Source organism: Syntrophotalea carbinolica DSM 2380, assembly GCF_000012885.1.
GTDB lineage: Bacteria > Desulfobacterota > Desulfuromonadia > Desulfuromonadales > Syntrophotaleaceae > Syntrophotalea > Syntrophotalea carbinolica.
The window spans coordinates 3,103,636-3,334,321 of sequence record NC_007498.2 but is presented as its reverse complement, the minus strand read 5'-3'; the positions used below and the strand labels follow the sequence as shown (position 1 = coordinate 3,334,321).

General features: G+C 56.6%; 200 protein-coding genes, 2 tRNA genes, 1 other RNA gene, 3 pseudogenes and 1 riboswitch (2 of these 207 running past the window's edge). Of the genes and pseudogenes, 126 read left to right on the top strand and 80 right to left on the bottom strand.

The features are described 5' to 3' along the window. From PCAR_RS15450 to PCAR_RS15410, 9 genes are all read left to right on the top strand, one after another. Positions 1 to 687, top strand: partial view of an aldehyde dehydrogenase family protein gene (locus PCAR_RS15450; RefSeq protein ID WP_011342634.1) — the 3' portion only. It extends 657 nt beyond the left edge of the window; only the last 687 of its 1,344 coding nucleotides appear in the window; the start codon falls outside the window, past its left edge; it ends in the stop codon at positions 685 to 687. Positions 688 to 1,185: 498 nt separating this feature from the next. Further along, positions 1,186 to 2,187, top strand: a complete 1,002-nt coding sequence (gene pta, locus PCAR_RS15445; RefSeq protein ID WP_011342633.1) for a phosphate acetyltransferase — start codon at positions 1,186 to 1,188, stop codon at positions 2,185 to 2,187. 141 nt (positions 2,188 to 2,328) lie between these two features. Continuing rightward, a complete protein-coding gene (locus PCAR_RS15440) occupies positions 2,329 to 3,756 on the top strand; it encodes a sigma-54-dependent transcriptional regulator (protein WP_011342632.1) in 1,428 nt (475 codons plus the stop codon). A 660-nt stretch (positions 3,757 to 4,416) separates the two neighbouring features. Continuing rightward, positions 4,417 to 5,586: an iron-containing alcohol dehydrogenase gene (locus PCAR_RS15435; protein ID WP_011342630.1), complete on the top strand. Its 1,170-nt coding sequence runs from the start codon at positions 4,417 to 4,419 to the stop codon at positions 5,584 to 5,586. Positions 5,587 to 5,664: 78 nt separating this feature from the next. Next, complete coding sequence (locus PCAR_RS15430) at positions 5,665 to 6,831, top strand: iron-containing alcohol dehydrogenase (RefSeq protein WP_011342629.1); 1,167 nt, start codon at positions 5,665 to 5,667, stop codon at positions 6,829 to 6,831. 83 nt (positions 6,832 to 6,914) lie between these two features. Then, positions 6,915 to 7,781, top strand: a complete 867-nt coding sequence (locus PCAR_RS18130) for a transporter (protein WP_011342628.1) — start codon at positions 6,915 to 6,917, stop codon at positions 7,779 to 7,781. Positions 7,782 to 7,984: 203 nt separating this feature from the next. Then, positions 7,985 to 8,863 (top strand): SprT-like domain-containing protein, encoded by an 879-nt coding sequence (locus tag PCAR_RS18125; RefSeq protein ID WP_011342627.1) that lies wholly within the window; start codon positions 7,985 to 7,987, stop codon positions 8,861 to 8,863. Between the two features lie 269 nt (positions 8,864 to 9,132). Continuing rightward, on the top strand, positions 9,133 to 9,759 hold the full coding sequence (locus PCAR_RS18120) for a metal-dependent hydrolase (protein WP_011342626.1): 627 nt from the start codon (positions 9,133 to 9,135) through the stop codon (positions 9,757 to 9,759). Between the two features lie 286 nt (positions 9,760 to 10,045). Next, positions 10,046 to 10,465: an OsmC family protein gene (locus tag PCAR_RS15410; protein ID WP_011342625.1), complete on the top strand. Its 420-nt coding sequence runs from the start codon at positions 10,046 to 10,048 to the stop codon at positions 10,463 to 10,465. 77 nt (positions 10,466 to 10,542) lie between these two features. On the opposite strand, the gene PCAR_RS15405 is transcribed toward PCAR_RS15410, so the two are convergent. The 5 genes from PCAR_RS15405 to rtcR all read right to left on the bottom strand — a co-directional run bounded on the left by PCAR_RS15405 (position 10,543) and on the right by rtcR (position 16,657). Continuing rightward, complete coding sequence (locus PCAR_RS15405) at positions 10,543 to 11,658, bottom strand: MJ1255/VC2487 family glycosyltransferase (protein ID WP_011342624.1); 1,116 nt, start codon at positions 11,656 to 11,658, stop codon at positions 10,543 to 10,545. A gap of 13 nt (positions 11,659 to 11,671) precedes the next feature. Continuing rightward, on the bottom strand, positions 11,672 to 13,792 hold the full coding sequence (locus PCAR_RS18115; protein WP_011342623.1) for a fused DSP-PTPase phosphatase/NAD kinase-like protein: 2,121 nt from the start codon (positions 13,790 to 13,792) through the stop codon (positions 11,672 to 11,674). A gap of 616 nt (positions 13,793 to 14,408) precedes the next feature. Continuing rightward, positions 14,409 to 14,558, bottom strand: coding sequence for a hypothetical protein (locus tag PCAR_RS18930; protein ID WP_011342621.1), 150 nt, complete (start codon positions 14,556 to 14,558; stop codon positions 14,409 to 14,411). 64 nt (positions 14,559 to 14,622) lie between these two features. Next, entirely contained in the window at positions 14,623 to 14,904 is a 282-nt protein-coding gene (locus PCAR_RS15390) for an ArsR/SmtB family transcription factor (protein WP_011342620.1), read from the bottom strand. A 160-nt stretch (positions 14,905 to 15,064) separates the two neighbouring features. Next, positions 15,065 to 16,657, bottom strand: a complete 1,593-nt coding sequence (gene rtcR / locus PCAR_RS15385; RefSeq protein WP_011342619.1) for an RNA repair transcriptional activator RtcR — start codon at positions 16,655 to 16,657, stop codon at positions 15,065 to 15,067. Positions 16,658 to 16,933: 276 nt separating this feature from the next. Here rtcR and PCAR_RS15380 point away from each other — a divergent pair. The 5 genes from PCAR_RS15380 to PCAR_RS15350 all read left to right on the top strand — a co-directional run bounded on the left by PCAR_RS15380 (position 16,934) and on the right by PCAR_RS15350 (position 22,275). After that, a tRNA-Leu gene (locus tag PCAR_RS15380) sits at positions 16,934 to 17,006 on the top strand. 365 nt (positions 17,007 to 17,371) lie between these two features. Then, positions 17,372 to 18,478: a slipin family protein gene (locus PCAR_RS15370; protein WP_011342618.1), complete on the top strand. Its 1,107-nt coding sequence runs from the start codon at positions 17,372 to 17,374 to the stop codon at positions 18,476 to 18,478. Positions 18,479 to 18,488: 10 nt separating this feature from the next. Next, positions 18,489 to 19,517: an RNA 3'-terminal phosphate cyclase gene (rtcA, locus tag PCAR_RS15365; RefSeq protein WP_011342617.1), complete on the top strand. Its 1,029-nt coding sequence runs from the start codon at positions 18,489 to 18,491 to the stop codon at positions 19,515 to 19,517. Further along, entirely contained in the window at positions 19,514 to 20,926 is a 1,413-nt protein-coding gene (locus PCAR_RS15360; RefSeq protein WP_011342616.1) for an RtcB family protein, read from the top strand. Before rtcA ends, PCAR_RS15360 begins: the two co-directional genes overlap by 4 nt. Before the next feature lie 183 nt (positions 20,927 to 21,109). Then, a protein-coding gene (locus tag PCAR_RS15350) for an IS3 family transposase (protein ID WP_148204364.1) occupies positions 21,110 to 22,275 on the top strand; the annotation gives its coding sequence in 2 pieces (ribosomal slippage) (positions 21,110 to 21,368 and positions 21,368 to 22,275; 1,167 coding nt in all). A gap of 23 nt (positions 22,276 to 22,298) precedes the next feature. Here PCAR_RS15350 and PCAR_RS15345 read toward each other — a convergent pair. The 27 genes and pseudogenes from PCAR_RS15345 to PCAR_RS15220 all read right to left on the bottom strand — a co-directional run bounded on the left by PCAR_RS15345 (position 22,299) and on the right by PCAR_RS15220 (position 59,768). After that, complete coding sequence (locus tag PCAR_RS15345) at positions 22,299 to 23,489, bottom strand: hypothetical protein (protein WP_011342613.1); 1,191 nt, start codon at positions 23,487 to 23,489, stop codon at positions 22,299 to 22,301. A 239-nt stretch (positions 23,490 to 23,728) separates the two neighbouring features. Further along, positions 23,729 to 24,898, bottom strand: a complete 1,170-nt coding sequence (locus PCAR_RS18110; protein WP_011342612.1) for a hypothetical protein — start codon at positions 24,896 to 24,898, stop codon at positions 23,729 to 23,731. A 9-nt stretch (positions 24,899 to 24,907) separates the two neighbouring features. Next, a complete protein-coding gene (locus tag PCAR_RS15335; protein ID WP_148204363.1) occupies positions 24,908 to 27,634 on the bottom strand; it encodes a hypothetical protein in 2,727 nt (908 codons plus the stop codon). A gap of 9 nt (positions 27,635 to 27,643) precedes the next feature. Then, a pseudogene (locus PCAR_RS19295) lies at positions 27,644 to 27,895 on the bottom strand (toxin VasX); the annotation flags it as partial. A gap of 281 nt (positions 27,896 to 28,176) precedes the next feature. Beyond that, entirely contained in the window at positions 28,177 to 28,719 is a 543-nt protein-coding gene (locus PCAR_RS15330; RefSeq protein WP_011342610.1) for a DUF4150 domain-containing protein, read from the bottom strand. A gap of 132 nt (positions 28,720 to 28,851) precedes the next feature. Further along, entirely contained in the window at positions 28,852 to 29,955 is a 1,104-nt protein-coding gene (locus tag PCAR_RS15325; protein WP_011342609.1) for a hypothetical protein, read from the bottom strand. After that, positions 29,952 to 31,010: a DUF2169 family type VI secretion system accessory protein gene (locus tag PCAR_RS18105; protein WP_011342608.1), complete on the bottom strand. Its 1,059-nt coding sequence runs from the start codon at positions 31,008 to 31,010 to the stop codon at positions 29,952 to 29,954. The genes PCAR_RS15325 and PCAR_RS18105 overlap by 4 nt, the downstream gene beginning before the upstream one ends. Continuing rightward, the gene (locus PCAR_RS15315; RefSeq protein ID WP_011342607.1) at positions 30,997 to 32,235 is read right to left on the bottom strand and encodes a hypothetical protein; all 1,239 of its coding nucleotides are present in this window, start codon (positions 32,233 to 32,235) and stop codon (positions 30,997 to 30,999) included. The genes PCAR_RS18105 and PCAR_RS15315 overlap by 14 nt, the downstream gene beginning before the upstream one ends. 2 nt (positions 32,236 to 32,237) lie before the next feature. Next, a complete protein-coding gene (locus PCAR_RS15310; protein WP_011342606.1) occupies positions 32,238 to 32,663 on the bottom strand; it encodes a hypothetical protein in 426 nt (141 codons plus the stop codon). Between the two features lie 151 nt (positions 32,664 to 32,814). Further along, complete coding sequence (locus PCAR_RS15305; protein WP_081425100.1) at positions 32,815 to 33,963, bottom strand: pentapeptide repeat-containing protein; 1,149 nt, start codon at positions 33,961 to 33,963, stop codon at positions 32,815 to 32,817. Beyond that, positions 33,960 to 36,776 (bottom strand): metallophosphoesterase, encoded by a 2,817-nt coding sequence (locus tag PCAR_RS15300; protein WP_011342604.1) that lies wholly within the window; start codon positions 36,774 to 36,776, stop codon positions 33,960 to 33,962. Before PCAR_RS15300 ends, PCAR_RS15305 begins: the two co-directional genes overlap by 4 nt. Before the next feature lie 6 nt (positions 36,777 to 36,782). Further along, a complete protein-coding gene (locus PCAR_RS15295) occupies positions 36,783 to 39,152 on the bottom strand; it encodes a type VI secretion system Vgr family protein (protein ID WP_011342603.1) in 2,370 nt (789 codons plus the stop codon). Positions 39,153 to 39,270: 118 nt separating this feature from the next. Further along, complete coding sequence (locus PCAR_RS15290; protein WP_011342602.1) at positions 39,271 to 41,343, bottom strand: type VI secretion system Vgr family protein; 2,073 nt, start codon at positions 41,341 to 41,343, stop codon at positions 39,271 to 39,273. A 161-nt stretch (positions 41,344 to 41,504) separates the two neighbouring features. After that, complete coding sequence (gene tssH, locus PCAR_RS15285) at positions 41,505 to 44,204, bottom strand: type VI secretion system ATPase TssH (protein ID WP_011342601.1); 2,700 nt, start codon at positions 44,202 to 44,204, stop codon at positions 41,505 to 41,507. Between the two features lie 57 nt (positions 44,205 to 44,261). Further along, positions 44,262 to 45,239: a type VI secretion system baseplate subunit TssG gene (gene tssG / locus PCAR_RS15280; RefSeq protein ID WP_011342600.1), complete on the bottom strand. Its 978-nt coding sequence runs from the start codon at positions 45,237 to 45,239 to the stop codon at positions 44,262 to 44,264. Continuing rightward, positions 45,203 to 46,960, bottom strand: coding sequence for a type VI secretion system baseplate subunit TssF (tssF, locus tag PCAR_RS15275; protein WP_011342599.1), 1,758 nt, complete (start codon positions 46,958 to 46,960; stop codon positions 45,203 to 45,205). The genes tssG and tssF overlap by 37 nt, the downstream gene beginning before the upstream one ends. Then, on the bottom strand, positions 46,953 to 47,381 hold the full coding sequence (tssE, locus tag PCAR_RS18100) for a type VI secretion system baseplate subunit TssE (protein WP_011342598.1): 429 nt from the start codon (positions 47,379 to 47,381) through the stop codon (positions 46,953 to 46,955). Before tssE ends, tssF begins: the two co-directional genes overlap by 8 nt. Positions 47,382 to 47,499: 118 nt before the next feature. Next, positions 47,500 to 47,985, bottom strand: coding sequence for an Hcp family type VI secretion system effector (locus PCAR_RS15265; protein WP_011342597.1), 486 nt, complete (start codon positions 47,983 to 47,985; stop codon positions 47,500 to 47,502). Positions 47,986 to 48,232: 247 nt separating this feature from the next. Then, positions 48,233 to 49,774, bottom strand: a complete 1,542-nt coding sequence (gene tssC / locus PCAR_RS15260) for a type VI secretion system contractile sheath large subunit (protein WP_011342595.1) — start codon at positions 49,772 to 49,774, stop codon at positions 48,233 to 48,235. A gap of 17 nt (positions 49,775 to 49,791) precedes the next feature. After that, positions 49,792 to 50,319, bottom strand: coding sequence for a type VI secretion system contractile sheath small subunit (gene tssB / locus PCAR_RS15255; RefSeq protein ID WP_011342594.1), 528 nt, complete (start codon positions 50,317 to 50,319; stop codon positions 49,792 to 49,794). 59 nt (positions 50,320 to 50,378) lie between these two features. After that, positions 50,379 to 51,905 carry a type VI secretion system protein TssA gene (tssA, locus tag PCAR_RS15250; protein ID WP_011342593.1) on the bottom strand — a complete coding sequence of 509 codons (1,527 nt, stop codon included), beginning with the start codon at positions 51,903 to 51,905 and terminating at the stop codon, positions 50,379 to 50,381. Further along, positions 51,902 to 52,915, bottom strand: coding sequence for a type VI secretion system-associated protein TagF (gene tagF / locus PCAR_RS18095; RefSeq protein ID WP_011342592.1), 1,014 nt, complete (start codon positions 52,913 to 52,915; stop codon positions 51,902 to 51,904). The genes tssA and tagF overlap by 4 nt, the downstream gene beginning before the upstream one ends. A gap of 11 nt (positions 52,916 to 52,926) precedes the next feature. Beyond that, the gene (tssM, locus tag PCAR_RS15240) at positions 52,927 to 56,514 is read right to left on the bottom strand and encodes a type VI secretion system membrane subunit TssM (protein ID WP_011342591.1); all 3,588 of its coding nucleotides are present in this window, start codon (positions 56,512 to 56,514) and stop codon (positions 52,927 to 52,929) included. A 33-nt stretch (positions 56,515 to 56,547) separates the two neighbouring features. Further along, positions 56,548 to 57,273 (bottom strand): type IVB secretion system protein IcmH/DotU, encoded by a 726-nt coding sequence (gene icmH, locus PCAR_RS15235; protein ID WP_011342590.1) that lies wholly within the window; start codon positions 57,271 to 57,273, stop codon positions 56,548 to 56,550. 5 nt (positions 57,274 to 57,278) lie between these two features. Then, positions 57,279 to 58,607 (bottom strand): type VI secretion system baseplate subunit TssK, encoded by a 1,329-nt coding sequence (gene tssK, locus PCAR_RS15230; protein ID WP_011342589.1) that lies wholly within the window; start codon positions 58,605 to 58,607, stop codon positions 57,279 to 57,281. Between the two features lie 121 nt (positions 58,608 to 58,728). Further along, positions 58,729 to 59,193, bottom strand: a complete 465-nt coding sequence (tssJ, locus tag PCAR_RS15225) for a type VI secretion system lipoprotein TssJ (protein WP_011342588.1) — start codon at positions 59,191 to 59,193, stop codon at positions 58,729 to 58,731. After that, positions 59,193 to 59,768 (bottom strand): type VI secretion system-associated FHA domain protein, encoded by a 576-nt coding sequence (locus PCAR_RS15220; RefSeq protein ID WP_011342587.1) that lies wholly within the window; start codon positions 59,766 to 59,768, stop codon positions 59,193 to 59,195. The genes tssJ and PCAR_RS15220 overlap by 1 nt, the downstream gene beginning before the upstream one ends. Before the next feature lie 636 nt (positions 59,769 to 60,404). Here PCAR_RS15220 and PCAR_RS15215 point away from each other — a divergent pair. Further along, the gene (locus PCAR_RS15215) at positions 60,405 to 60,605 is read left to right on the top strand and encodes a cold-shock protein (RefSeq protein ID WP_011342586.1); all 201 of its coding nucleotides are present in this window, start codon (positions 60,405 to 60,407) and stop codon (positions 60,603 to 60,605) included. Between the two features lie 252 nt (positions 60,606 to 60,857). Then, entirely contained in the window at positions 60,858 to 61,517 is a 660-nt protein-coding gene (locus PCAR_RS15210; protein ID WP_158447435.1) for an HNH endonuclease, read from the top strand. A gap of 48 nt (positions 61,518 to 61,565) precedes the next feature. Here PCAR_RS15210 and PCAR_RS15205 read toward each other — a convergent pair whose 3' ends face one another. Continuing rightward, a complete protein-coding gene (locus PCAR_RS15205; RefSeq protein ID WP_011342584.1) occupies positions 61,566 to 62,615 on the bottom strand; it encodes a class I fructose-bisphosphate aldolase in 1,050 nt (349 codons plus the stop codon). A gap of 454 nt (positions 62,616 to 63,069) precedes the next feature. On the opposite strand from PCAR_RS15205, the gene PCAR_RS15200 reads away from it, so the two are divergent. Further along, positions 63,070 to 64,704: an autotransporter outer membrane beta-barrel domain-containing protein gene (locus PCAR_RS15200; RefSeq protein ID WP_011342583.1), complete on the top strand. Its 1,635-nt coding sequence runs from the start codon at positions 63,070 to 63,072 to the stop codon at positions 64,702 to 64,704. A 92-nt stretch (positions 64,705 to 64,796) separates the two neighbouring features. On the opposite strand, the gene PCAR_RS15195 is transcribed toward PCAR_RS15200, so the two are convergent. After that, positions 64,797 to 66,110, bottom strand: coding sequence for a CDP-alcohol phosphatidyltransferase family protein (locus PCAR_RS15195; RefSeq protein ID WP_011342582.1), 1,314 nt, complete (start codon positions 66,108 to 66,110; stop codon positions 64,797 to 64,799). A gap of 400 nt (positions 66,111 to 66,510) precedes the next feature. Between PCAR_RS15195 and PCAR_RS15190 the strand changes: the two genes are divergently transcribed. After that, positions 66,511 to 67,197: a hypothetical protein gene (locus PCAR_RS15190; protein WP_011342581.1), complete on the top strand. Its 687-nt coding sequence runs from the start codon at positions 66,511 to 66,513 to the stop codon at positions 67,195 to 67,197. A 61-nt stretch (positions 67,198 to 67,258) separates the two neighbouring features. Continuing rightward, positions 67,259 to 67,606 carry a DUF3024 domain-containing protein gene (locus tag PCAR_RS15185; protein WP_041531413.1) on the top strand — a complete coding sequence of 116 codons (348 nt, stop codon included), beginning with the start codon at positions 67,259 to 67,261 and terminating at the stop codon, positions 67,604 to 67,606. A gap of 93 nt (positions 67,607 to 67,699) precedes the next feature. Here the strand turns inward: PCAR_RS15185 and PCAR_RS18090 are convergent, their stop codons facing one another. Beyond that, positions 67,700 to 68,014, bottom strand: a complete 315-nt coding sequence (locus PCAR_RS18090) for a cupin domain-containing protein (protein WP_011342579.1) — start codon at positions 68,012 to 68,014, stop codon at positions 67,700 to 67,702. Positions 68,015 to 68,368: 354 nt separating this feature from the next. On the opposite strand from PCAR_RS18090, the gene PCAR_RS15175 reads away from it, so the two are divergent. From PCAR_RS15175 to PCAR_RS15125, 11 genes are all read left to right on the top strand, one after another. Beyond that, entirely contained in the window at positions 68,369 to 68,809 is a 441-nt protein-coding gene (locus tag PCAR_RS15175; RefSeq protein WP_011342578.1) for a Fur family transcriptional regulator, read from the top strand. Positions 68,810 to 68,881: 72 nt separating this feature from the next. Further along, the gene (gene rbr / locus PCAR_RS15170) at positions 68,882 to 69,418 is read left to right on the top strand and encodes a rubrerythrin (protein WP_011342577.1); all 537 of its coding nucleotides are present in this window, start codon (positions 68,882 to 68,884) and stop codon (positions 69,416 to 69,418) included. 86 nt (positions 69,419 to 69,504) lie between these two features. Beyond that, positions 69,505 to 69,666 carry a rubredoxin gene (gene rd / locus PCAR_RS15165; RefSeq protein ID WP_011342576.1) on the top strand — a complete coding sequence of 54 codons (162 nt, stop codon included), beginning with the start codon at positions 69,505 to 69,507 and terminating at the stop codon, positions 69,664 to 69,666. Positions 69,667 to 69,842: 176 nt separating this feature from the next. Then, on the top strand, positions 69,843 to 71,030 hold the full coding sequence (locus PCAR_RS15160) for an FprA family A-type flavoprotein (protein ID WP_011342575.1): 1,188 nt from the start codon (positions 69,843 to 69,845) through the stop codon (positions 71,028 to 71,030). A gap of 250 nt (positions 71,031 to 71,280) precedes the next feature. Then, entirely contained in the window at positions 71,281 to 73,086 is a 1,806-nt protein-coding gene (locus tag PCAR_RS15155; RefSeq protein ID WP_245523295.1) for a chloride channel protein, read from the top strand. Next, complete coding sequence (locus PCAR_RS15150; RefSeq protein WP_011342573.1) at positions 73,079 to 75,292, top strand: ATP-dependent helicase; 2,214 nt, start codon at positions 73,079 to 73,081, stop codon at positions 75,290 to 75,292. Before PCAR_RS15155 ends, PCAR_RS15150 begins: the two co-directional genes overlap by 8 nt. A gap of 283 nt (positions 75,293 to 75,575) precedes the next feature. Then, positions 75,576 to 77,969: a poly-beta-1,6 N-acetyl-D-glucosamine export porin PgaA gene (gene pgaA, locus PCAR_RS15145; protein ID WP_148204361.1), complete on the top strand. Its 2,394-nt coding sequence runs from the start codon at positions 75,576 to 75,578 to the stop codon at positions 77,967 to 77,969. Positions 77,970 to 77,971: 2 nt separating this feature from the next. Then, positions 77,972 to 79,894: a poly-beta-1,6-N-acetyl-D-glucosamine N-deacetylase PgaB gene (gene pgaB, locus PCAR_RS15140; protein WP_011342571.1), complete on the top strand. Its 1,923-nt coding sequence runs from the start codon at positions 77,972 to 77,974 to the stop codon at positions 79,892 to 79,894. A gap of 2 nt (positions 79,895 to 79,896) precedes the next feature. Then, positions 79,897 to 81,153 (top strand): poly-beta-1,6-N-acetyl-D-glucosamine synthase, encoded by a 1,257-nt coding sequence (gene pgaC, locus PCAR_RS15135; protein WP_011342570.1) that lies wholly within the window; start codon positions 79,897 to 79,899, stop codon positions 81,151 to 81,153. 8 nt (positions 81,154 to 81,161) lie between these two features. Then, complete coding sequence (gene pgaD / locus PCAR_RS15130) at positions 81,162 to 81,707, top strand: poly-beta-1,6-N-acetyl-D-glucosamine biosynthesis protein PgaD (RefSeq protein ID WP_011342569.1); 546 nt, start codon at positions 81,162 to 81,164, stop codon at positions 81,705 to 81,707. A 135-nt stretch (positions 81,708 to 81,842) separates the two neighbouring features. Then, entirely contained in the window at positions 81,843 to 83,297 is a 1,455-nt protein-coding gene (locus PCAR_RS15125; protein ID WP_011342568.1) for a DUF4139 domain-containing protein, read from the top strand. Between the two features lie 83 nt (positions 83,298 to 83,380). On the opposite strand, the gene PCAR_RS15120 is transcribed toward PCAR_RS15125, so the two are convergent. The 13 genes from PCAR_RS15120 to PCAR_RS15060 form a co-directional block, all read right to left on the bottom strand. Continuing rightward, on the bottom strand, positions 83,381 to 84,292 hold the full coding sequence (locus PCAR_RS15120) for a Gfo/Idh/MocA family oxidoreductase (protein ID WP_011342567.1): 912 nt from the start codon (positions 84,290 to 84,292) through the stop codon (positions 83,381 to 83,383). Between the two features lie 66 nt (positions 84,293 to 84,358). Next, positions 84,359 to 84,991: a hypothetical protein gene (locus tag PCAR_RS15115; RefSeq protein ID WP_011342566.1), complete on the bottom strand. Its 633-nt coding sequence runs from the start codon at positions 84,989 to 84,991 to the stop codon at positions 84,359 to 84,361. A 42-nt stretch (positions 84,992 to 85,033) separates the two neighbouring features. Next, a complete protein-coding gene (locus tag PCAR_RS15110) occupies positions 85,034 to 85,888 on the bottom strand; it encodes a TerC family protein (protein WP_011342565.1) in 855 nt (284 codons plus the stop codon). A gap of 116 nt (positions 85,889 to 86,004) precedes the next feature. After that, positions 86,005 to 87,156 carry an ATP-binding cassette domain-containing protein gene (locus PCAR_RS15105; RefSeq protein WP_011342564.1) on the bottom strand — a complete coding sequence of 384 codons (1,152 nt, stop codon included), beginning with the start codon at positions 87,154 to 87,156 and terminating at the stop codon, positions 86,005 to 86,007. Beyond that, positions 87,153 to 87,938, bottom strand: a complete 786-nt coding sequence (locus tag PCAR_RS15100; RefSeq protein WP_011342563.1) for an ABC transporter permease — start codon at positions 87,936 to 87,938, stop codon at positions 87,153 to 87,155. The genes PCAR_RS15105 and PCAR_RS15100 overlap by 4 nt, the downstream gene beginning before the upstream one ends. 3 nt (positions 87,939 to 87,941) lie before the next feature. Further along, a complete protein-coding gene (gene modA, locus PCAR_RS15095; RefSeq protein ID WP_011342562.1) occupies positions 87,942 to 88,727 on the bottom strand; it encodes a molybdate ABC transporter substrate-binding protein in 786 nt (261 codons plus the stop codon). Between the two features lie 240 nt (positions 88,728 to 88,967). Further along, the gene (locus PCAR_RS15090) at positions 88,968 to 90,404 is read right to left on the bottom strand and encodes a phosphatase PAP2/dual specificity phosphatase family protein (RefSeq protein WP_011342561.1); all 1,437 of its coding nucleotides are present in this window, start codon (positions 90,402 to 90,404) and stop codon (positions 88,968 to 88,970) included. Then, positions 90,359 to 92,101 (bottom strand): bifunctional alpha/beta hydrolase/class I SAM-dependent methyltransferase, encoded by a 1,743-nt coding sequence (locus PCAR_RS15085; RefSeq protein WP_011342560.1) that lies wholly within the window; start codon positions 92,099 to 92,101, stop codon positions 90,359 to 90,361. Before PCAR_RS15085 ends, PCAR_RS15090 begins: the two co-directional genes overlap by 46 nt. 67 nt (positions 92,102 to 92,168) lie before the next feature. Then, positions 92,169 to 92,810 carry a lysophospholipid acyltransferase family protein gene (locus PCAR_RS15080; protein WP_011342559.1) on the bottom strand — a complete coding sequence of 214 codons (642 nt, stop codon included), beginning with the start codon at positions 92,808 to 92,810 and terminating at the stop codon, positions 92,169 to 92,171. Positions 92,811 to 93,049: 239 nt separating this feature from the next. Continuing rightward, the gene (locus PCAR_RS15075) at positions 93,050 to 93,991 is read right to left on the bottom strand and encodes a phosphatidate cytidylyltransferase (protein ID WP_011342558.1); all 942 of its coding nucleotides are present in this window, start codon (positions 93,989 to 93,991) and stop codon (positions 93,050 to 93,052) included. Next, positions 93,988 to 94,593 (bottom strand): CDP-alcohol phosphatidyltransferase family protein, encoded by a 606-nt coding sequence (locus PCAR_RS15070; RefSeq protein ID WP_011342557.1) that lies wholly within the window; start codon positions 94,591 to 94,593, stop codon positions 93,988 to 93,990. Before PCAR_RS15070 ends, PCAR_RS15075 begins: the two co-directional genes overlap by 4 nt. 93 nt (positions 94,594 to 94,686) lie before the next feature. Beyond that, a complete protein-coding gene (locus tag PCAR_RS15065) occupies positions 94,687 to 98,076 on the bottom strand; it encodes an acyl-[ACP]--phospholipid O-acyltransferase (RefSeq protein ID WP_011342556.1) in 3,390 nt (1,129 codons plus the stop codon). A gap of 8 nt (positions 98,077 to 98,084) precedes the next feature. Further along, positions 98,085 to 99,077 (bottom strand): amidohydrolase family protein, encoded by a 993-nt coding sequence (locus PCAR_RS15060; protein ID WP_011342555.1) that lies wholly within the window; start codon positions 99,075 to 99,077, stop codon positions 98,085 to 98,087. Positions 99,078 to 99,276: 199 nt separating this feature from the next. Here PCAR_RS15060 and PCAR_RS15055 point away from each other — a divergent pair, with 199 nt between their 5' ends. After that, on the top strand, positions 99,277 to 100,734 hold the full coding sequence (locus PCAR_RS15055; protein ID WP_011342554.1) for a sigma 54-interacting transcriptional regulator: 1,458 nt from the start codon (positions 99,277 to 99,279) through the stop codon (positions 100,732 to 100,734). Between the two features lie 92 nt (positions 100,735 to 100,826). Here the strand turns inward: PCAR_RS15055 and PCAR_RS19155 are convergent, their stop codons facing one another. Further along, positions 100,827 to 101,570 (bottom strand): NINE protein, encoded by a 744-nt coding sequence (locus PCAR_RS19155; protein WP_011342553.1) that lies wholly within the window; start codon positions 101,568 to 101,570, stop codon positions 100,827 to 100,829. A gap of 367 nt (positions 101,571 to 101,937) precedes the next feature. Further along, positions 101,938 to 103,014 carry a pyridoxal-phosphate-dependent aminotransferase family protein gene (locus PCAR_RS15045; protein ID WP_011342552.1) on the bottom strand — a complete coding sequence of 359 codons (1,077 nt, stop codon included), beginning with the start codon at positions 103,012 to 103,014 and terminating at the stop codon, positions 101,938 to 101,940. Positions 103,015 to 103,059: 45 nt separating this feature from the next. Then, positions 103,060 to 103,147, bottom strand: a riboswitch (ZMP/ZTP riboswitch). A gap of 349 nt (positions 103,148 to 103,496) precedes the next feature. Between PCAR_RS15045 and groES the strand changes: the two genes are divergently transcribed. Both groES and groL read left to right on the top strand, forming a co-directional pair. Next, positions 103,497 to 103,784 (top strand): co-chaperone GroES, encoded by a 288-nt coding sequence (groES, locus tag PCAR_RS15040; RefSeq protein ID WP_011342551.1) that lies wholly within the window; start codon positions 103,497 to 103,499, stop codon positions 103,782 to 103,784. A gap of 44 nt (positions 103,785 to 103,828) precedes the next feature. Further along, positions 103,829 to 105,484 carry a chaperonin GroEL gene (gene groL / locus PCAR_RS15035; RefSeq protein ID WP_011342550.1) on the top strand — a complete coding sequence of 552 codons (1,656 nt, stop codon included), beginning with the start codon at positions 103,829 to 103,831 and terminating at the stop codon, positions 105,482 to 105,484. 108 nt (positions 105,485 to 105,592) lie between these two features. Here groL and PCAR_RS15030 read toward each other — a convergent pair whose 3' ends face one another. Next, positions 105,593 to 106,570 (bottom strand): thiamine biosynthesis protein, encoded by a 978-nt coding sequence (locus PCAR_RS15030; RefSeq protein WP_011342549.1) that lies wholly within the window; start codon positions 106,568 to 106,570, stop codon positions 105,593 to 105,595. Positions 106,571 to 106,791: 221 nt separating this feature from the next. On the opposite strand from PCAR_RS15030, the gene moaA reads away from it, so the two are divergent. Next, on the top strand, positions 106,792 to 107,793 hold the full coding sequence (moaA, locus tag PCAR_RS15025) for a GTP 3',8-cyclase MoaA (RefSeq protein WP_011342548.1): 1,002 nt from the start codon (positions 106,792 to 106,794) through the stop codon (positions 107,791 to 107,793). Between the two features lie 30 nt (positions 107,794 to 107,823). On the opposite strand, the gene PCAR_RS15020 is transcribed toward moaA, so the two are convergent. From PCAR_RS15020 to PCAR_RS15010, 3 genes are all read right to left on the bottom strand, one after another. Beyond that, entirely contained in the window at positions 107,824 to 108,144 is a 321-nt protein-coding gene (locus PCAR_RS15020) for a cytochrome c3 family protein (RefSeq protein WP_011342547.1), read from the bottom strand. Between the two features lie 40 nt (positions 108,145 to 108,184). Then, positions 108,185 to 109,456, bottom strand: coding sequence for a (Fe-S)-binding protein (locus PCAR_RS15015; protein ID WP_011342546.1), 1,272 nt, complete (start codon positions 109,454 to 109,456; stop codon positions 108,185 to 108,187). A gap of 73 nt (positions 109,457 to 109,529) precedes the next feature. Next, a complete protein-coding gene (locus PCAR_RS15010) occupies positions 109,530 to 110,915 on the bottom strand; it encodes an FAD-binding oxidoreductase (protein ID WP_011342545.1) in 1,386 nt (461 codons plus the stop codon). Positions 110,916 to 111,168: 253 nt separating this feature from the next. Here PCAR_RS15010 and radA point away from each other — a divergent pair, with 253 nt between their 5' ends. From radA to PCAR_RS14965, 8 genes are all read left to right on the top strand, one after another. Beyond that, on the top strand, positions 111,169 to 112,524 hold the full coding sequence (gene radA, locus PCAR_RS15005; RefSeq protein WP_041531963.1) for a DNA repair protein RadA: 1,356 nt from the start codon (positions 111,169 to 111,171) through the stop codon (positions 112,522 to 112,524). Continuing rightward, complete coding sequence (locus PCAR_RS15000; protein WP_011342543.1) at positions 112,521 to 113,708, top strand: poly-beta-1,6-N-acetyl-D-glucosamine N-deacetylase PgaB; 1,188 nt, start codon at positions 112,521 to 112,523, stop codon at positions 113,706 to 113,708. Before radA ends, PCAR_RS15000 begins: the two co-directional genes overlap by 4 nt. Continuing rightward, the gene (gene moaC / locus PCAR_RS14995) at positions 113,708 to 114,190 is read left to right on the top strand and encodes a cyclic pyranopterin monophosphate synthase MoaC (protein WP_011342542.1); all 483 of its coding nucleotides are present in this window, start codon (positions 113,708 to 113,710) and stop codon (positions 114,188 to 114,190) included. The genes PCAR_RS15000 and moaC overlap by 1 nt, the downstream gene beginning before the upstream one ends. Before the next feature lie 95 nt (positions 114,191 to 114,285). Then, positions 114,286 to 114,819, top strand: coding sequence for a hypothetical protein (locus PCAR_RS14990; protein ID WP_148204359.1), 534 nt, complete (start codon positions 114,286 to 114,288; stop codon positions 114,817 to 114,819). Between the two features lie 55 nt (positions 114,820 to 114,874). Then, positions 114,875 to 115,231, top strand: coding sequence for an RNA polymerase-binding protein DksA (gene dksA, locus PCAR_RS14985; RefSeq protein ID WP_011342540.1), 357 nt, complete (start codon positions 114,875 to 114,877; stop codon positions 115,229 to 115,231). A 37-nt stretch (positions 115,232 to 115,268) separates the two neighbouring features. Further along, a complete protein-coding gene (locus tag PCAR_RS18085) occupies positions 115,269 to 117,563 on the top strand; it encodes an ATP-binding protein (RefSeq protein WP_011342539.1) in 2,295 nt (764 codons plus the stop codon). Positions 117,564 to 118,615: 1,052 nt separating this feature from the next. Beyond that, positions 118,616 to 119,965 carry an aldehyde dehydrogenase family protein gene (locus tag PCAR_RS14970; RefSeq protein ID WP_011342537.1) on the top strand — a complete coding sequence of 450 codons (1,350 nt, stop codon included), beginning with the start codon at positions 118,616 to 118,618 and terminating at the stop codon, positions 119,963 to 119,965. 341 nt (positions 119,966 to 120,306) lie between these two features. Next, positions 120,307 to 120,708, top strand: a complete 402-nt coding sequence (locus PCAR_RS14965) for a hypothetical protein (protein WP_011342536.1) — start codon at positions 120,307 to 120,309, stop codon at positions 120,706 to 120,708. A 72-nt stretch (positions 120,709 to 120,780) separates the two neighbouring features. On the opposite strand, the gene PCAR_RS14960 is transcribed toward PCAR_RS14965, so the two are convergent. Beyond that, complete coding sequence (locus PCAR_RS14960; protein ID WP_011342535.1) at positions 120,781 to 121,047, bottom strand: hypothetical protein; 267 nt, start codon at positions 121,045 to 121,047, stop codon at positions 120,781 to 120,783. 235 nt (positions 121,048 to 121,282) lie between these two features. Between PCAR_RS14960 and PCAR_RS14955 the strand changes: the two genes are divergently transcribed. From PCAR_RS14955 to PCAR_RS14945, 3 genes are all read left to right on the top strand, one after another. After that, on the top strand, positions 121,283 to 122,029 hold the full coding sequence (locus PCAR_RS14955; protein WP_011342534.1) for a SagB/ThcOx family dehydrogenase: 747 nt from the start codon (positions 121,283 to 121,285) through the stop codon (positions 122,027 to 122,029). A 125-nt stretch (positions 122,030 to 122,154) separates the two neighbouring features. Beyond that, positions 122,155 to 122,613 (top strand): dihydrofolate reductase, encoded by a 459-nt coding sequence (locus tag PCAR_RS14950; RefSeq protein WP_011342533.1) that lies wholly within the window; start codon positions 122,155 to 122,157, stop codon positions 122,611 to 122,613. A 251-nt stretch (positions 122,614 to 122,864) separates the two neighbouring features. Then, complete coding sequence (locus PCAR_RS14945; RefSeq protein ID WP_200858973.1) at positions 122,865 to 123,608, top strand: HD-GYP domain-containing protein; 744 nt, start codon at positions 122,865 to 122,867, stop codon at positions 123,606 to 123,608. Here PCAR_RS14945 and PCAR_RS14940 read toward each other — a convergent pair. The 7 genes from PCAR_RS14940 to mobB form a co-directional block, all read right to left on the bottom strand. Then, positions 123,605 to 124,252, bottom strand: coding sequence for an ABC-type transport auxiliary lipoprotein family protein (locus PCAR_RS14940; protein WP_011342531.1), 648 nt, complete (start codon positions 124,250 to 124,252; stop codon positions 123,605 to 123,607). The two genes, PCAR_RS14945 and PCAR_RS14940, sit on opposite strands and share 4 nt — an antisense overlap. 2 nt (positions 124,253 to 124,254) lie before the next feature. Continuing rightward, positions 124,255 to 125,235 carry an MlaD family protein gene (locus PCAR_RS14935; protein WP_011342530.1) on the bottom strand — a complete coding sequence of 327 codons (981 nt, stop codon included), beginning with the start codon at positions 125,233 to 125,235 and terminating at the stop codon, positions 124,255 to 124,257. After that, on the bottom strand, positions 125,228 to 126,025 hold the full coding sequence (locus PCAR_RS14930; RefSeq protein WP_011342529.1) for an ABC transporter ATP-binding protein: 798 nt from the start codon (positions 126,023 to 126,025) through the stop codon (positions 125,228 to 125,230). The genes PCAR_RS14935 and PCAR_RS14930 overlap by 8 nt, the downstream gene beginning before the upstream one ends. 5 nt (positions 126,026 to 126,030) lie before the next feature. Next, complete coding sequence (locus PCAR_RS14925; RefSeq protein WP_011342528.1) at positions 126,031 to 127,191, bottom strand: ABC transporter permease; 1,161 nt, start codon at positions 127,189 to 127,191, stop codon at positions 126,031 to 126,033. Positions 127,192 to 127,356: 165 nt separating this feature from the next. Next, positions 127,357 to 127,827, bottom strand: a complete 471-nt coding sequence (locus tag PCAR_RS14920) for an RT0821/Lpp0805 family surface protein (RefSeq protein ID WP_011342527.1) — start codon at positions 127,825 to 127,827, stop codon at positions 127,357 to 127,359. A gap of 107 nt (positions 127,828 to 127,934) precedes the next feature. Beyond that, positions 127,935 to 128,522 (bottom strand): arylesterase, encoded by a 588-nt coding sequence (locus PCAR_RS14915; RefSeq protein ID WP_011342526.1) that lies wholly within the window; start codon positions 128,520 to 128,522, stop codon positions 127,935 to 127,937. Between the two features lie 135 nt (positions 128,523 to 128,657). Continuing rightward, positions 128,658 to 129,182: a molybdopterin-guanine dinucleotide biosynthesis protein B gene (gene mobB / locus PCAR_RS14910; protein ID WP_011342525.1), complete on the bottom strand. Its 525-nt coding sequence runs from the start codon at positions 129,180 to 129,182 to the stop codon at positions 128,658 to 128,660. Positions 129,183 to 129,280: 98 nt separating this feature from the next. Between mobB and PCAR_RS14905 the strand changes: the two genes are divergently transcribed. Then, positions 129,281 to 130,462, top strand: a complete 1,182-nt coding sequence (locus PCAR_RS14905) for a c-type cytochrome (protein ID WP_148204358.1) — start codon at positions 129,281 to 129,283, stop codon at positions 130,460 to 130,462. Between the two features lie 284 nt (positions 130,463 to 130,746). Here the strand turns inward: PCAR_RS14905 and PCAR_RS14900 are convergent, their stop codons facing one another. Further along, positions 130,747 to 131,250 (bottom strand): ferritin-like domain-containing protein, encoded by a 504-nt coding sequence (locus PCAR_RS14900; protein ID WP_011342523.1) that lies wholly within the window; start codon positions 131,248 to 131,250, stop codon positions 130,747 to 130,749. 174 nt (positions 131,251 to 131,424) lie between these two features. On the opposite strand from PCAR_RS14900, the gene PCAR_RS14895 reads away from it, so the two are divergent. From PCAR_RS14895 to PCAR_RS19095, 15 genes and pseudogenes are all read left to right on the top strand, one after another. Then, a complete protein-coding gene (locus tag PCAR_RS14895) occupies positions 131,425 to 131,799 on the top strand; it encodes a thiol-disulfide oxidoreductase DCC family protein (RefSeq protein WP_011342522.1) in 375 nt (124 codons plus the stop codon). Between the two features lie 255 nt (positions 131,800 to 132,054). Next, entirely contained in the window at positions 132,055 to 132,678 is a 624-nt protein-coding gene (gene yihA, locus PCAR_RS14890; RefSeq protein WP_011342521.1) for a ribosome biogenesis GTP-binding protein YihA/YsxC, read from the top strand. Between the two features lie 15 nt (positions 132,679 to 132,693). Beyond that, entirely contained in the window at positions 132,694 to 133,335 is a 642-nt protein-coding gene (gene cobC, locus PCAR_RS14885; protein ID WP_011342520.1) for an alpha-ribazole phosphatase, read from the top strand. 7 nt (positions 133,336 to 133,342) lie between these two features. Continuing rightward, positions 133,343 to 133,756 carry a sirohydrochlorin chelatase gene (locus tag PCAR_RS14880; protein ID WP_011342519.1) on the top strand — a complete coding sequence of 138 codons (414 nt, stop codon included), beginning with the start codon at positions 133,343 to 133,345 and terminating at the stop codon, positions 133,754 to 133,756. Between the two features lie 235 nt (positions 133,757 to 133,991). Further along, positions 133,992 to 135,203 (top strand): bifunctional cobalt-precorrin-7 (C(5))-methyltransferase/cobalt-precorrin-6B (C(15))-methyltransferase, encoded by a 1,212-nt coding sequence (locus tag PCAR_RS14875; RefSeq protein WP_011342518.1) that lies wholly within the window; start codon positions 133,992 to 133,994, stop codon positions 135,201 to 135,203. Between the two features lie 66 nt (positions 135,204 to 135,269). After that, entirely contained in the window at positions 135,270 to 136,568 is a 1,299-nt protein-coding gene (locus tag PCAR_RS14870) for a hypothetical protein (RefSeq protein ID WP_011342517.1), read from the top strand. A gap of 381 nt (positions 136,569 to 136,949) precedes the next feature. Beyond that, positions 136,950 to 137,300, top strand: a complete 351-nt coding sequence (locus PCAR_RS14865; protein WP_011342515.1) for a hypothetical protein — start codon at positions 136,950 to 136,952, stop codon at positions 137,298 to 137,300. A gap of 44 nt (positions 137,301 to 137,344) precedes the next feature. Next, positions 137,345 to 138,247: an ADP-ribose pyrophosphatase gene (locus tag PCAR_RS14860; protein ID WP_011342514.1), complete on the top strand. Its 903-nt coding sequence runs from the start codon at positions 137,345 to 137,347 to the stop codon at positions 138,245 to 138,247. A 126-nt stretch (positions 138,248 to 138,373) separates the two neighbouring features. Next, on the top strand, positions 138,374 to 139,237 hold the full coding sequence (locus tag PCAR_RS14855) for a DMT family transporter (RefSeq protein WP_011342513.1): 864 nt from the start codon (positions 138,374 to 138,376) through the stop codon (positions 139,235 to 139,237). A gap of 245 nt (positions 139,238 to 139,482) precedes the next feature. After that, positions 139,483 to 141,662: pseudogene (locus PCAR_RS14850) on the top strand (ribonucleoside triphosphate reductase). Positions 141,663 to 141,667: 5 nt separating this feature from the next. Beyond that, positions 141,668 to 142,363 carry an anaerobic ribonucleoside-triphosphate reductase activating protein gene (locus tag PCAR_RS14840; protein WP_011342510.1) on the top strand — a complete coding sequence of 232 codons (696 nt, stop codon included), beginning with the start codon at positions 141,668 to 141,670 and terminating at the stop codon, positions 142,361 to 142,363. 1,051 nt (positions 142,364 to 143,414) lie between these two features. Continuing rightward, positions 143,415 to 145,073 (top strand): RNA-binding domain-containing protein, encoded by a 1,659-nt coding sequence (locus tag PCAR_RS14835; protein ID WP_011342509.1) that lies wholly within the window; start codon positions 143,415 to 143,417, stop codon positions 145,071 to 145,073. A gap of 126 nt (positions 145,074 to 145,199) precedes the next feature. After that, entirely contained in the window at positions 145,200 to 147,929 is a 2,730-nt protein-coding gene (locus tag PCAR_RS14830; protein ID WP_011342508.1) for a type III restriction-modification system endonuclease, read from the top strand. Between the two features lie 87 nt (positions 147,930 to 148,016). Beyond that, positions 148,017 to 148,988 (top strand): annotated as a pseudogene (locus tag PCAR_RS14825) (IS481 family transposase); the annotation flags it as partial. 9 nt (positions 148,989 to 148,997) lie between these two features. Next, entirely contained in the window at positions 148,998 to 149,342 is a 345-nt protein-coding gene (locus tag PCAR_RS19095) for a hypothetical protein (protein ID WP_281047830.1), read from the top strand. Positions 149,343 to 149,617: 275 nt separating this feature from the next. Here the strand turns inward: PCAR_RS19095 and PCAR_RS14820 are convergent, their stop codons facing one another. From PCAR_RS14820 to PCAR_RS14810, 3 genes are read right to left on the bottom strand one after another with little or no spacing between them, the layout of a single operon-like run. Then, positions 149,618 to 150,400 (bottom strand): acyl-CoA dehydratase activase, encoded by a 783-nt coding sequence (locus PCAR_RS14820; RefSeq protein ID WP_011342506.1) that lies wholly within the window; start codon positions 150,398 to 150,400, stop codon positions 149,618 to 149,620. Further along, positions 150,397 to 151,380: a 2-hydroxyacyl-CoA dehydratase family protein gene (locus tag PCAR_RS14815; protein ID WP_011342505.1), complete on the bottom strand. Its 984-nt coding sequence runs from the start codon at positions 151,378 to 151,380 to the stop codon at positions 150,397 to 150,399. Before PCAR_RS14815 ends, PCAR_RS14820 begins: the two co-directional genes overlap by 4 nt. A gap of 23 nt (positions 151,381 to 151,403) precedes the next feature. Beyond that, entirely contained in the window at positions 151,404 to 151,736 is a 333-nt protein-coding gene (locus PCAR_RS14810) for a hypothetical protein (RefSeq protein WP_011342504.1), read from the bottom strand. 179 nt (positions 151,737 to 151,915) lie between these two features. Here PCAR_RS14810 and murI point away from each other — a divergent pair, with 179 nt between their 5' ends. The 7 genes from murI (at position 151,916) to PCAR_RS14775 (ending at position 159,659) form a co-directional block, all read left to right on the top strand. Continuing rightward, the gene (murI, locus tag PCAR_RS14805; protein ID WP_011342503.1) at positions 151,916 to 152,716 is read left to right on the top strand and encodes a glutamate racemase; all 801 of its coding nucleotides are present in this window, start codon (positions 151,916 to 151,918) and stop codon (positions 152,714 to 152,716) included. 48 nt (positions 152,717 to 152,764) lie between these two features. Then, positions 152,765 to 153,358 carry a GerMN domain-containing protein gene (locus PCAR_RS14800; protein WP_011342502.1) on the top strand — a complete coding sequence of 198 codons (594 nt, stop codon included), beginning with the start codon at positions 152,765 to 152,767 and terminating at the stop codon, positions 153,356 to 153,358. A gap of 1 nt (position 153,359) precedes the next feature. Further along, positions 153,360 to 155,765, top strand: coding sequence for a homocysteine S-methyltransferase family protein (locus PCAR_RS14795; protein WP_011342501.1), 2,406 nt, complete (start codon positions 153,360 to 153,362; stop codon positions 155,763 to 155,765). A gap of 88 nt (positions 155,766 to 155,853) precedes the next feature. Further along, positions 155,854 to 156,300 (top strand): hypothetical protein, encoded by a 447-nt coding sequence (locus PCAR_RS14790; protein ID WP_011342500.1) that lies wholly within the window; start codon positions 155,854 to 155,856, stop codon positions 156,298 to 156,300. A gap of 89 nt (positions 156,301 to 156,389) precedes the next feature. Further along, positions 156,390 to 157,211, top strand: coding sequence for a transketolase (locus PCAR_RS14785; protein ID WP_011342499.1), 822 nt, complete (start codon positions 156,390 to 156,392; stop codon positions 157,209 to 157,211). Positions 157,212 to 157,315: 104 nt separating this feature from the next. After that, complete coding sequence (locus tag PCAR_RS14780; RefSeq protein ID WP_011342498.1) at positions 157,316 to 158,251, top strand: transketolase family protein; 936 nt, start codon at positions 157,316 to 157,318, stop codon at positions 158,249 to 158,251. Between the two features lie 34 nt (positions 158,252 to 158,285). Then, positions 158,286 to 159,659: a sigma-54-dependent transcriptional regulator gene (locus PCAR_RS14775; protein ID WP_011342497.1), complete on the top strand. Its 1,374-nt coding sequence runs from the start codon at positions 158,286 to 158,288 to the stop codon at positions 159,657 to 159,659. Positions 159,660 to 159,794: 135 nt separating this feature from the next. On the opposite strand, the gene PCAR_RS14770 is transcribed toward PCAR_RS14775, so the two are convergent. Genes PCAR_RS14770 through corA form a run of 5 tightly spaced genes read right to left on the bottom strand, consistent with a single transcriptional unit; the run spans position 159,795 to position 166,263 of the window. After that, on the bottom strand, positions 159,795 to 160,514 hold the full coding sequence (locus tag PCAR_RS14770) for an MBL fold metallo-hydrolase (RefSeq protein WP_011342496.1): 720 nt from the start codon (positions 160,512 to 160,514) through the stop codon (positions 159,795 to 159,797). Beyond that, on the bottom strand, positions 160,505 to 161,977 hold the full coding sequence (locus PCAR_RS14765) for a deoxyribodipyrimidine photo-lyase (RefSeq protein WP_011342495.1): 1,473 nt from the start codon (positions 161,975 to 161,977) through the stop codon (positions 160,505 to 160,507). The genes PCAR_RS14770 and PCAR_RS14765 overlap by 10 nt, the downstream gene beginning before the upstream one ends. Before the next feature lie 12 nt (positions 161,978 to 161,989). Next, on the bottom strand, positions 161,990 to 162,802 hold the full coding sequence (locus PCAR_RS14760) for a mechanosensitive ion channel family protein (protein WP_011342494.1): 813 nt from the start codon (positions 162,800 to 162,802) through the stop codon (positions 161,990 to 161,992). A 15-nt stretch (positions 162,803 to 162,817) separates the two neighbouring features. Further along, positions 162,818 to 165,163, bottom strand: a complete 2,346-nt coding sequence (locus PCAR_RS14755; protein ID WP_041531407.1) for an ATP-binding protein — start codon at positions 165,161 to 165,163, stop codon at positions 162,818 to 162,820. Continuing rightward, positions 165,160 to 166,263, bottom strand: coding sequence for a magnesium/cobalt transporter CorA (corA, locus tag PCAR_RS14750; RefSeq protein WP_200858972.1), 1,104 nt, complete (start codon positions 166,261 to 166,263; stop codon positions 165,160 to 165,162). The genes PCAR_RS14755 and corA overlap by 4 nt, the downstream gene beginning before the upstream one ends. 191 nt (positions 166,264 to 166,454) lie before the next feature. Between corA and PCAR_RS14745 the strand changes: the two genes are divergently transcribed. After that, entirely contained in the window at positions 166,455 to 167,402 is a 948-nt protein-coding gene (locus PCAR_RS14745; protein WP_011342491.1) for a YbgA family protein, read from the top strand. 141 nt (positions 167,403 to 167,543) lie between these two features. Here the strand turns inward: PCAR_RS14745 and PCAR_RS14740 are convergent, their stop codons facing one another. Continuing rightward, positions 167,544 to 167,939, bottom strand: coding sequence for a response regulator (locus PCAR_RS14740; RefSeq protein WP_011342490.1), 396 nt, complete (start codon positions 167,937 to 167,939; stop codon positions 167,544 to 167,546). A 407-nt stretch (positions 167,940 to 168,346) separates the two neighbouring features. Here PCAR_RS14740 and PCAR_RS18080 point away from each other — a divergent pair, with 407 nt between their 5' ends. From PCAR_RS18080 to PCAR_RS18840, 9 genes are all read left to right on the top strand, one after another. After that, entirely contained in the window at positions 168,347 to 170,581 is a 2,235-nt protein-coding gene (locus tag PCAR_RS18080; protein WP_011342489.1) for a PAS domain S-box protein, read from the top strand. A gap of 56 nt (positions 170,582 to 170,637) precedes the next feature. After that, a complete protein-coding gene (locus PCAR_RS14730) occupies positions 170,638 to 171,927 on the top strand; it encodes a diguanylate cyclase domain-containing protein (RefSeq protein WP_011342488.1) in 1,290 nt (429 codons plus the stop codon). Positions 171,928 to 172,081: 154 nt separating this feature from the next. Next, positions 172,082 to 173,548: an NADH-quinone oxidoreductase subunit NuoF gene (nuoF, locus tag PCAR_RS14725; protein ID WP_011342487.1), complete on the top strand. Its 1,467-nt coding sequence runs from the start codon at positions 172,082 to 172,084 to the stop codon at positions 173,546 to 173,548. A gap of 65 nt (positions 173,549 to 173,613) precedes the next feature. Continuing rightward, positions 173,614 to 173,985, top strand: coding sequence for a hypothetical protein (locus PCAR_RS14720; RefSeq protein WP_011342486.1), 372 nt, complete (start codon positions 173,614 to 173,616; stop codon positions 173,983 to 173,985). A 45-nt stretch (positions 173,986 to 174,030) separates the two neighbouring features. Beyond that, a complete protein-coding gene (locus PCAR_RS14715) occupies positions 174,031 to 174,684 on the top strand; it encodes a DUF502 domain-containing protein (protein ID WP_148204356.1) in 654 nt (217 codons plus the stop codon). A gap of 344 nt (positions 174,685 to 175,028) precedes the next feature. Next, positions 175,029 to 175,817: a hypothetical protein gene (locus PCAR_RS14710; protein WP_148204355.1), complete on the top strand. Its 789-nt coding sequence runs from the start codon at positions 175,029 to 175,031 to the stop codon at positions 175,815 to 175,817. A gap of 22 nt (positions 175,818 to 175,839) precedes the next feature. Continuing rightward, positions 175,840 to 177,333, top strand: coding sequence for a molybdate ABC transporter ATP-binding protein ModF (gene modF, locus PCAR_RS14705; RefSeq protein WP_011342483.1), 1,494 nt, complete (start codon positions 175,840 to 175,842; stop codon positions 177,331 to 177,333). A 68-nt stretch (positions 177,334 to 177,401) separates the two neighbouring features. Then, positions 177,402 to 178,703, top strand: a complete 1,302-nt coding sequence (locus PCAR_RS14700) for a YdgA family protein (RefSeq protein ID WP_011342482.1) — start codon at positions 177,402 to 177,404, stop codon at positions 178,701 to 178,703. Between the two features lie 356 nt (positions 178,704 to 179,059). Then, positions 179,060 to 179,227, top strand: a complete 168-nt coding sequence (locus tag PCAR_RS18840; RefSeq protein ID WP_011342481.1) for a hypothetical protein — start codon at positions 179,060 to 179,062, stop codon at positions 179,225 to 179,227. A gap of 126 nt (positions 179,228 to 179,353) precedes the next feature. On the opposite strand, the gene PCAR_RS14695 is transcribed toward PCAR_RS18840, so the two are convergent. The 3 genes from PCAR_RS14695 to PCAR_RS14685 are packed head-to-tail and all read right to left on the bottom strand — an operon-like array spanning position 179,354 to position 182,785. Beyond that, positions 179,354 to 181,432: a molybdopterin-containing oxidoreductase family protein gene (locus PCAR_RS14695; RefSeq protein ID WP_011342480.1), complete on the bottom strand. Its 2,079-nt coding sequence runs from the start codon at positions 181,430 to 181,432 to the stop codon at positions 179,354 to 179,356. Between the two features lie 34 nt (positions 181,433 to 181,466). Further along, a complete protein-coding gene (locus PCAR_RS14690; protein WP_011342479.1) occupies positions 181,467 to 182,405 on the bottom strand; it encodes a methyltransferase domain-containing protein in 939 nt (312 codons plus the stop codon). Positions 182,406 to 182,416: 11 nt separating this feature from the next. Continuing rightward, positions 182,417 to 182,785, bottom strand: a complete 369-nt coding sequence (locus tag PCAR_RS14685) for a hypothetical protein (RefSeq protein ID WP_011342478.1) — start codon at positions 182,783 to 182,785, stop codon at positions 182,417 to 182,419. Between the two features lie 292 nt (positions 182,786 to 183,077). Between PCAR_RS14685 and gluQRS the strand changes: the two genes are divergently transcribed. Further along, positions 183,078 to 183,998 carry a tRNA glutamyl-Q(34) synthetase GluQRS gene (gene gluQRS / locus PCAR_RS14675; protein WP_041531949.1) on the top strand — a complete coding sequence of 307 codons (921 nt, stop codon included), beginning with the start codon at positions 183,078 to 183,080 and terminating at the stop codon, positions 183,996 to 183,998. A 57-nt stretch (positions 183,999 to 184,055) separates the two neighbouring features. Here the strand turns inward: gluQRS and PCAR_RS14670 are convergent, their stop codons facing one another. Then, on the bottom strand, positions 184,056 to 184,874 hold the full coding sequence (locus PCAR_RS14670; RefSeq protein ID WP_011342476.1) for a hypothetical protein: 819 nt from the start codon (positions 184,872 to 184,874) through the stop codon (positions 184,056 to 184,058). 312 nt (positions 184,875 to 185,186) lie between these two features. On the opposite strand from PCAR_RS14670, the gene PCAR_RS14665 reads away from it, so the two are divergent. The 27 genes from PCAR_RS14665 to rpsA all read left to right on the top strand — a co-directional run bounded on the left by PCAR_RS14665 (position 185,187) and on the right by rpsA (position 211,007). Beyond that, on the top strand, positions 185,187 to 185,987 hold the full coding sequence (locus PCAR_RS14665) for a lipoprotein (protein WP_011342475.1): 801 nt from the start codon (positions 185,187 to 185,189) through the stop codon (positions 185,985 to 185,987). A 467-nt stretch (positions 185,988 to 186,454) separates the two neighbouring features. After that, positions 186,455 to 187,702, top strand: coding sequence for a transcription termination factor Rho (gene rho / locus PCAR_RS14660; protein ID WP_011342474.1), 1,248 nt, complete (start codon positions 186,455 to 186,457; stop codon positions 187,700 to 187,702). Positions 187,703 to 187,827: 125 nt separating this feature from the next. Continuing rightward, on the top strand, positions 187,828 to 188,037 hold the full coding sequence (rpmE, locus tag PCAR_RS14655; protein WP_011342473.1) for a 50S ribosomal protein L31: 210 nt from the start codon (positions 187,828 to 187,830) through the stop codon (positions 188,035 to 188,037). 147 nt (positions 188,038 to 188,184) lie between these two features. Next, positions 188,185 to 188,871: an FAD-dependent thymidylate synthase gene (thyX, locus tag PCAR_RS14650; RefSeq protein WP_011342472.1), complete on the top strand. Its 687-nt coding sequence runs from the start codon at positions 188,185 to 188,187 to the stop codon at positions 188,869 to 188,871. A gap of 32 nt (positions 188,872 to 188,903) precedes the next feature. Continuing rightward, positions 188,904 to 189,971, top strand: coding sequence for a peptide chain release factor 1 (gene prfA, locus PCAR_RS14645; RefSeq protein ID WP_041531948.1), 1,068 nt, complete (start codon positions 188,904 to 188,906; stop codon positions 189,969 to 189,971). Positions 189,972 to 189,973: 2 nt separating this feature from the next. Further along, entirely contained in the window at positions 189,974 to 190,837 is an 864-nt protein-coding gene (gene prmC, locus PCAR_RS14640; protein ID WP_011342470.1) for a peptide chain release factor N(5)-glutamine methyltransferase, read from the top strand. A gap of 35 nt (positions 190,838 to 190,872) precedes the next feature. After that, positions 190,873 to 192,126 (top strand): UDP-N-acetylglucosamine 1-carboxyvinyltransferase, encoded by a 1,254-nt coding sequence (murA, locus tag PCAR_RS14635; RefSeq protein WP_011342469.1) that lies wholly within the window; start codon positions 190,873 to 190,875, stop codon positions 192,124 to 192,126. Between the two features lie 94 nt (positions 192,127 to 192,220). After that, positions 192,221 to 192,880 (top strand): ATP phosphoribosyltransferase, encoded by a 660-nt coding sequence (gene hisG, locus PCAR_RS14630; protein WP_011342468.1) that lies wholly within the window; start codon positions 192,221 to 192,223, stop codon positions 192,878 to 192,880. A gap of 14 nt (positions 192,881 to 192,894) precedes the next feature. Next, positions 192,895 to 194,187 carry a histidinol dehydrogenase gene (hisD, locus tag PCAR_RS14625; protein WP_041531947.1) on the top strand — a complete coding sequence of 431 codons (1,293 nt, stop codon included), beginning with the start codon at positions 192,895 to 192,897 and terminating at the stop codon, positions 194,185 to 194,187. Positions 194,188 to 194,263: 76 nt separating this feature from the next. Next, positions 194,264 to 194,851 (top strand): imidazoleglycerol-phosphate dehydratase HisB, encoded by a 588-nt coding sequence (gene hisB, locus PCAR_RS14620; protein WP_011342466.1) that lies wholly within the window; start codon positions 194,264 to 194,266, stop codon positions 194,849 to 194,851. 3 nt (positions 194,852 to 194,854) lie between these two features. Further along, positions 194,855 to 195,475, top strand: coding sequence for an imidazole glycerol phosphate synthase subunit HisH (gene hisH, locus PCAR_RS14615; RefSeq protein ID WP_011342465.1), 621 nt, complete (start codon positions 194,855 to 194,857; stop codon positions 195,473 to 195,475). Then, a complete protein-coding gene (gene hisA, locus PCAR_RS14610; RefSeq protein WP_011342464.1) occupies positions 195,475 to 196,206 on the top strand; it encodes a 1-(5-phosphoribosyl)-5-[(5-phosphoribosylamino)methylideneamino]imidazole-4-carboxamide isomerase in 732 nt (243 codons plus the stop codon). Before hisH ends, hisA begins: the two co-directional genes overlap by 1 nt. 213 nt (positions 196,207 to 196,419) lie before the next feature. After that, a complete protein-coding gene (gene hisF / locus PCAR_RS14605; RefSeq protein ID WP_011342463.1) occupies positions 196,420 to 197,187 on the top strand; it encodes an imidazole glycerol phosphate synthase subunit HisF in 768 nt (255 codons plus the stop codon). A 27-nt stretch (positions 197,188 to 197,214) separates the two neighbouring features. Next, entirely contained in the window at positions 197,215 to 197,856 is a 642-nt protein-coding gene (locus PCAR_RS19150; RefSeq protein WP_011342462.1) for a phosphoribosyl-ATP diphosphatase, read from the top strand. 36 nt (positions 197,857 to 197,892) lie between these two features. Beyond that, positions 197,893 to 198,339 carry a GatB/YqeY domain-containing protein gene (locus PCAR_RS14595; RefSeq protein ID WP_011342461.1) on the top strand — a complete coding sequence of 149 codons (447 nt, stop codon included), beginning with the start codon at positions 197,893 to 197,895 and terminating at the stop codon, positions 198,337 to 198,339. Between the two features lie 21 nt (positions 198,340 to 198,360). Continuing rightward, a complete protein-coding gene (locus PCAR_RS14590) occupies positions 198,361 to 198,861 on the top strand; it encodes a CvpA family protein (protein WP_011342460.1) in 501 nt (166 codons plus the stop codon). A 24-nt stretch (positions 198,862 to 198,885) separates the two neighbouring features. After that, positions 198,886 to 201,252, top strand: coding sequence for an endonuclease MutS2 (locus PCAR_RS14585; RefSeq protein WP_011342459.1), 2,367 nt, complete (start codon positions 198,886 to 198,888; stop codon positions 201,250 to 201,252). Continuing rightward, a complete protein-coding gene (gene dnaG / locus PCAR_RS14580) occupies positions 201,249 to 203,063 on the top strand; it encodes a DNA primase (RefSeq protein ID WP_011342458.1) in 1,815 nt (604 codons plus the stop codon). Before PCAR_RS14585 ends, dnaG begins: the two co-directional genes overlap by 4 nt. Positions 203,064 to 203,132: 69 nt before the next feature. Further along, positions 203,133 to 204,899 (top strand): RNA polymerase sigma factor RpoD, encoded by a 1,767-nt coding sequence (rpoD, locus tag PCAR_RS14575; RefSeq protein WP_011342457.1) that lies wholly within the window; start codon positions 203,133 to 203,135, stop codon positions 204,897 to 204,899. 38 nt (positions 204,900 to 204,937) lie between these two features. Next, positions 204,938 to 205,013, top strand: a tRNA-Ile gene (locus PCAR_RS14570). A gap of 107 nt (positions 205,014 to 205,120) precedes the next feature. After that, the gene (locus PCAR_RS14565) at positions 205,121 to 206,245 is read left to right on the top strand and encodes a Nif3-like dinuclear metal center hexameric protein (protein ID WP_011342456.1); all 1,125 of its coding nucleotides are present in this window, start codon (positions 205,121 to 205,123) and stop codon (positions 206,243 to 206,245) included. A 67-nt stretch (positions 206,246 to 206,312) separates the two neighbouring features. Further along, on the top strand, positions 206,313 to 207,026 hold the full coding sequence (locus tag PCAR_RS14560) for a zinc ribbon domain-containing protein (protein WP_158447434.1): 714 nt from the start codon (positions 206,313 to 206,315) through the stop codon (positions 207,024 to 207,026). A 100-nt stretch (positions 207,027 to 207,126) separates the two neighbouring features. Then, an RNA gene (rnpB, locus tag PCAR_RS18205) (RNase P RNA component class A) lies at positions 207,127 to 207,522 on the top strand. A gap of 86 nt (positions 207,523 to 207,608) precedes the next feature. Continuing rightward, positions 207,609 to 208,148, top strand: coding sequence for a hypothetical protein (locus tag PCAR_RS18075; protein ID WP_011342454.1), 540 nt, complete (start codon positions 207,609 to 207,611; stop codon positions 208,146 to 208,148). Positions 208,149 to 208,205: 57 nt separating this feature from the next. Next, positions 208,206 to 209,234 (top strand): LOG family protein, encoded by a 1,029-nt coding sequence (locus tag PCAR_RS14550; protein WP_011342453.1) that lies wholly within the window; start codon positions 208,206 to 208,208, stop codon positions 209,232 to 209,234. A gap of 30 nt (positions 209,235 to 209,264) precedes the next feature. After that, entirely contained in the window at positions 209,265 to 209,765 is a 501-nt protein-coding gene (locus PCAR_RS14545; protein WP_011342452.1) for an NUDIX domain-containing protein, read from the top strand. 42 nt (positions 209,766 to 209,807) lie between these two features. After that, positions 209,808 to 211,007 carry a 30S ribosomal protein S1 gene (rpsA, locus tag PCAR_RS14540; protein ID WP_011342451.1) on the top strand — a complete coding sequence of 400 codons (1,200 nt, stop codon included), beginning with the start codon at positions 209,808 to 209,810 and terminating at the stop codon, positions 211,005 to 211,007. Between the two features lie 166 nt (positions 211,008 to 211,173). On the opposite strand, the gene PCAR_RS14535 is transcribed toward rpsA, so the two are convergent. The 4 genes from PCAR_RS14535 to PCAR_RS14520 form a co-directional block, all read right to left on the bottom strand. After that, the gene (locus PCAR_RS14535; protein ID WP_011342450.1) at positions 211,174 to 211,755 is read right to left on the bottom strand and encodes a class I SAM-dependent methyltransferase; all 582 of its coding nucleotides are present in this window, start codon (positions 211,753 to 211,755) and stop codon (positions 211,174 to 211,176) included. Positions 211,756 to 211,797: 42 nt separating this feature from the next. After that, the gene (locus tag PCAR_RS14530) at positions 211,798 to 212,241 is read right to left on the bottom strand and encodes a MarR family winged helix-turn-helix transcriptional regulator (protein ID WP_011342449.1); all 444 of its coding nucleotides are present in this window, start codon (positions 212,239 to 212,241) and stop codon (positions 211,798 to 211,800) included. Between the two features lie 321 nt (positions 212,242 to 212,562). Beyond that, a complete protein-coding gene (locus tag PCAR_RS14525; RefSeq protein WP_011342448.1) occupies positions 212,563 to 213,027 on the bottom strand; it encodes an FKBP-type peptidyl-prolyl cis-trans isomerase in 465 nt (154 codons plus the stop codon). Between the two features lie 132 nt (positions 213,028 to 213,159). Continuing rightward, complete coding sequence (locus PCAR_RS14520) at positions 213,160 to 213,390, bottom strand: DUF1653 domain-containing protein (RefSeq protein ID WP_011342447.1); 231 nt, start codon at positions 213,388 to 213,390, stop codon at positions 213,160 to 213,162. Positions 213,391 to 213,768: 378 nt separating this feature from the next. On the opposite strand from PCAR_RS14520, the gene fabG reads away from it, so the two are divergent. The 20 genes from fabG to PCAR_RS14420 all read left to right on the top strand — a co-directional run. Then, on the top strand, positions 213,769 to 214,512 hold the full coding sequence (gene fabG / locus PCAR_RS14515) for a 3-oxoacyl-ACP reductase FabG (protein ID WP_011342446.1): 744 nt from the start codon (positions 213,769 to 213,771) through the stop codon (positions 214,510 to 214,512). 109 nt (positions 214,513 to 214,621) lie between these two features. After that, positions 214,622 to 215,836, top strand: a complete 1,215-nt coding sequence (locus PCAR_RS14510; RefSeq protein ID WP_011342445.1) for a beta-ketoacyl-[acyl-carrier-protein] synthase family protein — start codon at positions 214,622 to 214,624, stop codon at positions 215,834 to 215,836. Next, complete coding sequence (locus PCAR_RS14505; RefSeq protein WP_011342444.1) at positions 215,833 to 217,320, top strand: phytoene desaturase family protein; 1,488 nt, start codon at positions 215,833 to 215,835, stop codon at positions 217,318 to 217,320. The genes PCAR_RS14510 and PCAR_RS14505 overlap by 4 nt, the downstream gene beginning before the upstream one ends. Beyond that, positions 217,296 to 218,525, top strand: a complete 1,230-nt coding sequence (locus PCAR_RS14500; RefSeq protein ID WP_011342443.1) for a beta-ketoacyl-[acyl-carrier-protein] synthase family protein — start codon at positions 217,296 to 217,298, stop codon at positions 218,523 to 218,525. Before PCAR_RS14505 ends, PCAR_RS14500 begins: the two co-directional genes overlap by 25 nt. Next, positions 218,522 to 218,782, top strand: coding sequence for a phosphopantetheine-binding protein (locus PCAR_RS14495; RefSeq protein ID WP_011342442.1), 261 nt, complete (start codon positions 218,522 to 218,524; stop codon positions 218,780 to 218,782). The genes PCAR_RS14500 and PCAR_RS14495 overlap by 4 nt, the downstream gene beginning before the upstream one ends. Before the next feature lie 41 nt (positions 218,783 to 218,823). Continuing rightward, positions 218,824 to 219,555, top strand: a complete 732-nt coding sequence (locus tag PCAR_RS14490; RefSeq protein ID WP_011342441.1) for a lysophospholipid acyltransferase family protein — start codon at positions 218,824 to 218,826, stop codon at positions 219,553 to 219,555. 102 nt (positions 219,556 to 219,657) lie between these two features. Then, positions 219,658 to 220,098, top strand: a complete 441-nt coding sequence (locus PCAR_RS18070; RefSeq protein ID WP_011342440.1) for a hypothetical protein — start codon at positions 219,658 to 219,660, stop codon at positions 220,096 to 220,098. Between the two features lie 2 nt (positions 220,099 to 220,100). After that, entirely contained in the window at positions 220,101 to 221,135 is a 1,035-nt protein-coding gene (locus PCAR_RS14480; RefSeq protein WP_011342439.1) for a radical SAM/SPASM domain-containing protein, read from the top strand. Positions 221,136 to 221,229: 94 nt separating this feature from the next. Then, positions 221,230 to 221,676 (top strand): (3R)-hydroxyacyl-ACP dehydratase, encoded by a 447-nt coding sequence (locus PCAR_RS14475; protein WP_011342438.1) that lies wholly within the window; start codon positions 221,230 to 221,232, stop codon positions 221,674 to 221,676. Next, on the top strand, positions 221,673 to 222,293 hold the full coding sequence (locus PCAR_RS14470; RefSeq protein ID WP_011342437.1) for an outer membrane lipoprotein carrier protein LolA: 621 nt from the start codon (positions 221,673 to 221,675) through the stop codon (positions 222,291 to 222,293). Before PCAR_RS14475 ends, PCAR_RS14470 begins: the two co-directional genes overlap by 4 nt. After that, positions 222,290 to 224,638: an MMPL family transporter gene (locus tag PCAR_RS14465; RefSeq protein ID WP_011342436.1), complete on the top strand. Its 2,349-nt coding sequence runs from the start codon at positions 222,290 to 222,292 to the stop codon at positions 224,636 to 224,638. The genes PCAR_RS14470 and PCAR_RS14465 overlap by 4 nt, the downstream gene beginning before the upstream one ends. Further along, entirely contained in the window at positions 224,635 to 225,315 is a 681-nt protein-coding gene (locus PCAR_RS14460; RefSeq protein ID WP_011342435.1) for a DUF3261 domain-containing protein, read from the top strand. Before PCAR_RS14465 ends, PCAR_RS14460 begins: the two co-directional genes overlap by 4 nt. Beyond that, positions 225,296 to 225,694 (top strand): (3R)-hydroxyacyl-ACP dehydratase, encoded by a 399-nt coding sequence (locus PCAR_RS14455; protein ID WP_011342434.1) that lies wholly within the window; start codon positions 225,296 to 225,298, stop codon positions 225,692 to 225,694. The genes PCAR_RS14460 and PCAR_RS14455 overlap by 20 nt, the downstream gene beginning before the upstream one ends. Continuing rightward, positions 225,691 to 226,140 carry an acyl-CoA thioesterase gene (locus PCAR_RS14450; RefSeq protein WP_011342433.1) on the top strand — a complete coding sequence of 150 codons (450 nt, stop codon included), beginning with the start codon at positions 225,691 to 225,693 and terminating at the stop codon, positions 226,138 to 226,140. Before PCAR_RS14455 ends, PCAR_RS14450 begins: the two co-directional genes overlap by 4 nt. An 83-nt stretch (positions 226,141 to 226,223) precedes the next feature. Further along, positions 226,224 to 227,393, top strand: coding sequence for a DUF2062 domain-containing protein (locus tag PCAR_RS14445; protein WP_011342432.1), 1,170 nt, complete (start codon positions 226,224 to 226,226; stop codon positions 227,391 to 227,393). Continuing rightward, positions 227,386 to 228,297, top strand: a complete 912-nt coding sequence (locus PCAR_RS14440) for a lysophospholipid acyltransferase family protein (protein ID WP_011342431.1) — start codon at positions 227,386 to 227,388, stop codon at positions 228,295 to 228,297. The genes PCAR_RS14445 and PCAR_RS14440 overlap by 8 nt, the downstream gene beginning before the upstream one ends. Before the next feature lie 2 nt (positions 228,298 to 228,299). Further along, positions 228,300 to 228,551: a phosphopantetheine-binding protein gene (locus PCAR_RS14435; RefSeq protein ID WP_011342430.1), complete on the top strand. Its 252-nt coding sequence runs from the start codon at positions 228,300 to 228,302 to the stop codon at positions 228,549 to 228,551. A 1-nt stretch (position 228,552) separates the two neighbouring features. Then, complete coding sequence (locus PCAR_RS14430) at positions 228,553 to 229,740, top strand: beta-ketoacyl-[acyl-carrier-protein] synthase family protein (protein ID WP_011342429.1); 1,188 nt, start codon at positions 228,553 to 228,555, stop codon at positions 229,738 to 229,740. Continuing rightward, a complete protein-coding gene (locus PCAR_RS14425) occupies positions 229,737 to 230,546 on the top strand; it encodes a beta-ketoacyl synthase chain length factor (protein WP_011342428.1) in 810 nt (269 codons plus the stop codon). Before PCAR_RS14430 ends, PCAR_RS14425 begins: the two co-directional genes overlap by 4 nt. Beyond that, positions 230,513 to 230,686, top strand: the start of a protein-coding gene (locus tag PCAR_RS14420; RefSeq protein ID WP_081425093.1) for an AMP-binding protein. 1,068 nt of this gene lie beyond the right edge of the window; the window shows 174 of its 1,242 coding nt (coding positions 1-174); its start codon is at positions 230,513 to 230,515; the stop codon falls past the right edge of the window. Before PCAR_RS14425 ends, PCAR_RS14420 begins: the two co-directional genes overlap by 34 nt.

Genomic DNA, 230,686 nt, shown 5'->3' with positions numbered 1-230,686 from the left:
AATCTGAACATGGCGGTCGGCGATGTCATCGCTTCGAAAACCTTCGACTACGGCACCTTGTGTCTTACCGAACAATCGGTGATTTTCGACGATTCCGAGGTCGCTTCCCGCGCTTTGGCACTGTTCAAAGAAAAGGGGGCGTATCTCTGTTCCATGGAGGAAAAAGCCCAACTGGAAGAGATCATGTTCGACAAGCAGCGTGGGGTTGTCGCCGCCCAGGTGGTCGGACAGTCGCCGCAGACCATCGCCCAATTGGCCGGGTTCAGTGTGCCCGACGCGGTGAACCTGCTGCTGGTACCGTTGTCCGCTATCGGTTCGGAGGACTGGATGAGCCATGAAAAGCTTTCCCCGGTGCTCGGCTGGTATACCGCCGACGGCAAGGATGAAGCCATCGATGCCGCGGTCAGGCAACTTGAATTCGGCGGCGCCGGACATACGGCGGTGGTCTTTTCCGGCAACGAAGAGGTTCTTAACGAATATGCCGTCAAGGTGCCAGCCGGCCGGGTGATTTTCAACCAACCTTCCATGCACGGAGTGGTTGGCCTTTACAGCGCCATGACCCCGTCTTTTACCCTCGGTTGCGGTGCCCGCGGCGGCAACATCACCGCCGAAAATATCACCTTCAAAAACCTGCTCAATATCAAGCGGGCCGCCAGGCGGTTGGAACCGGAGCCTGCGGAAAACTAGAACCGGTATCCAGGTGATCGATGATTGCAAGCCCCCGGTTCTCAAGGCATGAGCCGGGGGCTTTTACACATCTGTTTCAGATTACAGAAGGAGAGACTCTCATGTTCCTTGCCGAGCAATATCGCAGCAGACCCACAACGGGCAGAGCCCTGACCTCCATCACGCATCCCAATTTTCGCGAAGAGTTGATAGCTGCCGTTGGCAAAATGGGTTATAGGGCGTAGTCGCAATCGTTGTTGACGGGATGCAATATTTGTTGACGGTGCCAGGTTTGTTGCACCCCCAGGACGACTGGAACCATCCAGGGGCTGGTGGGCAGATGCCTGTTATTACTGATGTTTTCATGGTCGTGTGGTAGTGGCACGGGTGCTGCTATGTATTGGATAGCGGAGCGGCACCGTCAGGATACATCGTTTTTTGAACAGGAGAAATTCAGACGGGTTCCGGAATTTACCGGCAGGTAATGGTTATCGAACCGGATTTTAGCGAGGACATAAAATGGACGTTATATCTCAGATCAAGCAAAAGGCCCGTGGTTGCATGCAAACCATCGTGTTGCCGGAAAGTTATGATGACCGCATGTTGCTGGCGGCCGACCAGGCCACCCGGGAAGGACTGGCTCGCATTGTGCTGCTGGGAGATCCCGAATCCGTGGCGTCCAGGGCCGCGAGTGTCGGTGCCGACCTGAACGGGGTGGAACTGGTGGCGCCTGCCGCCAGTTCCTGTTTGCGGGACTATGTCGAGCAACTGGTGGAACTGCGCCGGCACAAGGGACTGACGGAGGATGCCGCCTGCAAGCAATTGCTGGCCCTGGATAATCTGTTTTTCGCGGCCATGATGGTGCGCAAAGGCGATGCCGACGGTGCGGTGGCAGGGGCCTTCAACAGTACCGGCGATGTGTTGCGTGCGGCATTGCAGGTGGTCGGTACCGCCGAAGGTATCCGAACCGTATCGTCGGTGATGCTGATGGTGACAACGAATCCCGATCTCGGTGTAAACGGTACCCTGCTGTTTGCCGACTGTGTGGTCAACCCCAGGCCCGATGCACGGGCGCTGGCGGAAATCGCCGTGACCACCGCTCGCAGTTGTCGGAGCCTGCTCGGTGTGGAGGCGCGGGTGGCAATGCTGTCGTTTTCCACCCAGGGTAGTGCCGATCACGAGGAGGTGGACAAGGTGCGCCAGGCCGTGGAAATCGCCCGCAGCCTGGCGCCGGATGAACTCATTGACGGTGAAATGCAACTCGATGCCGCCATCGCTCCGAGTGTCGCCGGCAAGAAGGCCCCGGATTCCCTCGTGGCCGGTCACGCCAATACCCTGGTTTTTCCGGACCTCAATGCCGGCAACATCGGTTACAAGCTGACCGAACGCATCGCCGGGGCGCGGGCGGCCGGACTGATGGTGCAGGGACTGGCCAGGCCGGTCAACGACATGTCCCGCGGCTGTACCGTGGAGGACATTGTCAGCACCGTGGCCATGACTGCCGTGCAGGCTTGCGGATAAAAGCCCGCCGGGACACGCATCTGGCCAAAACAGCCAAAGGCGGGTAAAATGCTTCTGTTCCCTGGGAACCGTCCCGGAGAAACGTAGCCGGCGGACAGGTTTTCCTGTCCGCCGGACCCATCCTGAAGGAGGTTGGAAACCATGGCGCCTGTTTGTGACAACCTGCCGGTTCTGCTGGTCGACGATGAGCCCAACATTCTTTTCAGTTCCCGCACCATTTTGCGCAGTGCCGGTATCCGCGATGTCGAAACCTGCGACGACAGTCGCCTGGTCATGTCGCTATTGGGCAGCCGCAACTTCGGCGTCATTATTCTCGACCTGTTCATGCCGCACATCTCGGGTCAGGAACTGCTCTTCGACATCTGTCGCAAGTATCCCCATATCCCGGTTCTTATCATGACCGCCAGCGATGAGCTGGAGCTGGCGGTGCAATGCATGAAAGCGGGCGCTCACGATTACCTGGTCAAACCGGTCGATAAAACCCGCTTCGTTACCAGTGTTCAGCGCACCCTGGAATTATGCAGTCTGCGTAACGAGGTGCACCTGCTTAAGGAGCAGTTGCTTTCCGACCAGCTCGAACACCCCGAAGTGTTTTCTCCGATTATTACCGGCAGCAAGAAGATGACCAGTATCTTTCGTTACATGGAGGTCATCTCCTGCTCCCGCCAGCCGATTCTCATTACCGGCGAAACCGGTACCGGCAAGGAACTGTTTGCCACCGCCATTCACCAACTCAGCGGCCTGTCCGGCAAACTGGTGTGCGTTAACGTCGCAGGACTGGACGACAATCTGTTCTCCGATACCCTGTTCGGCCACGAACGCGGTGCTTTTACCGGTGCCGAGCGTGCGCGGGCCGGGTTGATTTCCCAGGCCGCCGGCGGGACATTGTTCCTGGACGAAATCGGCGATCTCAGGGAAGCTTCCCAGGTCAAGCTGCTGCGCCTGCTGCAGGAGGGGGAATACTACCCCATCGGTTCCGACGTGCCGCGCAAGAGCGATACCCGAGTGGTGGTTGCCACCAACAAGAACCTGCAGCAGATGATGGGCAAGGAGCTGTTTCGCAGCGATCTGTATTACCGTCTCTGCGCTCACCATGTGCATATTCCGCCGTTGCGCGAACGGACAGAGGACATTCCCTTTCTGCTCGACTATTTCATCACCAGGGCGGCCAGGGAATTCAAAAAAAAGGCCCCGGCGCCCAATCCGGAACTGTCGCGCCTTCTCGGCAGCTATGCCTTTCCCGGCAACGTGCGGGAACTGCAGGCCATGGTCTACGATGCCGTGGCCCGGCATCAGTCCGGTGTGCTCTCCATGGACAGCTTCAAAAGCATCATCTGCCGCGAGCAGGCGGAACAGGCTCCTCCCTCGGACCAGGACCGGCCCGATGCCGAAGGGCTGCGCAACCTCTTCGGCCGATTCCCCACCCTCAAGGAAATGAACAATGTACTGGTTACGGCCGCTATGGATCTGGCCAAGGGCAACCAGGGCGTTGCTTCCACCCTGCTGGGCATCTCCCGTCAGGCTCTCAATCAGCGCCTCAAGCGGCAGGCTCCGGCCGGCGACAGCTGAGCCCAGGCCAGGGTTTTGGCTTTGCGGGGGAGGACACAACAAGGCTTTCACCACGAAGTTTACGAACAGCACAAAGAAAATCCTATAGGTCGTTCAATCTCTTGCAAACGGGAGCATGGTTGTTTGTCCACCCCATGCGCCCCCTTCCCCTTTATCTGCACGTCTCCTTTTTATCTACCCTTGTTGTAGCGTTTTTATGGTGGTTTCCACCGGTTTAATGGGAATGCTTCCGGATATTGGACAGCCTGTTTCCCGAAGGGGTCGATATTTCAATCTATCTTGCATATCCATCAATAATTCTTGCACCCCTGTCCCCATCCCCTTGTTCATCCAGCTTTCTTCTTGGCCATCTGCTTCATTCACTGTTTGATTTTTACAAACACCGTTTTATGTGCGCAGGAGATGTTGCAACCCCTGGGCTCTTCAGACATTCCATGATCCTTTGTAACATATTGAAATAACTGTTAAATAACTGTTTACGGGTTTTGGTATGTTCTCTGCTTTTATCCGGGGTGGTTTCACGCTGTTTAACAGGAGGAGGATCCCATTGAGGTCCGCTGTTATGTGCATGTTGGAATCACCCGCATGCTTTTTAATGCCTGAATTCGATGGGAGTCGGAGTCAGGTATAACCCTCACACAAGAGAAGGAGAATTGCATTATGGGAGCAATGGCAGAACAGGTTTATGGATTTTTCATGCCCACGACCTCGCTGCTCGGTAACGGTGCCGTCAAGGAGATCGGCAACCAGGCCAAGGTGCTCGGCGGTACCAAGGCCCTGATCGTGACCGACATCGGTCTGGTCAAGCTCGGCATGGTCGATACGCTCAAGGGGTATCTCGAGCAAGCCGGCCTGCAGGTTGCGGTTTTTGATGGCGTCGAGCCCAATCCTACCGACGTTAACGTACGGGACTGCCTGAAGGTCTGGCAGGATAACAGCTGCGATCTGCTGGTCACTTTCGGCGGCGGTAGTTCTCACGACTGCGGCAAGGGTATGGCCATCATGGCAACCAGCGGCGGCGACATTCGCGACTGGGCCGGCATCGATACCCTGCAGGCCAACCTGCCGCCTTACATTTCCATCAACACCACCGCCGGAACCGCCAGCGAAATGACCCGCTTCGCTGTCGTTACCAACACCGACACCCACGTCAAGATGGTGTTCTGCGATGCCCGTCTGACCGCCGACGTGGCGATCAACGATCCGGCTCTGATGGTCGGCCTGCCTCCGGCGCTGACCGCCGCCACCGGTATGGATGCTTTGACGCATGCCATCGAGGCTTATGTCACCACCCTGCTTTCCAATCCCATCACCGATGCGGTGGCTTTGCAGGCCATTTCCCTGATCGGAAAATGGCTGCGCAAGGCCGTGGCCAACGGTGCCGATATGGAAGCTCGCGACGCCATGGCCTATGCCGAATACCTGGCCGGCATGGCCTTTAACAGCGCCGGCCTCGGCATCGTCCACTCCATGGCTCATCAGCCGGGCAGCCTGCTGGGCAAGCCGCACGGTGTGTGCAACGCCATTTGCCTGCCAGTGGTATGTGAATTCAACCTTATGGCCAACGCCGAGAAATACGCCAAGGTGGCCGAAGGCCTGGGCGAGGACATCAGCGGCTTGAGTGTTATGGAGGCCGCCGAAAAAGCCGTGGCCGCCATCCGCCGCCTGTCCAAGGACGTGGGTATTCCCTCGGGTCTCGCCGAAATCGGCGTGACGGAAAAGGATATCCCCATCATGGCCGAAAACGCTCTGAATGATATGTGTACCCTGTTCAACCCTCGTAACGTGAAGGTCGAGGACATCATCGAGCTGTATAAAAAAGCTCTGTAAAGCCGCGCTAAAGCCTGTCGGCCATGTCATCGTCATGGCCGACAGGTTTCCTGACATCATTTTTTCGAGGAGGAAATTATGAGAGCACTGGCAGAACAGACGTTTGCATTCAATATTCCTACCGTCAGCCTGTTGGGGGTTGGGGCAGCCAAACAGGCTGGTGAGCAGGCTAAGAAACTCGGAGGCCAAAAGGCCTTGTTGGTCACGGACAAAGGGCTCGTCAAGCTGGGGATGGCGGGCGATATTCAGGCCAACATCGAACAAGCCGGCTTGCAGGTGGTTCTGTTTGATGGGGCGGAACCCAATCCAACCGACAAGAATGTCGAGGCCGGTCTGAAGGTCTATCGGGAAAACGGTTGCGACCTGATCGTTTCTCTCGGCGGCGGCAGTTCGCACGACTGCGCCAAGGCTATCGGGGTGGTCGCTGCCAACGGTGGATCGATCCGCGATTATGAGGGGCTTGGCAAGATCACCAAGGCGACCCCGCCCAAAATTGCCATCAACACCACCGCCGGCACGGCCAGCGAAATGACCTTCTTTTGCGTTATCACCAATACCGATACCCACGTCAAAATGCCCATTGCCGGCTCGCAGGTCACACCGTCGGTGGCGATCAACGATCCGGTACTGATGCTCGGTTTGCCTCCGGCACTGACAGCTGCCACCGGTATGGATGCTCTGACGCACGCCGTGGAAGCCTATGTTTCGGTGATTGCCACCCCGGCGACGGATGCCTGTGGTTTGCAGGCCATCGAACTGATCGCCAAATGGTTGCGCAAAGCCGTGGCCAATGGCCAGGATCTCGAGGCGCGTGAGCGCATGGCGTTTGCCGAGTATCTGGCCGGGATGGCTTTCAACAATGCCAGTGTCGGACATGTACATGCCATGGCGCATCAACTGGGCGGTTTTTACAACCTGCCCCATGGCGTCTGCAATGCCGTGTTGTTGCCGGTCGTTGAACAGTTCAATCTCATCGCCTGTCCCGAGCGATTCAGAGATATCGCCATCGCCATGGGAGAGGATGTCGAAGGTCTGTCCGTCATGGACGCGGCCGAAAAAGCCATTGCGGCGATCCGCAGGTTGTCCGCTGATGTCGGCATCCCCGACGGCCTCGCTGAGTTGGGCGTCAAGGAAGATGACATCCCGGTTCTGGCTGAAAATGCTTCCAAAGACATCTGCACGTTAACCAACCCGCGCATCACCACTATCAACGATATTATCAGCCTGTATAAAACTGCCATGTAGGTCGCTGTCGAACGGGGTGCCGGAAGGCGCCCCGAGGTATTTTGTTTGTCATTTGAGGCATATTTTGATGGGGAGGCAGGAAGATGAAAAAACTTTTGCTCGTCAGCGTTCTTTTGAGCGCTTTTCTCTTACCCGGCAGGGCCGGGGCGACGGATCCCAGGGATTACATCCCGTTGCCGGCTGGCTCGTTTCTGTTCTGCACCTATCTGCAGCACACCACCGGTCATCGTCTCAAGGCCGATGACAACGTCGTTTCCAGCGATTTCAACCTCAGCCAGAACATCGTCATATTCCGTCCCGTGTACTACACCAATCTTGGCCCTTTCGTCGTCGATCCGCAGGCGCTGATCATTGCCGGCGAAGCCGAACTCGACGGCGATTTGATCAACGATACTTCCAGTTCGGGGATCGCCGATCCGGTACTGCTCATGACCACTTGGTTCGTCAACAACCCGGACAAACAGTTGTGGTTCGGTTGGACCCCTTACTTCACCGTTCCCATCGGGGAATACAGCAAAAAACGCCCGCTCAATCTGGGCACCAACCGCTGGGCGCTTAAAAACGAGCTGGGGCTGGTCAAGGGGTTCGGTCCGCTGTATATCGACCTGGTCGGGCATGTCACCGTCTTCGGCGATAACGACGACTATTGGAACGGTTCGGAGACGGTAACCAAAGAGCAGGATCCCCTTTACGGTACCGAAGTGCACGTAAGCTACGATGTCACCAAGCGATGGTGGCTCGGTCTGAGTTATTTTTACAGCAACGGCGGCGAAACGGAAATCGACGGTGTCGATCAGAGGGACGATCAGGACAATCATGCCCTGATGTTCACCTCGGGTTTCAATATCGGCGACAATTATCAGTTGCTGCTGCAGTACCGAGATGACTTTTCGGTCAAAAGCGGGGTCGAAACCAAGTCGATCCAGGCCCGGTTCGCTTTCTTCTTCTAGGGTTCGGTGTGCCGGAAGAGGTGGAAAACTGCCCGCCTCCGGGAACCCGGCATCCGGTTTGTTTTAATCTTACCTCTTGCCATACAATTTTAATTCTGCGAGATTTCCCCTCCTGGGCAGAGGGGATTTTTTTTGCCATCTTGCCAAAAGCCCGGTCTTTTGGCAGACTCCGCGGGGAGCCATTTTTTGTGCGGAGTCTTTTTATGGAAAAATCGGGCAAACCGAATGTCACGATCGGAGAAAAAGTGCGGTTTGTTCATGCCGGTCAGGAACAGACCGGCATTGTTGCGCGGGTTGATCGTCGCCAGCTGTATATTCTCGGCGATGATCGCCGCAGTTACCAGGTCCGTCCGGACAAACTTCTGTCCCCGTCCACAACGCCTTCCGCTGTACCGCCGCCGACCGTCGAATTGCCGCGAGCCGGCGCTAGCAATCTGCAATTCAATGTCAATGACCGGGTCAGTTTTTGTTATCGGGAGCAGACCGTTACAGGCCGCATCGCACGTCTCAATCCCAAACGCGCGCTGGTGGTTTGCGATAACAATGACGAATATCGGGTTCCCTATGAAATTCTGGTTTACGAACCGGGCGAGGTTGCGGATGGCGACAGGTCGCCGGACGATGCCTTGCTGCTGGCGGGGATTGAAGAACAGGCTGCTATGCTGCTCAAACGCTACGGTTTGAAGAACTGGCGCTTCGCCTTTGACGATGCCACACGTCGTGCCGGCAGTTGCCGGTACAGCCGCAAGACCATTACCCTGTCCCGTCATCTGGCCCGGAATGCATCCGAAGATGAAATCCTCGATACTTTGCTGCACGAAATCGCCCACGCCCTGGTCGGTCCCCGCCATAATCACGATGCCGTGTGGCGTGCCAAGGCCGTCGAGATCGGCAGCAGCGGCGAGCGCTGCCACGAATTGCGCTTCGCACCGCCGCGCTACATCGTCAGCTGCCGCAACGGTTGCTGGAGCGCTACCGCCGAACGCCGGCGCCGCAACGTGGTGTGCAGTAAGTGCAAAGGGGAAATCGTCTACCAGACTTTCACCCAGGAACGCTGGGAACAACAGAACATGGCCAAGTAACCGGATTGACTTCCACTTTTGGTCCCTCCTTTGCAACCATACCGATGGAAATAATCCCCCGCGGGATTGGTTCATACCCCAAAACATTGAAATGCATCTCACGCTTGCTCCTTTCAGTTGCTTAAGGCGCTAGATCGCCAAGAGAATCGGTATGGTTCTCCTTTTGCGGTTTTGCGGCTTTAGTGAGCAGGGCCAATGAGCGTGAGAATGGGTTTTTTTGTAAGGTGCGGATTTAGTTGCATACAGCATTCATGGATAAGGATATCTCTATGGCTGGACATAAAACCCACTTCGCCGCCGGTGTCGCTACCGCCGCACTGCTGGCCGGCACTACCTCCATCGTCGGAGGGATCCCTCATGCCCAACAACCCTTGCTGCTGGCCTGCGGTATGGCCGCCGGGCTGGCTCCCGACCTCGACAGCGATACCAGCAAACCTTTGGCGATTCTGAAAAGCATCGTCGGTGTGTTGGTGGTCGGCGCGGTGGTGGCCGATTCTGTGCGGCGAGGATTGCCGATGCCCGAAATCGCCGCGCGTAGCGGCTTGGCCATGGGCCTGATAGCCCTGATGTTCGTTATCTTTACCCGTCTTACCGTGCATCGCGGCATCATGCACAGTGTGCCCTTTGTCGCTTTGTGGGCTCTGCTCACCATGCAGATCACGTATTCTTTGGGTCGCAACCTGACTCTGGCTGCCGGTCTGGTGGCCCTGATGGCCGGGTTGAGCCATCTGCTGCTTGACGAACTGTGGGCCATCGATTTTCAAAGCGGTCTGATACCGCGCCTCAAATCGACCTTCGGCACCGCTTTTAAATTCTGGTCTTCCTCCTTTGTTGCCACCACCGCCTGTTATGCCGGACTTGCTGCGCTGCTGTGGATGCATTTTTATCGGTCCTGATCCGCAAAAAAACAGCGGTGTCGGATCGCTGGAGGTGCGCCCGATTATATTCAGATCAAAGATTTAAACGATGAGTCATAGCGGCCTGGGCTTATGAATTTTCGCCTTCAGATATCCAGCCTCATGTGCAATACCTGAGGTGGTATGTTAGCATTAATAATCGGGTTGCCGTGACACTCGGCAGAGATGCAAGGTGTCCGCTGACAACCAGCAGGGCAGCAATCCCGAGAGAAATTCCACTCATCGAACCCCCGGTTTCCAGAGCCGGAATAACAAGGAGGATGGTATGCAAAAACGTATTTCTCGCGCTGAATGGAAAGGCACCTTGAACAAGGGCAGCGGAACCATGTCTCTTGCCAGCGGGGCCTATGAGGGGGCGTATTCGTTTGCTTCGCGGTTTGAGAGCGCTCCGGGAACGAATCCCGAAGAGCTCATAGGAGCAGCCATTGCAGGCTGTTACTCGATGTTCCTATCGGCGCTTCTCTCCAACGACGGTTTTGAGCCGACGCGGATCACCACGTCCGCTGCCGTTGTCCTGGACGAGGGTCCTGCCATTACCTCGATTACCCTCGAAACCGAAGGCGTGGTACCGAACCTTACGGAACAGGTTTTTATGGAAAAGGCCGAGGAAGCGAAAAAAAACTGTCCGGTTTCCAAGGCTTTGGCCGGGACCGAAATTAAGCTGGTCGCTAAATTTGCCAAGTAAATTTTTTTGTAGGTCATGAGAAAAGCCCACCAGGTTTGCTTGGTGGGCTTTTCATATTTATAAGGGACAGGGTGGCTTTATCCTTGGACAGTGAGTCCTTCTGGGGATTTTTTCGGATACTTGCGTTGTTGATGAAACAGTTTGGCCTGACGGGCATTGTCCGCCAGCAGCGCATCTACTTTTTGCAACAGAGGCGCATTGTCAAACTCAGGTTGTTCGGCCAGGGCTTTTTTGAAGTCCGGCAAGCGATACAAAAAATGGCCGATATCTGCCGGATCGATGTGCTGCAAATTGATGCCGCAGTTGAGCTTTTCCAGAAACACTGCATTGATAGCCTGTTCGAATTGCCCGGCCATGGGTAGCGCCAGATAAGGCTTTTTCAGATGCAGGGACTCGGTGATGAGAGTAAACCCGGCGGTGGCCATGACCGCTTTGCAGGTTGCCAGATCCTGGAGAAAACCGTCGTTGCTGGGGGCCTTGAAGGTGAGGTTGCCATGCGTCCCCTTATCCCCCTGGCCGTAAATCACGAACTGCTCCCGGGGAAACTGTTTCAGCATCTCCACAAATTGCTCAAAACCGCTGGTAAGATAGACCAGCACATGATTCCGGTCTGTGGGCTCTAAGCTCTGCACCTGTTTACGCAGTAGCGGCGGGAACAGAAATGTGCGCTGGTTTTTCAATGCACCATAATAAAAAGTGGTGACCAGGGAGACATCGGGCTTGGGGATCATTGCCCGGATAATGCCGACCGCCAGATACCGATCGTTTTTCAAATGGGGCGGATATTCATAGTCCATGTAGCGAAGGCGATGCTGATTGTCGATCGTGATCAGGGGCAGATCGTAATGGTGGGCGAGATAGGCGCACATCGGTTCAAAGTCTGTAATGACAACATCCGGCGCAAAGCCTTTGAAGACTTCCTTTCGCAGCGCATTCAATTTCTTATGCCCATCGGGCATCAGCTGGAGGTTAGCCAACAGGGTTTTCAGCGGGGAAACCCGGTTGTTGGAGCTGGCAATGTGAAGCCCCACGCTTTCGAAAACATCGAAATCAGGCCCCAGATGACGAATTCCACGATCATAGGTGACCACCTTAACCGTATGCCCCGCTCGTACCAGGTGCTCCAGTACGACACGCGCTCGCGATGAGTGTCCCGACCCCTCGCCGGATACGCCATAGACAATTTTTGCCATAGTTGGGTGTCTCCTAGTTTTTGGTGTTTTGTACCAGAACATGCCATTTGGGACGCCGCCATGACGCGCGAAAGGCCGCAATATCCGATGTCGTAGCCACCGCGTCTTTTTCATCCCCATCCAGAAAAACAACCAGATCCATTTGCTGTCTGGCGGTACCGAAGCTCCGGTCAAATTGTCGGACAAATGCATTGGCCGGGGTGATCATCTGTCCCATGACATTTTCCAGGGGCAGATCAAGGCCTTGTTTGCTTTCTCCCGGCAGGTACGATTTGACCACTAACTCGGTGCAAACCAGGCTCTTGTCGCTGGCGAAATCAAAGGCATAGTCATACGGTCGGGCATGATACCGCATGGCACGTACCACTGCCGCGGCCCGGTCCGCCTTTGATAATCGAGGCCTTAATACCGCCAGGGAATCGCAGGTGGCGGAGTAGTTCAACGAGGTAAGAGATACACCCGCAGAGATAGCCTCAATCACTTGTGGCAGATGCCCGTCCTGATAGGGTTGCTGCATACCGGCAAAGGCGGCAGGGTAACGTTGCCGGATAAGGGCGTCCAGGCTCTGTACCCCCATTTGCCCAAGCCAGTCTTTGACCTGAGGATCTTGAGAAAGCGCCAGGCGTTGCTCGGGCGTGCCGATATACAGGGCTGCATGCGTCCAGAATCCGGGGATGCCGACGTTGGTCAAATACCACTCGCGCCTTTCCAATAAAATATCCCCCGGCTCCAGGTTTTGAGACAGGTTTTCGATCTGTTCCGGCCGGATGAGATACTGGTGAGGACGCCAGACTTTGGTGTGTCCCATCCATTCCGCCACTTCTTTTTGTACCGGTAACCAGCTTGCGTGTCCGAAATCCTTCACTATTGCCAGGCCGTTTTCCAAGGTCATCAAAGGGCCTGGTCCCTTGCCGGCGTCAAGGATGACTCGACTGTCTTGTGCGGCCCATTGCTGCAGGCAGGTATCCTCAGGCGCGTCAAAGGCGCGGGCCACCGTTTCCAGGGCTGCATAGCGTCCGGCTTTGACCATATTCAGGTATTGGTATTTGAACTGCGCATACCCTCCCAGCGGTAAACCCATGCCTTCGTCACCTTCATTCAGAATCGTGTCGACGACAGGGTTTTGTTCCAGCAATGGGAGGATTTGCAGGGCTATGCGATATTGGGTAAGGAAGACGCCTCGGAGTAGATGAAACGCACGGTTTCGCGCGTTTTTGTTTTCGAATCGGTGAAAATCCACGTACTTTTCAGCCAACGCATCCAACGCCAGATAGTTTTCCAGAAGGGGATACCATAGCGATAGGATTTGCCCTCTCATCTCCGGTTTTAGCAGGGTGGCGTCGGTTTCGGGTCGCGGGCTGAAAAGGTCGGAGCGGCAGCGTATCTCCTTGGCCAGATGAAACAGGTTGCCGCGCAAACGAGTGAGTGCCGCTCGATCCTGGTTATAAGAGCAGCGAGTGATTTTCGCGGATACCGGTCTGTCGACTTCGGCATCAGTCCGGTTGCAAATGCACTTTTGCGCCCCTTCCTTTGCCACAGACCGGTCGATTCCCGCTTCCTTCCTGAGCGATTCTACGTCCAGCTTTTGAATCCAGTCGGGAAGATTGTCGAAAATCGAGTGAAAATTGAAGCCACCTTCGGTCATTTCCCGAAGCGCTTGCTCTTTGGTCCAGCCCTGGACGACAATCCGGTACACGGCACACATGGTCCCGGTACGGTCTGCGCCATGCAGGCAATGCACAAGAAGCGGGCTGCGCTCCGGGTCCGTGACTATCCGTAGAAAGCGGATGATGTCCTCTCTCTCAGGATGCCAGGCTTTCATGTAGAGATGCTCGTAACCCAGTCCGGTATTGCCGATAGCTTTTCGGTCCGAATGAAAAGATCGGAGATTCAGCACCGTCTTGATCCCCATTTGTTCCAGGTTTTTCATGCCTGTCGCTGTAGGTTGGGCACTCCGATACAGGTTTTCGTCCAGTTTGTGCAGATTGGGCACACCGTCAAGCTTTATGGGTTGAGCCCAGCAAGCAGGGCGATTGTCAGCAGAGTCGGCTGCTGACGCCGAATGGATCAGGATAAAGCATCCAGCCACAACCAAGATAAGATTCATCACCTGCTTTTTTGACAATAAGGACATGAAAATCGCCTTTGGACAGAGAGTACAGAAAAGCTCATTGGACAAAAAAGACCACGAGTCTTTCCTCGCCTTTAATTTGCGGGTTTCGCGCAATTGAGATACACAACGGAACCGGTCATGAACGAATGTGAGCAGAAACCCTATTTTGTGACAGCGGTGCTAATGTGCCTGATACAACCAGGTATCGATGTCGAGTTGTTCCCTATGGAGGCTTTGGCGACATCTTGAATGCTTAATTAAGCGAATTCTTATGTAGCCCGCCGGAAAGACTTTTGTCAAGCAAGCCGCTGCCATGGCGGCGCAATATTCAGAAATACCTTCTGGATACCTCGCTGAAAGCTTGTTCGTTGTCTTTCCATGCAATCTAAGAGAGTTACATATCCTTGAGGATATTTTTCCTGGCATTGCCTCTCTTGCACTAGCTATTGCAGTAGCCTGAAGGGGCAGGAGGATGTCGAGCTTTCAATAAAGTCCTGTTGGTTCTCAGGAATCAATGACCTTCGGTGTTGCAGGGAATTGACCATGAAAAAAGCCCCTTGCTGACGTTGTATGCAGCAAGGGGCCAGATTTAAACACCGACTCCAAGTCGTCTTGGGTGGTGATGCTTCGATGTTTATTACTTGTCGCCTTCGGTGGAGCTTTTCTGAGTATGACAAGGGTGTCCCTTATCGTCTCCATGACATTTCTTGATTTGCTCGGGGGTGCATTTCCCGGGTTCGCTCTTCAGTTCTTCAGGTTTCTGGCAGCATTGACCTTTTTCACACATGTGAAGCCTCCTTTGTAAGGTTACCGTGGGGGTGTGTTTTAAGAGAAAAAGGAGAGGCTCGTTGCTACTCCTTTGTCTCGAACAGATTCATGGTCATTTCGCTCCACCAGGCCAGCGTATGGGGGTTGACGCGGTAGTGAACGAAGTAGCCTTTTTTGTCTGCAACAACGATGTCCGCGTCCCGAAGTACGCGCAGATGTTGTGAGACTGCCGCAGGGGTAATATCCAGGCTGCGAGCCAAGGCATTGACGCAAAGCGACTGATGCTTTAGAAGCTCAATCATCCTGACGCGTGTTTCAGCCGAAAGGACCTTGAAAATTCTGGCTTGTTTTTCCGATTCGCTCATAAGTTATCTGATTAAGTAGTTATGCATATACTTTACGCCTGGCCATATCTTAAGATCAAATGAAAAATGCGGTGATGGGTGATTTGCCGGGGATGGGTGTCAGGGCCCGCGTAATTTTTGATGGTGGAAGATGGCTTAAAATAAGAGCGGTTTCAGGTACTCATTTTCCGGCGATATCCTTCCAGGTGATGCCGAACTTGGCCAGGTATTTTCTCAATCGATCCGCGTCGTTGGTCGTTTTTTTCTCTCTGCGCGATGCCTGGTAAAGAATCCTGCCTGCTTCCGAAAGGCTGCGGGAGCTTCGGCAGATTTCAAGCACTCTGGTCAGTTGCGCCTGGTCGAAGAGGTCGAGGTCGGCAAGTGCCTCCTCTCCGAGAATCCCGGCAAGAAAATCATTTTTCACATTCCCATTATTCTGCGGCCAGCCGCGGCGCAGGCGGGCGATCTCTTCATCCACCTCCTCGACGGTGATCCGGCCTCCAGGGGCCAGGGTGGCCATGCGGGTCACCGCCGCGCCAAGATCTCGGAAGTTGGCCGACCAGGCGGCGACTGACGACATGGCGAAGGTGAGGAAATGCCGGCGCGCTTCCCGGTTGAAAGTGACGCGCGTACCGGTGCGTTCAGCGAAGCGATCCAGTTCGTAATCGAGGTTCGGTTCGATGTCCTCCGGTCGCTCGCGCAATCCGGGCAGGTGAAAGGTCCAGAGGTTGATGCGGGCTAGGAGGTCTTCGCGAAATGTGCCCTGCGCCACGGCAGCGTTCAGATCGCGGTTGGTGCCACACAGTAGCTGAAAATCGCTGGCGCTTTCCATATCGCTTCCCACCGGTAGAAAAGTCTTCTCCTCGATGGCTCGCAGTAGCATTGCCTGTTCATCCGCTCCCAGTTCCCCCACTTCATCGAGAAACAGTATCCCCCCGTCCGCGGCGCGCAATAGCCCCGGCCGGTCCTGGATGGCGCCGGTAAAGGCGCCGCGTTTGTGCCCGAACAGGGCAGACATGGAGGCGTCTCCCCGCAGGGTGGCGCAGTTGACCTCCACGAATGTGCCTTTGAGGCGGTGGCGGGCTTTTTTCAGTTCGTAGATGCGTCGGGCCAGACGCGACTTTCCCGCACCGGTGGGGCCGGTGAGCAGGATCGGCTCGACGGAATTCGCCGCCACCTGTTCGATCTGTTCGATGAGGCGGTTGAACTGGTGGTTGCGGGTGGCGATGCCCGACTTAAGAAAGCAGATGTCGTCGTTCTTCTCCTGGTTGAAGCGGGTGGCGATGCGGTCGTAGCGCGACAGGTCGAGGTCGATGATGGTGTAGTCGCCCGAGGTCTTGGTCTCGGGCTGCCGCGAGGGGCTGGTCTGTACCAGTCGCGCCGGCAGGTGGCGGGATTCTGTGAGCAGAAACAGGCAGATCTGCGCCACGTGGGTGCCGGTGGTGATGTGGACGAGATACTCTTCCTGTTCCGGGTCGAAGGGGAAGGCTACGGCAAAATCGTGCAGGGCGCTGAAGACCTCTTCGAAGTTCCACGGGTTGTCGAATTCCATCAGGCGGGGGATGACCTCGGTTTCCGGCGAGACCTGGCGGATATCCTCTACCACCTTTTTCAGAAGACGGCTGTAGCGCCGTTGGTAGAGCAGCACGAAGCGCCGGATGAGCAGATCATCCTGCTGGCAGAGCGCCACCGTCGGGCGCCAGCGTTCCCATCTTTTGTGGCTTGTTCCCTGGTCGAGTACCGGGCCGAGCAGGCCGAGAGCTACCTTTTGCATCGTAGAAAATCCTATAAAAAAGTATAAAAACAGATATTAAAATTCGCCTCATTTTCTGTCAAGAATATAAAAACAAACGTGGCGATAGAAAAATATTGATGTATTTCAGTTAATTATAAATTAATGGAAAGTCTGGCACGGCCTTTGTAATTAAAAAATCCTGTCCGCCGCAAACGGGCCAACGGCGCATACCGCTGCCACTGCCGAACGGCCCTGCCGTGAAGAAGGTTTTGGCGATATGTGTTCCGTCATGGGTTCCAATCCGCTAGAGGCGGCCTCTGGGTAGCTCAATGGGTAGAGCAGCGTGCACAGAACACGCCTGTCGCAGGTTCGAGTCCTGCTCCAGAACGGGTTTACACCCGTTTCAGACCAACGGCCGGAGGGGGGCGGAGGTACTTTTCAGCCCGAACGTCGGTCGATTCTCGGCGCGGGTGAGTCAACAAAGATCATCCGGTCGCAGGGATCGAGCGGCGGGGACAGCATGCAGTTCGCCTTGCAGCGGGCGATGCGCTTTCATGAACCGAAGCCGGTTATGCCGGAGGTTGCCACGCGATGCAAGATTTCGCGTCAGCCCCGGCCGACCGGTGGGCGTGCCGAAAGCCCACGCCGGCTCCGTGGTCTGCATGCGGCGGGGTATCTCCAACCCCCAATGGCTCCTGTTGCCAGATTTATTGAAAGGGACGGCTGGAAAGCAGGCCGTCGAGGAGGTGTAAAATGGTATGTGTTAAAAATGTCAAAATTCATTCCCATGAAAAGGGATTGCTGTTTAAGGACAAGGAGTTTCTCGGTATCCTCAATCCGGGTAGGCACTGGTTTGTCGATCCGCTGGGAAAAATCCGGGTGGATGTGGTTTCGCAACGCGACCCCTGGCTGCGGCATTCGGAGTTGGATCTGGTCGTCAAAGCCGGCCTGTCAGAAGATGAGGCAACGGTATTGGACCTGAACGACCATGAACGGGCCCTGGTATGGATCGACGGGCGCTTCGCGGCGGTGCTGGGTCCGGGGCAGTACGCTTTGTGGAGGCGGTTTCGCAAGGTGCGCACCGAATTGATCGATGCCCGCACCATGCGGTTCGAACACCGGGAGCTTAATCGCATCGTCCAGTCCTCCGGGGCCGCGGAACTGCTGGAAAGCTACGTGGTGGAGGAGGGCTTTGCCGGAGTCCTGTTCCGGGACGGCGAATATGTGCAAACCTGCCGGCCCGGGCGCTACCTGTTCTGGAAGGATGCGGGCAAGATCCGGCTGGTGCCGGTCGATTTGCGTGAAACCCTGCTCGATATCTCCGGGCAGGAAATCCTCACCGCCGACAAGGTGACCCTGCGCCTCAATGCTGCGGTTACCTACCGGGTTGCCGATCCGCGTAAGGCGGTGTGCGGGGTGGAGGACCATGTTCAGGCTCTCTACCGCGAGGCCCAACTGGCGCTGCGCGCCCTGATCGGCGGATGCACGTTGGATGCCCTGCTCGGTGATCGGGAGGGGCTCTCCGGCAAGCTGGAGGATCGCCTGCGCAAGAGGGCGGCCGGCTTCGGCCTCGAGGTCGTGACCCTCGGTATTCGCGACCTGATCCTGCCGGGAGACATGAAAGACCTGCTCAATAAGGTGATCGAGGCGCAGAAAGCCGCCGAGGCCAACCTGATCGTGCGCAGGGAGGAGACCGCCGCCATGCGCAGTCAGGCCAACACGGCTCGTTTGCTGGAAAATAACCCGGTGCTGATGCGTCTGCGCGAACTGGAGGTGCTGGAGAAGATCGCCGGCAGTTCCGAGTTGAAACTGGTCCTCGGAGAGAAGGGACTGACCGACAGGTTGGTCACCATGCTTTAAGGAGAACAACATGCTTATCATAGACGGATCGCAAGGCGAGGGGGGAGGGCAGATCCTGCGCTCTTCCCTTGCCCTGTCGCTGGTTTCCGGACAGCCGTTCCGGATCGTACATATCCGCTCCGGCCGCAAAAAGCCGGGCCTGATGCGTCAGCATCTGACAGCGGTTGAAGCCGCGGTCGCGGTAGGCCGTGCCCGCGTCGAGGGGGCCCATATCGGGTCACAGCAGCTTACCTTCCATCCCCAGGGGATCGCGGGGGGAGAGTATCATTTCTCCGTCGGCACGGCCGGCAGCTGCACCCTGGTTCTGCAGACGGTGCTGCCCGCGCTGCTGACAGCCTCGGTCCCCTCGCAGCTGGTCCTGGAGGGTGGTACGCACAACCCTTTCGCTCCGCCTTTCGATTTTCTGACACGGTCATTTCTGCCGCTCATCGGCCGCATGGGGCCCCAGGTCTCGGCCCGGTTGCTCCGGTCCGGATTTTATCCGGCCGGCGGGGGTAAATTTACCGTATCGATTGCTCCGGTGCCGAAGCTTTTACCCTTCGATCTCATGCAGCGAGGCGCCATTTTGCAGCACTCGGCCCGGGCCACGGTAGCCCGGCTGCCGCGGAGTATTGCCGAACGGGAGTTACAGGTGGTGCGCGCCGGACTGGGCTGGGACGCACAATGCTGTGCGATCGAGGAGGACACCTCCTCCCACGGGCCGGGCAATGTCCTGTGTATCGAGATAGCCGGCGAACAGGTTACCGAAGTCTTTACCGGTTTCGGTGAATTGGGTGTAAGTGCCGAGAAGGTGGCGAAACGAGCGGTGCGGGAGGCGCAGGAATACCTCGCCGCCGGCGTGCCGGTCGGGTGCCATCTGGCGGACCAGTTACTGCTTCCCATGGCTCTGGCCGGAGGTGGGCGCTTCCGGACCCTGGCTCCCACCCGGCATGCGACCACCAACGCCGAAGTCATTCGTAAATTTCTGCCCGTCGAGGTGACCATGCGAGAGCTGGCCGCCAACGACTGGGAAATCATAGTGGAGAACAAAGCACCATGAAAGCACGTGAATTGCAAAACCTGGGATTCCCCCGGGGAGAAATCATCCAACAGGCCCTGACCACCGTGGCAGGTGCCGCCCAGGCGGGAGTGGGGAAAATGGAGATCCGTCAGACCATGCGAACAATGGCGGAAGATCCGGAAACCCACCTGAACGATCCGCATTTCGGTGACTTTGCCGCTCTGTGGCTGGTGGCTTCATCCAACGGTACCTGTTTCAAGGAGCGGGAAGAACCCGCGCCCTGGCGCCAGTGGGGTGCGGGGCTGCAGCAGGGTGCCATCGAACAGATGCGGAATGCCTGCCGGTTGCCGATCGCGGTGGCAGGCGCCCTGTTGCCCGACGCCCATCAGGGTTACGGTCTGCCCATCGGCGGGGTACTTGCCACGCGCGGGGCGGTTGTCCCCTATGCGGTGGGGATGGATATCGCCTGCCGTATGAAGCTGACCGTGCTCGATATGCCGGTCGAGGATCTGACCCGGCGGCAACAGTGCCTGATGCGCGCCATCGAAGAAGAAACCCGCTTCGGTGTGGGGGCGACCTTCCGCCGGCGCCGTGAGCATGGGGTGATGGACGACGGCTGGGGCGTCACCAGGGTGACCTCCTCCCTGAAGGACAAGGCGTGGGGACAACTGGGTACCAGCGGCAGCGGCAACCATTTCGTCGAATTCGGCGAACTGGTGCTGGAACGGGACGAACTGGGCCTTGCCGCCGGGACCTACCTGGCGCTGCTCAGCCATAGCGGCAGCCGCGGCAGCGGCAACGCCGTCGCCACCCATTACAGCGGCGTGGCGCAACAACTTCATCCGGAACTGCCGAAGGAATTGCGGCACCTGGCCTGGTTGGATCTAGAAAGCGGGGATGGGCAGGAGTACTGGCAGGCGATGGAACTCATGGGGCGATACGCCGCTGCCAACCACGAGCTGATCCACCGCTGCATCGCCGAAAACCTGGGAGCACAAGTGCTGCTCGACGTGGAAAATCACCATAATTTCGCCTGGAAGGAAATGCACGGCGAACAGGAGGTGATCGTCCACCGGAAAGGGGCAACCCCCGCCGCAAACGGGATGCTCGGAATCATTCCTGGTTCCATGGCTACTCCCGGCTATCTGGTGCGGGGCAAGGGCTCAACCGCCTCGCTGCAGTCCGCATCCCACGGGGCGGGACGCAAAATGAGCCGTAAAGCGGCTCGCGAGCAATGCACCTGGGCCGAAGCTCGTGCGTTTCTCGCCGAGCGCGGGGTGACCCTGATGTCGGCTGGTCTGGACGAAGTCCCCATGGCCTACAAGGACATCGACACCGTCATGGAGGCCCAGGCCGATCTGGTCGATATCCTGGCACAATTCAATCCTCGTCTGGTCAAGATGGCCGGAGGAGAAGACCCACGGATAAAGACTCGCAGGTTCCGGTAACACCTCGGCGGGAAGAACCACATGGTTCTTCCCGCTTTTTTGGTATGCTCGATTCCCAATTTAGATGCGGATGGTAGAAAAAATAAGAAACCTCTGGGATATCTATACCGGCAGGGTGTGGTGATCCTATGAAACCGGACACCAACTTAGGTGGTATAGTGGGCACCTAACGAGAGGTGTTCAATGAACCAAAGAAACAGACGATCATTTACGAAAGAGTTCAAGCACGAAGCAGCTAGCCTGGTTGTTGACCAAGGCTATTCAATAGCTGAAGCCTGCCGTGCAATGGGAGTGGGCCCAACTGCCATGCGCCGCTGGGTCCTGCAACTTCAAGGTGAACAGGGCGGATTGACGCCAAAAGCGCAGGCGCTGACACCGGAACAGAGACGCATTCAGGAATTAGAAAAACAGGTGCAACGGCTTGAAAGAGAGAAATCGATTCTAAAAAAGGCTACCGCTCTCTTAATATCGGACGAGATATAGCATTCACGCTGATCGACCAATTAAGGGGGCGTGAAGACGTGAACCGGCTGTGCTCAGTGCTTGAGGTCTCCCGATCTAGCTATTACGATTACTGCAAACGTAAGAACCGGATTGATGCCGAACGCATACGGTTGCGAATCAAGGCGACAGAGATTTTCAATAAGAGCCGACAATCGGCAGGTAGTCGTACCATCGTGATTAAGATGCGTCAAGAGGGTGAGGTTATTGGGCGCTTTAAGGCTCGCCGCCTGATGAAAGAGGCGAACTTGGCGAGTCGGCAGCCAAAACCTTCCGCCTACAAAACAGCAAAGGTTGAGCGACCAGACATCCCGAATCATCTGGATCGAAAATTCGAGGTCACACACCCCAATCAACGGTGGTGTGGTGACATCACATATATTTGGTCTCAGGGCCGATGGGTGTACCTGGCAGTTGTGTTGGATCTTTACGCACGCCGAATAGTAGGATGGAGTCTGTCCGATCGTCCCGATGCTGAATTGGTTATTTCGGCACTTGATATGGCTTATCAGTTGCGTGGGAATCCACGTGGCGTGATGTTCCATTCAGACCAAGGCAGTCAATATGCCAGCAAGTTGTTTCGCCAAAGACTCTGGCGTTACCGGATGAAACAAAGCATGAGTCGTCGCGGTAATTGCTGGGACAATGCGCCGATGGAACGTGTGTTCCGTAGTTATAAAAGTGAATGGATGCCACCAGGGGGTTACAGAACCTTTGCTGAGGCAAAGAAAGATATTGGCCATTATTTGATGGATTATTACAACTGCTACCGACCGCATCAGAACAATGGTGGTATCGCACTGTGTGCGGCTGAAGAAAAACCTAATCCGCTGTCCGGAAATAATTGACCACTACATCTTCTGGCGGGAAATCAGGGGGTAGGCTGTTGGCCTAACTTTTTGGCCATATGTGCCCGGCGTTTGCCAGCTATGCGGTCCAAACGCTGTTCAGCTTGGGAAAAATGTCCGTTTTCAAGCAGAAAGTAGGGATCTTCGGGTATGGGTTGATCTAGGTCTTTGTCATAGAATATTACTTTAAGCGCCTTCACATATACCTCGAAACGGTTGTCCCAAAGACTTTTGCCATACTTAATCTGGTCTGCAATACCTTCAAACAAAGGGTCTGGATCATAGATATCGTAAGGACTCTGATACCAGAGGGTATCCAGCTCAAAGAAGTCGAAAGGATATCCATCACTATCCATTACAAGCGGCCCATTGAATTTGGCGATGATTTTGTGTGGTGAATGAGACACATAGGAGATGCACCCCTTGTGATAGATGACGCCGATGGTTTGTCGGGGAAAACGCCACTGAAGATAAAGCTGCAGCCTTTTTTGGGTTTGGTAATCTAATTTTTCATCATCCTCTCTTGGAATATCCAGTCGGCCGCTGTCAGCTTCGATAAGCGTCAAATAGTGCTCGAAGTCACAAGGGACAATTTCATCGGCAACATCTTTCAGACCTTCGTAGGTGTGAATGGTTTGACGGACAGGCAGGAGAAACCAATGCCTGGGTCTGCCGATGACCAGACAATTGTTGGTGTGCATCAGGTAATTGGCTTTGCCAAGATCCATTTCATAGGGGATATCTTTAAACAGAATTGGCCTATTCTGCCGCAGAGATACATCGACCAAGTATTGAGCTTCGGTCGGTATTGCCTCCGGCAGAGGCGCCAGAGGGGCGCCTTGGTTCATCCATTTGGCAAAAATTTCATTCAGGTCCGCGTCCCAAGAGTCTGCCTTATTCAAATAACGACCCAATGCCCCCACGGTCCCCAGGCCGAGTATTGTCACAAATCCAAGAGTCATTGCAATAATGGCTATTCTGTGCTTCCAGGACTTTTTGAAAACGAGGAGCAGCGATATAAGAACGCAAAAGCTTGACAAAAGAAAACACAGGCTTATAAGAGGATCATTCAGACTGCCTGCCGCTGCTTGTGACCCACTGTGTTTCCGAATTTCATTGAAAATAACCGCCTCTGCAAAATGCAACCAAAAGATCAATAAGCAAAAATTCATAAAATAATAGGATGCTATGCGTTTGATCATTTTGTTTTTCATATTTTCGTTGATCCTTGACAATTAGTGGTGGCATATCTTCCACTCGCAATCTCAACTTTTTCTGTTACCGGTGGGTTTACCGGAGGCCGACGATAGGCAGGGGATGGGTACGAAGGGTGCGCTCCTTGGGTCCTCTCCATGCTGCCGGGTCGGGTGGGCCAGGTCCTTTTTCTTGCGGGAATCATAGGCGGTGGGTGCGTACCAGTTATCTGCTGTTGGGGTGTTCATTGATATTTTCCTTATTTAAACAACCGCGCCCCCGGCAACAACCGGTCCATACATTCCTTGGGGATATGGTTGGCGGCTGGGAGTTTGTGCCACGCAAAATTCCTGGTCACAGCCGTGCCTTCGGCCTGTTCTTTTTTGACCTGCTCCAATGACATGTTGCGCCAAAAATTGGGCGGACGGTTGTGTTCTTTGTCATGGGCGGCGGTGGTAGGATCCAGGTGCCGGTATGGCTCAAAATCAGGCGTGTCCGGCAGAGGCAGGCTGATATCCATAAATTGCTGGTAATACTCCCACTCCGCATGGAGCCATTGCTTATCGACCCAGTCTGAAGGGCTGCCGAATCCTAAAGGACTGAAGCGGTGGCCTAAATACAAGGTGTGTTTATAGCCCACGGTGGATTGGGGGCAGTAGTAATAGGCATCCAGTTCAACAAAGGGGATCGTCACCATGCCGATGCGACGGTTAAAGACAACGTTGTTTCTGTCAATGTCGTTATTGTCGGGGGCAAATTGGCGGGCGAGAGTAAAAATGAGAAAAAGGGCAAAGGGGACAACAAAGAAAGACAGATAAAGGTACGTTTTCTCAGTGACTTGGAGTGGGAATGAGATGCGTCCACTCACTAACAGAGAAAACAGGATGAGAGACGCAAAAGTACCCGCTACCCATTGCAACATGCCAAATACATTGTCTTTTTTCGCATAAGAGAACGTCACCATGCCGGTGCGGCGGTTAAAGACAATGTCGTTTTTGTCGGGGGCTAATGTGCGGGCGAGGGTAAAGATGAGGAAAAGGGTGGAGGGAATTATAAAATATAAGTAGGAAAGGTAATTGCCTGGAGATGGGGGAATAACTATTAAAGTGAGTATGCCAACACCTGTCGAAAATCCCGCCAACCATTGCAACGAGGCAAATAGGTTTTTAGGGTTTTTCATCGAACCCATCTCGGTATATTCATGATTTGGCACAGGGTCGACAATACCCTCCTTGAGAGCCTCGACCTCTTTGATGTTGATGTCGGTGCGGTAATCACCGCAAAACACCCCGATAGACAGAGGGTGGGCGCGTAATGCTCGCGCCGACCCTCCTTTCCACGCGGCCGGGTCGGGGGGAGCAAGGTCTTTCTTCTGGCTGGCGGTATAAGCGGTGGGTGCGTACCAGTTGTTTGCTGTCGGGGTGCTCATGGATGCTCCTTAGTCCAGGGAGGCGTAAACCCAGCCCGGGATGTCTTTGTCGAACAGAAGGTCAAGCTTGGCTTGTTCTTTTTCATAGGTATCCAATCGTTGTTGGAAGGCGGCCTCTGTCTCCTCTGTTTTTTTGATCGGTTTTTCGAGGTTTTTCCGCTTGGTTTTCGTACCCTGCGGTGGTGCGGGGTCGGGCAGTATGGTCGGGCCTTGGGCCAAAATAATACGGCCTTTGGTCTGCCAGTAGTCATGGTCTGTGCTGTGGTAATAATATTCCATGGCGGTGACCTGCTGGCCGGTTTTAAGCTGCTTGATGATAAAGGGTGACAGCGTTTTGGGTGGCATCCAATGGATGACTTGCGTGTTAGGGTTTAGATGCATTGTGCTTTGCATCATCATGCGTTCGCTGGCGTAGGTGCGCACATCGATTTCGTCTTGACCCACGGTGAAGTTGGATAAATGCACTGTGATCCGGATATCGCCGGGTTGGCTCTCGTTAAAGACAGGAGTGGACAGCCGTTCGATCTCGATACGGGGAGTAAACAGGCAGTTGGCGAGGGTGTTGTAGGCCAAGTGATCCTTTTCAGCATCGCGCAGGTGGTTGAACTTTTCATCGCCTTCCTGGTTGCTGAAGGGACCGTTGGCGGCCCAGTCTTCGAGGGGGGTATTGTTGCAGGCGTTGGCAATAATCACGCCGATAAGGACCACTCCCACGGCTACCCAGAGGTAAGGGACCAAAGCGGTAAAGGCGGCAATCTCTGTGCCTGCACCAAAAAGAGTCAGCCCCATTAGGCCAAAGCCGGCAGCGGCGATGCCATGGCCAACGGCGGCATCCTCGTCGTTTTCACCCAGCTCATCGAGCATATCCCACACAGAAACAGCGGCGCTGCCGAAGGATGCCACAGCGCCCAGCAAAGGCAAGAAAGTGATTTGGCGCCCCTTAGCGGTCTTAAGACCCGCCTCCGCGATTGTCTTACCCAATCCTTGTTTTTCGCCGAGTACCTGGGTGATCCCTTCCAAAGTGGCGTAGGCGGTGTCGAAAACAGCACTGGCAAATTCTGCTTGTTCCCGTCCTTCAGATACCTTTGTTCCTACCATCACTGACTGTAAATTCCAGAGCTCAAATGCCACCACCACCGGCGGCAGGGTTTTACGCAGGGCGCGCAGGGCAGAGGCCTGGATTTCGAAATTTTTTGCAACCTTGGCTTCAATATTGCTTAGTTTTGAAGTCAGGGGTGAGGTTTCGGGCACGGCGATGATATGGGCGCTTTGCCTGTAGATTTTGGTCCCTTGAGATAGTTTTAAGTCGCCAGACTGCATCTTTTTGATGTCGCTCAGGGTCCAGCCGCTGGTTGTGGACACGCCTTTGAATTTTGCCAGGTTGCTGAGGTTGTCGGTGGCGATGAGCTCGTTGGCTGCATCTAGAATTTTAAAGCTGTTCGGGCCATTTCTGGCTTTGTTAAGTGCTTTTTTGCCGGTTTCAAAAGCCTTGAGGGCGCGAATTTTGGTAATGCCAGCCTCGACGATTCTGTAGTTTTTGGGTACGCCGTTTATGTTTGAAAAGACGCGCATGCCTTTAAGGTCGTCGCTGGTCAGCTTGCCCAGTCGCGTCAGGGCCTTGAAGTCGAATTCAGCTGGCGATTCAAGGGCTTTTTTATACTGTTTGGCGAAATAGTGCATTAAATCGCTGATGCATTGGTTTGCAAACTGTGACAGGCGGCGTGATTCCTGACTGATAACGGCAGGGGTACGCAGGGTGCCGGCAATGGCGGCGGCAAAGGTAACGGGGCGAAATTCGCCCAGGCCGTCGTTTTCTGGGTCTTGTTTTTGTGTTTGGGCGGCACTTTCCACCGGGGATTGCTGTTCGGTGGGGAAAAGTTTAGCGTGCAGTGGATGGTCGGGTTTGAGCAACCTTTCCATATATTGACAGCCGGGGTCGTCTTCGTAGCTTACCCGGTCACGGTCGGCAGGCAGGGTGAGGGCACTGTCGATACTACAGGGATCGTTATTGAGTCCGGCGATCAGGCCCAGCATAGCTTGCCAGCTTTGAGTGTATTCGTAACCCTCAAGACTGAAAAAGTCGACTATTGCGGTATTGACATCAATAAAGTCTGACCGCGTGATGGGTGCACCGTTATGTTTGCCTTGCAGAAAGTCAACATGGGCTTCTTTTATTTTGCGAATATCAGCGCACAACTTCCTGCGTTTGTCGACTTCCAGCAGGGTTTCGAGTTTTTTCTTGTCGGTTTTGTCCCCGCATTTGCCGAAGATAGTTTTTTCCATTGTCGGTCCGTAGGTTGTGCCGCCCCAGTTGGTCACATGCTGCTTCACGGGTTTTGTGGCATTTTTTGGATCAAAAAAGAGTTTATAGGTCAGCACCGCGCTTTTGTAGAAGGGTTTTTTACTGATGCCTACCATCAGATCAGTAAGCTTTTCCTGACTTTTCTGATAGGCCATGGCGTTGGCCAACGCCACCCCCAGCGGATCCTGCAGGAACACCACCGGCATCCTGCTATGCTTGTGCAACTGCAGTGAGTAAATGTTGGCCGTGACCTTTTCGGCGCTTTGGATATTAAGCGTTTCGTTTTCGGTCAGAATCCATTCCTCCAGTTCCTGGGAAATATCCTGCATTCGCGCTTTTCTGTTTTCTGCCGTCTTTTCCGGAGAAAACTTGGGCATGGGGGTGCCGCTTTTCAGGCGCAGCTCAATGCTATTGTCGGGATCCATGCCGCCCATGGCATTGATGCGGGGCCAGCTCCATTGCACTTCGGAATAGGCGATTTCGATGGTTTGGCGTTGGTTGCCGATCTTCCAGGGAACGACGACCCGGCTGTCGGCTTCGCCGGTAGCGGGGCGGAAGTGCTGGCCCTGATAACGGCGGAGATTGACATCCTTAAGAAATCCACTGGGTAATATCTGCAATTCGCGCCAGAGATAACCATTGCGGTAGATGTACAGCCAGCCTTCGCGCAGTTCGGCGCCTTCGGTTTTGACCATGGCCGAGGTGGCGTAGCGTTTGGGAATGATGGGGACGGTGAAGTTGGCGTATTCTTCCGGTTTGGCAGGCCGCGGAGAATCGCCCGGAACGGTTTTTGTACGCCCGAGGGGGATGACGATGTATTCCTTATCCTCCGTTGCCTCTTCATCAAACTGGCTATCGTTGAGGACCAGTGAGAGGTGGTTGTGGCCGGACTTCAGGTTGCCGATCATCAGTTCACGATAGCGTTGCGGGTTCTCCCCGTCCAAATATTGAGCAAGCCGGTAGTGTTTGGTGGTGCTCATTCTTCTTCCCCCCGATGCAGGCCCTTGAGCAACGGCACCTCGTCTCCGGTTTGCCCGATATCGATACGGTCGGGCAGTTCGGTCCCTTCCACCTCCTCAACCTGTTCGGACTTTACCTCCATGGCCGGTGGCGCGCCGGGCTGCGAGAGGGGCATGGGGGCGGTGTTGGCGTTGTTGCTGACCATCATGTCGCCCTGGCGTACGGCGGGAATGCCTTCGATAAACACATTGGAGGAGCCGGAGACGAATTCGGCTTTTCCTTTAATGGTGCCGCTGCGGATGCCTTTACGGGTGCCGGGTTCGTCGCCGGTGCTCACAGCGAAGATTGATTTTTGGTGGCAGACGGGGTTGCCGTTGACGAATACGGTACTGGCTGTTTTGGCGGCGTCGGCGCTACGAGCAATGTTGGTGTAAGGGATGGGCACCACGGAAGAGCCGACCTTGGTCAGGCAGACGTCGACCGTTGTTAAAACCCCTCGGCTGCCGGCATGCACGGCGGTGCGGCCGTTTATCAGTACGTTGCCTTTCTTTTTGGGCATGGGACTGCCTCCTTGCATAGAATCGATAACGGAAAAGAAGTCCCCCTCATTCCCTTTTGTGCCGTTGCGCTTCAGCGGGCAGGTTCACTAAAGGGCGAGGATAATGGGTTTTGTCGGGCTTGATCCTAATGGCTATGTCACCTTACTTAAGCTCACAGCGCCACGCGAGGAGGTCGGATGGCAGGAGCATACCAGCAGATTGTCCGCCGTCGGGAATTCGAATTCGAACCGGGCGCACCCCAAAGCGAGGCCGAGGGGGAGGGCTGCGGCGCCGGTTTCGCCCAGGCTGATACCGGGGCGCAGGACTTCAAACTCTCGGGAGACGTTTTTTTGCCGCGGCCATACGGTTTCGACGACCTGGTGCCACTCCAGGGCTTCGGTCATTCTGTTGCCATAGGGGAGCACGATACCGTCGAGCTTGTTGGGTGAGATTCCGGTGTCCTGCAGGGCCGTCTTGATGGCGGCGGTCATGCCGGTCATCCGTTGGTCATGGGCCTTGCCGTGGTGGGGTTCCGGGGCGGTGTGCATGGCGTTTATCTGTCCCCAGCATTTTTGCGAGGGCTGATTTTCCATCACCAGGTAAGCGGCGCCCTCGCCGGGGATGACGCCCTCAATACCTCCCTTGGGCATGGCTTTCCTGCGGTAAACCAGTTCGGAGCAGGTCACCATATCGACCAGGGAATCGGCACCGCCGAACAGGATGGCCTGCCATTTTCCCTGTTGCAGTTCGATGCAGGTCTCCTGAAGAGAGTCGACGCAACCCCGGTCGACGGTGAGGAAGCGAAAACACGCGGAATTCAGTCGTGGGTGAGAGGAAGTAAGCGTTTCCTTTAGGTCCGCCAAGTCGAGGTTTTTGCCGCGCGGTGTTTCGGCAGACGGAATCAGGGTGAGAACCAGAATGTTCTCACCGGAGATTGTCTCAGAAAGTTTCTCAACGGCTTTGGTCAGGGCGATTTGGGCCAGGGCGGCAATGCGGTCATGAGGCATATCCAAACCTTCTAATCGGGATACGGGGGCGTACAGGATCGGGGCGCGGTCTTTTTGGCCCGGCAAAGGCGCGTCCAGACAATCATGGGTACGCGTGTCGGCGAGTTGGGTACCCACGGCGCCGAAGAGGGCGAAAGGTTCCGTGCCCGTTTGGCAGCAAAGGCCGATGCCGGTAATAAAAACAGGAGAAGAGGGCCGGGGTTGGTTGGTACTGCTTCTCGTTTGTGACGGGTTTCTGGAAGGCATCATGCCAGAGCCTCCGTTTGTTCTTTTTCCGCCTGTTCTTCGGCAACAAGGTCACGCAAAGTTACCAGGCCTTCTTCAGTGTGATTGTGCGACCAGGGGAGGGCACAGCGGAAAATAAGGTTGATTTCCCTTGGGTCGGTGTGGACGATCAAGGTGTCGCACGCAGCCTGAAACTCTGTAAATGTTTCGTTCATATCCAGGTGAATCCGGGGTTTTATCTCCGGCAGATGGATCAGGATATCCCGCGGGGCGTCGGCTACAAGCCCCTTAAGTTGCAGGGTCATTTCACCTTCAAAGGGCTGCTCGAAACGCTGATCCAGGGGAGCTGTGTTGTAGAGGCTTTCCGGTGGTTCCTTGCCCCAGGGGCAGCCACCGTATGTGATGGCCTCGGTGTCGATGTCCACTTTTGCGTTGCAGCGAGGTTCCCAGTGAGGAGCAATGGGGCCGTAGCCGGCGGGCGAAACCCGGCTGGCGGGGCTGGCGACGAAGCCGGGGCCGCATTCGATCCGGGGCAGGGATAAGCTCTTGGTGCGGAGTCCCCGCAAACTGAAACCGACCCCGGCGGGATTGGCGGTGCAGGTTTCCTCGGGATTTGCCGGGTCGGTACCGCCGTAGGCGTTTTCGTAAACCAAGGCTATGGGACCCTCGATCGGTTCCGGAGTGCTCGGCAGGGCGGTGAGCAACCTGCGTTTCCATGACCTGCAACCGAAAACTCGCAACTCCTTGCTCCAGAATGCGTCGTTTCTCTGCCGGAGGCTGACTTTGACCTGCAGCACCCTTTCGCCGGAACCGGCGGGATGGGCGCTGCCGTGCAGCAGAAGCTCGCCGCCTTGTTTGAATGGCACGATTTCGCTGGCGGCGACCAGACTGGAGGTCTCGGGATCGCCCCGGTAGCGATCGGTCTCCTCGATCGGCGCTTGGGGCAGGGGAGCAAGGATGCCTTCCTTATCGAAGGAGTAGCCCACCTTGAACACCAGGGTCTGCTGACGCTGCCGGTTGATCCCCCAGCCGGGATAGAGCCCGGCGGCCCAGTCGGTACGATTGTCAAGCTGAAGCATATTGATTCTCCATCGGAGGGGCTTCTGTCGACGTTTGCCGTATGGCTTGCAGACGCCGGAACTGAAGCGCTTTGCCTGTTACTCCCAGGGGCGAGCCGGTAATGAAAGACAGGAGATCGAGCAGATGGTCACTATAGCGTCCACCCCATGCGCGGCACTGTTGAAGAAGGTGGTCGGTGGAGAAAACCTCCCCCATAAGAAGACGCTGGCCTTCCTCCAGTTGCAGACGATGCTGCCACCAGTGTTCGATCGTATTAAGGGCTGGTGGCGCTTCGGACTCTCCTGCCGTCGGCACGACATGCAGCCGTGGCCCGGGCAAGAGACGCCTGCCGCTGACCCATTTCCAGGCGTCGACGGCTCCCGGTGGTATCTCTTCGCCCTGGCTGAGGTCTTTCAGTGTTTGCAGGGCCGGACCGGTGCCGTGCAGGGCAAGGAGTTCGGCGGCTGATTCCGGATGTTGTCCGCTGTAATGCTTGATGACGGGAATGATCTCCGGCAGAGCTATAATGGACCCCAGCCGCAACAGGTGGTAGAGATCGTCCGGGTTGGTCTCCGATTCGATGCAGCGCCATAGGGGCTTCGCGAGGTTTCGTTCGCCACGCAGCAGGCCCCCCCACAGGGCGGTGGCCAGCAGGTGGCCCGATTTTTCCGGTCGGGCTCCGCCGGACAACAGCCCCTGATAATAGGCGGTAAAGAGCTCAACGCCGATCTTGGGCTGGCTGGCGGCATAGCGCAGCGCGGCAATCTGCAGTTCGTTGTCGTGACCGCGCAACTCGGCGACACTGACCAGGCCCGCCGGCACCGGCCAGGATTGTTCCCGCCAGAGATCGAACAGCAGGGGCCGCAGCGTCTTGTCTTGTCGGTACAGGTCCAGAAGGCGCGCATCTTTCTCCGGCGGCGGCAGCAGGGCCAGCGCCTGGAATGCTCCCTGTCGGCCCGGCTCTGATTTCTGTAACAGGGACAAGGCCAACTCATAACCTTCTTGTTGCATTTCGGCCGACGGAGAAAGGAACCGGCTTACCAGATCAACGAAAAACTCGGCTTCCTTCGCGGGTTCCATCTCCAGCGGTGCGCAGCGGGACAGGACGTGAAGATGGGTCCAGAGCAGTTTTTCCTGCCGGGCCATCACATGGGCATCCACCAGGGCCGCCTGCTGCTGTTGGCAGCGCTGGCGATACAGGGCCAGGGCCGAATCATAATGGGTGGAGAGCAACGGCACGTTCATAATCAATTCAATTCGATGGTGGAGCCCTGCAGGCGCAAGCGGCCTTCCGCTAACCCTGTAATCTGTTGCCCATCGAGCTCGATGCGCCCGTCGGCATGGACCTCGATGCAGTTATCCCCGGCCTGCAGGCGCACGCTTTTGGGGGCTTCCACCAGCAGGCGGCCGTCCTTTTCCTCCAGGCGCGGTGCGGCGGCTTCACCCCCGGCGCGGAGCCGGCCGGCGACGACGATTCCTGTGGGGATACGAATTGTCAGTATCCGGTCCCCCTCCTTCAGGGCTTCCACATGGCTCAGGTGATCGGCCACTGGGCACGGGGTGCCGCCTAGCTCCACAACCATGGCTAGGCCATCCTCGACATCGAGGACGGTTGCAATCGCGGCATGGTCGATGGAGGCCGATTTGAACAACTCGCAGATATTTGATTTCATCGTTTTCTCCAAAACTTGGGTAAAAAGGCATTCCCGAGGTGGGTTTTGCCTGGAATTCAGACTATTCAGAACCTCTCTCCAATCCCTGCTTCTTTTCCTTTGTCAGTTTTTCCAGATCTTTATCCACGATGGAGAGTTATGAGAGGTGGGTTCAAAATCGGATATTCGCTCCGGTGGTAATCAATTGCAGGCGCGGTCCGCGTTTCAAACGTGTGAGTCGAAAATCCTTGATTTGAGCATTGGTCAGATCGATCCTGCCATCCAGGGTGACATTGTCCCAGGCAACGATGTTGGCCTTAAAATTATCACCGTCAATGATATTGAATTCACTGTTATAAACGGTAAGTTCCTCAATATATCCATCCCACATTCCGGTGTTATATAGTTGGCAGTTTGATATGGTAACCTTCGGCAATTTGGCTTCACAGAAATCGGTGTAGGTAAGATTGGCGTCCCTGATATAGATCTGGCCAATCATGGAATGGGCGAACGTTGTACCGAAGTTGCCGCCATTTATGGTAACGCTTTTTACCTTTGACCTGGCAATGGCGGTACCTCTGGTCATGTTGACGTCCTCGAATCGCATGCTGTTGGCGGTAAGGTCGTTGAATTTTACACCTCCCTCACCCTGCCGTACTCGTCTGAGGATGACGTCGGAGAAGTGGCTTCCGTAGAAATCAATTTCATCAAGTAGGCAATCTTCAAATAATATAGGTACGTGATTTTTCATCATTGAAAAAGAAATGCCCCCAAGGGAGCAATTTCTGATGATAAATTCACAACTTGAATCACCACCAGCACCCGTATCCCAATAACCCCCATCGATCTCCACCCTTCCGCCTTTAAGGTAAGCAATGCCTGTACGGTCAATTTTGCAATTTTTGAAGCAGACATTTGTCATTGTACTGCCGCTCAAACTGGTATCCGAAAATTCGCAATCCTCGAATACGACATCCGTCATGACAGCATCTTGCCATTTTCCACCAACAAATTTGCATTTTTTAAAAAGAACCTTTGTCAAATTTGTGTTATTGGCATTGACAGCAAACCACTCCACATTAATAAAGGTCGCTCCAACAAAAATAGCCCCTTGTATTTTTAGTTTTTCGGATTTTACATTGCGAAGCTCCACCGTGTGAGTTTGGGTATAGTCATTGAGCTTTTTTACATCTTTTGATAAATTCTCCCATTTACTTTCGAAATCATTTTGAAAAATATTCATAGCTAAAGAGTCTCCAGCAAAAATACCAACAAATATAGCTGTAATTACGAATAGTCTTATATAGATGCTGTAAATCATTGGTCAAGTTCCAAGTCTGTATTGTATTCAGGTTTGCATCTATCACGACGAAAACGAAATGATGGTATCTCACCAAACCTATTATGCCGCACAATCTGCCACTGGGAGGGATTTGGCCCAGTCTTCGAAAAATCGACTTCTTCACCTTTCCCGTCATAAATGCCTACCTGAATATTCCAGGAGGAACTGTAGTCGTAGTCCTCGAACCCCGGATGGGCCTTTTTCAGTTTCTCCCCATTGAACTTGATGGAGAGGAAAAATGCGTCATATTGCTGCGTGTTATTTGGACGCAACAATCGATTGAATTGAGCAGTAAAGGCAATGCGTACAATGCCGTTGCTTGAGGATGTGTTTGAGTTCACTGGCTTTAGAGTGCCACCGTCAATTGGATACAAGGTCACGTTGTCTATCAAAGAGTCCTTAACCTTCTGGTTTAATTTCGAATGAATCTTCTCCCAATGCGGCTTCATCTCGAAGGTGTTGCCACCTGACATTCGAAAAAATTCCCAGAACCCGCCCTCCGTCACCACGTCGATATAGTCGCAGGCTACGCAGAAGCGGGGCTTCGCGTTGTTGTTGCCACTTTTCACCAGGGCAATGGCTCCCTCGGTTGTTATCCGGCTGCCCGCGGGCAATTCCATCCCCCAGCCGACCATTTCCCCTTCGCGATTTTGCTTGGAGAGCGGGCCGGTGCTGGCGGAAACCAGTACCTTGATTTTATTGTCCCAGCAGAGCGCCTTGGCTTCGTCGCTTTCGGGGTGATATCCCCGGGTTTTGAGGTGCTGGGGAAAATATTCCCAACTGTCAGGCGTATCGAACTGCGGATAGGATCCATGACGGACCTTTCGGCTGGATACGAACTCGCATCGGTATAATCCGACCCGGTGGGAGTGTCCGCCGAGGGTGAGGGTGAAGCGGCTCTTTCCGACCCAGTCTCCGTGAAAGGTCGGGCGGTTTGCCTTGATGGTTCCATGGTCACATTTTGAATAGCTGTTATTGACGGCCTGCACTTCCCCAACGGTACTCAAGGGTTTATCCAGAGCGTAGTTCACTACGGTGAAGTGGCTACAGAGGATGTTGTCTTGGCTGTTTTGCTGCAACGCGGTTTCGACCAGGTTTTTTTGGGCCTCGTCGACACTCTCGGCGGCTCGGGGAAGATGGCCGCCTTGGTCCAATCCGGGCAAGGGGGTGGGGTTCCACATATAGTCTTCGCCGTCCCCCCACCCCAGTCCGATAAGGGTTTGCGTCTTGTAGGTCTGCCAATAGTCGGTCAAGGGGGTGAAGAGGGTATATAACCAGTCGAAATTGCGTGGCCTGAAGTTCATCCGACCGAGAAGGCCGCCGCTAAAGGTGGCCCCGGCCCCGGAGACGGCGTCAGGGATAAGCAGTTTGTAAGCGGGGCCGTACAAAAGGATGGCTTCGTACAACGTGAGGTTGTGGTCCATCGGAATCCCTTCGTTGGCGCGCTTTTTTCCAAGACGTGGAGATATGCCATAAGGGTATTCGTAGGCTTCGTGATTGCCGCTGACGATAAAGACGGGTTTCTTGCGCCTGGTGTAAAAATCGACGAGGATGCTGTAGACGGTCAGCCCGTCGATCCCACAGGGGAATTCCTCGTTGCGGTCCTCTACGGCCTGTACATCCTCGACGTACATTGCCTCCCATAATTCTCCTGTAGAGCCGGGTTTGCTGGTCTTGGATGTGCGTTTGAATCTGGGATCATAGTTGTGTAGATGATCGTACAGATCGCCTGTGATCACGATGACGTCCACTTCGTTGGCCTGTCCGTTTTCATCCGGTTTGCCGCCGAAGCTGTGGAGCAGATCGAAAAAGTTTTCGGTGTTGTTGTTGGCCATGTCGCCGATGGGAGGGGAAACGGAGTCGTCGGCACCGGGGATGACGGTGGCGCCTCTGCCCTTGTAAGTGGCCTGTTTGGAGGACACGTGGACATCGGAGAGATGACCGATAGTGAGTTTGTCTTTGCCGGCCGGCGCGACCCAGATAGGGTGATGGTTCATGATGGGGGTAACGGAATCGGGGGTTAGTTCCACCCCGGATTCCGTTACTTTAAAGGCGTATTCGGGCCCCTCTTTTCCGGCGTACCTATAATAATTATTCTGAATATACTCCCGGGCAATCCGGTCCTGTATGTCAAGATATTTGGGTTGGATGTCGACTTTATGGGGGGTGTGGTTTCTCAGCACCCAGTAGCTGTCATAGAGCTCACCGGGGTCAAGTTTCAGGTTGTGCAGATCTATCTGGAACAGATAGCGCAAACCGTCGTTACTAAAGTATTTGTGCAGATCTTTGCCGGCACCTTTGTTTCCTTCGTCCTTTTCACGAAAGGCGCTTAATTGATTTAGGAGGCTTTGACGTATGTTGGCAACGTGTTTTCCGTCGGCGTTTTTGATTTTGCGATCAAGCTTCCCCAGATAGGTGCAGACGATGTCCTTTTCGGCGACCTTGAGTGGCTGATCATCCTGGCTGAGGTTCTGTTTGAACTCTCTGGCTTGCTCCCAGGCGACCAATTTGAGATGCTGGCGGATAGTTGCGGCGACGCGCAAACCGCCTGTGGCGTATTCGTTGCGCTGTCCGCCATTGTCGTCCAGAAAGGTCTGGCGAAATGTGCTGTCAGTTACGATAATCAGACTCACCGGCCCTTGCTCCTCAACGATCAGGGGACAGCCAAGGGAGGGATGTAATATTATCGCCGGATAAATGAGCATCTTGGCGGTGAAGTCTGTTTGGCCCTTGCTGCCCAGTGTGCACGTGGCCATATCCTTGGTTTCAACGGTTTTCTCTTCTGTACTCATAACCTGTCAATCCTCGCCTATATTCAGCTTGATATCCTTGATGCCGAACTGAAAACATCTGTTGATGTGGACTCCGCTTATTTGTATGACATGATCTTTGATGACCCCGGTGCGCTCATCACCCATATCGCTCAGAAACCGCCAGGGCCGTCCTTTGAGTTTCTGAAAATGTCCGTCCAGTTCGTTGCCGTAAAAGTCTTCAAGGAGGATAGTGATGGCGTCCGAGGGTTGTTCCGAGGCCAAATCGGAGATCGCTTTGGCCGTTAGCACCTCCGCCACGCCCGTCGCCGGCACCGCGTCGGGCGCGGTAACCTCCTTACTGATCGGTCCGTAGAAGTTGATCGCATCGGCGCTGAGGCTGATCTCGTCGCCGTATAGAGTGATGTCGCCGTTGGGGGCCATGCGGAAGCCGCCGCCGTTTTGCTCGAAGACGATTTCGCCTTTGCCGTCCCCTTCGATGGTGATCGCCTGCTCGGCCTGGACGGTGAGGCTGCCGCTGTCGATGTGGATGAGGGCGTCCTGTTCCCTGACCTGGATGCGGGTGCTCTCGGTGATGTCGAGACGCATGTCCTGGCCGGCGGTAAGCTCGGTGTTCTGGCCGGATTCCATCTGGATATGCTCGGCGGCGCTGATGTCGCCGTCGGTGTTGGCCTGGTGGTGCACTTCCTTTTTGTTGGTGGTGGTGCCGTGGCGGTTTTCGATCTGTTGGAGCCGATTGTTGCTGACGGTTTCGGTGAGGGTGTCGCCGGAGTGCGTGGCCATGGTCTTTTTGGCATAGCATTCCATCTGCCCCTGGCTGCTGACCAGGTTGACCCGGTGACCGAGCACATCGGCGTTGAGATGCAGCATGTTGTGCCCGTTGAAGGTACACAGGCTGATGGCGGATTTATCCCGCCAGTCGTCCATGGTCAGATCGTTGCCGCCGGCGGTGAGCAGACGGTTCTGATGGGCGTTTTCTTCAGTGACTACGGAGCGGCGTGCGGGGTTGGCCAGGGTGCCGACGAGCATGGGGCGGTCGGGGTCGTTGTTGAGGCAGCTGATCAGCACTTCGTTAGCGTCGTGCAGCGGCAGATGCCAGCCGGCGGGCAGGGTCTCGCTGGGGCTGGCGTAGGGCTGCAACCGTCGCACTGAGGCGGAGGCTTCGGCATGAGCAGCGCTGTTACTGTCGGGATACTGACGGTAGTTGTAACGGCCGGCAGAGTCGAGTTGCGCAAGTTCGTCGCGGCTTTCGATGCGGGCGGAAAAGATCAGGGGAAGCTCGCCGACGGGTTTGATCTCGGGTCGCCAGGGCGTTTCGCGACGGACGAGCACGGCGGTGTTGGTGTAGGGGCTGTCGGCCTGGCCTGTCAGGCCGAGTCCGCCGTATTGTCGGGCCGTGTGCTCAACGGAGACGATGAGGTAGTCGCCGCCGAGGGTGCAGCTGTAACCGCTGGTGTCGAGACGGATGATGGCCCCGGCCCGCAGGTCGGCGGCGTGGGTGCGGATGCTGAGGGTCTGGCGGATGCAGTTGGAGCGCTGGGCGCGGATCACGGCTTCGTGTTTGGCTTCTTCTTCGTTGGCGAGTCCGCTGCCGAAGTTGACGGCGCTGGTGCCGGCGGCGTCCCGGGCAGGGGCGTTGGCCTGATCGGAGGCACGCCCGGACAAAATGGGATGCTCGGGGGCGTTTTCATGAACGTCATGCACCCAGTGGCGGGCGGGAACCATCTCGGCTCGGTCGATGATGCCGAGCATGCCGACTTTGCCCGGCCCTTTGTCGGTTTCCATCCCGGCGTTGGGTGTGTATGTCAGCAATTCTCGCGCCAGCATGGGGCAGCGGTTGGTGGTGTCGGCGATGTGGAGGATTTCGTGGTCGTCCGCGGCGTCGGTCCAGATGAACATCCCCTGTCGGCCGGTCAGGCGCAGGAGAAAGTCGAGGTCGTTTTCCTGCGCCTGCAAGGTGGAAGGGCGGACAGGGTACTGCCGGGCCAGCTCCAAGCGCAGGGCGTTTTCGTCGATGCCGTTGCGGCACAGGGTCTGGCGCACGATAGCGGGCAGGGTTTCGGAGAGGATCAGGCGGCTGTCGGTGCGCAGCTGCAGCAGCGCCAGGCGGGATGCCACGCTGAGGCAGACGATGCTGCGCCCGTCCGCCAGGTCCGTTTCGACCCTGGCTTCGGTGAGTATGCCGTTGAGCCGGCGCTCGTAGCCGTCGGGCGCGGTCATGAAAAGAGAGACCGGCGCGCCCAGACAATCCAGCAGCGCAGCGAAACTGTCGGCCAGCACGCTGACGTCGAAGGCAAAGGGGCGGTTCAGCTCTTCTTTGCCGCTCAGGCCCAGCACGGAAAACCCGGCATCGCCGAGTTCCAGATGCAGGCGCGACTGTCTGGCGGAAAGGCTCATGGTTTTCTCCTGTTGTATGCGCTCAAGAAGGTATGTCCGCCTGCGACGCAAGATCTCTCGGCATGCAACCCTTGTCGGAGTACCCGGATTTCGGATGGTGTATGCATAACTTCGCTCATCAGTTTTCGCTGATTTTGCCGGCTTTGAGGTTAATGCTGTTGCCCTGGATGGTGATCTTGCCGGCCGAAATGGCAAGGTCTCCATCTTTGGTGATTTGAATGGTGCCGTTTTGCTGGGTAATCGTGATGGTGCCGCCGCCCTGGCCGATCACGCTGGTGTCCCTTGCGGTTTTGATATGCAGGTTGCCGCGGTTCACAAGCAGCTCCATGTCACTGTTGCGCACTTCCATGGACAAGCTTCGTGCCACGTCCACCACCATGTCCTTGCCGGCGGTCATGGCGATGTTCTGCTTTTCCGCTTTGAATTGGATGTTGTCCCCGGCCTTGAGGCGGAAATCGGTGGCGGCCTGGTAGGCTATCTCTTTGTTGCGGGTCATCATTCGCTGGGAGTTTTCCACCGTGACGATGTGGTCGTTTCCGGACTGCACCGTTTGGGTGTCGCCCGATTCGATCAACATGGTTTTGCAGGCCGCGATCTCCATCTTGCCCTCTTCAGTGGCCAGACGGACCTTGTGCCCGTCGCTGTTGGCGTCGAGGGTGAGGATGTTTTTGCGCTCGGCGGTGAAGAGTTCGATCTTTTCCTGGCCCTGGCGGTCCTCCATCAGCAGTTCGTTGCCGCTGACGGTGCGGATGATGTTCTGAGTGTGATTGTCGGAGGTGACGACATTAGGGTTTTGGGGATTGGGCAGGGCGCCGGTCACAATCGGGCGGTCCGGATCGCCGTTGACGCAGGTGACCGCGACCTCGGTGCCGGACCGCAGGGGAAAATGGATGCCGTAGTTGTCGCCGCCGTAGGGTTGCATGAGGCGCACCGGATGGCTGGCTTGTCCCGCTTCGGCATCGCCCCGGTCGAAATCGACGCGGATATGATATCGCCCCTGCTCGTCGAGATAGGCGTATTCGGTACCTGTGGTCTCGATACGCGCGGTAAAGGTCCCGACCAATTGGCGATGCTTGGGAATCGGCGACCGATAAGGCGTTGCGGCCTTGATCAGGCGGACTCGGTTGGTGTAGGTGGGGCCTTTGGCCTCCTCTCCAAAGGCCAGTGCCGCACCCTGGTCGGCCGTGTGCTCCACGCTGACCACCAGGTAGTCGTCGTTCATGGCGGGCAGGGGATGATTGGTGATCTTGAGGCGGTATCCCGGCAGCAGTCCACGGCAGTCCGTCTCTCCCACGTAGACCATGCGCTCCGTGTCGAGGGCCTGAGCGCGAATGGAAGCCATGCGTTGGCCCTCTTCAATCGTTTTGAAGTGATCCCCGTACACCGCGTTTTCGCCGAGGGCGGCACCCATGGCCGACTGTTGGCTGGCTTCGAGTAACGTCTCGGGGGTTCGGTAGTTGTAGTCGGTAACGCGGACTGTACCAGGGAGCAGGCGGGCATGGCTATGCAGGGCATAGATGGTCTCGACGGCACGGGCGGTGCCGGTTTGCGGCTGATAGCGCAATGCGCTGACCCCAGGTAACGCAGGGCGTGCCGCGCTTCGATCGCAGAAACGGGGGCGGGATTTTTCCGCATCGCTTTCAAACATAAAAAAGATGCCGGAGCGTGCCAGCAGGCGGCACAGAAAGGCAAAATCGGTTTCGGCATATTGAATCACGAATTCCCGAAGGGGATAGGTTTCGGTCAGGTCGACGGCATAGTCGTCCTGCTCGAAGCCGGCGCTGCGCAAAATATCGCCGATGATCTGGGGAACGGTGCGATTCAGAAAAACCCGGTTGTTGGTGTTCTGTTTTAGCAGGGACAGGGGCGAGGTGAAGATGACCTGGTAGCACATGGCTTCCGGGGTATCGTTTTCCCTGGAAAAGTGGTCCACGAGGCCGTGTAGAAAAAGGGGAGTCCCTCCCCATCGCATCTCCATGGTGGCACGGTTGCCGACGACCGTCGAAGCCGTCAGTTCCGCCTGGGCCGTGAGCGTCAGGGTAAAACGAAAATCTTGCGATATACCGTGATCCTTGCCGGAAAAACCGGTTACGGTAAAGGTGTCATCCGGCACGGAGCGGATCCGGAATCCAAAATGACTTATGTTGGCCGCCCTGTTCAGGGAAAGGTTGGCGGCATTCTGTGGAGTCATGGTAGTTTTCCCTCCTTTGGTTATTGCTTTTTCCAAATCGAAATCGCTATCGAAATCGGTATCGGGGGTGGCTTTGTTGATTTTCGGGGATAGTCATCAAATCGAAATCAAAGGCAAAAAGCCGGTTTCGATCCCGATTTCGATTTGGATGAAAACCTCCTTTATCCACCTGCCCCCGCCTGGGCGAATTGGGGTTCGTCCTCCTTCACTATGTCGCTGAAAAGGCACTCAAGTTCACCGTTTTCGCCAACCTCGAGAGCCATGAGCTGCGGCATGTCCTCGTTGACCATGAAGCCGAGCAGGCTGCGGGAGATGCCGGGCAACAGGTTTTGCTCGATCAGGGTGTTGACGGCGCGGGCTCCCGATTCGGGGGTATGGCAGCGGCCGACGAGATGGTCGATGACCTCCGGGGTGCAGCGCATGCGGATGCCGTGGGCGTCGAACAGCCGCTGGGCGACCTTGTCGAGTTTCTGGGCGATGATCTGCCGCAGGGTGTCCCGATCCAGGGGACGCAGGGGCACGATCTGCATGCGGGCCAGCAGCGCCGCTGGGAAATGAGCCGTCAGGGCGGGGCGGGCCGCCTCGATCAAGGCCCCGTGGGATGGTGGGGCGAAGGGCGTTTCGGGCTCCTCCTCTTCGCCGACCGGTTCCGGAGGAGCGCACAGATCCAGAATCGTTTCGGCGCCCAGATTGCTGGTCATGATGAGCACGGTGTTCTTGAAATCGATTTCCCGTCCTTCGCCGTCGCGCATGAAGCCCCGATCGAAGACCTGGTAAAACATGTTGAGTACGTCGGGATGGGCCTTTTCTACCTCGTCGAGCAGGATCACCGAATAGGGCCTCTGGCGCACCGCTTCGGTCAGAATGCCGCCCTCGCCGTAGCCGACATAGCCAGGCGGCGAGCCTTTCAATTGCGAAACCGAATGGGCCTCCTGGTATTCGCTCATGTTGATGGTCACCATGAACCGTTCCCCGCCGTACAGGGTGTCGGCGATGGCCCGGGCGGTTTCGGTTTTGCCCACCCCGCTGGGGCCGGTGAGCAGGAACACGCCGATGGGGGCTTGGTTTTCCCGCAGGCCCGCCTTGCTGCAGCGAATCGACTGGCCGATGGCGTGGATGGCGGACTCCTGGCCGATGATGCGCCGGCTCAGGGTATTTTCGAAATCGAGCAGGTTGGCCAGGTCGTTTTTTACCATCCGGCCCACGGGAACGCCGGTCCAGTCGGCCACCACCCGGGCGATGGTGTCGGCGTCGACTTCGGGCTGGACCAGAGGAGAGTTTTTCTGTAATTCCTGCAGGTCCCGTTGCAGGGTTGCCAGATCGGCGAGGGCGTCCTTGCCGCCGGTACGGGATTCCTGAATCCGGCCGACCAGGGCTCGTTCCGCTTGCCAGCGTTGCTCCAGTTCGGTCAATTGCTTGCGGGCCTCCTCTTCCTGTTGTTGCAGGTCGGCCAGCAGGTTGACGTCGGCGGGGATACCCTGGGCGGTTTCCTCGGCCAGGTGTTTGCGGCGCCTTTCGATATAGGTCAGATGCTCGCGGGCGGTATCCACCTCTGCCGGAGTGGCGGCCTTGCCCATGCAGATCCGGGCGGCGGCGGTATCGAGCAGGTCGATGGCCTTGTCGGGGAGGTAGCGACCATTGATGTAGCGGCTCGACAGGCTCACCGCGGCCTCCACCGCGCTATCGGTGATCAGTACCCCGTGATGTTTCTGGTAATGGCCCTTGAGGCCGTTGAGCATGACGATGGCGTTGTCCTGCGAGGGTTCCTCCACCTTGACCATCTGAAAACGGCGCTCCAGGGCCGCGTCCCGCTCGAAATACTTTTTGTATTCGCTCCAGGTGGTGGCGGCCAGGGTGCGCAGCTCTCCCCGGGCAAGGGCCGGTTTTAACAGATTGGCGGCATCGCCCTGGCCGGCGTCGCCGCCGGCCCCGATCAGGGTGTGGGCCTCGTCGATAAACAGAATGATCGGAGTCGGCGAGGAGATTATCTCTTCGATCACCGATTTCAGGCGTTTTTCGAATTCTCCCTTGACCCCGGCTCCGGCTTGCAGCAGGCCCAGATCCAGCCCGACCAGACGGACCTTTTTCAGGCTGTCCGGCACCCCGTTTTCGGCAATCCGCAGGGCCAGGCCTTCCACCACGGCCGTCTTGCCGACGCCGGGTTCGCCGACCAGGATCGGATTGTTCTTGCGGCGGCGGGTCAGGATGTCGATGATCTGACGAATCTCGTCGTTGCGCCCCAGGACCGGATCGATGGCACCCTTGGCGGCCCGGGCCGTGAAGTCGGTGGTGTAGGCGTCCAGGTGCGGAGTAGCGGTGTCGGCAGAACGGACCGACGCCGTCGCCGGAGATGGCACTACGGCTTCGGCTGCACTGGGTAGTTGAGGGTTTTCCACCGAAAACCGGATCAGTTCGGCCAGGTGGGACTGCAGCAGATTGCGGGATACGACTTCCAGGGACAGCCAAGCCGTGCCGGGAAGTCGCGGCGCCAGGTCCAGCAGGGCTTCGAGCAGAGCACCCGAGCGCAGTTGGGCCTGGGGGTCGCGCAGGGAACTGATCGTCCAGGCCCGTTCGAACCACTCCAGAAGCTGGAGTGAAAAAGACGGCTTGTTGCGATTGCCGGACCGCAGGCGGCTGAGGTTGTCCAGCATGGCCTGCCAGAGCCGGTCCAGGTTGACGTCGAAATGGCGCAGGATCAGGTCGAAGTCCCCTTCGCCCTTCTCCAGCAGCTTGACCACCAGGTGCTCGATACAGACTTCAAAATGACCACGCATCCCGGCAAAGGCGGCGGCCGATTCCAGGGCTTGCAGGCAGTGTTCGTTCAGTTTGTCCAGCAGAGCTTTGATCTGTGCGGTGCTCATCTATTTCCTCCAAAAAATATTTATCGGAATCGCAATTGAAATCGGGGGTTAGGCTTTTTATGTTTCCCGCTGCCGATCCAGACTGCCCCCCGTAAGCCGAACGCGATTAACCTTATCGCCGGCCTGGCCGAGACAGGTCGTCCAGCCCAGAACCGCCTGGCCTCCACCCAGCATCGACTCATAGCCCGCATCCGGCTGAATCAACAGCTCCAGGTCGTACTGGATCGTGGGATCCAGATATTCGCGAATCATGTCGGCCAGGGTGGCGGCCGCGCGGCGTCCCGGCAGAAGGTCGGCCGCATCGCGGCTCGGCAGGGGGCCTATTCGGAGCCGGATCTTGCTGTTGACATCCATCAGCCGGCTGCCCAGCATGGCGTTGTCTCCGAGGGCCAGACCGCTTCCCAGCGACGTTCTTTCCTCCAGCTCGATCCAGTAGGGAATGTTCTGCTTGACGGTTACCGGGCAATGCAGGAAATCCTCCAGCATGTCGGCCAGGGACTGGCTGTTTTTGACTCGGGTGGCCAAAATCCCCGCGTAGTCGAAGCGTCCCGAAACCCGGCAGGTGCCGCCTCCGCCGGAAAGGGCTTCAAGGTATCGGCAATAGAGGCTGGTTCGTCCATCGCCGGAACCATGGAGGTTCATCTTCTTCCAGGCTTCGTAGAGCAGGTGATAGAGCCGCTGGTTGAACAGCTCCAGAAAGCCGCGCAATTCGGCGCCGCGCGGCGTATCGAATGTTGCAATGTCGTTGAAAAATTGGGGCAGGGGCGAATCGACCCCGTAGAACCCCATGAAATTCAGCTCCAGGCGGTAACGGGCGTTTTCATCCACCCGGCAATGCCGAATTTCGCCGGCCGGAAAGGTCATTTCCGTGGCGGGAGCCAGGTCGATGAATCCCTGTGTTTCGTTACCGCTTGCCGTTTCCTCCCCGAAGTTGGTCTCGATCAGGTGCAGGGCCTGAAAGACACTGTAGGCGGAAGGGTTTTTCAGCAGGTCCTCGATCAGATGAGGAAGTTTTCCCCGAGCAATGGTTCCCATGTTATCTCACTGTTGGAAGGGCTCAGCCGGGAGCCGGTTTGCACAAAAGCGTTGATGCTGGCGTACATACTGAAGAAGTGGTGCAGAATGGTGCCGAACATGTAGGTGTCCGCCGGCGAGATGTATTCGCTTTCCTCCATCGACAGTTGTATGTCCATGCCACGCAGCAGTGCACCTCGATACACCCGATTGAGCGGCGAAACCCGGATATCGGTGAGGCCACGGATGCGCTTGCCCGATTGCTCCTGGTCGCTCCAGTCGTACAGGGACAGCAATTGTCGAAAACTGTCGATGGAGGACAGACTGTTGTAGCTGACCGTCAGGTGGGCGACCAGCGCCAGTCGGTAGTCCGGCCGGTCGGGGGGCATGAGAAACCGGCTGGGCCGGGTGATGTTTTCACAGGTTACGTTGGACGGAAATTCCTGTGCCGGGGCCTTGATGTCTCGAACCTGCAGGTGTTCCCGGGGAATAGCCCCATTACAGGCGGTAATGTCGCAGGAGAGGATTTCCTGTCGTTCCGTCATGGCCCCGCCGACGGACAGATAAGTCATGTGCCTGCGCCCTTCTCGGACGCGATGGCTCACATGGTAGTAACGGTCGGTGCCGGCCCGATGGTTGAAGGAAGGCAGCGCGGAATAGAGGTGGATCTTGCCCGTTGCCGGCTGTTTGCCCGTGACCCCGTTGACGCTGTAGATGAGGATCCCGTCGGGATGGTTGGTGTCGGCGATCACGGGGTATTCCGTCTGCTTATGGGTCAGTGAAATTGGTTCGCTGGTGGATTCGAACAAGTTGATGACGGGGGCGCAGTGCAGACGGAAATTTTCCCTGCTCAGGCGATATTCATCAGACAAGGCCTCCGCCAACCGGATGTGAATCATAAATTCACAACATTTTTTTGGCCACGACACCTTGTTGAGGTTGCGTAGGGCCACAAACTGGTATTTTTCGCGGAAGCAGAAATATTCGTGCAGGAGATGAAAGCCGAGGAAACCGCGGCCCGATGAACTCACCAGCAGGTTCTCGGCGTCCAGATGGCAGGGTTCGATGGCTTCCTGGCGGCCAAGAACGCAGGGCCGAACCGCTTCGCCGGGGAAAGTGACACTGACCTCCTCCGCCTGTGCCGTCAGGGCCTGGTACAGGGCCATGGAAGTCGCTGGGTCTCCGTGCAGGTACAGCTTGATCGAGTCGAGATCCAACTGGTCCGGGGCAATGTCATGGTCGAACTGAAAATGGAGCTGGATTTCCTGCCGGCCATGGTAGGCGGTGGCGAGCTGAAAGGACGCCAGGCGCAGGGGCTGCAGGGTTACGTCGCTGGTGGTGCGGAAACTGCAGCTTACGCGTTCACCGACTGTCTGCCGGGTATGATCCGGCAGGGTTACCCCCTTGCTGGTCAGGGAGGTTCCCTTCGGCAGAGTCGTGGTCTGCCTCATCTGGCCGGGACGAGGGCTGAACTGCATGATGCAGCAGGAAGGGAAGGGGCGCAGAAAATAAGGCCGGACGTGAGACAGAAGCGCTTCGGCGAGTTCCGGCACATCGTCGTCGATCCGTTGTTTGACCTCGGCCGTCAGAAAGGCCATGCCCTCCAGCAGGCGTTCCACGTAGGGATCGCAGTCCTTGATATCCTGCAGGCCCAGCATCCGGGCTTTTTCGGGAAAAGCCCGGGCAAAATCTTGGGCCGCTTCCTGCAGCAGTCGCATTTCCGTATCGAAATATTTACCCATGGGTGTATTGCTCCCAGGTGGTGGCCACCTCGACGGCGCCGGTTCGATACAGCGAAACGATATATTTGACACGGCGACCCAAAGGGGTTTCGCCGAAAAGTTCGAACTGGGTAACGTCCCGATCATCTTCGTGGTGAATGGCGCGGACATGAGGATGGCCCAGACGGGGCTCGAATTCGATCACGCACTGCCGCAGGGCGCTCATGATCCGGTCGCTGGTGTAGGGCAGCTCCAGATACAGGGCGGCGATATCGGGCATGCCGAAGTGCGGCAGATGGGTCAGGGAGCCTCGCCGCGAATTGAACAGCCGCCGCAGATGATTCCGGATGCTCAGGTACAGATCTTCCTCGGAAGATCTGAGCTCGCCCCGTGATTCGCCGGAGGGATCGGATGTCAGGATGTCGAAGATAGTTTGGGACATAGCTGCTTGCTAAATAGTTGTATTATTTGATGTTCCTCTATTCACCCTCACCCAAGCTTTCTTCCTCGAGGGAGAGGGGGGGGCCCGGAGGTGCCTTGCGGCACCCCCGGGCATTAAATCAGCGTCCTTCGGTCCAGCTGTCGGAAAAGGAGATGTTGCCGTCGATGTAGGTCCAGGTGATCTTGGCGTAGCGGCAGGCCACCGCTTCCAGGTGCGGATAGCGCTCTTTGTCCAGGTCCTTCACGTTGTGCATGGTCGGCTTGACCGAGGTGAGCTTGACGTTTTCCAGAGTGTGGCGGAAATATTCTTCCTCGGTGCCGGTATCGTTGATGCGGTACCATTTGAGGTCGATCCTCTTCAGGGTCTGGCCGTTGCTGCAGGCTTTGTACAAATACGGGGTCGCGTTGTCGAAGGCTTTCAGGAAGACGAAGGGTTCGTGCTTGCGGGTGCCGGTCAGGCTGCCGGTGTCGTTGTCGGTGGGGATGCGCAGTTCGTGATCGAAGCCGAGGATTTCGATCGTTCCTTCGCGTCCTGCGACCTTGACCGGCCCTTCTACCTTGGAACCCTGATCGTCGAGAATGGTCATGTAGCCGGGAATAGCCATTGGTATCCTCCTTGGTTTATGTGTCCGGTGCCTGGTGCACCAGCGGGGAAATTGGCCCGTTGTATTTCAACCGGGCCGATTGATTTTGAAGTTGTCGGTGTCGAAATCGCTATCGAAATCGAAATTGGGTGTTCGCCTTTCGATTTAATTCGATTTTCCGTTTCGATCCCGGACCCAGAATCCAAATCGAAGTCAAAGGCCGATTTCGATCCCGATTTCGATTTGGATGAAAAGCTAGTCACCATTTTTATTTATTATCCCGCGGCATCTGCGCCACGAGTTTCAACTGCACGTCCACCCCCTCGATCTGGAAATGCGGCCGGACAAACAGGTCGACGCTGTAGTAGCCCGGGTTTTCCGGGATTTCCCGCACCGTTACCTGGCCGTCCCGCAGGGGGTGGGTGGCGATCAGTTCCGGCTCGGGGTCCTTCATTTTCGTCACCAGGGTCTGGATCCAGGCGTTCAGTTCGTTTTCCAGTTTCTGGCGGCTCTTGGACGAGCCGATGTTTTCCCGCTGCAGGACCTTGAGATAATGAGCGAGCCGCGACACCAGGAAGATGTAGGGCAGCCGCGCGTTGATCATGCTGTTGGCGTTGGCCTCGGTGTTGGCGTACTCGCTCGGTTTCTGCACCGAGTTGGCGGAGAAAAAGCAGGCGAAGTCGCTGTTTTTGTAATAGCTCAGGGGGATGAAGCCGAGGTTGGCCATTTCCAGTTCGCGGGTTTCGGAAACCAGCATTTCCGTGGGCATCTTGATCTGCATGCCCTTCCCGCTGTCGTGCAGGTGCACCGGCAGATTTTCAACTTTCCCTCCGGCTTCCGGACCGCGGATGTTGACGGCCCAGCCGTGTTTGGCGAAGCTCTGGGCGATGTTGCCGGCGAAGGCGAAGACCGGGTTGCCGAACAGATAGCTGCGGTGGTCCTCGGCGCTGACGTTTTCTTCATAATTGAAGGTGCGGACCGGAATGGTGTCCTGGCCGTAGGGCAGGCGCAGCAGGAATCGGGGAGTCAGCAGACCCACGTAGCGGCTGTCTTCCGTTTCGCGGAAGCTTCTCCAGCGGGTGAACTCGGCCTTTTCCATGTAGTTGGACAGGTCGTTGATCTTGGCGATTTCCTCGACGCTGGATTTGCCGAAAAATTTCGAACCGACCGACGCCAGGAAGGGGCAGTGGGCACTGGCCGAAACCTTGGAGGCTTCGCGCAGCAGGGTGACGTCCTGGGCCGAGCTGTCGAATTCGAAGTTCGCGACAATGTTGGAAAAGGGCTGACCGCCGGGCGTGTCGTATTCGCTGACATAGACATGCTTGTAGAGACCGGTCTGGATGATTTCGGGGGCTTCCTCGAAGTCCTCCAGCAGATCCTCCTTGGAGCAGTCGAGGATTTCCACTTTGGTGTTGCAGCGGAAGTCACAGCGGTCGACCATGAATTGAAGGCCGCGCCAGGCACTCTCCATCTTCTGAAAATCCAGGTGGTGAAGAATGACATCCAGTTGATTGCCGATGGTCTGATCGATCTGGGCGATGTACTGGTCGAGCAGGGTTTTGTCGATCCGTTCGATCTGGGAATTGTTCCGGGTTGCCAGGTCGAGAAACACCTGGATGCCGGCCGTCAGCCGTTCCTGCAGGGAAATATCCGCCATTCGGGACGCGTCGGCAAAGCTGTTCAGTTTGATCGATTCGTTCAGGGGAGCGATGTCGACCAGCTCGCATAAACGTTCGTAGGAGTTCTCGTTGTCAAGAAGGACTTCTTCTTGAGGTTTGCTTTTGCTCGGTGCCGTATTCTGCATGTTCATATTCGGGTCTCCTGCTCTTAGTAGCTGCGGATTTCCAGGTTGGACGTTTCATTGGAATCATCCAGCAACTTTTCCAATTGCTGCTTCAAACCTTCCAGTTGAGGCTGGTTGCTGACGATCTTTTCCAGCTTCTTGCGAAACTTGGCGTTGTCCAGCAGGTTCGATTTTAGATCCTTTAGCAGATTTCGCATCGCCATCAGGCTGTGCATCTCGGGAATCTGATGCGCTACGCTGTCCGGGCGGAAATCCTTCATCGACTGAAAGGCGAGATCGATGGAAAAATCGCTGCCGTCCTTGGCCAACAGATTCGGTACGTCGAAGCGGACACTCGGAGCGAGATCGGCCATGACCGATTCGAAATTGTTCTTGTTGATGTTGATCCGCTGTCGGTCGGCTATTTTCCCCTTGGTTTTGCCGTTGCTGAAATCCCCCATCACCAGCATTTTCAAGGGAAGTTCCGTCTTTTTCTGGTGACCCCCGGTTTCAACATCCAGCGCTAAATTGATACGGGCCTTAGGGATTTCCTTTTGGTAACTGTCGCTCATAGGTTGTCTCCTTATGCACGGTGTATGGATGGTTACGATGCATTGAATACGGTGGCAGTTCAGATGAAAGCAGCGGCAGAGATAACATCGATTTTGCAGAGTAACTGCCGCAGTTCATGTCGTTGTTGTGTAAGGTGCTGTTTCCTTTCGCCAGGGCTAGCCTTTTCCAGAGCTTGCAAGACGGTGAGCCGTTGCTGCAACACCGCAACTGCCAGGGCGGGGTCCCAGAGGGGCAGATGATGAGCCAGGATGTATTGCTGCATGTCTGCCAGGACCACTTCGGCCATGTCGGCTTTACCTGCTGTCAGGCATAGTCGGGCTTCTGCAAGACGTTTTTGTATGCGCTGTTTTTCGGTTTGGCAGGGCAGGCTCTGAATGTTCTGAAGGGCCTCTGGCAATTTCTTCCGTTTTGCCAATTGCATGGCGTCGTCAACCAGTGTCTTAACCGAAATTTCATCGGGGCCCTCGTTGAGGGGGCCTCGGCTTGGGCTGTTGACGCCGCTTGTCTGCCATTGCTGAATCCACAGAAGGCATTCGGTGCCGGCAAAGGGGCGGCCGTCATCAAATTGCAGATTCAGCAATTCCGGGTGTCGATCCAGAGGAGCGCGCAATGCATTCCGGACGAAGCAGGCCAGATCCGGTTGATGATTGGCCTCGAGGTATTGGAACAGGTGGAATTGAAGATCAAACAGCAACTGGAAACCCGGCTCAAAAAACAGGTTTTCACTGCATGTCAGGGCCTGATCCAGTGAATCACAAGTCAGAGTGTTTTCGAGTTGAGTTAGGCCGCTGGCACGCGGTGCCGGAATGCGGGTTCGCCCTTGGTCGTGGGGGGGAAGAGCCAGTTTTCCCCATCGCAACGCCCGGGAATAGGCCAACGCCCGAAGAAAATCGCCGGAGTTGAGTAAGTATTTGTGAATCTGACGTGTCAGGAATTCCACTCCATGCTCGGAGTTGAGCTCTTGGGTAGATTCCGTGGTGTCGCTGGGAGCCGGTTGTTGTGCTGTGGCCTGGGAGGGAGGATCTCCTTTCGGTGTTGTGGGCTTAAGCCTCCGCAATCGCTCCTCGACCCAAGGTGCCAGGCGCGAGAGACGGGGTGTTTCCTCTCCCAGTTTTTCTGTGAGAAACAGGTGGATACCATCGATTTCCTGGTGCAGGTTGACTAATATTTCGAGGGAGACCGGCGTCTCTGAACGTTCGGCAAATGCTACCAGCCGCGGATTAGCCAGCAGATTGAGGGCAGCCCGTCGCCCCGACGCGCTTTGGGGATGGCAGTCGCACCAGAAGTTTTGCAGCAGCACCCGGTACATTTTCAGCCCGTCCAGCAGCCCCGGCAGTCCTTCGATGTAGGCTGCGGCCACAAGGTAATATCCTGCAATGCGCAGATCTTTTGCCTCCTTGGCCAGTAGCTCGCGGCAGGTGGCCATGATCATGGCATAGTCGACATCCCTAAGCTTGTCGCTTTCTTCCTTGATTCGCTGAAATGCGTCCAGGTAGCGGGGATCATCGCCGCAGACTTTATCTTGCAGGGGCCTGGCGATGTCGAGGAGCCATTCCGGGTTTGGCTTTGGGGGGAGGGGGGTCATAGAAGCATTTCCCTCCGTCCGGTTCGGTACAGCACGTCGAGCATCGGGATGGAGTCTTTTTCCAGTAGACGCCGCAAATCCACCCGGCTTGTAAAGGTTTGTAACGTGGGCCACTCGCAACCGAGGTCAAAGATGGTGTTGTCGTTCAGCTCCTGGTTGAGTAACGGCAGAAGATAAGAGGGCGGTAATGGTTTGAAAAAGAGTGTTATGCAAGCCGGATGGTCAGCGTTTCCCTTGCTCCAGAAGTATTGGGCACGCCAGATACGGTCTTCAAGGATTGCTTCGATCATCTGAACCCAGAAGACCACGTAGTGGGTCTGATCATCTTCGGCCGGAATGGGGATTCGTATCCCCCAGTTGGTGCGGCTTGGGCCACGGTTCTGCACGGTTTTCATGATGTCATAGAACGCGCACCAGAACTGTTCTCGTGCCGTTACCTGTGCCTGCAGGCCGCACCAATAGTTTTTCAAAGGGATGGTTTCGAGCAACCGGATCTGTTGTTTAACCAGTTCTTGCGGCGTATACATGGGGATGTCGGTCCCTAATGCATCCAGCTTTTCAAGCAACGCGGGAACTGAGGACAACTCTTTTGTAGAGTTCAACAAGGCTTCAGCTTTTTGGAAGTACGTTCGGTGAATCAAGGGCAGGCTGGCTCGATTGGTGTGATAAACGTCATTCGCGGTGGTTGCCAGGATGGAAAAAGGATAGATGCGCCCGCTTTTGTCGCGACTGGAGGTCAGGCAACCGATGAGGCTGCGTTCGTGTTCATTTCCTGACAACACAAAATGATGCATAGGGAAGGACCTGTATACAGATGGCCACCCCTTGGGATGTTTGCGCGCAATATTGCTGACGCCTTCCTGCAGCCACTTTTCAAAGTTGCTTGCTTCGCGGATTGCAAGGTTGTAGCGAATGAAATCCGAATGGATCGGCATCTTTCCGAAACAACCAGCCTGCAGGCGTGCAGAAACAGCGGTCTTAGAAGGGGTTTTGTCAAAAAGCCCAAACATGCCCGCTCCTATTAAAAAATGTTGCTCGGCAGTCGAAACTGCGAGAACAGTCCTTGGGCAAACACATTGCTGTGGCGATCGGGACGAAGTTTAAGGTGTACTATGGCGTCGTTATTCTGGCCAGTTTTCAGCTTCCAGTCCAAGGTGTACAGGTTATGGTTTTGCGTAATTTTGGCTTTGTTTAGCAGGTGAAAAAGACTCCAGTCGCCGGAGAATTTGATTTTGACCATGGATTGATTGCCGCTTGGGATGCAGCCGATGAACGCGCTGTTCTGGTCTTCATCTCCCGGCCATTGGAACCTTTTCCATTCCTGCGGTTCGTTCTGATAAATCATTTGTTGACCGTTGGTTTCGAAGCGTACGACTCGTAGTCCCTGGCTGGGGATCGGATAGATGGAAAAGTGAACATCGGGTTGAATCTGACCGCGACGAAACATCCCAGAGGTAATGCGCGAGGCCAGTCCCAAAGAACGTAACAGGCTTTTGTCAAAAGCGAGACCGGTACCAAGCCAGGTTTTTTCGGTCCACCGATTACGCTCTTTACGCAGAAAGGGTTTGAGTTGATCGTCTGTAAAAGCCCAGATCAGACCATCTTCGGGACGGAAAAAGTCCGCTACATCATTAAGCGAGGCATCTGCACCGTTGTTACTAAAGGGGAATTTACCGGCTATTTTCCCTTGGTAATTCAGGAAAACCGTGCTGCTCCATTGGTTTTGTACATAAGACTGTGTCTGCTGAATGATGGCTTTCCAGGCTCCAGCGATCGGTTTGTACAGCAAATGCTCAGCTACCTTGCGGGTGCGGACGTCGGTACCGTTGAGCAGACTGTTGGTGGATAGCCAGCATTTGTACAGCTCGGAACTGGTGACGCCGTTGCTGCCCAGGATGGTCGACGCGTATTGAAATGACTGCTGGGGCACATCCACGGCTGCCGCCATTTGTTCGATTTCTGCCTGGGCCGCTGTTAAGGCCAGCAGGTACTGGTTGATGAGCAGGCTGGTATTCATCTTGTCGCCGGGATCGGTCAGTTTCCGCAGGTCATGAAGAGGATTTTCCAGTTCCTGGACCAGCGAGGCACTTTGCACTGAGCCGTCGCTTGCCAAGCTCCCTTTTGCTTGGCCAATGTTGATATTTCTGGAGACGACTTGCAGCAGTTCAGCGATGGGGCCGTCATTGCGGGCCAGCAGCAGCATTTTCTTTGCAGCGTCATCCAAGGAGTGAAATGGTGGCAATTGAATTTCAGCCAGCAGACTGAACCAATGGTCAACGTAGTCCGCAAAGTACAAGGCGCGGATCTCGGTTTCGAGTTGAACCGCCAATGGATTATTTGCCGAGGTGTCGGTTTTCGTACCGCTGGCATCGGACAGACTATCCGGGAGATAACCGGTGACCCAATCTCCCTGACAGGCGATATGGACCAAGTTGTCGATTTCAGGCTGCACATAATTGTGCCAACCTTTGCTGGTAAACATGAAAGGCATGGTGAAGGAGCTGGCCAGAACACTTCGTCCTGGCCCTTTGATCATGTCCTTGAGGTGGAGGGCAGGGGCTATTAATTTGCCCTTATTGAGGATTTGTGTGTAAAGGCGGCCGGCATCCGGTATGGCTTTGAGGTGGTTTTGCGCGTCGGTTACCAGAGATGCTTCGAGTTTAACAGTCTCCATATAATCGGGGTGGTTTTGGTCAATCTGCATGTGGGATAAATAGAGATGGATCAATTCGGACAGCTGTCGTTGCGAGTCCTTATCCAGAGACTGCCCTTTGGCAAATCCCATCAAACGTTCCTGGATAAGGGTCTGCAGTACTGGCGCGGCAAACTCGGCCTCCAGCCGTTTGGGTGTACTGAGCATCAGGTAGCATTTTAGCGTTTTGTAATAGGGGTCGCGGATTTGATCCTGGCGTTGCAGGTCGGCCGCCGCCCATACCTGGGAATAGTTGACCAGACGCATCTCCAGATCTTTGATTGCCGGTTTGAAAAAGATCCGTTTAAAAGCGTTAAGCAGAATAGAGCGGATCGCCGGCAATTGTTTGTCCCCCTCGTAGATTCCTAAGGTATAAGACAGCGGCAGGTGTTTTTCGTAATTCATAAGGGTGCGGTAGTGTGCCAGAACCTGTGTCAATGCCTTAAAGTCCTGATTCACGCCGTTGTTTTTCGTTTGCGCTTCCTGCGCCAGATGCTCCGAGGTGTCGGTTCCTTTTTTAAGCAGCAAGGTATTCATGGTCAGAGTCGTGCTGAGTAGCAGGAAACAGCCTGTGATGACAGCCAGGGATGTTATGATGCAGGCGGTTTTCAGAGCGCGGTGCAGTATGCCCTGCTTTTTTGTTCGACTGACATCATTGGCATTGGGAAAAACAACCTCTTTGAAAAAATCCTTTACAAAAAAGCTTTTAGTTTCTGCCTGTTCTGAGGATTGGTCTTCATCCACATAACCAAAGGCCTGGCGTATATTGCCAAGGATTTTCTGCAGGGGGGTACCTTCCTGGGTGGCGCTGGTCAGATAGATGCCGCAAAAGTGAGGGGTGTCCTGGTAGGGGTTTGCTTCAGTTAGTCGCGAAATGAATGCGACAAGACGATCTTTAGCAGCCTCGAACTGGGAGGGGAAATCAAAAAGTTCGCTTTTGGCGCGCATGTTCCGGACCATGGAGAGTTTCTGCAACCGCAACTCGCATAGGCGATGGTGTAGAGTTTCCATTCTGCGGATAAAGGCCTGGCAGATGTTGCTATCCTTTTCGTGCCCCAGCCAACTGCCCCAGACTTGTTCCCTCTCCTTGGGAGTCAGATCCGCAAAATAGGAAGAAAAACCGTAGAGAAGATCACATTTGGTGAAAACGATATAAATAGGGAAAATACATCCGAGTTTAGTGGTTAATTCATTGATGCGATCACGAATGATTTTGACATGACGCTCCAGTTCCTGGGTATCGGCTGTTAGCAGGTCCGATAGGCTGATGGCGACAATAGCGCCAGTCAGAGGTTGCTGGCGGCGATGCTTGCGCAGCATACTTAAAAAGGCCAACCATTCTTCGTGGTCGTCCTGCTCCGTGGTATAGCGTCCGGCTGTATCGAGCAAAACCGCTTCGTTGGAAAACCACCAGTCGCAATTGCGAGTGCCACCAAAGCCTCGTATGTCGATGTCTTCGCCGTTGGCATAGGGGAAATGCAGCCCGGAGTTGCGCAGTAAGGTGGTTTTCCCGGCTGCCGAAGGGCCAATGATCATGAACCAGGGCAGGGCGTACAAGGCGGCATTGCCACGACGGTGACTTCCAAGTTCGGAAGATTTTAACGAGGCGACGGCCTGGTTCATCTTGGCCTTGAGCTCTTCAATTTCCAATTGGCGTGATTGGTCCTGGCCTGTCTGAGAGTCGAGGTCTTGTCTGAATTGATTGCCACGCCGTTTAGCGATGCTTTTGCGTACCAACCAGATGCCGAAAAACAGAGTTAAGGTTCCAAGGATGAGATAAATACGCAACGAGGTATCATCGATGCCTACGTAGGGGCCGGCCCACCAGATCAGTGACAGGATTAGCATCAGCCCAAGGATTCGGGAGCCTAGCCGCCCGAAAAGATAAGCCTGAAGGAAAATCAGAATATTTTGCATGGTGATCTGTCCTGTCGAAGGATGTGGAAGGGGTCAATATGGGGCTTCCGGTAATTTCAGAATGCTGTCTTTGTCTTTGGTGACCTTGGCCACACTGGCTTCGGCGACATGGCTCGAAACAAAAGCGTAGCCCATGTATGTGAAGAAAACCGTGGCGATGGTGACCACCGCGATGACCCAGTAAGGGACATGACGTCTGACCTGGTTGATGAGGACGTGACCGGGTAGGCCTTCGGGGGAAATCTTGGAGTTTACTGGTCCGCGGTAACCGTCTATCTGGCTTCGTAAATCGACCTGTAAAGCCATCAGGTGTTCCACGCCCTTGATTTTGTAAACCCCTTCAAATCCAAGCTGTAGACAGTAATAGTAGAGTTCCAGTAGATGGAGGTTGTCCTCGCCTCCCTGACGCAGATTGGCAAGCCGGGTGAAGAAGCCTTCACCCGCCGTATGTTCGCCAAAAAATTCCAGTTGCAAAGGGCGAGACATCCACTCCAGATGCCCCGGCCAGGTAGAGTTTAAAACCATTTCGTCGACATACGCGGCCAGTGCATATTTGGCATCTTTGAATTCGACCATACCGATCTGCTGCTCAAATGCCGCTTTTTCCATGCTGGTAAAAGCGGCCAGGATCTGTTCTTTAAAATCGGTACCCAGGGAAGATGCCTTCTGGTCATCCTGTATGGGGGCTATTAGCGAAAAGAGTGCTTCACTGCAGCTCAATATTGGGTTGTATGCTGGCGTGGATAAATCGTTAGCCATATTTTCTATTCCTCCACCGTGACGATTTTGATGTCAGATGCATTGAAGGGGCAGGGAAGGTAGATGGCCATGGAACCTTCGTCGATCATCTGGTTCCAGAAATCCCCCCGGGGTTCCAGTCGGAAGTATTCACAGCCGCTGCGGGTGGCCAATTTGGCCGGTGGGCGCTGAGTGTGTACCAGTCGTACGCCAGGCAGGGCCGAGGCTACGCATGTTTCTATGCTGTCGCGGGCTGTAACTTTGACCTGTCGTGCAAAATCGACAATCCAGTTTGGGTCTTCGGCGTCAAACAGGGCCTCGATAAAGAAGGTTTCCTTGCCGAACAGGGTTGTTGGGATATCTTTGCATGACAGCAGATGGTCGGTTTCTTTGCTGAGCACTAAGGCGGTATTTTTGACAGTTTTATTCAACTCCAGTAGAAGGGATAGCAGCTTTTCAAGGCGGCTGAAAACCTGTGTCAGATCTTCATGCTGGTAGAGAGGAATGCTGTCGATGGTGGCTGTATTGTGGTAGGTACAGAACGAACCGGCCACTTGACACAACTGGCGATATAACTGCTCTGGATGCAGGTCAAGGTTATTCAAAAGATGTTTAAGACGAGGCAGTCTGCTGTTGAGATTTTGAAGCAGGGCATGGTTGTTGGGGTCGCTGCGGGCAAACCCTGCCGTTCCGTCGTCGCATCCTTCTCTGGCCTTTTCAATCAGTTTGCGTTTGGCGTTCAAGGTTTCGACAATGCGTTCCAGACGCTGTGCTAACGCTGGAGAGCCCGATATGCGACATACAGGGGGGATGTAGCTATCGACAACTCGGTAGCGCTGGTCTCCGTCATGCAATACCTCGGCTATTTTGATGCTTAAAAAAGGGCCGAGGGCTTCCTGGTCACTCAATAGGTGCAGGTTGGGCTGAGCTAAAAGGATTTCTCGTTTGCGGCTGGCGTCGAAGCTGTCTTCTATTTCCTGATAATCGGCAACCCAGCCACTGATCTGGCTGCGTTGGGGATAACCGGAAATGCTATCCACATGGTTGTTGGCGGGTAATGCCAGGTAAATACCCAAGGTCTCGCCGCCCGGTGAGTGCAGATCGCAGGTCAAGGGCGCATGTACTGAGCTCTGATAGTGCACCATGCGAGCATCCTGAAATATGCACGAGGCTTCGAGCAGCTGGAAACGGCCCAATTTCAGGGCTTCATGGTCGATGGATAGGGACATGATTCCCCAGGAAAAGGGGTTAAGCAGAAATTGTCGAAGTTGCTGAGAGTTCTCCAGTTGCTTGTCCCAAGCCTGAAAATGCTGCTGGCTCAGAAACACGCCCTCGGCCCAAACGATTTTACTCATAGTTAGGGTCACCTTGTTTTTCATTCGTGAGGGAATGATAGAAATGGCTTAACAAACGATCTATTTGGAGAGTTGAGCGATTTTATGCAGCCTGATGCTTTGCATCTGCGCGTTGGTTCGTTCAGTCCTCCAGTTCGATGATATTGTTTTTAAGGATGGCTTTGATTTTTGTGGAAACTTTTATCCCGAGAAAGGAGCCGTTAACTTTTTTAACGACCCGCCACGAATCATTCGGCTGTTTATTAAAAGCGGCCATCAGGGCCACAAAACGGGTTTGCTCATGCCGCTCAAAACGAAACTTCTGCTGGGAAGCTGGATCAAGGGTTAGAATGTCTTTTCGCAACAGACTGTTTCCAAGCACTGCCAGGTCGTTTTTCCATAGTTCGTTAAATGTGGCGTTCTCAAAGACTTTTGGGTCGCTCAGTTGGTAGATGCGCACCACAACCGGCAGCGGTTCTTTTGCGCTGTTTAAATTAAGATTGGCCGTGGAAGATAGATTCATTTTTACCTGCGGAGTGGAGCAGGCACAAAGCATGATGCAAAAGGGGATGGTCACAAACCAGCGCATAAAAGAGAACTGAGGCATTATGTTTTTTCCTTATTTGTCTGGGCCTTGGGTAGGGGGCAACATGGCTGAGTTGCGTTTCGCAGGGACTTCCGGTGCGTGCAATAAGCCTTGGCAAATCCTCTTACTACCAACTCGTGATGGCGTAAGTAATCGTTGGTAGTGTAAGCTTTATGGAGCCGCCGGAATTTGAACCAGGCAAATGGCCGCCAGCCAAAGATGTTGATACATCCGGTTTTGATGTTTGAGGGGCTTAAGCGTGCTATCGATTCCAGAGCCACGCCATCGAGGGCGGCACATAAGGCAAGATTATGCTCAACCAGGTCATTAATCAGTTGGCGGAATTTTTCGGGTCCCTCGATCTTGTCCCGTAGCCATTCGCGTAAAACAAGCTCGGGGTTTTTGTTTCTGAACTCTTGGCATTCCTCATGGAAAACATGGGCATAAGGGAGGCCCAGTTCTTCGGCAAAGCGGCGTTGTCCATCCAGCAGCTTGATCATGCCGGCCAGGATGATCTGCGATGAGGTTGCTGTTGTTTTGCATGCTTGGCCGTCGCAGGTCGGAAGTGGGGTAGCTGCTGTAGCAGCGTTTGACATAGTGCCCTCCCAAGGTTAAGGGCTTTACCACATTGGAGGTGAGGCCGCAGATTTGGCAATAAATAATTATAATTATCTTAAATTATAAAACGTTTATTTAGTTCAGCGGGGGGCGTTTTGTCAAGGTTAAAATTAATGCGATCAAATTTTTAGCAGAGTGTTGGGACCCGTTTCATCTTTCGCCAAGGCGGCGGGCTGTTTTGGGCGGCGAGATGTTTCCATGCCTGTATACGCCAATGGTGTGTTCTAAAATGCCTCTCTTATTGGCAGCCTACATTTGAACAAGGCGGTTTTTGGCCAACTTCATTCTGATCGGCATTTTCGCAGAGCTGGGCCTGGGGTTCCGCGCGCTGCAGGCATCCCCCAAAGATTCGGCGCAGGGCTGAACATAGTTTGCGCTGTATGCCTCGCTGCCGGTGTTGATCCTGCTTAAAATTCTGCGGTTGCGTCTGGGACGTGAGGCCTTGCTCTGATGGCTGTAAGACATTTTCTGTAAAAATTTTTCATTCGGTGCATTGACTAATGGCCGATGTCTATTAAAAATAGAGTGAGGTTTTTTTCGGAGGTTGTGTAGTTCATATGTATGACGTGCTCAACCCAGGTGATTTTGACAAGAAAGTAAAAGGAGACACGGGAATGGCTGAAGGAACAGTGAAATGGTTTAATGATGCCAAAGGTTTTGGATTTATTGAGCAGGACAATGGGCCGGATGTATTCGTCCACTTTTCTGCTATTCAAGGAGAGGGTTTCAAATCCCTGGTGGAAGGGGATCGCGTAAGTTTCGATGTGGTCGATGGGCCCAAGGGGCCGCAGGCCGCGAATGTGCAGAAACAATAAAAAGGCAGCAACATTGCCTCTTTTTTATATTCAAGGCACTAATAAAGCCCACCCGGTAACCGGGTGGGCTTTATTAATATGGTGAGCAGCAAGAACTCGAAGCTTCCGCCGAAGGCGGGTTGAGAATGCCAGGGGTGGCCTTGAGAACCGTTTGGCGTGCTATGCTTGAAATGAAAAGTCGGGGTTTCTCGTGACCACGGTGCCGCCATGCCAAAGACCAAAAAATGTCATTGCTGCAGCAGAACACTGTCCGTGGAAAAATTTGTGGATATCAGCGGCGCTCCTAATCCCAAGGGGCGTTATTGCCAGGCCTGCCATTTAAGGAAGGTTGAGCAAAAGCACCGGGCGGCTCTGGCTAGAGAACAGTCCTGCATCAGGAAGCTGAAAATTGTGTATGGAAAGTACTGGCGGCATTACGCTGCGCCGGAACACTTCCACGCCACGCTGCAGGACGAGAGGGATTTCTGTCCCTACTGCGGCACCCGATTTGACGATGTGATCCCCGACCCCTTCAACGAATCGCCGGTTCATATCGACCACATGGATCCCCTGGACAAGGGGGGCGAGCATTCCATAAGGAATGTGGTGTTGTGTTGCGGGCCCTGTAACATCAAAAAGGGCAAACGCTCCTTTATGCAATGGCTGGAAATGCTGGAACCGCCATGCAGGGATTTGGCGAAAACCCTCTATGTTGAGAAACATGGACACCCGCCGGAAGCCTTTGTCGAAGGTTGTCCCACGGCCAGAAATGCCTATGAGTTGGAACTTGCCCTCTACCAGTCTGAAGCCGCGTTGAAGAAACAGTATCCCCAACCTAAAGTGAACGGCCCACCTTCCAACCAGCCAACGCCAAGTCAGGGGGGCGACGCCCCACCCGAAGAGCCGAAGGAGACGTCGGGCGGCCAGGCTTAGTCACCGGCCCGGCCTCCTGGTTTTTTTCGGTTGCGGCTTGTACGCTGGTCAGGCGATGGTCACCTCCGGGCACAGGTACACGTCCTGAATGGCGTTCAGCAGTTCCACCCCCTGTTTCATCGGCTTCTGAAAGGCCTTGCGGCCACTGATCAGCCCCGTTCCCCCGGCCCGTTTGTTGATGACCGCGGTGCGTACCGCCTGGGCCAGATCGTCCGTGCCTTTGGACGCTCCTCCCGAATTGATAAGTCCAGCCCGTCCCATATAACAGTTGGCAACCTGATAGCGGGTCCATTCGATGGGATGGTCCGGCACCAGATCGCCGTAGATGCGTTTGTGGGTTTTGCCGAACTCGATGGCGGTATACCCGCCGTTGCACTCGGGCTGTTTCTGCTTGATGATATCGGCCTGCAGAGTCACGCCCAGATGGTTGGCCTGCCCCGTCAGGTCGGCGGAGGCATGATAATCCCTGTCGCCCTTGAAGGCGGGGTTGCGCAGGTAGCACCATAGCACCGTGAACATGCCCAGCTCGTGGGCCCGTTGGAAAAGTGGTGCGATCTCAACAATCTGACGGTGGGATTCCAGGGAGCCGAAATAGATGGTCGCGCCGATACCGACCGCCCCCATATCGAAGGCCCGCTCCACGCTGGAGAAGAGCGCCTGGTCGAACATATTGGGATAGGTCAGCAGTTCGTTGTGGTTGATCTTGAGGATGAAGGGAATCCGGTGGGCGTATTTGCGGGCCACCGCGCCCAATACGCCGGCGGTGGAGGCGACACCATTGCAGCCACCTTCAATGGCCAGCTCGACGATTTTTTCCGGATCGAAATAATCGGGATTGGGCGCAAAGGAAGCGCCGCCGGAATGCTCCACGCCCTGATCCACCGGCAGAATCGACAGATAGCCGGTGCCGGCCAGCCGGCCTGTATTAAACAGCAGCCCCAGGTTGCGCAGGGTGGTCGGTGAGCGGTCGGAGGGGAGCAATACCCGGTCGATGAAATCGCTTCCCGGCAAGTGGAGTCGCTGCCGCTCGATACCTGTGCATGCATAATCCAGCAGTTGGCTTTCTTCTCCCAATAATTCGGCAATACGGTCGATCATGGCATGTGTCTCCTGGTAGTGTGTGTGAAGGGGGATCCCGGCTGACATGGTTTCCGCAGACCGTTTGTGCCTTAGGCGTTACAGCTGTACGGAGAGACATGGATCCAGGATCTTTGACCGGGTAGGTGTGACTTCAACCGTACCACGGCAGAGCCCATCGTCAAGAAACGCTGGTCTATGTCGGTTTTATGATTTTATTTTGGTTGCCGTAGCTGCAGGTTATGCCACGCGGGCAAGGATGAATCGCATCTTTTTAGGATGTAAGCCTCATGTGCCTCCAGTTCGGGCTGTTCATCGTATGGTTCCGGATCGATAACCAGAGGAAATGCCCGGCTATATAATGGAAATATTCTTGACAACTTGTTACCTTCTTAATAAAAATAAGTGCATATATTTGTTTCCACCTGAGTCAAATGTTTGACTTTTGGGCGATGAGAATTTTTCAGGAGGAGTTATGCGCTTTAACGGTTGTTGTTTTAGGGGGTTTTGGGGTCTGGTTGCGATGTTGGCGTTTTTGAGCGTCTTTAATGCGACTCAGGCAGGGGCTCAAACTGTTGCTTATTATAATCTGAGTAATCCTGCGAATACGAACGCCGAGATGCCGATTCTGGCGGCTGGACATACGCCGGTACAGCTCGGGGGGCTTTCTGCGGCCGACCTTGCCGGATACGACGTCGTTTGGATTCTTAATCCAAGTAACGGTGGTTATGCTACCGAACTAACGAATAACCTCGATGCTATTTCTGGCTATGTCCAGAGCGGCGGGGTTTTGATGTTTCACGACCGCTACGTCACCGATGCCGCTGCCGTCATTCCAGGTGCTGGTGATGTAGCGTTTTTCCGTGATTTTACCGACGGTGCTTCTATCGAGCTGGGGCCGGGGGCTACTGGTTCGCTCCTGTCGGGGCCCGGCGGGATTATCGATGCCGACTCCCTCGATGGCGGCGGCTATTCCAGCCATGGCTACGCCCTTGCCAGTTCTTTGCCGGCAGGCAGTGTGATCGTTTTGACCCGCACCGATGCCACAGAGGTTGTCGATTTCTATTATAGCCTCGGGGGCGGAAATGTTTACTACTCTACCATTCCGCTTGACCATTATTTGTCTGGAAGCAACAATTTTACGAACTATGCAGCCAATCTGGCGGCTTTTATCTTCGAGATTGTCGGGCCGGCGGGATCGCCTGTGCAATTCCAACATATCGCCATGGCCGATACGCTCAGAAATGATATCGATATGGTTTCGGGGAGTCTCGACGAGGGCGAAACAGGTTTGTTTGTCAGTTTTGACAGCAAGAGTATCGAACGAGGGAATTCGGATGAAGGACGCAGCTTCCGCAGCTGGGATAACGCGGTGATGGTGGGGTATACCCATGAGGTAGCGACGGGGACATTGTGCGGTGCCGCATTTAGTTATCATGATGCAGGCAACCGCTCGAAATATGATAGCGGTTTAAAGGGCGAGTATGAGAGTTTTGGCATTACGGCTTTTGGGCGTATCGCTTTGCCTGCACTTGCGGGACACGAATTGTGGCTGGATCTGGTGGCTAATTATAGCTTTCTGGAGGATGTTGAGCTTGAGAGGAATGGGAATGTCGGCGAGTCCGATGGCTACCAGTACGGGGTTAATGCGCGAATCGGTACGGTTCTGCCTCTAACCGATCGCATTGGCCTCTACCCGAAAATTGGGGTAGAGCACATTCAGACTCGGGTGGATAGTTATAAGGAAAAAGGTGTTGGCGCACTTCGTTATAGCGTACTTGAAGCTAATTCAACCTATGGCATCTTTTCCTTGGAGGGTAAGGTCGACCTTTTTCACGATGAGGTATGGGGGCTCGGTTCGGCATTGCTTGTTGAATACAGAAAGCGCTTCGGACAGAGTACGGATAATGTAAAAACCACCTTGGTAGACGTGGCCACTGCTTCCATGCCGATGGATCTTTATGACTACGACTCGGATCTCGGCAAAATCGAATTGAAGTTCGATGTTGATTACCGTGCCGTTTCCCTGGAAATGAGCGGCGGATATTATTTCGGTAATAGCGACTATGAAGGTTTGGGAGGCAGTTTGTCGCTGCGTGTGCCTTTGTAGGTCGGCTGTAATTTAAGAACGAAAAGCCCCGCCATGGTTCAGAGTGGCGGGGCTTTTTTTACGCTATCATGCGTATGGAGCGTATCGGCCGATCAGGCAGCTTTGCGGGAGGCTCTACTGAATAGCGGTGAAATCAGGTAAATCGCATCCGCTACAAAGGAGATAAGCAGCGGCGCCAGGTACTGATCGCGGCGCACGCCCAGGGCCAGCATGAACAAAAATCCGCCGAGAACCAGGACTTTGACGATTTTGGGAATTCTGGGCAGAACCGCACGGCCGAAGTGGGGATAGCTCACACGGGAGATCATCAGCAGGGCGGTGATGATGACGATGATGCCGTTGGCCAGTTGATTGCTGATCAACACGCAGGAGGTGCCGGCCATCAGGGCTCCGGCCGGCGACGGCAATCCGGAGAAGGTCGCCACGCCGCCAAGTACGCCTTCCTTGCGCTTTTCGACAACGAAGCGGATCAGCCGGTAGATGACCGCCGCCAGGTAGGCCCCCCCGATGAGCAGGCCGATCCAGAGTTTTGAAAAGGCGACCATGACGATCAGCCCGACAGTCAGGCCGAAACTGGTGCCATCCGCCACGTCGTCGAAAAGTTCTCCCTGTGGGGTGGAGCCCCAACGTTCGGCGGCCCGGCCATCGAACAGGTCGAGAAACTGGCCGAGGAATACCAGGCCCAGAGCGTAAACCGGCGGATGTCCGGTGAGCACCACCCAGCAACCGGCAAGGCCGCAGACCAGATTGAGGATGCTGAGAATGTTGGCATACCAGTAGTTGGGGATGACCTTGAAGAAGGTGGAGCAAAACGCCAGCCCGGTGCACATCGCCAACAGCGGATAAATGGAACGGCCCAAAAGCGGTAACGGGCCATAGATCCACTCAAGGCCCACAACGATCAACAGGACCACGACCATAAAGGTCTTGGCCTTGCCGAACAGGTTGGCGGACTTGACCGTGATAAACCGTCGCGAAACCTGTCCGGTAATGTCAAACGCCAGGAACAGCCCCACCAATAAGGGGCTCAGCGGTCCCTGCCAGGCGAGATACATCAGCATGGGCGCGTACATGAGTTTGTCGGAGAGGGGGTCGATGGTGGCGCCCTCTTCGGTGTACAGGTCACATCTGCGCGCGATGTCGCCGTCGGTAATGTCGGTGATCATCCAGAAGGTGAAGAACAAAAAGCATAGATGGGCATAACCCATGTGCAGCAGCAATGCCGACACGAATCCCATGGGATAGCGTGCCCGGCTGATGGCGTTGGGATGCAGCCAGCGGTGCCGCTGCACCCAGGCGATCTGCCGGGGAGTGCGAAGGAAATAGTAGACGGCGAAGCGCTCCAGTCCCAGCATGATAAAAACGGGGAGGGCGATTTCGGTCAATATAGAGCTGTAGGGTATCATGGCGCCTTGTGTTGGTGGGGTTAGTTTCCCATGTGAAAAAGGTGCTTGGTCCGTTCCTGGTTCGGACGCAAGTCGGCAATAAGGGGTCCGGATTCAGCCAGGACTTACTTATACCATTCTTCAGAGCGGGTCCGGGGATGAAAATAAAAATTATCTTAAATCCGTTGAAGGCCGCTGTGTGTCTTTGATTATCCGACCCTAGGCCCCATGTCAACCTTAAAACGGAGCGGGAACGCGGGTCTTTTCGCAACGGACGATGGTGCCGAGGTTGTTGAAGGCCGCCCGGCGGGAGCATCGTCTTCGGTTTTAGTGGAGCCCTCAAGGAGCTTGGCCGGGTGGAGATCTTCGCGTTAAAATAAAGAAGATAGGTTTTTCGAACGAGGGGAGAGGGATAGGAATCATGAAACGACAAGTGATCTGGGTAGCGGCCATCCTCATCGTTGGCGTTATGCCCCTGATGGGGATTACGCCAAAGGGCGAGGTAGCGATGGCAGCCGGCTCCCCCATGGAGTCGGTGCTTACGGTTTCGAATGATACCCTGTTTGCCCTGATAGGGGAGCCGGAGTATCGCCTGCGTCAAGCCGCGATGTATGTCGATGAAAACAAAACAGAGGCAGCGGTAGCCGCGCTGCATACGGTACGGGCATTTGTCCAGCTGGAGCGATCCCGAGCAACGGAACCGGCTCTGGATAAACTGGTCGATGCCATCATCGCTCTCGATACTCTGGCGCGCAACCTGGGCAAGCCATCGCCTGACATGCTGCAACTGTCGGAAGTGGCGTACCTTACGCATCTGGCTCTCGCCGCTCATTATCAGCAGTTGGCGCAGACTGCCTGGACGAATGAAATCTGGCAGACTACGGGACAACATCTGCATGCAGCGGATCTGCATACCCGCCAGGGTCTCGCCTGGGGGGAACATGTTCTGACCGATAAACAACAGGCGTTGCTGGGGGAAAATAAAATCCTGGCCGAAGCTCTGATGGACGGACCTGGTTGCGGAAACAGCTGGGCCGCCGATGCCGCCGCACCGCAGATCGGCGCCATGGGGCAGTTGATCGATGTGTTGATGCCGGTTGCCAAATAGGCTCCATGGCTTATGTGGGCCCGGATTTGCAAGGCTGGAGTTTCTGGCATGACAAGGAGGTATGGTGGAACTTTCGGAGTTTGAAGTCAAAAGGATCGAAAAGCTTTTCGGTGATTTCTGCGACAAGCGGGTGCCGGGGCATTGGCGCGACAAGATTCGTGTCGAGTTCCGGGTGCGGGGCGATAGCGTGGAATTGTTCGAAAGCCGCCCCCTCCACAACGATCCGGATAGCTGGATATCGACCCGAATAGCGCGCTTCAAAAAGAGCGCCCGTAACGGCCTGTGGAATCTTTACTGTGCTGGCCGGGACGCCCAGTGGCAACGCTATGCAGCCTCTACGCCGCAACGGGATATCGAAGCCCTGTTGCGGATCGTCGAGCAGGATACCATCGGGGCCTTCTGGGGGTAGATCCTTCAGCCTGTCCGTTTAATACCGAATTAAGAAACGAAAAGCCCGCAATTCGCGGGCTTTTCTTGTATGAGCCAGGCACTGGCGACAGGTTTAGTTTGCGCCCAGCAATTTGATGACCAGCAGGCGCACCGGGTCGCTGCCGGTATTTTTCCAGCCGCGCTGGGTGCCGGTGGGGATGGCAATCAGGTTGTCGGCGGCCACCGACCGAACCTGGTCTTCGATCGTCAGTTCGCCGCAGCCTTCCAGGACATAAAACAGCACGTCGAACGGGTTGTCGTGGGGCGGTACGCCCTCGCCGGGCTGCAGCAGAATGTGAATCACTTCGACAGGGCCGTCGCTGTGCATGACGCGGGCGTCGAAGGGAACCGGCACCTGGGGCGCCGCATCGAGAGACATAATGTTCATGGCGGGGTCCTTTTGTTGATAGTTAACATGCAAGCCGGAAACAATGGGGCGGGACACGGAGGGTGCGCTCCGCCCGGAGGAGGCTCGCCTGTTTTCGCAGAACATGGTCTCCTCCTCGATGGGGTATCAATGGATAATGTTGCCGAATTCGCTGTCGGTGATCATCAGCATAGATGGCATTTGATGGAAAAAGATTGACCTTTATCAAGTTTGGGTATTTTTTCGTGTTTTGGAAAAGGTCTGTAAATCCAAGCGTATACTAAAAAGATAACAAAAAAGATGAAAAAGGTAATATTTTATATTGACATTAAATACCGGGTGCAATAAATTACCAGACATCGAGACGAGGTGGCCATGTTTGAAGAAAAAAAATTACAGGAACTGAAGGATATGTGCAGGTCTCGAGGCGTCAGCCTGACGCCGCAACGTCTGGCGGTCATGCGTGTGCTGACGGCGCGCCGCGACCATCCGACCGTCGACCAGTTGTATGACGATCTGACGGAGCAAATGCCGGGCATGTCCCGCACGACGGTTTACCGGGTGCTGGAAACTTTCGAGAGACTTGGCCTGGTGCGCAAAATCGACAGCCGTGCCTCCAAGGCGCATTTTGACGCCGACACCAGTCTGCATCCGCATATGGTATGTCTCGGTTGCGGCAAGGTGGTCGATTATCAGGATCGGGGATTCGGGATTCTGGAGCCCCCCGGCATCACCGATGACGGGTTTGAAATTATCGATTATGCGGTGACCCTGGTAGGTTATTGTCGGCAATGCCGAAGAAACGTTGATAATTGATACAAGTTTGGGCCGCAGGTTGTAAAAACCTGCACGAAATTTTACTTACTATGCAAAAAGAGAGGGAATGAAATGTCCGCATTGAAAGGAACCAAAACCGAAAAGAATCTGTTGGAAGCTTTTGCCGGCGAGTCCATGGCTCGTAACAAGTACAGCTACTTTGCGTCGGTAGCCAAAAAAGAAGGTTATCAGCAGATCGCTGCTATTTTTCAGGAAACCGCAGACAACGAAAAAGAGCATGCTAAACTGCATTTTAAAGCGTTGCAGGGGATCGGCAGCACCATGGATAATCTGAAGGCCGCCGCTGCCGGCGAAAACGAAGAATGGACCGAGATGTATCCGCGTATGGCCGAGGAGGCTCGAGAGGAAGGGTTCGACGATCTGGCGCGTATGTTTGAAAATATCGCCAGCATCGAAAAAGCTCACCAGGAGCGTTATGAGCGGATTGTCAAGGCTATTGAAGCCGGCACGGTCTTTACCCGCGACAGTGAGCAGTTGTGGAAATGTCGCAATTGCGGTCACTTGCTGACCGCCAAAGCGGCTTCCAATATCTGTCCGGTCTGCGACCATCCTCAGGCCTTCTTTGAAATCGAGGTCAACACCTTCTGATTGTGCTTTCCGGTCCTCCCGGGAATCCGGGAGGACCTTAAGTCGTCTCGTTTGTGACCGCCCCTTTTACCTTTAGGAGGAAATTCATGGAAAAGTATGTCTGTGACATTTGTGGCTATGTTTACGATCCTGCCGTGGGTGACCCTGACAACGGTGTGGCCGCCGGGACCGCTTTCGCGGATATCCCCGAGGACTGGGTCTGCCCTGTGTGCGGTGCTGCCAAGGATATGTTCTCGGTAGAGGGCTGATATGTTGCGAGATGGTTCCGGTTCGTTTATGACGGCCGGAACCGTATTTAACCGGGTTTTGCCGAAGTCGGCGGTAAACCGGGTGCCAAACAACATCCGACACGGACCGCTTTTCGGGGGTCTTTTTTTATACCACCGAAAGTCGCAATGACCGTTTTGAAAGGATTTATCTGGATATGATACCGAAAAAATTAGCCGAAGGCGTTTACGAAGTCGGTGCCATAGATTGGAATGTACGCGATTTTCATGGTTACTCGACCGATCTTGGCTCCACATACAATGCTTATCTGATCGTCGACGAAAAAATCGCCTTGATCGATACGGTCAAAAAGGAATTCACCGGGCAGTTGCTGGAAAAGGTTTCCCAGATCGTCGATCCCGCCAAGATCGATGTGGTGATCAGCAATCACACCGAAATGGACCATTCGGGAGGTTTGCCGGCGGTCATGGAGGTTATCGGCAAGGACAAGCCGATCTACTGCTCTAAGATGGGGCTGAAAAACCTGCGCCGGCATTTCCCTGCCGGGCTGAATCTGCAGGAAGTGGCGGACGGCCAGGAGCTGAGTCTGGGCAAGCGTACCCTGCAGTTTCTCGAAACCCGCATGATTCACTGGCCGGACAGCATGTTCAGCTACCTTAAAGAGGAGCAGATTCTTTTTTCCAGCGACGGTTTCGGTCAGCACTATGCCGGTCCGGAGCGTTTTGACGATGAAGTCGGCGAGGCCATCATGTGGCACGCCAAAAAGTATTTCGCCAATATCCTCTGGCCGTTTGCACCTCTGATTCAGAAGCTTCTGGACAAGGTGATGGGTATGAACCTGCCTATCAAGATGATCTGTCCCGACCATGGCATCATCTGGCGCCAGGATCCGTCCAAAATCATCAATGCCTATGTGGAATGGTGCAAGCAGCAACCCGAGGACAGCGCCCTGGTGATCTACGATACCATGTGGCACAGCACCGAGGCCATGGCCGAGCAAATTGTCGCCGGTTTGTGGGAAGTTGGCGTCAAGGCTCAGCCGATGCATGCCCGCAGCGTGCATCGCAGCGACATCATCACCGCCGCCTTCGATGCCAAGGCTCTGATTGTCGGTTCGCCGACGCTTAATAACGGCATCTTCCCGACACTGGCCGATGTCCTGACCTATCTGAAAGGTCTCAAACCCAAGAACAAGTTGGGGGCGGCTTTCGGTTCCTACGGCTGGAGCGGCGAGGCACCCAAGATGGTGCATCAAATGCTGGCCGACATGTCTTTGGAGATGGTCGAAGAGCCGCTTCGGGTCGAGTTCGTTCCCGAGCGGGAAACGCTGGAGTCCTGTCGTGATTTCGGGCGTCGTGTCGGGCAGGCTATAAAAAAAGATTGATTTTCAAGGCTGTTATTCGGTCAAAGGGCTGCTCTTCGTGAGTGGCCCTTTGTGTTTTATGCTGCAAAAAAAAGCGGTTTTCAGGGAAGAAGGTTGATTTAGCCGTTTCAACATTCTACTATACCCTGTTAATTTGTCTTGCCCCGGACCATTTCGGGGCTCACCCGGTTCCGCAACACAGGTCCCGCCCGGGACGAGGGAATCGGGCGTTGGTGTTTCCTTTTTTGAATTGCACACGACGAGTCGTATCATGCCGCACAGCGTACTTACTTCAGAGGCTATCGATTGGATCAGGGAACGTGTCCCGGCTTTTTTAAGCCGTCTGGGGATCAGCGAGCATACTTTCATGGCGCTGCTTGCACTGGGCGTGGGCGTGATGTCGGGGCTTGGGAACTTCATCTTTCGAAAGACCATCGACCTGATCCATTTGCTGGTGATAGAGCAGGGGGTGCGATTCTTTCACATATCCTTTGAACAGTGGAGTGCCGCGCGGTTCTGGTCGGTGCTGTTTCCGGTTACCGCCGGGGTGTTGATGATCCCTTTCGGGCTTTTCTTTGCCAAGGACCTGCGATTCGGTTTTTCCCATTTTCTCGAGCGGGTCAACCTGCGGGGGGCCAAAATCCCCGGTCGCACCATTGTGACCCGCGGGCTGGCCAGCGCCATCACGCTGGGCGCGGGCGGTTCGGCCGGGCAGGAAGGCCCCATTGCCCAGATCGGCGGTGCTATCGGCAGTCAGGTCGGCCAGCTTTTCAAGGTCAGTGGCGAGCGCCTGAAGCTGCTGGTGGCTTGCGGGGTTGCCGGGGGCATCGCCGCGACTTTCAATGCGCCCATCGCCGGGGTGTTTTTCGCCCACGAAATCGTACTGCTGTCGTCCTTTGAACTGACCAGTTTTACCTCCATCGTCATATCGAGCGGTATCGCAACGGTGGTTTCCCGCGCCCTGCTGGGCAATATGCCGGCTTTGCGGGCTCCGGTCCACATGCTGGCGCATCCCTGGGAGCTGGCTTTTTATCTGGTGCTCGGCATGCTGGTCGGGGTGTTGGCGGTAGGCTTCACTACCGCTCATTACCGTATCGTCGATCGCCTCGCCGCCCTGAAGGTGCACCGCCTGGTCAAACCGATAGTCGGGGGCGCCCTGGTCGGTATCATCGGCATCTTCTTCCCCCAGGTGTTCGGCAACGGCTACGAATTTATCGAAAACGTGTTGCTGGGCGAGGGCGTGCTGTTGTTGTTGGGCTGCCTGGTGCTGGCCAAGGCCCTGGCGACTTCGCTGACTCTCGGTTCCGGGTTGCCGGGCGGCATGTTTGCACCGTCGCTGTTCATCGGCGCCGTGACCGGCGGCGCGTATGGCAAAGCGTTGCAGATACTTTTCCCCGGCACGGTGCCGGCCACCGGTCCCTACGCCCTGGTGGGAATGGGGGCGTTTCTGGCCGCCGCCACCCATGCGCCAATGACGGCTATTTTTCTGTTGTTCGAGATGACCGGCAGCTACGATCTCATCATTCCCATCATGTTGTGCTGCGTGGTCGGTACCGCCATCAGCCGGCACCTCAAAAAAGACAGCCTCGATACCGTCGAGCTGTCCCGGGCCGGCATTAATCTGGAGGCGGGCAAAGAACGTAATATCATGAAGTCCCTGCGGGTCGGCGACGTTATGACCCGCGATCCCGAGTCGATTCCCGAAAACATGACGTTGCGGCAATTCAACCAGTTTATTGCCAGTACCAAACATACCAATTTCCCTCTCATCAATCGCAATGGAGGCTTGACCGGCATTATCTCGGTGCAGGACTTCCTGGGCGTGGTATTCGAAGGCGATCTGTTCGACCTGGTGGTGGTCAAGGAGTTGGCCACTCTCGATGTGGTTACCGTCAGTACCGGGGACAACCTCGACCAGGCCATGCGCAAGATCGGATATCGCAACATCGAACAGTTGCCGGTGGTCGATGAGCGCAACGGGCGCAAGCTGATCGGTATTGTCAGCCGGCGGGATATGGTGTCGGCCTACAACCGGGCCCTCATGGTGCGCTCCATGGAGGACGATGACGATGAGTGATCTGCTGACCTCTCTCAACGACTGCCAGCGGCAGGCCGTACTGCATGAGGACGGGCCGCTGCTTATCCTGGCCGGGGCCGGTTCGGGCAAGACCCGGACCTTGACCCATCGCATCGCCTACCTGATCCAGCAACAGCAGGTCGAACCCTGGCAGGTGCTGGCGGTGACCTTCACCAACAAGGCCGCGGCCGAAATGCGTGAACGTCTGCAGAGCCTGGTGGGCAACATCGATGGGTTGTGGATCAGCACCTTCCATGCGGCCTGTGCGCGCATTTTGCGGCGGGACGGCGAGGTGCTCGGCTACGGCCGTGACTTTACCATCTACGACGACCAGGATCAGCAGCGCCTGATCAAGGATTGCCTGGCCCAGCTGCGTATCACCGAAAAAGACCTCAAGCCGCGAGCCGTGGCCACCGCCATCGATCAGGCCAAAAATCGCGGTCTGCTGCCCGAGGAGTATATCCCCGGGGATCATCGTGGCGAGCAGGTGGCTCGCGTGTATGAGCTTTATCAGAAGCGTTTGCAGCAGGCCAACGCCCTCGATTTCGGCGATCTGCTGCTGCAGACGGTGCGTCTGTTCCGCGAGTATTCGCATATCCGCGACGCTTATCGCCGACGGTTTGCGCATCTGCTGGTCGATGAATTTCAGGACACCAACCAGGTGCAGTACGCCATGGTCAAGGCGTTGGCCGACGACGGGCGCCATCTGTGCGTGGTCGGGGACGACGATCAGTCCATTTATGCCTGGCGCGGTGCCGAAATCGGCAATATCCTCAATTTCGAGCGGGATTTTCCCGGTGCCAGCGTCATCCGACTGGAACAGCACTATCGTTCTTCCGCCACGATTCTTGAAGCGGCCGGCGAGGTGGTGGCCTGCAATATCGGGCGCAAGGGCAAGACCTTGTGGACCGATAACCCGGCCGGCGAGCCTTTGACCCTCGAACCCTTGCCCGACGATCTGGAGGAAGCGCGTTTTGTTGCTGCCGAAATCGCCCGCTTGCGCGATGCCGGACGTCATTTGCGCGATGTGGCGGTATTTTATCGTACCAATGCCCAGTCCCGGGTGCTGGAGGAAACCCTGGTGCGCGAGGGCCTGCCGTACGTCATGGTCGGCGGGGTAAAGTTTTATGCCCGCATGGAGATCAAGGACGTGCTGGCGTATCTCAGAGCGCTGGCCAATCCGGCGGATTCCCTGTCGGCCCGGCGTATCGTCAATGTGCCGTCGCGCGGTATCGGCGCCGTGACCACCGGTCGTATCGCCGAGCACGAAGAAGAGGCCGGCGGGTTTCTGGCGGCTTGTCGTCTGTGTCTGGAACGGGGGGTGCTCAAGGGCGCTGCGGCCAAGAAAGTCGCCGCGTTCAGCGCGTTCATGGAGCGCTTTGCACAACGCATGACAGAGGTGCCGTTCCCTCAGTTGACCGCCGATCTGCTCGAGGAAAGCGGTTATGCGCCGAATCTGCGGGAAGAGGCCCAGTCGGCCATGACCGAGGGCGAACGAAAAGAAGCCAAGGGGCGCCTGGAAAACCTCGAACAGTTACTGGCCGGCATGGAAGAGCACCAGGCGACGGAGAGCTCTCTGCAGGAGTATCTCGAGCAGGTGGCCCTGGTCACCGACCTCGACTCCTACGATACCCGCCTTGATCGGGTGACCCTCATGACCCTGCATGCGGCCAAGGGGCTGGAGTTTCCGGTGGTGTTCATGACCGGCATGGAGGAGGGTATCTTCCCCCATGGTCGCGCGGCCGGAGAGCGCGACGATGTCGAGGAGGAGCGTCGTCTGTGTTACGTCGGGATGACCCGTGCCATGCAGAAGCTCTATCTCACCCACGCCCGCCGTCGCCGGATCTACGGCGATTACCAATACAACGCTCCCAGCCGTTTTCTCGCTGAAATCCCGCCGCATCTGATGGGGGACAAGCCGGCCCCCGCGTTGCAGAAACCGGCCACCCACAACCTGGCCTCGGTGTTCGAGCAAATCGAACCGACCCCCTTCGAGGAGAGCGAGGATTTTTTTGAGGATGTGCAAGTGGTGCCCGAAGCCGAAGAGGGCTTGCGGGTCGGGTTGCATGTGCGTCACGTTAAATTCGGCGTCGGCGTCGTGCGTCGTCTGGAAGGCAACGGTGATCAGCAGAAAGTCATCGTTCAGTTCCCCGGCGTGGGTTTGAAAAAACTGCTGGTCAAATTTGCCGGCCTCGAGCCGGCCTGAATGGTCCGTTAGCTCTGCCTTTCCCCTGTGATGGCCCCTCCCTGAAGCGATTCTGGCATGCCTGCCGTTTGAATTCTGACTATAACAGTGTTTTTTTGTAATGAAAAAATTATGATTATTTGTTATCATGTCAATTCTTTTAATTCATGTGAAAAATCTTACTTGTTAAGTGCGGCCCGGCAGGCGGCCGGTGTGGATATATCAGGGGGACATCAGCGTGAGGGGTACCAGCGGCTCGCTCAGAGCCTTTCTGCAAGGGTTATCATATGTGCGGCGGTGGCGTGTGTCTGTCACCATTTTGACAATAACGCTGTTGTTTTCCAGTCTGATGTTGCTTGTCGTTGCCCCGGCATGGGCACAACCGCCAGTTTTGGACCATCACCAAGCGGTGGAACTGGCGCGTCAGGGAGATTATGCCGAGGCTCTGCCATTGCTGGAACAGCTGCATCGCAGCAACCCTGCCAATCAACCCCTTCTCAATGATTATCTTGCCGTTCTGGCCTGGGCGGGAGAAGATGCCCGCGTAGCGGGCCTGTTCGAGCAGGCGGATCCACAACGGATCCCTTTCTATGTGCTGGAAGCGATCGCCGAATCCCTGCGTCGTCAGAAATCCTTCGATAAGGCCGAAACTCTTTATCGACTCGGCATCGAACGCTTTAGTTCGCAGCCCTCTTTGCGTGTGGGGCTGCTCCTTACCCTGGCCGACGCCGGCAAACATAGTGAAGCCGCCGATCTTGCCAAATCCCTCGAGCAACTCTACCCGGGGCATATCGGGACACAGTACGCCCTAGCTCATGCGGCTGAAGGGCGCGGTGATTATGTGACCGCCTTACAGTGCTACCAGCGCATCCTAACCTGGCAACCACAGTCGCAGTGGGCACAGCGTATGGAGATCCTGACTCTCGCGGCCATCGGCGATCCCTTTCTGGCCGGTGAACTGGCGGAACAGCGGCCGGGTCTTTTAACCGATTCAGAAATTCATCGTCTGCGGGCCAACCGTGCGGCCCTGGTCACCCGCTGGGGCAGTTACGGCAGCGAAGTGCATAAGGAACGGTTTGACGGAACCGATCGTGCTCTGGAAATGTTGGAGGCCAATGAACGGGCGGCCCGTGCCGACCTTCCCCGGAGTGAAGGTTTTGCCCGGCGGGCCCGCATCGATCGTTTGGTGGCTTTGCGTGACCGGGTGGAAATGGCTCGTGTGGTGGAGGAGTACCGTTCTTTACAGGTCGATCCCGACGAACTGCCTCCCCATGCCCAGCAGGCTGTCGCCGACGCTTTTCTGTATCTGGAAGAGCCGGTCCGGTCTGCAGACCTTTATCGGCGGGTATTGGCGGCCCAACCTGATAATTTTGAAGCTACCCAGGGTTTATTTTATGCCTACCTCGAGCAGGAAGATTTCGATGGTGCCCTGGCGTTGGCCGAAAAGACGCTGACGGAGCAGGCCGATGGTCCCAAGAGATTGGAGGCGGAGTTGCTGTCCATTCTGGGGCAGATCTTTGCTGGAGATCTGAAGGAAGGCGAAGCCCGTTTGACCCCGCTGTACCATCAGGCTCCGGCCAATCTCGATATTCTGGGTGAAATGGGCGGTGTATACGGTGCCCGTGGATGGCCGCGGCGCGCGGAACAAGCTTACCGTCTCGGACTGGCCCTCGACCCGGCCTATCTATCGCTGCGCACAGGCTATGCGGAAAACCGCATGGACCTCAACGAATTCGAACAGGCCGGGACCCTCATCGGCGAGTTGGGTGCCGAATATCCCGAGCATAAGGCGGTGCAGCGTCTGCAACGGTTGTGGGAAGCCCATAATATGCGGGAGTTGCAGGTCTCCGTCGCCGCCGGTTGGAGTAGCGGATCGACCTTTGGCAGCCGCGACCTCTCGCTGGCGGCAACCCTGTTCTCCTCGCCGGTCCGCCATCGCTACCGGGGATTTGCAGCTACCTATCTGCAGCATGCTTCTTTTCCCGAGGGGGATAAAACCCTGCAGCGCTTCGGGGCTGGGATTGAATATCGGCATCGGAATGTTCAGGGTACGGCCGAAATGACCTGGAGCCTTTCCGGCGGGCAAAAATTGGGGGCGCGTTTGGCCGCCGTCTGGACACCGGACGATGTGTGGTCGATTCCCGTCGACATGGAACTGTTCAGCCGCGATACCCCTCTGCGCGCCCTTAAGCACGGCATTCATGCCGACTCGGCGAGTATCGGCGTCAATTATCGCCGCGATGATTTGCGGCGCTATTGGCTGCGTGCCGGATTTATGGATTTCAGCGACGGTAATTTCCGTTACAGTCTGCTTGGCGGGGTCGAACAGGGGCTGATCGTTTGGCCTCACTACCGGCTCGACGGTCTCCTCGAGTTTTATACCTCGGCCAACAACGAAGACAATACGTATTATTTCAATCCCAGCCGGGATGCCGATATCACCCTGACCCTCGCCAATGATTGGCTCCTTTACCGCCATTACCGTTTTTCCTTCCGCAACCGTTTGGCCGTCAGTGTGGGCGGTTATTGGCAACAGGATTTTGGCATCGATCCGACGGTGGCTTTGCGTTATGAGCACGTCTGGCAATATTCCCCGCGGTTTTTTCTGCTCTATGGTGTGAGTCTGGCCCGGCACAGTTACGACGGCGACGGAGAAAACCAGCTGGGCTGTCACCTCGAACTGAACTGGAGGTTTTAATCATGCGGATCGCGGGGATCGTACTGCTGCTTTTGATGAGTGTGGCCGCGCCGGCGCTGGGCGACGACTTTATCAGTCTCTGTTTTCATGATGTTCGCCCAGATGTCGGACGCGGCGATGATCTGAGCATGTCAACGGATCGTTTCGTGGCTCTGTTGACATGGTTGCGTCAGCATCACTATCAGCCGATCGGCATCGATGATTTGCTGCGGGCCCGCCAGGGGGAGAAGCCCTTGCCGGAAAAGGCCGTGCTGTTGACTTTCGATGATGGCTACCGCGGCTTTTACAGCCAGGTGTTCCCCCTGCTCAAGGCTTACCGATATCCGGCGGTGTTGGCCGTGGTCGGCAGTTGGTTGGATGCCGCGCCGGGAGAAACCGTCGATTACGGAGGCAAGCTGGTACCGCGGGAGAAATTCCTGTCCTGGCCACAGTTGCGGGAGATGGCTGAATCCGGACTGGTGGAAATCGCCTCACACAGCTACAACGGCCATGGCGGCATTCTGGCCAATCCACAGGGGAACTGGCAGCCGATTTATACCGCAAGGGGCTATGATCCGGAGACGGGGCACTATGAGAACGATGCGACCTATATTGCGCGTATCCGTGCCGATCTGGAGAAGGGTGCGGATCTGATCGAAAGGAAGGTCGGTGTTCGCCCCCGGGTTATGGTCTGGCCATTCGGCAAATACTCGAAGCCTGCCGTCGGAGCCGCAAGTAAGGCGGGGATGTCGGTGGCTCTGGGGCTCGGTGACGGTCCAGGCGATACGGATCATCTGACCGAGGTAAAACGTTTCCTGATCGAGGGCAGTCTGCCACTGTCCAGTCTGGCCTGGAGACTCCGCAACCTTCTGGCCAGAGATTCCAGGCGCGTGGTGCAGGTCGATCTCGATTACATCTACGATCCGAATCCGGAGCAGACCGAACGCAACCTGGGGCTTTTGCTCGATCGTATCAAGGCGATGCAGATCACGACCGTTTACCTGCAGGCTTTTGCCGATCCGGACGGCGACGGGGTCGCGGATGCCCTGTATTTCCCCAACGATTATTTGCCGGTGCGGGCCGATCTGTTTAACCGTGTCGCCTGGCAACTCAAAACCCGTGCAGGGGTCAAGGTCTATGCCTGGTTGCCGGTACTTGGCTTCGAAATCGGGCGACCGGATCTGTTGGTTCTAAGTCAGCAACCGGAAACAGGGAAGATATCTCCGGATCCTCACGCCTATAAACGCCTCAGCCCCTTTGTGCCGGAGGTCAGAGCCCTGGTGCACGGCATTTACGGAGATTTGGCACGCTATGCCGATTTTGACGGGGTGTTGTTTCATGATGATGCGGTCCTGTCGTCCTTTGAAGATGCCCAGCCTGCGGCCATGGCCTGGCGCCGGGAACGGGGCTTAAAGGATGATTTGGCGGGGGTCTGGAGTGAGGAAGAGCGAACGCGCTGGAGCCGCCTCAAAACCGAATATCTGATCGTGTTTACGCAGGAACTGGCCGATGCGGTGCGGGCATACCGTCCCGAGATTGAAACCGCACGCAATCTTTACGCACCGGCGGTGCTGGCTTCCGATGGAAAGCTCCGTTTCAGCCAGGATCCCGGGTTGTTTTTGGAAGCTTATGACTTTACGGCCTTGATGGCCATGCCCTATCTCGAGGGTGCCTCTGACCCGGAATCCTGGTTGCGGAAATTGGTAGCGGCCATCGCGTGTTTTCCAGACGGTTTGAAAAAAACTGTTTTCGAACTGCAAAGCATTGATTGGAACGGGCGAAAACAGCCTGTTCCCACGGAGACCCTGGCGCGGCACATGCGGCTTTTGCAGAGCTTGGGTGCAGTGAACTTTGGTTATTATCCAGATGACTTTCACCGCGACCATCCGGCGGCGACGTCTTTGTACTCGGCATTTTCCGTAAACAGTGATCCGTTTGAGAAGTAGCTATGGAACCGATATTTTTCATCTTACAGGCGTTGCTCGACTTTGTGTTTTATTATCCGTTATTCATGGCTTATCTGTGGATGGTCGGGGGACTCGATTATTATCTGCGTCGCGAGTACCGCAAGGCACGACCTGACGAACTTCCCAGCTTATCATCCTATCCCCTGGTCTCGATTATTGTTCCGTGTCACAACGAAGCAGAACATCTACACGATACCATCGGCTATCTGTTTCATCAGCGATATCCCGATTACGAGGTTATAGCCGTTAACGACGGCAGTACCGATGAGACCGGGCGGATGCTCGACGATATGGCCCGGGAAAATCCGCAACTGCGGGTGGTGCATTTCGAGACCAATCAAGGCAAGGCCATGGGATTACGCATGGCGTCGCTGGTGGCCCGGGGGGAATTTCTGGTTTGTATCGACGGCGACGCACTGCTGGATCCCGATGCGATTTTCTGGATGATGCAGCATTTTCTGGAAGGTCCCCGGGTTGGCGCTGTCACCGGTAATCCCCGCATCCGTACCCGTTCGACGCTGTTGGGCAAAATCCAGGTTGGGGAGTTTTCCGCCATCCTCGGGCTTATCAAACGGGCCCAGCGCGTTTACGGAAGGGTTTTTACCATGTCCGGCGTGGTTTCCGCATTCCGTAAAACGGCACTGCATCATGTCGGTTACTGGAGTGTCGACATGATGACCGAGGATATCGATATCAGCTGGCGTTTACAGCTTAGTCACTGGGATATCCGTTTTGAGCCGAATGCCCTGTGCTGGATTCTGATGCCGGAAACCCTCAAAGGCTTGTGGAACCAGCGGCTGCGCTGGGCGCAGGGTGGTAGCGAGGTATTGTTGCGTTACCTGCGTCATATGTTTAAATGGCGCTCGCGCCGAATGTGGGGGGTCTATTTTGAATATTTTACGAGTATTATCTGGTCGTACGCCATGTTACTTATCGGGTTGATATGGCTTTGGGGGTTGTTCTTTCCCCTGCCTGCCGATATGCGGCTTCCGACCCTTGTTCCGGCATGGTCCGGTGTGGTTTTGAGTCTGACCTGCCTGTTACAGTTCGCGGTGGCGATGTTTCTCGATTCCCGCTATGAACGAGGTCTGGGGCGCTGTTATTACGTGATGATCTGGTACCCGCTGGCATTCTGGCTCATTAATATGTTTACCATCGTCGTAGGGTTGCCAAAAGCATTGCTGAAAAAACGCGGCGAACGTGCAGTCTGGACCGCGACCGACCGCGGAATTTATTAGGGGGAACGATGGGCGACAATTTAATTATTGAAAAGCCCGAAGCCCAGAACCGCGGGCAACGGCTGGCCCAGGGGGTGCTGACGGTAGGTTTCTGGTGTCTTTTTTTGAGTCTGCTACGTCCCCTGCTGACGTTGTTCGCATGGTTGATCGGCATCCGGCTTTTTACCTATGAGATGATCGAAAAAGACGGTGGACGGTTATTGCTCGAGGCGTTACGTAATTACGGATTGGTGGTGTTGGTGCTGGCTGTGATCCTGCGGACCTGGGCCTGGTACAATCACCGTCGCTTCGCGGGCAGGGAAAAGCGGCGTAATACGATGCCCCCGCTTTCTACTGACGAGATCACCGGATACTATGGTGTGGATCCTACGGCTTTGGCCATGTGGCGAAAAGATGGCAGTTTATATGTCCGGCATAATAAGGAAGGCAAGGTTCTGGAGGTTCAGACGGCGCAGCCGCCGCCATGGGGGGATTGCGCATGCAGTGTCAGCTTGTCACGGGCCGTTTCTCCCGAGGGGGACGATGCCAACTCCCCGCCACCCTGCGCTCCCTGAATGGTTCGGGCATGTGTATTTTTTGAGTCGGGTGCCGTTGCTATGGTTTTGCTCTGGTAGAATGGTCGGTAACTAACAGCTTTTTCCATGTTGAGGGCTGTCGCCGGTTTGCCGTCCATAAGTGGGGAGATAATAATGATGAGAATACGGCTTTTATTGCGGATCTTTGTGGCTTTTGCTCTGACAGGGAGTATCTCTGCCGCGTTCGCAGGCACAGAAATAACGGAACTACGCAGTACGCCTGCCGATCAGCAGCAAGTGGCGGTGACCATCTACAACAGTAACCTGGCCCTGGTCAAGGATCTGCGTCGCTTGACTCTGCCGCCCGGAGAAAATCTGCTGGCCTGGCGTGGAGTCGCGGCCGGTATGCAGCCGGAAACGGCTCTTTTGCGGCCGGTTAAGGGCGCTGGTGACTTCCGGGTAGTGGAGCAGAGTTTCGATTTCGACCTGTTGACCCCCGGCAAGTTGCTGGAAAAATATGTCGGCCGCACAGTGCAGGTCGTAAGGGTGCATCCGCAGACCGGTGCCGAAACCGTCGAGTCAGCCCGGGTGCTGGCGGCCAACGGCGGGGTGGTGCTGCGCATGGGGGATCGCATTGAAACCGGCGTTCCCGGACGCCTGGTCTATCCCGACGTGCCGGCCAACCTGCGCGATCGTCCGACCCTGGTGGTGCAGGTGGCGACCGATAAAGGCGGAACGCGCGATCTGGAGCTGAGTTATCTGACCGGTGGTTTATCCTGGCAGGCCGATTACGTGGCCGAACTCGACGATCGGGATGCGCATCTTGACCTGTCCGGCTGGGTAACGCTGAACAACCAGAGTGGCGCCACTTACAATCAGGCACGTTTACAACTGGTGGCCGGCGATGTGCACCGTGTCGGCCGGCAGGGTATGGGCCGGCAGGTTTTTGAGGAGCGGGCCATGAAGGTCATGGCCGCCGCACCCGCCATGGCCGAGGAGAGTCTGCTCGACTATCATCTCTACACCCTCGAGCGTCTCACCACCATCCGTGAAAACCAGGTCAAGCAGGTCGCTTTGCTGAATGCCTCCGGCGTTCCTGTGAGCAAGGAATACCTGCTGCGCGGCGGCGAATATTACTACCGCGGGCGTCACGGTATGCTCGGCAAAAAACTCAAAGTGGCGGTATACCTGGAATTTAACAACAGTACCAAGGCCGGACTGGGAATCCCTCTGCCCAAGGGCGTTTTGCGGGTCTACAAAAAAGATACCGCCGGCAACGCCCAGTTTGTCGGTGAAGATCGCATCGATCACACCCCCAAAAACGAAAAAGTTCGCCTGCGCCTTGGCGACGCTTTCGACGTGACGGCCGATCGCATCCAGACCGATTACAAAAAAATTGCCGGCGGACCATCGGGAACGGTCATCGAGACGGCCTATCGGCTCGAGTTGAAAAATGCCAAACGCCAGCCGGTTACGGTCAAGGTCGAGGAACCGATGCCCGGGGACTGGCGGATCCTGCAACAAAGCCACGCCCACACCAAAAAAGATGCCCACACCGCTACCTGGCAGATCGCCATCCCCGCCGAAGGCAAGACCGTGTTGACCTACCGGGTGCGGGTGCGGTACTGACAGCCCCCAGTCTCATAAGTTAAGGGAACCGAAAACAAAGGGGAGCGCCATGTGCGCTCCCCCTTGTTTTTTGTCTTTCAGTTTCAGATCCACTGCTTTTCCGCATAATCTGCCAGAAGGCCCCATAAGGCCCGCGGTGGCAGATCAAACAGGCTGTATGCCCGGTGCCCCTTGCGCTTCAGGGCACGAGCCGCGGCTACCATGACCTGGGCAGCCATGGCGACCTCGCGGTAACGCGCTTCCAGCAACAGGTGCTGGCGGTCGGCGCCGGCAGCTATGCCGCGCCGCTCCAGCAGCACGCCGTGGCCCTCGTTTTCCAGTTCCTCGACGGAATCCACCTGAAAGACCTCGGTCTGTTCCGTCAGATACAGCGGATCGTTGCGGATGGCGTTCGCCACCTGTTCAAAATCGGCCTCCTGTTCCACTTCGATATAAACGTAACGCTGCATGGCTCCCCCGGGCCGGCGAAATTCGGCGGTTAGAGCTTTTTTTACTCCGGGGATGTTGCCGGCGACGGTGCTGTGATGCAGGCTGATGCCGGGGTGCCAGCTGGTTTCGGTGTGTCCCTTGGGGGTCACAACCGCAAACAGATTACGCAGCAGGGATAATGCCCCCGGGTCCCACCCTGCGCCGACGATGGCCGGGGTTTCAAAATGGTCGGCCATCCGATCGATTTCCCGTTTGTGATTGACGAAATCCTCTCCGTGCAAGGTTGCGCACTCCACTGCCGGTATGTGGTGTTGGAGCAGCCCGATGACGATTTCCCGGACCGTGGGGGTCGGTGTGCAGACCAAAGCTGCATCCACATGGCCCAGTTCGCTGATGTGCTCCGCAGTTGGAATCTCGCGGAAGGGCTTCGGCAGTTTTTTCCCGACCTTTTGCGGCCGTCGTACGAAACCGGCCAAAACCAGATCGTCCGTAGCGGCAATGGCCCTGCCGCAGGCTTGGCCCAAGGCGCCGCAACCTACAATGGCCAGCTTCTTTCGCTTTTCCATGGATACCTCCCGATGCGCTTTTTTTCAAGTATAGCGGCTGGGAAGAATTATGGCGGCCCGGCCCGATCAGGTGTCAGGATGGTCCGGGAGGGTGAAGGAGGCGGAGATCAGTCGGCGCAGCTGTTTGGCGTCGGCCCGCTCCATGGCCTTGCCGGTAATACTGCTTCGGGGGATGTTTTGTCGCTCCCGGGGTGGATAAACGGACAACTCCAGTTCGATGCCGTTTTCTTCCAGGTAGAGGTGGGGATAATCGTGGAACCGCCCGCCTTTGTGGATCGTAACGATTTCCGAAATGAAGTCCAGATGCCGGTCGGCCAGGAAGCGTTCCACCTCCTCCGGGTCGTCGGCGAACAGATGCAGGTCGATATCGCTGCGCTGGGTGACGCAGCCCGAGAGTACCGAGCCGATCAGGTAGGGGCGAAACGGGGCCAGCAGTTCCATGTACTTGAGGGCCAGCACCCGCATTTGCAGCAACCGCTCCGGCAACACCTCGGGTTCGAGCAGGTTGATAAGGCGTTGCAGTTCGGCGTGGATTTCGCTGTTGGAGGGCAGGTGGTGGCCGAGGCTCAGGCGCTTTTCCAGACCGAAGGCACGCGCCGCCTTGCGTTTGGCGGTCATGTATTCCTTGATCTGCTCCTCGTACATGAGGCGGGCTGCTTCCCGGGCGATGAGCTGGCGCAAACGGTCTCTGCGAGTCATGTTACGAGTATAGCAGAGGCGTCTCGTTGAGGCGCTTGCCGACTATGTCCCTGCAGGCGTTTCGCGTATTTCCAAGTGGCCGTTGGCGCGCAACCAGGCGATGATTTCGGCGGGTACCGGGTCGAGGGCAAGGGCCTCGTCGACGGACAGTTCGCCTTGCTGGAGTTTTCCGAGCAGGTGGTTCTGGTGACGGCTGTGGGTGCGCCGCTGATAGTAGTCACGGTAGACCAGCGAGGCACCGAGCACGGCGATGATACCCATCATCAGCCAGAAAATGCCGTGGCTGATTTCGACGTGAAAGCCGTCGAGGAACAGTTTGGTGCCGATGAAGAAGATCAGCTGATAGGCCAGGTCTTCCAGGCGCGGCAGACGTTCCAGCAGCCGGACGAAAAAACTCGCGGCGAACCGCAGGAAGATGATGCCGAGGATGCCGCCGACCCAGACCACCAGCAGCTTGTCGGTCATGGCAACGGCGGTGGTGATGCTGTCGATGGAAAAGGCGATGTCGGTCAGTTCCACCATGATCACTATTTTCCAGAAACCGGCTGCCGGTTTGTCCCGTAGCTGGTGGGCGTCTTCTTTGTAAAAGAAAAACATGTGTTTCATGGCCAGATAGATCAGATAGCCGCCGCCGATGAGTTTGAAGAAGCCGAAACGCATCAGGTGGGCAGCGAACACCAACGCTATAAAACGGAAGACGAACGCGCCGATGATGCCGTAGGTCAGGGCCCGCTTTTGCTGCTGGCGGGGCAGATTGCGCACCAGGATGGCCAGCACCAGGGCATTGTCCACCGACAGAATCCCCTCGAGGATGGCGAGGGTGCCGATGGTCAACAGATCAAAAGCGTGGAAATTGACGATTTCTTGGCCGAGTTGCGACAGCAGGGACAGTTCCATGGTACATCCGTTTTCGGTAAAGCGGGGTGAAAAGACAGCTAGATAATTTTTCGGAGTGTAACGTGGAAACAGCCCTGCGCCAAGTAATTTTGTCGGATATAAGGTGTTGCCCGGTTTTAGCCGCCTGCCATTGCTTCCAACGCCGGCAACGGTTCGGCGGAAAGACCTTCAAGTCGATTTGAGTGGGCCTGGTTTTCCGGGGCGATGACGCGCAAGCTGCTTGCGGAAAAGGCGAAGACCGCTTCGTCGCCGACCTTCAGTTCCTGTTCTTGCGCCCCGGAAACCGTCACGGCGGCTTCGAGAGAGAACCCGGCGGCTTCTCCGGTGACCCAGACCAGAGGACCCCGGCGTTCCAGGTGGCGTATTTTTACCGGGATCTGATTGCGCAGGGTGATGGGCAGTTGTTGCCGGGCGACGGCGAGTTCCTCCGGGCGCACGGAAAGATGAACCTCGCGGCCGACCGCTGCCTGATCGGCGCTGAACAGATCAATCTGGCCGACGGCGACATGGGTCAACCCCGATGCATCGCATTGCAGAACGGAACCGTGCAGGACGTTGCGAGCCCCGAGGAATTCCGCGACAAACCCGGGCTGCGGACAGCTGAAAATGTGCTCGGGGCTGCCCGTTTGCAGGATTTGCCCATCGTGCAGGACTGCCACCTGGTCGGCAAGCGCCCAGACGTCTTCCATGTCGTGTGTGACATGCAGTACGGTGACATGCAGGTCCTTGACCAGCTCCCGCAGCAGACGCCGCATCCGCTCCCGACTGGCTACGTCCAATGCACTGAAGGCTTCATCGAGCAGCAGCACTTGCGGCCGGGTTATGAGTGCCCTGGCCAGCGCGGCGCGTTGTTGCTCGCCGCCGGAAAGGGTTTTGATGTCGCGATGCAGCAGATGTTCGATACCGACCCTGGCTGCAATGGTGTTGACCTCGTTTTTCAGCTCGGTGCGGGAACCTTTCTGGCGCCGCAATCCGAAAGCGATATTGTCGAACACGTTCAGATGGGGAAAGAGCATGTAATCCTGATAAACGATGCCGAGGTTACGGAGTTCAGGGGGGCAGTTGGTGACATCCTGGCCATGCAGCAGGACTTTTCCCCGGTGGGGGCGGAAGCTGCCCACTACGGTCTCCAACAGCACACTTTTACCGGCTCCCGAATCACCGATCAGGCAGCAGTAATCCCCCTCCGCGATAGCGAGGTCGGCACCTCGCAAGCTGAATTCCCCCAGATCGACGTGCAGGTTTTGAACCTCAAGTAACACCGTCATAAAACCACCTCGTCATTGAGTATCTCGAAAGTCACGATCGCCGCCAGGGAAATCAGGATCAACAGGATGCCGGAGGTCATGGCCATCGCCAGGTTGCCGTAGGAGATGTTGAGATACAGGGTGATGGGTAAGGTTTCCGTGTGCATGCGGGTGCCGCCTGCGAGGATGAGCACGGTTCCGAAACATCCCATGCAGCGGGCAAAGGCAATGACTGCGCCGGCGAAAAGTCCCCCTCTGGCCATCGGCAGGGTGACCTTCCAGAAGGCGGTCCATTGCCCGCAGCCAAGGCTGCGGGCAACCATTTCATAACGGGGGCTGATGCTGCGAAAAGCTGCATAGACCACCCGGGTGGCATACGGTGCGGCAGTGAATATCTGGGCGATGGCAATGCCGGTTTTGCTGAATACGACATCGATTCCCAGCTGTTTCAGCCATCCGGCCAGCGGATCATGACCGAACAAAAGCAGCAGGCAGAGGCCCAGAACCAGTTCGGGGAAGGCCATCGGCAAATCGACCACCGTTCGCAACAACTGGTGCCCTGGAAAACGGAAACGCGCCAGAACGTAGCCGATACTGACTGCCAGAAGCATGACCACGGCGACGGAAATGGCACTGGTGGTCAGGGAAAGACGGATGCTGTAGAGCATCTCCGCGGACAGGGTGCTGCCGACCACCTCGGCCCAGCGGGGCATGAAGATGAGCGACAGCATGGCCCACAACAGCATGCCGACAAACAATACGGTGATTCCCGCAAGGCCGGCCTTGAATATGCGATTGCCCATGACTTATTCCGGCTTGTCGATGGGGAACCCCCATTTTTTCCACAGGGTCTTGCCTTCAGCCGAAGCGATGTAATCGACGAACAGCTGTGCATTGTCCGCTTGTTTGGAAAAAGCCACGACGGCGGAGGGGATGGTTTTGACGGTGTTTTGCGCTGATGGAATGCGCACAATTTCGACCTTGCCTTTGGCCTGTCCCCACGTGGACTGATCTTCCCAGGCGATGCAGGCATCCACTTGACCGGTTGCCGTATAGATCAACAACTGGTTGGTGGTGCTCGGTCTTACCACCACGTTGGGGGCAACCTTTTCCACCAGGGCGTTTTTTTTCAGAATGGCATTTGCCACTTTGCCGATGGCCGCAGCTTTGGCGTCGGCGAAGGCGACGCGAATACCGGGGCGGGCCAGGTCCTGCAGGGAGTGGACGTTACCAGGATTGCCGGCCGGTACAAGGATGATCGGTACATGGTAGCAGACCGAGCGCTGTCCTTCGGCTCGGGCCAGGCCCCGATTGATGGCGTCCTTGACGTATTTTTCGGCTCCGGGGATGAAAACGTCACCCGCTTTGCGGGTGGCGATCATGCCGAACAGTTCGCCGGAACCGCCGTAGATAAGCTGAACCGGGATGTTATAGCGGGCTTCGAAGCCTGCTTTCAGCTCGTCCATCGGCTTCATTAATCCTGCCCCGGAATAAATGGTCAAAGGCTCCGGAGCGCTCCATGCGGGACAGGGGATGCCCGTCAGCGCCAGGATGAGTACCAGCCAGATTGTTTGAAAGATTTTGTTGCGCATTTTTCCCTCCCATTGCAAAGGTGTTCCCGCAGGTGAACCGAGCTCTGACATTTTCCCATCATGACACGCGGAAGGGGACTTCGTTTCCGAAGTCCCCTATCGGTGCCACGCTCACAGGAGTATCCGCCAAAACGCAGCACATGGAGGAACACATAGGTGTATAATGCCCCGAGTGTGCCAGCTTTTCGGTATTTTCGCAAGTAAATAACGGAGTCCCCGGACGGGGGACCGCGTTTGCAGTCAAGGTGCTGGCATCTTCTCCCCTGCATCGGTGCCGGTCTGAGACATCGGAAAGGGGTCATGGTGCGTCGCTCCCTCCGGAAGGGGGGTGACCTGTCTTTTACGGCCGGGGGTTGCACTACTTAAGCGGGTCTGTTCCTGCTGAATGGTCCTGCGGGCTTCGGGCCTGACGATCAACCCGGGTCTGGCGCGTCGCATCATGGCGATAGCCTGGTCCGCCGTTTTTGTGATGCCGGCCCTGAGGAGATAGGTCCCGACCACCGCCGCACTTCGCGAAAAGCCTATCTTGCAATGGACGTAAACCGTACCCTCCTGTCTTTCGTTGCCGATAAACTCTATCGCTTCGACAAGCTGTTTTCGGCGCGGTGCGGTGAGATCGAGTACCGGCAGATTCAGGTAGCGGAGAGCGCGGAAGGTTTTCGGCTCACTGAATTCGGAGGTCAAATCGAGAACCGCGGTGACTCCCGCGTCGATGGCGTGTTTTGCTTCTTCTTCATCGAGTTGCCGGCCGAGCCAAAGACCAGGAATGATTTCATTCCACGGGGCGGTTCGGCGTCGATAGTAAAGCAGCGAGAACCGGTGTCCTGACAGCACCGGGGCCAGAAGCCAGCGACTGCTCAATGGTAGCTTGCCGTTGTGCTTATGGTAAGGACACGTCGCTACTCCCAGATAAGCGGCGCCGACAGCGTAGAGGGCAAATGCGGGCCAGAGCAGGAGCACGCCCGGGGTGCTAAAACCGATGGCGGCCATAACGCAGATGGTTGCGCCGGTGATGTAATAAAGGCCGACCCGCCTGTTGCAGACCGGCGATTGGGCAAAGGGTTGGCGTATCAGGTAGAAGCACAGCAGGGCCAGGGTGAAGCCGCCGGCCACATCGATGACATGGTGCTGCCAGGTCAAAACCGTCGACAGGCCGATCAGGCTGAACCAGATATGTACCGTCAGGCGCAGAAGTCCCCGGGTGTGACGGGCATAGGTGTCGGCCAGAAGGGTTCGCAGGGCAATATGCAGCGACGGAAACATGTTGTAGGGGCGGTCGAATCCGTGCAGGAAACGGAAGATCGGCGCCGTCCAGTCTTCCGGTACCGGTCTCGGGAATGCGAAGCGTAGCGGCATCAGCAAGAAGAAGCCGCCGGCAACCAGGATGACAAAGCAGAGCCTTTTTGCCAGCAGCCGGCGTTCCGCAATGTCGCTGCAAAGGAAGGGCGCCCCGACGAACAACAGATCGATGGACATATAAGGTACGATCATTGCCGGGATAAAGGGTATGCTTCGCTCCCAACCGAAAACCAGGGTGCCGATGCCACTACGCTGTGCGGTAATCCATGAACAGCCGCCGTAAACCAAAATGAACAACAGGGAGGTGCCGGAGGCTGTAAGGACGGCGTCGATCAGATCGCGACGCGCCGTGCCACGGAAACGGTGAATATCCCCCATGGGTCGACCTCCATTGCGATTTTATCGAAACCTGCCTGCCTGACCAGTTCGTCCATTTCCGCCTGGCTGCGGCGTCGCATAATCCAGGGAACGCCGTCCCGATTGGTCAGCACGCGGGCGATCATCTCCACTTGAGGGTGCCAGGGTTGTCCGGTGTAGATCAGGTAACCGCCCGGTTCGACGGCATCCCCGATCCCCCGCAGGGACGCACCGACCATGTCATTGTCGGGGAACAGTTCATAAAGGCCGGAGACGATGGCCAGATTAGGGCGCGGTTGCAGTGGGCGAATCGTGTCCGGGTCGAAGGCATCGGCCTGTTCGAAACGCACGTTTTCCAGTCCCATTGCAGCGGCAAGGGCATGCCCCTGCTCCAGATTGGCTGCAGTGAAATCGCGCAGCAGAGCATCGATTTTTTGGTCATCGTGGTTTTTGAGCACATTCAGCACGTAGCGCCCGCAACCGGTAGCGACATCGAGCAAATGTACCGGTTGTCCGGAGTCGGTGATGCGGGCGATGGTGCGCGTTAATTGTTTTTCCAGATGTTGCCGGCGCATGCGGATGCCTCGCCAACCGATGGCATCCAGATATCCCCTGTCGATAAATTTGCCGATAGGGCCGATACCCCTGGCCCTGTTTTCGTAGACGTAATCGAGGGAACGACCGGAATCGAAACCGGTTTTTCTCCCCAGGCGGATACCTTTGCTGAGGCTTCCGACAGTACGCATCATGAATTTTTGTGCGGCAAAATTAAGCTTTTTGAGCCAGGGGGCGGGGCTGCGGAGCAGATCGTATTCGGTACGGGTGAACCCTCCCCGGTCGGCCTTTAGCAGGGCTGTGCGGTCGATGTCGGAGCGGAATGCCTGCAGGATGAATTCGCGGGCATGGGCCATCGGTCGCTGGCGATCCTTTTCATAGAGCAGAGCATGGAAAAAGCCCGGATAGGTTTCCAGGCACTTGGTCGGAGCTCCGAGTCTTCGATAGAAGCGGTGTTGGGCGGAATTTTTCACCACCCGGTCGGATCCGGCCGATAAGATCAGGGTGGGCGTGATGATGGCGGCCGCGTCTTCGATAATCCGCGTTGCCGTATCATGCAGCCCGAGTAGGATATTGACGGCGATGTCCCGGGTGATGAGCTCGTCCTCGTCGTAGCGGCGGGCCTGTTCGCGGTCATGGGTCAGGAGCTTGGATTTAACGTAGCTGCTGACGAAGGCCTTGTCTTTGATTTTGAGCCACAGCCGCAGTAGAGGTATCGCCAGGGGGACATAAAGGCGGATTCGAAAGGCCGGTGCGGCCAGTACCATGGCCCGGATGCGCGGCGCATAATCGTGGACCCAGGTCGCGGCGGTAACGGCGCCGACACTGTTGGCCACCACGGCGATGTTCTCCATGGGGATCTCATAGCGTTCGGAAACAAAACGGACGAAGGTATCCAGGTCTTTGACCAGATGGGAGTAGCTGTCGGCATGCCCGCGTCGGCCCGGGGAATGACCATGTCCGCGATTGTCCCAGGAGAAGGCCCAGAAATCGGTCAAGCCGAGGTCTTCGACCTGTTGGGCGATACGTCCGGAATGCTCGTGTCCCCGGTGAATGAAGATCAGGGCCTGTTTGCTGTCGGTCGTGGGTTGCCAGCTGCGGTAAAACAACTCTGTGCCGTCCCAGCTGGTGAAATAGCTTTCGGATGGGGTCCAGTGATGCATACTGCCTCCTTTTTGGTGTCGGGCGCCAACTTTCGATAGCAGCCGAAATTGACAATGGCAGATTTTTTTATTCCAGAACGGGGCGTCGCACCTGCTCAGCCAGAACGTTCATTCGGTTTTCAAGGTCTTCCATGAAAACCCGGCGTGCTCCAGTCCAGTACAGCGGTTCGCCGACCACCACATCGCAGGTGACCGGTACCGGTATCCATTCGCCCCGTGGCAGAGCTTTGCCTAATCCCTGCATGAATACCGGAATGATCGGAACCGATGGAAAGCGTTTTGCCAGATGAGCTATGCCCGTGCGAAAGGCGGTCAATCGCTCCGGTTCTCCCCGGCTGCCTTCCGGGAAGAGAATCAGAATATCGCCTTGTTCAAGAGCCCTGGAACAGCCGGCAAGGGGGTCGGTGGCGGGTGTCTGTCGGTGCCGTCGGAGGGGAATGATGCCGATGATGTTAAGGGCGAACCAGGCCAGCCAGCGGTTACGCAGAAAATAATCCGCTGCCGCCACGGGACGGACTTTGTGGAACCTTTTCAGGGGGAACAGGGAGATCAGTACCATGGCATCGAGGTGGCTGTTGTGGTTGGCGACAATGATGGCTGGCGCATGGTTCAAGAGCCTCTCTCTATGGAGGATGTGCACCCCCATAGCGAACAGCACCACGGGCCTGACGATGCAGAGGAACCAGAGGTAGCGCAGGATGTTGGTCATGTCGGTAGCTCCTGTTCAGCTGATGCTGCCGTAAGGCGGGATATTGTTTTGCCGTGAAGTACTTCAACATCGCGAAGGCGCCCCCCCCCCCCCCCGCACGGCGTGTGTCACTCTTGCGTCATAAAGATGGAAGATGCGTTCAGTTCTTTTTCAGGCGATATGTCCTGTGGTTTTTATTGAGGAAAGTCAGGGCATTGCAAGCCCTTAACGGACATCCGGCCAAGCGCAGGGGACGGTTTTCAAAAATAAAAATAATGCACAAAGTGAAAGAACAGCGGTGCGGTGAAGGTCAGGCTGTCGACGCGGTCGAGGATGCCGCCGTGACCCGGCAGCAGGGTACCCGTGTCCTTGATGCCGATGTCGCGCTTGACTGCGGAGATGCAGATGTCTCCGAAAAAACCGGACAGGCCGATCAGCGAGCCTACCAGCAGGGCATGGAAGACGGACAGGGGCGTGAGCATGGGGGCCAGCAGCGGGGCCAGCAAGGTCGTGGTGGCGACGCCGCCGGCCAGGCCTGCCCAGGTCTTGTTGGGACTTACCTCCGGAACTACCTTGCGGTGGCCGCAGCTTTTGCCCCACAGGTATTGGGTGACATCGTTGATTTCCGTAAGGCTGATCAGGTAAAGAACCAGTCCTACACCCATTTGTTCCGCGGGACCATCGTCAGGCAATACCAGCAGGTAAGCCAGATGGCTCAGGCTCAACACCGTTGTCATCAGGCCCCACTGCAGGGTGCCGGCGGTTTTGAGGAAGCCTTCCGTCTGTCCGCGCAACAGCATGCGCACCGGCAACAGCAGGAACATGAAAATGGGGATATAGATGATGAACATTCCGTACCATTCAATGTATGCCCAGAAGTACTGCACGGGGATTGCGCAGTAGGCCCAGACCAATACCCGGTGGTCAGCCTGCCGGGTCGGTATGAGGGTGATGAATTCCTTGAAACCAAGGTAGGAGATCAGGCCGAAAAAGACGATGGCGGAACCGCGGGAAAGCAACAGCGCGCCGAACAGCAGAAGGATGATCAGCCACCAGGTGCGGATGCGTAACAGGGGTTCCGTGAAATTCTTGCCTGGCTTGAGTTGTTTCAGAACCAGAACGGTCGTCGTGGCGAGGGTCAATAGCGCCAGGATGCCGAACATGTATGCATGGATTACGGATAAGGACGTGATCCCGTTCATGCCTTTACCTCCATCAGGGCGCATCGGGCCCGATTGACTACGGTCAACAGCAGTAACAGCAGGATCCCGCCAAGAACCAGGTGCAGCCAGGGTCCGACGGATATGCCGGCCGCGAGCAGCAGAGCCAACAGGCCGAACGCGAAGGCTCGGTCGCTTTTGCCCATCGGTCCGTCATAGCGCCTCTGTGCGCCGATCGATACGGCCAGCACGCCGGTCATTTCGCTGATAACAGCCAGGACCACGATGAGGGTCATCAGCGCGGGGTTCAGTCCGGGAACAATCGCCAGAGGCAGATACAGGGCGGTATCCGAGAGGACATCGCCGAGTTCGTTGAGGATCGCTCCCATAGAGGATTGCATGGCATGTTCCCGGGCGAGCATGCCGTCGACGGCGTTCAGGGCCATGCGCGCCAACAATATCGCCGGCAACAGGGCCAATGCCCAGCGGAACCCTCCGCTGAGCCAAATGGTGGCGCCGGTGGCCAGCGACAACAGCAGGGCCGTGACGGTGACCTGATTGGCGGTTATGCCGCGATGTGCCAGCGCGCGGCACAGGGGGCGCAGCAGATTCTGAAAGGCCGGTTTGAGCTGGTATATGGTCATGGTTTTCCTCGTATGTGGGGTGATTTTGGTTTTCGCCCTTTGGCGGTGGCGTGCTGTCAAAATCCCCGTGGGGGCAAACCTGAGGATCGCCCTCTACGCCAACCCTGTCATGGCGATTTTCCTGATCCCGCGCAGGTCGAGTTTGCCCGTACCGAGCAGCGGCATGGCTTCCACCTGTACGTAACAGTCCCTGCCCGGCTTCCAGAGGTTGGGCAGTTCGATTTGTGTCAAAAGATCGTGCAAGGCAGCGCCTTCGCCGGCTTCCGGGGTGTGGACCACCACCAGCTTTTCGCCTCGTTTGTCGTCGGGGATGCCGGTTACTGCCAGTACGCCGGTGCGGCCAAGGGCGGTGTGCAGGGCATCTTCCACGGCCCCGTGGGGGATCATTTCCCCGCCGATCTTGCTGAAGCGGGCCATCCGGTCGGTGATGTGCAGGAAACCGCTACGATCGAGGTGCCCGATATCGCCGGTGACGTACCAGCCGTCGCGGATCGCTGCCGCGGTTTTGTCCGGCCGGCCGAGATAGCCGAGCATGAGGTTCGGGCCTTTGACCAGGATCAGACCGGGGCTTTTCCCATCGACAGGGACGTAGTTGTCCAGATCGACGATCTGCACTGCGACGCCGGGTACCGGCAGCCCCACACTCCCCTCGCGGGATCCGGATTGGCGGATGCCGTCGATTTCCACGTCGGGTACCGAGAGGGAAATGACCGGTGAAAGTTCGGTGGCGCCGTAGCCTTCGAGGGGACGGATGCCGAATCTTTGTTCAAAGCTGTCGGCCAGTTTGGTTTTGAGTTTCTCGGCGCCGGTCATCACCAGACGCAAGCTGGCAAAATCAGCGGGTTTGGCCCGGCGTATATAGGCCATGAGAAAAGTCGGGGTCGTGAGCAGCAGGGTCGAGCGGTGTTCCCGTACCGTGCGGGCGATGGTGGCGCCGTCCAGGGGGTTGGTGTGATAAACGGCGGAAAAACCGGAAAGCAGCGGCAGCCACAGAGTACCGGTGAAGCCCAGGGAGTGGAAAAACGGCAAAGCGGAACAGATGTTGTCGCGTTTGTCGACCCGGAATACGATGCGCAGGGCTTCGAGGTTAGACAGTATATTGTGGTGCGACAGCATGACCCCCTTGGGCTCGCCGGTGCTGCCTGAGGAAAAGATCACGGTGGCGAGTTGGTCGGCGTCGAAGTTCTGCGGCCGGGCCCAGAAGCGTGACGGTAACAGACGGGCGATGAGGAAGGCCCGCATTTTTCGGATGCTGCCGATGCCGGCGAGCAGGTCTTCGATATAGACGGTCCCGGGCAGCTCCGGCAGGGTGCCGAGCTTTTCCATAAACACCCGTGAGCTGATGGTGCAGGTGATTTGGCATCGGGCGATGGCCGAACGGATAGCGTCGTCGGAGGCGGTATAGTTAAGGTTTACCGGCACCGTGCCGTTCAGATTCAACGCCAGGTTTGCCAGGGCGCCACCGACGGTGGGCGGCAGACAGACCCCGACCATGGGAGAATCGCCGGTCAGGCGGGAGAGTTTTTGAGCAAGAATGCGTGCGGCTGTCAGGGCCTGACCGTAGCTCAGGCGGCGACCGCCGGTGTCGGCCAGGGCCGGCCGTCGCCAGTTCTGGCGGGCCGTGTCGACGAACATTTCGCCCAGGCTGCGTCGTTCCGGTTTTCGGGCATTGAACCAGTCGCAGGATAGTTCCATCACGGCGCTCCGTACCGCATGAGCGCTGCTGCCGGCCGGCAGCGGCTCGCCGAATGCCACCGTGACAGGGTAGGGCAACCGGGAGGGAAAGCGGGACAGGAGTTTGCCATGGGCGTACGACAGGATGCTGCCCCAGGCGCCGCCGATGTACACCGGAATGATCGGATAGTCGGTGCCTTTGACGATGCGTTCGAAGCCGCCCTTGAATTCGTTGAGCATGCCGTTGCGGGTGATCTCCCCTTCCGCGAAGATACACACCATATAGCCGTCATCCAGAGCTTTGCGGGCGCCGCCGATGAATTCCTTCAACCCTTTTCTGCCGTCTTTGGCGGAAACCGGGATCACCCGCATCAACCGGAAGAGTTGTCGCAATAGCGGTGTCTGATAGATGCCCCGATCCATGACGAAACGGATACGTCGCTGCTGGGTCGCTGTCAGTAGCAGAGCATCGACCCAGGACACGTGGTTGGCAACCAGTAAGGCTCCTCCTTCGACGGGGATGTGCTGCCGTCCGGTGATGGTGAGCCGGTATCCCACGCGCATGACCACCAGGGCGATGAAACGTAACAGAAAATCGGGCAGCAGATACAGGGTCAGGATGGTCAGCAGCAGAGTGATGGCGCCGAGCAGGCTGAAGGCGGCGTCGGGGCCTATGCCCATGGGGCCGGAAATCAGCCACAGCAGGCCCGAGGCGGCCAGGGCACCCATCCAGCTGAGAAAACTGGACGCCGCCAGGATTTCACCGCGACGATCAGCCGGGGCACGCATCTGGATGAATGCCTGCAGCGGTACGATGAACAGCCCCGCACTGATGCCGAACAGGACAATGACAGTCAGTACCAGCGGCAGGTGAGCCGGAATCACATGCAGGTCGAAAGCTGCGAGGGTGAGGCCAGCGGCGCCAATGGGCACCACTCCGAACTCGACGTTGCGGCCCGACAACCGTCCCGCCAGCAGCGAGCCGACCCCGATACCAAGGGCGGCGGCAAGAAACAGATAGCCGCTTTGTTCCTCGGTGAGCCCGAGGCGGATGATGCCGTACGGCAGCAGGTTGAGCTGGCAGAAGGCGCCGACGAACAGGAAATAAGCGGCACCGATAATGGCCAGCAGCAGATAATGATCGTGACGCAGTCTGCACAAGGTGCGCCAGTAAGCCATGGGGGATAGCGTTAACGTCCGGTTGCCGGCCGCGGCCGCGGTGGTTGGCAGGCTTCGGGCCAGCAGCCACCCCGCCAGACCCAGACCCAGGGCGATCAGCAGTGAAATATGGTGACGGCCGCCGAAAAACTGCACCAGAAACGGCGCCAGAGCCGTGCCGCCGACAATGGCCATGAAGGTGAAGGTTTCCAGCAGGCTGTTGGCGCGGGAAAGCTCCTCCCTCGCGGCGAATTCCGGTACGATTCCGTATTTGGCCGGAGCCAGTATGGCACTGTGGCATCCCAGCAGAAAAACCGTCAGGTAGAGCAGGGCCGGATTTCCCGTCCAGGTCCCGATAACCGCCAGCAGTGCAATGCCGATTTCGAATCCTTTGATCCAGACAATGATGCGGTTTTTGGGAAAATGGTCGGCCAGTGAGCCCGCCAAGGCCGAGAACAGGAGGAACGGGGCGATGAAGGCGGCGCTGCCGAGCGCGGCGATGGTGCCGGCCTGATCGGCGCCTTGCCGGCTGATAAGAGCAAAGACGATGATCAGCTTGATCAGGTTGTCGTTCAGCGCGCCGAGGGCCTGGGCGGCATTGAGACGATGGAAGGCGCCAGCGAGTGGCGAGGTCTGTTCGGTGGTCGGCATAACAATCCTCATAGAGATGGCCGGCGCAGGAGCCGGTGGGTGTTGTGCAGCACGCGGGCGGGCAGACCGAGTGCCAGCTTCAGTTGCAGGTCCTGGTCCCAGGGGTTGTCGATGGCGGCCAATTTTCGGATGGTCGCCAGGGGCAGACGCCCGAGCTGGAACCAGGGCGAGGTCAGGCCGGTGCGGGGCAGGGGCATGTCGGTGCCGTAATGCAGCCGGTCCAGGTATTCGGGATATTTCAGGATGCGTTGCAGGTGTCCCAGACGGTTGATCTGGGTCAGGGCCGAAAGGTCGCCGTGCAGGTTGGGAAATGTGCGCATAAGGGTCAGGAAGCGATCGAAATTACGCTGCCTGTCGTTGCGTCCGTTGCTGGCGCAGTGGGCGGCGATGACCGTAACCCCCTGCTCCAGAGGCAGGCGTAGCCGTTCCGGGTCGGCCAGCGTGTTGTCGGCCCGGGTAAAGGATTCTTCGTTTCCCGTATGGCTCAGCAGGGGCAGTTTCAATGCGGCCAGGCGTTGGTAAAAGGGAATCAGGGATGGATTCGCAGGGTCGATGCCCTGTACGGAGGGTAGCCATTTCATCAGAACCGCCCCGCATGCGGTGGCTCGTTCCAGGCAATCGAGTGCATCGGGGCGGGCCGGGTTGACGCTGGCGCCGAACAGCAGATTGGGGTGGCGCTGGCAGGCTTGTTTGATAAAGGTGTTGGGGATGTACAGTTCGGTGCGCGCTTCGTCCAGCTGGCCGCGGGCATCGATGACGCCGTCAAGGGCGAACAGCACGGCCTTGTGCACCGCGTTCGAAGCGGCCAGCTGGGTCGATAAACGCCGTATCACCAATATGTCCCCTTCGCGTTCCAGTTCGTTGGCGGTGACCCCGAAGGCCTTGAGGTAGTGGCGAAACTTCCAGCTGCGGCGCATGCGCTGCCCGATGCGGCAGCCGCTGTGACCAGCGCCGATTCCGGCACCATGGCAGTGGATGTCGATGACGGGAGTATCCTGCATGGTTGCCTCTCCTTCTGTTGTGTATGAGTGTGCAGGAATCGTTTGGATATGATCTGTCCTATCGCAGATGCCATGCCAAAATCGCTGTGCGGCTCTATGGTGTTGAAATATAAAGATATTTCTAGAAAAGCATCGTGCTGCTGGACAAATCCAAGGTTTGCCGTTGACATATAGTGCATGTATGGTAGACATTTTATGCATGATGACTTTAAAGAAACTGAACGACGGCGATCATCGGACCTTTTCCCTGATAGCGCGCGCTGCCTTTGCCAATCCCTTCAGCCCCGAACGCGAAGCGTTGGACAGACGCATTGCCGCTGTGGAGGGAGATGTCGGGCGGGATGAGCTTTTCGCCATGGTTGCTGTCCGGGCCAAAGAAGCGCTGAGTAAACTCGGCATACCGGATCTTCGGCATTATGGCGGGGAAGATCGGGAGTTGCTGCGTCACGCCTATCTGTTCGATGTCTATCACCGTTACCGGGAAGAGTTCGACGGTTTTATCCGGCGACAGATTGCCGCCGGCGATGTGCCGTGCCGTTCGCTTTTTGCCCGGGAAGTGCTTTCCGACCTGACCTCGGTAGGTTTCGAAAACGCCGAGGCCCTGCGCTATCTGGCGATCTTCTATCAGATCCGCCGTGCCTTTTATTTCATTGACGGTACCCTGGCCGGTTTATGTCCTTCCATGCAGACACTGCGGCGGCATTTGTGGGACAATATTTTCACCAGCGACATCCGGCGTTACGAAAAACTGCTCTGGAATCGCATGGAGGATTTTTCGACCCTGCTTCTCGGCGAAACGGGCACCGGCAAGGGGGCCGCTGCGGCGGCTATCGGTCGTTCCGGGTTTATCCCCTACAACGCCAACAAGGGCTGCTTTGCCGAAAGCTTTACCCGCAATTTTATCCACCTCAATCTTTCGCAGTATCCGGAAACCCTTATCGAATCGGAATTGTTCGGTCACCGCAAGGGGGCTTTCACCGGCGCCATCGGCGACTATGCCGGAGCCTTCAGTCGCTGCCCGCCGCACGGGACCATCTTCCTCGACGAAATCGGCGATCTTAGCTTGCCGGTGCAGACCAAATTGTTGCAGGTTTTGCAGGACCGCGTCTTTTATCCTGTCGGTAGTCACGAACAGCAGCGCTTTAACGGCCGCGTCATTGCCGCTACCAACAGGCCTCTTGAAACCATGCGCAGGGATGGGCGGTTTCGCGACGATTTTTATTACCGGCTCTGTTCCGATATCCTTGTCATGCCCCCCTTGCGGCAACGCCTGGCGGAGGATCCCGGCGAACTTGAGGCGATGGTTCGGGTCATATTGCTTCGCATGCTCGGCGGACAAGGGGAAGAGTTGGTCGATTTTGTTTGCAGTACGCTGGTCGATTCCGTCGGCCCCATCTATCATTGGCCGGGTAACGTGCGGGAGCTGGAGCAGGCTATCCGCCGCATCCTTGTAACCGGCCATTACCAGGGAGAGGCGGGGGCCATCACGAGCTTTTCCGATCCGCATTTGCTCGATGCTGTCGATAAAGGTACCCTTGGCGCCCAGCAACTGCTGGCAGGGTATTGCCAGATGCTCTATCGGCGGCACGGGACTATCGAGGCGGTGGCCCGCTGCACCGGCCTTGATCGCCGTACGGTGAAGAAACATCTTGGTTGATGTTCTGCGGATACATAGCTGACAGGATATCTGTGCATCCGGTCGATAAAGAGGCGGGCCCTTTATGCGGCCCGCCTCTTTTTACATGCCGGCTATTCGATGAAATGGAAGGCACCGTAACCACCGCTCATGCCGAATTGCTCGGCGAGCTGACTTTCGATCTCGGATCGGGAGTTTTGGGAGATTTCGATACTCTCGCTCCCTGTCAGGTAGGCGGTTTCACCGTTTTTGTGGAAACTGATGATCTGAAAATCCTCCCCTCCCAGGGGCAGGAAGTAAACAGCCACTCCATCGGCGGTACCGCAAACCATCTGCCCGGTTCGGGTTGGATACGTGAAATTGTCCGCATAGTAGGCCTCGGTTTCCGTGCGGCAATTTTTGAGGTCGGACAAGGCCGCGGCGTTATAGGCTTTCTGCCGGTAGGAGACAAACTGGGGAATGGCGATAGCGGCGAGGATTCCAATGATGGGAATGATGCCGAAAGGCACGATCAAGGCTAGCGCCAGGGCGCTTCCGTTTGTCATCGGATAGGATTGCTGCAGTTCCGCTTCGCTTTTGAAGCAGTAGAGGATGAATTCAACGAAGGCAACGATTCCGGGAATGCCGGTCCAGCAGAAGAGAAGGTAAAGAACCCCCTGCCCGTATTTTCGCAGATAAAACTTGTGAGCGCCGATGCCGCCGAGGAAAAAGGTGAAAAGCAGCAGGGCTGCTTTGCTGACCCCGGTGCCGGGTGCGGGCATGGCCCTGACGCCGCAATGGGGGCAGATTTCGGCTTGCAGGTGCAATGGTTTTCCGCAGGTAGAGCAAAACTTGGATGAAGCGTTGTTTTCCGGCATGTTGCCTCCTTGACCATTTCAGGCACGGAACCGACAGGTTCATTGAAGTATAAAAATAAAACATCGCTAATTTATTGTTTGGTTAACAATTTGTCAAGAGCGGAGCGCCAAACGGATTTACAGCGGTTGCCGGGAGGTCGTTAGGAGTAGTTGTTTGCAATCGTTGACAGCTATGGTCCGTGTACGGGGAGAAATGCACGCAGGATATAACCGGGCGTATGGCGAGCGCCATTGGCGATTATGGAAAAACGGGAGGTGGGCGGTATGGAAATAAAAAAGGGCCCCCCGAAGGGGGCCTGAGGAGAAAATAAAAAGTTGAGACATGGGGATGTCTCCGGTTTTCTCATCCGGGGGGTACGGATGAAAATCAGTTGCGCACCTGGGGCAGTAATTCCTCAAGCAGCGCGAAATATTCTTCCATGTCCGCCATGGTCATGTCGCCCATGTGCGGGATGCGGAAAGTGTCGTTCTTGATTTTGCCGTAGCCGCCGTCCATGGCATAGCCGCGCTCGCCAAGCAATTCCTTGAGGCGTGCTACATCGGTGCCGCCGTCGTTTTTGACCGCGGTCAGGGTCTGGGAGCGGGCACCTTCGGCGGCGTAGAGACCGAAGCCCTGCTTGAGCGCCCAGGCGCGGGTCGCATCGGCCATCTGCGCGTGGCGTGCATAGCGATCTTCCAGACCTTCGGCGAACATTTTCTGCAGCTGATGACGCAAGGCGTAAATCTGGCTGATGCAGGGGGTGCTGGGGGTATTGTTTTTAGCGTCGTTCTTTTCGAATTCCTCGAAGTCGAAGTAGTATCCGCGGTTGGGGGTGGTGCGGGCTTTGTCCAGCGCTTTTTGGCTGACGGCGAACACGGCCAGTCCCGGGGGCAGAGCGAAAGCTTTCTGCACGCCGGCCAGACAGACATCGATGCCCAACGCGGTGACGTCGATGGGGACGGCGGTCATGGAGGATACGGTATCGACAATGAAGGAAACCTCGGGGTATTTTTTCATGACCGCGGCGATTTCATCCAGAGGAGACATGACCCCGGTGGAAGTTTCGTTGTGGACGACGGTCATGGCGTCGTATTTGCCGGTAGCAAGGGCGGCATCGACCATTTCGGCGGTGACCGGCTGGCCCCACTCGGTATCGAAAAGATCGGCTTCCAAGCCACAGCGCAGGGTTACGTCGTACCACTTTTTACTGAAGGCACCGTTGGCGAAGCAGGCGCAGCGTTTCTGCACCAGGTTGCGCACCGCGCCTTCCATAACGCCGAAGGCGCTGGAGGTGGAAAGAAATACCGGTCCGGGGGCGTTCAGGAGTTTTTTCAGGCCGTCGGTAACTTCCTTGTGAAGGACGGCATATTCCTTCATGCGGTGGCCGATCATGGGCGTGGCCATGACTTCCAGCACATCGGCACTCACTTTGACAGGTCCGGGGATATAGAGTTTCTTGCTCATGGCTGTGTGCTCCTTCAGAAAATAAAAAACGCCTGGCCCTTTTTAAAAGGGGGCCCAGGCGTACGGCTGTAAGGTCTTTTGGCCCCGCTCCCCGGTGGTGATCCACCTCGAGACGCCAGTTACGGGAGACCTTCGAATTGTCGGTACTCAGTGTCGAGTTAAAGACCAAGTAACACACCTGGATTCGCAAAGTCAAGTCGGATTCTTGAACGATTAGGTATACGTTTATGCCTGAAAATTCCGAAATGTCAACTGGGCCTTGCCAGATTTTTAGCAAAATCCCTTGACATTCAAATTCAGCTGATTATATTTAGCCATGCTTGTTAGCACTCATGTAAACCGAGTGCTAACATTGCGCCAAAGTCCAAGGCTTTGGTCCGCGCGAAAATCGGACTTGAGCTTTTTTTGTTTGGCATAGCGAAGGATGTTTTCGGGATTTTTCCCGCACTCAATTTTATGGCAGAACGAAAGGAGAATGCATCATGAACATCAGACCTTTGCGTGATCGTATCATCGTTGAGCGTATTGAAGAGGAAACCACCACCGCCGGTGGTCTCATCATTCCCGACTCCGCCAAGGAAAAGCCCCAGCAGGGTATCGTCAAGGCCGTGGGCAAGGGCAAGGTGCTTGAAGACGGAACCGTGCTCCCCATGGATATCAAGGTCGGCGATCGCGTCCTGTTCGGCAAGTACGCCGGTAGCGAGATCAAGATTGACGGCTTGGAATACCAGATTATGCGTGAAGACGACATCCTGGGTGTTCTCGAGTAATTAGATTCTTACCAGTCAAGCTATCCAAAGGAGGATAAATAGATATGTCTGCCAAGGAAATCAAATTCGGACAGGATGCTCGCAGCCTGATTCTCAGCGGCGTCAACCAGTTGGCCGATGCTGTTAAAGTAACCCTCGGTCCCAAAGGCCGCAATGTCGTTATCGACCGCTCTTTCGGTGCGCCTCTGATCACCAAGGACGGCGTTTCCGTCGCCAAGGAAATCGAACTCGAAGAGAAGTTCGAAAACATGGGCGCCCAGCTGGTCAAGGAAGTCGCTTCCAAGACTTCCGATGTCGCCGGTGACGGTACTACCACCGCTACCGTGCTGGCCCAGGGCATCTACCGTGAAGGCGTTAAACTGGTTACCGCCGGTCACAATCCCATGGAAATCAAGCGCGGCATCGACAAGGCCGTAGAAGCTGCCGTGGCATACCTGCAGGAACTGTCCAAGCCCATCAAGGACCACAAGGAAATCGCTCAGGTCGGTACCATTTCCGCCAATAGCGACAAGACCATCGGTGATATCATTGCCGAAGCCATGGAAAAAGTCGGCAAAGAAGGCGTTATTACCGTCGAAGAAGCCAAGGCTATGGAAACCAGCCTGGAAACCGTCGAGGGTATGCAGTTCGATCGCGGTTACCTGTCTCCCTACTTCGTGACCGACGCCGAGCGTATGGAAGCGGTCATGGAAGACGCCATGATCCTCATCCACGATAAGAAGATCAGCAACATGCGCGACATGATCAACATTCTTGAAGCCGTGGCCAAGCAGGGCCGTCCGCTGTTGATCATCGCCGAGGACATTGAAGGCGAAGCTCTGGCTACGCTGGTTGTCAACCGTCTGCGCGGCACCCTGAACGTGGCTGCCGTCAAGGCTCCCGGATTCGGTGACCGTCGTAAAGCCATGCTCGAAGACATCGCCATCCTGACCGGTGGTAAAGTGATCTCCGAAGAAGTCGGTTTCAAACTCGAAAACGCTACTATCGACATGCTCGGCAATGCCAAGCGCATCGTTATCGATAAAGAGAACTCGACCATTATCGACGGCGCCGGCAGCGAAGTCGATATTCAGGGCCGGGTCAAGCAGATCCGTGCGCAGATCGAAGAGACCAAGAGCGATTACGATCGTGAGAAACTGCAGGAGCGCCTGGCCAAGCTGGTCGGCGGTGTTGCCGTAGTCAAGGTCGGCGCTGCGACCGAAACTGAAATGAAGGAAAAGAAAGCCCGCGTTGAAGACGCCCTGCACGCTACCCGCGCAGCCGTCGAAGAGGGCATCGTTCCTGGTGGCGGCGTCGCGCTGATCCGCTGCATCAAAGCTATCGAGAGCCTGGATCTTCCCGGCGAGCAGAACTGGGGCGTGAACATCGTCAAACGCGCTATGGAAGAGCCTCTGCGTCAGATCTCGGCCAACGCCGGTGCCGAAGGCTCCATCGTTGTCAACCAGGTTCGCGGCGGTGCCGATACCTACGGTTTCAATGCTGCTGCCGATGAGTACTGCGACATGATCGAAGCCGGTATCATCGACCCGACCAAGGTTGTTCGCAGCGCTCTGCAGAACGCTTCCTCCGTGGCCGGCCTGATGCTGACCACCGAAGCCTGCATCGCCGAACTGCCCAAGGAAGAAGCTGGCGGCGGTATGCCTGGTGGCATGCCTGGTGGTATGCCCGGCGGCATGGGTGGCATGGGCGGCATGATGTAAGCCGTTTGCCTCTGGCAGCCTGAAAAGCAAAAAAAGCCCCCCGGAGTGATCCGGGGGGCTTTTTGCGTTGTACGTCCTTCGGTTATCGAAGGATGAATCTATTAAGGATTAAAGGATCTGTAACAGGATGATGCGGTCCTGGCTCAGGGGGGCGACTTCCATAATACGTTCCGTATCGTTCTGTTGCAGGCGTACGCAGACCGAGGCCTCCTCGCGTCCTTTACCGTAGCCGGCCACGATGGCGGCGGCCAGATTGAGATCCGCTTCGGTTGGGGTACCGCTCACCAGGCCGGTCGGGCCGCGAAAGCCGGTGGCATGCAGCAGGGTGTATTCCGGCCGCAAGGCCGCCTGAAGCGCTTCGTTGCCTTGCTGGTCGCGGCCCAGGGTCAACTTGGCCGAGTTCGACAGGCGGAACTGGCGACCGAGTTTGAGGAGTTCGACATCATGCACGGTACAATCGGGCTGGTGATCGAGCAGGTCGCGAAGCTTGCCGGTGAAGGATTTTTCAGTCAGCAGGCAGCCGCCTCCGGAGCCCGGATATTCGGTCAGTCCCCACTGGCGCGCATACTGTTCCTGGCGCTTGCGTGAACGCCCCTGGATGTCGAGAAGCTGTTCGCGATCCACCAGCCCCTTTTCTTCCATGGGGGTTACGGGCAGCAACTTTGCGCATAAGGGCCGCAAAATGATATCCGCGCAGTCGGCATGTTTGGCCACTGCTTGCAGGGCGTTGAAGTTCTGGCTCATGGGGCGTTGGCCGAGCACCTCGCCGGAAAAAAGGAAATCATACTCGCCGTTGTGGATGTGGCGGGCTGCCAGGCGGAACATGAGGGCGTGGCAGTCGATGCAGGGGTTGAGGTTTTTGCCGTAGCCGTAACGGGGGTTTTTCAATACGTCAAGGTGGATCTCGCCAATTTCCTCAACGATTAAAGGCATATCGATCTGCCGGGCGGCCTGGCGTGCGCGGGCCGCACCAAAAAAAGGTGTGACGAAGACGATGCCGGTAACATCCACCCCCTGTTGTTTGAGGGTCAGGGCTGCCAGCGTGCTGTCGAGGCCTCCGGAAATAAGGCCAAGTGCTTTGCTCATGGTGAAATAAACCTCCGAAAAGTCTTTATGCGTATCAGCGACGGATAAAAAAGCCGTATGTTGTTAGCGGCCGGGTGGTTTTCTGTACAGCGGGGTATCATACGCCCCTTTATCCATACCCCTTGCCCTGCTACGCTTGTTGGTGGTAATCTTAGTCAATGGGGATAAAACGTGGTTTCATTTTTGTATACGATATTTGAATTGCCAGGGAAAGTGTCATCGTGAAAAAGACAAAAAAAACTTTGCAGGATAACTATGGGCGTACCGTAGAGTATCTGCGCCTTTCGGTAACCGATCGTTGCAACCTGCGCTGCCGTTATTGTATGCCGGCCGAAGGGGTTGACACCGTCAGTCACACCGATGTCCTCTCGTACGAGGAAATGCTGCGGGTGGTGGCGGTGGCTGTGCGCTGCGGGGTTAAAAAAGTTCGTATCACCGGTGGTGAACCCCTGGTGCGCAAGGGCATTGTCGGATTTATTCAGGAAATGACCTCCATTTCCGAGTCGGTCGAGGTTACCCTTACCACCAACGGTATTCTGCTGGCGGACATGGCCGCCGACTTGCGCAAGGCCGGTCTAAGCCGGGTCAATGTCAGCCTCGATACTTTGCGCGAGGACCGCTTTAAACAGATAACCCGGCGTACCGGCCTGCAAAAGGTTCTGGAGGGGTTGCATGCCGCCGAGGCCGTTGGCCTTACCCCACTGAAGATCAACATGGTGCCGATTCGTGGTGTCAACGAGGATGAAATCGCCGATTTTGCCCGTTTGACCCTGGATCAGCCCTGGGCCATTCGTTTCATAGAATTCATGCCCGTCAGCGGGGGGCTGGAGTACACACCCGAAAATATGTTCCCGGCCGCCGAAATTATCAAAGCTTTGGAAAAGGTCGGCAAGCTGGTTCCCGAACTGCGCCAGGGGCCGGCCGGTCCGGCGCGCATGTTCCACTTCCCCGACAGTCCGGGGCACATTGGCGTTATTCCCGCGGTCTCCGAGCACTTTTGTGGCGAATGCAATCGTATGCGTATTACCGCCGACGGCCGCATCCGCCCCTGCCTGTTTTCCACCGAGGAGATCGACCTGCGCACCGCCTTGCGGCGTAATGCCAGCGATGCGGAGCTGGAAGAGATCATGCGTAACGCCGCCTGCGCCAAGCCGGAGCGTCATCACATCGGAGAAAAAGATTTCCGGCAGGGCAAGCGCCGCATGCATGGCATCGGCGGCTGAGGTTTCGCGCCACCGCTCGACCCCTGTCGGTTAGCGTTTTTCCCCTGTTTGATGGCAGCGTGTGCAGTTGCCTTCGCTGGAAAACGCCTGTTGTCCGTTATGGCAGGCCCCGCATTGCGCGCCCTCATCAATTTTTTTCATGGTGATGGTTTCGGAACCTTGCCGCATCACGGGAAAAATGCCCGCCCGATGGCATTCGCTGCAGCCTTGCCGATGGGTTTTTCCCTGAAAGATGACCGGGCCGCTGTCCCCACCGTGGTAGGTGAGGGAACGATGGGCCGGTACGGCCAGTACCGAAGCGGCCCATCCCGCAACCACGAAGAATACTCCCCACGCTGCCAGTTTTTTCATGACCTCTCTCCCTCCGGGGCTTCCCGTTCGACCGGTGTGCTTATTGCGGCTCGGCATTTTTAAGGTCCGCTGCCACCATTTCCAGAACATGACATACCTGCTGCGGCAAACCGGCATGATTGAGGGTGTCCTGCAGCTGCATGATGCATCCGGGACAGGCTGTAGCCACCACCTCGGCTTCGCTATCGCGTATGCCCTCGGCTTTTAAGGCTCCCAGTTTCTTGCTGATATCGTAATGGTAGACGGAGAAGGTTCCGCCGAGGCCGCAACAGGAGTCGGCGTTTTTCATCTCAACCAGGCGAACCGAGGGAAGCGCCGCCAGCAGTTGACGGGGTGCCTCTTTGAGACCGGCTTGGCGCAGGTGGCAAGGGACGTGGTAGGCAACCGGTTGCGGATTGTTCCGGCGTGGCAGTTGCTCGAGTTTTTCCACAAAGCCTTGCTGAAGCAGGAATTCATGAATGTCCATGACTTTATCCGCCAGTTGCGCGTGGTCCGGCCCAAGGCTGCGGAAATGTTTGGTCAGGCCGCTATGGCAGGAAGCGCAGGCGGTGATGATGACGTCGGCTTTGTGGGCCGTAAGAGCGTCAAGGTTGCGATCCGCCAGGCGGGCTGCTCCTGCGCCATCTCCAGCGCATAGAGCCGGCAGGCCGCAACAGCCCTGGTCTTTGGGAATAAGAATGTTGGCGCCAAGGCTTTGCAGGGCCGCCAGTACGCTGTCGCCGATCTCGGGCAGCATGTAGTTGATCATGCAGCCGGTAAAGAAGGTGACCAGCGGTTTATCCGGATCCCCGGCGATGAACTCGGGATGGCTTTGGCGGAAAGCTTGGGGCGCAATCGCCGGAATGGTGCGATCGCGGCTGATGTACGGCGCGGGAAAACGCAGCCGCAGGCCGCTGCCCTGGGGAACCTTGCGGAACGCCAGCCAGGAGAACATGCGTCCGAGGCGCGTCAGCAGGTTCATCAGCCATGGGCGCTGCAGCACCGTGGACACGCCGCGACCGAACAGGGTCAGCCCCTTTTCACGGCCGATCCGTCGTCGCAGGGCCAGGATGATTTCATCCGTAGGAACCTGGTTGGGACAATCCTTTACACAGCGGCCGCAAGCCAGGCACTGGGAGATATCGCTGAGAAGGTGCCGGTCGAGGTCGATTTTTCCGTCCAGCAGGGCTTGGGCGAGGGATATTTTACCTCGCGCCACCACCGCTTCCGATTGCACCTCTTTGAAAACCGGGCAGTGTGCCCGGCAGGTTCCGCATTTAACGCATTCCCGGAGTTGTTGCCGGTATGCTTCTATTTCCTGATGTTTGCTCATTTGCTATCCAGATGACGCGGTCGGGCCGCGTGATGTTATGCTCTCGTGTCAGACAATCCTTGGCGTGGGCTGTTTACTGGTCTTCCAGAAAGATTTTGCCCGGATTGAGAATGTTGTTCGGGTCGAGGGCGCGCTTGATGGCTTTCATGTAGGCGATCGTGGCCACATCGAGTTCCATGGGGATGTAGGGTGCCTTGCTGGTGCCAACGCCATGCTCGCCGCTCATGGTGCCACCCAGTTCCAGGGTCTTGGCGAAAATGTCGCGGATGGCTGTCTCGGCTTTCTCTTCGTGGCCTTCGATGGCACGGTTGACCATGATGTTGACATGGATATTGCCATCCCCGGCGTGGCCGAAGTTTACGATAGGGATTTCCAGGCGCTTGGAAATGGCCTCGATGGCCCGGATCATGTCCGGCAATTTGCTGCGGGGCACGCAGATGTCTTCGTTGTATTTGTCGGGGTTGACCTTGCGCAGGCTCGGCGAGACGCTGCGTCGTACCTGCCAGATCTGCTCGCTTTCCTCGTCGCTGACTGCAACCCGGGTATGTACCACACCCAGCGGTGACGCGATATCCATAATCCGGGCGGCCTGGCGTTCGAGCAGTTCGCGCTCGCCGTCGACTTCGATGATCAGCACTGCCCGGGCGGCGTCCGGAATGTCGAGGTCGGCGTTCTGACGCACGCAGGCCAGGGCGGTGGCATCCATGAACTCAAGGGTGGTGGGGATGATTTTGCCGCGAATGATGCTGGAAACGGCTTGAGCCGCACCGTCGATGGAATCGAACATCACCAGCATGGTTTTCTTGGCTTCGGGCTTCGGTATCAGCTTGAGGATGATTTTGGTAATGACCCCCAGGGTGCCTTCGCAGCCGACCATCAGCTTGGTCAGGTCGTAGCCGACGACCCCTTTCATGGTTTCCCCCCCGGTGCGGATGATATCCCCCTGGGGAGTGACGACTTCCATGCCGAGCACGTAATCTTTGGTGACGCCGTATTTGACACAGCGCGGTCCGCCGGCGCATTCGGCGACATTGCCGCCCAGGGTGCTGAATTTCAGGGAGGCCGGGTCGGGTGGGTAAAACAGCCCGACCTCTTCGACGGCCTTTTGCAGAGTGGCGGTGATGACCCCCGGCTCCACCTCGGCGATGAGATTGTCCTGGTCGATGCGCAGAATACGGTTCAGGCGGGTCAGCACCAGGGCGATCCCCCCTTTGATCGGCACGCTGCCACCGGTAAAACCGCTGGCCGCGCCGCGCGGGTAAACGGGGATTTTTTCCGCGTTGGCCATCTTTAAAATAAGACTGATCTGCTCGGCATCGGCGGGGCGGACGACCACATCGGGGTTGAACTGCTGCTGTGTGGCGTCGTAGGAATAACAAATGCGGTCGGCTTGCTCGGTGGAGACATATTCTTTACCGACAATATCCTGCAAAATGGCGATAATGCGTTTTTCCAGCATGGCTTGTAACGTGCCCTTCGACTGAGTGGTTTTTGTTCGGTGATCGCCCGAACAACACCAACGGATGATAAAAAGGCCCGGAGCGACCTGGGCCTGTTGACCAATAAAAGAACCAATATAGCAGATAACCGGGATTTCAGTCCACCCACAGCTTGCTCTCGGCGGTCGCAGATGACGGCGACCAGGCGGCAAGGCGTCATTGACACCGGGGGGTAAAGACCATAGAATGGCGCCCAAATCGGGAGAACGACGTTTGAAAGCAAAAACTTTTTATATCTGTCAGCAATGCGGCTACCAGAGTCTGAAATGGCTTGGAAAGTGTCCTGACTGCGGCCAGTGGGACGTGATGGTCGAGGAGCGCCGAGAACCGCCGACCGCGTCGCGTCGCGGGGGGGCGCCGCAGACAACCGCACCGCAGCGGCTTTCCGATGTGGCTACAACGGAAGAAGAGCGCTGTTTGTGCGGTTTGTCCGAACTCGATCGCGTTCTTGGCGGCGGCGTGGTGCCGGGTTCGCTGGTTCTTATCGGCGGCGACCCCGGTATCGGCAAGTCGACCCTGCTGTTGCAGGCCGTTGGTAGTCTGGCGTCTATCGGGCCGGTGCTGTATGTGACGGCCGAGGAGTCTGCGCGTCAGGTCAAGATGCGGGGAGAACGACTGCGGGTGAACGCCAAGGACCTGTTTCTCGTTCCTGAAACCTCCCTCGAGACCATTCTGGAGCGGGTACGCGAACTCAAGCCCAGATTTCTTGTGGTCGACTCCATTCAGACTATTTTTACCGGCGATCTCGAATCGGCTCCCGGTAGTGTAAGCCAGGTGCGCGAATGCGCGGGGCGGCTGATGCATCTGGCCAAGGGGCAGGGCGTGTCGACGTTTATCACCGGGCATGTGACCAAGGATGGCGCCATTGCCGGTCCGCGCATGCTGGAACATATGGTGGATACGGTCCTTTATTTCGAAGGCGATGCCGGGCATCCGTATCGGATCCTGCGGGCGGTCAAGAACCGCTTCGGATCCACCAACGAAATCGGCGTTTTCGAGATGAAAGAAGGGGGCCTGGCGGAAGTGCCGAATCCTTCCGAATTGTTTCTCGCCGAGCGCCCCGAAGGGGCCCCGGGGAGCGTGGTCGTGCCGACTCTGGAGGGCAGCCGCCCCATTCTGGTTGAGTTGCAGGCGCTGGTTTCGGTCAGTACCTTTGGTCAGCCGCGCCGCACCGCTATCGGTATCGACCCCAATCGGGTGGCCCTGCTGGTTGCGGTGCTGGAAAAAAAGGTCGGGCTTTCCATGCTCAGCCAGGACATTTTTTTTAATGTCGCCGGCGGCGTCCGTTTGTCCGAGCCGGGAGCGGATCTGGGGGTTATTGCCGCGTTGGCATCCAGTCATCTCAATCGCCCGGTGCCCGGCAAGCTTATGCTGTTCGGCGAGGTCGGGCTGGCCGGAGAGGTGCGGGCCGTATCGCGCCCCGAATTGCGGGTTCGTGAGGCCGCTCGTCTCGGCTTCGATCGCTGTTATCTGCCGGCCGGCTGCCTGAAAGCGGTCGAAGCGCCGCCGGGCATGGAGTTGCGCGGGGTGCGCAGCGTCGAAGAGGCCCTGGACGAGGTGTTCGCATGAAATCGCTCTGGCGCCGTCTTACGTTGATGGTGTTGACGATGCTGTTGGTGCCGGCGGCGCTGCCGGCGCAAGCCGCCCCCCGTATTCGGGCCGCCCAGGTCAGTTACCTGCCCAGTCGCAATTATCCGGAGGTCGCTGCCGAGTTCGCACGCATGCGACGCATGGGACTCGATACGGTGGTTCTGCGGGTATTTCAGCGCCCTGGGGATCGTTTCTATCCCTTCAGTAACCCGCGGGTGCCTGCAGGGGTCTACTTTTCCACCGATGCCGCTCCGGTTGTGGACGATGTACTCGGTTCTTTGACCGCGCTGGGTCACGCCGCCGGGCTCAAGGTGTTTGCCTGGATGACAACCTTGAGTACGCCGTTGCCCGGGGCTGAAAGCTTGGGGGGCCGGCGTTACGATCCGGCCAGTGCCCGGATCGTGCCCTGCGAGGCGCTGGATCCTTTCCGTATCGAGGTGCAGCAGCGCCTTGGGACTCTGTTTGCGGATCTGGCACGTTACGATATCGATGGCGTGTTGTTGCAGGATGATCTGGTGCTTCGCCAGACCGAAGGGTTTTCCAGTGCCGCTCTGGGTGCCTGCTTGCGCGATACCGGACGGATCTTCTCTCCCGACCAGCTGTATGCTGAGGTTCGCCGGAATGCGGCCGGCGATGTGCGCATCAGCAGATTGAGCGAATCTTTTTATGTGTGGGCGCGGTGGAAAAACCGTCGATTACTCCAGCTGGCCGCCGATGTGCGGGCCGCTGCGCGGCGGGTGCGTCCGGATTTGCCTTTTGCTCTGAATTTGCCCTATGAAGTTCTGACGGCGCCTCGCCATGGCCTGGCCTGGTTTTCACAGGACTTCAGCCTTGCGCTTAAGGCCGATTTCGATTATCTGGCGATTATGGCCTATCACAGGCAGATGTCGTCGGAGTTGTCGGTATCTATCGAAGAAGCTATCGCAAAGGTCGGTGATCTGGCTGTTTCCGGGGTGCGCGGCACCCGCGATCCGGCTGGGTTATGGCTCAAATTGCAGGCGCGGGATTTTGTCAGTTCGGAAGACGTGGCTGGTAGTGAGTTGCGCAGTATTATGCAAAGTCTGAAACGTGCCGGGCCGGTAAGTCTGGCTTTTTTTCCCTATCACGCTTCCCTGGGGATGATACAGGGCCGTGTGGTATCGAATCGTACTGAGGAGGAATAATGAGTGAGCGTTTGACCCATTTGGACGAAAACGGCAAGGCGGTAATGGTGGAAGTCGGTGAAAAGGCCGCCACCGGTCGTATCGCGGTCGCTCGGGGCGAGGTCCGTATGAAGGAGTCGACCCTGCAGTTGATCATGAGCGGAGAGGCCGCCAAGGGGGATGTCTGGGCGGTGGCCCGTATCGCCGGCATCATGGCAGCCAAAAAAACATCCGACTTGATACCATTGTGTCATCCTCTGCTGCTCACCTCCGTGTCTGTTGAGTTTACGCCTTGTCCGGGGCAGGGCAGGGTTGAAATCGAAGCCCGGGTGCGTGTTACGGGGCAGACCGGGGTCGAGATGGAAGCGTTGACAGCGGTGGCGGCTGCCGGCCTGGCCATTTACGATATGTGCAAGGCGGTCGACAGGGAAATGGTTGTGGGTGAAATACGCTTGATGGAAAAGCGTGGCGGTAAAAGCGGCACCTTCATCCGAGAAGAATAAGGCACGGTGGAACGTCGGGTTGTTGCATGCCTGACATTTCCTGTTAGATTATGCTGCCAGGGAATCCGAGGGCGCTTTTGATGGAGAGGTCTGCCGTGAAGGAACGGACGCCGATGATTTTTAATATTCGCCGGGTTTTTGTGCGGTCGCTGGGGTTTCTGCTGCTGTTGCTGGTTGTGCTGGAAATCGTGTGTCTGGTACAAGGCGAGCCCGCAGTCAAGCTCGGAATGCTTGGTATTATCATTCTGGTGGTGGCCGCATTGTTTGCGGCGAGTGTGAGCCGCAAGCTCGAGGTGCATACGGACCGGATGGTTTTGCATAGATTCGGGCGCACCAGAACGCTGGCCTTTTCCGATGTGAGCGCTGTGGAGTCGTTGGTCATGCGTAAGCGCGTGTTTTTGACGTTTTGCGCGGGAGACGATTTCATTATTTTGTCCAATGCTTATGATCGTTTTGCAGAATTGGTGGAGGTGTTGCTTTCCCGGGTTCCGGTGCAGAGTATCAGCGATGATGTTCGCAGGGTGGCCGCCGCGCCCCCCGTTCGTCATGGCGATGTTCTGTCCTGCTGGTTGGGTATCGTTCTGGTGCTGGTGATTCTCTGGCACCAACTGGCAACCCATTTTGGTTGACGAGACAATCGATTTCATTTACATTTGCAAGCTCATATAGCACAAGGAGAATTGTATGGATCAGGAAGCACTGAAGGAGTTCAAGGCCATCCTTGAGTCTCAGCTTGAGGCACTGCTGCGGGATGCCGGCAAGACCGTATCGGAGATGACCGATGACCAGAGTAACTTTCCCGACCCTACCGACCGGGCATCTTTGGAATCCGATCGCAATTTCGAGTTGCGCATTCGCGACCGCGAACGTAAGTTGATCATGAAGATTCGTCAGGCTCTCGAGCGTATCGAACAAGGTACTTTCGGGGAGTGTGAATGTTGTGAAGAACCCATCGGGGCAGAGCGTTTGCGGGCCCGCCCGGTGACGACTCTGTGTATCGACTGCAAAACCGAGCAAGAGCGAAAAGAAAAGATAGGTTAGGTTTTTTACCAAAGGGGTTTCCGGACTGGGGAGTGCGATGGTCTGCGAAGGTTGTACAATTCTCCATGAAGTGTTGTGCCTCGCCGTCGGCGGGGAGGATGCCCCGCTGCTGAAATGCCAAAAAATATTAGCTTTGCTGGAACGCTCCTTGCCATTGGCGGGAGCGTTTTTTTGGTTCCCGGAACCCTTTACCCATCATGGCAAAAATTTTTTGGAGGCCTATGCTTCCCATGATTTTCCGCCATGCCAAAAACCCTCTCCTGATACTGCGAGTCCTTTACCTGAAGCCTGTGCGTCATCGGCGGAATCCGCGATCCTTCATTTTCCTGCCGGCGATGTCGGCAATGACCTGGGGGTGCTCACCTGCATCCTTTCCGGTGGTTTGGCCGAGGACAGTTCTCTGCCGCAATTGGCGCAATCGTCCAGTCGGGTGTTGGCTGGCCTGGTGCGGGAGCATATCGGTGCGGACAGGCAGCAGCGTCAAGTGCATGAGCTGGTTCTGCTCGACAATCTTGCTCAGGGGTTGAGATGTTCCTTCGCCTTGCCGGTGTTGCTGGATGAGGTCTGGTCGGTCCTGGAGGAGGCAGGCGGTATCGCCTGCGCTATTTTGCGCCCTATGCACGGCGAAACGGTTTTGGGCAAGTCGCTGGTGCGTATCGTATCGCATCGACAGGCCGATCTCGGCACCTTTGAAAAACTGGAGGCAGAGCTCAGTTGCCGAATCCTTCAGGATGAGCAAATGCAGTTTGTGGCCGCATCGGGGGTTTGTTTGCCGCTGATGTTTCAGGGACGCATGAGAGGTACCCTGTTTTTGGTGGAGGATGGTCGGGCCGGAGCTATGGGGCTGGGTCTCTCTGATGCGAGCCGTGTTTTTCTGGAGCGCCTCGGCGCGCAGGTAGCTCAGAATCTAGAGCGGATCAAGGCTTTGGAAGACCGGGCGCTTTTGCTGCAGGATAACAGCCGTAAGCTGCACGAAATCTCCTTGCTGTATCGTATTTCCAGGGCAATGCACAGTACCTTGCATCTGGATGATCTGATGCACCTCATTCTTTCCGCGGTTACCATCCCGTGGGGGGGAGGCTTCGAGCGGGCCATGTTGTTTCTGGCCAATGAACGTAGTGGCGTTCTGCAGGGGATGGTCGGGGTGACGCGCCGTTCGGCGCGCTACCTGTTTCCCAGGGAGGAATCCGAGGTAGAGTGGGAATTGCCGCTTATAACCGAAGGCATCCGGGAAAGGCAGCGCCAGGACGATTTCTGCCAGCTGGTACTCAAGCAGCGTTTGCCTCTGTCGCCCGATGACAATCCTCTGGCCCGTGCCCTGGCTCAGGATGAGCTTGTTGTCGAAACCGATACCATGGCTTTTCCGGGGGCTTTCGGTCGCCTCGCCGAAGCGGTCAAGTTGAACGCCTGTGCCCTGGTGCCGCTGCAGGGGCGCAGCAGGGCTCTGGGGGTTCTGGTTGTCGACAGTGCCTGCATGTCCAGGGCCGCTTTGATGGAGCGGCGTCGTTTCCTCGAGTTGTTTGCCAATCAGGCTGCTCAAGCCATGGAAAACTCCATGTTGCTGCATCGTGTCGAAACATCGCATCGTGACCTTCGTGAAACCCAGGAGCGACTTATTCAGGGAGAAAAGATGGCCGCTCTCGGAGAGACCGCCGCTTCTGTTACCCATGAGTTACGTAATCCCCTGGTTTCCATCGGCGGTTTCGCCCGGCGCCTGGCTCGCAGTTTACCTGAAGGCACCCGCGAGCAGGAATACAGTGGAATAATCGTGCGCGAGGTACGGCGCATGGAAGAGATGCTGACCAATATTTTGGGGTTTTCCAAAAAGCAGATGTTGTGCATCGCCGACTGCGATCTGATCAAGGTTATTGAGGAAGTTTTGGTCCTTGAGGAGGACGCGCTGCGGGAAGGGGCCGTACGTCTGGTGAGGGAGCTTAGTGATGATCTGGCTGCCATTCAGGGGGATGAACAGAAACTTCGTCAGGTCATCGTCAACCTGGTGGATAATGCCCGCCAGGCCATGCGCGACGGAGGTATCCTGATCGTGCGAGCGTATCGAACTTCTTTGCGTGGCGACCGGGCGGTGGCGGTAGAAATTGAAGATACCGGGGGCGGTATCCCGGCGAATATTCTGCGAAATATTTTCAACCCCTTCTTTACCACCCGCAAACAGGGAACCGGTCTTGGTTTGCCCATTGTGCATCGTATTGTAGAGCACCATCAGGGTGAGATCGAGGTTCAGAATACGGAGCGGGGCGCGCGTTTTGTCCTGCGTTTGCCCGAAGCTCCGCCGGCCTGCCTGGTGATGGATAAACATCGACCGTTTCGTTGATCCATAACTGGTGTGCACCCGGAGGCTCGGGACGCACACGGCATGGTTTTCATGAGGGAAAAGGACCGTTTCCGGATGAAAACTAGCTGGCTGCGGGGGCGTATCGCATGGTGCGGATTTCCGATTCCGCAAGGCATGGACGGTTTCTCATCTCTGCGCCGTCTGCCAAGATCGAGAAAAAAGCCCACATCTTTGATGTGGGCTTTTTTGTGCCCTGCGCTGCATGGAGATGTATGGCTACGGGCTTTGGGGTCGGGGGGCAGAGTAAGAGTCTGTTTGGGGTGTGGCTGCGATCAAACAAGTTTTGGATCGGTTAATGGCGGCGGGTTGCAGAATGTGGTAAACGAAGCCATATATAATGTTTGGTCGTTTTTAACATAAAGTTGTTGCCGATAATGTCCTTAAAACATAACCCGGTTTGGCGAGGTTCTCGTGTGAAGCGAAAACCTGATGGAGGGCAGGGAGGGTGAGGAAAAAAATGTCCCCGGAGTTGCAAAATCGTCAGGGAGTGTTAAGCTAATAATCAATTGGGACTCACTGGCAACCACCATAGTCCAATCCTTAGCGCGCGCGGTTTTTCCCTCCTGACCGGCGCGCATTTTTTTTGTCCGTTTTTCAGTTTTTCGTGCAGGCAACAAAATCCCATGGAAATTGAAAACAGCGGATTGAAAGGGGGGCGAGGTGACTAGATTTAAGCTGTTTTTAGCATCCTTGCAGGAGGTGAAAAGCGGATATAATTTGCTTGCAAGGTATACAGCACTCTGTTATAAGTACCAATGTTGCGCGGCTGACAAGATTCGTAATACAATGTTTTAGAGAATCTCCCGGGCTGCCGGATGGTCTTTTGCCGGTAACCCTTCGTGATTGTTCGTGTCGATATTGTTCATGTGCCTATATATACAGGAAGGTTGGCCTGTCTATTTAGCGATCCCGCAAGTTGTTTCGGGGTTCTTTGTCCGCACACACGCTGTGCGGAGGCGCTTTTTTATGCGTTTTCTTAAGAATGTTTGGGTAAGGTGAACAATCAACAACAAAGACTAGGAGGATTAGGTATGGCTAAGGAAATGATCGATCAATTGGTAGCCAATGCAAGAAAGGCTGCTGACGAATTCAGGGAGTTTACCCAGGAGCAGGTCGATAAGATCACCGCGGCAATGGATGCAGCCAGCGTTGCTAACGAAGTCAAACTTGGTGAATTGGCCGTAGAGGAAACCGGTATCGGCCGGGCCGACCATAAAGCCATCAAGAATCATCTTGGCGCCCACGTTGTTTATGAGTATTTCAAAGATAAGAAATCCGTTGGCGTTATCGAAGAAAAGGAAGGCGTAAAATATATCGCTGAGCCTTTTGGTGTGCTTGCTGCCGCAACTCCGACGACCAACCCCACATCGACGGTTATGTTCAAGTCTCTCATCGCCATGAAGACGCGTAACGTCATCATTTTCGCTTTCCACCCCCGTGCTCAGAAGTGCAGTGCCGAAGCGGCCAAGATCATGCTGGACGCCGCTATTTCCGCAGGCGCTCCCAAAAACTGCATTCAGTGGATTGAAACGCCGTCCATCGAAGCTACCAACATGCTGTTCAACCACCCGGACGTGAACCTGATTCTGGCTACCGGCGGTAACGCCATGGTCAAGTCCGCTTACAGCTCGGGGCATCCCGCCATCGGCGTCGGTGCAGGGAATACCCCCGTTTTCGTTTCCAAGTCCGCTAATCTCAGCGTTGCGGTTAACAACGTCATTGCGTCCAAGACCTTTGACAACGGCACCATCTGCTCTTCCGATCAGTCGATGATCTTCGACGATAAGGATATCGCCGATAAGGCCGTGAAGATGCTGGTTGAAAGAGGCGCCTACCTCGTCAACGATGAAGAGAAGGCGAAGCTTGAAAAAGTCATGTTCGACAAGGAAAGAGGCGTTCCGGCCGTAGCCATTGTCGGTAAGTCTCCGCAGGCCATTGCCAAGCTTGCCGGTTTTGAAGTGCCTGAAGACGCCAAGCTGCTGCTCGTGCCGCTTAAGTGCATCGGGCCTGACGATTGGTTCAGCCACGAAAAGCTCTCCCCCGTACTTGGTTACATCAGCTACAACAGTACGGACGAGGCCATCGAGGCGGCAAAAAGCCAGCTTCGTTGGGGTGGCGCCGGTCACACCGCCGTCGTTCATGCCCAGGACGAAAAAGTCCTCGACAAGTTTGCCCTGGAAATTCCTGCCAACCGTCTGCTTTTGAATCAGCCTGCGGTACACGGCAGCGTCGGTCTCATCTACAACAAACTGCCGCCTTCGCTGACCCTTGGTTGCGGCACGGATGGCAACAACTATCTGGGCAACAACATCAACTACTCTGACCTTTTGAGCATCAAGTCGGTCGCACAGCGTATCGTGGACTACGAAAGAGACGAGTAATCGCATTAAAAAGCCGATGGGATCAACGGACCTCGCAGGGGCTGTTGATCCCTTCGTCATAGCAAGATAACAAGTGGGACTTTTCCTTGTGAAAAGTCCCACTTGTGTTTTCGGCTTGACTTCGTCGAGGGGAAATTGCACCGCAAGTCGGATCCGGGTGGCCTGCGGGTTGGTTTTTATTGAGGGGATCGACTTCAGGGATTCGTGGGGTGCGCGGTGGTAAGTCGACAATGGTTGAAATGCTCGATTAAGAGATGTTGTATTGCCTTATCGATGTGAATTGGTGTAAGAAGGTGCCACAAGGTAACGATGGCGTACGATATTTGATCGGGAGGTGGGGGATGAATAACAACGGGTCCCAGGAAGCGGCCAAGCACAAACGTGCCGGTTGGGCACGTGGCGCCGATATAGCGCTGCGCAGCGTACATCTCGGTGTCGCCGGCGTATTGCTCGGTGGCGTCATTTTCCAGCAGCCGCTGTCCGTTTTGCACTACTGGGGCTGGTGGACGGTCGGCACGGGGCTTGGACTGATCGCTTCGGAAGTGTACCATAGTTGGCGCTGGCCTTATCAGGGCCGCGGTGTGATGGTTATGTTGCATATCGCATGCGTGGCTCTTGTGCATGTATGGTTTCAGTATGCCGTTCAACTCATGTGGGCGGCACTGATTATCGGTGCGGTGGGTAGCCATATGCCGCGCAAATACCGGCACTGGTCATTTCTCGACGGGCAGGTTATGGACTGAATGGTTTTGCGGAAAATCTATCATGCAACAAGGGCGGAGACATTGTCTCCGCCCTTGTTGCATGGGGAGATGTCAAGGATGTTCAAAAACCATCTGCTGGATGCTGACGCCCTCGATGGCGTCGAGTTTTTTTGCAAGCTCGCCGATCTTGTCGGCGTCGCCGATCATTTCCAGAAGGATCAGTCCGAATCCGGCACAAAAGTTCCCCGTCACCTCATGCAGCCCAATGCGGGTCTTTATGTTGCAGCCGTAGTCGGTAAGGAGTTGCTGCACGTCAGATGCGCGTTTGATGCGGTCGTCTACGTGAATGCCTAGTATGTAATGGTTATCCTGAGACATGGTGAGCTCCTTTCGTAAGGGGGGGATGGGTGATTCTTGGTGAAGATGGGAAAATACGCTGACATTGTATCAACCATGACGGCTTCGGCAAGTACAATTGGAAATCGCAGGTAGATGAAAGTTGCAGAAGGCGGATTTTTGATTAAAAACCCACATCCCGTATAATGGAAGGGTAACAGCTTGAGTATATCTGTCGAGGATGGTCTGCAAAGCTGTGCCAACCAGGGAGAGTGTCGTGAAATCAGGTACCGGTAGGACTTTTGTCGAAAAGACCAAACACAAATTCCTTGAGATGAGCGATCAGCAAAAAGGTCTGACCCAGCCCCCACTCGTATGGCCGACCCAAAAAGTCAACCCTGCGATTACCCTGCCGCATCCCGGGAAAACACCGCTGAATCTGGTCGATTTGCGCCAGCTTATCACCCACCGCTCCAGTCTTCGCGAATATTCCGATAAATATCTCAGCCTGGCCGAATTGTCCTATTTACTCTGGTGTACCCAGGGGGTTAAACTCGTTTACGGAAATAAGGTTACCCTGCGCACTGTGCCTTCAGCCGGTGCCAGACATGCGTTCGAAACCGTTTTGCTGATTAACCGTGTGGAAGATCTTGTGCCTGGTGTTTACAGGTATTTGCCCATCGAACACCAGCTGGAGGTTGTCTCGACCCAGCCTGACCTGGCCGGGCGGTTTGCTGCCGCCTGCCTCGGTCAGACCATGGTGATGAAGTGTGCCGTGGCCTTTATGTGGGTGGCGGTGCCCTATCGTATGACATGGCGCTACGGGGAGCGTGGCTACCGTTATCTTTATCTGGATGCAGGGCATGTATGTCAGAACCTTTATCTGGCGTCGGCGACCATCGATGCAGGGACTTGCGCGGTCGGAGCTTTTGACGATGACGCCATGAATGCGTTGCTCGGGCTGGATGAGTCGGAGGCCTTTGTTATTTATCTTGCCGCGGTTGGAAAGCAACCCGTCGCATAAGGTTTGCATGTTATTGTCGGGATAGACGTGTTAGGATGTCCGACATTGGCGCCATGCAAAAAATATGGATAGGGGAAACGGTGCACAGCAACATCCAGAGACAAGTCTGCACGAACTCAAAGCAGATGACGATTGTGGTTGCCATGACTGCCGAGCGAATTATCGGGCGTCGAGGACAACTCCCCTGGAGCATTCCCGAAGACCTGGCATTATTCCGACGATTGACCTACGGTCATACGCTGGTGATGGGGCGGCGGACTTTCGAGTCCATAGGTCGCCCGTTGCCCGGTCGTTTTAATATCGTGGTAAGCCGTAGCATGCCGCCGGTTGAGGGTTTGAGAGTCTGCCGCCATTTTGCCGAGGCCTTGCAAGTCGCCGATCAAGGCAATGGAGATATTTTTTTTATCGGTGGATGCGAGATTTACCGTCAGGCCCTTATCGTGGCCGGCAAGCTCTCCGTTTCCTGGATCAGGAAGAATTACCCCGGAGACTGCCGTTTCCCCGAATATCGGTCGGATGACTGGCTGATTGAGCAAGAGCAGGACTATTCCGAATTCCGGCACATTATCTATCGCCGCAGGTGAGCCGTGCCGGCGATGTCGTTACACGGCCTACAGCTTTAACTCACCCATCCCCCCCCAGAGATGCAACCATGACGGACAATCACAGCAATTCCAAGTGTCCCAACCCTTGCGCATCCGACTCGGAAGTGTCTTTGAAACTTATATTTCCGAGTAAAGTAGTTGCTATTTATCTGTTGCTTAGCGGGGTGTGGATCATATGTTCCGATCATATATTGCAGCACCTGGCGCCAGATGCAACAGTACTCTCGCATATGCAGACAGCTAAAGGCTGGTTGTTTATATTGACGACAAGCCTGTTGCTCCATGTGTTGATTCGGCGCCATTTTGGGGAGATGGATGCCTCCCGCCGGGCTCTGCAGCAGAGTTACGAAGGGACGCTGGAGGGCTGGGTGCGGGCCCTTGATTTGCGGGATAGGGAAACCCAGGGGCACACCCGCCGGGTGACGGAAATGTCGCTCTGCCTGGCCCGAAAGATGGGGCTTCCAGACGCAGAGATTGCGCATCTGCAACGTGGCGCCTTGCTTCATGATATTGGGAAAATGGCCGTGCCGGACAGTATCTTACACAAGCCGGGTCCCTTAACTGAAGAGCAGTGGGTTGTTATGCGACGTCACCCTGAAACAGCACTGCGCATGTTGGAACCGATCGATTATTTGCGGCCCGCGCTGGATATTCCCTATTGTCATCATGAACGCTGGGATGGCACAGGCTATCCGCGAGGCCTCCGTGGCGAGGAGATACCGCTAGCGGCGCGTATTTTTTCGGTGGTGGATGTCTGGGATGCCCTTTCTTCCGATCGCCCCTATCGCAGAGCCTGGTCGCGGTCCAAGGTGCTGGATGAGCTTGTGCGGCAAAGAGGGCAACGATTTGATCCGCAGGTTGTCGATACGTTTTTGTCTATTCTAAACCGGGGGTGCGAAAAGAATCGGGCCGAGGCTGTTCCCTGTGCCATACGCAATGCCGGCGGCGATTCGTCCGTAAGTGCGGGCCTCTAAAGCGCCTGGTGGTAAGTTGCGTCGATGCCGTCCATAACTTCGCCGAGATCCTTTTCCAGGTTTTCCAGGATGTTTATCAGGGCGGTATCCCATGCTTCGACCAGAGCATCAGGTTCATGCCCGGTCAGCGGCACTTCGCCGCGATAGCTGCGGTTGAGTCGGATAGGGGCGTCGGCGGCGGCATGCTGAAGGAACAGAAAGCCGATTTCGAGAATGGCCACAGGTTGCCTGTCCCGGTAATCTCCATAGAGTTCGGTGATTTGTCCCTGCAGCAGATAGTCGGGTGGCAGCGGACCGGCCGACGAGCTGACCGTCGCGAACAGGCCGCTTGCCGTCAGCCAGCGAACCACCTGTTCCTGTACCAGGTTAGCCGGCGCCACCAGGAATTTGTTATAAAAATCCGGACGGAATTGCGATATCCCCTGACGGTAGACAAAACTGCGTCCATTGAATCGTGGGGAGATGCGCATGGGCGTAACCTGTAAAACCGCTGCCCCCACCCTTTCGGCGGCACTTGCCGGTCGGTTTGCGGTTATCACATAGCTGGTTTTTGCCGGAGGGCGCTGGCCAATACGCATGCATCCCGGCAGCAGCCAGCCGGTCAAAATCAACATCAACAATAGACGTGACAAGGAAGAAGTCATGGTCAGGGCTCCACAGGGGTCGGCGGCGCGCCGAACAGCATCTGGGATGGATAGCTGCGGGCGTTTTCCGACATGTCCAGAAGGTTTTCGGAAGTCTGCCTGAAGTTTTCCAGGGTGGTTTCGATGGTCTGTTGTTCGGAGGTCAGAAGGGCGCTCACCTGGCGCAAACTCTGACCCAACGGGGCCAGATCGTCGGGGAGTCGGGCGGTCAGGGTTTCAAGTTGCCGGGCGCTGCGTGTCAGCGACCGGGACAGATCCGGAAGCGTGGCGAAAAATTGTTGCAGCGGAGCGCGACCGTCAACCAGTAACGTTTCGAGACGCTGATTGGTGACACGCAGTTCATTCAATAGAGCCAAGGACTGGTCGCTGATCTGAGCGACGCGGGCTTCTTCCATGGCCCGGTTGAGGGTCGTGATGGCCTGCTCGATGCCTCCGCTGAGGGCCGCGATGTCCAGGCTGTCCAGGTTTTTGAGGATTTTATCGACCGCTTCGGTATAACGGGTGATGGTGCTCGGTGCCGAGGGGATGTAAGGGTAGATGGGCTGCCAGTCGATTTCCAGGCAGGGAGCCTGTTCGGCCGGCAGGTAGTCGGCTTCCAGAAAAGCCAGTCCGGTTACGCCCTGAAAGGCCATGCGTAAGCGCAACCCCTGATCGGTCTGTTCCTGCAGGCCTCTTTGAATGACCTCGGCCGTGCGGCCCAGGGAGCGGGACAGCAGGGCAATGCGTACCAGCACATAACGCTTTTCGGTTGGGTAGACCGAGTCGACCAGGGTGATGGCTTCCACCTTGCCGACCTTCACGCCACGCACTTTTACCGCCGATCCGATATCCAGGCCCTGCACCGATTCATCGAAATAGGTTTCGACCAGGATCTGTTTCTGGAACAGGCTGCCGGCTCCCAGAACGATGATCGCCGCCACCGCAATGATGATGGCGCCGATGACGAAAAGTCCGATTTTGACATAGTTGGCTCGTTCACTCATGCGATGGTCCGCCTTCCTGTTGAGCAGATGCCGGGAGTGTTTCCCGGCGGAAAAAAGCCTGCACCCAGGGATCTGTACTGGCCTCGCGCAGTTCGTCCGGTGGCCCGGCAGCGACAATGCCTCTGGTGCGTCGGTCCAGCATGATGACCCGGTCGGCGATGGCATAGATGCTGGGCAGTTCGTGGGTGACGATAACAAACGTCATGTTCAGACTCTGGGCCAGTTGCAGGACCAGCTGATCCATTTCTGCCGAAATGATAGGATCCAGGCCCGCCGTCGGTTCATCCAGAAACAGGATCTGCGGATCGAGAACCATGGCCCGGGCGATAGCGGCGCGTTTGCGCATGCCGCCGCTCAGTTCCGACGGCAGATAATGTCCGAAACCGCCAAGGCCGACCAGTTGCAGTTTCATGGCGGCGACCAGGTCCATGGCCGGGCTTGGCAGATCGGTGAACTCTTCCAGCGGCAGCCGCACGTTTTCCATCAGGGTCAAGGAGCCGAACAGGGCGCCGCTTTGATACATGACACCGAAAGAACGCAGCAGTTCCCGCCGTCGCTTCCCCTCCGCTGTGGCCATGTCTTGGCCACTAAAAAGGATTTCTCCCTTAAGCGGGCGATACAGTCCGATCATATTTTTGAGCAGGGTGCTTTTGCCGCAGCCCGATCCGCCCAGCACTACAAAGATTTCTCCCCGCCTGACATCGAAAGACACGTCTTGCAGAACCACATTGTCGTCATAGCCGACGGTCAGGTTTTTAACCTCGATGATGGTATCTTGCGTCTCAGACATGCTTTTTAGATCCCCAGGAAATAGTAAACCACCGCAAAAAGGCCATCGGCAACCACGATCAGGATGATGCCGGAGACCACCGCCCGGGTGGCGGAGTCCCCTACCGCACTGGCCCCGCTGCGGGTTTTGAGACCGTAAAGACAGCCGACCCCCGCCACGATCAGGGCGAAAACCAGGGTTTTCACCAGTCCGCCAGTCAGATCTCCCAGATTGACCGCGGCTTTGACCTGATTGGTGTAGGTAACCAGGGGATACCCCAGGGACAGCAGCACCACGGCACCGCCGATCAAACCCATCAGGTTGGCGAACAAACTCAGCAAAGGCAGAATGATGACGGTGGCCAGCACCCGGGTGACGACAAGAAAGGGGATGGGCGCCAGTCCCATGGTCGTCAAGGCATCGATTTCCTCGTTGATTTTCATGGTGCCCAATTCGGCGGCAAAGGCGGAACTGGAGCGTCCGGCCAACAGCAGTGCCGTCATCAGGGGACCGAGTTCGCGCAGCATGGACAGTGCGGTCAGGTTGGCGACATAGATTTCCACGCCAAACTGACGCATGGGGATGGTCGCCTGAAAAGCCATGATCAGACCGATCAGAAAACTGATCAGACCGACGATGGGGAGGGAGTTGACTCCGGCTTTTTCCATAACCAGCCAGACCTCGGGCCAGCGTACGGAGCGGGGGTGCCGCGCAGCGTGCAACAGGGCGCTGGTCAATTCTCCCGTAAACCGGGCCATGTCAACTATCCCTTGTCCGGCCAGGCAGGCCTGCCGCCCGATTTCTTCGGGCAGGCAGCAGGGGTGCGGGCGACTGCCTCGGAGATCCATGAAATCTTCCGGACGGTAGAGGCTCCAGAGCCGGGCGAATTCCTCTTTCAGGCCCTTCAGTTCAAAGCGCTGTTGACGCTTTTGCTGTTGTCGGGCCAGTTCCATGAACAGGCCGATGCCGGCGCCGTCGCAGTAGTTGATCTGATCAGCTTCGATGAGCAAAAGTCGTGGAGCCGTTTGGTGGGCGAGCTCGAGCAGGGGCTTCCACAGCAGGGCTGTGGCTGCCGCATCGAGTTTCCCGGCGAAGGATAGGGATAGTATCTCCGCATCGTTCTGCAGAATCCGGCAGATGTGTTCGGGAAGGGGCGGCCGGTCGGAATTTCGGATGCCTTTTTTCATGCATTCGCCTGTTGGGCGCAGGGCAGACCAGCTTGCAAGCAGAGCTGTTGCCAGAGGTCATCGCTCCCGGCGTGCTGTTTTGTGCGAACACGCCGGGTTCGAATGGCGAAAATAAGCCGCTTTTCCGGCGCTTGTGCCGACCGCGACTCGAGAGGGTTTTGCGGATCAGCGAATGATTTTCCAGTTGCCGTCCGGCTGGCGGCACGCCGTGCCGTAGGCCTGTTGCTGTTGTCCGCCAATGATCACATTCTGCAGGTATTCGCGGCAGTACTGGCCGTTTGGTGTCTGATAGGTCTCGATGGGAGTGATGCTGCCGTAATTGCCCGAGTCGGGATTGCGCCAGGTGGTCGATTGGCGGGTCGGGGTGTACTCCAGGGCATACTGGGCATTTTGCTGCATGGCCAACTGGTCCGCCCGGTCGAGAGATCTGCCGACTTCCTGGCCAAGCAGGGCTCCGGCCAAGGTGCCGACCGCCACCGCAACCAGGGTACCGCGGCCGCCGCCGATTTGAGAGCCGATCAGTGCGCCGGTGCCGGCACCGATCAACGTGCCGCCGGATTCCTTGGGCCCCATGGGGCCGTAGCAGCCGGTGGCAAAAAGCAGAAAAGCGCAGCATAAAGCCAGAAGTTTTTTCATGATATCCTCCCGTGATGGAAAGTCCGGCGTTGGTTCGGCGGCTTACGACCGTCGAGAGTTCGGAAACTACAGATTAAACGATAACCGTCCCCCGGGGCCTGTCAAGGTCACAGGGGCGCTGATTGGTCCGTCTCGAACTTGCGGATCATGTCGGTGACCAGGGGCAGAAGGCGGCGTGCGATTTTCTGCGTTCCCGCCAGGTTGGGGTGCAGTTGATCTTTTTGCAATAACGCGGGGTGGCCGGCGACTCCCTCGAGGTAGTCGGGGTAAAAAACCACTTTGTGGTGTGTGGCCAGTTCTGCGAAAAGCGCCTGAAAGCCGGCATTATATTCCGGGCCGAGATCGCGCAGCAGGCAGATGCCGGCAAACAGAGTCGGGATCTGTCTGTCGCACAGCGTCTGGAGCATGCTGTTGAGATTAGCTCTGGTGCGATCCAGTGGAATGGCCTGCCGGTTGTCGTTGGCTCCCAGTTCGAGAATGACCAGGTCGGGATCGCAGGCAAGCGCCGCATCAAAGCGTTTCAATGCTCCCACAGTGGTGTCTCCCGGGATACCTTCGTTGATAAAGGTGGTTGCGATGCCCTGCTTCTGCAAGGAGGCTTCCAGGCAGGCGGGTACGCTGCTGGGGGGCTCTACACCCCAACCGGCTGTTAAACTGTCGCCAAAAGCCAGAATGCGAACGGATCGTTTGGTCATGAAAAACTCCTGGAGCTGATATGTCGAGACGTTGAAGTCGAAGGAAACGGCTCCGATGCCGGAGCGGATTTCCGGATCGGATAAGAAGGTATTGATGCCAGTCGTGCTTTTGTTTAACCGGGCCTATGAGCACGGTTATTGTTTACGTCTATCGCTGAGAAAGCGTTCTTCAATAAAATCACAGATGCTCAGAGCGTCATCGAGCTCGAATACCGGTACATCGAGTTGCAGGGGTGAATCCGAGGCGACGGCTATCAAAGTCGAATCGTAGCTGTCGTCGCGATAGAGCAGACGGGGACTGCGTTCCTTGCGGTGGACCTCGATCTTGGGAAAATCATTTTTTTTGAAACCTTCGGTGATGACGATGTCCATATCGCCGAAATAACGTGTGATGGACTCCCTCACCGGAGGTTCCTGCTGATCGGGGTTTTGTTTGATGATGGCCAGTTTTTCTTTGGATGTAACCATCATGGTGTCGGCCCCGGCCTGGGTGAACCGCCAGGAATCCTTGCCTTCTCGGTCCATGGAGAAGTTGTGGGCATCGTGTTTGATGGCGCCGACCTTGTAACCGCGTTGCTTCAGTTCCGCGATCAGTTTGACCACCAGGGTGGTTTTGCCGGTACCGCTTTTGGCGGCAATGGATACGATTGCAGGGCGCATGCAGCGGGCTCCTTGTGTGATACATTTAAATGGGCTCTCTAATATAGGCCAAGCCGGTCAGGCAAAGCAAATACTTCCGGGAGACAGGGATGGACATCATGAAGTGGATCGCATCATTGTTGCTGGTGTGCATGGTGCTGGGGGCGCAGCAAGGTTCAGCCCTGGTTTCCGAAGCACGGCCAGGGATCGTTTATCGCGATCAGGTCATGTTTCTGGATAAAAAACTGGTGACGGCGGGAAGCGTGGCTTGGGTAACCCTCGCCTATAACGACCCCCGGGCCTCCCGGGATTGCAGTAATGTCATCGATGTCTTCAACGGTCGGAGTCTGTTCGCGCAGATCCCCGAAAAAAGCTGGGTACTGGTCGATTTTGCGTTGCGCAGTCTGGTGATTCAGGCGGGTTTTGCCGGCGATGCGGATGTCTCCAGGGTCGTTTTGTGTGCCGATGAGCGAAGCTGTCGGGACATGCAGGGGAAAAGTCGGGAGTCTACGCAAAAGGAGCAACCTCAGGTCGTGCCCCCCGCCGATCTGGAAGAGGCCAGTCAGCGTATGAGCCTGGGACGGCAATTGATCAAGGCGGCGCGTTGTCGCGGTTGTCATGTTGTCGAAGGGTTCGGGGCGAAGCATGCTCCGAGTTTGACCTGGCGGCGTGCCAAGTATCAACCCGGTTGGCTGATGGCCTATTTGTCGAAGCCCTACCGATTGCGGCCGGCCATGACTTCGCTGATGATGTTGCGCTATACCTCGCCTCTCGCACAACCGAGTCTGCAGCCTGAGGAGCTTGTGCTGGTGGCGGATTTTCTTCAACGGTCGGCCTGGTTCAGTCCTCCTGCCGGGCGTTTTCGGATGGAGCCCTGGGAAACCTATTCATGCCAACCCTGCCACGCGCGTTTGTATGCAGAACGCCCCTTGCGCTTTGCTCCAACTCCTGTGCCGACGGCGGCGCGTGCAGAGTTGAAAAAGTATGGAGCGGCGCAGTCCTGCCTGGCCTGCCACGCCTTCGGTGACATGCAGACCGCGGCATCATGGTCCGGGCCACCTTATCCGTATCCCATGGCCCCGGATCTGTTGCTGGCTTTGGAAAAATTACGTCTCGATTATTTTGTCGATTACCTGCGGGATCCCACTTACCTGCAGCCGGGCTCCGCCATGCCGCGCCTCGACTTCACAGAAGCGCAGATTCAGCAGATAAAAGCGTGGGGCGGTGAAGTGCAACGCCTTATCCGGGAAGATGTTCTGCAGCCCCTGCATCGCTATTACCAGATGCAAAAACGCCCCTGATGACGAACCTCAGGAGCGATGGGGGATGAGAACATAGAAAAGCCGGCGCTGCCACGGTCAGCTTTTTGCCAATTCGGCGAACATCCTTTTTCCGGGGTGGCCTGACGGCTCGTTTAAAGACCCGTTTTGGCGAGCCCTTTCGAAAGGTGCCCGGCGGATGGGAAGACAAGGCTTCTGGCATGAGACCGCGCAACGCCGGATTTTATTTTCCCGGCTGATGTTAGCTATGCATCCCACACGTTCATTTTACCACAGAGTCAAGGTTGTGCTGTTTCGCGGTTTGTTTATTCCCGCACAAAAGTGTCGATGTCCGTTTCGTGCACCATCGCCATGAGATGCGCATATTCCGATTCGATCATGAGGAAGTGGCGGCGGGTCGATTCGGCGTTGTCAAGATAGATACGCCGGACTTCCTCGTCGGCGATTTTTTCCGCGATGGCGCGAAGTTCTTTCTCCAGAGCTTGTTCTTTTTCCATCGCCAGTTCCATCGCCTTGCGAATGCGCAGGTCGGCCAGCAGGGCCTTTTCCTGCTGCAGCAGATAGTCCTGATCTTCTTTCAGGCTCTGATCCATGTACTCGTCGAACGGCGGCAGGTCATCGCCCTTGTAGAGATCAAAGAAGTGCCGGGCATGCGCACGCTCTTCGCTGGCCAGCAGCTCAAAGAGCTGTTTGGCTTGGGGACGCTGCATGTGGCCGGCGGCCATGCGGTAAAAGTTCATGGCGTTTTTTTCGGTTTGCAGGGAACTCTTGATGGCTTCCTGGATGGCGGCATCGGGCAATTTGGGCATGACATTCTCCTCCCTCGGACGAACCCCTCTGCGTACTGTACCTATTAAAAAATTATCCCAAATGGGCAGGTTGTCAACGCCTTTTGACCGAGTGACTTCCGGTAAAGGTTGGATGGACATCTGTTCCCGGGGCGAGGTATGCTGGTACAGGTGCGTTGCATAAAGGGAGAAAGCATGCCTGCGAACATTTCCCCAGAGTTCCCCTTGACTATTTTCTATGATGGCAGTTGTCCCCTCTGTGCCCGGGAAATGGCTTTTTACCGGAGTCGGGTATCGGCTGCACGAATGATTTTCGTCGATATCAGTCGACCGGATTTCGATGCCGCGACTTATGGTCGCTGGCGTCAGGAATTCATGGCGGCACTGCATGTTCTGGACGCCGGAGGGCATTTCTTCGTCGGGGTGGACGCCTTTCGGGCCTTGTGGCTGGCGATGCCCGACAGGTTTTATCCCTTTTTGGCAAGGTTGACGGGGTTGCCGGGAGTTTACTTGCTGGCGCGGGTCGGGTATCGTCTTTTTGTCCGTTGGCGCCATCTGCTGCCGCGCTGAGCAGGGAGCTTGTGTCGGATACTGGCATCGCCTTGTCGGCGACACCAAGGTGAGCCAGAGCGGGTATCGCCGGGTACCCTGCCGTGCCGGAGGTCCTGCTCGCAGTTTTCGATAGCTGTTTTCCGTTTGTCCCGGGGCTTGAAGTGGGGCTAATGCCTTGCTTTTGTTGTTTATATTTTGTCGATGCGGTATGCTTCGCGAAGCCTTGTGGCCGGATTGCTTAGGATCCCGGCCCTTAATATGGAGTGTTTGAGATTGCAGATTAAATCCGCTGAATTTATCAAGAGTGCTGCCAAGCCTGTGGGGTATCCTCCGGGGGACCTTCCCGAAGTTGCGTTTGCCGGTCGCAGTAATGTCGGCAAAAGTTCGTTGATCAATGTGCTGGTCAATCGTCGTGGCCTGGTGCGCACTTCGTCCACCCCCGGCCGAACCCAATTGTTGAACTTTTTTGAGGTTAACCAACATTTTATGCTGGTCGATCTCCCCGGTTTCGGTTTTGCCAAGGTTCCGGTTTCGGTAAAAAAGGCCTGGGGCCGGATGACCCGTACGTATCTGGAGGAACGCACCAATCTGAAAGCTGTCGTCCTGCTTTTCGATATCCGCCGTGAACCTCGAGATGAAGAGCTGCAATTGCTCGATTGGCTGGAAGAACTGAATATCCCGACCATCCCCGTTATCACCAAGGTCGATAAAGTCACCAAAAACCGGCGCCGCGCCCAGATCCGGCCGATCCTCGAGGCGACCGGGTTGCCGCAGGAGGCTTTTTCGTTTTTTTCCGCACTTACGCGGGAAGGGCGGGAGGATATACTGCAACGCCTGGACGTTGCCTTGTCCGATGTTGAGGACGAATTCGGCATCGATGTGCCCGAATCTGAATAAAATAGGGTTGGCTACATGAGGCCATTAGTAAAGGATGACAAGCAAAAAACCGCCCGTTCGGGACGCACCCGATTGTATCTGGTGCGGCATGGACAGGTGGAAGGCTTTGGCCAGCGTCGTTACAATGGCCAGGCGGATGTGGCATTGACTGCTCTGGGATGGGAACAGTATCGTTCGCTTAAGAGCCGTCTGCAGGAATGTCCTCTGCAGGCCGTGTACAGCAGCGATCTGAGCCGATGCTTCGAAGGCGCCAAGCTCCTCGGCGAACCTCACGGCCTGGAGCCGTTACCCATACCGGCCTTGCGCGAATTGCATATTGGCCGGTGGCAGGGCATCACCTGGGCGGAGTTGCAAGAGCGTTTTCCCCAACAGTGGCAAGCCCGCCTCAACGATATCGTGCATTACCGGGTGCCTGACGGTGAAAGTTTTCAGGATCTCTCCCGCCGGGTATTGCCGGCCCTCAAAGATTTGCTCAGCCCCCATGCGCATGGCGATGTGCTGGTGGTCGGTCATGGTGCCGTTAACCGGGTCATCCTGCTCGATGCCCTGGGCGCTCCCCTGCAGTCGGTGTTCCGGATTGAACAGTCTTATGGCTGCCTAAATATCATCGACTATTTCGAAGATGGCACCAGCACGGTACACCTTTTGAATGGTTGAGGTGAGGATGAGGGACAAACCATCTCTGCTCATCGTGGGGCATGGAACGCGACATGCACAAACCGGTGATATGCTGCAGGTGCTGGCCGACCGGTTGCGCCAGCGTCTTGACACCAGAGTCGCGGTGGCATTTCTTGCCCATGGCGCTCCGCGGGTCGCTGCGGCCATCGATAGTTTTTATACTGCAGGTGTGCGGCAGCTGGTGGTGATTCCGTTCTTTTTGTCGGCCGGGGTGCATGTGACCGTCGACCTGCCCGGGGAACTCGAAAAAGCCCGTCATCGCTATCCTGCGCTGCAGATCGTTCAGACCGATTTTTTCGGTGCCCATCCCGCGATCGGAGATGTGCTTTGCAAACTGTTTTCGGATGGTCTTGAAAGGGCCTGCCGGCGGGACTTTACAGGAGAGGGAAACGGCCGATAATCCTTGTTGAATCAGGCTTTTGTTCTCCTTGACGAAGAGCGGTGTGGCAGCTAGAGTGTGGTAGTATCTTCCTTGGGATGTTCAGGCGAGCGTTGCGCACGCCCTGGGTTGCTTTTTTAGTTGTGAATTAAGTCGCCAAACCGTTCGCTATCCGCAGCCAATGATGCGAACGGCAGTCCGGCGGATTTCTGTTGTCGTCGGGCGGTGTGGCAGGCGGCGTTGGAGAATGGCAGGCATGAAAAAGATCTATGTAATCGGAGCCGGAGTCGAAGGGCAAGAGGGGTTCAGTCGCAGAGCCCTGGATCTTGTCATGCAGGCGGACATTTTATTCGGGCGACCCAAGCAACTCGAATTGTTCCCTGAATTTCCCGGAGAGAAAGTCCATATCGATCAGAATTTCTCCGATGTGGTCAACCGGCTCAAGTCAGCCCTGGGCAACGCTGTTGTGCTGGCCTCGGGAGATCCCCTGTTTTTCGGCATCGGGCGACAGCTGCTGCGCAATTTTCGCGAAGACGAACTGGAATTCGTCCCTAATGTCAGTTCCGTTCAGTATGCTTTTGCCAAACTTGGCATCCCCTGGGATGATGCGGTGTTTTTTTCGTGCAAGGGACGTGCGGCGGAAGACGTGGTCGATCGCATTGTTGCCAACGACAAGGCTGCGGTGCTTACCGATGCCCAGAATACGCCCGGGAGTATCGCCCGCCAAATGATCCGTCGCGGTCGTGAGGGATATGCTGCGTATTTGTGCGAAAACCTCGGCACCGATGAAGAGCGCATCGTCCGGACCGATGTCCGCGGCCTGCTTGACGAACCGGCTGCACCGCTCAACGTCCTGGTGCTGGTTAAACAATACGAAGCCTTCGCCGAAGCGTCGCGAACAGTTCTTGGCATCCCCGACGATGCCTTCAGCGCCATTAAAAAACAGATCACGCGGGAAGAGGTGCGCGCCATAACTCTGGCCAAGTTGCGGCTTTGCCACGACATGGTGTTATGGGATATCGGTGCGGGCTCGGGCTCGGTGAGTATTGAAGCGGACCATTTGATGCCCAACGGCCGGATCTTTGCCATTGAACACAATGAGCAATACCAGGATTTTATTCGGGATAATCTGCGCAAGTTTCAGTCCCGGCACGTGACTGTGGTCGAGGGCGAAGCGCCTGCCTGCCTCGAATTGCTGCCGGATCCCGATCGTGTGTTTATCGGCGGTTCGGGCGGCAGCCTGTGGAGTATTCTGGAGGTCGTCGATCAACGTCTGGCTGTGGGCGGTCGCGTAGTGGTCAATGCCATTACCCTGGATACGCTGGCAGCTACCAGTGAGTTTTTGGAAAATGCCGGTTATGCGGTGGAAGTGACCAGTGTTAATATCGCACGAACTTCGCCTACCACCGATTATAAGATGTTCGAAGCGTTCCATCCGGTTTTTATTCTGGTGGCGGATAAGCAATAGCCCTGCCGGATGGGGATAACATTTTCGAAGATTCAGTGTTGAAGGTTTAGGTGTCAAGGAGGACGGATGATGATCCCGCAGGATATTTTGAATGTGCTCAGTGGGCCGCAAGGTTGGTCCATCATTGTCGGCTGCATACTGGTGTTGCTGCTGGTGCTGGTTTATCGCCGGATTGGCAAGCTGGCGACAAACACCCAGAGAGACTTCTCCGAACTTCGTGAAGCGATGGATATTCTTGGCGCGCGATTGGACGCTGCGCGGCAGATGGTTGAGGTGCAACCAACGCCTGTTTCGGAGGAGGTTTTCGCTGCCGATGATATGGCGCTGGAGCCGGAATCTTCCGTGAGCGACGCTGCGGTAGTTCCGGCATCGGTAACCGCCGATGTTGATACCGGTTTAAAGGAAAGCGAAGTGGAGGCTGCATCGGAACCGGAGGAGCCTCTGGTGACCGATCTGGCGGATGCCGCTGACAGCGAGCCCGAACCTGCCTTTGAAAGTTTTGCATTTGCAACGCCGGAGTCATCCGACGATGTGTTCGAGGCGATCGGAGATGACCTGCCGCCGGATGCCCTGGATGGGGCGGGCGAGGTCGTGGATGATGAACTGCCAGGTGTCGATGAGACGCAGGCAGGGCTTGATGATGAGAGCTTTGGCTTCGAGGTACCCGTGCCGGACGATACTGCACAGACCGAAGATGACGGCTTCCCCATGCAGGACGAGGATAGCTGGTTGGCGGAACAATCGCAGGACGCAGCGGATATGCCAGAGGATTCCGGTGATTTTCTGTTCGGCGGCGGCGACGCTGTGGCCGAGCCGCCAACCGATGCGGACGAGCACGCGGAAGAGACCGTTGTGCCGGAAATGGAGGAGCAAGGCGGAGCTGAACAACCGGCCGAATCGGAAACAGAGCCGGTCGCCGATGCTTTCCAATTTAGTGCCCCTGATACGACTGAGGAGCCTGAGACCGCGCTATCAGACGGTGATGAAGGCCAGGATTTTGAAGCAACAGCGACGAATGAACAGTCTCGGGATATCTTTCCCCCTGCCGCCACGGACGAGCCGGAAGTTGCCGAAGCGCCGCAAGACGAGGTGTTTGCTGATTCCTCCGACACTGTGCACCCGCCAAGCGTCGGCCCCTTGGAGGCCTCGTCCGAAGTGCCGCCGCAACCCGTTGAGGCCGCTGCAACCCCGCCGTCCCCGTCCCCATCGATTCCCGGTCTGGAACCGTTGCCGGGTAATCCCGATAAGCCAGATGTGGGCGTAGCGCGTTGCCGGGAATGCGGGCGCAAGATCGCTTATCCCAAGCGCCTTTCAGGCAAGCGGATGCGTTGTCCTGCCTGCCGATCGGCTGCCGTCCTTCCCTGAATATCTTCAGGCAGGACCAGGTAGAATGAAAAGCGGGACCTGAGGTGTTTGTCATGCCTTGGTCCCGCTTTTTGTATGGCATGCATGGTCGCTGTTGCTTGGCGGTGTGCATGTATCGTGGTGTGATGCTCGTGAAGCGTGCTCTGCTGCGAAGCTGCCCGGAACGTTGGCGGTGAGGGCAAAGGGTGGGATCATGGCTTGAATCTTCTATGGTTTTCAACGCTGCCACGTTACATGTCCGCTTGGGGATTTTGAATTGCATGCCAGCTCTAATCCTGTTATTTTTTCAACCTTAACAGGTACAAAAGAATGTTTTTGCCTCCAGGCCGGTGGCTTCGGTGGCGTATTGGGTATGTCTATGTCTTGCTAGGGAGATTCGCCATGGAGATTGATATCCGATTATTCGTATTTGATGACGAGGGCAAGGTATTTCCTCTGGATAAAAAGCGTTTTGACGCTGCTGCCGAGCATCGGGAGCCATTGACCGAATACAAGGGGCAATGCATCAAGCTGGCCGGGGCCATGCTTTTGCGGCAGGGGGAACAGCCGCCGACGGTGGAGGAAATTTACGGTCAGTACGTATATTTTGATGATGAAGGGTTCGTGGACGAGGAAAAATTGGCCGCGGCCACCCGTCATACCGACAAGGATCTCGGCCGGGATTATCATAATGAGTTTTTGTGGGTTCCCGACGAGGCGGATATTGCTAAAATAATGGCGGCCCTGGGATAAACAGACGATCTGCCGGGCACTGGGCAGATATCGGGAGAGCTTCTATGGATAAAAAGACGAAATGTACGGGCGGAAAACCTTCGGTGTTTGCCACCGGAGGAACCGAGGAGAGTCGCGATTGGCTGGCGGGAGATCTGCACGTGTATGTGGAGCCCTGGCGGTCGCGATTTGAGTGGGCGGACGGCTATCCCCGTCGGATCAAGGTGGCCGACACCCAGGTCGAGTGGGGTACGGATTATCCGGAATACGAGCCGCCCTATTACGTCGCGCCCGAGGTTCTGGAGAACGATCGCACCCGTAAAGCGGGCGGTTGGGCCGATCCGGAGGATATCGCAGCTGTCGGGGCGTTGCCCACCGAGAGTTTCGAAGGCCCGGTGAAGTTCGATGATGCCGGACGTCCTCTCAATCCGCGGGGGCGCACCGGCATCGCCGGTCGTGGTCTGCTGGGCAAATGGGGGCCAAACTATGCGGCCGATCCCATCGTTACGCGGATTAACGATAAATTCGGCGATGTTGAAATGCTGGCCGTGCAGCGCCAGGACAACGGTCTTTGGGCCATTCCCGGTGGCATGGTCGATGCCGGCGAGGAAGTCAGCCGTACCTTGACACGGGAATTGTCCGAAGAAACCGGCGTGAATCTCGATATGAGTCGCGGACGGCTGGTTTATCGCGGCTTTGTGGATGATCCGCGCACCACGGATCATGCCTGGATCGAGACGACCGTTCGCCATCTGCATCTGGATACCAAGGAAGCCGCCGACCTGGAGCCGCAAGCCGGCAGCGATGCCCGCACCGTGCACTGGTTGCCTCTTACCGAGCGCAGCCTGCAGAAACTGTATGCCGGGCACGGTTACTTTGTTGTGTCCGCGCTTGCGCAGATGATGCGGGATGAGCCGGAGGCGTTGCCGAAAAAAATGCTGGCGATGCTTCGCAGTTATTATAGATAGTGTGCATCCGGAAGCTCCGGATGAAAACTAGATAAACCTTTTATGTCACGTCCGGGCGGGCACCGTGCCGGTGCCTGCCCGGACTGATCCCGGCAGGTATGTCGCCGCACCGGCAGGGGATACACGATGACCCCATGGTTTTTTCAGGCGTTGCTGGCCCTTTTGTTTCTTGGCCTGCAGCGCTTTTTTTATAAGGTGTCCGCGGAGCGCGGTTGCAATACGGCGCTGACCAGTCTGATTTTTATGAGTATGGTCGCCGCCGTCAGCTGGCTGCTGTTTCTGGGCGGTGCCGACACAGGGGGGCCAAACGCTGCCATGCTGTTGTGGGGCATGGTTAACGGTCTCGCTTTTTTAGGCAGTGCCGTTTTGACCATGGAAGCCCTCCGGCACGTTACCGCTGCCATCGGGTATTCCCTGACGCGTTTAAGCACCGTGTTTGCCGCCGTCTTTTCCGTGGTTTATTTCCATGACCAATTGCAGATGCGGCAGCTGGCGGGTGTTGCTGTGGCGCTGGGCGTTGTGTTCATGTGCGCTCGCGGGCGCGACGTTCCCAGGCAGCGTCCGGCTGCCAATTACCGACGTGGGGTGCTGTTGGCGTTGTTTGCCATGCTGGCCGGCACCGTGGCTTCGGTTTCCAGTAAGTTTGCAGCGCTGCAGGCTGATAAGTGGGGATTTATGGCGATTTCCTACAGTTTCAGCGCCGGTGCTGCGCTGGCCATGCACAGCAGCAAGTGGCGCGAGAGTTCCTCGGCGTCGCGCGCTACGACCTGGGCCATCGGGTTGTCCATGGGGGCGTTGAATCTGGTCGGATTTTATCTGTTGTTGCTGGCGCTGGAAACCGGACCGTTGGCCGTGATCGCGCCCTTGACCGGTTTGCACTTTATCATTGCCATCATACTTTCGTCGGTGGTGTACCGCGAGCGACCCAACCTGCGAAATATCATCGGCATTGCCATGGCGGTTGCCGCTGTTTTATTGATGAAAATTTAACCAGTCGCAACGGTGCATCTCTGCTCTCGCCCGGGAGTCCAGTTATTCTGCCGGGTTTTCTTTGTTCCGCGGTTTTCCCGATTATTGTTATCCACTTCTTATCCACACCCTTTCCATGCTCTTTGCACAATATGTAGGGGATGGCCGTAAAAATATTCCCTAGATATTGTGTCTTTTTGCCTTGACACCCCGCAATGCTGTGCTACATTCTCAGACGTCAAATCGACTGTGGAGGGACGTAGCGGATGATTGAATATATTCGTAAAAGAGATGGCCGTTTGGTGCCGTTCGAGCAGGACAAGATTACCCTGGCCGTTCAAAAAGCCGTGCGGGCCGTCAGTGGCACCGATATGGACAAGGCCGATCAGATCGCCAGAGAGGTGGGCGGTATCCTGGGGGTCATTTATAAAGATGGCCGGGTGCCGACGGTTGAGAACGTGCAGGACCTGGTGGAAAAAATCCTCATCGAGAAGGGCCATGCCAAAACCGCCAAGGCCTATATTCTCTACCGTAACCAGCGCGAATCCTTGCGTCAGACCAAGGAGTTTATCCAGGAGTCCATCGACGCCATCGATTCCTACCTGACCCAGGAAGACTGGCGGGTCAATGAAAATGCCAATATGGGGTATTCGCTGCAGGGGCTCAATAACCATATCGCGGCCAATATTACCAGCAATTACTGGCTCAACAAGGTCTATCCCCGCGAGATCGCCGATGCGCACCGCAATGCCGATTTTCATGTGCACGATCTCGGCACCCTGTCGGTCTATTGCTGCGGCTGGGATTTGCGCGATCTTCTGATGCGCGGTTTTACCGGTGCCTACGGCAAGATAGAGAGCGGTCCGCCGCGTCACTTCCGTACCGCACTGGGCCAGGTCGTCAACTTTTTTTACACCCTTCAAGGTGAAGCGGCCGGAGCACAGGCCTTTGCCAATTTCGACACACTGCTGGCGCCGTTTATCCGGTACGACAAACTTACCTATCGTGAGGTCAAGCAGTCCGTACAGGAGTTCATTTTCAACATGAACGTACCGACGCGGGTCGGTTTCCAGACGCCGTTTACCAACATCACTCTGGACATGATCGCACCGCGCAATCTGGCCGATGATGCGGTGGTCTGTGGCGGTCGCCTGATGGACGATTGTTATGGCGATTTCCAGGAGGAAATGGATCTTTTCAATCGGGCTTTCTGCGAAGTGATGATGGCCGGCGACCATGCGGGGAGGATTTTCTCTTTTCCCATCCCGACCTATAACATTACTCAGGACATCGATTGGGAGAGCCCGCGCTTCCAGGCTATCTGGGAGATGACAGCCAAATACGGCATTCCGTATTTCAGCAATTTCATCAACTCGGACATGGACCCGGAAGATGCGCGTTCCATGTGTTGCCGTCTGCGGCTTGACAACCGCGAACTGCGGCGGCGCGGCGGTGGACTGTTCGGTTCCAATCCTCTAACCGGGTCTGTGGGCGTGGTGACGCTTAACCTGCCGCGCGCCGCCTATCTTGCCGACGATAAAGAACAGTTTTTCATGCGGATTTCCGAGCTGATGCGGTTGGCGTATCAGTCCCTGGAAATCAAACGCAAGCAGCTGGAGCGTCTCACCGAAGAGGGCCTGTACCCCTACAGCCGTTTTTACCTGGCCGGGATTCGGGAGCGTATGGGGCAGTATTGGGCCAACCATTTTTCCACCATCGGCCTGATCGGCATGAACGAAGCCAGCCTCAACCTTATCGGCGAGGGGATCGACACCCCGGCCGGACAGGCGCTGGCTGTGGAAACGCTGAATTTTATGCGTTTGCAGCTCGAGGCATTCCAGGAAGAGTCGGGGCATTTGTACAATCTCGAAGCCACGCCGGCCGAAGGCACCAGCTTTCGCCTGGCCAACCGGGACCGCAAGCGCTACCCCGATATCATCGCCGCCGGCACGGAAGAGCCTTATTACACCAACTCGACCCAACTGCCTGTGGGCAGCACCGACGATATATTCCAGGCCCTGAATCATCAGGACTCCCTGCAGACCCTGTACACCGGCGGCACGGTGTTTCACGGCTTTTTAGGGGAGCGTCTGGAAAACTGGGAGAGTGCGCGTCTGCTGGTGCAGCGGATTGCCAATAATTTCCGTCTGCCGTATTTCACCGTCAGTCCGACGTTCACGATCTGTCCGGTGCATGGTTACATCTCGGGGGAACATTTTAGCTGTCCCCACCAGCATGAAGGCGGAGCCGTCTGAAGTTCCTGCATTTAAACGGATTCTATTTTACAAGGAGGTCATCTGTGGCAACCAAGTGCGATGCAAAAACTGAAGTGTATTCACGTGTGTGTGGTTTCTTCCGCCCTGTACAGCAATGGAACCGTGGCAAGAAGGAGGAATTCAAGGATCGTCGTGAGTTCCTGCTTGAAAACGCTTCCGTGAAAGGCTAAAACACATGGGTGTCAAGGGATTCCAGGGCACCAGTCTGCTCGACTTTCCCGGTCGCATCGCCTCCCTGGTTTTTTTTGGCGGATGCAATCTGAGTTGCCCGTTCTGTCACAATCCCGACCTGGTGCAAGCGCCCGATCGCCTGCCCGATTACCCGTTGGAGCCGCTGTTCGAAGAATTGGAACAGCGGCGTTCCTTTATCGACGGTGTGGTTATATCCGGAGGTGAGCCGACTCTGTATCCGGATTTGATCCCCTTTATGCGTCGGATCAAGCAGCTGGGCCTGATGGTCAAGCTCGATACCAACGGCTTGTTGCCCGATATCCTGGCTGAAGTGCTGCGGCAGGATCTGGTGGATCTGGTCGCCCTCGATCTCAAAACGGCCCCCAGCCGTTATGGTGAATTGCACAACCGCCCGGTGAATGATACCGCTTTGCAACGCACCGTCACCATGTTGCTGCAAAATCCGGTGGCGTGTGAATTTCGCACCACCTGTGTGCCCGGCCTGGTGTGCGAGGAGGATATCCGGCAAATCGGCGCGCTGCTGCGCGGCGCACCCGCCTGGGTCTTGCAGCAGTTCGTGCCCCATTATTGCATGGATGTCGCCCTCCGGGACCTCGAGCCTTACCCGGTTTCGCGTCTGGAAACCTTCGCCGATCTGGCACGCGAGTTTGTGCCGGAAGTGGTGTTGAGGGGAGTGTGAAAACAGAGTCGGGCTGCAGGGTTACCTGCAAGGCCCGGGGAGAAGCATGTAGGATGTGGTGAGCCTGCGAACCGCATCAATCTGGAAGGACAACCGATGCGGCTCATTTCGTTCATCGGTATCCTGCCACCTGTAACTCAAAGTGGGATTTTTTGAACCCCAGCCCTCAGCCGCTGATTCTGAAATATTAGAACCCTTGACCCTCGCTCTCCGCAGGCGTTACGTTTTGCGGAACGGTTTTGTGTTTAATGAATGGGTGTTTGGAGGGTAGGGTGTTCGAAGGTCACTCGAAATGTGTATAAAAACCGCTCTGCGCCGGGAAGGTGCGGGCGGTTTTTGTATTTTTTGAAGAAAAATTGGCATAGCTCTTCCTCGGACACCAAGGTTCTTTCGCTTGTTTGGAAACTTCTGCTTGCAAGGTCTAACTTATTGAAATTATAGCCAATATCAATCAGTTGCTTGGCGGCAGCCTAAAAGGTTCCATCGCTGGTGGAGTAAAGCTCAAAATTGCAGCCTCTTGCTTTTCTATCTATGCCTATGAAGCTCTCAAGGAACAACTTGAGAATGTCGATTTTCTTGAATTCCTATATAAAAATCCTAACAACGATCCTCTTGGACGTTGGCGTGGTATCCTAATGACTGCCAGAGATTTCGGCCAAATCAGATGTATGAGATGTTACTTCAACAGGGGGTGTCCACAAGCACCTGAAGGGAGATGTTGGAGTATGGTTGAATCCGGGTTTAATAAGCTTTAAGCTGCTGGCAGGATCTATTTTGGTAGAGACAACAGCTCCCAATCTCAGGTTGTTCGGTTCCTGTCTGAAGAGGAGGGTGCAGCCCCATGGACATGGTTGCTACATGAAAAGGGTGGTCACACCGATGAAGCTGAAAAGGAAATTTACTCCATTTTTGGTAAGGGTTTTGAATTTGATACGCCAAAACCAACAAATTGTTATTGGACTGGGGTGAGGATCTATCGTTGCCTATCCGCAAGGGATCAATTTAGGCAGATGTCCCCGGGTATTGAAGTGAAATCGATTTAGGAAACGCCATGACTCAGGAAAAACTGCAAGCCTTGCTGACATCCTTGATCTCGACCTGGGAAAACGAGGTGGTCGAATTCAAACAGGCCGGAAACGAATATTCCACCAACAGAATCGGCGAGTATTTCTCGGCTCTGGCCAACGAAGCCAATCTGCGTGGGACGGAAAAAGCCTGGCTGGTCTTTGGGGTCAACAACAAAACACGGACAGTTGTGGGTAGCGACTACCGTCCAGAGCCGGAGCGGCTGCAAAGCACCAAGATGCAGATGGCTGAAAATACCGAGCCGAGTCTCACCTTCCGCAATATTTTTGAATTGCAGGATGCGGGCGGACGGGTTGTGTTGTTTGAAATTCCCGCCGCGCCTCGTGGCCTGCCCATCGCCTGGAAGGGACATTACTATGCCCGAGCAGGCGAAAGTCTGACCCACCTGGGGCTGGACAAACTGGATGAAATCCGCCAGCAAACCAGTTCTGCCGATTGGTCGGCGCAGATCATTCCGGAAGCGACCCTTGAGCACCTTGATGACCAGGCACTGCAAAAAGCGCGTGAGTCTTTTGCGCGCAAGTACGCCAACCGCTTCCCCCCGGAAGACGTCATGGATTGGTCGTTACCGACCTTTCTTGATCGAGCCAAATTGACCCAGGACGGCAAGTTAACTCGAACGACCATCCTTATGTTAGGCAAGCAGGAATCGGCCTATCTGCTCTCGCCCCACCCGGTCCAAATGACCTGGAAACTCGAAGGTCCCGAGCGGGCCTATGAGCATTTTGGCCCACCCTTCCTGCTGAATACAACCGCCCTTTATCGTAAGATTCGTAATATCCAGTTGCGGATTCTGCCGGATGATGCGCTGCTGGCCGTGGAGGTGGCGAAGTACGACCAAAAGGTTGTTCTTGAGGCCTTGCACAACTGCATCGCCCATCAGGATTACACTCGCAATGGCCGAATTCTGGTGACGGAACGCCCCGACAAGTTGATATTCGAAAACGAAGGTGGTTTCTTCGAAGGAACGCCGGAAGATTATGCAACCGGGGAAAAAACGCCTCGGCGTTATCGCAATCCTTTTCTGGCCCAGGCCATGGCCGAGCTGAACATGATCGACACCATGGGGTACGGTATTTACACCATGCATATTGGCCAGGCGCGACGTTACTTTCCCATGCCGGATTACGATTTGAACGAACCGGCGGCGGTGAAGATGACACTCTACGGCAGTGTCGTGGACCCGGCATACAGTCGGTTGCTGATCCAGAAGACCGATTTGCCGCTCGATGAAATTTTGGCCCTGGACCGCGTGCAGAAGAGACTGCCGCTCTCCGACGGGATGATCAGGCAATTGCGTCGAGATGGTCTTATCGAGGGTCGCAAACCGAACCTGCACGTATCCGCATCGGTAGCGAAAGTGACAGCCAGCAAAGCCGATTACATCAGGACCCGGGCGCAGGACGACGACTATTACTGCAAGTTGATTACCGACTACCTGAAAAAGTTTGGTAAAGCCTCCCGGGAGGAAATCGACAAGCTGCTTTTGGATAAGTTAAGCGAGGCTCTGGATGCGGATCAGAAGAAAAAAAAGGTGGGCAATCTGCTGACCAAATTACGCAGGTCCGGAGTGATCCGTAACGATGGTTCCAAAAAATGTCCGGAGTGGGTAATTGCAGAATAAAATTGACTCTTTGCAGAATAAATGCAGAAAGAAACATTGAAAATTCAAGTGAAGACAAGCACTTGCCTTTACTTCGCTTAAATAGAAACACAGTTTTTTCAGAATCAATGCAGAAAGAATATTGCCATGAAACTCAAGTTCAAAGTCCAGCCCTATCAGACCAACGCCGTTGAGGCGGTGGTGGATTGCTTTGCCGGGCAGGTGAATACATCGCGAATCAAGTACCGTGTCGATCCCGGCATGGTCAAAGACAAGGCCGGCAGGGGGCAGGACAGTCTGCTTGAGGTTGAGGGTTTCAAGAACGCTGATATCCAGCTATCCGGTCTTCAGTTGCTGGACAATATCCGTGCCGTCCAGCGGCGACAGAATCTGTTTATGTCCAATTCGCTGGTGAAAAGCGCGGGGTGCGATATCAACCTTGATGTCGAGATGGAGACCGGCACCGGTAAGACCTACTGCTACATCAAAACCATTTTCGAGATGAACAAGCGGTACGGCTGGTCCAAGTTCATCGTGGTCGTCCCGAGCGTCGCCATCCGGGAAGGGGTCTACAAGTCGCTGGAGATAACCGCCGATCACTTTACCGAGAACTACGGAAAGAAAGCCCGGTTCTTTATCTACAACTCCAAACAGCTCCATCACCTGGAAAGCTTTTCCTCTGACGCCGGCATCAACGTCATGGTTATCAACATCCAGGCGTTTGCATCACGCGGCGCCGACAATCGCCGCATTTATGATGAACTGGACGATTTCCAATCCCGCAAGCCTATAGATGTTATCGCCGCTAACCGGCCGATTCTGATCCTGGATGAGCCACAGAAAATGGAGGGGAGAGCTACGCTGGAATCTCTGGCAAAATTCAACCCTTTGATGATTTTGCGCTATTCCGCGACCCATCGCACCACCCACAACAAGGTCCATCGCCTCGATGCTCTGGATGCCTACAACCAGAAGCTGGTGAAAAAGATTGCCGTGCGGGGCATTACAGTCAAGGGCTTGGCCGGAACCAATGCCTATCTTTATCTGGAGTCGATCGAAATCTCGAAACAAGCCCCAGTGGCTCGTATTGAACTGGAGGTTAAACTCAAATCGGGTGGAATCCGAAGGCGGATCGTCCGGCTGGAAAAAGGGGCGGATCTTTTCGCCCAGAGCAATGAGCTTGACCAATACCGCGGATTCGTTATCTCCCAAATCGACGCTACCAAGGATACCGTTGAGTTCACTAACGGCCATGAGTTGCGGGCTGGAGATGCAACGGGGGACGTGACGGAAGGAACCATTCGACGTATACAGATCCGCGAAACCATCAAAGCGCACCTGGAAAAGGAGCGGAAGCTTTTCTCCCAGGGGATCAAGGTCCTGTCGCTGTTTTTCATCGACGAAGTTGCCAAATATCGAGATTACGATCAGACGGATGACAAAGGGGAGTATGCGCGCATCTTCGAGGAGGAGTATCAACTGCTCAAACAGGAGACCCTTGGGGAGTTGGTATTCGACAACGAAGAATACCGCAAATATCTCGATAACATCCTGCCTGAACGGACTCATAACGGGTACTTCGCCATCGACAAGAAAACCAAGCAGTTCAAGGACCCTAAATTTAAAACGCGTGGCCAGAATGCGGGATTGTCGGATGATGTCGATGCCTATGATTTGATTCTCAAAGACAAGGAACGCTTGCTGGGGTTTGAAGAGCCGACTCGATTTATTTTTTCCCACTCCGCATTAAGGGAGGGCTGGGATAATCCAAACGTTTTTGTCATGTGCATGCTCAAGCACAGCGACAATACCATCTCGCGCCGTCAGGAGGTTGGCCGAGGGCTACGGCTGTGCGTCAATGAGCAGGGCGACCGCATGGATCATCCTGCCATTGTCCATGACATCAACGTCCTTTCGGTGGTTGCCAGCGAGAGTTACAAAGACTTTGTGGCCAATTTGCAGCAGGAAATCAGTGATTCGTTGTCTGCACGCCCGAGAAAGGCGGACGAAGCATACTTTACGGGCAAAATCCTGACGACCGAATCCGGCCAGATGGAAGTCACGCCGGCAATGGCCAAGCAGCTCTATCGCTACCTGCTCAAGAATGATTACACCGACGATGCGGACCAGGTTACGGAGGAATACCATGCGGCCAAAGGCAACGGCGAGCTGGCAAAACTCCCCGATGAGTTGGCTCCTTATGCCGATCAAATTTTCCTCTTAGTCGATAGCGTCTTCAGTGATGCGCTGCTGCCCAAACCAGAAGACGACAGAGGCCCAAAAACCAATCCTCTGAATGACAATTTCAAGAAAAAGGAGTTCCAGGAACTCTGGAGTCGAATCAATCGCAAGGCGGTATACCGGGTCGATTTTGACTCGGATGAGTTGGTTCGGAAATGTGTCGCGGCCTTGAACCAGGATCTGAGGATCACGCCCCTGCAGTACAGGATTCAGGCTGGAATCCAGAGTGCCAACCTGACCGACGAGCAGCTCAAAAAAGGGCAGGGCTTCGTTGTTAGCGATACATCGACCGAAGCGCATAATGCATCGGTTCTCTCCATGGTGAAGTACGACCTTCTTGGAAAGCTTGCCGAAAACACTCAACTGAAACGCAAGACGGTCGCGGAAATTCTCAGCGGCATTGAGGCTGTCGCATTCGGCCAATTTAAAACCAACCCGGAACACTTCATCTCGGAAGCGTCTCGGTTGATCAAAGAGCAGAAGGCATCCGTCATTATTAAGCGGCTCAGTTACGACGAAACTACCGAGGTGCATGACGCCGACATTTTTACCGCTGCACAAACCAAGCAGGATTTCACCCGAGCGAGCGAGAAGCTCAAAAACCACATTTACGATTACGTGTTGGGTCCCGGATGATTCCATTAGCAGAAAAAGCTTCCCGTTATTCTTAGCTCGGGATATGCTTTTTGATATTCTCTGCGGTGAAATCTAAAGGAGTCTGACATGACGATACGGTTACACGCTAATGCCACAACGACCCCGAAAATCCGACGATATATCCAAGAGTCGGAAAAATCGCACAAGGCTTTAGCTAAAGAACTGGGCATATCCATTGACACGGTACGTCGCTGGCGCAAACGTGACGATGTTCACGATCGGTCTCATACGGCACACCGACTGAATACAACGATGACCGAAGCCCAGGAAGCTGTTGTCATCGAGTTGCGTCGCTCTTTGTTGTTGTCTCTCGATGATCTCCTGGTCGTCACTCGGGAATTTGTCAATGCTGACGTCTCTCGTGCGGGACTTGACCGTTGTTTGCGACGACATGGGGTATCCCGATTGGCGGACCTGATCCCGAAAGAGGAAACGGCCAACAACAAGCCCAAAACATTTAAAAACTACGATCCGGGGTTCGTTCATGTCGATATCAAATATTTGCCACAGATGCCGGACGAAACCTCTCGGCGTTACCTGTTTGTAGGCATCGACCGTGCTACCCGCTGGGTTTACCTGGAAGTGTGCAAGAGCAAATCCGCCCAAGCCGCAAAGGGCTTTTTGAATCGCCTGGTAGCCAAAGCGCCATTTGTGATCAAAAAATTGCTCACCGACAACGACAAGGCATTCACGGATCGATTTTCCACTGCTGGAGAGAGAAAGCCAACAGGGAATCATGTATTCGACAAAACCTGCGTTCAGCATGGTATTGAACATCGGCTTATTCCTCCACGCCACCCTCAGACCAACGGGATGGTTGAGCGATTCAACGGTCGCATCAGCGAGGTTTTGGCAACAACCCGGTTCGATTCCGCCGAAAATTTGGAGCAGACATTGTTACGTTATGGTTATCTATACAACCAGCATATTCCTCAGCGAGCGTTGGGGCATAAAACTCCCATACAAGCTCTGAAGGATTGGCAAAAAAAGAAACCAAAACTTTTCCGTAAACAGGTCAGGAATCATGCGGGACCTGACAATTACGCCATAACCGATTCAAAGGTGGAGCGTGACTTCGTCAAGGAACTGGACACCAGCAAGGAAGTGGTTGTCTACGCCAAGTTACCACGCGGATTCCTGATCCCGACGCCTGTTGGTGACTACAACCCCGACTGGGCCATTTCTTTCAAGGAAGGCTCGGTTAAATACGTCTATTTCGTCGCCGAAACCAAGGGCAGCATGTCCACCATGCAACTGCGAGCTTTGGAAGAAAAGAAGATCGATTGTGCACGAAGGTTTTTTGAGAATTTGAATGAGAAATTAAAGCCCGAGCATGTCAAATATAGTGTTGTAGATAGTTTCGGGAAACTGATGGAATTAGTGGTGGGATAAGGACTGCGGCAAGCAAGGGGTTAACTTGATGCCTCTTTTGCGGGATTTGTGGGTAGAGTGGCGGAAAGGTCAGTGTTTTTCTGTCTGGAGGCGGGCCTGCTCAAGCCATTCAATATCTATGGGAATCCTGTAAAAGCAGGGCCGGTTTCTGGTCCCCGACAGGGAGATGCCGCGTCGTCGATTTCCTTTGCCGGGGGGGCAAATCCCATTGATGCAAAATCAACGGGCCGCGGCAGTCTATGCCGCGGCCCGTTGGTTTATTGATTGACGGTACGTTATTTTTGCTCGCGTCCGGCCAGAAAGGCGCAGCCGATGGCGCCGTTATGCTGGGGGTGCGGCGGGATGACGATCTCGGCCGAACTGAACTGGCGCAGCAGGGCGACGAAGGCGTGGTTTTTGGCCACGCCGCCGGTAAGCACGATGGTGTCCTGGGCAAAGCGGGCCAGCATCGGTGCGACCCGCTTGATCAGGGTCTGGTTGACACCCGCGCACAGGGCCTCGAGCGAGTGGCCTTCGATGATCTTGCCGATCAGCTCGCTTTCGCCGAAGATGCCGCAGGTGGCATCGAGGGCCACGGGGTTTTGGTGGTGACGGGCCAGTTCTTCGAGTGAGATGTCGAGGACCTTGGCCATGTTTTCCAGATAGCGTCCCGAGGAGGCGGCGCATTTGTCGTTCATCAGGAAGTCGATGAGGATGCCGTCTTCCAGTCGCGCCACCTTGCTGTCCTGTCCCCCCAGGTCGAGCAGTGTGAAAGTCTCCAGTCCGGTTTGAAAACGCGCGCCGGCAATGTGCGCCTGAATTTCGGGAATGACGTTGGCGCCGCTCAGGTTAATGGTGTTACGGCCGTACCCGGTGGCGGTAAGGGGGGTGCTCTGCCATTGTTCCGGAGTCAGCAGGCCCAAATCCTCATAGGCCAGCAGCAGGCGGTCGTCACAGCGGCTGGCGTATCGTTTGTAGAAGGGGATCGTGTCGTAGCTTTTCAGCCAGGCAATGTTTTGCCCGTCGAGGGCTGCGAATTTAACCTGGCGACTACCCAAGTCGATGCCGATACCGGTCATGAGCGCCTCGCTTTAACCATCTCCACGAAGCCTTCCAGGCGGATGCGGGTGCGTGCATCGAGGGGCCCGGGACGGTCTCCTTCGAGGGTGAGGATGGGCAGATGTTTTAAGCGCTGACGTACGATAAGATCCTCGATCTGACGGAAACAGAACGATTGCACATAGTGGATAACGCCGTCGATGCGGCGCTGGCTGAGTTCTTTTTCGATATCGTCAAGGCGCACGAAGACATCGTACGGATAGGTATAGTGCCGATATTGCTCGATTAACGACGAAGCCCGGTAGGGCATGGAAAACTGCCGTTGCGTTTCGTTGAAAACCACGCGTGCGCCAAGTTCCTCAGTAACCGCGTAGAGGTCGGTGAAAATCGGCGGCACGCCGATGTATGCCAGTCGCAGACCGTCCGGCAGCGGTTGACGCTGACGCGCCTCTTCCAGGAAGGTTTTCGCCTGTTGTTGGAAACTTTGAGGGTCGCCGTTCATGTCGGAGGTGCAGACCTGCCAGAAGTGGTTTTCCTCGCCTGTAACGCGATTTTCCTCCCAGGTCAGGCGGTCGATTTCGTGTACGTGCGCGCGGATGCCGTTGAGATAGTGCCAGGCCTCGTCGGCTTGGGCCGGGGTGACATCGAAATGCTGCGCGAGTTTATGGATTTCGTGCTCGAGCGTCGTCCGGGACCTGTCGTAGGGGTAGGCAAAGGGCACCGTCGTGATACCTTGCAGCTGCAACACTTCCATTAAGGCTTTGGTATTGGAGCAGTCGCCTTCGGTGACGGCGATGATTTCACGGATATTGTGGTGCAGTGCCGCGCTGTAGAGTCCCTTGATCCAGCCGCAGCAATTGCGCGGGAACCCGGCCATTTCCGCTTCGTCGATGAGGGTATGGCAGTTGGGGTCCGTGATGAAAATATTGTTCAGATCGACGGGGCGCTTGCCTGCGGCGATAATGATTTCCAGAGGGATGGTAGTGGTGAATCCGACCATATTGAATGCTTAGATATGCCTTTTTAATCCTGTCGTAAGAACAGGTAGTAGATAATAAGAAAGACCAGGATGACGCCGCCGCCGGCAAAAACCAGCACCGGTTGGCTGCCGGCGCTTTCGATGGCCGGTTTTTCCTGCAGGGTGTAGTCGATGACGCAGGCGTATCCCACCGTTGAAAGTATAAGAAAGAAAAGGGCCTGCCGCTTAAGGAGAATGGCCACCAGGCAAATAAGCCCCAGAACCGTCAAAAACCAGGGGTTGTAGATGAGGTCGCCAAGATTTACCTCGCGCAGCATCTCCATCATATTTTCGGTGCGCAGTGCTTCAAGATATTCCCTGGCTGTTGAAAGGTTCATCGGTGGGTATCCTTTCCCGGGGGCAATCACAAACTCCATGGTCCGAAAAGTACGAATTACTAATATACCAGAGGCTTTGTTTTATCCCAAGCCAAAAATAGCGATGCGTCTTGACTTTGCATTTCGGTTGAACCTAGTATAGCCCTTTTGACCACATTGCACAGAAGAGGGGAAAAGCGGTGCCGGATCGGGCGATTGGTGTATTTGACTCCGGGGTCGGAGGCCTTACGGTTCTAAAAGAGATCCAGCGTCTGCTGCCCGGTGAGGAGGTTCTTTACCTGGGGGACACGGCCCGGGTGCCTTACGGCACCAAAAGCCCCGCGACGGTAAGGCGCTACGCCCTGGAGGCCGCCTCCTTTTTGACCCGGCGCAGGGTCAAGATGCTGGTCGTGGCCTGCAATACCGCATCTTCGGTGGCGCTGGGGGATCTGGAAAACCGATTCAAACTGCCGGTCATCGGTGTTATCGAGCCCGGCGCCAGGCGTGCCGTGTCGGTGACGCGCACCGGGCGCATCGGCGTTATCGGCACCGAAGGTACGATTAAAAGCGGAGCCTATACCCTGGCCATCAAACAACTGGCACCCGATGCCGATGTGGTGGCCCTGCATTGCCCGCTGTTTGTGCCGCTGGTGGAGGAAGGTTGGCTCGATCATCCCGTAACCCGACTTGCGGCCGAAGAGTATCTTGGTTCTTTGCGCCATCACGGCATCGATACTCTGGTGCTTGGCTGTACCCACTACCCTTTGCTCAAGCCTGTTTTGCAGCAGGTTCTCGGGCCGCAGGTCATGCTGATCGATTCTGCCGAGGAAACCGCGATTGCGGTGGCCGACCGGTTGCAACAGTTATCGCATGTGCGGCCATTGGGGGAGGCTATCCCTCCGCAGTTTTTTGTCACCGATGTGCCTGAGCGTTTTCAACGGGTCGGTGGGGAGTTTTTGGGTTGTCCACTGCCCAAAGTGGAGCAGGTATCTCTCGATTAGGGCGCCCGATACATCGCGGGCGGGTGTCCCCGGCATGGAGCATGGCTCATGAAAAGTTATATCAGTCGGTATCTGATTCCAACTCTGATTCTGATCGTGCTGGTGGCCGGTTCGATTGCCTACTACGCCATAAACCGGGAGCCGGGAACGGTTGACAATGAGCCCGGGGTGGCTGAGGGCCTGCCGCGCAGGGAAGTGATTCTGTATTTCGGTAGCCAGGACGGTTTCAGCCTGGTGGCCGAAGCGCGTGAAGTTACGGACGGTGATGAGGGGACATTGGTGGCGGAGATCGTTCAGGCTCTTCGTGAGGGGTCCCGTGGCGACTTGATTCCCGTGCTGCCGGCCGGAACTGTCTTGACCGGCTATAGTGAGCAGGACGGCATCGCAACTCTCGACTTCAATAGAGATCTGATTGCCGCTCATCCGGGTGGCAGCATGTCCGAATTGTTGACGGTTTACGGGCTGGTCAATACCCTGGCCGTTAACCTTCCCCATATCCGCAAGGTAAGCATTCTGGTAGAGGGACAGGCGGTGGAAACCCTTAAGGGCCACGTCGACCTGCGTCAGCCGCTTGCCGCCGATTTTCGTTTTGCCGGCCCGTCCGCCGAGGACGCGGCCTCGACCCAACAGGAGAATCCATAGCATGGCCGATTTCATCGCCGCAATCAAGCAGCGCGTACTGGTGCTGGATGGTGCCATGGGCACAATGCTTCAGGAACGCGGCCTCAAAGCCGGCGGCTGCCCGGAAGAAATGAACCTTACCGCCCCTGATGTGGTGGAAGCGGTGCACCGGGAGTATGCCGATGCCGGTGCGGATATTATCGTCACCAACAGTTTCGGTGGCAGTCGCCCCAAACTCGCCCATTACGGCCTGGAAGACAAGGTCCATGAAATCAACGCCCGTGCCGTTGTCCTGGCGCGCAATGCCGCCGGTCCGGATCGCTTTGTGGCGGCTTCCATCGGACCGACGGGGCGGTTTCTGCGACCCGTTGGCGATGCCGATTTCGATGATATGGTGGAAGTTTTCGGTGAGCAGGTACGGGCCTTTGCCGAGGCTGGCGCCGACTTGATCACCATGGAAACCTTTCTGGATATCGCCGAACTGCGGGCGGCGGTGATTGCCTGTCGCCGATATTCCGATCTGCCGATCATGGCCCTGATGACCTTTGAAAACGAAGGGCGCAGTGTTCTGGGTACTTCGCCGGAAGCCGCCGCGGTAACGCTGGAGGCCCTGGGTGTGACGGTCATCGGTACCAATTGCGGGCTTGGCGTAGAGGGTATCTACGAGATGCTGGCGCGTATGCGCAGCGTTTGCTCAACGCCTTTGATCGCCCAGCCCAATGCCGGTCTGCCGCAACTGATCGATGGACAGACGGTTTTTAATGCCACCCCGCAAGACATGGTGGTCTACCACCAGCAGTTGCTCGATATCGGTGTGCGGGTCATCGGTGGCTGTTGCGGCACAACGCCGGCCCATATCCGTGCCATGCGCGAAGCGCTACAGGGTACGGAGCAGGACTGGACGCCGCCTGCCCGGCGTTGTCTGTTGTCCAGTCGCACCGGCGTGGTCGAAATCGGCGGGCCAGCGGCTTGCGCCATCATCGGCGAACGGATCAATCCTACCGGCCGTAAAGCTTATGCTCAGGAACTGCGCGAAGCCAAGACCGCTTATATCCGCCGCGAAGCGCAGGCGCAGGTGGCAGCCGGCGCGCACCTGCTCGATGTCAACTGCGGTGCCCCCGGTGTTGACGAGCCCGCCGCCCTGGAACGTGCCGTATTGGCCGTCGAAGGAGTGGCCCAGGTGCCGCTGGTTCTCGACTCCTCGGACCCCGCAGCTTTGGAGCGGGCCCTGAAGGTCGCCGACGGCAAGGTGTTGATCAATTCCGTATCGGGTGAGGAGAAGAGCCTGAAGGGCATTTTGCCCCTGGCCAAAAAGTATGGCGCGGCTGTTATTGCCCTGGCGCTGGACGGATCGGGGATCCCCGAAACCGCCGAGGAACGCCTGGCGGTGGCGCGACGTATCCGCGACGCGGCTCTGGAAGCTGGCCTGGCACCCGAAGATATCGTTGTCGACTGCCTGACCCTGACCGTTTCGGCGGAACAGAAACGGGCCATGGAAACCATTCGCACTCTGCGGCTGGTACGCGACGAACTCGGTCTGCCGACGGCGCTGGGCGTCAGCAATATTTCATTCGGCCTGCCGTGCCGACCGGTTCTCTCCTCGGTGTTTTTCGCCATGGCCCTGGATGCCGGACTGTCGGCGGCCATTATCAATCCCCGTGATGAACGCATGATGGATGCCTACCTGGCGGCCATGGTGCTGCTCGGCAAGGATGTACGGGCCGAAAGCTACATCGCCGCCTATGCCGATGTCAGCGCCGCCCCTGCAGCTGCGGCCCCGCAGGATGCGCCGACGGGTATTCGCGACCGCCTGGCCGCCGCGGTGATCGAGGGGGATAAAGACGGTGTGGTCGCCCTGGTCGAACAGGCGCTGACTGAAGGTTTGGATACGGCGACCATCAGCAACGAAGGGTTGCTCCCCGGTTTGGAAGAGGTGGGGCGCCGATTCGGCGAAAACCGCGTCTTCTTGCCCCAGGTCATGCAATCCGCGGAAACCATGCAGACCGCATTTGGCCGTCTCAAGCAGGAGATGCAAGGTGCATCGGTCGCTTCCCTGGGCCGCATCCTGATGGCGACGGTGGAGGGCGACATTCACGATATCGGTAAGAATATCGTGTGCACGCTGCTGGAAAACCACGGCTTCGAAGTGATCGACCTGGGTAAAAATGTGTCGGCGGACCGCATCGTGGAACAGGCTGTCGAGCTCAAGGTCGATGCGGTGGGACTGTCAGCGTTGATGACCACCACCATCGAGCAAATGCGTGTCACGGTGGATCGTCTGCGGGCTGCCGGGGTCAAGGTTTTCACCATGGTCGGCGGGGCGGTCGTCACGCAGGAGTATGCCGATGAGATCGGCGCCGACATGTATGCGGCGGATGCGCTGGAGGCGGTGGCCAAAGCGAAAAAACTGCTGGCTGCGGAGCATTGATTCGACTTCATGACTATTGCACCCACTCAGCGGCTGTGATAACTATAAGCGGCCTTTGTTCCGACTCGGACTTATATGCGAGGAAATCATGGTAGGCGGATTTAATCATAATGTTCGCTACAAAGGACGGGTGTTCCATGTCCAGACCGAGGACGGGGGCCCAAAAAATCCTCAGATCGTGACCCTGCTGTATGAGGGCGGCACGATCCTGGGATCCTGCAAAACCACGTATGCGGATCTTCTTGGCACTGAAAATTATCGGCCGCAGGTCGAGGAACGCATGAAGGTTCAGCATAAAGAGATGCTGAACCGCTTGCGGACCGGAAGCTTTGACGCCAAAGCCGGCTTTTCCGCGGAGCCCGAATCACAACCCGACGCCCCTTCCAGTACTCCTCCCGGCGCTTCAGGGATTTCAAAACAAAATCAACAGGTGGCCGATTCCGCGGCCGATGCGGCGCTGTCGGAGGCCGGTACGCTCGATGAGCTGGTGTTTGCTTATCTGGCTGGCAACGACCCCCGTTATAGCAAAGCGTAATCGCCTGTCCCTTATCGGTGGCGGCCTGTGCCGTTATTCGCGCCAGGGGACGGGACCGATTTTTATTCACGAAAGGAAAGCAAGTAACAATGTTGAGCGAACAAGCCGTTCAAAAGCTCGAGCAGACTGCTCGGGAGTTGCGGGTGGACATTCTGAAAATGCTCCACCAGTCCCAATCCGGCCATACCGGGGGCAGCCTGTCGGCCATCGATATCATGACCGTTCTCTTTTTTCAGCAGATGAAACACGATGCCTCCCGTCCCGACTGGGCGGAACGCGACCGTTTCGTTTTGTCCAAAGGGCATGCGGCGCCGGCGCTCTATGCCTGCCTGGCGCGGGCCGGTTATTTCCCTAAGGAAGATCTCGCCACTTTGCGGCAGCTCGGTAGCCATCTTCAGGGGCATCCGGATATGCGAAAAACCCCCGGTGTCGAAGTCTGTACCGGTTCTCTGGGCCAGGGCCTTTCCCAGGCGGTAGGGCTGGCCATGGCCAACAAGGTCGCCGGGCGCGATACGCGTGTCTATGCCCTGCTTGGTGACGGTGAATTGCAGGAAGGGCAGATCTGGGAGGCCACCATGAGCGCCGCCCATTACGGACTGTCCAATCTGTGCATTGTGGTCGATTGCAACGGTCTGCAGATCGACGGCTTTACCGAAGATGTCATGAACGTCGGACCTGTTGCGGCCAAATTTGCTGCCTTCAACATGCATGTCATTGAAGCGGACGGGCACGATGTCGCTTCCCTGGGCCAGGCCTTTGCCGCTGCCGAGGTGTCTGACCGCCCGACCGTCATCGTCGCCAAGACCGTTAAAGGAAAAGGCGTATCGATTTTTGAAAATAAAGCCAAATATCATGGCGTTGCCCCGAGTGACGAGGAGCTGCAGGTGGCTCTTCAGGTGCTGGGCGCGTAGGTGGTTTTCAGCCGGCAGGCAGGTTTTGCCGGATGAACCCCATCGACAATTCAATTAGCCGATATTTTGCCCGCTAGATGGTTTAACAGAAAGCGAAATAGATCATGATTGCAACCAGAGATGCATATGGTCAGGCCCTGTTGGAGCTTGGTCGTCAGAACCCTAAAATCGTTGCCCTGGACGCCGACCTGTCCGGATCGACCAAAACAGCTCAGTTCGGCAAGGAATTCCCGGAGCGGTTTTTCAACGCCGGCATCGCCGAAGCCAATATGGTCGGCATGGCTGCCGGTATGGCTGCCGGAGGATTGATCCCCTTTGCGTCGACCTTCGCGGTATTTGCCGCCGGACGGGCTTTTGAGCAGATTCGCCAGTCGCTGGCTTATCCGCGCATGAATGTCAAGGTCGTCGCCACCCACGGCGGCATCACTGTCGGCGAAGATGGCGGTTCCCATCAGTCGATAGAGGATCTCGCCATTATGCGATCCCTTCCCAACATGACCGTACTGTGCCCGGCCGATGGCCCCGAAACGGCCGCCGCCATTCGCGCAGCCGCGGCGTTTGACGGACCGGTTTACATTCGCCTGGGGCGCGGCAAGGTGCCGGTTGTTTTTCCTCAGGACTGTGCCTTTGAAATTGGCCGCGGCGTGACCCTCAGGGAAGGCAAGGATGTTACTTTTATCGGCACCGGTCTGATGACCGCCATGGCGTTGGAAGCGGCGCAGGCCCTGGCCGACAAAGGTATCGAGGCGCGGGTCCTGCACATGGGCAGCATCAAGCCCCTCGATACGGAACTGGTACTTAACGCTGCCCGGGAAACCGGAGCCATCGTTACCGCCGAAGAACATTCGGTGATCGGCGGGCTCGGCGGCGCGGTGTGTGAGGCTTTGGCCGAAGGTTGTCCGGTACCCGTCGAGAGAGTCGGCATGCGTGATGTTTTCGGTCAGTCCGGTCCTGCCGGCAAACTGCTGGAACACTACGGGTTGACCGCCGACAAATTGGTGGAGTCCGCCGAACGTGTGCTGACGCGTAAAATCCGCTGATTTATTGAGCCTCTTACCAAGACGAGAAGATCTGTTGGAACATCCTACAAACATCCTGATTGTAGATGCTGATCAGACTCTGGCAAAGGCCTTGGAGCAGATGCTCAGTGACCAGGGGCATCATGTCGAAAAGCTCTGTACCGGCAAAGCGGCTTTCGAAAGCCTGGCCCGAAAAACGCCGGAGTTGGTGATCCTCGATCTGCAGTTGCCCGATACGGATGGCTGGCATGTTTTCGAGCAGGTCAGCGACCTCGGTGATGCTTGTCCGGTGGTGGTGGTTACTGGCAGGGAGCTATCCGAACAGGCCGTGACCACCTTGCTCAACGGCCCCGGCGATTATCTGCGTAAACCGATATCCGCCGAGGAACTGGCGGCCGTGGTGCAGCGTACGCTGGAGAACATTCGCTTGCGCAAGGAATTGGCCTGTCTGCGCAGTCAGAAGGGCGGGTGTTACGATCAGCCTTCCATTGTCGCCTGCAGCCGGGAAATGGGGCAGGTGCTGGAAATGGTGGACAAGATCGCCAGTAGCGATGCCGCCACGGTTTTTATCCAGGGAGAAAGCGGAACCGGCAAGGAACTGGTGGCCCGTGCCATCCATTATCAGAGTGCCCGGGCTTCTCAGCCGTTTATGGCCATCAACTGTGCCGCCGTGCCCCAGACGTTGCTCGAAAGTGAACTGATGGGGCATGAGAAGGGGGCCTTTACCGACGCCAAGAATGTGAAAAAGGGCCTGTTTGAGCTGGCCGACGGCGGCACCGTGTTCCTCGATGAAATTGGCGATATGGACCCGGCCATGCAGGCCAAGTTGCTGCGTGTGCTTGAAGAACGCACCTTCCGGCGGGTAGGCGGCACACGGGATATTAAGGTGGATGTGCGCATCGTTTCGGCCACCAACCGGGATTTGCACAAAGCCATGGAAGACAAATCCTTCCGCCCCGATCTGTACTACCGTATCGGTGTTATCCCCGTGCAGATTCCGCCGCTGCGCGAGCGGCGTGACGATATATTGCCTCTGGCCGAGTTCTTTATTCGTCAGTTCAACCGGGAATTCAATAAAAAGGTGCGCGGGATTTCCCGCATGGCCCAGAAGATTCTGCTGGAATACTCCTGGCCCGGCAATATCCGCGAGTTGCGAAATGTCATCGAGCGCTCTGTGATTCTCGAGTGCGAGGAGCAGTTGCTGGTGGAAAACCTGCCTCGTGAGCTGGTGGCGCAATCGGTGGGCGACAACATCGGACCTCTCAATTTCCAGCTTCCGCCCGAGGGCGTCGATATCGAGGATATCGAACGGGAACTGATTCGCCAGGCGCTTGAAATGGCCCAGGGTAATCAGACCCAGGCTGCCAAGCTGCTGCGCCTGGGGATCGATGCTTTTCGCTATCGCATGAAAAAATTCGGGTTTATGTAAAAAAGACCAAGTGGATACACTTTAAACGGCGCTGGCTACATGCAGCGCCGTTTTTTTATGGTGCGTCATGGATCGTTGGTCTTTTGTACTAGAACGCCGGAAGTAAAACGGCTCGGATCACAAGGCATGCAGCTATCAGGGCAACTTCAAGAGCATACCGTCGTGGGCGATACCAGCCTGGATGCCGAGCCTGTGTGCCCGGGTTTGCAGCTGGCGTGTTATCTGGTTTTCGTTGGCGATGATCTCTGCACCGCAGTGAGTGGCCAGCATGCGCGGGATTTTAGCTTCGGCACACCACTGCAGTTGAGCCGATAGCGGCGCATGTCCACATAGCCTGCCATCTTCAACCCGCAGCAGGGATTGCCGATACGCGGCGCCGTCGCCAATATAGAGCTGCACACCTTGCAGTGCCTGACGTTGTGAAGGAATGCGCGCGACATCGGGACAGTAAAATACGACGCTGCGCCCCGCCTGGATGCGGTAGCCGACGGCTGGCGCACGGGGGGAGTGTTGCAGGGCGAAGGCTTCGATGCGGATACCAGCGATATAAAAGGGTTGCTGCAGGGGGACACACACCTTTTGGTGTAGCGGAAAGTCGGCGATTTTTTCCCAGGTGGAAGCCGCGGCATAGACCGGGCAGGGAGCCCCGCAAGCCAGTCCGCCACTATGGTCGTCATGGGCATGGGTCAACAACAGGGCCACAGGGTCGATAATCGGCAGACCTCCCAGCCAATCCCGTCCGCAGTCGATGAGCAGGCGGCGGCCACCGTAGGCGATTTCCAGCAAACTCTGGCGGGCATGTCGGGTATTGCCGTTGGCGATGGAGCTGAGGGTGCCGTGAAAGGTCAGCTGCATGGCGTATAACGTGCGATGTATTTATCCACGGCCACCTTGCGTGCGGTGTTGCGCGAACTCATGTAACGAATCTTGCCGAAAACGGGGCGCTGCGGACCCCATGCCCGGTCAAAGCGTCCCAACACCCAGCCTATGCCGCTGTACGAGTTGGGGTCACAACCATCCAGGGCGAAACGGTCGTTGAGTTCGATCATGGTGGCTAATGCCAGCTCAGGGGTGGGGCTCCACTGCAGGATCTTCTTGCCCCACAGCATGCGCAGGTAGTTATGCAGGCGACCTTCCCTCACCAGTTGCATCTGCGCGGCGTTCCACAGCGGATCGTGGGTCCGGCCGGCCTGAAACTCCTCAAGACTGTACAGGTAGGGACGGGGATCCTGCATATGGTCCTGCAGGGTGGTTTGCGCCCAGGCAGGCAGGCTTTCCATTCGGTCATAGTCATGCCGCTTGAAACAGAACAGGTGGCCGAGTTCACGCCAGGTAACCAGTTGGTCGAGAAACGCTTCCGCATCCGCGCCCACGCCCCACCAGCCGCTGCGCTGGCCCCGTGTTTCCAGCCCCAGGTCGGATGGATGCCAGCCCTCCCGGTCAAGCAACCGCTGAACGATTTCATGACTTGATATGTGCCCCCAGCGCAAATAAGGGGACAGGCCGCTGGTTACGTCCCGTTGGGGTTGGTTGCGGTGAGCAACGTAAAGGTCGAGGTGTTCACGCAAAAACAGGTCCAGTGCCTTTCGGGCTGCTTCACTACCGCCTTTGGTTGGCACCGCTGGGGTATTCTGGCCGATGGGCAGGTTATGCAGGCGGCTGCGGTCTTCCGTAAGGAGTTGGCGGTCGGCGGCCGGCCAGCGTTTTCGAATGGCACTCGGCACGGCAGGGCACGGAGGCAGGGTATGTTCGGCCAGGGGTTCCGGCAGCGGCATGTTCAGCAGGTGCGGCAGCAGATGCCGTTGTAAAAAGCGCCGCAGGCTATAGGCGGTGGTGAATTCGCGGTCGGCAGCCAGTAAGGGCAGTATGCCGTTGCTGTCGACACGCTCCAGTCGCCCACTTAGCCTGCCCGCCAGTTGTTCCGTTTCGCCGAGCGATTCGCGCAAGGGGCGCAGATCGCAGAGGACCACGCAGGCATGCTTGGCGAGAGCGGCGATGAGTTCGATGTTTTGACCGGGCTGATCCTCGACAAACGGATAGTAAGTCGCTGGATGGTCGGCCATGTAACGGGCGTTATCGGCCATGCCGTCAAGGGCAAAAGCGTGATGGCGCAGATTGGCGTGGGGATGGTCGCAGGGCAAGGTTTCCACCACCAGCAAAGGGCGATCCAGTTTCCTGGCCCATGACAAGGCCCGCTGTAAGGCAAAATTCCAGCTTAAACGGCGCGTGGCGTTCATCCAGTAGAGGATATAGCGACCGTCTGCCCGGGGTGGACGACGTATAAGGACTTCGATGCGTATATCGTCAGAACTCGGCATGCTACGAGTCTCCTAGCCCTCGGCACGGGGATCCGTTACCCATCCGCGCTCCTGCAGGGCGGTTTTGATGCGCTCGGAAATATCGCTGGCCAGCACCCTCTCCAGACGGATTTCGTGCACGTAGGCCTTGATGGTGAAGCGCGTCAGAAAGGTGAAATCGAAATGGTCCTCCACCAGTACCGTGATCGGCTTGTCCAGCTGAACATAGGGGGAACAGGCCGCAGCTTCCCAGGCGATCTGTCTGACCGGAGCGATAGGTACCGAAGACGGCAGGTGAAAATGTACCACCACCATTTCGTTTAACTGTCCTGCATTGGCGTTGCTGACTGCGCCGGTCTGCACCAGGCTGTTGGGAAAGGTGACTATCGAGTCTTCAAAGGTGCGTATCTGAACCGCCCGCAGCCCGATATTGACGACTTCGCCGTAATGTTCGCCTACCTCGATCATGTCGCCGACATGAAAGGGCCGCTCAAACAGGATGAGGATGCCGGCAAGGATATTTCTGACCAGGTCCTGGGCGCCAAGGCCGATGGCCAGGCCGGCAGAGGCGGATATGGCCAGCAGGGTGTTGAGGGGAGGGTGAATAATCACGAAAAGGATATAGGCTAAAGCTCCGATCCAGGCCAGGAGCCGCAGCACCGGATAAAGCCCGGATATCAGCAGCCGGTGACGGCTGAAACGATTTGCCAGGCTTTGCAGAAGACGCCGTGTCAGCCATAAGCCAGCGGCAGTCAGTATGATAACCAGCAGGATCCACAGCAATCGCTCCCGAGACAGGTATTGCTCGATAAATTGCGGCAGCTCCGGCAGTTGTAGGTCGTTCATCGCATCCTCACGGCACTATTGGATGATGTTGCGGGATTCCAATAAGGAAGTAATCGGTGCAAAAAACAGCGGGTTGAGCTGATAGGCTGCTGTCGGGTTCTGTTCATGCGGATACTGCAACAGGTTGAGTTGGGCCAGATGGTCCAAAAGCATGCGACTTTGCAGTGAACTGCCGCCGAAAATAGTGGCATGTTCGGAGATGCTCAGCCCCCCGTGGGCAATGACTTCGGCCAGGGCGTAAAGCTGAGCGCGATCGAGGGAGCGCAGCGGACCGTAATCGATTTTGCCCATGGGGCTTACCAGTAAAGTTTGTTGCTGTTCATCGTATTCCAGATTCATCAGCCAGTAATAGAGGGCTGCTTGCATGTTGCCGCGGGTGGCGGCAAACAGATCGGCAAAAAACCGATCCTGCCGGCTGGTCTGCTCGTCTTTGCCGGTGGCCGGTTTTTGGCTGATAGCCTCTTCCTGGCCATTAAGGAAGGTTACAGGATAACTGCTGGTGTGTACGCGCAGCAGCAACGCATCACGGATTTCGGACTGACTGTTGAACAGGGTATGTACCTGGTGCGTGAAGTAGCGATCCATGGTGAGCAGGTAGCGCATGCGATGCCAGGGGTATTTTCGAACCGTTACCACCCACAGCTGACGGTGACGGCTGGCCAGAACCAGCCGCAAAAAGGCCCGCGCGACATCCAGACCACCGACGGTGCGCAGCAGCAGATTATGAAGATTTTCCACGATGATGACACCGCGCGGCAGATTGTTGAGATACGCTTCCACGGCATCCAGATCGGCGGGAGGTTCTGCCAGTTCCAACCATTGCCGGCAGGCTTCTAATAATTGGGGTTCGTTCGTAAGCCGGCTGTCGATGGAAAAGCGCAATACCGGCCACTGTGTACCCAATTCGCTTTGAAAACAATTGACCAGAGAGGTCTTGCCACTGCCGTCGGGTCCGGTTACCGCGATGCTGCACAGAAGCCCTTCCTGCCACCGCTTGAACAGCTCGCGCAGGGTATCGAGATCTTTATTTTTGCCGATCATGAATTCGCGATTTTTAAGGGCGCCACTGGTGAACATCCGGCGACATACCGGCGGCAGTTCGCCAGCTCGCTGCAGGATGGCTTCCGGAGTCGGCAGGTCAGCGATGCTGCGCAGCATGGATTCGCTTTTGGCAATTTTGTCCCCACCGGGGCGTAACCCCATGATTCCTTGAACAAGGAACTGCCACATAAGATCAAGACGCGCCATGAGGGGCTGCAGGTCTTTTCGGAACTGCGTATAGTTGCGTCGCCATGTGCGCAGAAGACGGCGGCGTTTATGCGTCAGGCGTTCCCCCCGGCTTAACACCCGCTGCAGATCTTTAGGGATAAGATCCAGCATTTCCCTGCATTCGTTCTCGAGTCTTTCCAACAGTTGGTGTGACAGCTCTTTGAGGGGATCGGCAAGAGGCGCAAGTTGCTGTTCGGTGCGTTCCAGGACCTCCGTCACCAGTTTGCCTGTTTCGGTGAGTTGCTGCTGGAGTTGGCCGGAATCCACCGTGTCGCCTGCAGCCTGGGCGGCAAGCCGATGACAGTCTTCAGCCGCCGTTTCGAGATTGAAGCGCAGCCCCCGCCACATATCGGAAAAATCATGGCTAACCTGCTCGTGACGCTGAACATAGTCCCCCTCGAGCGGTTTTTGATCCGGCTGCAGCATGGCGGGGCGGTGTCGGGTAAAAGCGTCCTGTACCACCGGCTGCAGGATCTGGTAACGCCGACCCAGTCGATAACGCAAGCGTGCAAATGTCAGGCGCGTTGTCAGGCGGGAACTGCCGGTACATGCGGTTTGTATCAGGGGGGGGGCTTCGATCTGCCAGATACTTCGGCCCCCTGGTTCCTGCTGCTGCTGGCGGTCGCGGATCAGCGTCAGTTCTTCCGGTTGGTTGCGTAAAGCATGATCTATGGCCTCGGCAACGTGCTGCAAAATTTTGTTCCAGGACCGATTTTGGGGACGGACCTGATTCAAACTGCGTTCCTGGCGTACCCGCACCCGGTCATACAACCATAAGATGCGCGCTTCGATGGTGCGTGATAGCTGGACGAGGTCTTCGCTTTGCAAAGGGGAGGCGCTGCGTACCTGCTCGAAAGCCCTGGTCAGCAGCTCCCTGCTGCTGGCGAGGTTGCCGGCAACCTCCAGCAGTTCGTTGTCCAGGCTTTCGTCGATGGCGGCCAGGTCGGTATGGCCCTGGGCAAGGGCCTCGTCGATGGCGGCGGACAGATCCCGCATCAGGGCATCGAGTTGCGGTTGCTGATCCACGGTGCTCAAAAACCTGTCCCGGGCGGCAAGCCGCTGCAGATAGTTCCGGCAATCGGATGGGTTCACAGCCACTGCTTCCTTTTGAAAAAGATGAACATGCCGCCGGCCATGAGAATCATCCCCAGCCAAAGCAGCGGGTAGCTCCAGCGCCAGTGCAGCTCCGGCATGTACTCGAAGTTCATGCCATAGATTCCGGCAACGAAGGTCAGTGGGATGAATATGGTGGCGATAATGGTCAGGACTTTCATGACCTCGTTCATGCGATTGCTGATGCTCGACATGTACAGGTCCAGCAGACCCGACAGGATGTCGCGCAGGGTTTCAACCGTATCGATGATCTGGATGGTGTGGTCATACACATCGCGCAGAAAAATGCCGGTCGTATCCGAAAGGAGGGGAGATTCTTCGCGCTGCAGCCCCGATATGAGTTCGCGCAGGGGCCATACCGCCTTGCGCAGCAGGATCATTTCACGTTTGAAATGGTGAATGCGCGACTGGGTGTCGGGAGTCGGGCGGGCGATAATATCCTCCTCGAGACGCTCGATCTCCTCGCCGAGAGATTCCAGGACGGCGAAATAGCTGTCCACCAGCGAATCCAGTAGAACGTAGGCCAGGTAGTCCGCGCCCATTTTGCGCAAACGACCTTTGCCGTTGCGCAGTCGTTGCCGCACGCTGTCAAAAACATCCCCTTTTTGCTCCTGAAAGGACAGTACATAGTCGGGCCCCAGGATCAGGCTTACTTGTTCCGTGGTTACGCTGGCGCTGCTGCTATCGAATTGGGACATTTTCAGCACCATGAATAAGTAGTTGTCGAAACTCTCCACCTTGGGCCGGTGGGTGGTATTGACAATGTCTTCCAGCACCAGCGGGTGCAGATCGAAAGCGGCGCCGATATCCTGCAGGACATCCAGTTGGTGAACGCCGTCGATGTCGAACCAGCTGATACCGGGACCGTCGCGATGGGGGCGGCATTCTTCCGCCGAAGCAAGTTGCCTTTGGTTGAGGTGCTCAGGGTCGTAATGAATCAGGTTTATATGGATCGGTTCAGCCCGTTGTTTGCCGATATGCACCAAAGTGCCTGGCGCCTTGCCCGCTTTAAGAGAGGTTTTATGCAGCAGTTTCTTCAATACCGTCGACGATTGCTGAGGTCGTTTTGGCCTTCGCATGGCTTCTCCTTGTGACACTTGGCGATAGGGGGCTATCTGTTAGAATTTAACTTAATAAGATACATTTGGCATCTATTAATTTTGGTTCAAGGTTTTGGGCGGCGGGCAGGCCATGGCTGCGCGGTTTGTAGCGTGGGCATGTGTCTTCGGCCGTATTGGTGTGCCTGTCTACTCTGCTGCCGGAGGATCCCATGGAAAAAATTCGGATTGGCATTAGCGCTTGTCTGCTGGGACAGAATGTTCGCTACGATGGGGGGCATCAGCTCGATCGCTTTTTGCGCGATACCCTCGGGTATTTTGTGGATTATGTACCGGTGTGTCCCGAAGTGGAGATGGGGCTGCCGATCCCTCGTCAGACTCTGCGTCTGGTGGGTGACGCCGACTCGCCGCGGCTGGTGTTTTCCAAAAGTGGCGAAGATGTGACCGAGCGTATGACGAGCTGGGCAAAGAGGCGACTCGCAGAACTCGAAAAAGAAGACCTATGCGGATTTATCTTCAAGGCACGCTCACCGAGTAGCGGTATGGCGCGTGTGAAACTCTACGATCGTCGCGGGGTGCCGAATAAAAACGGCGTCGGATTGTTTGCCCGTTTGTTCATGGAGTATTTTCCGATGCTGCCGGTGGAAGAGGACGGTCGGCTCAACGATATCCGTCTGCGTGAAAATTTCATCGAGGCCATTTTCACGTTTCGGCGCTGGCGCGATTTCCTCACCGAAGGTGCCACGCCTGAGAAACTGGTCGCTTTTCATGCCCGACACAAATTGTTGCTCATGTCGCATAGCGTGGAGCTGGCACGGCAAATGGGGCGCCTGGTAGGGCGGGCAGGCGAGGTGCCGGCAGAAGAGATTCTCCGTGATTATAAGCAGCTGCTCATGCAGGCGGTGCGCACTTTGACCACCCCCGCTAAACACAGCAATGTCCTGCAGCACGCCCTGGGTTATTTCAAACGACAATTATCTCATGACGAAAAGCAGGAAATGCTGCAACTGATCGATCAGTATCGACACGGCACGGTGCCGCTGGCTGTTCCCCTGGCACTGCTCAATCATTATGTGCGCAAATATCAGCCGCCGTGGCTTGACGAGCAGGTCTACCTGCATCCCCATCCGATGGAACTGCATTTGCGTAGCGGCGTGTAAGGAAAACGATAATCTGGGATAATTGACAGTCTGCTGCAATAGGGCTGGGTGCCGCTCCATAATCGCGGCAGAACAGGTCGGGGGGATGGTTTAGGAGAACGTCCGGGTCGTTGGTCTGGTCCCCTTGGTGGGGGACGGTGCTCAGCCGTTGCCGGGCCGCGCCGAAGTCATGGCGCCGTCAATGGCGGATTTAAGACTTTGCGGGTTGACCGGTTTGGTAAAAATAGCTACGGGGTCAAGGGCTTTGGCGGATTCATACAGCTCCCCGCATGAAAAGCCGGTGACGAAAATAATCGCATGAAATCCGGATTGCATCATGATGCGGGCCGTTTCGATGCCATTCATGTCGCCGGTGAGACTGATATCCATCAGAACCACATCCGGCGCCTCCTGACTTAGACTTTGCAAGGCTTTTTCGCCGGTAGCTACCGGTTGGCAGGTATTATATCCCATCGCTTGCAGGGCTCCGACCATCGCCAGTGCAGTAATGGCCTCATCCTCCACCAATAGTATTTTGATCTTTCCGGGTTTTTCCATGGTTTATTTCAGTATTTTTTATGGTTTGATTTTTTTAAATAAAGTTTAAATATGTTCAGCCGCTGTCAGCACCTGTTTTTATGGCAAATAAAATGCGAAGGTTTTGCATTCAGACCAATGATGCAACATGTTGAGTATATATGGGCGCGGGTGAATCACAACTGGTAATATGTTGGTTTCTCCTAATGTCTTATTTCTGTTATCGCAGAACTTTATGCGGATATTTTTAAAACGATTTTTTATTGCGTCTGCACGATGTAATCAAATAAACTGAAATCGTCCCATTTTATTATGAAGAAGATAAAATTAAGCATTCATCGCTTACGCAAAACAGCAAGTCTATGGGAAATCCAGGTGTTCGTCAAAGCCTTTTTTGGATATCGGGTTAATTTTGACGCGGAGTATGCATGCAAACGATTTTAGCCATTGAAGGCGTTGGGCACGACGTTGAAGAACTTCAAGAACTTTTACGCAATCACGGATATGACATCAGAACCATAACCGAAAGCTCCGCGCAGGATGAACGGCAGCAATATGAGCGGAATGTTCTTGAAAATGTCCCCATCGGCATGTTCCGGTTCTCCCTCGATGGAAAACTGCTGGAGGCCAATCAGACTCTGGCGGATATGTGTAAATATGATTCGCCGAAGCAGATGGTGGCGATGGTCAACGGCGGGGAGGGTGGCGGGTTCATTCATGCGAATCCTTTCCGGAGTCAACAGGTCATCGCCATGGCCTTGCAATCTGATGACTGGCAGAGTTTTGAAGGACGCTTTCGATGTAAGGACGGCAGCTTCATCGATACCTGCCTACGTTTTCGCCGGGTTCCCCATGCGCAGGATCAGGTTGAGGGCTTCGCTGAGGATATTACCGAGCGCAAGCGGATCGACGAGGCGCTGCGGTTTACCCAGTACGTCGTGGAAAATACAGCGGATCAGGCGTTCTGGCTGACGGAGGATGCCAAGGTTTTTTATGTCAATGACGCGGCTTGTCGCGCCCTGGGGTACCGACGCGAAGAACTCATCGGCATGTCTATTCACGAGTTCGATCCGGCCTATCCCATCAAAGACTACAGCCTGAACTGGGAAAAACTGCGGCCCGATGGTTCGCGCATCATAGAAACCTGGCATCGGACCAAAGGCGGCAGGGTCTATCCCGTTGAAGTGCGCATCAACCATGTGGAATTCGATGGCAAGGAGTATCATTGCACTTTTGTTACGGATATCTCCAGGCGCAGAGCCACCGAAACCATCTTGCGCGAGAGTGAAAATCGCTATCGGCAACTGATGGAGATGCTGCCCATCGCGGCTTATACCACCGACGCCGATGGCCGGATCACCTTTTACAACCGCAATGCGGCTGAACTCTGGGGCCGCAAACCCGAACTGAACAAAGAGCTCTGGTGCGGTTCCTTTCGTTTGTGGTACCCCGATGGCCGGCCCATGGCCTTCGATGCTTGTCCCATGGCCAAGACCCTGAAACAGGGCAAGCGATTTCAGGGGCAGGAAGTGCTCATCGAGAGGGAACAAGACGGGTATGCCCATGTGGTTGCCTACCCCGAGCCTCTCTACGATGCCGACGGAAATCTGATAGGGGCTCTTAACCTGCTGGTCGATATCACTGTCCGCAAGCAGGTCGAACAGCAACTGCTGCAGGCCAACCTGGTGGTTGAAAACAGCCCGGTGGTGTTGTTCCGGTGGAAGGCCGAACCCGGGTGGCCGGTCGTTCTGGTGACCAAAAACATTACCCAGTTCGGTTATGAACCGGAAGAATTCCTTTCCGGCAAGCGGATGTTCGCTTCCATTATTCATCCTGCAGACCGGGAGCGGGTAGCACGGGAGGTTGAAGTATTTGCGGCCCGCGGTGTCGACCGGTTTGAACAGCAGTATCGGATCCTCGGCAGAGGGGGGAAGGTCTGCTGGATCAGTGACCAGACCAATGCCGAGCGGGATGAAGAGGGGCAGGTAACCCATTATGAAGGGATTGTTATCGACATCAGCGAACGCAAACATGCCGAAGAACGTATCAAGGCGTCGCTGGTCGAAAAGGAGGTCCTGCTCAAAGAGATCCACCACCGGGTGAAAAATAATCTCCAGGTCGTATCGAGCCTGTTATATCTGCAGGCGCAAAAGCTTCACGATCCCGAGGCCAAAACCCTCTTTGCCGAGAGTCAGAGTCGCATCTGCTCCATGGCGTTGGCTCATGAGCAGCTCTATCAATCGAAAAACCTTGCCGATATCAGTTTGCTAGACTATGTGCAAAGCTTGGTGTCGCATGTAAAGCAAACCTTTATGTCGCCGCAATCCGTCATTGACTGCAAAGTCGATGTTGATGACGGCGTTCTCGATATCGAAAAGGTGGTTCCTTGCGGTCTTTTGATCACGGAACTCCTCTCCAATGCTTTGAAGCATGCTTTTCCCGACGGGACTTGCGGCTCGATCAAGGTGGAAATTACCCGCCAAAATGGCAGCGTGAACTTGTGTGTCGCGGATGACGGAATCGGTCTGCCTGCCGGTTTCGATTACCGCAAGGCCGAAACGCTGGGACTGCAGCTGGTCTGCGCGTTGGTTCAACAGCTCGACGGGAGCTTGTCGGTGCAAAGTCGCCGCGGTACCAGCTTTAATCTGTCTTTCCCCGGCTAGAGGGGAGCGCCGCTGACTGTGTAGGCTGAACTCCGGCCGAAAGGAGTGTGTTGTCCGTGAAGGCGAAGCTGTTAATCGTTGAAGACGAAGCGTTTATTGCGCTGGAGATCCAGACGCGCCTCCAGAGGATGGGCTACGAGGTGTGCGGCGTTGTTTCGCACGGCGAGGATGCCGTACGCCAGGCGGTTGACCTGCGGCCGGATCTGGTCTTGATGGATATCAGCCTCAAGGGGCAGATGAGCGGAGTCGAAGCCGCTGCCGCGATCCGCCGGACATGCCGGATACCCGTTGTCTATCTTACGTCCCATGCCGATGGGGATACTCTGGAACGGGCCAAAAGCACCGATCCGTACGGTTATCTGCTCAAGCCCTTTCAGGAAAAAGATCTGCGCATCGGCATCGAGCTGGCCTTGCACAAACATGCCTTGCAGCGTCAGGCCGAGGAGAGCGAAGAGAAGTTCCGGTTGGTGACCGAGAGCATCGACGATGTCTTCTGGCTCAGTACGGCCGATTTAAAAGAGCTGATTTATGTCAGCCCCGCCTATGAAAAGATCTGGGGGCGCAGACGGGAGGAGTTGCATGATGCTCCCCTGTCGTTCCTGGAAGGTGTCCATCCGGAAGACCGCAGCGCGGTCCGTTCATTGCTGGATCATCCCCCCCTTGAAAGCCTGCAACTGGAATACCGCATTGTCCGACCTGACGGTTCCATCTCCTGGGTGCGGGATCGCCGATTCCCCGTCTCCGATCCGCAGGGACGCCCCTACCGTCTGGCCGGCGTGGTGACCGATATCACCGAACAGAAAGACGCGCAACTGCAACTTTTGATTCTTAACCGGAAGCTGCAGCAGCAGGCGACCCATGATTCTCTGACCGGATTGCCCAACCGTCGTCTGCTTATCGACCGCCTCGAACAGGCCCTGGCGCGGGCCCGGCGCAACAACGGACGTCTTGCCATGCTGTTTATCGATCTCGACGGCTTCAAAGCGGTCAACGATCGCCTGGGGCATACGGCCGGCGACGAGGTGCTGGAAATCATCGGCCGGCGGCTCAGCCACCTGTTGCGTTCGGCCGATACCGCGGCGCGTCTGGGGGGCGATGAATTCGGCCTTGTGTTGTCGAAAATCAAAGACAAACAAGACGCCAGTCTGGTGGCGCAGAAGGTTCTGGAAGCCATAGCCTCGCCCTTTATCATTCGGGACGAACGTTGCTATATCGGTGCTTCTATCGGTATCAGCCTCTATCCGGAGCATGGTCTTTCCGCGGATGACCTTATCAGCCGGGCCGATACCGCCATGTACAAGGTCAAACATTCCGGCAAAGGCACCTTCGCTTTTTACCTCGAGTAGTTCCTTTTTTTAAAAAAACCGTCTCTGCTGCCCTCCGAAATGGGGACATGCACTTTTTTAAACGGAAATTTGCGGCATACTTCTTAGAAGCTTGTTTTTCTGGCGGCATTGAATTGTTCGATAGAAAACAACCCAATCAGAGAGGGAGTGTTCCGTGGCGGAAAAAAAACAACTGCGTATTGCAACCCGCAATTCAGGATTTATCGACCCCGAAAAGGTCGACGCTTACATTGCTGTCGGCGGTTATCAGGCCATTGGCCGTTGCCTGAACGATATGACGCCGTCGCAGGTCATCGATGAGATGACCCGTAGCGGATTGCGCGGACGGGGTGGTGCAGGGTTTCCTACCGGCGTCAAATGGGGCTTTGCCGCCAAATACGAGTCGGATACCAAGTACATTGTCTGCAATGCGGACGAAGGCGATCCCGGAGCTTTTATGGATCGCGCGGTGCTCGAAGGCGATCCCCACAGTGTGCTCGAAGGCATGCTCGTCGCAGGATATGCTGTCGGCGCCAATCATGGTGTCATCTACATCCGCGCCGAATATCCCCTGGCCATCAAACGTCTGCGCACCGCCATCAAGCAGGCCAGCGCCTACGGACTGCTCGGCGAGCATATTCTCGGTAGCGATTTTTCCTTCGATATCGAGCTCAAGTACGGTGCCGGAGCCTTTGTCTGCGGTGAAGAGACGGCTCTGATCCGCTCTATCCAAGGTAATCGCGGCGAACCCTATACCAAACCGCCGTTCCCGGCGGAATCCGGCTATTGGGGCAAACCGACCATCGTCAACAATGTCGAAACCCTGGCCAACGTTCCCGCCATCATGATGAAAGGGGCCGACTGGTTCAGCAGCATCGGCTCGCCTACTGCCAAAGGAACCAAGGTCTTTTCCCTGGTCGGCAAGATCACCAATGTCGGCCTTATCGAAGTGCCCATGGGCATTACTCTTCGGGAAGTTGTCTTCGATATCGGGGGGGGCTGTCCCGGTGGTAAAAAATTCAAGGCGGTGCAGACCGGCGGACCCTCCGGCGGGGTATTGACTTACAAGGATCTCGACGCGCCTATCGATTATGAAAATCTCGCGGCGCGCGAATCGATCATGGGCTCCGGCGGGATGATTGTCATGGATGAGGATGCCTGCATGGTCGCCATCGCCAAATTTTTCCTGCAATTCACCATGGATGAAAGCTGCGGCAAATGTACGCCATGTCGCGTCGGTTCCAAACGTCTGTGGGAGTTGCTTGATAAAATAACCCTCGGTCAGGCTACGGAAGATGATCTGGAAACGCTCGTTACATTGGCTCGTACGATAAAAGATACGGCTTTGTGCGGATTGGGCCAGACCATGCCCAACCCTATCTTGTCTACCGTCAGGGTGTTTCGCGACGAATACCTGGCTCATATCAAAGAAAAACGCTGTCCGGCCGGCGTTTGCACACACCTTCGGCAATTTGTGATCCTTAAAGACAAATGCGTCGGCTGTACCCTGTGTGCCAAGATCTGCCCGGTCGAATGCATCAGTGGTCAAGTCAAACAGCCGCATGTCATCGATCAGAGCAAGTGCATCAAGTGCGGCGCATGTCAGGACAAATGCAAGTTCGAGGCGATTGTCACCCGTTAAGCGTGCCGCGATATGCTCCGGAAGGCGAGGTGCCCCGACGGTAAATTTACGGTTGGTGTTTGTATATGTGTGATAAAAGAACTTACAGAAGAACGGAATCTCTACGACTGACTCCTTTAAATCGGCTGGCAAGTCTTAAACTCAAGGTTGCCGGTGTGGCGGAGCACCCTGTGGTGCTGCCGGTATTTCAACTCATGTCCTGGGGACTGGTGGATTGTTCGTGCCTGGCCAGCGAGGAAACGGCCGATGAGTTGATGCAGCTGGTGTGGCAGCCTGATCAGCGGGCTGCCCTCGATTATCTGTTGGGCAGCATCCCCGGGGGGGCGACCGCTTTCCAGCGTAAGTTGTTGCACATGCCTCCGCGTGCCGCTGCATGGGCCTTGCTCGGTGTTTTCGACATGCGTCTCAGGTCTGAGCCCTACAAACCCTATTCCTGAGGATGTGTCGTCGCGGCAGGAATGAATCCAGGAGCCACAATGTTTATGAAGCGACTCGGCAGGACCTTGTTGCAGGGGCTGGCCGCCATGCTGCCCGCCATCCTGACCATCTATATCCTTTACTGGCTGGTGCGCTCTGCCGAAACCGTACTCGGTTCCGTATTGACCTTGCTGCTGCCACCCGGAAGGTATATCCCCGGTATGGGCCTGGTTGCCGGATTGCTTTTTACTTTTTTGTTCGGCATGGCGCTAAATGCCTTTCTGGTGCGCAAGATGCTCAGCCTGAGCGAAGCGCTGATGAACCGCATTCCTCTGGTAAAGGTGTTGTACGGTTCGCTCAAGGATTTCATCGGGTTCTTTGCCGCCAGGCGCGAGGCCCAGTTTAACCAGGTCGTGACCGTCGAGCTTGACTTCGGCGGCATGCCTATGCGGATGCTCGGCTTCGTTACCTGCAGCGATTTCAGCAATCTTCCGGAGGGCATTGGAGATGCCGATGAAGTGGCCGTATACCTTCCCCTGAGTTACCAGATCGGTGGTTATACGGTGATCGTCCCGCGGTCCGCCGTTAATCCAGTGGCTATCTCCACGCATCGGGCCATGGGTTTTGTGGTCACGGGAGGCCTCACCGCCGATAAGGGCAATGCCGTTGCAGAAGGCCGGCGTGGGGCCGGGAGTGCGAAGCCGGCAGGTTCTGCCTGAAAAGGTGTGGTTCGGCCTGTTATGCTCTGGAGTGCTTTATGCGGCAGCCCGGCAAACAGTAGGAGATAAAAGCTCATCGCTCACGCGATGGGCTTTTTGTTTGAAAACAGGCACATTTTTCAATGAGGTTGCAAGGATAGGTTCGGATCCCCTCTGGGCGCGATTGAGCCCGGAGCCCCTGATATGAACCGGGCTGACATAAACGGAGTTACTTGACTTTGGTTGGTAACTGCTGCATAAAAAGCATTAATGTTATGCTTCGGGATTTGGGGGAGAGTTTTTACGCGTGTTCCTTCAGGTCTGTACCGCTTCTTTCGCTCAAAACATCGGTGGAGGAAAAACCTTTGCGTAAAGGGATCTTGTGCCTATGCTTGTCGATGTTGCTGCCGACCACCTTCGCCGCTGCCCAAACAGTCACAAAAAAACCGGCTTTGGACCGCAATGTCGTTCGACCTGCCCTGGCGGAAAAAATAGACAGGCAGCTGCGGCCCTGGTTGACCATGGAGGTGAACGATTTTCGCACCTTGTGGAACGGGCGGCCCATGTATCTGTATACCCTGAACAACCGTTCCCGGGAAGCGTCCGGCCAGCTCGAGGTCACCACCTCCTATGCCGGGGACATCGACGGTCCCTGGGAAGACAGTCATGTGCTGGGACATAGGAGCATTCCTCCGGGTAGCAGCCAGGGGCCGGTTATTCAAACCTTTCCCCGGGGTACGCGCTGGATCCGCGTGGAAATCCGCCAGGATCTGGAGCCGGGAAAACCTCTGGTCTTTGCGAAAAAATTCGCAGCAAGGTATGCCGCACCCAAAATTCGTAGCGTCAGGCGCAGGATTGCCCCGGACAAGGTCGGTTCCAAGCTGGTCGTTGTCATCGAGAATCCCACCCCGCAGGATTTTCGCGACGATTGCAGCGTTCAGTGGAGATTCTCCGATACATTGCAGGGCATGGATTCCGCTTGTGTGCATAAAAAACCCCTGGTGATCCCGGCATCCGCTACCGTTAGCCAGCTGCTGCCTGTTACCGACGATGCGTCGAAACCATATTTGACCGTGACCATCAAGGGCCTTTACGATACCATTGCCGTCAAGCGCTTCAAACAGGTGGGGCGGGTTTTTACGCCCATCAAATAACAGGTATCTACGGGAGTGGCAGTTGGCGATTATCGGTCTTGACGGGGTTACGGCACGCATTGGCAAGCATGCCTGGCTGAGGGATATCTCTTTACACATCGGTGGCGATGACCATTGGGCCATCGTCGGCGCCAACGGCTCGGGAAAATCGGCTCTGGGCAGGCTGCTGTGCGGCGAACTCGAGGTCGACTCCGGTTTTCTGGATACCGTGGAAAAGTCGGCTTTCATTGCTTTTGAAACGGTCAACGAGATTCTCGAGATCGAGCGTTACAACGACGATACGGATTTTCTCGACCGCATCGACCAGGGGACTTCGGTACGGGATTTTATTCTTGAAGGGCAGCCCGATGCCGCCCCAAGGCTTCACAAGCTTGCCGCGCAGCTGCATTTTTCCGATCTGCTGGAGCGCGGTATCCGGTTTTTATCGACGGGTGAAATGCGCAAGGTGGTGATCTGCCGGGCGTTGTTACAGGATCCCGAACTGCTGGTGCTCGACGAACCGTTTGACGGATTGGATCAGGCATCCTGTCAAGTTGTGCGGAGTCTGATCAGTGATCTGGCCCAGCGGGGGTTGCGCCTTGTCCTTCTGCTGAACCGGTTCAGCGAAATTCTGCCCTGCATAACCCATCTGGCCTACCTGCGCGACTGTCGCATCTTCGCAAGCGGTCCCCGTGAAGAACTTCTCGCCTCCGAGGCGCTGTTGCGGTTTCACGCCTTTCATTATGCCCTGCCGGAGCGTTTGCCGGCCGTTCCCAAAGGGAGCGACGCCGGTTCCGTGCGCGATGACGCAGCGCTGGTCGAAATGAAAGACGTGATGGTGCGCTATGATGGCAAATATGTTCTGAACCGGCTCAACTGGACGGTGTCGCCCGGGCAGCATTGGAAGATCAGTGGTCCCAACGGCTCCGGTAAATCGACTTTACTGAGTCTGGTTTCGGGCGACAATCCCCAGGCTTATGCCAACGACATTCGTCTGTTCGGTCGGCAGCGCGGCACAGGGGAGAGTGTTTGGGATATCAAGAAACAAATCGGTCTGGTGTCCACCGCTTTCCAGCAGAGCTATCGGGTTGGTGTGACGGCAGAGCTTGCGGTCATTTCCGGTTTCTTCGACAGTATCGGGGTTTATCACCGCTACTCTTCCGCACAACGGGCCATCGCCCTGCAGTGGCTGGAAATCCTTCACCTGCAGGACAAACGCCATGCTCCGTTGCGCAGTCTGTCGTACGGGGAACAGCGTATGGTGCTTATGGCCAGAGCGATGATCAAGCAGCCCCGGTTGTTGATTCTGGACGAACCGTGCCAGGGCCTGGACGCGATCAACCGGGAAATGGTTTTAAAGCTTGTCGACTTTCTCGGGACGCGTGGCCATACCCAGATCCTTTATGTGACCCACCATCCGGAGGACTGCATTCCCTGCATAACGCATAGTCTGGAAATGGTTCCCGCGCCGGAAGGAGGTTATACTTCCAGGGTGACATGCGAAGCTGGGCGCAGCGGTACGGCGGAATCCTTGTAATCAGGCAAGATCGGTATGCCATGCGGTATTTTGAAAACGGAAGCTAATTACTGTTATCGGGAGAGGTCATGAAAAAAATCGTTATTATCGTTGGTGCGTTGCTTGTCGCCGGCCTGTTGGGGGCGACATGGTATTCGAGTTTTCAAGCCGAGAAGATTTTTGCCGCTCAGGCGGAAAAAACCGGGGAGTTGTATGGTCCCGCGGTAAAAGTGAGCCTCGATGACTACACGAAGGGGTTGCTGCAATCCGAGGCTCGAACTTCTGTGGTGTTAGGGAAGGCGGTTCCCCTGCATTTGCTGCACAAGGTGACGCATCTGCCCTGGGGCGCCAAAGTGGTAACGACCGTCAATCAGGAAGCCTACGATGAACAGGGCCTGGCCGAGATAGGTGCGTATCTGCCTTTGGAACAATTGCAGATGGTCAGCCATTTCGGTCTGACCGGCAACTCCGATATGCGGATGAACATACCGGTCATGGAAACGGATCGGGATGGCCTCCGCATCCGACTGCAGGGGCTTGAGATGAACGGCAGCCTGAATGCCGGGATGGATGATGGGGATTTCGACTTCAAGGTTGCCAGCATGCAGGTTCGGACCCCCGAAATTCAGGATCTGACTTTTGATGGTTTTCACGGATTTTTCAACTACCGGGAGCAAGGAGGTTTTCCGCTGGGGGAGGGCGTGCTGCAGTTGGATAAAATCCTCCTCAATCGCGAAGGTGTTGCCGGATACGAACTGAACGGGCTTAGCTACCGTTTTAACAGTACCCTTACCGATCGGACGCTGAACCAATACGTGGATGTTGCCTTTGCAGACCTGGCGGTTGCGGGCGAGGCCTGTAGCAATGGTCGATTGAAATTCGAGATTACCGGCATGGACGCCGATGCTGCCAGGGCACTTCAGGAGGTTTACGGCAGCATGTCGGCGGAGGCCCTGGCCGGGAGCGATGTTGATCCGTTCTTGATTCAATTGCAGATTATGTCAAAGACTGTCGAGTTGCTGCAAAAAGGCATGCATTTCAAACTGGAGACCCTGGCGTTGGAGACCGCCGGCGGAAACATCCATGCACAGGGCTTTGTGGACGTGGAAAACATGCAGCAGGAAAATCGTCCTGCGTTCGATGTGAAAGGTGTCCGTGCCGGAGCGACGGTGTATTTCGATGCGGACGCCTTCGTCTCAGGCTATCGACTGGTCAGCGCCATGCAGGGCGAGCAGTTTTCGGCTGAGGATCTGTCCAGTCAAGCCGCAAGTCTTGCACAATCCCTGGTTTCCGAGGGGATTCTGGTAAAAACCGAAAATAACGGCCTGGAAGCGGAGCTTTCCTTCGCCGAAGGCAAGGCCAGTCTGAATGGCAAGCCCGTATCCCAATAACCCTGCTGTTTTGTAGGACGGGGGCCGCTTCCATAGCAAGGAACGCGGCCCCTTTTCGTTGTGCACGGTTCATTATCCGTGTGGCACATCCGGCTTTTTGGATGTCGGTTTTTGCCAACCCTGCCGGGGTGTTTCGACGGGCCTCAATCTTCGGACCGGCGTAGCTGACCTGTCGCGGCGGTACAGGTACGGGTTGCCGGCGACTCAACCTGCCCCATGCGCTTCTCCGGAAAAATGGCAAGGCATGCCAACTTTTCCCATGAGTCGGGTTGCCTGTTGACGAATCTGCGGCACACTGTATGAACCGGGGTGGAACTTTTAATCAGAAAACGTGTTTGCTGAGGGGAGATGGACCAATGTTGATGGATTCCATGCGCGCGTTGCTGGGCGGTAGCCTTTATGAGTGGTTTGTGCAAATGGGGCAGCTATTGGAAGGCTTATGGAATTCACTGCTGGCTTGGCGTATTTTTTCGCTGCTGCTGCTCCTGTGCCTGATCGGTAGTCATTATCGTCGGCCCAAATAGTGTCGTGCGGTGTTTTAAAACGCCATGCAAAGATGCCATACCTGAAAACAGGCCGCCGGGAGTTGCCTTGTCATACTCCCGGCGGCCTGTTTAGGTTGGGATGCCATGATCGCCGAGAGTGTCGTCTCAAACACCTTTGTCGGCCTGCTGGCATTTTTCGACTTTGCACATGAAGCTGCGATTGGACGGGGTCGCAGTCACGGGATTGCGTAGCGTATCGTCGGTCAGGTTGTTGATGCTCCAGCGCGGATCGACCTCGCCCCATCCCCAGGCGATGAGTATCGATCCGGGATGAATCCGGTCGGAGATGCGGGCTTTCATGCGGATGCAGCCCCTGGGGGTCGAGACTTGCAGCAGGGTGCCGTCGATAACAGCGAGCCGCTGAGCGTCTTCGGGGTGGATGTCGACGTATCCTTCCGGTTCCTGTTTCCGCAGGGCGGGAACCTGGCGAAACTGGGAGTGGGTATAACGGTTGCAGCGTTCTCCGCTGATGCCGATGAAGGGGAATGCAGCCTGCTGGCCGGCATCACTTAAGGGGCTGTCGAATCCGTGCCCGAAAGGCACCGCCGGATAGCCGTTTTCCGCCAGCCTCGGGGAGGAAAATTCGACCTTGCCCGACGGCGTGCGAAATCCCTGCGAAACAAATTTTTCATGCTCGACCCGGCACCAGGCTATGCCCGAGGGGGATGAGCGCAATCGGGCCGTGGTCAAGCCGGCCGGCTGGAGCTGGTAGTCGATGGCCCCTTCGACGGTTTGCCAGGGGAACTCCTTGTCAAGGCCGAGCCTGCGCCCCAGTTCAAAGGTGATTTTCCAGTCCGGCCAGCTATCGCCGATGCAGTCGATGACCTGATCCTGCAACGTGACCAGGCTGTGGCGCAGCGCGGCCCGGTTAAGCTGGGTTTTTTCAAAACATCCGGCGGCGGGCAGTACGATATCGGCCAGTTGAGTGGTGCTGGTGGCAAACAGATCGATGGCTACCAGACACTCGAGTTTCTGCAGCGCCTGGCGCACCCGGTTGGTGTCGGTCATGGTGACGGCAGGGTTGCCGGATTGTACGATCAGCATGCGGATCGGGTAGGGGCGTTCCTCCAAAATGGCGTCGATGAGCGACGATTGGGCATGCAGCCCCCAGTTGTGATGAAAGCTGCTGAACAGGGAATAGTTGCAGGTGATGGGCGGCAGATCCGCAGGCAGGCGTTCCTTCAGTTGCATATCCCGGGTCGGAACCGGCTGGGGAATCAAGTCGCCGCCGGGGCGGTCAAGGTTGCCGGTCAGCGCGCGCAGCATGCACACCGCACGGGTGGCATCGAACACCGGCAGTTGCATGTCGAGACCGTTGCCGTCGACGATGCAGGCCGGCGAGGTGGTGGCGTAAAGGCGTGCGGTGTTGCGGATATCGGCCGCAGTCAGCCAGAGTTTGTCGGCTATGTTTTCCGCGGTAAAGGTCTGGGCAACGCGGCGCAGCTCGTCAAAGCCCAGGCACCACTGCCGGACGAAGTCGCGGTCAAATAATTCTTCGTCGATAATGGTGTCGATCATGGCCATGGCCAGTAAGCCGTCATATCCGGGCTTGATCTGCAGCCAGATGTCGGCCATCTCCGCCAGCGGTGTACGGACCGGGTCGATGACGATCAGCCGGGCACCCTGCCGGCGCGCCTGGAGGATGGCATCAAAGGCTGGCGGACAGGTGTTCTGGTCGTTTTTTCCCCATACCATGATGCAGCCCGCATCTTTGATTTGAGGGATGGTCATGGCGCCGTAGGTGAAGGCGTGGGCCATTTCCCGTGCGACATGGCACACGGAACCGTTGCCGATGACATTGGGCGAGCCGAATGCGTGCATCAGGCGGGACGCATAATCCCAGGGGGCGCCCCAGTCCGCGGCCATGCCGCGCAACCAGGCGACGGATTGTGCGCCATGCTCTTGTCTGTATTGCTGCATACGGGTGGCGACGGCATCCAGCGCTTCCTCCCAGCCGGCTGTGCGAAAGCCGTTGTGTTTGCCGTTGCGATCCCTGATCAACGGGGTGGTAAGACGGTTGGGGGAATAGGTGATGTCGGCGGCAGCCCGCAGTTTGGGGCACGGCTGACATTGTTCCGGCGGTAGCGAGGATTTGCGCCGGGCCGCGGTCAGTCTGCCGTTGCGGATCGTGACTTCTACCGGGCAGCAGGCGGAACACAGACGACATACGGTATCCTTTTTCATGGCGGACTCCTCGCTCTTGGGCCCGTGCTGCCGGTCAGCGGCAGGCTTTGACAAAACAGCTGCGAATCAGTTCGAAATGATTGGCATGGGTGCGGATTTTCCACCAGACATGGCCCCGTTGCTCGATCTGCCAGGCGGTGCGCAGGTCCGGGTGGTCGCCCCGCAGCAGGGCGGCGATGTTGTCCAGGCCGCGTCCGGGAAAGGGGTGGCAGGCTTTTCCTCCCAGCCAGTGCCGCTCTTCGGCGGCTTCCAGTGACCAGGAAAAAGGATCGGATACCAGCATCTGGGCGGGGCTTTTTCGGGCGACCCGGACCATTTCGCTAAGGTGCTGCAGGGGCTGGGGGAGTTTATCGACAAGATTCAGCGATGCCAGGCCGGCAAAGATCCCGGACCGAAAGGGCAACGCCTGGGCATCGCCTACGACGAATTCGATGTTTTTCAAATGCCAGGTTGCGGGCAATCGCAAGGCAACCTGGCGTTGCAGCAGCCCCTCTTCCGGCAACGACACCGTTTTGCAACGACGGGTCAGTAACTCCCGGGCTGCGCGGATAAAGGTTTCGGACTTGTCGATGCCGATGACGAAATCGCATTTATCCTGCATTTCAAAGGCAAACCGCCCCACGGCAGAGCCGATATCGAGAATCGGACCGTCGGCAGGACCCATCAAAGCCGCCCACTGGCGATAGGCATCGGAAGCTTCGGGGTCGTTCATCAGGTCGCCGTAGTGACTCCACAGGTAGGAAGACAGGGCCTGGGGCGATTCGTAGCCGAGGCCCTCCTGCTTTCGCGGGACGTAGTGCGGCTCCAAAAACGCCAGACCGTCGCGTATCGGATACAGATGGCCGCAGTTGCCGCAGCATAAATCCCCTTCGAGGATATCGTCATGAGACTGCCGATGAACGGTTGCCCTTAAGGCAATCTCGGCGGGCAGACAATTCGGACAGATAAGCATCTGCAACAAGCTGGTTTTCATCGGGACATCCTTTACGGGAAAAATCGAAACCGTAGCGCGGCACACAACAGCAGTATGCCTGCAGCAAAAAGGACGTGGGTTGCATATCGCAATGTTGCGGGTACGGACTGGAAGTCCTGGGCTGCGACGCGGTGGGGCAAGCGGTTGAATTTGTCCAGATCCTCCTGAGACCTGCCCATTTTTACGGCATTGTCCCGGATCTGTTCATGGCGTTTTAGGGCTGCCTTCACCAGATGCCGTTCGACATGACCGCACAGCATGAGGTAGCCGACCGCCAGGGCAAGGCAAAGCCAGAAAACATAGGGGTGTCCGATGCCATATAAGGCGATGGTGGCCAGAAGGTAGACGAATATACCGATGCGTCGCAGCACTGCAGACATGGGGAATACCTCGTATGCACGGGGTTGGCAGGGGATCCTCCGTTCGGTGTTCTATAAAAATACCATAAATTTGCGGTTCGCCTATCCGCGAGGGGCATGCCCCGGAAAAGAATGTGTACCCGTGTCGATATTGACAAACATGGAGGGCCGGTTCAAAATCAGATTTTCAATCGAGGTTTTTCGCGAACATTGCCCGGCGGTAAATCGGCGATGAGAATATTTTTTTCCAATATGCGTCAGACCAAGCGGATCTTGATGGTCTGCCCATCTGTGCGGCATGCTTTTTGGTATTATGTCTCTTGACAAGAACTTTCGATGCACGACGGATGCCTCACAGGTTGTCGGACGTTTCGCGCCCAGTCCGACGGGGGCGCTGCATTTCGGCTCTCTGGTAACGGCGGTGGGCAGTTATTGTCTGGCCAAAAGCGCCGGCGGGCTCTGGCTGCTGCGCATGGAGGATCTGGATGGTCCGCGCGTGGTGCCCGGCGCGGCTGATGAAATTTTGCATACCCTGGAAGCACTGACTCTGCACTGGGATGGAGAGGTGCTCTACCAGAGTCGCCGCACCGCCTGTTACGAGGCGGCACTGGAGCGTTTGCGTGAGGATGGGCACATTTTCCCCTGTGCCTGTTCGCGTAAGGAAGTCCTGGCCAGCGCCCCTCATCGTGGTGAGGAGGGACCGATTTATGCCGGTACCTGCCGCAACGGTCTGCCCGTCGGTCGCGAGGCCCGTGCCTGGCGCATGCGTGTGCCGCATCGCAGCGTCGGGTTTTGCGATTGCTTGAGTGGCGAATATCGGCAGTGCCTGGCTTCCGAGGTCGGGGATTTTGTGTTGCGAAGGGCTGACGGCCTGTTTGCCTATCAGTTGGCGGTGGTGGTCGACGATGCCGAAAGCGGGGTGACCCAGGTGGTGCGCGGTGCCGATCTGCTCAGCAGCACTCCGCGGCAGATCTACCTGCATCAGTGCCTCGGGTATCCACTGCCCTGCTATGCACATCTTCCGCTGGTTATGACGCCTGACGGCGAAAAAGTCAGCAAGCGTCATGGCACCGTGTCTCTCGATAGCAGCGGCGGCGGACGGTTGATCTGGAAAGCCTTGCGGTTTCTGGGGCAGGCCGTGCCGGCAGAACTGTTGAATGCATCGCCCGCTGAAGTACTGTCCTGGGGGGCGAAGTATTTCGATGGAACGAAGGTGCCGAAGGTTCAGTGCTGAGGCACGCGTTGAAGGAATGGGAGCCGGTGCCCGTGCGGGCACCGGCTTGCGAGAGGGTTACCAGCCTGCAGGCAGTTCGAAGTAGGTGGTCAGACCGGTGCGTACGCTCCAATCTTCGCTCTTGTCGACATAGCCGACGGAACCGCCCAGATCCCAGGTGAAGCGTCCCAGCTCGGCTTGTATCCCTGCGCGGAATGCGCCCCGGCTGTTGACGGATTCATCGCCTTCCATGCCCTCGACGGAAACCAGGGCGGCAAGCTGGTCTTCCAGTACCGGAATCTTGACCCCGACACCGTAGCGGAACATGTCGTCCTGACCGTCATTGCCCGAGCGAGGGTCGCCGAGAATGGCCACTCCGGCGTTGACGTACAAAGTGAACAGGGGATAGTTGCGCGTAAACAGGGCATCGATGAAGATGTCGGCTTCATCGGTGCCGAAATCATCCTCGTCGTCGGCGTTAGGCAGCTTGGTGGCGAGTCGCAGTGCAATGGCCGGCAGACGCAGCGATTCCTGCCACAGGCGAACTTTCAGGCCCAGAGTGACGTCGCCGCTTCCGAATTTGCCGCCCTGGCCGTTTTCCCGCAGATGCAGATAGCTGTATTGGATCTGTGCCTCGACACGTTCGGCAAGTCCGAGATTAAGGGTCAATGTCGGGATCTCCATCACCCGGCGATCGCGGTCTTCGCTTTGGAACAGGTTTCGCATGCCGTCGGCGTATGAAAAGCCTATGTGAAACTCTGCCTGGTTTTTGGGTAGCAGTTGACCATCCTGCAGACCGATTGGTTCGAGGATGGCAGCCAGGGTGGGGCTGGTGAGCAGCAGCACAGAGACGAGGGTTAGAAACGATGTGCGAATTAGGCCGGATGGTGCGTTCATGGAGATTTCCTCCTGTGTTGAATTAGAAAAACTAAACAGATAAGCAATGTAAAGGAATTTAAACCCTCTGTATGGGGCTGTCAACAGATTCTGGCGGCTATAATAAGGTAAACATTAAAATTGGCATCCGGGCGCCGAAGGCAGATTCCTCGGCGGATGTCGGTGCCCAACGGTAGGAGCTGAAATCCGGGATAGAGATCCGGGCTGAAACTTGACAAGGGTATGTTAATGTAGCGTCTGTCCTGAATCTTCGGGTGAAGACTGACGTGGAACGGGATAGGCGGTCCCAATCTTTCCAAGGAGAACAGATCTATGCGTCGATTGCTATGGGTGGTGATGCTGTTTGTACCGGTAGTCTTGATGGGGTGTTCTAACGGGGTTTATAACGTTCCCAAGGAGCAGTATCGATCCATGGTTAAAACACTGGGGGTTTTGCCGCTGATGGTGGACGGCGGCTCGGAGATTCATCATCCTGAGGCCCGCCAGGTGATCGATTTGCTATCCCGGGTCAATCGCGGCAAGGAGGATTCCCTGGTTGAACTCCTGCGACAAAAAAAAGCCTATTTCGACGTCCGTCCGGTGACGGGCGATCCGTCGGCATTGTTGCGGAGAATTGCCGTGTCACGCAAGGCCGCAGGGGATGAGGACGGCGGCTATACCTATCGTTTCCAGCCGGCAGCCGTGGCGGAGCTGGCCCGAACCACGGTGAGCGATGCACTTCTGGTGGTTGTTTTCAACGGGGCTGAACGACAAGAGCGGCGTTGGGATCGCACCAAAATAAACTATCTGGATGCGGCGTGCGACAGCATTCTGGTGTCGGCTGCGGTGGTGCTGCCTACCGGGGAGGTTGTGTGGGAATATCGCAGTCCGCTTGGCGAGCCTTTTTTGAATCTGCAGTATCCTGATTTCGATGAGGCGCATTACAATAAAAGCGATCAGGTGGCTCTGAAGTATATCACCCTGCCGGGGCTCGAACGCGCTTTGACCGAGCCGGATGAAGGGTGGTTCGGGCAGACTGAGGTCCCCGTGGTTTACCATCAGCTGTTCAAGGAGTTGGCTTCCGGATTGAAGCCGGGATTGCTCAATCCGTTCAGTAACGGGAATGCGGAATGAATCGGTAGGGTCTGTTTCGTTATCCGATACCGCCGAAGGTGATCAAGGGGCGCCCCGTGGGCGTCCCTTACCTGGCATTTGTTGCGCAAAAAGGTAATTAATCCATTGACAGTCCGTCTCAAACAGGGTAGATAGTAGGGAGAATCAATTGTTTGATCCTTCAGAACAGAAGTCCCTTACCACGCTACCTTTCGGAACAACATCCCGTAACGATTCAAAATCGAGCTGTTTGTAACAGGAATAAAATCCCAATGGTACCGCATGGCGACGGGGTGTCGCGCGTGGTACCCCCATGATAAGGAAAACCGTCCTACCCTTTCTGTAACCAATCCAAAAGTTGTAACATCAATACGGTCCGGGCGACCGCAACGACAGGCGAAAATGGCAGGTGACGTGCTCCGCAAGATCCGGCATGCATGACGACCGAGAAAAGCTTGTCATGGTCGGCGTGCATTTTAGGAGAAAAAATGAATTTAAAGGAACTCAAAGAGAAGAAGATTACCGAACTGGCGGCGATCGCCAAGGACCTTAAGCTTGACGGTGCCGCCGGCATGCGCAAGCAGGACCTGATCTTCACGATTCTCAATGCCACCGCTGAGAAAAACGGAGCTATTTTCGGCGAAGGTGTCTTGGAAATCCTGCCCGACGGTTTCGGTTTTTTGCGGGCGCCTGACGCAAACTATCTGCCCGGCCCCGACGATATCTATGTTTCACCGTCGCAAATCCGACGGTTCAATCTGCGTACCGGCGATACTGTGTCGGGGCAGATTCGCCCACCCAAGGAAGGCGAGCGCTATTTTGCCCTGCTTAAGGTTGCCGAGGTAAACTTCGAAAATCCGTCGGTGGCCCGTGACAAGACTTTGTTCGACAATCTGACTCCCCTTTATCCGGAGGAGCGTATTGTTCTTGAGGCGGCTCCGGACAACCTGTCCATGCGCGTTATGGACCTGGTTACGCCTATCGGTAAGGGCCAGCGTGGGCTTATCGTTGCGCCGCCGCGAACCGGCAAGACCATCCTTTTGCAGAATATTGCGAATTCCATTGCCGTCAACCATCCGGAAGTGTATCTCATCGTGCTGCTTATCGATGAGCGTCCCGAAGAAGTCACCGACATGCAGCGTTCCGTCAAGGGCGAGGTCATTTCCTCGACCTTCGACGAGCCGGCCACCCGCCACGTGCAGGTCGCCGAGATGGTCATCGAAAAAGCTCGCCGCCTTGTCGAACATAAGCGCGATGTGGTTATTCTGCTCGATTCCATCACCCGCCTGGCGCGTGCCTACAACACGGTGGTGCCGCCCAGCGGTAAGATTCTTTCGGGCGGTGTCGATTCCAACGCTCTGCACAAGCCCAAGCGCTTTTTCGGCGCGGCGCGTAACATTGAAGAAGGTGGCAGCCTGACCATTATCGCCACCGCGCTGGTCGATACCGGCAGCAAGATGGATGAGGTCATTTTCGAGGAATTCAAGGGCACCGGTAATATGGAAGCCGTGCTCGACCGGCGCCTGGTCGATAAGCGCACTTTCCCCGCGATTGACGTCAACAAGTCCGGCACCCGCCGCGAAGAATTGCTGGTTGGTCAGACCCAGTTGCAGCGGCTCTGGCTGTTGCGCAAGGTGCTTTCCTCCATGAATGTCGTCGACAGTATGGAATTCCTGTTGGAAAAGTTGTCCGCAACCAAGACCAACGATGAGTTTTTCGAGTCTATGAACCAGTAGGCGATGCTGTCCAGAAAAGCCTTGCGATAAGCTGTCCGAAATGGTAAAAGATACGCTTTGCCTTGCGAAGTTTTCGCTTTATGTCCGAGCCCTGTACTAAGCCAGGGTGATAAGGAGAAGAAGTCATGAAAGAAGGGATCCATCCTAAATACGAGGCGGTCGAGGTCAAGTGCCACTGTGGCAATGTTATCCAGACCCGCTCTACCAAGTGTGCCGATATGCAAGTCGAGGTTTGCTCGGCCTGTCATCCGTTCTATACCGGTAAGCAGAAGCTGCTCGATACAGCTGGTCGTATCGACCGTTTCCGCAAGAAATACGCGAAGAACAACAAGTAATTGCCGGAGACGGCCCTCCGGGGCCGTTTCTTTTTTTGTTCACAGGCAGAAACGCGCGGGGCGTTTCTGCCCTGTTGCATTTGGGCCTTCCGTAAACTGTCTCCAGCCTTGATCGTGGTGACAGGCGCAGGGCCGGGCGGGAAAGACATGCTCGTACAACTGTTGACTCATACTCCTGAGCCCGAGCGGTTGGTGGCTGCCGCCGCCCGTTTGTGTTATTCGGCATCTTCCGTCGAGGAACTGTTGCAGCAGGACAGCGCCCGCAGGGAGGCGCTGCTCGCCAAGATTCTCTCTGTCGGTCATCTGTCTACCCTGGAACATGTCTCTTTCACCTTCGGTATTGAAGGGGTCAGTCGTGCCTGTTCCCATCAGTTGGTACGTCATCGCCTGGCTTCCTATTCCCAGCAAAGTCAGCGTTATGTCTCGCATAAGCAGCGTTTTACCGCGGTAACGCCGCCTTCCATCGCCGACCGGCCTGAACTGCTGGCTACCTTTGAAGCGGCATTGGAAGAAATGCACCGGGTTTATGCCGAGCTTATGGAGGCCGGGATTCCGGCGGAAGATGCACGTTTTGTGTTGCCCAACGCTGCCGAGACCAAACTGGTCATGACCATGAACGCTCGTGAACTGCTGCATTTCTTTGCGCTGCGCTGCTGTCGCCGGGCTCAATGGGAGATCCGCGCGCTGGCGGTGGAAATGCTGCGCCAGGTACGCGGTGTCGCGCCGGGTCTGTTCGCTGCCGGCGGTCCCGGGTGTCTTGTCGGTGCCTGTCCCGAAGGTGCTATGACCTGTGGCTGCGTGGATGAAGTTCGCAAGGAATTCGCCAATCTTTGATGCCCGACTGAGAGAGCAATCGTAAGCTGATGATATTTAACAAGCTCGAAGAAGTGGAAGATCGGTTTCGTGAAGTCGAGGGGCTGCTGTCGGACCCGCAGGTCGTGTCGCAGCAGAAACGTTTTCTCGAGTTGACGCGCGAACATGCCGAACTGTCGTCGGTAGTCGCGGTTTATCGCGAATACAAACGGGTAAGCGAAGATATCGAGGGGAACCGCGAGTTGCTGCAGGATAGCGACCCTGAAATGCGGGAGATGGCCAAGGCGGAGCTGCCCGAACTCGAGGCTCATCGTGAAGAACTGGCTCAGCAGCTTAAGGTTCTGCTGTTGCCTAAAGATCCCAACGACGACAAGAACGTTATCCTTGAAATCAGGGCAGGTACCGGTGGCGACGAAGCGGCACTGTTTGCCGGCGACCTGTTCCGCATGTACAGCCGTTTTGCCGAGGGGCAGGGTTGGAAAGTCGAGACCATGAGCGTTTCGGACTCCGAAGCCGGCGGATTCAAGGAAATTATCGCCATGATCAGCGGCAACCGGGTGTATTCGCAACTCAAATACGAGAGCGGCACCCATCGGGTGCAACGGGTGCCGGAGACGGAGGCCCAGGGGCGTATCCACACCTCGGCCTGCACGGTGGCGGTGTTGCCCGAGGCTGAAGACGTTGATGTGGATATCGATCCGACCGATCTGCGCATTGATGTTTACCGCGCCTCCGGCGCCGGAGGGCAGCACGTCAATAAAACCGAATCGGCGGTGCGTATTACGCATGTGCCCACCGGAGTGGTGGTTTCCTGCCAGGACGAAAAATCCCAGCATAAAAACAAGGCCAAAGCCATGAAGGTGCTGAAGTCCCGCATCCTGGATCAGGTGATGGCCGATCAGCAGGCGCAGATGGCCGCCGATCGCAAAAGCCAGGTCGGTAGCGGCGATCGCAGTCAGCGTATCCGTACCTACAACTTCCCCCAGGGGCGTTGCACCGATCACCGCATCGGTTTGACGCTCTATCGGCTGGAAGGCATCATGCAGGGCAATCTCTCCGAGTTGGTCGAACCCCTCACCCTGCATTATCAGAGTGAGGCCATGGCGGCCCAGGAGGCGTAAGTTTGGCACAAATCTGGACCGTGCTGAAAATACTGCAGTGGACCGCCGATTATTTCCGGGATAAGGGGATTGACAGCGGCCGGCGCGATGCCGAGTTGTTGCTTGGTGCCAGCCTCGGGATGGACCGGGTGGGCCTGTATCTTAATTTTGACCGTCCTCTCGAGGAGTCCGAGTTGACGGCCTATCGTGCCCTGGTGGTCAAAAGGGCCAGGCGCGAACCGTTGCAGTATATCCTGGGCGAGACGGAGTTCTGGTCTTTGCCCCTGTCGGTTTCTCCGGCGGTGCTGATCCCCCGGCCCGATACCGAGGTGCTGGTGGAGGAAGCTCTGCGGGTGGCCAACGGGTCGCGAGTTCTCGATGTGGGCACCGGTAGCGGCGCCATAGCCATCGCCCTTGCCCATGAACTTGCCGATGCGCAGGTGGTGGCGCTGGATATCTGTCCCCAGGCTCTGGCGGTGGCTGCCGATAATGCCCGCCGCAACGGTGTCGACGATCGGGTGCGGTTTCTTGAGAGGGATCTGGCGCAACTGCCCGAGGGGCCTTTCGATCTGATCGTTTCCAATCCCCCCTATATCCCGGCGGCTGATCTCGACGGACTGATGCCCGAAGTTCGAGATTTCGAACCGCGTCAGGCCTTAAACGGTGGGCAAGATGGTCTTGATCCTTACCGGCTGCTGGCGGCGCAGGCCGATACGTGTCTGGTGCCCGGAGGCTGGCTGCTGGTGGAGGTCGGTATCGATCAGGCCGCCGCGGTGCGGCAGCTGTTCGATGACGCCGGACTTGTGGACGGCTTCGTGCGGGACGATTATGGTGGCGTGCCGCGGGTCGTGGGGGCTCGCCGCGGCGCAGATCATAGTATTCACTGAGCATATGCACCCTTTTCTTCAAAGGTGGTACCAGGTTGGATAAGATTGTCATTCATGGTGGAAACCGACTCAAGGGCGAGGTTCGGATCAGCGGCGCCAAAAATTCAGCGCTGCCGCTGTTGTTTGCCACCTTGCTTGCTCCCGGGCAGCACCAGCTCGAAAATGTGCCGGCCCTGCGGGATATTTCGACCGCCGGAAAACTGCTGAGCATCCTTGGCGCGGAAGTGCATAGCCAGGAAGGGGTGTTTTCTGTCGATGCCACCCGGATTCGCAGTGTTGAGGCGCCCTACGATCTGGTGCGCACCATGCGTGCCTCGGTTTTGGTCCTCGGTCCGCTGCTGGCGCGACTGGGACACGCCCGGGTGAGTTTGCCCGGCGGCTGTGCCATCGGTGCCCGGCCCATCAATCTGCATCTCAAGGGGCTCGAGGCCATGGGTGCCGAGATCGATCTCGACCACGGCTATGTCGAGGCCCGGGCCAAACGGTTGCATGGGGCCAATATCTACCTCGATATTCCCACCGTCGGCGGTACCGAAAACCTGCTGATGGCGGCGTGTCTTGCTCAAGGTACCACCGTAATTGAAAATGCTGCGTGCGAACCGGAGATCGTCGATCTGGCCACGGCTTTGACCTGTATGGGGGCCCGTATCGAAGGTGCCGGGACGGACCGTATCGTTGTCGAAGGGGTCGATGAGTTGCAGCCGCTGCATTACGCCGTAATGCCGGACCGCATCGAGGCCGGTACCTTCATGGTGGCTGCGGCCATGACCCGAGGGGATGTGCGGTTGCTCGGTGCCCGTCAGGCCGACCTCGAGGCCTTGATCAGCAAGCTCCAGGAAGCCGGCGTCACCATCAGCGCGGAGGATCATGCGTTACGCGTGCGGGGTCCGCGCCGCATCGCTCCGGTCGACATCAAGACCCAGCCTCACCCCGGTTTTCCAACGGACATGCAGGCTCAGTTCATGGCTTTGATGAGTATTGCCGACGGTACCAGCGTGGTTACCGAGAGTGTTTTTGAAAACCGCTTTATGCATGTTTGCGAACTGCAGCGCCTTGGCGCAGATATCGCCATCGAAGGCAAGACCGCCAAGGTGCGAGGCGTCAAGGAGTTGCTTGGCGCGCCGGTTATGGCCACCGATCTGCGTGCCAGCGCCAGTCTGGTGCTGGCCGGACTGGCTGCGGAAAATACGACCGAGGTTTCGCGCATCTATCATCTCGATCGGGGTTATGAGCGCCTCGAGGAAAAGTTTCGAAATCTTGGTGCGCACATCGAGCGAATCAAGGGCTGATGGGTCCTTGGTCCCTGGCCGTTGGTCATTCATGTATATGAAAACATGCCGCTGAACAACCAATGACAATGACAATCGATAAAGGACCGTCCTTATGAGCGATTACATAACGTTTGCCCTGCCCAAGGGGCGTATTATGCGGGACTCCATGGAGCTGTTTGCCAAAATCGGCATCACCTGTCCGGAGATGAGCGGCGACAGCCGCAAGCTGGTGTTCGAAAACCCCGAGACCAAATTCCGCTTTATGGCGGTGCGGGCCACGGATGTTCCGACCTATGTCGAATACGGCTGTGCCGATTTGGGAGTGGTCGGCAAGGATACCCTGCTGGAGCAAGGCAAGGATCTCTACGAGCCCTTGGATCTTAAGTTCGGATACTGTCGACTGGTGGTGGCCGAGCCGGGCGAGCTGTCGCGCGATGAGGATCCGGCCGACTGGTCCAATATCCGTGTGGCAACCAAGTATCCCAATATTACCGAGCGTTACTTTGCCGAGCGCGGCGTGCAGGTGGAACTCATCAAGCTTTACGGATCCATCGAGCTGGCGCCTCTGGTCGGGCTGGCTGAACGTATTGTCGACCTGGTGTCGACAGGCGCTACCATGCGCGACAACGGTCTGGTGGAGGTGGAGACCATCGGTGAAATCACCAGCCGCCTGATCGTTAACCGTGCCAGCCTCAAGACCAAGCATCAGCGTATTACCCGCATTATACAGGACCTGGAACGGGTATTGGCTGAAGACGCCGGGAACGATTGAGGAGCCAGGTTATGATGCGATTGTTATCATTTGATGATTCCGATTTCGGTGCTGCTCTCGGCGCCATTGTCGCCCGGGGGGAAACGCCGCCCGAAGGGGTCGAGGAAACGGTTGCGGAAATCCTCGAGGCGGTGCGCCTGCAAGGCGATCGCGCTTTGCTCGAATACACGACCCGTTTTGACGGGTTGGATCTTACCGCAGCGCAACTGCAGGTTACGGCAGAGGAGATCGAAGCGGCTTTGGCCGCTGTGGATAGCGAATCGATGGCCGCATTGCAGCTTGCGGCCGACCGCATCGCTGCTTTTCATCGTCGCCAGAAGACCGAGACCTGGCTGACTACCGACGAGCAGGATGTTATGCTGGGCCAGATGGTGCAGCCTTTGGAGCGGGTCGGTATCTATGTGCCCGGTGGCAAGGCCAGTTACCCCTCGTCGGTTTTGATGAATGCCATTCCCGCCAAGGTGGCCGGCGTGGCTGAGGTGGTGATGGTGGTGCCCATGCCGCACGGCGAGGTCAATCCCCATGTGCTGGCGGCCGCGCACCTGGCCGGCGTCGATCGTATTTTCAAGATCGGCGGTGCCCAGGCGGTTGCCGCACTGGCTTACGGTACCGAGAGTGTGCCGCGGGTCGATAAGATTACCGGACCGGGTAATATCTATGTCGCCACCGCCAAAAAAATGGTTTTCGGGCAGGTGGATATCGACATGATCGCCGGTCCCAGTGAAATCCTGGTCATCAATGACGGCAGCGGCACCCCCGAGCACATCGCCGTCGACCTGCTGTCCCAGGCCGAGCACGATGAGCTGGCAGCCGCTATTCTGGTGACTACCGATGCCGATTTCGGCCGGCGCGTGCAGCAGGCAGTCGAAGAGCAGCTGGCAACGTTGAAGCGGGCCGCTATCGCACGCTGTTCCATCGATGCCTTCGGGGCCATCCTGGTCGCCCGCGATCTGGAGCAGGCGGTGGCACTGAGCAACAGCATTGCGCCGGAGCACCTGGAGTTGGCGGTTGACGATCCCTTTTCCCTGCTGCCCAGAATCCGCCATGCCGGGGCCATCTTTATGGGGCACCATTGTCCCGAAGCGGCCGGAGACTATCTGGCCGGCCCCAACCATACCCTGCCTACCGGCGGGACCGCGCGCTTTTTTTCTCCGCTGGGGGTGGACGATTTCGTCAAGAAGTCGAGCATTATTTCCTTCTCCCGGGAAGGGCTCGATCGGTTGGGCCGGTCTATCGTGCATCTGGCCGAACTGGAAGGACTGGAAGCCCATGGGCGTTCCGTTTCCATTCGCCTGAAGGATAGCTGACCATCGCCGCCTGGCCGGTGAAAAGGCCGGCTGTATCGCCATCTCTGTCAACCAACTGCTGGCAAGGGGGTTTGCCATGTCTCGCAGCGCCACTATCGATCGACAGACGCAGGAAACCCAAATCAATTTGGACTTGACCCTTGACGGGTGCGGCGAAGCCTGTATCGCCACACCTGTGCCTTTTATGAACCATATGCTCACCTTGCTTTCCCGTCATGGGTTTTTTGATCTCACGGTCAAGGCCGAGGGCGATGTCGAGGTGGACGATCATCACACGGTAGAGGATCTCGGTATCTGTCTGGGGCAGGCCTTCGTCAAGGCTCTCGGGGACAAGCAGGGCATTCGCCGCTATGGCGCCGCCACGGTTCCCATGGATGAGACGCTGGCCTCGGTGCATATCGATTTTTCCGGGCGCTCGTGCCTGGTGTTCAATATGGACCTTCCCAAGGCCAAGGTCGGCAGCTTCGATGTGGAGCTGGTCGAAGAATTCTTTACCGCATTTTGTAATCACGCCGGGGCCAATGTGCATGTCAATCTGGTCTACGGGCGCAATCTGCACCACATGATCGAAGGCGTATTCAAGGCCTTCGGTCGAGCGTTGGATGAGGCCACCGGACTCGATCCTCGCATTCAAGGGGTGCTGTCCACCAAAGGAAAGCTGTAACAGATGATAGTCATTATCGATTACGGGATGGGCAATCTGCGCAGTGTGCAGAAAGGCTTTGAAAAGGTCGGCTACAGTGCGCGGGTGACGGATGACCCCGCCGTTGTGGCGCAGGCCGATAAACTGGTGTTGCCCGGTGTCGGCGCCTTTCGCGACTGCATGGATCAGTTGACGGCCGGCGGTTTTGTCGAGCCGATTTTGCGGCATGTCGAGTCCGGTCGGCCGTTTCTCGGTATCTGCCTCGGTTTGCAACTGTTGTTTACCGAAAGCGAGGAGTTCGGCCACCACCAGGGGCTGAATATTATCCCCGGGCGGGTGGTACGGTTCCCCGGCGACATGCAGGAGCAAGGGGAAGTTCTGAAAGTGCCGCATATGGGCTGGAACCAGATCGATATCCAACGCCCCGCGCCGATTTTTCAGGGGCTCGATAGCGGCGAGTCTGTTTATTTCGTGCATTCCTATTACGTCGTACCCGAGGATGCATCGGTGGTGGCGGCAACGGCTGATTACGGGCGCACCTTCTGTGCCGCCGTGTGGCGGGACAATGTCATGGCGACCCAGTTCCATCCGGAAAAAAGCCAGCAGGTCGGTCTTAGAATCCTCAAGAATTTCGGAGATATGTGATGATAGTTATTCCCGCCATCGATTTGAAGGAAGGCCGCTGTGTGCGTCTTGAACAGGGCCTGATGGAGAAGGACACGGTTTACAACGACAACCCCGGTGCCCAGGCCCGCAGTTGGCAGGAGCAGGGTGGCGAGCTGTTGCATATTGTCGATCTCGACGGTGCTTTTGCCGGCGTGCCGCGTAACCGTGACGCTATCCGCGCCATTGCCGAGGCCGTTTCGATTCCCACCGAACTGGGCGGCGGGATTCGTGACCTGCCGACCATCGAAGCCTATCTCGAGCTTGGTATAGATCGCGTCATCCTCGGTACGGTGGCCAAAGAAAATCCGGAGTTGGTTCGTGAGGCCTGCCGGTTGTTCCCCGGGCGTATCGTGGTCGGCATCGACGCGCGCGACGGGTTGGTCGCAGTGCGCGGATGGGCCGACGTTACCGAAAAGCTCGCAACCGAATTGGCCAAAGAGATGGAAGGGTTCGGTGTCGAAGCGATCATCTATACCGATATCGCCCGTGACGGCATGATGGGGGGGCCGAACCTTGAGGCGACCCGTGCCCTGGCCGAGTCGATCTCGGTGCCGGTCATCGCCTCCGGCGGCGTCTCCTGTCTGGAAGACATCGCCCGTCTCATGACCATTGAAGACTCCGGGGTGACCGGCGTGATCACCGGCAAGGCGCTGTATACCGGCAGCCTCGATCTGCGTGAAGCGGTGGCTCTGACCAAGGGCAAAGCCTGATTTCGTGCCGATTTTGATCTTTGCCTATAAAATGAATATGTATCGCAGAGCACGCTGAGTTCGCCGAGGCGGGCTTTTGGTGTGACTGTTTTCTTTGCGATCTCAACGGTTTTTTGCGGTAAAAAAACCGGTTTTCCCGGGTTTCGATCCAATTAATTAACTCGCGGCCCTTGTAATCGGGGTGCGGCGTTCTTATCTTGTGAAGGACGAGCCATGCTGACGAAACGTATTATACCCTGTCTCGATGTCAAGGACGGTCGGGTGGTCAAAGGGGTTCAGTTCCTGGAGTTGCGCGATGCCGGCGATCCGGTTGAGGCGGCCGAGGCCTATGACGCCCAGGGGGCCGATGAACTGACCTTTCTTGATATCACCGCTTCCAGCGACAAGCGCAATATCATTCTCGATGTGGTGTCCCGCACCGCGGAGAGGGTTTTTATGCCCCTTACCGTCGGCGGCGGCATTCGCACCATCGAGGATATCCGTAATCTGCTCAATGCCGGAGCCGACAAGGTTTCCATTAATACCGAGGCGGTCAATAACCCCGAGTTTGTCAAAGAAGCAGCCGAGCGTTTCGGCTCCCAGTGTATCGTTGTGGCCATCGATGCACGGCGCGTCGCCGATAGCGATCCGCAGCGCTGGGAGGTTTATATTCACGGCGGCCGAACGCCGACCGGCATCGACGCCATGGAGTGGGCGATGCGTATGGAAGCTTATGGTGCCGGAGAAATCCTGCTGACGTCCATGGACAAGGACGGCACCAAGGACGGATACGATATTCCTCTGACCCGTACCATCAGCGATTTGGTAAGTATTCCGGTTATCGCCTCCGGCGGTGTCGGCAATCTGGAGCATATTCATCAGGGCCTGACCGAAGGTGGGGCCAGTGCCGCTTTGGCCGCAAGTATCTTCCACTTTCGCGAATACACGATTCACGAGTGCAAAGAGTATCTGCAGAAGCGCGGCGTGCCGGCGCGTTTGTAGTCGGTTGAGACAGGTAGGAGAAGGCCCATGGTCGATTTAGGCAATATTACATACGGTGTCGACGGACTGATCCCGGCAGTGGTGCGTTGCGCGCCCAGCGGCGACGTGCTGATGCTTTCACATCTCAACGCCGAAGCTGTCGAGCAAACCCTGGCAAGCGGTTTGCTGTACCGTTATTCGCGCTCCCGAAAGGCCCTGGTGGCACCCGATGCCGATGCCCCGCAGCGGGTCACGGAAATGCGGCTGAGTTGTTCCGGGGACTGTTTGCTGGTGGCCGTAGAGCAGGGTGGGGCATCCCGCAACTGCTTCAAAACGGTGCTTTTCCAGCAGCAGGATGCTGTCGCCGAGGAGCAGGCCGATATTTTGGAACAGGTATATCAGGTTGTGCTGCAGCGCCGCGACAATCCCTCGCAGAAATCTTATGTGGCTTCCCTGTTCGCCAAGGGGCTCGACAAGATCCTTGGCAAGATCGGTGAAGAAGCCACCGAAACGGCGGTGGCCGGCAAGGGCGGCCAACCCGACGAGGTTGTCTATGAGGTCGCCGACCTGTTTTTTCATGTGCTGGTTCTGCTCGGTTATTACGATTTGCCTCCGGAGCGTATTTACGCCGAACTGCGGCGTCGGTTCGGTCTGTCGGGGATCGAGGAGAAGGCCTCGCGCAAAGCCTGATTTTCTGACTGTTTTCCTATAAAAAGGTGGATAACCATGAGTCTCAAACAACAACTCAACGATGCCATGAAAGCCGCAATGAAGGCTAAAGACAGTCTGCGCCTGACCACCGTGCGCATGGTGCTGGCAGCCATCAAGAATCGCGAAATCGACCAGCGTGCAGAGCTTGGAGACGAAGATATCATTGGTGTGCTGTCGTCTTTGGTCAAGCAGCGCAAGGAATCCGTGGCGCTATACCGGGAGGGCGACCGGGCCGAACTGGCCGAAAAAGAAGAGGCCGAACTGGCCATTCTGCAGGAGTTTTTACCGTCGCCGCTGAGCGAGGAGGAAATTTCCGCCCTTATCGAACAGGCCGTAACCGAAACCGGTGCCGCCGGTCCCAGAGATATGGGCAAGGTCATGAAGATCGTTTCCGCCCAGACCCGCGGGCGTGCCGATGGCAAGCAGGTCAGCGACATGGTTAAAAGCCGACTGAGCAGCTGATCGCAATACTGGGGAAGACCTATGAATGTTGTGGATATCGCCATTCTGACGGTACTGGCCTTGTTTTTGATCAAGGGGGTGGTGCGCGGACTGCTCAAGGAGCTCTGCTCTTTGTTCGGGCTGTTTGGCGGATTGGTGATAGCCCTGCGTTTTCATCCCTATCTGGCCGAGGGCATGCTTAAAACCTTCTCCTTGCCGGCCCAGTTATGTGTAGTAATCGCTTTTGCTGCATTATTTCTGCTGACGGTCTTGATTTTTGCAGTGATTGGGTTTATTCTGTCACGTTTCGTCAAGTTGCTTTTTCTCGGGGGCTTCAACCGGGTGGCAGGGGGCTTGTTCGGTATCGTTCAGGGTGCCGCGATTTTGATCCTGGTCTTGTTCGGGTTGAGTCGCAGCCCCTTGCCGGAACAGGCGCAAAAATATCTGCGTTCATCGCAGCTGACGCCCCCTTTGGTCGACATGGGGGAGACCCTGTTTCGTCACGGCAAGCAACTGGGCGGCACGGTAAAAGGCCGCTCCTGAGTGTTTTTGCGGGATTAGGAGTTCATGAGCGAAGAAACCCTCAGGGTTCTCGAATACAATAAAATCGTTCGGCTGCTGGCGGGGCACACCGTCACCGAGCCGGGACGGGAAAAGACTCTGGCTTTACAGCCGTTGCATGATCCGCGGCAGGTAGCCGAGGCTCTGGCCGAAGTGGCCGAAATGACGGCCTTGTTCGAAAGTCAGGGCCGACCTCCGTTGGGCGGGTGCCGCGAACTGCGACCCGCCTTGCGGCGTTTGCATGCCGACGGCAGCTGGTTGCCGGCCGAGGACCTGCTGGCGGTGGTTTCGAGTTTGGAGGCCGCCAGTGCCTGTCGCGGATATTTTGACGGACAGCAAAGCGCTCCGCTGCTCGCCGAGCAGGCGTCCGGCCTGACGGTTTGCAACGCCCTGCAGCGTGAAATTCGTGCCAGTATCGGCAGTCACGGCGAGATTCTGGACAGCGCTTCTTTCGAACTGGGGGATCTGCGTCAGTCCGCCCGGCACCTGCGGGGCCGTATCCGCAGGAAACTGGAGGATATGCTGCATGCCGAGTCTTTCAGCGGTGTCTTTCAGGACAGCATCGTTACCGAGCGCAATGGCCGTTATGTCGTGCCGGTGCGGGCCGACCATCGCGGTCGCGTCAAGGGACTGATCCACGATGAATCCGCCAGCGGCCAGACCCTGTTCATGGAACCGAACGCGGTGCTGGAAGGCAACAATGAATTGCAAGCCTTACGGCGTGCCGAACAACGCGAGGAGGAACGTATCCTGCGGCGTCTGTCGGCTCAAGTCCGAGGGCAGCGGGTCGCCCTCGAGCACAATCAGACGTTGATGGCCCGCTTTGATCTGCGGGCAGCGGCAGCGCGTTTCGGTCAGATGTGCGGGGCCGTGACGCCACAGCTGGCGGACAAACCGGTCATCGACCTGCGTGATGCCCGACATCCGTTGCTGATGGTCGGAGCGGATGGCAGCGTTGAGGTCGAGCGGGCCGTTTCCATCGACCTGAAGCTGGGGCAGGATCGACAGATTCTGGTGATCAGTGGCCCCAACACCGGCGGTAAGAGTGTCGCACTCAAGACTATCGGCCTGCTGGTGCTCATGGTTCGCTCGGGCTTGCCGATTCCCTGTCGTGCCGACAGTCGGATTTACCTGTTCCCTTCGGTGCAGGCCGATATCGGTGACGAACAGAGTATTGAGCAGCATCTCTCCACGTTTTCAGGGCATTTGACACGGCTGCGGCGGATTATGGAAGAGTGCGGGCCGGAGACGCTGGTGCTGTTGGACGAGCTCGGTACCGGAACGGATCCCGCGGAGGGCGGCGCCCTGGCCATGGCCATGCTGGATCACCTGCGTGACGCCGGCGTGCGCACCGTAGCCACCACTCACCTGAATCTGATCAAGGGGTATGCCGCAACCCAGGACGGTGTGGAAAACGCCGCCGTTGAATTCGATCCCGAAACCTTGCAGCCGACCTATCGCTTGCATTACGGGATACCCGGCGCCAGTCAGGCTTTTGCCATTGCCCGCCGTCTTGGCTTGCCGGCCACGGTGTTGCAGCGTGCCGAAGACTACCTCGGCGACGGCGAAAAAGCCGGCCTGGAGTTGATGGAGAAGATCAACGCCCAGCAGCATGCCCTTGAACTGGAACTCTCCGAAGCGCGCAAATTGCGCGAACGGGCCCGTCAGGAGCGGGCGCGACGCAAGAAATTGCTGGAGGATTTCGAGGCGCAGAAGCAAGCGTTGCAGGACAAGGCCCGGCGACGTGCCGATCAGCTGGTGCGCGAAGCCGAACGCAAGATAAAGGGGTTGCTCAAAGAGGCTCGTCAGACCGGTACGCAAGTGCCAGAACAGGCCCGGCTGACCTCCGAGGTACGCCAGGTGCGCGAAGAGTTGCGCCAGGCACCGGCCTCGGTGAAGGGCCGGGGCAAGGCCCCGAAGTCGGTGAAAGTCGGCGAGTTGTTGCGTATCCCGACATTGCGCACCGAGGGTGAAGTGGTGCGGGTGCAGGGCGATACCGTCGAAATGACGGTGCAGGGTAAAAAGCTGCGCTTGGCCATGACAGTGCTGGAGGCGTTCCGGCCGCGACGTTTTGCTTCGCGTTCCGCCGGTGGCGCGGTGCGTGGCAAGATTCAGCGGGACAGTTTCAGCCCCCGATTGATGCTGGTCGGTAAGCGGGTCGATGAGGCCCTGCCATTGCTGGAACGCTTCGTCGACGATGCTTTGCTGCACAATATGCTGGAACTGGAAGTCGTGCACGGCGCCGGCGAAGGCGTGTTGCGTAAAGTGGTGCGCGAGTACCTCGCCGCACACCGTGAAGTGGCGGGCTTTCACGCCGCCGCCATCGGTCAGGGTGGCGATAATGTGACCCTTGTGCAATTGAGAAGGTCATGAGCGGAAGGATTGCGGACGAAAAGGTCGAGGAAATACGGGCTCGGGCCGACATTGTCGAGGTGATTTCGAGCTACGTTTCCCTCAAGCGTTCCGGGCGTAACCATGTCGGACTGTGTCCGTTCCATGCTGAAAAAACACCGTCCTTCAATGTTAACGCCGACCGGCAGATCTACCACTGTTTTGGCTGTGAGGTCGGTGGCGATGTCTTTGCCTTTCTGATGAATATAGAGGGGCTGGCCTTCCCCGAAGCGGTTCGTCGGCTCGGCGAACGCTACGGCATCGAGGTTGAGGAAGAAGCCGTATCCCCCGAAGAAGAGCAGCGCCGGGAAGAACGCGAGCGCCTGCTGCGGGTGACGGAAGTCGCCTGTGACTTCTATCATAACCTGCTGCTGAAGGACCCTTCCGGTAAGCCGGCGCGCGGTTATCTGCGTCGTCGCGGCTTTGACGGCGATATCGCCCGGCAGTTTCGCCTGGGGTGGGCGCCCGCAGCGTGGGAGGCTCTGGCAAATCATCTGCGGGACAAGGGTTTTGACTCCAAGTGGGCGCGGGATCGTTTGGGGCTGGTTCGTGCCGGCAACGAAGGGCGTAACGATTACGACCTGTTCAGGCGTCGCCTGTTGTTTCCCATTCTGGACGAGCGTGGTCGGCCCGTGGCGTTCGGTGGCCGCATTCTGGAAGGGGATGGTCCCAAATACATCAACTCGCCCGAATCGCCCATCTACCACAAGGCGCGGGTGCTTTACGGTCTGTACCAGGCGCGCGATGCCATGCGCCACAAGGGCGAAGCCATTGTGGTGGAAGGCTATTTCGATCAATTGGCACTGTATCGCGCCGGTTTTCAAAACACCGTAGCCACCTGCGGTACGGCGCTGACGCCCGAGCATGTTCGTTTGCTCAAACGTTTTGCCGAGCGTGTGCTGCTATTGTTCGACCAGGATGAAGCCGGCCGTAAGGCAACATTTCGTGCCATGGACGTATTGCTGCCCGAGGGGTTGCAGGCCCTGGTGGTTACCTTGGATGCCGGTGAGGATCCCGACTCCTTCCTGCGCAACCACGATGCGCAGAAGATGCAGGCGCGCCTGGCGTCGGCGCGTCCGGTGGTCGAGGTCTTTATCGAGCGGACGCTGGAACAGCACGGCGAGGATATCGAGGGCCGCGCACGGGCGGTGGAAAAAATTCTCGCCAAGTTACGCCTTCTGCCCGGCGATATCGAGCGCGATCTGTATTTGAAGGACCTGGCTTCGCGTACCGGCTTGGATGAGCAGTTGCTGCGCAGCAAGGCATTGCCGCAGGCCGTGCCGGATCCTGCCCCGTCATCGGTGCCTGCGGTTCGGCCGAAACCTGCTGCCCGTCAGGCCGTACCGGCAAAGAAGACCCGGCGGGGGGTGGCTGAAAAAGCGCAACGGATTTTATTGCGGCTGATTCTTTGCTACGAATCGGCATGCGATGCAGCGCGCAACCTCGGCCTGGGTGAGCTTTTCGAGGAGGGCGATTTGCGGATCTTGGCCGAACGCGCCCTTTCGGTGTCCGCTGAATCGGGGCCGGTGGCAGAAAATATGCGCATTGATGACCTGAGTGAGTCCCAGAAGGGGCTGCTTTCGGGTATTCTGTTAGAAGACGAAGGATTGTTTGCGGAAAATTACGATGAGCTTTTCCGGAAATGTCATGAAATGGTGAATAAGGAGCGCATGAAGCAGCGGTTGCAACAACTGCAGGAGCTGATGCGAGAGGCCGAGAGGGGCCAGGATTTCACCGAGATGACAGTCTGGCAGCGTGAGTTTCAGGAGCTTACACGCAAGCTCAAGGGGTAATTGTCAACGTCGATACTAATAAACCGATGACTTTCGCAGTGAAGGGAAGTCCAGAGGAGAGAATCGAGCATGGCCAAGAAACACGGCATGGAAGAAGTTCAGCAGCTTATCGATATGGGTAAGGAAAAAGGTTACCTTACCTATGACGAAGTGAACGATTATCTTCCGGAAAGCGTGGTCTCTTCCGACCAGTTGGATGATGTCATGAGTCTGTTCGGCGAAATGGATATTGAAGTCGTCGATTCAGAGCAGAAGGTGTCTGTGTCCAAGACCCAGAGCGATAGTGACGACAGCAGCTCCGACTCCGGCGAAGAAGAGGAAGAGACGGAATACGAAGCCGGAACCCTGGGACGGACAAGCGATCCCGTGCGCATGTATTTGCGGGAAATGGGACAGGTATCGCTGCTGACTCGTGAAGGGGAGGTGGAGATCGCCAAGCGCATCGAAGAGGGTGAGGCGCTGGTGGCCCGGGTTATCATGAAGACCCCCATTGCTTTTCGCGAAGTGATTCGCCTGGGTGAAAAGCTTGCCAAGGAACAGATTGGCGTGGCGGAGATCACCAAGGAGTATGAAGAAGAAGAGGGCGCCGATGTCGAGGAGGTTCAGCGCACGCGCATCCTTGATCTGGTGGAAAAAATCCGGCAGCAGAATGACGAGCTGATGGTTCTGTGCCAGGAGTTGGCCGATTGCGGCGATCGTCAGCAGCGTAACAGCCTGCGCGACCAGATCGCGGAAAAGAAGGCATCCATCGGCGAGCTGATGCGGGAAATCCGCCTGAAGGATTTTCAAGTGGACAAGATCGTCGATCGCCTCAAGGATATGGCGCAGCAAGTCAAAAAGGGCTTGTCCGAGGTGCAGGCCTGCGAAGAAGAGCTTAAGCAGCCGCACAAGGAAATCAAGCGCCTGTTGCGGCGGATGCGTAAAAGCGATGAAGAAGCGCATCGTATTTCGCAGGATCTGGGTGTGCCCATCGATACCCTGCTGTCCGTTGAAAAACGTCTGAAGAGCGCCCAGCGCAAATTCAATCGCGTTGAGGATGAGTCCGGGTTCGCTCCGGAGGAATTGCTCGGCTCGCTGAAGGAAGTCATGAAGGGCGAGTGGCGGGCCAAGGCGGCCAAGAGTGAACTGGTCGAGGCCAACTTGCGGCTGGTGGTGTCCATCGCCAAAAAATACACCAATCGCGGGCTGCAGTTCCTGGATCTTATCCAGGAGGGCAATATCGGTCTGATGAAGGCCGTCGACAAGTTCGAATATCAGCGCGGTTACAAATTCTCGACCTATGCCACCTGGTGGATTCGGCAGGCCATTACCCGTGCCATTGCCGATCAGGCGCGCACCATACGTATTCCGGTGCATATGATCGAAACCATCAACAAGCTGATCCGTACCAGCCGCCAGCTGGTGCAGGAGATGGGTCGGGAGCCGGTGCCCGAAGAAATCGCCGAGCGTATGGAACTGCCGCTGGAAAAAGTACGGCGGGTACTCAAGATTGCCAAGGAGCCGATCAGCCTTGAAACCCCGATCGGCGAAGAAGAGGACTCCTCCTTGGGGGATTTCATCGAGGACAAAGGCGTGGTTTCGCCCCTCGAGGCGGTTATCAAGGGCAATCTTTCCGATCAGACGTCGCGGGTGCTTGCGTCATTGACTCCCCGTGAGGAGAAGGTGCTGCGCATGCGATTCGGTATCGGCGAAAAATCCGATCATACCCTTGAGGAAGTCGGGCAGGATTTTGCGGTCACGCGGGAACGTATTCGTCAGATCGAGGCCAAGGCGCTGCGCAAACTGCGGCATCCCAGTCGCGCCAGACGTTTGAAAAGCTTTGTTGAAACCACTTGACAGGCAAGTTCTGAAAAACTAAACTGGTGAACTATTCCGGGCCTATAGCTCAGTTGGTAGAGCCACCGGCTCATAACCGGTTGGTCCCAGGTTCGAATCCTGGTGGGCCCACCACTCGGATGGGTGATGAGGCGAGAACTCATATACACATACAGAAACACCCCTGCTACCGAAGAGTGCAACGATAGAGTTGCACTCTTCTTTTTTCAAAGCGATTGTTCATGAAGGAACGTACCTTTCGCCTACAGGATCTGCTCGGTTTACTGCACCGTCTTTACCCGCCCGCACTGGCGGAAAGTTGGGATAATGTCGGACTGCAGGCAGGCGATCCGTCCGCTTCGGTAAGCCGTGTTCTGGTGTGCCTCGATGTTTCCGAATACGCATTGGACGAAGCACAGCGGATCGGCGCCGAGGCCATTGTCAGCCATCATCCGCTGATCTTCCAGCCCCTCAAGCACTTAAGCCCCATGAATGAGACGGGTCGCCTGCTGTTTCGCGCGGTGCGTGAAGGTGTGGCCATTGTCTCCGCCCATACAAACCTCGATTGTGCCAAGAACGGACTCAATGACTGGTTGGCGGCCAGCCTGGGCCTGGAAAAGCCGGTGCCTTTGCAAACCGGCGCAACCGATTTGCACAAGTTGGTGGTGTTTGTCCCCAGCGGTTACGAAGACCGGGTGGCCAAGGCGCTTTTCGAGGCCGGTGCGGGAACCATTGGCGATTACGACAGCTGCTCATTCCGTACCGACGGTGTCGGAACTTTCCGGCCTGGCGATGACACCAGGCCATTTATCGGACAGAGTGGGGCACTGGAGCGTGTCCGGGAAATCCGGATGGAGACCATCCTGACCCGTGAAGTGCAGGCGCGTGCCGTTCAGCGCATGCTCAAGGCGCATCCCTATGAGGAGGTTGCTTACGATCTGATTCCTTTGGCCAATCGACGCAGCGACGTCGGCCTCGGCCGCATCGGGCGTCTGGCGCAAACCACCACTTTGGGGGCGTTTGCCGATACGGTCAAGCGGGCCCTGGATATCCCTCATGTACGGGTCGTCGGTGAGTTGGACAGGAAGGTGGGCAAGGTTGCCGTCTGTGGCGGTAGTGGTGCGTCTTTGTTGGGCGATACGGATCGTATGGGGGCCGATGTGCTGGTGACCGGCGATGTCAAGTATCATGAGGCTCTCAGTGCCCGTGACCGCAATATAGGTTTAATCGATGCCGGTCATTTCGGCACCGAGCATATTATGGTGAAGCATCTGGCCGAAGTGTTGCGCCAGGCAGCTGCAGCGAAGCGGATGGGAATTCAAGTCGAAGAACTCAAAGGGGAACAGGATCCATTTTTAATGGTCTGAGTTCCCTTTTTTTATTTCACACAGCACAAGAAATAGTATCACCGGAGAACCGATGGGAGGCAACAACGTGCATGAACAAATCGAACGTCTAAGGGCTTTGCAGGAACTTGACCATGAACTCAACAGCATTCGCCAGGAGCGCCGCAAACTGGAAATGGAACAGGCCGAGTTAAGCGGTGAAATGGTGCGGATCCAGGACATGGTGAATGGTCTGGATGAAGAAATCGGCACGTTGCAGAGTCAGCAGGCCGAACTTCAGCAGGGGCTGGCGCAGGAAGAGGCCAATATCAAACGTTCTGAAGAGAGGTTGCCGGAAATCAAAACCCAGAAGGAGTATCTGGCTGTTCTCAAAGAAGTCGATAGCGCCAAGAAGGTCAACAAAGACCTGCAGGCGAAGTTCGATGAAAAACAGGCTCAAATCGCCGAACTCAATGCCGAAAAGGACGAAAAACTCAAGCAGATTGAAGAACTTAAAGAGCGCACCGAAGTTCGCACCTCCGAAATCGCCGAGGCGCTGCAAGAGTTCGACGAAACGCTCGAAGCCAAGACCGGTCAGCGCGGTACGCATATCGATCCTCTGCCCAAGCAGTTGCAAAAGCGTTATGCCCTGCTCATGGAACGGCGTGACGGCATCGCCGTGGTCGAGGCGCGTGACGGCAACTGTACCGGTTGTCACATGCATCTGCCCCCCCAGTTGTTCAACAGTCTGTTCCTCAATCCGCAGATCCAGAGTTGCCCTCATTGCAACCGGCTGCTGTTCGTGACGCGAACGGAGGCTTAGAGCGCCGGGCGGTTAACTCCTGTCATCTTGCCGCATTTCATGAAGCGGACAGGATGATTGGTTCGATAGGCTTGCACAGGCTTGGAAATACAGGATGGTCGGAGAGCGCCAGATGATCGTCGGCTCGTTCCGTTTCGGCGGTAGCGGGCGGGAGGAAAGTCCGGGCTCCGCAGGGCGGGATGGTTCTTAACGGGAACCGGGGGTGACCCCAGGGACAGTGCCACAGAAAGCAAACCGCCTGTCGAAGTCGAGGCTTGGGCAGGTAAGGGTGAAACGGTGAGGTAAGAGCTCACCAGTTCCGACGGCGACGCCGGAAGCTAGGTAAACCCCATCCGGAGCAAGGCCAAATAGGGAAGTGTTTGAGGGCGGCCCGTCCGAGACTTCCGGGTTGGTTGCTTGAGGCCGTCGGCAACGGCGGTCCTAGAGGAATGATCATCGCCCTCCGTGCGGGTAACCGGCGGGGGGAACAGGACCCGGCTTACGGTTCTCTCCGGCCATCTTATTTTTCGATTACATTCATGATTCATCAGCCGGAAAGCGGCACGGGCCAGCGGCTCCGTGCCGCTTATTGTTTGGAGCAGGATGATTCAACAACGACAACAGCTATGGCAACGCACCGTAACCGCTGTCGCGGCGGAACTCGAACGCCTCGATTCCCCCCGCCGGGCCTGGATTACAGAGGCGGTCACGGCAATTGCCCGTGACCAGCAGCGTATGCATGCACTGTTTTTGGCCGCCGATGGCCCCGCCGCGTGTTCGCGCTGCAATGGGGCCTGCTGCGCATGCGGTACGTACCATTTCACTTTGGTCAACCTGCTCGCCTATCTTATCGAAGGCACATTGCCGCCTTTGCCCGAATTTTCCCGGCCCTGCCCCTTTCTGGGCCCTTCCGGATGCCGTTTGCCGGTTGCGCGACGGCCGTTCAACTGCGTGATTTTCTTATGCGAGGAGATCTGGCATAATCTGTCGGAGCCGCAGCAGCGGCAGGCGCGGCTGCTGGAGGATGCGCTGCGACGGCAATACCTGGCATTCGATGCGTTGTTTGCCGGCTCGAGCCTGCGCGGTCTGTTGATTCGCGCTGAGCGCCTTCAGGGGCAGGCCCTTCTGGATGCGCCGCTATAACGCACGCCGTGCGCAGCTTGAAGGCTGATGCCTTCTGGATGAGGGAGAAAGGGTTTCATGGATATCCATTTTAAACAACACAACGGTCGGGTCGACGAATTGGTGGAGGAACTGGTCAGGCTTGCCGGCGTTCATCATCCGGCCATAACGCGTGAAATGGTTCTCAGCGCACTTGCTGCAGGACAGGAGATCGACTACCTGGCCGATCTCAAGCTGATGCGCACCACCCTGAAGGAAATGAGTTTTACCAGCCGCCTTTTCGGGGGGCACCGGGGTCGGAAAAAAGTGACCATATTCGGCTCTGCCCGCACCACCAGCGATTCCCCGATTTATGAAAAATGCGTACGGTTTGCCCGTTTGCTTGCCGACAAGGGCTACATGGTGATTACCGGTGGCGGTGGCGGTATCATGCAAGCCGGAAACGAGGGGGCCGGAGCGGAAAATTCCTTCGCCGTTAATATCCGCCTGCCCCACGAGCAGGAAACCAATCCGGTGATGAGCCAGAGTCCCAATGTCATCACCTATAAATATTTCTTTAATCGCAAGGTCGCTTTTCTCAAGGAAGCCGCGGCCGTAGCCTTGTTTCCCGGCGGGTTCGGTACGCTTGACGAGGCCATGGAAACCCTGACCCTGATACAAACCGGGAAAAATCCACCCATTCCCCTGGTGCTCATCGATGACGACCAGGGTGATTATTGGGAACGGGTGCTCGCTTTTATGAAAGATCCTCTGCTTAAACGGGATCTGATTTCCGGTGAGGATTTCAGCTTGTTTTCCATCACCCGGGATCCTGCCGAGGCGGTCGCCATCATCGACGCCTTTTACCGGGTTTACCACTCCATGCGGTTCGTCGGCAAGACCCTGGTGATTCGGCTGAACAAGCCTCTTTCGCGTGAACAGATCGAAATCCTGGAGTCGGAGTTTCCCGAAATCAAGGAGCCGGAAAGCCGTCTGCAGTTGGCCGGACCGCTGCCCGCCGAAAAGGATCAGCCCGATTTGCTGCCTTTGCCGCGTCTGACCTTCGAATTCAATCGACGCAGTTACGGATTGTTGTTGGCATTTATCCGGCGCCTGAATACTTTTTGAGTCGCCGGCATGTCAGGAAAGGAGCGTCCCATGATGAAGAATTCCCATTGTTCTTTTTGCGGTCACCCTTTCTCCGATCGGCAACCCTGGCCCCGTACCTGCAGTCACTGTGGGCAGACCAGTTTTCTCAATCCCCTGCCGGTGGTGGTGATGCTGCTTCCCGTGGATGATGGTCTGTTGCAGATTCGCCGCGGGATCGAACCCGGGCTGGGCAAATGGGCTTTTCCCGGCGGCTATGTCAACCTCGGTGAAACCTGGCAGGAAGCTGGCGCCCGCGAAGTGCTGGAGGAAACCCATGTCGCGGTGGATCCGGCAGAAATTCGGGAATTTCGCGTACGCAGCGCGCCGGATGGCACCTTGTTGATATTCGGCCTGGCCGCACCGCGCCGTGCAGCGGATCTGCCCGATTTCGAACCTACGGACGAAACCACCGAAAGGGCAGTGCGCTGCGCACTGAGCGGCATGGCCTTTCAGTTGCATGCCGAGGCGGGTATGGCCTTTTTTAACGACGCCCACGGCAAGCCGGGCTGAGGCCGTCGACATTCACATTTCATCACAGCAATAGAGGTTCCCATGGTTGAGGACAAGCACGATTTCGAAGAGAGCAACGAAGAGGAAAACTTTGCCGATATGCTGGAGCAGAGTCTGGCCGGTATCCAACCTTTGGCGCCGGGGCAACAGGTGGAAGCGACGGTTCTGCAGATTGGCGACCAGTGGATTTTTCTGGATGTAGGTCAGAAGGGCGAGGGGGTGCTCGATAGACGCGAGCTGGCTGACGAAGAGGGGCAACTCAACGTCGCCCAGGGGGATCGCATCAAGGTATTTTTCCTCTCCCGGGCCGGTGGTGAACTTCGCTTTACCACGCGTCTGGCCAGCGGTTCGGCCGGTGCGGCCCAGATCGAAGAAGCCTGGCGCAGCGGTATCCCGGTGGATGGACGCCTGGAAAAAGAGGTCAAGGGAGGTTTCGAAGTGCGCCTGGCGGGCGGTGTGCGGGCCTTCTGTCCGTTTTCCCAGCTCGGATTGCGCCGTGATGACAGCTCCGAGACGGCTATCGGTGAAAATCGCTCTTTCAAGGTGATTCAGTTCGGAGAGCAGGGCCGCAACGTGGTGGTTTCGCACCGGGCGATTCTCGAGGAGGAGCGTGCCCGTCAGCGCGAAACGTTGCGTGAAACCCTGCAAGAGGGCATGGTGGTCAAGGGCACCGTTACATCGCTGCGGGATTTCGGCGCATTTATCGATATCGGTGGCCTCGAAGGACTGCTGCCGATCTCCGAGATCAGCTATGGCCGCGTGGAAAATATCGAAGATGTGCTGCATGTCGGCCAGGAGCTGGAGCTGGCTATCAAAAAGCTGGACTGGCAGGCCGATCGTTTTTCATTCAGCCTGCGCGATACCCAGGCCGATCCCTGGAGCAAAGTCGGGACCCTTTATATGGAAGGCTCCACCCATACCGGAACGGTCGCACGGCTGGCCAATTTCGGTGCCTTCGTGACCCTGGAAGAAGGTGTGGACGGACTGATCCATATCTCCAAACTGGGCGGCGGGCGTCGTATCAACCATCCTCGCGAAGTGCTGGAAGTCGGCCAGCAATTGCTGGTGACCATCGAGCAGGTCGATCGCGAGCAACACCGCATCTCTCTGGCGCCGGCCGCGGACGGAGCCGAAAGTGCCGCACCGACCCGGTATGTCGAAAAAGATACAAGCGGTTCCATGGGAACTTTTGCGGATCTGCTCAAGGGGAAATTCGAAAAGAAGGGTAAGAAGCGTAAATAGGCCGGTATTACCGGAGCCGTGGCTCGCGGGACGGGAAAACCCTGCGCGCCGAACAGGAATAAACGGCACCGCCTGCGCGTTTCACCGATAACGGCCCCGGCAAGCATCTTCCGGGGCAACTTAACCTGTCGAATTTCCATTTGTCCGGTTAGTCTCCCTCCAGTCCTCAGTAGGTTGGAGGGAGATCTTTTATCCGGAAACGTTGCATATAGAAATGCTGCCCAACCTCAACCAGGCCAATCGAACGCATACCCAGGGTATTTGCCAGTTCTTCCGGTGACAATCTTTTGTTCTGCGGTGGTCCGAATGGGGTTTCCCCCTTCTTTATCTCAACGATGGCAAGGATTCCTCCTGGTTTCAGCAGGCGTTTAACTTCCACGACAAAATCTTGCATTTGCGCAGCTGTAAACCCATGGAGGACGGTCGATAGATAGATCAGATCGATGGAGTCGGGTGCCAATTTCGTCTGTTTCGTAATATCGTCGACAAATGGCTCAATGACGGTTCCTTGAATTTCCTCCTTCAACCGGCGGATGGAACATGCATCCGGGTCCAGAGCATACACCCTGCCCGAACTTCCTACCTGCCTGGCAAATTCTTTAGCCATGTACCCGTTACCGCACCCCGCATCCAAAACTTTTTGTCCAGGCTGGATCGAAAGGTTGGCGATGATCTTTTCTTTTTCTACCAAATGTTCCGATGATTTTCCTCGGTGCTTGTGCCCATGGTCGCATTTGCTTTGGCTCATAATTGCTCCGTGGTTAAGTGGCTTAACCTTTTGTTTAAATAATCACTCTTCGGTCAGGCGTTCGTCCGCAACATCATCGAATATGTGCAATAGCTCTTCCAGGGTCGCTATATCTCCCGCCGAAAAGCTTTGCATGCGCTCGACAATACGACTCAGGTCTTTGGCATGCGCCTGCTCATGGGCTCTAAAAGCCTGCCATCCCAGTGGCGTGAGAGAGATTCGTAATTCCTTATTGCTGTGCGCCGACAGTTGCTTGTCGATAAATCCTTTACGGGCTAGCTTGGATACCATCTGGGATGCAGCACTTTTCGTCACCCCGAACCGAGTGGCAATATCTTTTACGCAAAGGGCGGCCTGCTCTCCGATTGCTTGTATGGTATGTGCCTCCCGGGTTGAGATTGCCAGCTCCTTATCGACCTCGATGGGCAGATCCTCGACACGCGCCAATTTATGCGCGAGCTGCTGTAGTTGCCGGATTCTTTCCATGATCTGTTTTTCCTTCTGATTCATGGCAAAATAGTACAGCGGCTTAACTATTATGGCAAGGCCAAATTTTGCGCGCGAATCCTCCCTTGGTTTCCCATCGGTTGGGCCGTCTTTGTTTCCTCCCGGATTGATGAGCAGAGTATTTAAGGTTGGTCAGTCATATCTGGAGTCTGTCGGACAGAGCCCTGATCAGGCTGCGATAAAACTAAGCAAACCATAAAACAAAAACCTCCCCTGAGAACAAGGGAGGTTCTTGTTTTTGTAGACCGGCCAACACGTGAAGTGATTCCCGTGCCAGCACCCGTCGGGATTATTGTGCCTTTAAACGATTTCGACCAGTTCGATGTCGAAAATCAGATTTTCACCGGCCAAAGGGTGGTTGGCGTCGAAGGTCAAAGTCTTGTCGGTGACCTCGACGACGGTGACCACCACGCTTTGATCGTCTTCGTCGGTCAACTCCAGTTCCATGCCGACTTCAGGCTGCAAGTCCTTGGGCAGCTGGGTGCGCTCGATGGTGAAAACGTATTCACCGTCGTAATCGCCAAAGGCGTCGTCGGAAGGGACGTTGACGGTTTTTTTATCGCCGGGCGCCATGGAGACCAGGGCCTCTTCGACCGGAATAAAGAATTCCGCGTCGCCGATAACCAGTTCCAAGGGCTTTTCTTCGCAGTCGCAATCGTCACAACCGCATTGGTTGTCGCTGGCGGTGGAATCGAAGACGGTACCGTCTTCAAGTTTTCCGGTAAATCTGATTTTGACGCGATCGCCCTTTTTTGCTTGTGCCATGAATTAATCCTTCCCTCTACGGGGTGTTGGTGTTCGAGTCTTTCCCTGCGGCCTTGCAGCCGAAGAGCCAAATGCTGTCGTTGGCAGCAGGTGCTGTCGGAAACAGGGGCATGGATTTGTGCATGCCCCTTGTCAGGTGGAAACCGTCGATGGCGTGCCAACGTAGACGAAACGGGGCAGGCTTTTGCCCTCGCGCTCCACGGTTTCGCAGAAATTCTCCAGCGGACGCAGCCATACCCCCATCTCGCCGTAAAGAGCCCGATAGACCACGAACCATTCCTCGGTATCGCAGTGCCGGGCGGTTTCCAGCACTTCGTAAAGCTGGCCTTTGAAATGCCGATAGATGCCTTTTTTGAGATCCATGGTTTGCTCGTTCTTTCCTGGCGACAAATGGGAGGTTTCGGTGATATTAACAGAATCCGGGTCAGCTTCCGATAAGTTTCTGGTTCAAAAGGGAAAAAGATGTGAACTTATGATGTCGGTCAGACGATAGGAGAAGATTATGCCTGGCTTCGTGGCCTCCAACCTGCTGCGGGCTGCTGTGGCCTGTTTCGGAGGGAATGGAAGTCGTTTATAAATACGTAAGATGAATGTTTTATAACAATAAATTCTGGCATCAAAAGAATTGTTTCGTTATACTCAGCGGCTTAGCATGGACGACAATTGTCTTTGCCAAAAAATATGTGCGTTGAATTGTCGAAAGCTATGCCTGCCTTTACCCCGGAATTTTAGGAGAATGACATGACCGTAACTTCGGACTCCACGCGTCCCGTAGCCCTGGTGACCGGAGCTGGCAAAGGGATCGGCGCCGCTATTGCCGTGGCTCTTGCAGAGGCCGGTTACGATTTATGGATAAATTATCGTAGCGATCATGCGGCCGCCGAAAAGACCGCGGATGCTGTCAGAAGCGCAGGTGCCGATTGCCTGCTGCTGCCTTTCGACGTGTCCTGTTCCGAAGCGGTCACGGCAGCCCTGGATCCTCTGTTGGAGAAAACGATCCCCCTGGCGCTGGTCAATAATGCCGGGTTCGCTCGCGACGGGCTTATGATGTGGATGTCCGAAGCCGATTGGTCTGACGTGCTGTCGGTGCATCTGGGCGGTTTTTTCCACGTCACCAAGTGCGTGATGCCGCTTATGCTTCGTCAGCGCCAAGGGTATATTGTGAACGTCGCTTCCACATCCGGTCAGACCGGTGTTCCGGGGCAGACCAACTATTCAGCGGCCAAGGCCGGATTGATCGGAGCGACCCGTTCGCTGGCCAAGGAAGTGGCGCGGCGTAATATTCTGGTCAACGCGGTGGCTCCCGGTTTCATCGATACGGAAATGACACAGGATATTCCCATCAAGGATCTTAAGTCCCTTATCCCCCTGGGACGCATGGGGAAGGCGGCGGAAGTCGCATCCATGGTCAGGTTTCTGTGTTCGGAAGAAGCCAGTTACATTACCGGGCAGGTTTTCTCCGTAAATGGCGGCGTTTATATGTAGGGTGCATGTAACAAAAGGTTTGTTTGTATCGTTGGACGCATTTTTTTGTATTTGCTGTGGAGGGTTTGCCCCCAGCGTATTTATTCGTTTGGGGTGATCAATGGGTTCTATGCAGAGAGTTGTCATAACCGGCATCGGAATTATTTCCTGCCTGGGAAATGATCCCGATACCGTAGCCAAAGCCCTGTATGAGGGCCGTTCCGGTGTGGTGCTGGACGAGGAGCGGCTGGCACTTGGCTTCGCCAGCGGCTTGACGGGCAAAGTTGATTTCGATGCCAAGGCTCGGTTCAATCGCAAACAGCGCAAGACCATGCCGGATTTCGCCATGCAGGCCTGCGCGGCGGCCATGGATGCCCTGCAGCATGCCGGATTGGATGCCTCCGAGGTGCGTAATGATCGCAACGGTTTGGTTTTCGGTTGCGATTCCAGCGCGCTATCTGCGGTCGAACAGGTCGATTTGCTGCGTGACAGGGGCGAAACCTGTCTCATCGGTAGCGGACATATCTTTCGCGGCCTGACCTCGACCATCACGATGAACCTCAACACCCTTCTGAAAACCAAAGGGGTCAGTCTGACCATCAGTTCAGCTTGTTCCAGCGGCGGTCACGCCGTCGGCCTGGCCAGCGATCTTATCGCCCTGGGGCGACAGGAGCGCATCATCTGCGGCGGCGCCCAGGAGATCAATTGGCAGTCGATCTGCAGTTTCGATGCCCTGGGGGCTTTTTCAACCGCCGGCGATCCGCATAAGGCCAGTCGTCCCTTCGACGCCGGTCGCGACGGGTTGGTGCCGAGCGGGGGCGCTGCAGCTCTGGTGCTGGAATCCTATGAAGCTGCCCAAAAAAGAGGGGCAACTATTCTGGGTGAAATTTTAGGCTACGGGTTTTCATCCGATGGGGAGAATATCTCGGTGCCCAGTTCAGAGGGCCTTTCCCGTGCCATGAGCATGGCGCTTGACCATGCCGGAGTGCAGCCGGGTGAGATCGATTACCTCAATGCCCATGCTACGTCCACCCCACTCGGGGATGCGGCGGAAGCGGCCAATATTCTGCGCGTTTTCGGTGAGCAGACGCCTCCTGTCGGTGCCATCAAAGCGATGACCGGACACGAGTTCTGGATGTCCGGAGCTTCCCAGGTGGTCTACTCAACGCTGATGGCTGCCCATGGATTCATGGCGCCGACCATAAATTTCGAGGCTCCCGACAGCCAAACCGAAAAGCTGAATATTCTCAAGACGGTGCGCGAGCAATCACCGAAGCGCGTGTTGTGCAATTCGGCCGGGTTTGGCGGCAGCAATGCGTCATTGGTGCTGGGATTCGGGGCATGAAATACGATGTTGTGGTAGCCGGTGGGGGATGCGCCGGTATGAGTGCTGCCATAACCCTGGCACGCTTCGGCCGCAAAGTTCTGCTGGTGGAAGGGGATCGCCGCCTGGGTCCGGTACTGCGTGGTTTTCAACGTAATGGCGTGCACTTTGATACCGGGTTTCACTACGTCGGCGGACTCGGAAACGGAGAAATCCTGGATACCTTTTTCCGTTTTATGGGGCTGGCACGTCATCTGAGCCCCGTTGCGTTCCGTCCCGAGGGGTTTGATCTGTGCCGTTTCGAAACTTTGGGCCGGGATGTGGCCATGCCCTACGGACCGGAACTGTTTGAAGGCCGGCTGGGCCAGGCTTTTCCGGGACAGGAAGCCCATGTGGGCAGTTATCTGGCGGAGGTCCAAAGGATCTTTTCCAGTTCCGCATTTCTCAATCTGCAGCAGTCCGTGACCCCTGAGGAGATGCTGTCCTTTACCGACGGGCCGACTTTGGCGCGCCGGTTGGCGGAGATCACCGATGACGAGCTATTGCAGACGGCACTGGCTCTGCCTTGTCTGCTGTATGGTGTCGCTCCTCGCGAGTCGTCGTTTGCCAACCACGCCCTGGTCGCCGGTTCCTATTTTTCCTCCGTGCACGGGCTTAAAGGCGGTGGCGGAGCTCTGGTGGCGGCGTTCGAACGTGAACTTGCCGGCGCCGGCGTCGATGTGTTGTGCGGCAGCCCGGTGACTTCCATAACCACGCATGATCGTGCGGTTACGGGGGTGGTATTGTCCGATGGACGGCAATTCCCAACCTCGCAATGCCTGTTTACCGGTCATCCTTCTCATCTGAAAGATGTGCTGGCGCCGGGATCGTTGCGGCCCAGTTTTTACAAACGTCTGAGCGAATACCCTGAAACACCCTCTGCCTTTATGCTGTTCGGGGTGGTGCCGGAGTCCGTATCGCTGTTCGATCGGCGCAATGTGTTTCTGACCCCGGCAACAAGTCCGGCAGGGTTGCTCGCGGAAGGCAGCGAAACCATTTATCTGGCAGGCGGTGAACGTTTGCCCGATGGTCGCCAGGCAATCACCGCGCTTGGCATGGCACCGTTTTCCGATTATGAACCATGGTGCCAGTCGGTGACCGGCAGTCGCCCCAAAGCCTATGGCGAATATAAGCAGCGGATGGCCGAGGTCATGCTGGATCGCATCCGCACGGCCTGTCCGGAACTGGGCGCATCGCTGCAGGTCGTCGAAGCGGCTACGCCTTTGACCATGCGTGATTGGGCCGCCAGTCCGCAAGGCAGCCTGTATGGAATGCGTCATACGGTGGAACAGTTTCCCCTGTTGCCGATGACCAAGATCCGTGGGTTGCTGCTGGCCGGGCAGTCGATATTGCTGCCGGGGGTGCTGGGGGCTGTGGTATCGGCGATGGTGGCTTGCAGTCTGGTGGTGGGATTGGAGCCTCTGCGGAAGGAGTTGCGTCAGTGCAGTCAAAACGCGTTGTCATAACCGGCGTAGGTGCCGTCTCTCCCTATGGAGCCGGTACCGAGTCCCTCTGGCAGGGGTTGACCTCAGGTTGCTCTGCGGTCGGTCCGTTGCAGGGCGCCGAGGATATCATCGGCTTGACCACCAAAGTGGCCGGCGTCGTTCCGCCGCTGAACATGCGCCGGATTCCGCGCAAGGACCGACGCTCCATGTCGCGCATGTCCCAGTTCGCCTGGCTTGCCGCGCATGAAGCCCTGACGCAGGCGGCTGTCGGTGATGATCTGCTGACCGGAGGACGGTTCGGCATATCGGTGGGCTCCACCGTCGGCAGTGTCGATGCCATTGAAGAGTTTTTCGAAGAATTTCTGCGCGAGCGAAGCCTTGAGCAGGTGCGTTCCACGACTTTTTTCAAAGTCATGGGGCACTCGATCGCCGCCAACCTGGCTCAGGCCCTCGGCGTTACCGGCCGGGTGCTGGCCCCTGCGGCCGCCTGTTCCACCGGCACCCAGGCTGTGGGGCTGGGGTGGGAAAACGTAGCCTGGGGTCGGCAGGATGTCATGCTTTGCGGCGGCGCGGACGAATTCAGCGCCTTGACCTCAGCCACCTTTGACATTATGAATGCGGCCTCCAACGGCGCCAACCACCGTCCCGAAGCGGCCAGCCGGCCCTTCGATACGGAGCGGGACGGGATCGTCTGTGCCGAGGGGGCGGGCTTGATCGTACTGGAGTCGCTGGAGCATGCCCAGCAGCGCGGCGCGCCGATCCTGGCGGAAATTATCGGCTTTGCCAGCAACGTGTCTCCGACCAATATCGTCAATCCGGATAGTGACAGTATTCAGGCCTGCATGCGGCTGGCCATGGCGGACGCCGGGGTTGGTGCCGAGGATATCGATTACGTCAATGCCCACGCCACCGGGACGCTGCTGGGCGATATTGCTGAAGGGCGGGCCATCGAAGCACTGTTCGGCGACCGTCCGCCGGTCAGCAGCTTAAAAGGGCACATGGGGCATACCATGGCGGCCAGCGGCGCTCTGGAACTCATCGCTTCCATGTGCATGATGCGCGAAGGGCAGGTGCTGCCGACGTTGAATCTGCACGCGCCGGATACGGCGTGCGGCAAAATCAATCTGCCCGATGTCGTGCAACCTCACGGCATTAAAACGATTATCAAAAACAGCTTCGCCCTGGGCGGAGTGAATTCCGTGCTTGTCATAAGGAGCTACGTATGACCGATCAGGAAATTATAGCAGCCGCCAATGCCGCGCTGGCCGAAGAGTTCGAGCTGGAACTGTCCGAGATGGTACCTGAAGCCCGTTTCGATGACGACCTCGATCTCGACAGCCTGGACGCGGTCGATATGGTTATTGTGCTGGAGCAGACCTTCGGTATCAAATTGCGCGACAGCGAGGCGATCCGGGAGATTCGCACGCTTGATGATCTGTACCGGTTTTTGATTGCCAAAAAAGCCGAACTGGCCGGGGCCTGAAAGCGCAGGCCGTTTTCCCGTTGTTGCCCGGGCGGATTGAGATGAAACTATTGCTGGTAAATCTGTACGGCTACCTGGTGATGCTGGTCTGGACCCTGCTGTTCACGGTGTCAGCCTGGCCCCTTTTGCTGCTCTGGAAACTTTTCAGCGGTTGGCCCATGAGTCGTGTTACGCGTCTGTTTATATGGTTATACGGACGGGGCTGGATTTTTCTGGTGCGACCGATCGCCAGACTGCGGGTAACCGGCCTGCATCGTAAAGATGTGCCGGTGCCTTGCATCTTTGTGGCGAATCATTTGTCCTTTTTCGATGTCTACTGCATGGGGGCGCTGCCGGTATCCAATTTTTCCATCGTGGTACGCAGCTGGCCGTTCAAGATTCTGTTTTACGCCCCCTTCATGCATCTGGCCGACTATATCAACAGCGAACAGGCGGATCCTGAAAAGCTGGCCCGGCAGTGCAGCCGCATCCTCGAACAGGGCGGCAGCATTCTGTGTTTTCCCGAAGGGCATCGCAGCCGCAACGGACGGCTGGGCCGTTTTTATTCCGGTGCCTTCAAGATCGCGGTGGACAATAATGTTCCGGTGGTACCGCTGGCCATGCGTGGTACGGATCGATTGTTGCCGGCCGGATCCTGGTTGCTGAAACCGGCCAGCATGGAGATGCATGGCCTCGGAGTTGTCCATCCGGCCGATTTTATCTCGCATCCCCTGCCGCACGTGGCCATGCGCAAACATGTCAAGGCGCTGATGGTCGAGGCCTTGGAGTCGTAGGGGAAATCGTTTTAGGGTTGGTTGTTATGAAGGGATGCCGCGCATCTGTGCGGTGGTTTTGACAGGCAAAGAGCTTTTTATAATCCAAGGGAGGAACATGAAATGAAAAAAGGGCTTTTGTTGTTAGTCGCTGTGTGTTTTCTGAGTGCCGGCCTGATCGGTTGCACCAGCAAGTATCTGGTCAACTTCACCGATCAGTATTATTCCCTGTCGGGTAAGACCGGGCCTTCCCTGGCGACCATCGACAGAGTGATCAAGGAAGTGGGGGCTCGCCGGCATTGGGTGATGGAAACCGTGTCTCCCGGCCATATTGTAGGCCTTCTGCGGATCCGTCATCATGTGGCGTCGGTCGACATTCATTTCGACCGGAAGAAGTTTTCCATCAAATACCGCAGCAGTGAAAACCTCAACTACAATGCTTCCAATAACACCATTCATGGACGCTACAACACCTGGGTGACCTATCTGCGCAACGACATTCAGAGCAATGTTCCGCTCTATTTCAACGCTTCCGCCAACCAGCCGGGAACCGTTGGTCGATAAGCATGAAAGATCGCTACTGGGGGGCGAACTTCGCCCCCGCCGATATTGCCCGGGCCCGCGACCGGGGACAGTTGTTGTCCCTGGAACTGGAGCTTAGCCGTCAGTGCGATTTGCGCTGCCTTTACTGCTATGCCGATTCCGGCACGGCGCTGGCGGACGAACTGGCCCTGTCCGAAATCTACGCGGTGCTGGAGCAGGCCATGGCGCTCGGTATCCGGCGGGTGGTGGTGCTGGGCGGCGGTGAACCGCTGATGTATCCCCACGTCGTCGAGATCATGCAGTATCTGGCGCAGCATGGTATCGGTATCGATCTGTTTACCAACGGTACCCAGATCACTGCCGAACTGGCGCAGGAGTTCGTCCGGCTCGGGGTGGCGCCGGTGGTCAAGATGAACAGCAGGCGGCAGCAGGTGCAGGATTTCCTGGCCGGCCGCCAGGGTGCCTACGCCGACATCCGCCGCGGCCTGGAGCTGTTGATGCAGGCCGGGTATCCGGCAGAAGGCTTGCCGCTCGGGGCGCAGACCGTTGTCTGCCGGCAGAATATCGACGAATTGCCGGACATGTGGCGCTGGCTGCGTGATCGCCACATCATTCCGTATGTCGAATTGATGACCTGGCAGGGGCGCGCCCGTCGGCATCCGGAGTTGGAGGTTTCGGTGGCGGAGATGCAGGGACTGTTCGAGACGCTGGCCGCCATCGATAAAACGCAGTACGGGATTCATTGGGAACCGCACCCTCCGGTGGCGGGACTCAGCTGCAATCGCCACGCCTATTCCTGTACCGTAACGGTGACGGGGGATATCCTGCCCTGTCCCGGTATCAATCTGCCGGTCGGTAATATCCGCAGACAGCCGCTGGCCGAGATCCTTGCGACCAGCCGGGACATGCAGCTGTTGCGCCATGCCGGTGAACACATCAAGGGCGCCTGCCGCGACTGCGATCTGGCTGCCGATTGCTACGGTTGCCGGGGCATGGCCTTTCAGGCGACCGGCGACTATCTGGCGCAAGATCCGTTGTGCTGGCGTTGTACTAACTAGTGTCCATTCGGAAGTGTTGGATGGACACAGTGACGTTTTCATATGGGAAAAAGGGCTGTTTCCGGATGAAAACTAACCAGGAGGAGCAGAATCGATGACCGAACCGCTTGCCTTGCCTGTCGATACGGCCGGACTGGTGCCCCATGAAGGCCGCATGCGCATGGTCGATCAACTGCTGTCCCTGGACGAAGAAAGCGCGGTCGTCAGCGCCTGCCTGCCGGCTGACGGCCTGCTGGTGGCAGCTGCGGACGGTGGACTGGAAAACGTGATTTACGCCGAACTGGTGGCGCAGGCCTACGCGGCTTATCGGGGTTATGAACTGAAAGCCCTCGGTTTGCAGCCGCGCGCAGGCTACCTGGTCGCGATTCGCCAGCTCGACGTGCTGGGGCGGGCCAAGGCCGGCGATACCCTTATCGTAACGGTTCGCACCGTCGGGGTTCTGGATGGATTTGCGGTCATTGCCGGTGACGTAAGCCACGGTGAGAACGTTCTCGCCAGGGCCAAGCTCAAGGTTTATATCCCCGAAGGAGACCTGACATGAAACTGGGGGCGAGCCTCATGCTTCTGTTGCTGTGCCTGTCGGCCGGCTTTGCCAACGCCACGGAGCTGGATACGGTACTGCAGCGCCTGAAAACCACTGCCGGCTCCGTGCAAACCATTCAGAGTTCCTTCGTACAGGAAAAACACCTGAGCATGTTTTCCGAGGCGCTTGAATCGCACGGGACTTTTTCCTTTCAGCGCCCCGGGAAGTTGCGCTGGGAATACGAGACGCCGGTACGCATGGGGTTTGTTATCGACGGCGATAAGGGGCGTCGCTGGAACAGTCTGGTGAAGCAGGACCAGCATTTTCAGCTCGAAGACAACCTTGAATTGCGTATCGCAGCCGAACAGTTGCTGGTCTGGACCGAACTGGATCTGGACAAACTGCAGCGCGCCTATGATATCGAGATTGCCGCAGTGCAGCCGGTTTCTTTATTGCTGACCCCCCGCGGGATGGGAGCCCGGCAGTTTGTGGACCATCTGAAGGTGACCTTCTCTGCTTCGGCACGGACCGTAACCGAAGTCGCCATTTTCGAAACCGGCGGCGATAAGACCCTTTTGCGGTTTTCCGACAGCAAGATCGATCGTGCGCTGGATGAGGCGTTGTTTCTGCCATGACTCCGGTTCGGGGAATCCAGACATGCTACGCCTGGCTGGCACGGCATCGTAAGAGGATGTACCTGCTGTGTCTGGCGTTGCTGGTGCTGTGCGGTGCGATCATGTTCAAGTTGCAGGTTCGTGACGATGTCGGCATCATGTTGCCCGACTCGGGGAGCTTGCAGCGCAGCCTGGCCCTGATGGACATGACGCCGTTTGCCCGCACGGTGTTTATTGAGCTGCAGGCCAGCAGCGATGCTGGTGGGGGCGAGGCGTTACTTGCGGTGGCAAAGACGGTGGCCGCCAGACTGCAACCTCCGCATTTTTCGCCGGTGCTGCCGGACAGTCAGACCATTCCCGCTCCTGGCAAGCTGATGCGCCTGCTGCCGGCGCTGGTCGATGCCGATGATATGGCTGCTTTGAAAGCACGGGTTACGCCCGAGGCGATGGCGCAGCGCATGGCCGGCAATTATACAACCTTGCTGGGCATGAATGGCATGCTTGCCAAACGCTTCATTCAGGCCGACCCGCTGGGATTTTTGGAAATACTGCTGGCCAAATGGAACCGTTTGCAGGTTTTTGGCGGAGCACAGGTGCGGGACGGTTTTCTGCTCAAGCCCGATGGCCGCAGCCTGTTGATGATGCTGAAAACCGACGTGTCGGTGACCGATGCCGGTCAATCCGAGACCTTGATGAAAGAGGTCGATGCCGCATTGCAGAGTCTGCCGGTGGGGATGGACGCTACGGTTCTCAGTGGCCATCGCTATGCGTTGGCCAACGCGGGTACCATAAAGAGCGATCTTAGGCGGGTGTTTGCCGCCTCCGGCTTGGGATTGCTGCTGATCTTCATGGTTTTTATCCGCTCGCGCGATGTGCTGTGGATGGCCTTGTTGCCGGGCGCCGTGCTGGTGATCGCCGGTGCGGTACTGGCCGGGTGTTACGATGCGGTATCCGGCATTACCCTCGGATTCGGTGCGGTGTTGCTCGGCATCACCGTCGATTTCGCGTTGCACGTCTGGTTTGCCCTGCGTCATGCCGATGGCTCTCCCGGGCAGGCGGTGGCCCGCGTGGCTCGGCCTGTGCTCTATGGCGCCGCAACCTCCATGGGCGCTTTTGCCGCGCTGCTGACCTCGGATATCAGTGGCATCCGGCAGTTGGCGGTGTTTGCGCTGGTGGGACTGATTAGCGGTCTGGCGCTGGCCTTGCTGGTCTTGCCGCATCTGGTGCGCCCTGCTGTTGTGCGCAGCAGCGCGCCGTTGCAAGCCGGTGCCTGTCGCTGGAACTTGCCGTTGGCAGCGTTGGTGATAGCGGTACTCGGGCTCGGCATCTGGGCGGGCTCCGGAGTGGGGATCGATCGTCAGTTACGCTCTGTCGGTATGTTTCCCGAAGAATTGCAACAGGCCGAACAGCGCATCCGCCGGAACTGGGGCGGGGCCAGGGATTCGGCGGTGCTGTTCGCGGAAGGCGCGACCCTTGATCAGGCTCTGGAGCGCAACCACCAGCTGGCCGAAGTGCTGGCCAAACAGCTGCCGCACAGCGGGGTGGTGTCTCTCGATCCTTTGTGGCCGCCGCCTGAGGTGCAGCGTGTCAACCGGGAGCGCTGGGCCAGATTTATTGCCAAACATGGCAGCGCCATTGCTTCGGAGTTGCCCGTTGCCGCTGCCGGGTACGGATTTTCAGCGCAGGCCTTTGCGCCCTTTTTACGGTTTTTGAGCGAGTCGCCAGCGTTGCTGGATGCGGATATTTTTGATCGGGCCGGCGTGGCAGGGCTGAACGGATTGTTGCATGTGGCCCACGATGCCAGGCAGTACGTCCTGACTTTGCTGCCCGACACCCCGGAAGTGCAACGGATGGCAGCCTCCGGGGCCTTGCCCCAAGGGGTGATCCTGGTCTCCAATCAGGCTCTTGGGCGCATGCTGGGGCGGGGCATCAGCAAGGATTTTATCCTCTTTATTTGCGTGGCCTGCAGCTGCATGTTTCTGTTGTTGCTGTTGTTTTTTCGTCGGATGGAATTCACCCTGCTGGCGATGGTGCCTCTGCTGAGCGGTATCGTGGCGGTGTTGGTGCTGATGCGGTTGAGCGGTGGTTCCTTCAACCTGTTCAACGTCGTGGCTCTGCCGCTGGTTATCGGACTCGGCGCCGACTACGGTATTTTCATGGTGTGTAAGTTGCGCTCCGGCGCAGACCTCGGTACCTCACGAGCGGTACTGGTGTCGGGGCTTACCACCGTGGCCGGATTCGGCGCGCTGGTCTTGGCACGCCATCCCGGGTTGCACACCCTGGGCTGCACCGTGTTGGTCGGGGTCGGGATGGCTATCCCGGTGGCCTTGTTGCTGCTACCGGCCCTGTACAGGCGGACCACATGAAATATGCATTGCTGCTCACAGCACTGCTGGTATTGTTGTGCGGATGTACCGCGCCGTCCCTCGATCCTCCCGGTGTCGCCGCGGCAACACCCCGCTCCGAAGCGTTGGCGGGAAGCTTCTGGGGGAACAGTGGCCATCTGTTCCAGGGGCGCTACAGCGCGGTGCTGGAGTGGGACGGCCAGCTGGTTACCTTTCAGGGGGTGCTGATGATCGACACCCGGCAGAGGCAGGCCCGGCTTGTGGCCCTGTCCGATCTGGGGGCGCGGTTGTTCGATATCAGTCTGACCCCGGAGCAGACGTCGGTGCATACATCGCTGCCGCATTTCGGGATATCGCGTATGCGCGAGCGGGTCGCTTCCGCCGTACGCCGAATGTTGCTCGGTTATCTCCCCGGGGTGCATGACGGCGTGACGCTCGATGCGCAGACCCTGTTGAGTCGCTGCAGCCATGATGTTTGCCTGCGCAGCGGATTTGATCCGGATACCGGGGTGTTGCTTGGCAAAGAATACCGCGCCCGCCAACCTCTGTGGCGTGCCACTTTCGCCGATTATCGGCAGACGGGAGGCTATCAGGTGCCCGGGCGCCTCGAGTATGCTGACATCTGCCGGAGGGATAGACTGACGATGGAATGGAACCCGCAAAGAAAAATGGTCAACCATGAGCCAATTACGCACTGAACTTGCTTCGAATATCGTTGCGCCAGCCGTTAAACATGCCGATGGCTGGCATCAGAGCTATCTGCTACCGGTGTCGTTTGCCGGTTTCGAGGGGCACTTTCCCGATAACCCGGTGGTGCCGGCGGTGGTCCAGATCCTGATGGGGTTACAGCTGGCCGAGACTGCCGCAGGCAAGGCCCTGACGATTGTGCAGGTGCTCAAAGCCAAGTTTCTGCAACCGTTGCGGCCTCTTGAAACGATCGAGGTTTGTTGCATGCAGGAGCAAGACGATGGTCTGCGCTGCAGGATTGCCATAAGTTCCGCATCGGGTGTGGCTTCGCAGTTCCGGCTTGTTCTGTCACCATCCGAGGCCGTGCGACAGGGAGGGGGCGAAGAATGAGGAAGCCTTATTTTCCGCAAAAAAACGGACCGTCTCCATTGTGTCATAGCGTTGAACGCCGGGTGCGTTTTGAGGAGGTCGATCCCCTCGGCATTGTCTGGCACGGACGTTACGCGAGCTATTTCGAGGATGCCCGTGTCGCCCATGGCGACCATTTCGGGATCGGTTATCTGGATTTTTACAAGTACGGCATCACCACCCCGATCAAACAGTTTCATGTCGATTACGCCCAGCCGCTGATCTATGGCGAAACCTATGCCATCGAGGCGCGTCTGCACTGGACGGAGGCGGCGCGGCTCAATTATGAATTTTGTATCACCGATGCTGCAGGAGATGTGCTGACACGCGGTTATTCGGTGCAGCTGATGGTTGATGAGCATCGTGAATTGCTGGTCTTCCCGCCCGATTTTTACGTGGCGTTTCTGGAAAGCTGGCGGAGTAAATAAATGATTTTGCCGCAGATACCAAGCAGAATGGCCGGTTCGTATCGGTCCCAGGGCGCCCCTGGACAAGTCTGGGAGTTGTCGCTATGACCGCCGTGTGCAAGCCGCTGGTCGTGGTGCCGGTTTTCAATCACGGCGCTACCCTGCGCCAGGTGGTCGCTCAGGCTCTCGAGGTCCATCCCCATGTGCTGGTGGTGGATGACGGCAGTACCGATGGCGGCGCCGATAATCTGGCCGGGCTGGCGTGCGAGATCGTTCGCCACAGTGCCAATCGCGGTAAGGGTGCGGCCATTCTCAGCGCCGCGGCTTTTGCCCGCGAGCAGGGCATGACGCACATCATTACCCTGGATGCCGATGGGCAGCACGATCCCGCCGACATCCCCCGGTTTCTCCCGCAGATCCATGCGGAGCCGACGGCGATCGTGGTCGGCGCCAGGGATTTCAGCGGCCCCAATATTCCGGGCAGCTCCCGCTTCGGGCGCAAGTTTTCCCGCTTTTGGTTGCGGGTGCAGACCGGCTGCGATGTCAGCGATGTGCAGAGCGGTTTTCGCGCCTACCCGGTGCAGGTGCTGCAACAGCTGACGTTGGGCGAAGCAGGCTACGCCTTCGAGGTTGAAGTGCTGGTGAAGGCCGCCTGGGCCGGATTTCCGCTGCGCGATATCGATATTTCGGTTTACTACCCGGAGCCGGATAAGCGCGTGTCGCATTTTGACAAGCTGCGGGACAACGTCCGCATCAGTTTGCTCAATACGCGGCTTACCACCCGCTCCATGTTGCCGGTACCGCATCGTAAATTTGCCGTCGACGGCGAGGGCAGGGTGAGTGTGATCCATCCGTTACGTTCCTTGCGGCTGTTGCTGGCGGACAATGCCACGCCTCGCGAGCTGGCCCTGTCGGGCATGTTGGGTATGGCGCTGGGTACCCTGCCGCTTATCGGCCTGCACTCCATCAGCATTTTGTTCTCCGCCGGTTACCTGCGCCTTAACCGGATCTGCGCCCTGGCCGTGAGCCAGCTGTGCATGCCGCCGCTGGTGCCGGCACTGTGTATCGAGGCCGGCTACTTTATGCGGCATGGACGGTTTTTGACCGAAATCTCCATGGAGACCCTCGGCCATCAGGTGCTGCAGCGGTTGGGGGATTATATTCTCGGTTCGGTGGTGATGGCGCCGGTGCTGGCATTGCTGGTGGCCGGCCCGTTGTACGGCCTGGCCTGCCTGGTGCGGCGCAGCCTCAAATCTGGAGTGGGGCATGAGTAGTCCTGCGGCAAAATCAGCCTGGTCGAGCAAAAGCCTCGGCAATCGCTTTCAGCACCAGATTTTTTATGCTCTGCTGCGTCTGGCCGGGCCCTGGCCGGCTTACGGGCTACTGCATCTGGTGGTGTTCTGGTACAATCTGCGACCGTCGATGCGGCGCAATGCTGGATATTTTCTGACCCGCCGATTTGGCCGGAAGATATGGCCGGTGCGCTTCTGGCAGAGCTTCCAGTTGACCTTGTCCTTCGGTAAAGTGCTGCTGGATCGCGCCATGCTCGGGGTGCTGGGCCGCGGCGAGGTGACGGTAGCGGCTGAGGATATGGACAACCTGCGCAAAATGCTGGACCGCGGCCGGGGGGTGGTGATGCTCAACGCCCACTTCGGCTGTTGGCAGACCGGCATGGCCGGACTGGAAGCCATCGACCGACCGGTGAATATCGTACTGCAAAAAGGCGCCGGCGATGTGGATAAACACTATTTCGAACACCGCTCCGGTGGCGCCGCCGTCCATCTCATTGATCCCAGCGGGCCTTTCGGTGGGACCCTTGACATGCTGGCAGCGCTGAAGCGCAACGAAATCGTCTGCATTATGGGCGACCGGGTGGTGGATGGCGATGCGAATAGCGTGGCGGTCGATTTTATGGGCGGCAAGGTGAAGATGCCCTTTTCGATTTTTTCCATCGCTTCGGCGGCCGGGGCTCCGGTTGCCGTAACCTTGATCGAACGGCAGGGACCGGGCCTGGCCAAGGTTCATTTTGCCGATTGTTTCGAGTTGCCGCCCGATTTGGGCAAAAGCCCCGCGGCCCTGCGCCCCTGGGTGCAGCGTTATGCCGGCGCCCTCGAGCGCATGGCCTGGCAGAAGCCTTATCAGTTTTTCAACTTTTTCGATATGTGGGTAAAGGAGTAAAGATGTCGCTTAAGGAAGAGCTTAAGCAGGCCATTGTTGCCGATCTGAATCTGGAGGATATGACTCCCGAGGAGATCGAGGACGATGAGCCCTTGTTCGGTGAAGGCCTGGGACTTGATTCCCTCGATGCGGTGGAGCTTGTCGTGTTGCTGCAAAAGCATTTTGGCGTCGAGGTCAAGGATATGGAAGAGGGCCGGGAGGCGTTTGTCTCCATCGATGCGCTGGCGGCCTTCATAGAGCAACGCCGGGGTTGATATGACGGGCACTGTTTGTATAACCGGGCTCGGTTGCCTGTGCGGCGCCGGCGGCACCCTGCCGGAAATCATGCAGAGCATGTATGCCGGCCGACGTGTGCCCGGTGCCCCGACCAGAATGCGCTGCGATCATGACGTGGTCTATCCGGTGTTTGAGCTGCCGGCATCTATCGATCTGTCGGTTGACGCCCGGACCAATCGTTCGCTGGCCATGGCCGTGGTGGCGGCCCGTGAAGCCCTTCAGCAGGCGGGCCTTACGCCGGATCTGCTGGCCGGTAAGCGTGTCGGAGTCTGTCTTGGCACCTCGACCGGTGCATCCCTCAACCTGCTCGACTATTATGCCCGCCACAAAGCCGGCCAGAGCGGCGATTCTGCTGAAGTAAGCTTGTGGCGACACAGCAATCCGGGGCTGGGGCTGGCACGTATTCTGGACTTGAACGGACCGGTGCAGACTGTGGTCAACGCCTGTTCCTCCGGCAGCGACGCAGTGGGGATCGCCATGTCGTGGCTGCAGCAGGGTTTGTGCGATGTGGTGCTGGCCGGTGGCACCGACGAGCTGAGCATGGTCCCGTATAACGGTTTTATTCGCCTGATGATCTATGACAGTCAGCCGTGCCGACCTTTCGACGCACGCCGCAAAGGGCTGAATCTCGGCGAAGGTGCCGGCATGCTGGTGCTGGAACGGCGCAGTCACGCCGATCAGCGCGGTGCCGCGGTGTTGGCGGTGGCGGCGGGCTTCGGCAATGCCGCCGATGCGCATCACCTGACCGCGCCGCACCCTGAGGGCAGCAGTCTGCGACGCGCCACGGAGCAAGCTCTGGCGCAGGCCGGCATCGATGCGGGGCAGGTCGGTTTTATCAATGCCCACGGCACGGCGACCCCCAATAACGATCAGGCCGAGTCGAAGGTTCTGTCGCAACTCTTTCCGCATACGCCGGTGGTGGCGACCAAAGGTTTTACCGGCCATACTCTCGGCGCTGCCGGGGCCATCGAAGCGGTGTTCACCGTGGCGGCTTTGCGCGATGGCAAGCTCCCTGCCAGCATCGGCTGCGAACAGCCGGATCCGGCCCTGCAGGTGACCCCGGTGCAGGTCCAGACTCCGGTGGCGGCCAACTACGGATTAACGCAGTCCCTCGGGTTTGGCGGCAATAATGCGGTACTGGTATTCGGACGAGGAGAACAGGCATGAGGCTTGCCATCGATGGTTTGGGACTGGTCGGGCCTTTCGGACTTGGAAGCGAGGCCCTGCAGGCGGCGCAGACCGTAGCGGCCCTGCCGGAGCAGGCCGATGTGACCGAGCTGGCGCGGTTTTTCAGCAAGCGTGAGCTGCGGCGGGTTTCCCATTTTTGCCGTTTGGCGTTATTGGGGGCGACCCTGGCCGTGGAGGATGGCGGTTTGAGCGGCGTCTCCAAGGAACGCGTGGGGCTGATTCTGGCGACGGGTCACGGCCCGGTCGCCACGACCTTCGATTTTCTCGATTCCATGCATGAATTCGGCGCCAAGCTGGCTTCCCCGACGGCTTTTTCCACCTCCATTCACAATGTGGCGGCCTCGACTATTTCCATTATGTCCGGGTACACCGGCCCCTGTCTGACCGTCAACGAGTTTGCCATGTCCTGGGCCTCGGCCCTGCTGACGGCCTGGTGCTGGCTGGCCGAATCCCGCGTGGATCGGGTGCTGGTTGGCGCGGTTGATGAATACCATCCGCTGCTGGCCGAAGCGGCTCGCCAGGCGGATTGTCCGTTGACTACCGGCGAAGGTGCCGTGTTCCTGGCCCTGTCCGCGGCAGAGTCGGGCCGTTACGGCCTGATTACAGACGTGGCCATGGGCAACCTGGCCGCTCCGGCAGCGCAGCCCCCTCTGCCGTTCGAACTGCCCGCCGGCCAGGCCTTTGCCCTTGCCGTGGCACTGCTGAACGGTACCTTTGCTCAGCCGCTGGTAGCCGAAGAGCCCGACGGCGCATGGAGTGCCATAACCCTGGGACCATCGCTATGATGGCGGCGCATGACATGAACCTCGATAAGCTGGTCTTGCGCCGCGTGCTGCACAGCATACTGCGCTCTCTGGTGTGGAATAAAAACGATTGGGCCGCCGAAAAGCGACTGGCCGAAGATACCCGTGCGCCGCTGGCGCAG

Coding starts and splice junctions, on each gene's coding strand:
- pta (WP_011342633.1), top strand. CDS start 1,186: ATGGACGTTATATCTCAGATCAAGCAAAAGGCCCGTGGTTGCATGCAA.
- PCAR_RS15440 (WP_011342632.1), top strand. CDS start 2,329: ATGGCGCCTGTTTGTGACAACCTGCCGGTTCTGCTGGTCGACGATGAG.
- PCAR_RS15435 (WP_011342630.1), top strand. CDS start 4,417: ATGGGAGCAATGGCAGAACAGGTTTATGGATTTTTCATGCCCACGACC.
- PCAR_RS15430 (WP_011342629.1), top strand. CDS start 5,665: ATGAGAGCACTGGCAGAACAGACGTTTGCATTCAATATTCCTACCGTC.
- PCAR_RS18130 (WP_011342628.1), top strand. CDS start 6,915: ATGAAAAAACTTTTGCTCGTCAGCGTTCTTTTGAGCGCTTTTCTCTTA.
- PCAR_RS18125 (WP_011342627.1), top strand. CDS start 7,985: ATGGAAAAATCGGGCAAACCGAATGTCACGATCGGAGAAAAAGTGCGG.
- PCAR_RS18120 (WP_011342626.1), top strand. CDS start 9,133: ATGGCTGGACATAAAACCCACTTCGCCGCCGGTGTCGCTACCGCCGCA.
- PCAR_RS15410 (WP_011342625.1), top strand. CDS start 10,046: ATGCAAAAACGTATTTCTCGCGCTGAATGGAAAGGCACCTTGAACAAG.
- PCAR_RS15405 (WP_011342624.1), bottom strand. CDS start 11,658: ATGGCAAAAATTGTCTATGGCGTATCCGGCGAGGGGTCGGGACACTCA.
- PCAR_RS18115 (WP_011342623.1), bottom strand. CDS start 13,792: ATGTCCTTATTGTCAAAAAAGCAGGTGATGAATCTTATCTTGGTTGTG.
- PCAR_RS18930 (WP_011342621.1), bottom strand. CDS start 14,558: ATGTGTGAAAAAGGTCAATGCTGCCAGAAACCTGAAGAACTGAAGAGC.
- PCAR_RS15390 (WP_011342620.1), bottom strand. CDS start 14,904: ATGAGCGAATCGGAAAAACAAGCCAGAATTTTCAAGGTCCTTTCGGCT.
- rtcR (WP_011342619.1), bottom strand. CDS start 16,657: ATGCAAAAGGTAGCTCTCGGCCTGCTCGGCCCGGTACTCGACCAGGGA.
- PCAR_RS15370 (WP_011342618.1), top strand. CDS start 17,372: ATGGTATGTGTTAAAAATGTCAAAATTCATTCCCATGAAAAGGGATTG.
- rtcA (WP_011342617.1), top strand. CDS start 18,489: ATGCTTATCATAGACGGATCGCAAGGCGAGGGGGGAGGGCAGATCCTG.
- PCAR_RS15360 (WP_011342616.1), top strand. CDS start 19,514: ATGAAAGCACGTGAATTGCAAAACCTGGGATTCCCCCGGGGAGAAATC.
- PCAR_RS15345 (WP_011342613.1), bottom strand. CDS start 23,489: ATGAAAAACAAAATGATCAAACGCATAGCATCCTATTATTTTATGAAT.
- PCAR_RS18110 (WP_011342612.1), bottom strand. CDS start 24,898: ATGAGCACCCCGACAGCAAACAACTGGTACGCACCCACCGCTTATACC.
- PCAR_RS15335 (WP_148204363.1), bottom strand. CDS start 27,634: ATGGGCGGCATGGATCCCGACAATAGCATTGAGCTGCGCCTGAAAAGC.
- PCAR_RS15330 (WP_011342610.1), bottom strand. CDS start 28,719: ATGCCCAAAAAGAAAGGCAACGTACTGATAAACGGCCGCACCGCCGTG.
- PCAR_RS15325 (WP_011342609.1), bottom strand. CDS start 29,955: ATGATGCCTTCCAGAAACCCGTCACAAACGAGAAGCAGTACCAACCAA.
- PCAR_RS18105 (WP_011342608.1), bottom strand. CDS start 31,010: ATGCTTCAGCTTGACAATCGTACCGACTGGGCCGCCGGGCTCTATCCC.
- PCAR_RS15315 (WP_011342607.1), bottom strand. CDS start 32,235: ATGAACGTGCCGTTGCTCTCCACCCATTATGATTCGGCCCTGGCCCTG.
- PCAR_RS15310 (WP_011342606.1), bottom strand. CDS start 32,663: ATGAAATCAAATATCTGCGAGTTGTTCAAATCGGCCTCCATCGACCAT.
- PCAR_RS15305 (WP_081425100.1), bottom strand. CDS start 33,963: ATGATTTACAGCATCTATATAAGACTATTCGTAATTACAGCTATATTT.
- PCAR_RS15300 (WP_011342604.1), bottom strand. CDS start 36,776: ATGAGTACAGAAGAGAAAACCGTTGAAACCAAGGATATGGCCACGTGC.
- PCAR_RS15295 (WP_011342603.1), bottom strand. CDS start 39,152: ATGAGCCTTTCCGCCAGACAGTCGCGCCTGCATCTGGAACTCGGCGAT.
- PCAR_RS15290 (WP_011342602.1), bottom strand. CDS start 41,343: ATGACTCCACAGAATGCCGCCAACCTTTCCCTGAACAGGGCGGCCAAC.
- tssH (WP_011342601.1), bottom strand. CDS start 44,204: ATGAGCACCGCACAGATCAAAGCTCTGCTGGACAAACTGAACGAACAC.
- tssG (WP_011342600.1), bottom strand. CDS start 45,239: ATGGGAACCATTGCTCGGGGAAAACTTCCTCATCTGATCGAGGACCTG.
- tssF (WP_011342599.1), bottom strand. CDS start 46,960: ATGGGTAAATATTTCGATACGGAAATGCGACTGCTGCAGGAAGCGGCC.
- tssE (WP_011342598.1), bottom strand. CDS start 47,381: ATGTCCCAAACTATCTTCGACATCCTGACATCCGATCCCTCCGGCGAA.
- PCAR_RS15265 (WP_011342597.1), bottom strand. CDS start 47,985: ATGGCTATTCCCGGCTACATGACCATTCTCGACGATCAGGGTTCCAAG.
- tssC (WP_011342595.1), bottom strand. CDS start 49,774: ATGAACATGCAGAATACGGCACCGAGCAAAAGCAAACCTCAAGAAGAA.
- tssB (WP_011342594.1), bottom strand. CDS start 50,319: ATGAGCGACAGTTACCAAAAGGAAATCCCTAAGGCCCGTATCAATTTA.
- tssA (WP_011342593.1), bottom strand. CDS start 51,905: ATGACCCCCCTCCCCCCAAAGCCAAACCCGGAATGGCTCCTCGACATC.
- tagF (WP_011342592.1), bottom strand. CDS start 52,915: ATGTTTGGGCTTTTTGACAAAACCCCTTCTAAGACCGCTGTTTCTGCA.
- tssM (WP_011342591.1), bottom strand. CDS start 56,514: ATGCAAAATATTCTGATTTTCCTTCAGGCTTATCTTTTCGGGCGGCTA.
- icmH (WP_011342590.1), bottom strand. CDS start 57,273: ATGGCTAACGATTTATCCACGCCAGCATACAACCCAATATTGAGCTGC.
- tssK (WP_011342589.1), bottom strand. CDS start 58,607: ATGAGTAAAATCGTTTGGGCCGAGGGCGTGTTTCTGAGCCAGCAGCAT.
- tssJ (WP_011342588.1), bottom strand. CDS start 59,193: ATGCCTCAGTTCTCTTTTATGCGCTGGTTTGTGACCATCCCCTTTTGC.
- PCAR_RS15220 (WP_011342587.1), bottom strand. CDS start 59,768: ATGTCAAACGCTGCTACAGCAGCTACCCCACTTCCGACCTGCGACGGC.
- PCAR_RS15215 (WP_011342586.1), top strand. CDS start 60,405: ATGGCTGAAGGAACAGTGAAATGGTTTAATGATGCCAAAGGTTTTGGA.
- PCAR_RS15205 (WP_011342584.1), bottom strand. CDS start 62,615: ATGATCGACCGTATTGCCGAATTATTGGGAGAAGAAAGCCAACTGCTG.
- PCAR_RS15200 (WP_011342583.1), top strand. CDS start 63,070: ATGCGCTTTAACGGTTGTTGTTTTAGGGGGTTTTGGGGTCTGGTTGCG.
- PCAR_RS15195 (WP_011342582.1), bottom strand. CDS start 66,110: ATGATACCCTACAGCTCTATATTGACCGAAATCGCCCTCCCCGTTTTT.
- PCAR_RS15190 (WP_011342581.1), top strand. CDS start 66,511: ATGAAACGACAAGTGATCTGGGTAGCGGCCATCCTCATCGTTGGCGTT.
- PCAR_RS15185 (WP_041531413.1), top strand. CDS start 67,259: ATGGTGGAACTTTCGGAGTTTGAAGTCAAAAGGATCGAAAAGCTTTTC.
- PCAR_RS18090 (WP_011342579.1), bottom strand. CDS start 68,014: ATGAACATTATGTCTCTCGATGCGGCGCCCCAGGTGCCGGTTCCCTTC.
- PCAR_RS15175 (WP_011342578.1), top strand. CDS start 68,369: ATGTTTGAAGAAAAAAAATTACAGGAACTGAAGGATATGTGCAGGTCT.
- rbr (WP_011342577.1), top strand. CDS start 68,882: ATGTCCGCATTGAAAGGAACCAAAACCGAAAAGAATCTGTTGGAAGCT.
- rd (WP_011342576.1), top strand. CDS start 69,505: ATGGAAAAGTATGTCTGTGACATTTGTGGCTATGTTTACGATCCTGCC.
- PCAR_RS15160 (WP_011342575.1), top strand. CDS start 69,843: ATGATACCGAAAAAATTAGCCGAAGGCGTTTACGAAGTCGGTGCCATA.
- PCAR_RS15155 (WP_245523295.1), top strand. CDS start 71,281: ATGCCGCACAGCGTACTTACTTCAGAGGCTATCGATTGGATCAGGGAA.
- PCAR_RS15150 (WP_011342573.1), top strand. CDS start 73,079: ATGAGTGATCTGCTGACCTCTCTCAACGACTGCCAGCGGCAGGCCGTA.
- pgaB (WP_011342571.1), top strand. CDS start 77,972: ATGCGGATCGCGGGGATCGTACTGCTGCTTTTGATGAGTGTGGCCGCG.
- pgaC (WP_011342570.1), top strand. CDS start 79,897: ATGGAACCGATATTTTTCATCTTACAGGCGTTGCTCGACTTTGTGTTT.
- pgaD (WP_011342569.1), top strand. CDS start 81,162: ATGGGCGACAATTTAATTATTGAAAAGCCCGAAGCCCAGAACCGCGGG.
- PCAR_RS15125 (WP_011342568.1), top strand. CDS start 81,843: ATGATGAGAATACGGCTTTTATTGCGGATCTTTGTGGCTTTTGCTCTG.
- PCAR_RS15120 (WP_011342567.1), bottom strand. CDS start 84,292: ATGGAAAAGCGAAAGAAGCTGGCCATTGTAGGTTGCGGCGCCTTGGGC.
- PCAR_RS15115 (WP_011342566.1), bottom strand. CDS start 84,991: ATGACTCGCAGAGACCGTTTGCGCCAGCTCATCGCCCGGGAAGCAGCC.
- PCAR_RS15110 (WP_011342565.1), bottom strand. CDS start 85,888: ATGGAACTGTCCCTGCTGTCGCAACTCGGCCAAGAAATCGTCAATTTC.
- PCAR_RS15105 (WP_011342564.1), bottom strand. CDS start 87,156: ATGACGGTGTTACTTGAGGTTCAAAACCTGCACGTCGATCTGGGGGAA.
- PCAR_RS15100 (WP_011342563.1), bottom strand. CDS start 87,938: ATGGGCAATCGCATATTCAAGGCCGGCCTTGCGGGAATCACCGTATTG.
- modA (WP_011342562.1), bottom strand. CDS start 88,727: ATGCGCAACAAAATCTTTCAAACAATCTGGCTGGTACTCATCCTGGCG.
- PCAR_RS15090 (WP_011342561.1), bottom strand. CDS start 90,404: ATGGGGGATATTCACCGTTTCCGTGGCACGGCGCGTCGCGATCTGATC.
- PCAR_RS15085 (WP_011342560.1), bottom strand. CDS start 92,101: ATGCATCACTGGACCCCATCCGAAAGCTATTTCACCAGCTGGGACGGC.
- PCAR_RS15080 (WP_011342559.1), bottom strand. CDS start 92,810: ATGACCAACATCCTGCGCTACCTCTGGTTCCTCTGCATCGTCAGGCCC.
- PCAR_RS15075 (WP_011342558.1), bottom strand. CDS start 93,991: ATGAACGGGATCACGTCCTTATCCGTAATCCATGCATACATGTTCGGC.
- PCAR_RS15070 (WP_011342557.1), bottom strand. CDS start 94,593: ATGACCATATACCAGCTCAAACCGGCCTTTCAGAATCTGCTGCGCCCC.
- PCAR_RS15065 (WP_011342556.1), bottom strand. CDS start 98,076: ATGCCGACCACCGAACAGACCTCGCCACTCGCTGGCGCCTTCCATCGT.
- PCAR_RS15060 (WP_011342555.1), bottom strand. CDS start 99,077: ATGCAGGATACTCCCGTCATCGACATCCACTGCCATGGTGCCGGAATC.
- PCAR_RS15055 (WP_011342554.1), top strand. CDS start 99,277: ATGATGACTTTAAAGAAACTGAACGACGGCGATCATCGGACCTTTTCC.
- PCAR_RS19155 (WP_011342553.1), bottom strand. CDS start 101,570: ATGCCGGAAAACAACGCTTCATCCAAGTTTTGCTCTACCTGCGGAAAA.
- PCAR_RS15045 (WP_011342552.1), bottom strand. CDS start 103,014: ATGAGCAAGAAACTCTATATCCCCGGACCTGTCAAAGTGAGTGCCGAT.
- groES (WP_011342551.1), top strand. CDS start 103,497: ATGAACATCAGACCTTTGCGTGATCGTATCATCGTTGAGCGTATTGAA.
- groL (WP_011342550.1), top strand. CDS start 103,829: ATGTCTGCCAAGGAAATCAAATTCGGACAGGATGCTCGCAGCCTGATT.
- PCAR_RS15030 (WP_011342549.1), bottom strand. CDS start 106,570: ATGAGCAAAGCACTTGGCCTTATTTCCGGAGGCCTCGACAGCACGCTG.
- PCAR_RS15020 (WP_011342547.1), bottom strand. CDS start 108,144: ATGAAAAAACTGGCAGCGTGGGGAGTATTCTTCGTGGTTGCGGGATGG.
- PCAR_RS15015 (WP_011342546.1), bottom strand. CDS start 109,456: ATGAGCAAACATCAGGAAATAGAAGCATACCGGCAACAACTCCGGGAA.
- PCAR_RS15010 (WP_011342545.1), bottom strand. CDS start 110,915: ATGCTGGAAAAACGCATTATCGCCATTTTGCAGGATATTGTCGGTAAA.
- PCAR_RS15000 (WP_011342543.1), top strand. CDS start 112,521: ATGAAATCGCTCTGGCGCCGTCTTACGTTGATGGTGTTGACGATGCTG.
- moaC (WP_011342542.1), top strand. CDS start 113,708: ATGAGTGAGCGTTTGACCCATTTGGACGAAAACGGCAAGGCGGTAATG.
- dksA (WP_011342540.1), top strand. CDS start 114,875: ATGGATCAGGAAGCACTGAAGGAGTTCAAGGCCATCCTTGAGTCTCAG.
- PCAR_RS18085 (WP_011342539.1), top strand. CDS start 115,269: ATGGTCTGCGAAGGTTGTACAATTCTCCATGAAGTGTTGTGCCTCGCC.
- PCAR_RS14970 (WP_011342537.1), top strand. CDS start 118,616: ATGGCTAAGGAAATGATCGATCAATTGGTAGCCAATGCAAGAAAGGCT.
- PCAR_RS14965 (WP_011342536.1), top strand. CDS start 120,307: ATGAATAACAACGGGTCCCAGGAAGCGGCCAAGCACAAACGTGCCGGT.
- PCAR_RS14960 (WP_011342535.1), bottom strand. CDS start 121,047: ATGTCTCAGGATAACCATTACATACTAGGCATTCACGTAGACGACCGC.
- PCAR_RS14950 (WP_011342533.1), top strand. CDS start 122,155: ATGACGATTGTGGTTGCCATGACTGCCGAGCGAATTATCGGGCGTCGA.
- PCAR_RS14945 (WP_200858973.1), top strand. CDS start 122,865: ATGCAGACAGCTAAAGGCTGGTTGTTTATATTGACGACAAGCCTGTTG.
- PCAR_RS14940 (WP_011342531.1), bottom strand. CDS start 124,252: ATGACTTCTTCCTTGTCACGTCTATTGTTGATGTTGATTTTGACCGGC.
- PCAR_RS14935 (WP_011342530.1), bottom strand. CDS start 125,235: ATGAGTGAACGAGCCAACTATGTCAAAATCGGACTTTTCGTCATCGGC.
- PCAR_RS14930 (WP_011342529.1), bottom strand. CDS start 126,025: ATGTCTGAGACGCAAGATACCATCATCGAGGTTAAAAACCTGACCGTC.
- PCAR_RS14925 (WP_011342528.1), bottom strand. CDS start 127,191: ATGAAAAAAGGCATCCGAAATTCCGACCGGCCGCCCCTTCCCGAACAC.
- PCAR_RS14920 (WP_011342527.1), bottom strand. CDS start 127,827: ATGAAAAAACTTCTGGCTTTATGCTGCGCTTTTCTGCTTTTTGCCACC.
- PCAR_RS14915 (WP_011342526.1), bottom strand. CDS start 128,522: ATGACCAAACGATCCGTTCGCATTCTGGCTTTTGGCGACAGTTTAACA.
- mobB (WP_011342525.1), bottom strand. CDS start 129,182: ATGCGCCCTGCAATCGTATCCATTGCCGCCAAAAGCGGTACCGGCAAA.
- PCAR_RS14905 (WP_148204358.1), top strand. CDS start 129,281: ATGAAGTGGATCGCATCATTGTTGCTGGTGTGCATGGTGCTGGGGGCG.
- PCAR_RS14900 (WP_011342523.1), bottom strand. CDS start 131,250: ATGCCCAAATTGCCCGATGCCGCCATCCAGGAAGCCATCAAGAGTTCC.
- PCAR_RS14895 (WP_011342522.1), top strand. CDS start 131,425: ATGCCTGCGAACATTTCCCCAGAGTTCCCCTTGACTATTTTCTATGAT.
- cobC (WP_011342520.1), top strand. CDS start 132,694: ATGAGGCCATTAGTAAAGGATGACAAGCAAAAAACCGCCCGTTCGGGA.
- PCAR_RS14880 (WP_011342519.1), top strand. CDS start 133,343: ATGAGGGACAAACCATCTCTGCTCATCGTGGGGCATGGAACGCGACAT.
- PCAR_RS14875 (WP_011342518.1), top strand. CDS start 133,992: ATGAAAAAGATCTATGTAATCGGAGCCGGAGTCGAAGGGCAAGAGGGG.
- PCAR_RS14870 (WP_011342517.1), top strand. CDS start 135,270: ATGATGATCCCGCAGGATATTTTGAATGTGCTCAGTGGGCCGCAAGGT.
- PCAR_RS14865 (WP_011342515.1), top strand. CDS start 136,950: ATGGAGATTGATATCCGATTATTCGTATTTGATGACGAGGGCAAGGTA.
- PCAR_RS14860 (WP_011342514.1), top strand. CDS start 137,345: ATGGATAAAAAGACGAAATGTACGGGCGGAAAACCTTCGGTGTTTGCC.
- PCAR_RS14855 (WP_011342513.1), top strand. CDS start 138,374: ATGACCCCATGGTTTTTTCAGGCGTTGCTGGCCCTTTTGTTTCTTGGC.
- PCAR_RS14840 (WP_011342510.1), top strand. CDS start 141,668: ATGGGTGTCAAGGGATTCCAGGGCACCAGTCTGCTCGACTTTCCCGGT.
- PCAR_RS14835 (WP_011342509.1), top strand. CDS start 143,415: ATGACTCAGGAAAAACTGCAAGCCTTGCTGACATCCTTGATCTCGACC.
- PCAR_RS14830 (WP_011342508.1), top strand. CDS start 145,200: ATGAAACTCAAGTTCAAAGTCCAGCCCTATCAGACCAACGCCGTTGAG.
- PCAR_RS14820 (WP_011342506.1), bottom strand. CDS start 150,400: ATGACCGGTATCGGCATCGACTTGGGTAGTCGCCAGGTTAAATTCGCA.
- PCAR_RS14815 (WP_011342505.1), bottom strand. CDS start 151,380: ATGGTCGGATTCACCACTACCATCCCTCTGGAAATCATTATCGCCGCA.
- PCAR_RS14810 (WP_011342504.1), bottom strand. CDS start 151,736: ATGAACCTTTCAACAGCCAGGGAATATCTTGAAGCACTGCGCACCGAA.
- PCAR_RS14800 (WP_011342502.1), top strand. CDS start 152,765: ATGAAAAGTTATATCAGTCGGTATCTGATTCCAACTCTGATTCTGATC.
- PCAR_RS14795 (WP_011342501.1), top strand. CDS start 153,360: ATGGCCGATTTCATCGCCGCAATCAAGCAGCGCGTACTGGTGCTGGAT.
- PCAR_RS14790 (WP_011342500.1), top strand. CDS start 155,854: ATGGTAGGCGGATTTAATCATAATGTTCGCTACAAAGGACGGGTGTTC.
- PCAR_RS14785 (WP_011342499.1), top strand. CDS start 156,390: ATGTTGAGCGAACAAGCCGTTCAAAAGCTCGAGCAGACTGCTCGGGAG.
- PCAR_RS14780 (WP_011342498.1), top strand. CDS start 157,316: ATGATTGCAACCAGAGATGCATATGGTCAGGCCCTGTTGGAGCTTGGT.
- PCAR_RS14770 (WP_011342496.1), bottom strand. CDS start 160,514: ATGCAGCTGACCTTTCACGGCACCCTCAGCTCCATCGCCAACGGCAAT.
- PCAR_RS14765 (WP_011342495.1), bottom strand. CDS start 161,977: ATGCCGAGTTCTGACGATATACGCATCGAAGTCCTTATACGTCGTCCA.
- PCAR_RS14760 (WP_011342494.1), bottom strand. CDS start 162,802: ATGAACGACCTACAACTGCCGGAGCTGCCGCAATTTATCGAGCAATAC.
- corA (WP_200858972.1), bottom strand. CDS start 166,263: ATGCGAAGGCCAAAACGACCTCAGCAATCGTCGACGGTATTGAAGAAA.
- PCAR_RS14745 (WP_011342491.1), top strand. CDS start 166,455: ATGGAAAAAATTCGGATTGGCATTAGCGCTTGTCTGCTGGGACAGAAT.
- PCAR_RS14740 (WP_011342490.1), bottom strand. CDS start 167,939: ATGGAAAAACCCGGAAAGATCAAAATACTATTGGTGGAGGATGAGGCC.
- PCAR_RS18080 (WP_011342489.1), top strand. CDS start 168,347: ATGCAAACGATTTTAGCCATTGAAGGCGTTGGGCACGACGTTGAAGAA.
- PCAR_RS14720 (WP_011342486.1), top strand. CDS start 173,614: ATGTGTGATAAAAGAACTTACAGAAGAACGGAATCTCTACGACTGACT.
- PCAR_RS14715 (WP_148204356.1), top strand. CDS start 174,031: ATGAAGCGACTCGGCAGGACCTTGTTGCAGGGGCTGGCCGCCATGCTG.
- PCAR_RS14700 (WP_011342482.1), top strand. CDS start 177,402: ATGAAAAAAATCGTTATTATCGTTGGTGCGTTGCTTGTCGCCGGCCTG.
- PCAR_RS18840 (WP_011342481.1), top strand. CDS start 179,060: ATGTTGATGGATTCCATGCGCGCGTTGCTGGGCGGTAGCCTTTATGAG.
- PCAR_RS14695 (WP_011342480.1), bottom strand. CDS start 181,432: ATGAAAAAGGATACCGTATGTCGTCTGTGTTCCGCCTGCTGCCCGGTA.
- PCAR_RS14690 (WP_011342479.1), bottom strand. CDS start 182,405: ATGAAAACCAGCTTGTTGCAGATGCTTATCTGTCCGAATTGTCTGCCC.
- PCAR_RS14685 (WP_011342478.1), bottom strand. CDS start 182,785: ATGTCTGCAGTGCTGCGACGCATCGGTATATTCGTCTACCTTCTGGCC.
- gluQRS (WP_041531949.1), top strand. CDS start 183,078: ATGTCTCTTGACAAGAACTTTCGATGCACGACGGATGCCTCACAGGTT.
- PCAR_RS14670 (WP_011342476.1), bottom strand. CDS start 184,874: ATGAACGCACCATCCGGCCTAATTCGCACATCGTTTCTAACCCTCGTC.
- PCAR_RS14665 (WP_011342475.1), top strand. CDS start 185,187: ATGCGTCGATTGCTATGGGTGGTGATGCTGTTTGTACCGGTAGTCTTG.
- rho (WP_011342474.1), top strand. CDS start 186,455: ATGAATTTAAAGGAACTCAAAGAGAAGAAGATTACCGAACTGGCGGCG.
- rpmE (WP_011342473.1), top strand. CDS start 187,828: ATGAAAGAAGGGATCCATCCTAAATACGAGGCGGTCGAGGTCAAGTGC.
- thyX (WP_011342472.1), top strand. CDS start 188,185: ATGCTCGTACAACTGTTGACTCATACTCCTGAGCCCGAGCGGTTGGTG.
- hisG (WP_011342468.1), top strand. CDS start 192,221: ATGAGCGATTACATAACGTTTGCCCTGCCCAAGGGGCGTATTATGCGG.
- hisD (WP_041531947.1), top strand. CDS start 192,895: ATGCGATTGTTATCATTTGATGATTCCGATTTCGGTGCTGCTCTCGGC.
- hisB (WP_011342466.1), top strand. CDS start 194,264: ATGTCTCGCAGCGCCACTATCGATCGACAGACGCAGGAAACCCAAATC.
- hisH (WP_011342465.1), top strand. CDS start 194,855: ATGATAGTCATTATCGATTACGGGATGGGCAATCTGCGCAGTGTGCAG.
- hisA (WP_011342464.1), top strand. CDS start 195,475: ATGATAGTTATTCCCGCCATCGATTTGAAGGAAGGCCGCTGTGTGCGT.
- hisF (WP_011342463.1), top strand. CDS start 196,420: ATGCTGACGAAACGTATTATACCCTGTCTCGATGTCAAGGACGGTCGG.
- PCAR_RS19150 (WP_011342462.1), top strand. CDS start 197,215: ATGGTCGATTTAGGCAATATTACATACGGTGTCGACGGACTGATCCCG.
- PCAR_RS14595 (WP_011342461.1), top strand. CDS start 197,893: ATGAGTCTCAAACAACAACTCAACGATGCCATGAAAGCCGCAATGAAG.
- PCAR_RS14590 (WP_011342460.1), top strand. CDS start 198,361: ATGAATGTTGTGGATATCGCCATTCTGACGGTACTGGCCTTGTTTTTG.
- PCAR_RS14585 (WP_011342459.1), top strand. CDS start 198,886: ATGAGCGAAGAAACCCTCAGGGTTCTCGAATACAATAAAATCGTTCGG.
- dnaG (WP_011342458.1), top strand. CDS start 201,249: ATGAGCGGAAGGATTGCGGACGAAAAGGTCGAGGAAATACGGGCTCGG.
- rpoD (WP_011342457.1), top strand. CDS start 203,133: ATGGCCAAGAAACACGGCATGGAAGAAGTTCAGCAGCTTATCGATATG.
- PCAR_RS14565 (WP_011342456.1), top strand. CDS start 205,121: ATGAAGGAACGTACCTTTCGCCTACAGGATCTGCTCGGTTTACTGCAC.
- PCAR_RS18075 (WP_011342454.1), top strand. CDS start 207,609: ATGATTCAACAACGACAACAGCTATGGCAACGCACCGTAACCGCTGTC.
- PCAR_RS14550 (WP_011342453.1), top strand. CDS start 208,206: ATGGATATCCATTTTAAACAACACAACGGTCGGGTCGACGAATTGGTG.
- PCAR_RS14545 (WP_011342452.1), top strand. CDS start 209,265: ATGATGAAGAATTCCCATTGTTCTTTTTGCGGTCACCCTTTCTCCGAT.
- rpsA (WP_011342451.1), top strand. CDS start 209,808: ATGGTTGAGGACAAGCACGATTTCGAAGAGAGCAACGAAGAGGAAAAC.
- PCAR_RS14535 (WP_011342450.1), bottom strand. CDS start 211,755: ATGAGCCAAAGCAAATGCGACCATGGGCACAAGCACCGAGGAAAATCA.
- PCAR_RS14530 (WP_011342449.1), bottom strand. CDS start 212,241: ATGGAAAGAATCCGGCAACTACAGCAGCTCGCGCATAAATTGGCGCGT.
- PCAR_RS14525 (WP_011342448.1), bottom strand. CDS start 213,027: ATGGCACAAGCAAAAAAGGGCGATCGCGTCAAAATCAGATTTACCGGA.
- PCAR_RS14520 (WP_011342447.1), bottom strand. CDS start 213,390: ATGGATCTCAAAAAAGGCATCTATCGGCATTTCAAAGGCCAGCTTTAC.
- fabG (WP_011342446.1), top strand. CDS start 213,769: ATGACCGTAACTTCGGACTCCACGCGTCCCGTAGCCCTGGTGACCGGA.
- PCAR_RS14510 (WP_011342445.1), top strand. CDS start 214,622: ATGCAGAGAGTTGTCATAACCGGCATCGGAATTATTTCCTGCCTGGGA.
- PCAR_RS14505 (WP_011342444.1), top strand. CDS start 215,833: ATGAAATACGATGTTGTGGTAGCCGGTGGGGGATGCGCCGGTATGAGT.
- PCAR_RS14495 (WP_011342442.1), top strand. CDS start 218,522: ATGACCGATCAGGAAATTATAGCAGCCGCCAATGCCGCGCTGGCCGAA.
- PCAR_RS14490 (WP_011342441.1), top strand. CDS start 218,824: ATGAAACTATTGCTGGTAAATCTGTACGGCTACCTGGTGATGCTGGTC.
- PCAR_RS18070 (WP_011342440.1), top strand. CDS start 219,658: ATGAAAAAAGGGCTTTTGTTGTTAGTCGCTGTGTGTTTTCTGAGTGCC.
- PCAR_RS14480 (WP_011342439.1), top strand. CDS start 220,101: ATGAAAGATCGCTACTGGGGGGCGAACTTCGCCCCCGCCGATATTGCC.
- PCAR_RS14475 (WP_011342438.1), top strand. CDS start 221,230: ATGACCGAACCGCTTGCCTTGCCTGTCGATACGGCCGGACTGGTGCCC.
- PCAR_RS14470 (WP_011342437.1), top strand. CDS start 221,673: ATGAAACTGGGGGCGAGCCTCATGCTTCTGTTGCTGTGCCTGTCGGCC.
- PCAR_RS14465 (WP_011342436.1), top strand. CDS start 222,290: ATGACTCCGGTTCGGGGAATCCAGACATGCTACGCCTGGCTGGCACGG.
- PCAR_RS14460 (WP_011342435.1), top strand. CDS start 224,635: ATGAAATATGCATTGCTGCTCACAGCACTGCTGGTATTGTTGTGCGGA.
- PCAR_RS14455 (WP_011342434.1), top strand. CDS start 225,296: ATGAGCCAATTACGCACTGAACTTGCTTCGAATATCGTTGCGCCAGCC.
- PCAR_RS14450 (WP_011342433.1), top strand. CDS start 225,691: ATGAGGAAGCCTTATTTTCCGCAAAAAAACGGACCGTCTCCATTGTGT.
- PCAR_RS14445 (WP_011342432.1), top strand. CDS start 226,224: ATGACCGCCGTGTGCAAGCCGCTGGTCGTGGTGCCGGTTTTCAATCAC.
- PCAR_RS14440 (WP_011342431.1), top strand. CDS start 227,386: ATGAGTAGTCCTGCGGCAAAATCAGCCTGGTCGAGCAAAAGCCTCGGC.
- PCAR_RS14435 (WP_011342430.1), top strand. CDS start 228,300: ATGTCGCTTAAGGAAGAGCTTAAGCAGGCCATTGTTGCCGATCTGAAT.
- PCAR_RS14430 (WP_011342429.1), top strand. CDS start 228,553: ATGACGGGCACTGTTTGTATAACCGGGCTCGGTTGCCTGTGCGGCGCC.
- PCAR_RS14425 (WP_011342428.1), top strand. CDS start 229,737: ATGAGGCTTGCCATCGATGGTTTGGGACTGGTCGGGCCTTTCGGACTT.